Raw genomic sequence first — 187,220 nt, 5'->3', positions numbered from 1 at the left:
CATGCAGTTTGAGTACTACTCCGGCACCCGGCACACCGCCGAACACTGACCCCCGCGGGCTCAACTCATTGACGGCGACCGCGCGGGTCGTTCCCTGGATACGCCCTCGTTACAAAAAATGGGGTATTGGCTGGGCTTAACCCGCGGGGGTCAGTGTTCGGCGGTGTGCCGGGTGCCGGAGTAGTACTCAAACTGCATGGCGCACGCTGAGAAGATCACCATGATGAGGCCGGCGCCGATCAGCCACCACATCCAGAAGACCAGACCGAGCGCGGCGATGGCGGCGGAGAGGGCGATCCCGAACGGCCAGTAGGACCCCGGGCTGAAGAAGCCGATCTCGCCGGCGCCCTCGGCGATCTCGCCGTCCTCACGGTCTTCCGGTCGCAGCTCGATACGCCGGGAGACGAACCAGAAGAACCCGCCGCACATGGAACAGAGCAACCCCGACATGATCAGCGCCACGACGCCGATCCACTCGGTCTGCCCGGTCTCGCCGTGGGTCCAGAAGCCATAGAGCGCAGACGCCGCGAACAGGAACGCCGCAACCCCGACGAAGATCTTGTATTCAGTCTTCACAGCAGACCCCTACTTCCCCGCGGCCACGGTGTTGGACTGGTTCCAGCCGCTGGCCTGCCGGCGGGTGTTCAGCGGGACGGTGGTCACCGCGTACGCCTCCTTGCCGGTGAAGCCGATCTGCGCCATCGCTTCCTGAGTGGTGGCGCCGCCCTTCTTCGCCGTCAGGTAGGTGTCGAACTTGTCCTTCGACACCGCGACCAGCTCGAACTGCATGAAAGCGTGGTAGGTGCCGCACAGCTCGGCGCACCGGCCGACGTAGCGGCCTTCCTTGTCGAGCGTCGCCTCGAAGACGTTGCGGGCGCTGCCCGGGAACACGTCGCGCTTGAACAGCATCTCCGGCACCCAGAACGAGTGGATGACGTCCTTGCTGGTCTCCTCGAACCGGATCTTCTCGCCCACCGGCAGCACCAGCAGCGGGATGACGTCGGCCGAGCCGACGGTCGAGGCGACCGTGTTGGCGTCCTTGCCCATGCCGTCGCGGTAGTCGAACTCCCACTGCCACTTGAACGCCGTGACCTGGACGATCTGGTCGGGGTTCTTGGAGAGCTTGTCCACATCGGTCTGCACGATGGCGGTGTAGTAGAACAGCACCGCCACGATCAGGATCGGGGTGACCGTGTAGAGGACCTCCATCGGCATGTTGAACCGGGTCTGCACGGGCAGCTCGTCGCCGCGCTTGCGGTACCGGATCACGCACCAGAAGATCAGGCCCCACACGAAGATGCCGACGATGAGCGCCGCGATGACCGAGGCGATCCACAGGTCATACATCTTGTGTGCCTGCAGGCTCACGCCGCGGCTGGGCCACCCGAAGTTGCCGAATGCTTTCCCGAAGCCCTCAATGGAGCAGCCCGAGAGCAGCATCAGCAGGCCCGCGGCGCCGAGACCAAGCCCGGCGATCCGGGATGCGGTCCGCGGCCGTGTGGCCTTGCTCTTTGCGCCCACCTGCTTATGCCTCCTTAGCAGCGCCGCCCCACCCGAAAAGGGACATCGAGCGGCAAGGCGTACCGACGGTCGCAGACTACTCGACCAAAACCCGCCGTCCGGTTTCGGGGGTCGGATCTTGAACCGCCTGCGAGCACACCTCAACAAACGGACGATACCGTTCCGGGAGTGGAATACATGGGCGTTCCCGCCGGAGCGGCGGCTTATATGGACGCGGCCAGCGCGGTTCCACTGCATCCGGTGGCGGCCGAGGCGCTGATGGCGGCGCTCGCGGACGGCTGGGCCGATCCGGCGCGCCTCTATTCCGCGAGCCGGCGGGCCCAGCAGCTGAGGGACGCGGCGCACGCCGCTTTCGCCGAGGCATTGGGTGTACGGGTGGACGAGGTGTCCCTGTGGCCCTCGGGCACGGCTGCGGCGCAGGCGGCGGTGCTCGGTGGACTGGCCGGCCGCGCCCGGCACGGCGACACCCTGGTGCACTCGGCGATCGAGCATTCGGCCGTCCTGCACGCGGCCCGCAAGGGCAAGGCGACCGAGGTCGGCGTCGACCGCGAAGGCCGGCTCGACCTGGCCGCATGGGACCGGGCGGTGTCCGCGCCGGGGGTGGCCCTGGCCAGCCTGATCAGCGCGAGTCACGAGGTGGGGACGCGGCAACCGGTGGCCGCGGCGGCGGATTACTGCGCCGAGGCCGGGGTGCCGCTGTTCGTGGACGCGGCCCAGTCGGTCGGCCGGGCGCCGGTGCCGCCGGGCTGGTCGCTGCTGAGCGCGAGCGCGCACAAGTGGGGCGGGCCGCCGGGCGTCGGCGTGCTCGTGGTCCGCAAGGGTGTGCGCTGGATCTCGCCGTACCCGCAAGATGATCTTTATCGCCCTGGTCTGCCGGGCGCCCTGGACCTGCCGGCGGCGGTGGCGGCCGCGGCGAGCCTGCGCGCCGTTCTCGGCGAGGCGCAGGCCGAGGCGGTGCGGTTGTCGGCCCTGGTGGACCGCATCCGCGAGCGGGTGGCGGCGACCGTGCCGGACGTCGAGGTGGTGGGTGATCCGGTCGACCGGCTGCCGCACCTGGTGACGTTCTCCTGCCTTTATGTGGACGGCGAGGCGCTGCTGCACGCGCTGGACCGGCAGGGGTTCGCGGTGTCGTCGGGCTCGTCGTGCACGGCGTCGACGCTGCGCCCGAGTCACGTGCTGGAGGCGATGGGCGTGCTGAGCCACGGCAATGTGCGGGTGTCGCTGCACCGGGGCACGACCGCGGACGAGGTGGACCGCTTCCTCAGCGTCCTGCCGGGCCTGGTGCGAGAGATCCGAAAAGAGGCGGGCATGTGATGACCCTCGACTGCCTCGGGCAGAAATGCCCACTGCCCGTCATCGCTTTGGCACGGCAAATCCGAAATGCCGAAGTCGGGGAGGTCATTCGCGTGCTGGCCGACGACCCAGCCGCCGCCAATGACATCCCGGCCTGGTGCCGGATGAAGGAGCAGGAGTACCTCGGTTCGCCGTCGAAAAACGCCTTCGAGATCAAAAGACTCAGCTGAGGTACGCCACCACCGGCGCAACTGGCTCGACCGCCAGCGAGGTGTCCACCACCAGGCGCGGTCCCAGGTACGGCTCGTATTCCTTCTGCCGCTCCAGGACCCGCACCCAGTCGGGAACGCCGTCGTGATCGCGCGTCGCGTAGCGCGCCTCGACCCGCCGCCGGTGCTCGGCGTCGTCGCCGCAGACCACCTCGACGACCCGCAGCGGCACGCCGGCCCGCTCGGCCACCTCGACCCAGAGCTGGCGGGCCGCCTTCACCGGGCTGACCGCGTCGATGATCACGTGGTGGCCGATCTTGAGATTGACCTCGGCCAGCGCGGCCACCGCCCCGTACGCCGCGTAACCCGGGCGCGGTTCGGTGACCTCGTAGCGCTGCAACGTGAAATCGACGATGTCGACGGCAAGCACCGTGGCCGGGAGCGCGCCGGCCACCTGGGCGGCCAGCGTGCTCTTCCCGACACCGGGCAGCCCGGCGAAGACAGCCAGCATGTCTTACGCCGGAAGGAAAGACTTGATCTCGGCGGCCGCCACGTCGCCGTACGAGTCGGCGAAGCGCTTGGCGAAGTCCTCGCCCCTGATGTCGTACTCCTGCGGGCCGACCGACTCCAGCACCAGCGCCGCCACGAGGGAGCCCACCTGGGCGGCCCGCTCGAGGCCGAGGCCCCAGCCGATCGCGGCGAAGAAACCGGCCCGGAAGCCGTCGCCGACGCCGGTCGGGTCGTCGGGGATGACGTCACGGGCGACCGGCACGTGGATCCGCTCGATGTCGCGGCCGGTGATCTCCACGCCGTCCTTGCCGAGCGTGGTGACCCGGATCTTGACCTGCTCGAGCACCTGCTCGCCGGTGAGCCCGGCCTTGGTCTCGAGCAGCGAGCGCTCGTAGTCGTTGGTCAGCAGGTATTCCGCGCCGGAGATCAGGGTCAGCACGTCGCTGCCCTCCATCCGGGCGAGCTGCTGCGACGGGTCGGCCGCGAACTTGAAGCCGCGGGTCCGGCACTCCTGCGAGTGGCGGATCATCGCGGCCGGGTCGTTCGCGCTGATCAGCACGAGGTCGACGCCGCCGGCGCGCGCGGCGACCGGGCCGAGCTCGATGTTGCGGGCCTCGGACATCGCGCCCGCGTAGAACGAGGCGATCTGGTTGAGGTCGTCATCGGTGGTGCAGACGAAGCGGGCGGTGTGCGCCACCTCGCTGACGTGCACAGAGTCGCAGTCGACACCGTGCCGCTCGAGCCAGGACCGGTAGTCGGCGAAGTCGACGCCCACCGCACCGACCAGGATCGGGCGGAGACCGAGCTGGCCCATGCCGAACGCGATGTTGCTGGCCACCCCGCCGCGCCGGACCACCAGGTCGTCGACGAGGAAGGAGAGCGAGACCTTGTGCAGCTGGTCGGCGATGAGCTGGTCGGCGAACCGCCCGGGGAAATGCATCAGATGGTCGGTGGCGATCGAGCCGGTGACGGCGATCTTCATGTCGGCCCTCGAGGTTCGGGAACAGGGGGCGTTACGTGCGAAGCCTACCGGCACGTTACGCGCAGCAGGCCGTCCCGTTAACGGGACGGCCTGCTGCTTGCGTTATGGGATGGCTCAGTGGAAAGAGTCACCGCAGGCGCAGGAGTTCTGCGCGTTCGGGTTGTCGATCGTGAAGCCCTGAGCGTCGATGCGGTCCGCGAAGTCGATGGTCGCGCCGGCGAGGTAAGGGGCGCTCATCCGGTCGACGACGACCCCGACACCGTCGAAGTCATTTACCACGTCGCCGTCGAGCGAACGCTCGTCGAAGAAGAGCTGGTAACGAAGGCCGGAGCAGCCACCGGGCTGAACGGCGATGCGCAGGCGCAGGTCGTCGCGCCCTTCCTGTTCGATCAGGGCCTTGACCTTGACCGCGGCGACGTCGGTAAGGATGACGCCGGTCGGCGCCGCGACCTCGGTCGACTGGGTGTGCGCTTCAGTGGTCACTGCGTATCTCCCTGCAGGGTGCGGTCATGTGCCGTACTGCCCAACGCTAACCCTGATCGGAACGATTCCCAATCCGGGTGGCCCAGCTCACCTGCTCCAGTGTTGCGAAAGTTCACCGGCGATCTCGGTGAGACCCCGGGCGGGCTCGGCCAGGGCGGTCGTCTCCGAGCCGAAATGATCGGTCAGCGACACCGTCTCGGTCACCCCGGCACTGGCCGCCTCGCGGAAGCCGGTCTCGTTGCGCCCGCACACGACGATGCAGGGCAGGCCGCGGTCGCGGGCGCCGTTGGCGATGCCGGCCACCACCTTGCCGCGCAGCGACTGGTGGTCGAAGGAGCCCTCGCCGGTGATCACCAGCTCGGCCGCGTCCAGCTCGGCGGTCAGCCCGATCAGCGTGGTGACCAGGCCGATGCCGGAGACGACCCGGCCGCCCAGGGCGATCAGCGCGGCCCCGATGCCACCGGCCGCGCCGCCGCCCGGCGCCACCTCGAGGTCGGTCACGCCGAAGGCCTTCTCCAGCACCCCGGCGAACTGTTCGAGTGCGGCGTCGAGGCGGTAGACGTCCTCCTCGGTGGCGCCCTTCTGCGGGCCGTAGATCTTGCTGGCGCCGTGCAAGCCGGTCAGCGGGTTGTCCACGTCGGTCGCGGCGACCAGGCGCACGTCACGCAGCCGGGGCTCGCCGGCCAGCCCGGCGGCCGCGTTCAGGTAGGCGCCGCCGTACGGCAAGGCGTAGCCGGCCACGTCGACCGGGGCAGCGCCGAGCGCGGCCAGCATGCCGGCCCCACCGTCGTTGACGGCCGAGCCGCCCAGGCCGATCACGATCTCGGCCGCGCCGGCCTCGACCGCCGCCAGCAGGAGCAGGCCCAGCCCGTACGACGTCGCGGTGTTGGGGTTGCGCTCTTGTTTGGTCAATAGGTGCAGGCCGCAGGCCTGGGCGCTCTCGATGTACGCCGTGTTGCCGGCCAGCAGCACCTCGCCGCGGGCGGGGCGGCCGAGCGGGTCGACCGTCTCGACCTCGATCAGGCGCCCGTCGAGCGCGGCCGCGAGCACCTCGACGAAGCCGGGGCCGCCGTCGGACAGCGGCCGCTGGACGAGGTGATCGGAGGCGGACCAGCCGGCCGCGATGGCGGACGCGGCGGCGGGGGCGGAGAGGGTCCCGGCGAACTTGTCCGGGCAGATAAGTACGCGCACGCGTTGAGTGTGGCAGGCCACTATGAGCGAGGGAGATGGCCGTCCCGCGCTGTGCGACGATGATTTTGTGACGTCGACTTGGACCGAACCAGCCAATACGGCTACCGCGCTGCTCCTGCTCGGCCGGGCCACCGATCCCGCCTCCGAGCGTGGCGTGGACTGCCCCGGTGATCTGCCCGCCCCGAGCGACCCCGACCTGGTCGCCCGGGCCACCGCGGCGAAGGCCGCGCTCGGCACCCGGGTCTTCGTCCTGGGCCATCACTACCAGCGCGACGAGGTCATCCAGTTCGCCGACGTGACCGGCGACTCGTTCAAGCTCGCCCAGCAGGCGGCCGCCCGCCCCGATGCCGAGTTCATCGTGTTCTGCGGCGTGCACTTCATGGCCGAGAGCGCCGACATCCTGACGACGCCGGCGCAGAAGGTCGTGCTGCCCGACCTGGCGGCCGGCTGCTCGATGGCCGACATGGCGGTGCTCGGCCAGGTCGAGACGGCGTGGGAGCGCTTCGAGGACCTCGGCATCACCGGTGACATCGTCCCGGTGACGTACATGAACTCCTCCGCCGACATCAAGGGCTTCGTCGGGCGCAACTCCGGCGTGGTCTGCACGTCGTCGAACGCCAAGCGGGCCCTGACCTGGTCGTTCGAGCAGGGGTCGAAGGTCTTCTTCCTGCCCGACCAGCACCTGGGGCGCAACACCGCCGTACTCGACATGGGCTTTGATCTTGATGATTGTGTTCTTTACGACCCGCACAAGCCCGGCGGTGGCCTGACCGATCAGCAGCTGCGCGACGCCAAGATGATCCTGTGGCGGGGGCACTGCTCGGTGCACGGTCGTTTCACCCTGGACAGCGTCCGCGAGGTTCGTGAGCGCATTCCTGGCGTCAACGTGTTGGTCCACCCGGAGTGCAAGCACGAGGTGGTGCAGGCCGCCGACTACGTCGGCTCGACCGAATACATCATCAAGGCCCTCGACGCGGCGGCGCCGGGGTCGGCGTGGGCGGTCGGGACCGAGCTCAATCTGGTGCGGCGGATGGCGCTCGCCCACCCGGACAAGCAGATCACGTTCCTCGACCGGGCGGTCTGCTACTGCTCGACGATGAACCGGATCGACCTCCCGCACCTGGTGTGGGCGCTCGAGGAACTGGTGGCGGGCCGGGTGCCGAACCAGATCACGGTCGACGCCGACACCGCGCACCACGCGCGCGTCGCGCTTGACCAGATGCTGGCCCTTCCGTAACCCTGAGTAACCGTTAAGGCGCAGCCCGGAAAGGGCTGCGCCTTTATGTTGTCTTAATCATCAGCATTTCCTCGCCGTGTGGGCGTTGTGCCGACTTCCCTTATTGTCACTCAGCGCTATGCTTCCCCGGTTGCAGAAGCGGGTACCCCCCACCCGCGCAATGCCCCTCGACAACACTTGGGCGGCCCCGACCGCCCACCGGCTGGAGGTTACGTTGACCGACGACGTCTTGGTCGTGCACGGCGGTGCGCCGCTGCAAGGTCAGATCCGGGTCCGTGGCGCGAAGAACCTCATTTCGAAGGCGATGGTCGCCGCCCTCCTGGGCGAGACGCCGAGCCGCCTGTACGACGTGCCGCGCATCCGCGACGTCGAGGTCGTTCGCGGCCTGCTCGAACTGCACGGCGTCAAGGTCACCGACGGGGTCGACGACGGCGAGCTGGTGATGGACCCCACGAACGTGGAGAGCGCCAGCACCGACGAGATCAACGTGCACGCCGGTTCGAGCCGGATCCCGATCCTGTTCTGCGGCCCGCTGCTGCACCGCCTCGGCCGGGCGTTCATCCCCGACCTGGGCGGCTGCCACATCGGCCCGCGCCCGATCGACTTCCACATCCAGGCGTTGCGCGAGTTCGGCGCGGTGGTCGACAAGGCGCCCGAGGGCATGCACCTGAGCGCGCCCAACGGCCTCAAGGGCGCCAAGCTGGAGCTGCCCTACCCGAGCGTCGGCGCCACCGAGCAGGTGCTGCTCACCGCCGTCCGCGCCGAGGGCACCACCGAGCTGCGCAACGCCGCCATCGAGCCGGAGATCATGGACCTGATCTGCGTGCTGCAGAAGATGGGCGGCATCATCACGGTCCACACCGACCGGGTCATCGAGATCCAGGGTGTGCCGAAGCTGCACGGTTACGCGCACAAGCCGATCCCGGACCGGATCGAGGCGGCCAGCTGGGCCGCGGCCGCGCTCGCCACCAAGGGCGAGATCGAGGTGCTCGGCGCCCGGCAGGCCGACATGATGACGTTCCTCAACGTGTTCCGCTCGATCGGCGGCGAGTTCGAGGTCACCGACGACCGGGTCGGCCGGCCCGGCGTGACCGGCGCCGAGGGCGGCATCAAGTTCTGGCACCCGGGCGGCGACCTGCAGCCGGTGGCGCTGGAGACCGACGTCCACCCCGGCTTCATGACCGACTGGCAGCAGCCCCTGGTGGTCGCGCTGACCCAGGCCCGCGGCCTGTCGATCATGCACGAGACGGTGTACGAGCAGCGGCTCGGCTACACCGATGCGCTCAACCAGATGGGCGCCACCATCCAGGTCTACCGGGACTGCCTCGGTGGCACCCCGTGCCGGTTCGGGCGCCGCAACTTCAAGCACTCGGCCGTCATCGCCGGCCCGTCCAAGCTGCACGCGGCCGACCTGGTCATCCCCGACCTGCGGGCCGGCTTCGCCCACCTGATCGCGGCGCTGGCCGCCGAGGGCACCTCCCGGGTGTACGGCGTCGACCTGATCAACCGCGGCTACGAGGACTTCGAGAACAAGCTGGCCGCGCTCGGCGCGCACGTCGAACGGCTCTGATTTGTAAAGATGAGCGGCGCGGTGTCAACGACATCGCGCCGCTTGGCTACTCTCCTAGCGTGTCCTCGCTTTTTCGCCGCAAGTCAGCCGACGTCGCCACCCCCGATTCCGCGGAGGAGGTGACCGAGGCTGCCCCTCGGCCGAAGAGCTACACGCCCAGCAAGAAGGAGCTCGGCCAGGTCACGCCCAAGCGGCAGAGCACCGGCCGCAAGGTCAACGCCCCCGCTCCGGAGAACCGCCGCGAGGCGATGAAGCAGATGCGCGAGCGGCAGCGCGTGGAGCGCGCCGAGGCCACCGAGGGCATGCGCAACGGCGACGAGCGTTACCTGCTGGCCCGTGACCGCGGCCCGGAGCGGGCGCTGATCCGCAACTACATCGACTCCCGGCGCACGGTCGGCACCTGGTTCTTCGGCGGCGCGCTGATCGTCCTGATCGGCTCGACGATCCAGAACAAGCAGGTCCAGCTGGCCAGCAACCTGCTGTGGGCCCTGCTCGCGGTCGCGGTGATCGTCGACAGCGTGCTGATCGCCCGCAAGGTCAAGAAACTGGTCAACGAGCGCTTCCCGAAGTCCGACCAGCGGATGGGCGCCCTGCAGTTCTACGGCGTGATGCGCGGCCTGACGTTCCGCCGGATGCGCGTCCCGAAGCCGCAGGTCGAGCTCGGCCAGAAGCTCTAGGGCACACCCGCCAGCCGGAGCAGTGCCGCCGTCGCGGCGGCGGCCAGCACCACCACGACGAACGGGGCCTTGCGCCAGGCGAGGACCCCGCCGACGAGCACGCCTAGCGGCCGCGCGACGCCGGCGAAGTCCGTGCCGGCCATCAGCGCGGCGGTTCCGGCCAGCGCGGCGAGCAGGGCGGCGGCCGCCATCGGCAGCAGCCGCTGCAGCGTCGCGGAGAGCTTCAGCCGCCCGCGCAGCAGCACTCCGCCGAGCCGCATGCTGTAGGTCCCGACGCCCAGGGCGATGATCGCGGCGATCAGCATGACGGCTCCGTCCGGCGGCGGCGCGGGCGAATGAGGGTCAGCAGGCCCAGCAGCGCGCACATCACCGGCAGGCCGGCGGGCAGGACCGGGGTCAGCAGGACGGCGATCGCGGCGCCGGTCAGCGCCACCGCGCGGGTGGCCCGATCCTTCAGCGACGGCATGATCAGGGCCAGCAGCGCGGCCGGGAACGCCGCGTCGAGACCGAGCGCGTCCGGATCGCCGGTGGCGCCGCCCAGCAGCACGCCCAGCGCGGTACCGATGTTCCAGGACGTGAACAGCGTCAACCCGATGATCCAGTAGACCCGGTGGCGGCGGGCCGGATCCGGCTCGGCCAGCGTGAACGCGGCCACCTCGTCGGTCAGGAAGTGGCTGCCGATCACCCGGTCCCGCAGGCGTGGCCCGACCGCCTCCGACACGGCCAGGCCGAACGGCAGGTGGCGGGCGTTGAGCAGCAGGCCGGCCACCACGGCGGCGACCGGGTTGCCGGCCGCGAACAGGCCGACGGCCAGGAACTGCGAGCCGCCGGCGAAGACCACCGTCGACATCAGGAACGGCACCCAGACCGGCAGGCCGTACGCGATGGCGATGGCCCCGAACGACGCGCCCACCGCGATCATGGCCGCGGCGATGGTGGCCGCGTCGCGCCGGAGTACGCGATCCTCGGCCGTTCGCTGTACCGTACGCATGGTTTGAAATATTGAACGATGAGCCCGGCGTTCGTCAAATCGAACGACCTGATCGACGGAGCGAACATGCAGCAGCCGGCACCCCCGCTCGCCACGATCGCGACGGCCCTGCGCCGCGAACGCGAACGGGTCGGCATCTCCATCGCCGAACTGGCCCGCCGGGCCGGCCTGGCCAAGTCGACGCTCTCCCAGCTGGAGGCGGGCAGCGGCAACCCGAGCATCGAGACCCTGTGGTCGCTCGGCGTGGCCCTCGGCGTGCCGTTCAGCCGGCTGGTCGAGCCACCCCCGTCACAGGTGCGGGTGATCCGGGCCGGCGAGGGCCCGCGGCTGCTGGCCGACAAGTCGGTCTACGCGGCGACGCTGCTGGCGGCCGGCTCCGCCCACGCCCGCCGCGACCTCTACGTGCTCGAACTCGAGCCGGGCACGCCGCGCGAGGCCGAGGCGCACATCCCGGGCAGCGTCGAGCATCTCGTCTGCGCCGCCGGCCGGATCCGCACCGGCCCCGAGGGCGAGGAGGTCGACCTCGGGCCGGGCGACTACGTGACCTTCCCCGGCGACGTCCCGCACCGTTACGAGGCCCTCGAGCCGTCCTGGGCCGTGCTCGTCATGGAACACGTCTAGGTGGCCTGGTAGAGGCGGGCCACCACGTCCTCGATGTCCGGCTCCAGCACCGACAGGTCGCGCACCGAGGCGACCGCGACCAGGCCGGCCACCGCCGTGCCGGCCGACGCGCCGTCCAGCGCGAACGTCACCCGGTGGCCGTCCGCCTCGACGCCGGTCAGCGACGCCCCGGGCAGCGTGAACCCCGGCGGCAGCGGCTCGTCGAGGTCCACCACGAGGCTGCGCCGGGAGCCGTACCGGGCATGCAGCGCCTCGATGGTGCCGTCGTGCACCACCCGGCCGTGGTCGATCACCACGAGCCGGTCGCAGAGCCGCTCGATGTCGGCCAGGTCGTGGGTGGTCAGCACGAGCGTCACGTCGCCGGTCGCGCCCAGCTCGGCCAGGAACGAGCGCACCGCCTGCTTGCTCACCACGTCCAGTCCGATCGTCGGCTCGTCCAGGAACAGCACCTTCGGGCCGTGCAGCAGCGCCGCGGTGATCTCGCCGCGCATCCGCTGCCCGAGCGACAACTGCCGCACCGGGGTGTCCAGGAAGGAGTCCAGGTCGAGCAGGTCGCGACAGCGGCGCAGCCGGGTCTCGTGCTCCGCCGGCGGCACCCGGTAGATGTGCCGCAGCAGCTGGAACGACTCGCGCAGCGGCAGGTCCCACCACAGCTGCGACCGCTGCCCGAAGACCACGCCGATCCGCAGGGCGAGCCGGGTGCGCTGCGGCACCGGCGCCAGCCCGAACACCGACACCTCGCCGGAGGTCGGCGACAGCACCCCGGTCAGCATCTTCAGCGTGGTCGACTTGCCGGCGCCGTTCGGGCCGATGTAGCCGACCATCTCCCCCGGCTCGATGGTCAGGCTCACCCCGTCCACGGCCGACACGGTGCGTTTCTCCCGCCGCAGCCGGCCGGCTTTCACGCGTACGTCAAAATCTTTTCGAAGGTCTTGCATCCGAATCATGAGCCCGTACTCCGGTAGTGACGGATGCCGATGCGCCAGACGGCGGTGGCGATCGCCACCGCCGGGAGCGCCACCAGCGGGGAGACGTAGCCGGCCCAGGCCGGCAGACCCAGCGGATCGGCGCGGCCGAGCAGGGCCAGCGCCGGCTGATAGGCCACAAAACCAAAGCCGAGTGTGTACGCGAACAGGTCGCGGAACCAATTGCTGTAAACCGTGATGGGGTACGACGTGAAATCGCGCCCGCCGTAAGTGAAGCCGTTACCGATCTCGCCCGACTCGACCCACCAGAACGCGAAGCTCGCGGTCAGCACGAAGATCGCCCCGAAGAACAGGGCGGCGCCGACCGGGGCGGCCGCGGCCAGCAGCACCCGGCCGACCGTCCAGTGCACGTCGTTCGCGACCAGCGCCACGGCGTAGACGGTCGCGCCGAACACCAGCCGCAGCACCTTGCGCAGCGGCAGATCGGTGAAGACCAGCTGCGGCAGCACCGGCAGCGGCCGGGTCAGCATCGTGTCCAGCAGCCCGGTCCGCACGTACCGCTTCAGGTCGTCGATGTTGCCGACCGTCATGTCGGCGAGCACGAACCCGAACGCGGTGAGGCCGGTCATCAGGACCGCCTCGGCCAGTGTGAAACCGCCCACCGTGGCGGTGGCCCGGAACAGCACGAAGACCGTGGTCACGTCGAGGGCGGTGGCGCCGACGTTGCTCAGCACCTCGGCCGCGAACGACGCCCGGTAGGACAGCATCGACCGCCACTTGCCGCCGGCCAGGGCGGCGTAGATCCGGGCGTTACCCACCCTGGACCACCAGCTTGCGCTCGGCCCGGCGCTGCACCCATGCGGCCAGGGCCAGCAGGACGACCGCCCAGATCGCCTGCAGCGCGACCAGGCCGGCCTGCACGAGCGGGCGGTCCCGCTCGACCAGCACGTCCAGCGGGCTCTGCAACAGGCCCGGCAGCGGCGTGGCCACCCACAACGTGACGGCCAGCCAGTCGGGCAGCAGGCGCAGCGGGAAGTAGAGGCCGGCCAGCACGCCCGAGCCGAGGGTCCACAGCAGGATCGGGCCGCGGGCGTCGTGCAGCCAGTAGGCGGTCGCGTTGACCAGGTAGCGGCAGCCGAAACTGCCGAGCACGGCCAGGACGATGGACAGCATGAACAGCGGGACGGTCGGCCACCGATGCGGCAGCGCCAGCGGGAAGAAAAGTGCGCCGGCGATCAGCGGGCCGATGAAGCGCGTGAGCATGCCGTGCAGGCCACGGCCCAGGTCGGCCGCGAGATACGACACGACCGGAGGAACCGGACGTAACAGGTCGGATGCGATGTCGCCGGAGCGGATCCGGTCGGACAGTTCGGTCCAGCCCCAGATCCCGGTAACGGACAGTAAGCCCTGTCCCACCCAGACGTATGTCGCCAATTGTTCCGCGTCGTACCCGCCCGGGCGATTGCCCGTTGCTCCGGCAGCCACGGCCAACAGCACATAGCAGCGAAGGAAGCCGAAGACTATGTTGGTGAACGATCCGGCTATGGTGGCCTGCCGATAGGTCGCGTAGCGCCGGAAACCCGACCACACCAGTGCACCGAAAGTAGCGACGGAAACGCGGAACGGTCGGCTGGGAGAGATCGTCAGCACCCTGGCGTCAATCCCGTCCACGCCGTTAATCTCCTTTCAAACCCCCCGCAGTGGAGCCGGGAGACTCTACCCGGGTCTCCGGACGGCCACCGCGCATTTTCGACCGAGAAGTGGATTTCGCCGTGACGGAGCGTCGCCAATTGCCGGGCCTGCTGCTGGCTGCCCGATGAACGGCTGGAGCTCGCAACTCGGCGACGACCGGTGGGGCGACGAGCCCGCCTGGGTGTACGAGATCACCTGGGAGTGGGAGCCGCTGCCCGGCCAGCGCTATCCCGGTGACCCGGGCCGCCGTAAGGCCGTGCACACCCCGGTCTACGAGGCCTCCGGCTACGTTCCCGACGAGCAGGCGCAGCAACGGCCCGCCCAGCCCCAGCGCGAGTACGACCAGCGGGAGAGCAGCGGCTACGCCCGGAGCGGCGGCGCGGTGCCGGCGCAGCAGCGCGACGAGCCGTCGTGGAACCGGCCGATGTCCATGCCCGACCGGATCACCGATGATCGGCACCCGCAGACACCGGGCCGTCCCACGCCGCCCGGCCGCCCGGCGCCGCCGGACCAGCGCCGCGGTTCCGCCCCGGTGTACGGCCGCCAGTCCGAGTCGCAGTTCCGCGACCAGTCCCAGCCGCCTCGTCGCGATTCCCGCGATCCGCGCGATTCCCGCGATGACTTCCAGCGCGATGCACAGCAGCCGCACCCCGGATCCCCCGCCGGCCGGTCGCAGCCTCCGCAGCCGCAGTCTCCGCAGGCTTACGGCGCGGCCCGGCCGCCCTATTACGGCCGTCGTCCCGACGAGACCCCGGACCAGTCGCAGCGCTCCGCCCCTGGGCCGCGGCCGGTGTCGCCGGGCTCGCCCGGGGTTTACGGAAGCGCCCGTCCCGCCCCGGCCGAGGCCTTCCCCAACTACGACGGGCAGCGCCCGCCCGGACGACGTTCCGACGCGCCCTTCGACCTGCGCCCCGCGCCCGAGATCGGCACCCCCATGACCGCCCGGCCGGCCCCGCAGCCGACGAGGGTCACGCCGTCGCAGCCGGCCTCGCCCCCGTCGCCGATGTACCCCTCCGTCCCCGGCCAGGCCCGCCCGGTCTCCGGCCCGGCCCACGTCGGCCCCGCCCACATCGGCCCGGGCGACTCTGCCGCCTACCCCCGGCCGGTCTCCGCACCCGCGGCCGACCAGGGCTACCCGCGCCCGGTCTCCGCACCGACCGGCGACCGCGGTTACGCACGACCGGCACCGGGCGACCGCGGCTACCCACCCGCGGCCGACCAGCGAAACCCTCGCCCGGTCTCCGCCCCCGCGGCCGAGCACGCCTACCCCCGGCAGGCGCCCACCGGCCAGGGCTACCCCCTGCCGGTGTCCACACCTGCGGCCGAGCAGGGTTACCCGCAGCGACCCCCGGCGGCCGACCAGGGTTACTCCCGGCCCGGCTACCCCCAGCAGCCGCATTCAGCCACGCCCGCGGCCGACCAGGGCTACTCCCGGCCGGTCTCCGCGCCCGCGACCGAACACGGCCGGCCCCAGCAGCCACACTCCCCCGCAGCCGACCAGGCCTACCCCCGCCCGGTCTCCGCACCCGCAGCCGACCAGACCTACGCCCGGCCCGTCTCCGCACCCGCGGCCGACCAGACCTACCCCCGGCCCGTCTCCGCACCCGCGGCCGACCAGACCTACCCCCGGCCCGTCTCCGCACCCGCAGCCGACCAGACCTACCCCCGGCCTGCCTCCACACCCGCGGCCGACCAGAACCGCCCCCGGCCCGTCTCCGCACCCGCAGCGGAGCACGCCTACCCCAGGCAGACGCCAGCGCCCGCAGCCGAGCAGGGCTACCCGCGGCCGGTCTCCGCACCGGCGGCCGAACAGGGCTATCCGCAGTCGGCTGCCGAGCCGGAAGGCGAGCGCGGCTACCCGAGCGGGCCGACGTCGGCGCCTGCCTCCGCCCAGCCGGTCAGTGGCGGAGGCCCGCAGGTGCGCGCCTGGAACTCGGCGGCCGAGGAGAGGCGCTTCGAGGTGCCGCCGGAGTCGCACGCCTATGCGCCGGCCGAGGAGGAGTTCGCGCTGCCGGACGGCCCGACCGCTGGTTCCGGCGTCGAGCCGGTGACTGCACCACCCGCCACCGCGCCCGAGCCGAACTGGGCCGAGTCGGCCTGGGCCCGCTCCGCCGCACCCCCGGCATCGGACGAGACCTCGAACGACGCTCAGCCCCAAGCCGAGCCGGAACCCGAGCCGGAGCCCGAGGGCCACGGCCTGGGCTGGCTGCTGTCGATGAGCGGCCTCGGCGCCCCGACCCAGGTGCCACTCGACCCGACCACGCCGGTGGAGTCCGCGCGGCCGGCATCCGCCCCACCCGCCTCGGCACCGCCGGCCTCCGCTGCGCCGGCTCCTGCCGCACCGACTTCCGCAGTGCCGATTTCCGCAGTGCCGGCTTCCGCAGTGCCGACCTCTGCGCTGCCTTCCTCTGCAGTGCCAGCCTCTGGGCTGCCTGCTTCTGCGGCGCCGGCCTCCGCTGTGCCGGCCTCCGCTGTGCCGGCTTCGGCACCGCCCACCTGGCCCGAGTCGGTCGTGCTCTCCTCTACCCAGCCTGTCTCGGCGTCCCACACGGCAACTGCGGACCATGCCACCGAGCCCGAGCTGGAACCGGCCACTGACGAGAACGCCCCGGTCAGCGGCGCCCCGGAGAAACAGAATTGGTTCGCCCCGGTCCCGGACACCCAGTCGCTCACGAACCCGGACGCCACCACGCCCGAGCCGGTCTCCACACCGGGGCCGGCCGCCGAGTCGTTCTCGTCGAAGACCGCCGAGGGCTTCCCGGCGAGCACCACGCCTGTCAGCGCTGCGCCGACCGAGCCCGCGCGGTTCTCCGCATTCGGCGGGCCGGCAACAAGCACGCCGGTCAGCTCCGCACCGGCAGCCACGTCGCCCGCGGACACCTCCCCGGCAGAGCCCGAGCCGGCGCGTTTCCCAGGCTTCGGCGAACCAGCGAACAGCGCCCCGGCCAGCCCGGCGTCAGCCGACCCCACCCCGGCAAGCGAAACGCCCGTGAGCGCCACCCCGGTCGAGCCCACCGCGTTCCCGACCTGGGACGCGCCCGCCAGCACAACGCCCACCAGCGCCGCACCGACCAGTGCAACGCCGGTAAGCGCCTCGCCCGCTCAGCCCGAGCCCACCGCTTTCCCCACTTGGGACGCGCCCGCAAGCACAACTCCGGCCAGCGCGGCCCCCGTCAGCGCAACGCCGGCGAGCGATGCCTCTGCCGCGCCGCAGCCCACAGCTTTCTCGACGTGGGACGCCCCCGCCGGCACGACCCCGGCCAGCGCCGCGCCCGTCAGCGCCTCCTTCGCCGAGCCCGAGCCCGCCGCCTTCCCCACTTGGGAGGCGCCCGCCGGCACGACCCCGATCAGCGCTGCGCCAGCCAGCGCAACCCCGGTCAGCGCCGCACCCGCCCAAGCCGAGCCCGATGCCTTCCCCACCTGGGACGCTCCCGCCAGCACCGCCCCGATCAGCGCCGCGCCAGCCAGCGCAGCGCCCGTGAGCGGGGCTCCGGTGAGTGCCACCCCCATCGACCGCGAGTCCGCCGAACTCTCGACCTTCGACGCGTCTTCCGGCTCGGCGCCGGCCGGCGGCCCGCCTGCGGACTACTCGCCGTTCAGCACGCGGCCCACCAGCGCGACACCGTTCGACACACAGTCGGCCGACGCCGCGCCGTTGGGCGTGCGGCCGACCAGCGCCACCCCGTTCAGCGCGAGCCCCGTCAGCGCGGAACCGACGAGCGCCGGCCCGGTCGGCGCAGACTCGGTCGGCGCTGCGCCGAACAGCGCAAACCCGGCGAACACGGCCCCGACCAGCGCGACAACGGGCGCGGAACCGATCAGCGCGGAACCGATCAGCGCGGAACCGATCAGCGCGGAACCGATCAGCGCGGAACCGATCAGCGCGGAACCGATCAGCGCGGGCCCGGCGGAGGCTGCGGCGGTTGGCTTTGAGCTGGTGCACGCTGATCCGGTTGAGGCTGAGCTCGTTGACCATGAGCCGGTTGATGCCATGTGGGTTGAGGCTGAGGTCTTTGTTGCGGCCGGTGGATCGGTTGTCGATGCGCCGGAGCTGCCGGCTCTCGAGTCGTCGTCCCGCGCTGCTGACTCCGAGCACGTCGGGGAGTCGGAGGACGGCCCTCGACCGGAATCCGCCGGCGATGTTGCGCCGGAGCGCGCCGCGGTGCCGGAGACGGATGAGGCGGGGGCGGCGGACGGCTCCGTGGCTACGCCGGTCGGTGGCGGTCCGGCGGACGGAACCGGGGCGGCTCCCGATGAGTCGGGGCTCTCCGCGTCGGTCGAAGCGGCGGAACGGGCTGGTTCGGCGGGGACGTCGGCGCCCGTACATCTGAATGGCGAAAGTGCCGGGCAAGCGCAAGGCGCGGCCGAGAGCAGCGGCGACGCTCAGCCTGCGGATTCCGGCAATGCGGAGGACGCGGCCGGGAGTGCCGTTCGTGGGCCTGTCCGGCAACGGAAGGGGTCGGCGGGCAAAGACCGGCGGGCGGATCCGGAGCAGGTGCTCGCGGATTATCCGTGGGCGTTCGATCCGGCGACGCTGCGGGAGGAGATCGACGACGACGCCCCGATGTGGGTGGTCGTGGATCGGCTGACCGACAAGCTGGAATATGCCGAGCGGGATGCGGTGCGGGCCCGGCTGTTGAGCCTGCGGGCGGTGGCGCAGCGGCTGCTCGGTGAGCTGGACGCCGCGGTGCAGGACGGGCGGCAGGCGCTCGAGCATGCGCAGGCCACCGGTGAACTGCGGCGGACCGCGATCGTGCAGGCCCGGCTCGCGCATGCGCTGCAGTGGCGGGGTGATCATGCCGAGGCCGACAAGCTGTATGCGGAGGCCAGTTCGCCGGAGCTGCCGTCGCGGTTGCGGGCCGAGATTCATGAGCTGGCCGGGCGGTCGGCGTTCGATCAGGGACGCTACCTGGAGGCGATGAACCACTTCGAGACGGCGCTGGACCTGCGTAAGGGCGCCGACCCGGACCTGGTGGAGCGGATCGAGCTGGCTCTCGACACGATCACCGGGAAGACCGCGGGCGGTGACTGGGGGCCCTATCCGCGGACCCACGACGAGATCCTCGGGCTCGCCGAGTCGCCGCGGCCGATCCGGGACGAGCGGTCGGGGCTGTGGGGCTATGTGGGGGCGGTGCCGCCGCGGTATGCGCAGGCGCAGCCGTTCGCGGACGGCCTGGCCTGGGTGCGGCGACCGGAGTCGCCGGCCTGGGAGCTGATCGACCTGGAAGGTGCGGTGGTCATCGACGCCTCGTCGGGCTATCGGGCGGCCGAGCGGTTCGCCGAGGGGCTGGCCTGGGTGTCCCGGGACGAAGCCGGCGGCTGGTACGCGATCGACCGGCAGAACCGGCTGATCGTGCCGGGCGGGTTCGACGACGCGAAGCCGTTCCACCACGGGCTGGCGCTGATCCGGCGCGGCGGCTGGGGCGTGATCGACCGGCACGGGCGGGTCGTGGTGCAGCCGCGGTTCCTCGGGTTCGTGACGCCGCTGGTGTCCGGTGGGCCGATCGAGGGCTTCACCGATGACGGCCTGGCCGTGGTGGACGCCGGCGACCGGGTCGGCGTCGTCGACCGCAGCGGGCAGATGATCGTCGAGCCGGGGTACGCGACCATCGTGATCCACCCGGTGGCGTTCCTGATCGCCGACCAGTACGGGCTGTGGGGCGCGCTGAACCGCAAGGGCGAAATGCTGATCGAGCAGAAGTACAAGGAGCAGGCCGATGTGCTCGAGGAGCTGGACCGGCTACTGACCGACGGGCGTCCCGTTCTATAAATGGGCATGGAGTTCCGTCATCTCGGCCGTTCCGGCCTGCTCATCAGTGAGATCGCCTACGGCAACTGGATCACCCACGGTTCCCAGGTCGAGGAGGATGCCGCGCTCGCCTGCGTGCGGGCCGCCCTCGACGAGGGGATCACCACCTTCGACACCGCGGACGTCTACGCGGGCGGCCGCGCCGAGGAGGTGCTCGGCCGGGCGCTGAAGGGCGAGCGCCGCCAGGGCCTGGAGATCCTCACCAAGGTCTTCTGGGCGACCGGGCCCGGCCCCAACGACCGCAGCCTGTCCCGCAAACACATCATGGAGTCGATCGACGCGTCGCTGCGCCGGCTGCAGACCGACTACGTGGACGTCTACCAGGCGCACCGCTACGACTACACGACGCCGCTCGAGGAGACCATGCAGGCGTTCGCCGACGTGGTGCGCTCCGGCAAGGCGCTCTACATCGGGGTGTCCGAGTGGAACGCCACCCAGCTCCGCGCCGGGTGGGAGATGGCTCAGGATCTGAAGATCCCGTTCGTCTCGAACCAGCCGCAGTACTCCGCGCTCTGGCGGGTCATCGAGGCCGAGGTGGTGCCCACCTCGATCGAGCTGGGCATCGGCCAGGTGGTCTTCTCACCGATCGCGCAGGGCGTGCTCACCGGCAAGTACGAGGTGGGCAAGCAGCCGCCGGCCGGTTCGCGGGCGACCGACGAGAAGAGCGGGGCGAACTTCATCTCCCGGCTGATGAGCGACGAGGTGCTGTCGGCGGTCGCCGAGCTCAAGCCGCTCGCCGAGCAGGCCGGCCTGTCGATGGCGGCCCTCGCGGTGGCATGGGTGCTGCAGAACGCGAACGTCTCGGCGGCGATCATCGGCGCTTCGCGCCCCGAGCAGGTCAAGGACAACGTCAAAGCCTCAGGTGTACGGCTGGAGCCGGACCTCATGAAGGCGATCGACGCCGTCCTGGAGCCGGTGACCGAGCGGGACCCGGCGAAGACGCAGAGCCCCGCCCGCCGGCCGTAGCGCTAGCTGCCGCTCCAGAACCGCATCAGCTGGAGTCCGTACTGGATGAGCACCTGGGACAACCCCAGGTGCTCGCCCAGCCAGTAGACGATGGTGAAGAACCAGTCGCCCAGCCGGGTCTGCCAGAGGGCCAGGAAGAGCAGGATGAAGCCGTACGGCGCGAAGAGGTTCCAGGCGCGCTGGTAGGCCGGGCTCATCCACGGCTGGATGATGCTGCCGCCGTCCAGGCCGGGGATCGGCAGGAAGTTGAGCACGCTCGCGGTGATCTGCAGGAACGCCAGGGCGGCCAGGGCGCTCCAGAAGTCGAGGTGGGCGGCCTCGCCGGTCGCGACGTATTGCCCCGTGGCGGTCGGGACCAGCTTCAGGCCGAAGCCGGCCCAGAACGGCGCCGCCACGATCAGGGCCAGCAGCACGTTGGTGAGCGGGCCGGCCGCGCTGATCAGCGAATCCTTGGCCTTGCTGCGGATGTATTGGTGATCGATCCAGACGGCGCCGCCGGGCAGGCCGATGCCGCCGAGGATCACCACGATCACCGGCAGCACGATGGACAGCAGCGGGCTGGTGTATTTCAGCGGGTTGAGACGAAGGTAGCCGCGGTCGGCCACCGTCTTGTCGCCGGAGAAGAAGCCGACCAGGGCATGTGCATATTCGTGCAGGCACAGGGACAGCAGCCAGCCGGTGACGATGAACAGGAACACGTCGACCTTGACGTTGCCGAAGCCGGCCCAGGTCATCCAGCCGCTCACGCCGAAGACGGCGAGGATGCCGACGAAGACCGGGCTCGGCACGAACGCGTTGCGCGGGGTGCGGGTGTAGACCGGTTCGTAGGTCACGTCTAGTCCGCTATTCCGCCGGGAGCAGGCTCATCTTGTAGTCGACCCGGTCGTCCTCGACCAGGACGACCTGGGCCACGCCCGAGCCGGCCAGCTCCTGCCACTCCTGGCCGATCCATGACTCGGCGTCGGACTGGCTGCTGAACGTCTCGGCCGGGCCGGTGACCGACTGTCCGTCGACGTTCTCGTACCGCCAAATCCACGGCATCCGCCGTTCCCCCTTACGTCTGTGCTCGGTGCGGCCTCCACCCTACGGCTTCTGCCTGTGCGGCCCGGCCTTAAGGTACGGGGCATGTCCGATGATCGGTGGCAGACGGTCCTGGTGCTCGGCGGCATTCGTTCCGGCAAGTCCGCGTTCGCCGAGGCGCTGATCGCCGGCGCCGCCTCGGTGCTCTACGTGGCCACGGCCGTGGGTGGCGAGGACGACCCGGAGTGGCGCGGGCGCATCGAGGCACATCAGCGGCGCAGGCCACAGTCGTGGTCGACCGAGGAGACCGGGGCGGATCCGGGGCGGCTGGCCACCCTGCTGGCCGACGCGAAGCCGGACGACACGCTGCTCGTCGATGACCTCGGCGGCTGGGTGGCGGCGCTCCTCGACCCGGCCCGGCAGCCCAACGACGACGAGGCCGACGTGGCGGCGCTGGCCGCCGCGGTCCGTTCGTGCGCCGGGCGTGTCGTGTTCGTCAGCCCCGAGGTCGGGCTGACTCTCGTGGCGGCCACGCCGGTGGGCCGGGCGTTCACCGACGCGCTGGGCACCACGAACCAGGCCCTCGCCGAGTCCTGCGACCGGGTGGCCCTGGTGGTCGCCGGCCGGCCGGTCTGGCTCAAGGGCGCCGACGTTTCGGATTTGTCCGAAAATTCGGTAGCGATGCCGACGGCCGTCGCGCCGCAGCCGGTCACGCCCGCTCCGGCCACGCTCGATTCGGCCACGACCGATTCGGCCACGCTCGCACCGACCGCGCTCGCTCCCGCCGTTGAGCCGGCCGCGCCGCAACTGGTCGCCCCGGCCGCCGAGGCGGAGGCGCCGGCGCCGGCCGCGGTGATCAACGAGCCGACCCAGCAGCTCCCCACGATCGGCGGACTGGTCGCCATCGAGCCCGGCATGGACCTGCCGATGCCGGACAGCGACGCCGGTCCCGACGCCCGCGACCGCCTGGCCGGTGTCGACTTCGCCGGCGCGGGTCTGGGCGCGCTGACCGAGGCGGTCGAGTTCGCCGCCGGCACCCAGGGCACCACGATCCCCCGCGCCTGGACCTCCCCGCGCGTCCTGCTGATCTCCGGCAGCCACGCCGGCGGCGCCGCGGCCGGCGACGACCCGGCCGACGTGGAACGCCGCGTCGCCGAGGTGGAACACGGTGAGGGTGTGCTGAGCCGCCTGGCCGGCCAGGCGGGCGCCGACATCGCCGTGCTGCGGGTCGCCGCCGGCGGCGCCATGGAGGACGGCCCGGTGATCGACGACGCCGCGGTCGAGGTCGCCCTGCGGCAGGGCTGGCGCCTCGCCGAGGCCGCCGCCGACGCGGGCCGCGACCTGATCGTGCTGGCCTCGATCGGGGTCGGCACCGACGCGGTGGCCACCGCGGTCTCGGCCGCTACCACCGCCGCCGAGGCGGCCGCCCTGCTGCCGCGGGTGCTGCGGCCGGGCGGCTTCTACGACGACGAGGCCTGGATGGTCCGCTGCGCGGCGATCCGGGACACGCTGCACCGGATCCGTCAGGAGTCGCGCGGCGCCAAGGACATCCTGCGCGAGCTCGGCGGCGCCGACCTGGCGGTGGCGACCGGCGCGCTGCTGGGCGCGGCGTCGCGGCGGCTGCCGGTGCTGCTGGACGGCCCGCTCGGCATCGCGGCGGCCCTCGTCGCGCGGGACATCGGCAGCCAGATCCGGCATTGGGCGCTGCTGCCCGACGACGGCGGCGTGGAGCTGGTGCGGCAGGGCGCCGACGTGCTGGGCCTGCAGTCGGTGCTCGACCTGGGCCTCGGCCTGGGCGAGGGGGCGAACGCGCTGGCCGCGCTGCCGCTGCTGCGCACCGCGATCGGCCTGGCCGCGGCCGCGCCGGTGCACCCGGCCATGCTGGCCGAGCCGGGCGACGGCGGCCTGACCGACCTCCTCGCACCGAACGACGACGAGCCCGCCGACGACGGCGCCGAGCCGTCCGACGATGACGGCGACTACACCGAGCCCACGCCGGACGGCCCCGGCCCAGCCACGACCGGGGCGTGAGCAAGGACCCGAGCATGGCCGAGAAGCCGAGCGCGGGCCAGCCAAGCGCGGGCCAGCCAAGCGCGGGCCAGCCGAGCGCGGGCCAGCCAAGCGCGGGCCAGCCAAGCGCGGGCCAGCCAAGCGCGGGCCAGCCAGGTGTAGGCCAGCCAGGTGTAGGCCCGGAACCGGGCGTGGACCGGGGCACGAGCGCCGGGGCCGGTCTTCGGCTGGCTGTTACGACGCTGACGGTTTTTCCGGTTCGTGGTGGGCGGGTGGATCGGGGCGCCGCGGGCTGGGCGATGTCGCTTGCGGCGCTGGTGGGTGCGGCGCTCGGCGGGGGGCTCGGCGCGGTCCTCTGGGGTCTGCGCGAGCTGGGCGCTCCCCCGCTGGTGGCGGCGGCCGTGACGGTCGCGGCGGCGGCGCTGCTGACGCGCGGCATGCACCTGGACGGCCTGGCCGACACGGTGGACGCGCTCGGCTCCTACCGGTCCGGCGCCAAAGCCCTGGAAATCATGAAGAAGTCGGACATCGGGCCGTTCGGGGTGGCGGCCGTCGCGCTGACCCTGCTGATCCAGACCGCCGCGCTCACCGAGATCTCGCCGTGGGCGCTGATCGCGGCGTTCGCGGCCGGCCGGCTGGCGATCACGGTGGCCTGCCGCGCGGGCGTGCCGGCGGCCCGGCCCGAGGGACTGGGGGCGCTGGTGGCGGGCACGGTTCCGGCGGTGGTCGCGTTCCTCGCCGCGATCGTCGTGGCGGTCGCCGCGGCGGCCGCCAGCCCGGACCGTCTCTGGCAGGGGCCGGCCGCCGTCGCCGTCGCGCTCGCCGTGGTGCTGGCGCTGCTGCGTCATGCGGTACGCCGGTTCGGTGGCATCACCGGTGACGTGCTGGGCGCCTCGGTCGAGCTGGCCACCACGTCAGCCCTGGTCGTGCTCTCCCTGCGCTGAGTCGTAGGCGGCCACGACCCGCTTCGGCGCGGTCCGCCGCCACGCCTCGATCACGAGCTGGCGCAGCTCGCCGGGGTCGGCCCGGGCGAGGTCGACCCGCACCCAGCCGAACCGCCCGACGTAGGCGGCCTTCTGGTAGACCTCGGGCGCGCCCGCGATCAGCTCGGCCTGGTCCTCCAGGGACGCCTTGACCGTCGCGGTGGTCGACTCCTCGCTGCCCGAGGCGAACATCTTGTCGCCGTAGCGCAGCGTCGGGTGGTCCCACTGCTCGACGAAGACCTCGCGGGTGCCGGGCAGCGCGAGGACCCAGTCGCGGAGCTGTCCGTAGGTGACGCTCACCGCACGGAGGGCTGCACGAACGGCGGCTTGACGACCTTGGCGGCAACCCGCCGTCCGCGGACATCGATCTCGACGTCGTCACCGTCGGTGACGCCGGCCGCGGTGTCGATCAGGGCCAGAGCGATGCCGACCTTCTTCGTCGGGGAGAACGTGCCGCTGGTCGTCCCGCCGATGAGCTGCTCCCCGGCGTACACCTGCATGTGTCCGCGGGGGATGCCGCGGCCCGTCAGTTCCAGGCCGCGCAGGACCCGCCGCGGACCCTGGGCCTTCTCGGCGAGAAGCGCCTCGCGGCCCCAGAACGCGGGCTTCGACCAGCCGACCGCCCAGCCGGAGCGGGCCTGCACCGGGCTGATCTCGAGGGACAGCTCCTGGCCGTGCAGCGGGTAGCCCATCTCGGTGCGCAGCGTGTCGCGTGCGCCCAGCCCGCACGGCCGCACCCCGGCGGCGGCGATCGCGTCCCAGACCACCTCCGCGTCGTCCCACGGAACCACCAGCTCGTAGCCGTGCTCGCCGGTGTACCCGGTGCGGCAGACGATCAGCTCGGTGTCACCCGGCGTGGAGGTGGTGAACGACATGTAGTCGTGGTCGGTGGGCAGGCCCAGCTTGCCGAGCACGTCGGCGGACGACGGGCCCTGGACGGCGAGAATCGCGTACGCCTGGTGTTCGTCGGTGACCGTGAGGCCGGCCGGCGCCACCGCGGCGAGCCGGCGCACCACCTCGGCGGTGTTCGCCGCGTTCGGGATGAGGAAGACGTCGTCGTCGGCGAACAGGTACGCGATCAGGTCGTCGACCACGCCGCCGGTCTCGTCGCAACACAGCGTGTACTGCGCCTTACCGGGGTGGATGCGGCCCAGGTCGTTGGTGAGGCAGGAGTTCACGAAGGCGGCCGCGCCCGCCCCGCGCACCCGGGCTTTGCCCAGGTGGGACACGTCGAACACGCCCGCCGACTCGCGCACGGCCGCGTGCTCCTTGAGGACACCGCCCCCGGCGTACTCCAGCGGCATCTCCCAGCCGCTGAAGGCGGCGAGCTTGGCACCCAGGGCGACGTGGCGCTCGTGCAGCGGCGATCGGAAAAGGGCAGACATAGGAGTCAACTTACCCGTGACCTTGGGAGTCGTTATTGTCGCGGGGACGCCCTTCACCCGGAGCCATCGCGCCGGGAGATCCACCGACAGCCGGCCCGCCCAAGAGGACGCCGGCCCGAAGTCCGGAGTGCATGTGAGCCAGCCCAGCCTCAGCCTGGTCGATTCCGACCCGGCCGAATTGGCCGTCGACGCCATCGTCATCGGCTTGCACAGCCAGCCCGACGACGGGGGCGCTCTGCTGCCGGCGGCCGGCGCCGAGAGCATCGCCGCCGCATTCGACGGCAAGCTGACCTCGACGCTGGCTCTGCTCGGCGCGAGCGGCGCGCCGGGCGAGGTGACCAAGCTGGCCACCCTCGGCACGATCGCGGCGCCACTGATCGTCGCGGTCGGCCTCGGCGACGAGCCGTCCGGTTCCGCCCCCGAGCCGGAAAAGCTGCGCCGCGGCACCGGCGCGGCGGTCCGCGCCCTCGCCGGCAGCGCGACGGTGGCCCTGGCGCTGCCGCTGCCCGACGACGAGGACGCGCCCGGCGTGCTGCGGGCCATCCTCGAGGGCGCGCTGCTCGGCGGCTACAAGTTCGCCGGCTACAAGACCAAGCCGCAGCCGAACCGCCGCGAGCCGGTGGCGGCGCTTCAGGTGCACGTGCCGGACGCGGCCGACGAGGCGGCCCGGGCCGAGGTGATCCGGGCCGGGGTGGTCGCCGGTTCGGTGCGGCTGGCCCGCGACTGGGTCAACATGCCGCCGAACGCGCTGCGCCCGCCGGAGTTCGCCGACCTCGTGGTCGGCGCCGCCCGGGAGGCCGGGCTCGAGGTCGAGGTGCTCGACTTCGACGAGCTGAAGGCCGGTGGCTACGGCGGCATCGTCGCGGTCGGCCAGGGCTCGGAGGCGCTGCCCCGGCTGGTGAAGCTCAGCTACACACCGGCCGGCGTCGAGTCACCGAAGCGGGTCGCGCTGGTCGGCAAGGGCATCACGTTCGACACCGGCGGCATCAGCATCAAGCCGGCTGCCGGCATGTGGGAGATGAAGTCGGACATGGCCGGCGCGGCCGCGGTCGGCGCGGCGATGCTCGCGGTGGCCGCCCTCAAGCCGGGCGTGGCGGTCAGCGGCTACCTCGCGATGGCGGAGAACATGCCGTCCGGCTCGGCCTACCGGCCCGGCGACGTGATCACCATGTTCAACGGCAAGCGGGTCGAGGTGTTCAACACCGACGCCGAGGGGCGCATGGTGCTCGGCGACGCGATCGCCCGGGCCTGCGCCGACGGCACCGACTACGTGCTCGAGGCGTCCACGCTGACCGGCGGGCAGGTGATCGCGCTGGGCAAGAAGATCGCCGGCCTGATGGGTTCGGAGCCGGCCACCGAGCTGATCCGCGCGGCCGGCGACAAGGTCGGCGAGCCGGCCTGGCCGATGCCGCTGCCCGACGAGGTCCGCAAGGGCATGGAGTCGGACATCGCCGACATCTGCCAGACCAACTCGAGCCTCGACCGCGCCGGGCACATGCTGCAGGGCGGCATCTTCCTGCGCGAGTTCGTGGCCGACGGCGTCGAGTGGGCGCACATCGACATCGCCGGGCCGGGCTACAACACCGGCGAGGCCAGTGGTTACCTGACCAAGGGCGGCACCGGGGTGCCGATCCGCACGCTCCTGCAGGCGATCGACGATCTGGCCTAGCCGCGGGCATCGCCCGGCGTAACCTTTACGCCGGGCGGTGCTTCTGCCGGGCGTTGAAGTCGCGCATCCGCTGCGGATAACCCAGCAGGCGTACGTCGTAGATCGGCACCGACAACCCGTGCGCCCAGCGGCGGGCGATCTCCGGCGACTCGATCCGCCGGCGGGTCCACTCGCCGTCGTGTGCCACGAGCAACACCGTGGTTTCGGTCACGGTCGTGCGCGGCTCGATGAACGCCTCGACGCCGCGACGGGAGTGGACGAACTCCGCCAAATACTCAAGATCGGCACGATCCACCGGCCGACCTGCCGGCCGACCCGGTTCTCTGCGCCGCCGAAACCAGGCCACCGCCCGCTCCTCACCGTCAATTGCGGCAAGGGTACGACGTGGCGGCACGCCGGTGGCCACCTGACTGCATCGATCGGTTCCATAAGTGACAAGATGGCTTGGACATACTGTGACCGTTTCCATTGTGTGACCCACATGGCGACGATGCGACCACTGGAGTCAACGTGAGCCAGCCGAACGGCGGAACCTTCGACATCGTCATCCTCGGCGCCGGCAGTGGTGGTTACGCGGCCGCTCTGCGCGCGGCCGAGCTCGACCTCTCCGTAGCGCTGATCGACAAGGCCGAGCTGGGCGGCACCTGCCTGCACCGCGGCTGCGTCCCGACGAAGGCGATGCTGCACGCCGCCGAGATCGCCGACCAGACCCGCGAGGCCGAGCAGTTCGGCATCAAGGCCGAGCTGCTGGGCATCGACATGGCGGCGGTCAACTCGTACAAGGACGGTGTCGTCTCCCGTCTGTACAAGGGCCTCCAGGGTCTGCTGAAAAACCCCAAGATCACCGTCGTGGCCGGCGAGGGCAAGCTGGTCGGCAAGGACACCGTCGAGGTCGCCGGCCGGCGTTACACCGGCCGCAACGTGATCCTCGCCAGCGGTTCCTACTCCCGCTCGCTGCCCGGCCTCGAGGTCGACGGCCGCCGGGTCCTCACCAGCGAGCACGCTCTCAAGCTCGACCGGGTGCCGACCTCGGCGATCGTGCTCGGCGGCGGCGTGATCGGCGTCGAGTTCGCCAGCGTGTGGAAGTCGCTGGGCGCCGACGTCACGATCATCGAGGCGCTGCCCCGGCTGGTCGCGCTCGAGGACGAGGACGTCTCGAAGCAGCTCGAGCGCGCGTTCCGCAAGCGGAAGATCAACTTCAAGGTCGGCAAGCCGTTCGAGAAGGTCGAGCAGAGCGACGGCGGGGTGAAGGTGACCATCGCCGGCGGCGAGACCGTCGAGGCCGAGATCCTGCTGGTCGCGGTCGGCCGTGGCCCGACGACCGCCAACCTCGGTTACGAGCAGCAGGGCGTCAAGATGGAGCGCGGCTTCGTGCTCACCAACGAGCGCCTGCACACCGGCGTCGGCAACATCTACGCGGTCGGCGACATCGTTCCCGGCCTCCAGCTCGCGCACCGCGGCTTCGCGCAGGGCATCTTCGTCGCCGAGGAGATCGCGGGCCTGCGCCCGGCGGTCATCGACGAGACCGGCATCCCCCGGGTCACCTACTGCGACCCGGAGATCGCCTCGATGGGCCTGACCGAGGCCAAGGCCGAGGAGAAGTACGGCGCCGACAAGGTCGAGTCGTACAACTACAACCTCGGCGGCAACGGCAAGAGCCAGATCCTCAAGACGCAGGGCTTCGTCAAGCTGGTGCGCGAGAAGGACGGCCCGGTTCTCGGCGTGCACATGATCGGCGCCCGGATGAGCGAGCAGGTCGGCGAGGCCCAGCTCATCTACAACTGGGAGGCCTTCCCGGAGGAGGTCGCTCAGCTGGTGCACGCTCACCCGACGCAGAACGAGGCCCTCGGCGAGGCGTTCCTCGCGCTGGCCGGCAAGCCCCTGCACTCGCACAGCTGATCAGCTTTTTTCACGAAGACGCGGTTAGAAGGAGTTCTGAGACATGCCGACATCGGTCACCATGCCGCGGCTGGGTGAGAGCGTCACCGAGGGCACCGTCACTCGCTGGCTCAAGCAGGAGGGCGAGCGAGTCGAGGCCGACGAGCCGTTGCTCGAGGTCTCCACGGACAAGGTCGACACGGAGATCCCGTCGCCGGCCGCGGGCGTGCTCACCCGCATCGTCGTCGGTGAGGACGAGACGGCCGACGTCGGCAGCGAGCTCGCTGTGATCTCCGGCGACGGCGAGGACGCGGGTTCTTCTGCGCCCGCCCCGGCCGCCGAGGCCGAGCCGGAGCCGGAGCCCGAGCCCGCCGCTCCCACCACTCCCTCCACCGAGAAGCCGGTGGAGGCGGAGGCTCCGGCCCCGCAGACCGCTTCGGCCTCGTCCGGCAGCGGCACCGAGGTGAAGATGCCGGCGCTCGGCGAGAGCGTCACCGAGGGCACCGTCACCCGCTGGCTCAAGCAGGTCGGCGAGACCATCGAGGTCGACGAGCCGCTGCTCGAGGTGTCCACCGACAAGGTCGACACCGAGATCCCGTCGCCGGTCGCCGGCACGGTTCTCGAGATCAAGGTGCCGGAGGACGAGACGGCCGATGTCGGCGCCGTGCTCGCGGTGATCGGTTCCGCGGACGCCGCCCCGGCGCCGCAGGCCGAAGCGCCCAAGCCGGCCCCGCAGGCGGAAGCCCCGAAGCAGGAAGCCCCCAAGCAGGAAGCCCCCAAGCAGGAGGCCCCGAAGCCGGCTCCGGCTCCGCAGGCCGAGGCTCCGAAGATCGAGTCGGCGCCGGCCCCGCAGATCGCGCAGTCCGCGCCGAGCCAGCCGGCCGCTCCGGCCGCCGAGTCGGTCCAGGCGAACGGCGCCGGCGACGCCGGTTACCTGACCCCGCTGGTGCGCAAGCTCGCCGCCGACAAGGGCGTGGACCTGTCCACCCTGACCGGCACCGGTGTGGGCGGCCGCATCCGCAAGCAGGACGTGCTCGACGCGGCCGAGGCCGCTGCGGCCGCCAAGGCTGCGCCTGCCCCCGCCGCTGCCGCCCCGGCGGCGCCGGCGAAGGCCCCGACCGCCAAGCCGTCGCCGAGCCCGCTGCGCGGCCGCACCGAGAAGCTGACCCGCACCCGGGCCACCATCGCCCGCCGCATGGTCGAGTCGCTGCAGGTCTCGGCTCAGCTCACCACGGTCGTCGAGGTCGACGTCACCAAGGTCGCCGAGCTGCGCAGCAAGGCCAAGGCCGACTTCCAGGCCAAGCACGGGGTGAAGCTCACCTTCAACCCGTTCTTCGCCCTGGCCGCGGTCGAGGCGCTGCAGCAGCACCCGGTGGTCAACTCGTCGATCGACCTCGAGGCCGGAACGGTCACCTACCACGACGGCGAGCACCTGGGCGTCGCGGTGGACACCCCGAAGGGCCTGATCGTCCCGGTGATCCGGGACGCCGGCGACCTCAACCTGGCCGGCCTGGCCAAGCGGATCGCCGACGTCGCCGACCGCACCCGCAACAACCGGATCGGTCCGGACGAGATCTCCGGCGGCACGTTCACGCTGACCAACACCGGCAGCCGGGGCGCGCTGTTCGACACCCCGATCATCAACCAGCCGCAGGTCGGCATCCTCGGCACCGGCGCGGTGGTCAAGCGCGCCGTGGTCGTCACCGACCCGAACCTGGGCGAAGTGATCGTGCCGCGCTCGATGGTCTACCTGGCCCTGAGCTACGACCACCGGATCGTGGACGGCGCCGACGCGGCCCGCTTCCTGGTGACCCTGAAGGAGCGCCTGGAGGGCGGCCAGTTCGAGTACGAGCTCGGCCTGTAAGGCTTTTCACGAGAAGGGGGCGCGGAAGCGCCCCCTTCTCGTTTTGAACAGGTTCGAATGCGGGCATCATGGGTGTCATGCGGATCCTCATGGCCGGCGCCTCCGGCTTTCTCGGCACGCGCCTGGCCGACCGGCTCTCCGGCAACGGATACGAGATCACCCGGCTGGTCCGGCACGGCTCCCCCGGGCCGGGCGAGGCCAGCTGGCAGCCGTCGCAGGGCCAGCTCGACCCGGCCGTGGTGGCCGGCGCCGACGCGGTGATCAACCTGTCCGGCGCGAACATCGGGGACAAGCGCTGGACCGCCCGCTACCGCAGCGTGCTGCGCTCGAGCCGGGTCGACCCGACCGGCACCCTCGCCCGCACCATCAAGAACCTGCCCGCCGAGGACCGCCCGCACACGATGCTGCAGGCTTCCGGCGTCGGCTGGTACGGCGACACCGGCGACACCCCGGCCACCGAGGAGACCGCGGCCGGCAAGACCTTCCTGGCCGACCTGTGCCGGGTCTGGGAGGCCGCCGCCCGCCCCGCTGAGGACGCCGGCACCCGGGTCGTGCCGCTGCGCACCGCGCCGATCGTCGACGCCGGAGGCGGGCTGCTCAAGCCGCTGCTGCTGCCGTTCAAGCTGGGCGCCGGCGCGAAACTCGGCGCCGGCCGGCAGTGGATGGCGTGGATCTCCCTCGCCGACTGGCTCGCCGCGGCCGCGCTCCTGCTCGAGCGGACGGACATCGCCGGCCCGGTCAACATGGTCAGCGGCGAGCAGTGCACCAACGCCGAGTTCACCCGGGCGCTGGCCACGGTGCTGCACCGGCCCGCGGTGCTCGCGCTGCCCGGCTTCGCGCTCGATCTGGCGCTCGGCGGCCTCGCCGAGGAGCTGCAGATCAGCGAGCGGGCGGTGCCGGCCGTGCTCCGGCGCGCCGGGTTCGAGTGGACCTATCCGGACATCGAGAGCGCTCTACGGGCCGCGATCGGGCAGGAAGCTGCCGCGCAAAGCTGATCGAGCGGCGTTCGCTTGCTAACCTGCGCGTGATGTCCGTCGCAGCCCCCACCCAAGAGTCCGAAGCCGACCAGCCGCCCCCGCCGCCCGCGACCACCCGGTCGATCGTCAAGCGGCTGCGCTTCCACGTGTTCGTCGCCGTGGCCGCGATCGGCATGGCTGTCTACGTCACCCACGGCCTGTGGCAACAGCCGTACACGAACGTCCTCGCCGACAACGTGGGCGACACCGCGTTCTTCGAATGGGTGCTGTCGTACGGCGTGCACCTGCTGCGCGACGGCGGTGATCCGTTCTTCACCACGCTGCTGAACACGCCGCTCGGCGTCAACCTGGCCGCGAACACGTCGGTGACCGTCTACGCGATCCTGCTCGCCCCGGTGACCGTGCTGGCCGGCCCGCAGGTGTCGTTCGTGACGGTCCTGACGCTCAACCTGGCCGGCTCCGCCTTCGCGTGGTACGTGTTCCTCAACCGCTGGCTCGCCCGCAACCGGCTCTCGGCGGCCATCGGCGGCCTGTTCTGCGGCTTCGCCCCGGGCTTCATCTCGCACGCGAACGGCCACCTGAACTGGACGTCCGGCTGGATCGCCCCGGTGGTGCTGTGGTGGCTGCTGAAACTGCGTGAGAAGGGCCGCTGGCTGCGCAACGGCGCGATCCTCGGCCTGCTGCTCGGCACCGCGTTCTCGCTCGCCGCCGAGGGCCTGTTCTTCACCGCCCTGACCGGCGCCGTCTTCGTGATCGCCTGGTCGATGTCGCGCACCACCTGGCCGGAGGCGCGGGCGGCGCTGCCCACCGTGCTGGCCGCCCTGGGCGTGACCGCGGTGGTGGCCGGCGCGATCCTGGCCTACCCGCTGTACATGCACTTCGCCGGCCCGCAGACGTTCAAGGGCACCGGCTTCAACCAGACGCACTACGCCGAGGACCTGGCGTCGTACTTCTCGTTCGCCCAGCGCAGCCTGGCCGCGAAGGCGGGCTTCGGCAGCGACCTGGCGCCCAACCCGACCGAGGCGACGTCGTTCTTCGGCCTGCCGCTGATGATCCTGGTCATCGCCTCGCTGATCATGCTGTACCGCCGGGCCGACAAGGGCCGCCGGGCGACGCTGCGCGCGCTGATCGTGGTCGGCCTGGTCTTCATGACCCTGTCGCTCGGCCCTCGGCTGCACTACATGGGCACCGAGACCGACATCCCGATGCCGTACGCGTTGCTCCAGAACCTGCCGCTGTTCGACTCGGCGCTCCCGCTGCGGTTCGCGCTGGTGCTGGTCGGGGTGATCGGGATCGTCCTGGCCCTGACCGCCGACGTGCTCCTCGACCGCGAGGCGGTGCCGCAGCCGGCGCAGACCGCGTTCGCCACGGCGTTCGTGTTCGCGCTGCTCCCGATCTTCCCGCTGCCGCTGCTCTACACCCAGCGGGCGCCCGAGCCGGCGTTCATCGCCAACCGCACCTGGGAGAAGTACGTTCCCGACGGCGGGACGCTGTCCGCGCTGCCGTTCGCGATCAACGTGGCCGCCGACGGGCAGCGCTGGCAGGCGTACAACATGGCTCGTGGGGGCCGGCAGTTCCGCATCCCCGACGGTTACTTCCTCGGCCCGTCCGAAGGCGGCGCCGAGGTGAAGGGTCGCATCGGCGCCGTCTGGCACAACACCGACTGGCTCTTCCTCCGGGCCGCGCTGTACGGCCACATCACCGAGGTGACCAACCGCGACCGGGCGAACGCGCGCAACGACTTCCAGTACTGGGGCATCGACGCGGTCTTCCTGCCGCAGACCATCACCGGCTCGGAGGGCATGCTCTATCACGCGGCGCTCGAGATCGTCGCGACCGACCTGCTCGGCGCCCCCGAGAAGGTGGACGACGTGCTGGTGTGGCGCATCCGCCAGGGAGTCGACCCGGTCAACCGGTAAGGACCGGGGCTAGGGTGGATGACGTGACAACCTCCACGCTCACCGTGTTGCGTTCCGGCCTGGTCGACTACCGCGACGCCTGGGACGAACAGCGCCGGCTGCACGACGCCGTGGTGGCGGGCACCTCGCCCGACACCGTCATGCTGCTGGAGCACCCCAGCGTCTTCACCGCCGGCAAGCGCACCGAGCCCGGCGACCGGCCGATGGACGGCACCCCGGTCGTCGACGTCGACCGCGGCGGCAAGATCACCTGGCACGGGCCGGGCCAGCTGGTCGGCTACCCGATCCTGCGCCTGCCCGACCCGATCGACGTGGTCGCCTACGTCCGGCGTACCGAGCAGATGTTGATCGATGTCTGTGCCGACTTCGGCGTCACGGCGGCCCGTTCGGACATCAAGGGCCGCAGCGGCGCCTGGGTCCTCGCCGACGAGCGCGGCCCCGACCGCAAGATCGCGGCGATCGGGATCCGGGTCGCGCGCGGCGTCACCCAGCACGGTTTCGCGCTGAACTGCGACTGCGACCTGACGGCGTACGACCGGTTCGTGCCCTGCGGCATCCGCGATGCCGGCGTCACCTCGCTCAGCGCCGAGCTGGGCCGCGAGGTGACCGTCGCCGAGGTGCTGCCGGTGCTCGAAAAGCACCTGCCTACTCTGCTCTGATGGCTCTCTACCGCGATCCGCGTGACAAGCGGGTGTTCGTGCCCAAGAAGGGCGGCGGGGTGGCGCTCAACTTCGGCCACCCCATCGCCTGGGCCATCCTGATCAGCATGACGATCGTCCCGCTGGCCATCGTCGTGGCGGTCACCATCGCCACGGTCCTCTGACCTTCCACACCGTCACCGTCTGGCCGCCGGTGGGGCAGGCCAGATAATCGCCCGCCGCGGTGCAGGAGCGGGTGCTGACGACCAGTGGCAGCACGCCGATGATCTCCCGGCTGACCAGGCCGGTCACCCAGGTGCGGTCCCGGTCGTTGCGCAGCAGCAGGTCGCCGACGGTGGCGCCGCGGCCGAACTCCTCGATGACCCGCCCGGTCGCCGGATCGAGCCGGGCCGCGGTGAGATCGATGCCGACCGCCATGCCGTCCGCGGAGATCGTCCGCCACCGCGGTCCGGTCCAGCGGATCCCGCCCGTTTTCGGGTCGACCGCGGTCACCCCGTGCCCCCCGGCGGCGCAGATCAGGGCGCCGCACACGCCGAGCACGTCCGGCTCGGCGATGCGCGCGTGCCACTGCAGGTGCAGATCGCGCAGCCGGTACGCGGCCAGGAAGATGTCGGTGTGCAGGTAGAGCGTGTCCCCGATGATCGTCTCGGACTGGCCGCCCTGCTCCCACTCGAACGGGTCGATGCCGATGTTGCGCGCGCCGGCCAGCACGTGACCGTCTTTCGCCGACAGCACCGACGGCAGGCCTTCCTGGTCGATGACCAGCACCATCCGGCGTGCCGCGTCCACGTCCAGCGCCATCGGCTGCGCCTCCCGCTCCCAGCGGTTGCGGCCGGTCGCGACGTCCGCCATCCGGACCATGCCCAGATCGCCGTAGACGATCCGGGCGCCGGCCAGGGCGGACACCGTGGAGTCCTCGGTGCTCCAGCGCGCCCGCCCGGTCATCGCGTCCAGGAACGTGACCGTGCCCTCCTTGCCGGGCCGCACCACCAGCGTCTTCCCGGTGTCGTCGAGCGTGAGGACCGGCTCGGTGGCCCGCACCGTGACGCTCCACCGCGGGCCGCCGGGCACGAGCGGCCGGGCCTCGACCACGCTGCGGGCGTCCTCCGGCGTCTCCGGGGCGAAGTCGGCGATGTGGGTGAGGTAGAGCGCGCTCGCGGTCAGCAGATGCGCCGTCACCGACACGCCGCCGGTGTCGGCGACCACGACCATCGCGTGGGACCGGGCCGGCGACGCCGCCCCGCCCACGAACAGCAGGAGCAGCGCCGCCAGCGCGGCCGGCTTGAGCAGCCGAATTTCCCGGCGCGGCCGCGGTCGGGCCGGGGCCGGGGTTGCATCGAGATCGATGAGCACCGGCACAGTCGACCGCATCCGGCGTCAAGACCCGGTTAAGGCGTGATGCGGTGCAGGTCGCGCGGGAACGCGGTCACCTCGCGCACGTTCGCGATCCCGAGCAGCCGGGCCACGAACCGTTCCAGGCCGATCGCCCAGCCACCGTGCGGCGGCATCCCGTACTTGAACCCGTCCAGGTAGCCCCGGTAGGGCTCGAGCGGTTCGCCGGCCGCGGTCAGGGCGGCGACGTAGTCCGCGTGCCGATGCAGCCGCTGTCCGCCGGTCACGATCTCCAAACCCCGGAAGAGCAGGTCGAAGCCGTTCGAGTACGCCGTGGAAGACGGGTCCGGGTGGGTGTAGAACGGCCGCTTGCGCATCGGGTAACCGGTCACGTAGAGGAACTCGGAGTCGTGCTCGCGCAGCGCCCACTCCCCCAGCGCCCGCTCGTGCGCCGGGGACAGGTCCTCCTCGCCCTCGGCCGCCCCGGCGATCCGCAGCGCCTCGGTGAACGAGACGGCCGGGATCTCCGGCAGCACCTTGGGGGTCGCCACCCGGGCACGGGCGGCGACGGTCGCCATCATCACCGACAGCGTGCGGGTCAGCGTCGCCATCACGTCGCGATGGTCGGTGATGAAACCCATCTCGGCGTCCAGCGAGGTGTATTGCGCCAGGTGGCGGGCGGTGTCGCTGGGCTCGGCGCGGAACACCGGGCCGACCTCGAAGACCCGCTCGAAGACCCCGACCATCAACTGTTTGTAGAGCTGCGGCGACTGCGCCAGGTAGGCGGGGCGTCCGAAATAGTCGATCGGGAACACGTTGGCGCCCGACTCGGTGGACGAGCCGACGATCTTGGGCGTCTGGATCTCGACGAAACGCTGCTCGCTCAACGCCGTACGAAAGCCTGCTGTTGCCGCGGCCGCGACCTTCAGGGCGGCGCGTCGCGCCGGGTGACGCAGCGCCAAGGCCGCGTGGTCCAGCTGGGTGGGCAGGCTTGCGCTCAGCGCCGGTCGATGCAGTGCGAACGGCAGGGGTACGTCGACCGCCGACAGCACCCGGATGCTCGGGCCGGTCAGCTCGACGCCGCCCGGGGCCTGCTCGTTGCGGGTGACGGTGGCGGTGACCTCGACGACGCTCTCCTCGGTGAGCGTCTCGAGGGCCTTTGCTTCCTTGACCACGACCTGGCTCAAGCCCTCGGCGTCCCGGACGATCAGGAACGCCACCGATTTGAGCAGGCGGCGGCGGTGGATCCAACCGGCAATGGTCACGGTCTCGCCGGCGTGCTGCGCCAGCTGGGTGGAGAGGATGCGTTGCATGGCTTTTCCTCCTCTGGGTCTGCAACGCGGCCCCAGGGAGGTGTGGGCGAGCGGGATCCTCGCGGTGCCACCACACCTTCACGCCCTTGCGGGCGCCTCTTGTCGTGCTCGGCTCGGGAGTGTCTTCACGCCCCGGCGCACGGGCCACCATCACAGCTCGGGGTGGCTCTCTCGGCCGGCGTATCGGAGCGTTACTCGGTTCCGTCACTGCCGTCTTCGGGACGTTAACAGCGCCTGTCTTTCGAGCGAAACCTATTTAGCGGTGTACGGGTGACAGCGGTCACACCAACCGTCACGTGAGCCTCGTCGCCCCTGTCTAGGCGGGGGCCTATTCAGGCGTAATCTCGGGGCTGTGACTATTGCTCCCGAGGGCCGCCGCCTGCTGCGCATCGAGGCGCGCAACGCCGAAACTCCCATCGAGCGCAAGCCTCCGTGGATCAAGGTCAAAGCCAAGATGGGCCCCGAGTACACCCAGATGCGGGGCCTGGTGCAGAAGGAAGGCCTCCACACGGTCTGCCAGGAAGCCGGCTGTCCCAACATCTATGAGTGCTGGGAAGACCGCGAGGCCACCTTCCTGATCGGCGGCGACCAGTGCACCCGCCGCTGCGACTTCTGCCAGATCGACACCGGCAAGCCGGCCGAGTTCGACGCCGACGAGCCCCGTCGCGTCGGCGAGTCGGTGGCCACGATGGGCCTGCGTTACGCGACGGTCACCGGCGTGGCCCGCGACGACCTGCCCGACGGCGGCGCCTGGCTCTACGCCGAGACGGTCCGCCAGATCCACAAGCTGCAGCCCGGCTGCGGCGTCGAGCTGCTGATCCCCGACTTCAACGCCGACCCGGTCCAGCTGGCCGAGGTCTTCGGCGCGGCGCCCGAGGTGCTCGCCCACAACGTGGAGACGGTCCCCCGCATCTTCAAGCGCATCCGTCCCGGCTTCCGCTACGACCGCTCCCTCGGCGTGATCACCCAGGCGCGCGCCGCCGGCCTGGTCACCAAGAGCAACCTGATCCTCGGCATGGGCGAGGAGCGCGCCGAGATCTCCCAGGCGCTGCGCGATCTCCACGGCGCCGGCTGCGAGCTGATCACCATCACGCAGTACCTTCGCCCGACGCCGCGGCACCACCCGGTCGAGCGCTGGGTGAAGCCGGAGGAGTTCGTCGAGCTGCGCGAGGAGGCCGAGCAGATCGGCTTCGCCGGCGTGATGAGCGGCCCGCTGGTGCGTTCGTCGTACCGGGCCGGTCGTCTCTACCGCCAGGCACTCGAAGCCCGCGGCTGACCTGGTTCGCCTTTCCCGATGCCCTGGCCGTCCGACGGCCGGGGCATCGTCGTGTCCGGCCCCTCTGGTATCCGGCTTTTCGGGCCATTGGCGATGACCATTTATCCTGCCTAATCTTGATCAGTCGGGACAATTCGTTCCGGCGGGGAGACGCAGACCCGGGCCGAGCTCCACTCGGTCACCCTCGAACGGCCCGGTGAGTCAGTGGTGAGACCGCCCCCAAGCGACCGAGTTTCTTGGGGGCCCCGGCCGTGCGTCGGTTCTTGCTCGTCCTGTCCGGCATAGCCACCTCCGTGGCCATTGCCACCGCCCCGGCCGCGGCCGCCGCCCCTTTTGTCTCGGCCACCGCCGCCTCCGTCTCCGCCACCACCGGTTGTGTTTCGGCTGCCGCTGCCACCTACCGCCACTCCTTCGACGGCGCGGCCGGCACCGCGACGATCACCGCGACCCGGGCGCTCTGCTCCGGTCAGAGCCAGACGTTCTCGCTGGTCTCGTACACGACGGGTGCTCCGGGCACCGCGTCCGGCCAGTTCATCTACGAGACCGCCCGCGGCACGATCACCGCGACGAACCGGAGCGTGACCCTCAAGGCCGCCGTCCCCTCCTGCTACACCCAGGTGGAAGCGTTCTTCGGCGCCACGTTCCAGACCGAGTCGACCAGCGGCAGCCCGCTCTACGGCAGTGCCAAGCTCGGCTCCGCCACCGGCGCCGGCGCCCGCTCGAAGGGCCCACTCGCGTGGTACGCCGGCGGCTCCACCGCCTGCACCGCCCGCCCGGCGGTCAGCTTCACCAACGCCTGCGACGGCACCTTCACGGCCCAGCTGTCGAACAGCGGCGGCACCCCCGCCGTGTTCGTGACCGGCTCCCGCCGGATCCGCATCTACCCCGGCTCGACCACCACCCTCCACCCGGCCAAGGGCAGCACGCTGACGATCCGCGACAGCAGCTTCACGACCTACATCGCGAGCTGGCGCGCCCCCGCCGAAGGCTGCACGACGACCCCGACCGCGTCCCCTACGACCGCGACCCCGCTGCCGGCCTCGACCGCGACCACAACCGCCACGCCGACCGCCACCGCGACGTCGTCCTCGCCGTCCCCATCGGCGTCGTCCAGCACCTACGAAACCGCCGCCCCGGCCTTCTCCACCAGCCCGGCGGCGCTGGCCCCCGCCACTTCGTCGGACACCACCGCGGGCGGCATGAGCCTCACCAGCTTCATCGCCATCGTCATGGGCCTGCTGATGATCGGCACCGGCATAGCCGCCATCACCTGGCTGATCCGCACGAACCGCCGCTTCGCCTGACCCCGCACGCCACCGGCACCGCCAGCCATCGCTCAGCGCACAGCCGGCGGCACGCCGCGGGCCAGCCGCCCGGCGCAGCCGCGCCCTGCCGCCCGGCGCGGGCATGCCGCCCGGCGCGGCTGCTCAGGTGAGCAGGCCGAGCCGGTGGGCGACGGCGGCCGCCTCGCCGCGGTTGGTCACCTCCAGCTTGGCGATGATGCGGGAGACGTGGACGCTGGCCGTCTTGGGCGAGATGTAGAGACTGGCCGCGATCCGGCTGTTGCTCTGTCCCTCGGCGACCAGCCGCAGGACCTCCCGTTCCCGGGCGGTGAGCACCGCGGTGCCGGGAACCGACGGCGTCGGCGCCCGCACGCCGAGCCGCCGGCCCAGCGTGTCGGCGGCCGCCAGCAGCGGCCCGGCGCCCAGCTCGTCAGCAATCGCGCTGACCTCGCCGAGCGTCTCGGCCGCGGCCCCCCGATCGGCCGCCTGCGCCTCCGCCAGCCCGAGCAGCGCGCCGGCCAGCTCGAACCGGTGGCCGTCGGCCCGCCACGCCTCGACCGCGGCCCGCCACCGCTCTTCCCCACCCTCGAGGACCGCCCGGACGTGGGCCGCGTAGCCGAGCTCGGCCGGCGACCGGCAGGGCAGCCGCGCGGCCACCGCGGCGACCGCCGCCGCCAGCTCGGTGTCCCCCGCCGCCGTCGCGGCCCGCGCCGCCGAGCTCAGCAGCGGCCACGAATAGCGCGGCTGCTCGAAGACGGACGGCTCGGCGATGGCCGGCCGGGCGACCTCGACCGCCGCGGCGGTGTCTCCCGAGCCGAGCGCCTGCAGGATCCGCAGGTCGAGAACGTAGAGCCGATTTTCCGCCTGCAGGTAGGGCTTGCCCAACCACATCGTGGCCTGGCGCACCAGCGGCTCGGCCCCGTCCAGCCCGCGGGCCAGTCGCAGCCAGGCCCGCTGCCGCACCCACGGCAGGGCCATCCGGCCGGGCGGGTCGTGCCGGGCGGCCTCGGCGAGCCGGGCGTCGGCCTCGTCCCACCGCCCGAGCGCGATCAGCGCCTCGGCGTGGTTGGCCAGCAGGAACACGCCGGTGGTGCGGCTGACCCCGACCCGGTCGGCGTGCGGCACCCCCTCGGCGGCCGCGGCGGCGGACTCCTCGTAACGGCCCAGCGCATACAGCACGTCGGAGATGGTCACCAACGACTTGGTCAGGCTGGACAGGTCGCCGGCCTCGCGGGCGCGCTCGGCCGCCGCGTACAAAATCGGCATCGCCTCGCCCGGCGACGTCCGCCCGGCGCACACCTCGCCGTGGGCCACCTCGGCCGCCACCGTGGTGGCCAGATCGGTCTCGGCCGCGGACGCGGCCATCGCCTCCTGCGCGACCCGGGCGGCCTGCTCCGGGTCGGTGCTCGAAAGGACGTGCGCGAGGTCGGCCAGCAGACGCACCCGGTCGGACCCGGCCGGCGCGAGCCCGAGCAGCCGGTAGGACTCCGCGCACTCCGCCGCTCCGTCGCTCTTGCCGGTGTTGCGCAGCAGCTTGGCCCGGCGCAGCAGCAGCCGCGCGGCCCGCAGGGGCGAGGCCTGCGCATCGAGGTCGCCAAGCGCCGCCCGGGTCAGCGTCAGCGCGCGGTGGTGCTCGCCGGAGTCGATCGCGGCGAGCGCCGCCTCCTCCAGCAGGTCGAGGTGCTCGATGCCCAGCAGGGACTCGGGCTGCGGCACGTCCTCCCACAGCTCGAGGACCCGGTCGAGCAGGCGGGCCTGCTCCCCGTACGCGAAAGTGCGGCCGGCGGCGTCGGCAGCGAGCTTGGCCGCGAGCAGTGCCCGCGGATGATCGCGGGCCGCGTGCCAGTGATGGGCCAGCTCGGCGGGCGCGCGGCCGGCCGGCACCAGCTGCGGCTCCGCCTCGAGCGCCTGCGCGTAGCGCGCGTGCAGCCGGGCGTGCTCGCCGGGCAGCAGGTCGTCGTGCACGGCCTCGCGGACCAGCGCGTGCCGGAACTCGTAACCCCCGTCGGGGTCGAACACGACCAGCTGGGCGGTGACGATGGTGCGCAGCGCCGACTCGAGCGCGCCCTCGTCGATGCCGGCGACCCGGGCGAGGAGCTCGTGCCCGAACTGGGTGCCACCGACCGCGGCCACCCGCAGCACCCGCTGGGCCGGCTCGGGCAGCAGGTCGACCCGGGCCAGCAACAGGTCGCGCAGGCTGGTCGGGATGTCGGAGCAGGCCGGGTCGGCGGCCGAGGAGAGCTGCTCGATGAAGAACGGGTTGCCTTGGGCGCGCTCGTTGACCACGTCGACCAGCACCGCCCCCGCCTCCGCGCCGAGGAGCTGGGTGAGCAGCTCGGCGGTGCCGTCGCGGTCGAGCCGGTCGAGCTCGTGGCGCTGCACCCCGCGGACGCGATCGAGCTCGGCCAGGAACGGCCGCAACGGATGCCCCCGGTGCAGCTCGTCGGTGCGGTAGGTGCCGATGATCAGCAACTGCGGTGCCCGGGCGCTGCGCACCAGGTAACCGATCAGGTCGCGGGTGGCCCGGTCGGCCCAGTGCAGATCCTCGATGACCAGGACGATCGGCTGGTCGGCGCCGACCCGCTCGAGCAGCGCGCCGACCGACTCGAAGAGCAGGCCGCGGCGCGCGTCGCCGGGCTCGGACGGCGGCCCCAGCTCGGGCAGCAGCCGGGCGAACTCCCGCTCCCGCCCGTCGAGGACGGCCGTGCCCTCGGCACGCACCAGCTCGCGCAGGGCGGCGGCGAACGGCGCGAACGGCAGCCCCTCCTCGCCGAGCTCGAGGCACTGGCCGGTGAGCACCCGCACCGGCTCCCCGGCGAGGGCGCGGCGGAACTCCTCCACGAGCCGGGTCTTGCCGACCCCCGCCTCGCCGCCCACCAGCACGGTGGACGGCTCGGCGCTGCGGGCCCGTTTCAGCGCGTCACGCAGCAGGTCGAGGTCGGCCTCGCGGCCCACCAGAACCTCGCTGTGCAGGTGCGCTGTCATGGCGTCGAGCATGCCATGGGGGTACGACAGGAATCGGCCCCCGTTCATATGGCGGCAGCCGCCCGGGCGACGGCCTCCCGGCGCCCCGGGCGTCGCCACCGGGCCAGACGCGGCCGGCGCAGGGACCGGGCCAGCTGGTACTCAGCGGCCTCCTGAATCAGCTCGGCCACGTGCTGGCGGTGCAGGTCGAGCCGGAAGTACGGGTCGGACATGGGAAACATCTCGAGCACCTTTCGACACATCATTCGCTGATGTCATCGACTCTTCGCTCGAAGGCACCCCGGCCACATGGGGCACGCTCCCCATTCTGACCGCCGTACCCTCCTTACCCGGGCTCCGGCCCGGTGCCCGGCCCGCGTAAGGCACCGCCGTCCCACTACACTTCCGAGTTATGGCAAACCCCCAGGAGAAGGTGTCGTTCGGCGAGCGCCTGAAGCAGATCGGCCAGGTGTTCTCGTTCACGGCAAAGCAGGACAAGTGGTTCATTCCGCTGCTCACCGCCGCGGTTCTGATCCCGGTCGCGCTCACCGTGCTCGTCGTTCTCCTGATCGGCGGTTACATCTGGATCCCGGTCGGCCTCATGGTCACCCTGCTGGCCGCCGTGATCGTGCTCAACCTGCGCTCCAACGCCGCGATGATGAACGCGGCCGAGGGCCAGCCCGGCGCCGCCGCCTCGCTGATCGAAAACATGCGCGGCGACTGGCGGGTCCGCCCCGCGGCCGTCTCGACGACCCAGTTCGACATGGTGCACGTGGTGATCGGCCGGCCCGGCGTGGTCCTGCTCGGCGAGGGCAACACCCAGCGCGTCCGCGGCCTGCTCGGCGGCGAGAAGAAGCGCCTGTCGAAGGTGATCGGCAACGCCCCGCTCTACGACTTCGTGATCGGCACCGAAGAGGGCCAGCTCAACATCCGCAAGCTGCGCACCACGCTGATGCGCCTGCCGCGCAACCTCACCGGCAAAGACGTCAACGCCCTCGACAAGCGCCTCGGCGCCCTGATGGCCCGCCCGCAGATGCCGAAGGGCGCGATCCCGAAGAACATGCGGCCTTCGAAAGGCGCGTTCCGCCAGCAGCGTCAGCGCTGACCACCGAAAAACCCATTCCAGACGTACGCGGCAGGCACCGTTCCATCCCGATCAGGATCGCCCCTGCCTCGGAGCAACCGCTCAACGCTTGCCGGCTGAGACCATGACCGACCGGGCGGCCCGATCGTGCAGGCCGCGACCGTCCCCATCGGAGATCATCGCGGGGATGAACAGCGCGAGCAGCACAGCGCGTACGAAGGCCCGGGGAATCCCGACGGCGCCACCGTCCACGACGGAGACGCAGCGGATCCGCGCGAGGGCCATCCCCACCGTCTGTCCGAAGAGGCCGACGAAGAACACGTGCACCAGCACGAAGACGCCGAGCTGCGGCCACGCGTCGGTGCGCAGGTCATCGACCAGGAAACTGGCGACCAGCGTGGCGGCCGCCCAGTCGATCAGCAGCGCGAGGACCCGGCGCCCGAACGAGGCCACCTCGGTCTGCGCCAGATCGAGCGCCACCGGCTTGTCGCTGGTCGTTGCCATGCCGTCAGCGTAACCGGGCCGGTTTGCCCGACCGGGAGCGCCGCCGCCGACATCGCGATAACCTCGCGTGAGTCACGGCTTGTTCTCCGGCTCCGTAACACGACGGAAACAATAGGGATACGCCTGAGCAACTCCGTAGCAATAGCGTCGCCAGCAGCCTAGCCACGCGGCGGATCCACGCCGCCCCGGTATCGAAATCCTGTGCCAGGAGGACGTGTGTTCGCCAATCCCGAGGAACTCCTGCGATACCTCAAAGACGAGGACGTCAAGTTCGTCGACGTACGATTCTGTGACCTGCCCGGTGTGATGCAGCACTTCAACACCCCGGTCGAATCGTTCGACGACAGTGTCGTCACCGACGGCCTCGCCTTCGACGGATCCTCGATCCGCGGTTTCCAGGCCATCCACGAGTCCGACATGATGCTGCTGCCGGACGTCACCACCGCCTTCATCGACCCGTTCCGGGCGCAGAAGACGCTGGCGCTGAACTTCTTCATCCACGACCCGTTCACCCGCGAGGCGTACTCGCGTGACCCGCGCAACGTGGCGAAGAAGGCCGAGACCTACCTCGCGTCCAGCGGCATCGCCGACACGGCGTACTTCGGCGCCGAGGCGGAGTTCTACATCTTCGACTCGATCCGCCACTCCACCGCCGCCAACCAGGCCTTCTACTACATCGACTCGATCGAGGGCGCCTGGAACTCCGGCAAGGAGGAGGAGGGTGGCAACCGCGGCTACAAGACCGCCTACAAGGGTGGCTACTTCCCGGTCTCGCCGCTCGACCACTACTCCGACCTGCGCGACTCGATGGTCCGCCGGCTGATCGACACCGGCTTCACCGTCGAGCGCTCGCACCACGAGGTCGGCACCGCCGGCCAGGCCGAGATCAACTACAAGTTCTCGACCCTGCTGCACGCCGGCGACCAGATGCAGCTGTTCAAGTACATCATCAAGAACACCGCCTGGGAGCACGGCAAGACGGCGACGTTCATGCCCAAGCCGCTCTTCGGCGACAACGGCTCCGGCATGCACACCCACCAGAGCCTGTGGCTCGGCGGCGAACCGCTGTTCTACGACGAGACCGGTTACGCCGGCCTGTCCGACATGGCCCGCTGGTACATCGGCGGCCTGCTGCACCACGCGCCTTCGCTGCTCGCGTTCACCAACCCGACCGTCAACTCCTACCGGCGCCTGGTGCCCGGCTACGAGGCCCCGGTCAACCTGGTCTACTCGCAGCGCAACCGCTCGGCCTGCACCCGCATCCCGGTGACGGGAAGCAACCCGAAGGCCAAGCGCATCGAGTTCCGCGTGCCGGACCCGTCGTCGAACCCGTACCTGGCGTTCTCGGCCCAGATGATGGCCGGCCTCGACGGCATCAAGAACAAGATCGAGCCCCCGGCCCCGATCGACAAGGACCTGTACGACCTGCCCCCGGAGGAGTGGGGCAGCGTCAAGCAGGTCCCCGGCTCCCTCGACGCCGTCCTCAACTCCCTCGAGGCCGACAACGAGTTCCTCACGGCCGGCGGCGTCTTCACCCCCGACCTGATCGAGACCTGGATCGACTACAAGCGCGTGAACGAGATCGACCCGGTCCGCCTGCGCCCGACCCCGCACGAGTTCGAGATGTACTACAACGTCTGACCCCTCGCAGTGCCCTGACCAGCACGTTTACCCGCTGATTTGATCTTGGGCACAACCTGGGCACAACGTAGGAAGCGGCGGTCATGCTCGGCTCCCAGCCGACGTGGCCGCCGTTTCGCGTACGCCGAGAGCGCCGTCGACCAGCGCGCGGGTGCGGTCCAGCACGTCCGGCCACTCGTGGACGTACTGGTTAAGCGTGATCGTCGGCGTGGAGTGACCGAGTGCGAGCTGCACGGTCTTGACGCTTGCCCCGGCGTGGATCAGCAGCGTCGCGTAGTAGTGCCGCAGGCCGTGGAATCCCCAGCGCGGCGGCAGCCCGACCTTGGTGCGGACCGGCGTCCAGGTGCGGGAGAAGGTAGAGGCGTTGACCGGCTCGCCGTTCGCACCTCTAAACACCAGATGGGCCGGCCGCCGCGTCGGTCGCCGCAAGTCGGTGTCGTCATCCACCTCCACCGGCCCCGGGGCGTCTTGTAGATGCGCGCGCAGGGCGGACGCCACCACCTCGGGTAGCTCAACCGTGCGCGCGCTCGTCTTGGTCTTCGGCTGTCCGAGGTACGGGGGGCGCCCCTTGTGCATCTTCAGCTGCCGCCGCACTCCCAGCTCGGCCCGCTCGAAATCGATGTCATCGACTTCCAGGCCCAGCACCTCACCCAGCCGCAGACCGCACCCGGCAGCCACGTACACCGCCGCCGAGAGGCGGGACGGCATCAACGCGGCGAGCCGATGCACCTGCTCAGGCGACGGGATCACCCGCGTCCCCCGGTCGATGCCGGGTAGGCGGATATCAATGCACGGTGTCCTCGCAATGAGCCGGTCACGCACCGCCGAGGCAAAGATGGCGTTGAGGTAGCCGTACACGACCCGCAGCGTCGTCGGTGCGAGCACCCGGCTCCGGTCCTTCACCCACGCCTGCACTTTGCTGGGCCGGACCTGCCCGACCTGCATCTGCCCGAGGCTGGGCACGATGTGCAGCCGGATCGCGTGCTCGACCCGGATGGCCGTGCTGTCGATGTGTAGCTGGTCCGCTCGCCACCGGTCGGCGAGGGCCGCAACCGTGATCTGCCCGTCCCGGTCGTCGATGTACTGGCCCCGGCTCAGGTCGGCTCGCACGTTGGCGTCGTAGCGGTCGGCGTCGGCCTTCCGCTCGAAAAGTCGCTCTCGCCCGTTGCCCAGGTTGTCTACCCAGCGGACCCGCCAGCGCTTCCCCCGGCCGTGCTTCTTGGATGGCAGGCGAGCGCCGTCAGGCCCCCGCTTCACCAGGTACCAGAGGTCATCGACGGCCATCGTCGGAACCTCCCTGGAGAGCAAGCCAAGTCAGCACCCCAGCGGGGTCGTACCTGAGGTGGCGACCAACCTTGAAGGCTGGCGGCCCGCTGCGGTGATGCCGCCACTGGTAAAGCGTTGCGACCGGCACCTGGAGGAAGGCAGCGACGTCGTCAACCGTCCAGAGTCGTTCGACAGCAGTCGCACCTACATGCGCTGTCATGCGTAGTGCCCCAATCCGTGGATGTGCCTAGGTTTCTCAGCGAGCCGTCAAGGCGGCCTTGACGGTTGACGACCGTTCACGCGGCCAGGGTCTGTAGGGCTTCCCTGGCGCTCTCGGCGTGTTCTCGGGCCATCGCGGCGGAGGTGTTGGCGAGCATGGCGTCGGCCGGCGTCTGCCAGCCTGCGCCGACGAATTGGAGGAAGTTGACGACCAGCGTGGTCGGCTCCACGGCCGGTTCGGCCTGCTCGGGTCCGCCGGTTTGGGCGCGGCGGAAGGTGACGCGTTGGTCGCGGAGCATGGCGAAGGTGATGCTGTAGCGGCGGGATTTGGTCAGGAAGTGGCCGCCGAAGCCGAGCATGTGTGCCCACCGGCGGAGCCGGAAGTACGGGCTTGCCGGTGGCCCTGGCGGGGTGCGGCGGGCCGCATCCTCGGTGGCGACCTGCTCGGCCGCACAGGTGGGGCAGATCCGGTAGCGGGTGCAGCCACCGCAGTCCGGGTCGGTGCGCAGGGGGCCGAACGGGTCGGCCGGGGCAGGTTCGGCCCGCCGCTTGGCCGCCAGTGGGGCCGGCGGTTCGGGGTTTGCGCGGAAGTTGCCGAGTCGCCAGCAGGCGTCGATGAGTCGTTCGGTGTGGGTGCCGTCCGGGTCGGCGTACAGGGTGACGGTGTCGTCGGTGAGCCGGTTGGACGCGTGCCCGGTGATCTCGGTGGACTTGGTGGCGTACTTGGCGAGGTACGCGGCGACCTGGGCGTCGGTGACCTGCCCGTCGGCGGCGACGGTGATCACTTTGGTGAGGACCTGAGCGCCCCAGCTGATCGGCCACCCCTCCCGGTTGGCGGGATGCGGGTCGGTGGTGAAGCTGACGGTGCTGGCGGCGTGGTCGACGGCGGCGACGAGGTCGGCGGCGTCCAGTTCGGGCGGGGGTGCCGTGATGGCGTCCGGGTCGTCGGGGTGGTAGCCGTCGAGGCGGACGATGGCGTGGAAGTGCACGACGCCGCGTCGTTGCATCTCGGCGGCTTTGCCGAACGACAGCCGCAGGGGGCAGACCCACCGGGTCCGGGCTTTGCCGTTCTTGTCGTAGGTGGTGACGGGTACGTCGGTGACGCCGCGTTGTTTGGCGACGCGTCGGATGTACCGGTTGATGGCGATGCTGGTGCGCCGCCACAGTTCCCCGGCCGTCACGTTCCACACGGCCTGCGCGTCGTAGTCGTAGCAGTCGCGGCACAGCGGGGTGCCGAGGTTGTGGTCGGTTTCGGCGTGCCGGGCGAAGCAGACCAGCCGTACCCCGTGCGGGCAGGTGGTGAGGTCGCGGCGGGCGTGGCACGGTTCCGGGCGGCAGTCGCAGTCGGTGCGTCGGGTGCAGGTGTGCCGGTGGACGACCCGGGTGTGGACCTGGCCGAACGAGGGTGCGGTGAAGGTGGGGAACACTGCCGGGTGCCGGGCTACCTGCTCGGTGACGCCTTTGCCGCCGACCAGCCCGGACCGTACGACGTGGTAGGCGTCGCGCTTGTACCGGTCGGAGCAGGCCGGACACACGCTCTCGCGCCGGTTGCCGCAGGGCTTGTAGATGACCCCGTCCGGCAGGTCCGCCGTGTGCCGCTCGGACAGGATGCGGCCGGTCGCTGTGTCGATGGTGGCGATGCTTCCGGCCAGCCGGACCGGCCGCGTGCACGCGGAGGCGGTTTTGACGTGGGTTAGCCAGGCTTCGTAGTCGGGTCGGGTGGCGCGGGAGATGGCCTGCTTGTTGAGGTCGGTGGAGCGTCGCCACCAGTCGGGGACGGTGACCGGCTCGGCGCACGCCGCCGTACCCGGACCCGTGAAGGTGGGTTCGGGTGCGGCGGGCAGCGTCGAGAGGGTCACGCGGCGACGCCCCCGGAGAGGGCGGCGGCGAGGCGCTGGCCGATCCATTGGGCGACGTTGATCGAGGAGCCGCCGGCTCCGCAGAAGATGTCAGTGAAGGTGAGGCTCATCGGAGCGCCTCCGACGTCTGCCGGGCGGCGGTGCGGCGGGCGGCGATGAGCGCGCCGAAGTCGCGGATGTCGATCGGGATGGCACCGGCGTTGATGGCGCGGGTGCGCATGGTGTCGACGACGTCGTAGTGGTAGTGCACACAGACCCCGTCGGGGGCGGGGCAGGTGGCGTAGCGGCAACGGGCCTGGAGCCAGGCCGGCCGCAGGCCGATGCGGGCAGCGAACGCCTGCAACTCGGTGGGGGTGTCGGCTGTGAGATGGGACCAACGGCCGGACAGGTGGCCGACGGTGGTGGGGCAGCGGTAGTTGTCGACGTAGACGGTCACGGCGGGGTTCTCCTTGGTGATGGGGTGGGGTCGGCTCGTCGGCCGGGGCCGTGCCCGAAACAAGGTGTTTCGGGCACGACGCTCAATCGGCGAGACGGGTCAGCGGGCGGCCTTGACGGTCGTGCCGTTGACGGTCGGGACCGGTGTGGTGGGGCTGTGCGGGCCGAGGTCGAGCACGGCCAGGGCCTGTGCGGCCTGTTCGGTGTTCACCCGTGCGCGGGCGGCGAGCTGGTTCGCGGTGATCGGCGTGCCGTGCTCGGTGCGGTACTGCGTGGCGATCTCGCGGGCCTTGACCAGCAGGGCCGGATCGACGGGCAACGGCAGGGACAGCTGTGCAGGCTTCGGCTCGGTGACAGAGATGTCGAGGGCGGAAGCGGCCAGCGGCTGTGCCGGGGCGGTCGACGCGGTCCTACGGGGCCGGGGCTTGGAGGCGCCCGCAGCAGCCGGCCGGGTGGCGGTCGGTCGCAGCGGAACCTTCGTCGGGCTCGGGGTGACCCGGACGGCAACATCGGCCGGGGTCGGTACGGGCTCGGTCCGGGTGGCCGTCACGGGTTCCGGCGTTACGGCCGGTGTCGTGGACGGCTGCGGGGTGTCTGCCGGTCGCGGCGCGGTGATGCTCGGCGTCGCGCCGGCGGGCAGGGTCGGGGCCGGAGCCTGGACAGGGTCCGGGACGGCCGGGACGGACACGGAAGTTGCGGTCCGCGCGGGCTCGTTGGCCGGTGCGGTGCCGGAGGCGACCGGGGTGCGGTCGATCTCGCGGCGGATCAGGGCACGCATGTGGACGGCCAGGGCGGCGACGGCCGGCGGAAGTGCGCCGACGACCGCGGCCAGGACCACGCGCCATGACTGGTCGGTTTCGGATTGGGTCATGAGCAGGTGGTAGGCGGACTGGGCGGCGATGCCGATGCCCGCTGCACCGTAGGTGTTCTTCTTGGCGAACTCGGCGACCGTCGCCGGGACGTTGGACATCCACAGCACCAGGGCGACAACGACGTATCCGTCGATCGCGACCGGCATCAGCCACGCCACCTTCAGGGTGACGTCGATGACCGGAAGTGTTGCAGCGCTGGTGAATCCGGACAGGACCGCCATCGCGATCCAGGTGGACGCCGACAGGGCGAACGAGGCCGCCAGGACCGCCCAGGAGGCGAACGCAGCGAGCCGGGGTTCCCCGGTGCGGCCGGTGTGGTTGTTCAGGTTGGTCATCGGGTCAGCTCCTCGCCGGGTTCGGCGAACTGGGAGAAGCCCAGGACGATGATCGAGTGCAGGCCCGTGTGGTCATGCAGCTCGCGGGTGATCTCCGCGACGTCCTGTGTCGAGCAGATCGGCTCGGACCGTGTGATTTCGACGCTGCCGTAGGAGAGGCGGCCGTTGTTGTTGGCGATGTACGAAACGAGATAGCGGATCATCGGTGCGCGTCCTTTCCGGCGAGGTCGAACAACGACGTCGCCTGGTAAGCAGGTGTCGTCGGCGGTTCGGGCCTCGTGCTACGGGCCGCACGGGTGACCTTGGAACGGTTGGCCTTGAGCAGGTCTTCGAACTGCTCCGGGGACAGTCGGGCGACCGCTTGCAGGTCCTCTCCACGCCGCCGCTTGAGCAGCGGACGCACGGTGGCGTTCGTGGGACAGTCCAGGACGTTGTCGGGGTAGCGGTAGCCGCATCCCGGGCACACCGAAGCGGCCGGGATACCGGGGTCGTGATCGGCGAACACCTGCACGAGGGTCGCCACCGTGACGCTGATCCCGGCCTCAAGAAGCCGGCGGTCAAGCGCGCCCCGGTCGGTCCGGTCGCCGTAGCGCTGTTGCGCGGCCTGCTTGCTGATACCAAGCCGGTCGGCGATCTCGGACCACGAGTAGGAGTAAGGAGCCTTGCGCAGTCCGGCGACGGCAATGCGGGTGACCGCGTCGACCTCGCTGGACAACTGCGACAGCGAGGCGAGTGCCTCAACGTCACCGTTGGCGACGCGGCGAGCGTTGGCCCGCAGAATGCGCCGCACGAACGCGTCGAACGCAGCGTTCTCCACCTCACGCTTGGACCGCTTCGCACGCGGTTTCGGCGTCAAGGAGGGCTTGACGGTGTTCTTGCTCATCGGACGTCACCGCCCTCGGACCCACCGTCGTGCCAGTCGTGGTCGCAGAACGCGGGGCCGTCCCCCTCGTCGATGGCCACACGCACCGCCCGGCGGCTACTCCCGCAGTACGGGCAACGCGCGACACCACTCGGCACGAGCATTTCCGCGAGCGCGACTATGTCAGCGTTGTGCTGGTCGATGACCCGAAGGGCGTCGATCAGCTCGTGCGCCGGCCGGGTGGCCGCGTCGCGAAGAACACGGGTGACGTCCTCGACACGGCGACCGCGGGCGTCGTTGAACTCGTACGATTCCGAGCCGTCCTCGGCCAGCAGGTACCGGTCGAGGTGCAGCACGGCCGCTTCGAAGTCCAGGAAGCCGGGGTCGTCGAAGTGTTGCGCCGGAGCGTCGACCGGGCCGCCGTAGCAGACCATGCCGATCGCGCCGACCAGGCACGCCGGAGGCGCGAACGACCCCGAGGTGGCGTCGTAGTAAGCGCCTTGGATCCAGCCGTGCCGCTTCAGATAGGCAGCAGCCAAGCGCAGCACCCGGGCGGTGGTCTCGTCGTCGGTCTCGGTGACCAGGTCGACCGGGCAGGTCGACGGGGCCGTGTCCGCCCCGGTGACGAGGTAGCCGTGCGGGTTGTCCGCAGGGACCACGTTTCCGCAGTCCGGGCACACCGGTTCGTCCCACACGTACACGCAGGACATGTCCGTGCCGCACTTGCGGCAGGAGACACCGGGGCCGCCACAGAGAACTCGCTGTGCAGGCTGCGCAGCGGGCTGCATAAGCGCGGCCCGACCAGCGTCGGTCACGTCGTAACCGACCGGCTCGGTTTCGGCCGGGGCCGAGATCACCGGGTGGGCCGCCGCGTTGACGGCTTGTGCGATCCAGGTGCGGAAACGGTGGCCGTTGGTCAGCAGCCCAGCAAGCTGGGCGGCGATGCCAGTCTCACCGTCGGAGTGCTCAGGACCGTAGTTGCCCTGATTCTGGGTAGGGTTCATCGTGCCGACTCCTTCCATCGGATGTGGGTTTGGTGTCAGGGCGGCGGCACAGGTCGCTTTCCACGGCAGATTCCTGTGTCGTCCGCTCGGGTTAACCGTGTCGGTGCTGGTCAGTGCCAGTGCTGCACGATGGTGATGCAGCGGTGACCGCCGAACCCGAGGCTGACCACGAGGACCAGGACGACGGGCAGGGCGAGCACGCCCAGGTCCAGGGCGGCCAGGAAGTTGAAGACCAGCCGGCCGATCACGGCGACCAGGCCGAGGAAGGCCAGGCCGACCAGCGCTCCGAAGCCAGTCCAGAACCGGCGGTATTTACGGTCGCGTTCCTTGATCTCGGCCTGGCGGGTCTTCCAGCGCAGGTACAACTCGGTGTTGCGCTGTTGCTGCCGGATCATCTCGGCCGGGTTGAGCAGGCCGTACCGCTGAAGATCGGACTGCATGGCGGGGTCGACGTAATGCACGACCCTGACCGGCTGAACCGGCTGGACGGAGGTATTGCGTCGGGCCATGATGTTCGGCCCTCCTTCCACTCGGAGTGGTGATGTCCGCCCGGGGATTCCGGGAGGTCTTGAGGGCGCGTCAGGCCGCCGGCGGCAGCAGCCGCAGATTGCGGTGGCCGTCGTCGGTGGCGGTGGCGCGCATGTCGGCCGCGTAGGCGGCGATGGCCGCACAGGTGCGGTCATCCAGGTAGGCGGTCTTGACCAGCTGCGGACTGCCACCCTCAGCAATCAGCAGACCGGCGCCGGGGTTGTTCGGGCTGACCGCGTTCGCAGTCCAGCCCTTGTTGGCCCAGCCGTGCCCGAGGACGATGTCCGACGAGCTGTCGTTGGTGCACCGCCCGGCGAACCGCCACGCGAACAGATCACGCAGCGACGTCGGGATGATGTCCGAACTCGGCCGCTGGGTCGCGGCGATGACGATGATGCCGACCGCACGGCCACGAGCGACCAGGTCGCGCAGCAGCGCCGCGAACTCTTCGCGCTGCTTCTTGTCACCGGTCGTCGCGCTGTAGTAGGCGATCTCGTCGATCGCAACCACATACGGGTCGAATGCGTCCGGAACCCAGGAAATCTCACCGGTCACCGGCGAGAGGGTTTGAACCTTCTCGGCCACCTTGCGGCGCTCGGCGTCGAGCAGGAACCCGTACCGGTAGTCCATCATCTTCTGCAACTTGGCCAGCAAGACCAACGCTTCGACGATGTTCGGACCGATGAATGCCTCAGCGCATTTACGCCACTGGCCCAGTTCGACCTGCTTGCCGTCCAACAGGATCAGTTTGCAGTTCGCACACAGCGCCGCATACGCGACCAGCACGTTCAACAGGGCCGACTTACCCGCGCCCGGCTCACCACCGATCAGCAAGTTGCGCCAGATCAGCCGGATCAGCACCTGCACGCCGAACTCATCGATCCCGATCGGAACCTGGTCGAAAATCGACAGGGGCAGGCCGGGCTTAACCGGGCCAAGTGCCGACTTCGCGGCGCGGACAGGGAGCATGTCCTAGGCCCCTGTCAGATCGTCGCCGGAGCGGCGATGCTCCAGGCGTCGTCCTGCGGAACGTCAGGGGTGAACCCGTCGCCCTTGCCGCTGTTGCGGTTCATCTTCTGCACCTTGGCCTGAGCGAAGCGCAGGCTGGGGCCGACCTCGTCGACGTCCAGGCCGTACGCGGACCGCTTCTCCTGGGTTTCCTTGTCCTCCCAGCGCGACAGCTTCAGCCGGCCGGTGACGATGACGCGGGTGCCCTTGGCCAGCGACTCGGCGATGTTCTCGGCGATGTCGCGGAACGCGGTGCAGTTCATGAACAACGGGTCGCCGTCCTTCCACTCCCCGGACTGGCGGTCGAGGGTGCGCGGCGTGGACGCGATCGTGAACTTCACCATCGCGGTGCCATTCGGCAGGAACCGCAGCTCGGGGTCGGCGGTCAGGTTGCCGACCATGGTGATGCTGGTTTCGTTCGCCATCTCAGTTCTCCTCGTCGGTGATGGCTCGGGACGGGACTTCCTTCGGCACCCAGGTGCAGGCGGTCATCGGCGACCACCACGCGTCGGTTCGGGTGCCGGAGGCTCTTGGATATCGGCCAGCTCCAGGCCGATCGGCGGGACGGCCGGGGACACCGGCACGTCCGCTCCGGTGTTGCGCAGGCTCGGGATCAGCAGCGCCAGCGGCGAGTCGATCCGGCCCGTCAACGGGTCACGGCGGGCGATGTCGACGCGCAGCAGCGCGGCGTACCGCTCCGACGCGGGAGCGATCCGGACCTGCTTGGCAATGCACGCGACCGCGATCAGACCTGCTTTGCCTTCCAGGTCTTCCAGCGCCAGGCCCGGCCGTAGCCACAGCCACACCCGCTCACCCGCGAGCGTCGGCCGTGCCCACAGCAGCAGCGGCAACGCCGCCGGACGGCCACCTGTCACCCGCACCTGCGAGCGGACCAAAGTGGCGAAGCACAGCCGGAGCCGGTGGCGAACCACCGCGCACCACGACCACGCATACACGAATCGGCGCGACCGGCGCGGTACGAACACTGCCGCCGCGACCGCCAGCAGGAGCGCCGAAGCGATCCACCAGACCGTCAGATGCGCCACCGTGACCCAGCCACCCGCTACGAACACCCAGCCGGTGATCTCGAAAGACCACCACCACAACGTCCGCAGCACCGGCCATACACGCACCAGCACCGCCGCCACCAACGCGCACACGACACCGGCCAGCGCACCCAGCACCACCGCCAACAGCAGCGGACAGAACACGCTCGCGACCGCTGTCACCAACGCATCGGACACCAGGCCCACGACCAACGCCGTGACCCCGGCACGCCGCGCGTACCACTGCGACACCGGTGGTTCGACGATTGCGACCGATCCAACTGCGGGAGTGTTCAGAACACCACGTGTCATGAAACTCACCTCCTCTCGTAAGTGGACCATACCACTTACTGGCTAGTGGTATATGCCAACTTAGTCAGAAGGCGAGGCCTAATCCCGAACCGGGAACTTAGGCCTCGATGGGGTACTCCTGCTCGATGCTCCAGGCATCCGGCGGGTACACCGACTCCGCGAACTCGAGGATTTGGTCCGCCGTGTCATAGACCGTGTGCCGGTACGCGAGAATTGCGGCCGGTCCATCGCCAAGCTGGAGCAGCGCAGCCTCTTCAGCCGTCGCGAGACGGGCGGAGGTTTGGTCACGCGCGTAGGACGCGGTTCGGCCCGTCGTCGACTCGACGTACCGTACGCTTCCGATCCCGCCCAGTGTGACCGGCTCCAGAAGGCGTGGGGCGTGCTCTGCCAGCGATGGCGGCCACCACGACGTGGCAATCTCTGCTGGGCCGGAACTCTGCCGGGAGATGAGTCGACGCCGGGTCATCGCCTGGGCCGGCTGTTCGAGCCCCAGTGCCTCGGCGACATGCTCGGGCGCATCGACGACGCCGACCGTCAGTAGTTCCATCGACTCATCGGCGGCGTACTGCGCACCCTGCGTCCGGAAGCGGTTGTACCGGTGCGAGGCCCGCCGGTGAGTACGCACATCGCGGACGCGCGTGCCTGAGCCCTGCTGTGAATCGATCAGGCCCTCCCGCCGTAGCGTCTCCAGCGCTCGCGTTGCAGTCGGTCGCGCCACGCCCCACGTGTCGGCAATCCTGCGCTCGCTGTCTACCTCATCACCCGGCTGCAGGTCGCCCTGGAGGATTCGATCCCGGTAGTGAGCGGCAATCTGCAGGTACTTCGGCAGGACAACCTTGATTTCGGGCACAGGTACACGCAATCTACTGGAGATCAACTAAAGGTATAGGCCATTGGCCACCTCTAGCCTACCGTCGTAGTGTGAGCCCGGTGAGTACGACACTGTCCGTTGCCGCAGGTGGTGGAGGCGACGCCCTCGCCGCCCTGATCGTGGGACAAGCCCTCGATCCCCAGGGCGCCGCTAACCGTGTCGTCGCCAGCTTCTCGTGGGATAGGTACATCATCGATCCCACTCCCGGCCCCAGGACGGCCGAGGACTTCGACGGCCTCCTTCAGCACGCACCCCACGTCTGGGAAGTCACCGCCCACAGCAAACTCCGCGCGGGCGGAACGTCCGGCCTTACCATCCTCGCCGAGTACACCGAAGGACGCTTCTTCCTGCTCGACCCCTCCTGGGGAGCCGAAGGCCTGCGCCAGCAGCTCACCGAGCTGGCCGCCCTGGTGAAGGCCGTCGGCGTGACGTTGGTGGACGTGGGCGGCGACATCGCGGCAAGTGGCCACGAACCCGAACTGTCAAGCCCGCTAGCCGACTCACTCGCATTGGCGGCGGTCGCCGGCCTCCCGCTGCCCGCCCGAGTCGTGGTCGCTGGCCCCGGTCTCGACGGCGAGCTACCCGGGAATTACGTGCGCGAAGCCATGACAAGGGCGAGCATGGTGACTCACCGAGTCAGCGCCGAGGATGTACGGCCGTTCATGACCGCCCTCAACCACCACCCGTCCGAAGCAACCGCCCTGCTGTCGGCGGCAGCCCTCGGCATAGAGGGGAGCGCAGAGATCCGCGACAGCGCCGCACTGGTCCCGATCGACGCCTCCAGCGCCGACCTCCTTATAGCAGAGGTCGACGCACTCCTGGCTGTCAACCACGTCGCACAAGACCTGATGAACGCCCGTTCGCTCGCCGACGTAGAAACAGCCACCCGTGAACGTTGCGGACGAACCGAACTTGACCACGAAAGACGAAAGGCCGAGGCGCTTTCCCAGCAGCCCTACCAGCCGCCAACCGCCGACGAGATTCACGCCCGCATCGCGACACACCGGACCCGCGCACGAGAACGAGGGGCAACACTCGTCAGCCTCCGCAGGCTAGGCGAGGTGGTCGGACTCCGAACCTATGAACCAGTACTCATCCGATCCGCCGCGGGAACTCGCAGCATCGACACAGTCCCCTTGTGTCGACTGTGATCTCGATCAGGCGCGCCTTCAAGTTGCTTCCGTGTCAAGGAACGATCATGGCACGTTAACCTTGATTAAAAGCCGCATTGAGCTGCCCAAACTGTCCGCTGGCGTCCATGGACGTCCGGCGGTGAGCACTCTGGTCGTCACCCAGTTAGCCACCCAGTGCCCGACGCTCGCCGGAACGAAGGCGATCATCCAGATACCGCTGCGCAGGTTCATAGATCGGGTACGGGACCAAAGCCATGAGTGAGTCCCGGTCACACCACACGACCTCAGCTACTTCTTCATTGCTCGCCACGTGGGCCGCCCCACCCACCATTTCGCACGCCACGTAAATCATCACTCGACCCGTGTCTGGATGAACCCGTTCGCCGAGACTACCGATCGGTCGCACTGCGAGCCCGGTCTCCTCGAACGTCTCCCGGACGGCCGCCTGCTCACCAGACTCGCTGGGCTCGAACTTCCCAGCAGGAAACTGCCACGAGAGCCGGCCTTCCGCCACCGCGCGGCGGACCAGCAGAACCCTCCCGTTATCGACCACAACGGCCGCCGCAACCTTGCCGTCATTCATGTCTTCTTCATCGCCATCTCCACTACTGCCAAAAAATCGGTCCAATAAAAAGGAAGTACAGCATTACAGCAATCACGGAAATAGGCAGAAGGGCGCGAGCAAAAAATCTCAAACTCTTCCACGATGAACGAGTCTCATGCCTCAGAAATGAGGTGCGGACAATCGCGTTGACCACAGGAGAGAGGAACGCGATCAATATTGCCACTTCAAGAACGAATTCCCACATCGATCGCGCCGAATGTCCAGCCACTACGCTAAGTGCTTTAATTTCAACGAATGCGAGCACGAGAATGGATAACCACATGGCAAAGATCAGGTGGTCTTGCTCAGGAGTCGGCCTTCTGGAAATAGGCTGCCGAACCCGCAGGCCAGAAGCTTTCATGCGATAGGTAGGTCGCGAGCCGTTTGCTCGATTCGCCGTGAATCGTGCCAGAGAAGAACGTAGTTCTAGTCCGAGAGCCAGGACTATCACCGGAATTACTTGGGCCAGTAAGGACGCATATTCCTTCGACACGTTGCCAAGTTAGCTCATCCAGGCAAGTGCCTGCTTTAGGTGATCACCCTCAGATGATCGCTTCTCTGTGGATCACCATCCGACTGCTGCCGGCGTTGCCGTCACGACGGACAACCACACTTACCTTTAACCGATCGAGTCACACCGAACCGGTTGGATCAAGTCGAATACGAGGTCAGACGGCCTGCGTCGGTTGCGCTCGACTGCGTGCGGTCGGATCGATTGCTGTATCTCGCTGCTGTGCGGCCCCGGTTGCCATCAGTAGGTAGTTCATCCGGCCCTGTCTGGACGCTCCGGCGACGCTGTGTGCTCCGTTTGGGGCTTTCGACGACCACTCCCGGCGCGCACCATCAAGGAGATGGCTCCGCTAGAATTCGGCGTAGCCTTCAATCCAAGGCTATCGCGAGCTACGTTAAGGAAGCTCATCAGGGCGCGTTCGTGACCGTCGTACTCGTCCTGTGCCAAATGTTCATCTTCGGCCACCAGGCTATTTGCCGTATTGTTAATTAGTGTAGCTAACTCAAGTGCTGCGTGCTGAAGCACTGGGGGAGAAACTAGACTAATCGAAGCGGCCAATGCTGTTACTTCTCGCGTCGATTTGAGTACCTCTTCGACGTCATATAGACGCGAGGAGTCAGTACGTTTTGTAATCCAAAGAATATCAAGGCACGCAAAATAGCTGGCTGCAAATTCCGCGTACAACGCTTGACGACTAGATAGCCACCTATTTTTTTCCTCCCGTCGACCGGTGATAAGTTGACCAAGAAGAACGCCTAATATTGCGAACGCGCCAGCGACAACGGGGGTTCCCCACCACGGTTGGTTCTGCACGGATGTGGAGGCTATACGAGGTGGGGGTCGTTAACGCGCAGTGTGTCAAAGATCTATCTGCTGTCAATGAAGGCTTGACACCTCGTCGAGTGAGGGCGGCGGCGTGCGCTTACGTGCGGGCAAGCCACCGGCCTGCCGCTTGGCCCCTGACCGCTTAGGGTCGCAGAGGCTCCACCGCCCAGGGCGGCCGAGTTGTGGCCGTCGCTTGCGACGCGAAGCGCCCTTGACGGTGGAGGGGCGGCCCGGACACCATGCGCGCCGCCGCACCCGGAACTCGACGGCCGCAACTCGCCCTGCGGCCCGGCGCGGCAGTCGGCCGCGTCGCCCAGGCCCAGCCGGTCGGCCGCCAGCCAAATCCCCCCACCCCCTCCAGCCCTTAACGGTCTTCGGTAGGCCCGACCCTTCGCTTTCCACGAGTGTCGACGAGGAGCGGTTAGCGTGCCGCAGCTCTGTCTTGCCGCTGCGGCGGTGCGCTGCCCTCGGCGACGGAGTGAGCGGCCCGTTTCGGGCCGCCTTGAACAAGTACGGAACTCTGAAGGCGACTTTGGGTTGCCTGCCCGGCGAAGAACCACCTCAGCCGAAGAACTGACCTCTGATGTGCGAGTGCCTTCCCTCATGCCTATCGAACAAGACGCACCCGTTGTCGTCCTCCTCCTCATCCCCCGGGAACCGCTCGGCAGTGCAGAGGGCCAACGGGTTGATCTCCGAAGCCGCGAGCGACCACTGAACCCACCATTGGGTATTGAAGGAATGCTGCCCAAGAGCGGCATGAAAACCGGAATGGCCCCGCTCCAGTTCGCAGTCCAGGCGCTCCAGCAAGCCGTGAGCGGGCATCGGCAGACAGGCCAGAAACTCAAGCTGCCGCGCGTCAAGGTCGATCGCAGCCGGGCAGTAACGAGACACCCCATCGACGGTCGTCATTACTGAATCCTAAGGTTTGCAGTCGACTGCTGGCGTGTCGCACGACATTGAAGGGACCCTTCCGAGCGCTACCGCTGCTGCGTTGTCGGTGAGAACTTTCTCTACATCTTCAAGGCGGCCCTGCGGGCCGCACGCGGGCCACTTCGTCCGGCCGTCCGCGCCTTGCCGCTTCGCTCCCGGCGCGGCCCGGCGGTGGCCACCGCGACACCGGCGGACACGACGAAGCCCCGGCATCCTCACCATCGAGGAGCCGGGGCCTCAGCTACCACAGCCACGGGCCGCCGCTACACCAATCGGGGTGGCACCCTGTCCTGATGGCGACGCATCCGGGTGAACGACTCAACGACGCCGAGCTGCGGGACCTTGTCCGCTTGCTTGCGAGGTACGCCGAGCACGACCTGGACCAGTTCGACAACTGGCAGATCGAGACCGCCTACGGCCCCGTTTACGTCGCCATCAGCCGCGAACTGGCGCCCGGCTGGCCAGCCGAAGCGTTCGCGCCCATCTGGCCGCCGCTGCCGCATACAGCTAAGGGCGTGGCCGGCGCAACGGACGATGCCTCCGGCGGGTAGGGCCTCCGGCCCTACGACCCGGGAGGGCCTCCGGCGGCCGGGGCTCCGCCCCTGGACCCAGGGCGACTCTGGGATGGCCGCACCCCAGCGGCCCATCGCACACCGGAGGCAGCCAGCCCGCGCCTGCCCGGTCAAGGTCGTTCGTCCAGTAGGGCGCTCCACCTTGACCGGGCAGGCGCGGCCCGGCCGAGCAAGGCTTGCGCGACGGGATGCCACTCCAGCACACGGACCACTCACTCTCTTCAAGATCAAGGCCCGGATACCCCTCAAGATCATGCGGCCCAACCAGGGCACAACGCCCGCCGTAAACACCTGAAAAGCGATGGCAACGAGCGCGAACGATATGGCCTGCTCAGCGTCACCATTGCGACCACCGACGCAGGTCAGCGCACTCCCCCGCTTGGTTCGAGATGTACTACAACGTCTGACCTGACGTAGCACGCTGACCCACGCTCGTGGCCTCCGCCAAGATCTCGGCGACGCACGAAAGCGGCGGTCACTGCCGGCTTCGAGCCGGCGGTGGCCGCCGCTTCGTCGTGTGCCGGGGCCCGTTGCGGATCAGAGCAGCCAGCCGCCGACGACCACGGCGGCCAGGAGCGCCAGGGCGGCGAGAGCGCCGAAGCCGAGCCAGAAGCGGCGGAGCTTCCTGTCTCGCTCCCGGATTTCGGCCTGGCGGATCTTCCACTGCAGATACAACTCGGAATTGCGCTGCTGCCGGCGGATCATCTCGGCGTGGTTGAGCAGCCCGTACCTCGTGAGGTCGGCGTGCATGGCCGGGTCGATGTAGTGCACGACTCGGGTCGGGTGGGTGTGTTCTACGGGCTGTCGTCGGGCCATCAGATCGGCCCTCCTTCCACCGGAAGTCAGCTCCAGTTCAAGGGTGACCTGCGCCGTACAATCAGGGCAGCTGTTGGGTTTCGGCCAGTCGTTAGCCGAATCGGGGTCTTTAGTGACTAACCAGACAAGTCACACTTTTCGGCAGGCGTTGCGCAGCCTAAGGTCGAGCCGTGAACTGTCTCAACAGCAGCTCGGCCGGCTCGTCAACTACAGCGGGGCGTACATCTCGGACCTCGAGCTGGGCCGGAAACCGATCCACGCTGAGCTCGCTGCCGCACTCGACGCGGCGCTCGGGGCCGGCGGATCGCTACTCGCAGCCGCGGAGCGCAACATCGCAGAGCCCCTCGACCAGCCGTGGACGAAGGAGATCGCATCTACAGCGCTCTCCGGGGTGGCTGAGTCGGCCCTGATGGATCGTCGCAATTTTCTGGTTCTCACCAGCACCACCGCGGCGAACCTCGCCAACGCCTGGCACGATGCGCCGATCGAGCCACTTGCCGTCAACGGTGGTGGGCGGGTGACGCAGGAGGTGGTCGACCGGCTCCAGGCCCGGGTCCAGGAGCTGTGGCACCTGGATGACCTCATCGGCGGCGGCGGATGCCTGGACACCGCGGTCAGCGATCTCCGGCTGACGAATCGGCTCATCAATCGAGGGCGTTACTCCGAACCCGTCGGTAAACGCCTGTTCTCCCTGGCCGCCGCCCTCGCGCGCTTCTGTGGGTTCGTCGCGTTCGACGCCGGACGCGGCGCTGCCGCGCAGCGGTTCTGGCACGCGGGATTGCGTGCCGCCGCGGCAGCCGGCGACACCGACCAGGGCATCTACATTCTGTCCAACCTGGCCCTGCAGGCGATCTACGAAGGCGACGGTCAGACGGCCGTGCAGATGCTCGACGTGGCCAAGGACCGGGTCGACCCGTCCGCGAAGACGGTGTTGTCGATGCTGGACTGCTGGGCGGTCCGTGCGCACTCCGTCTCCGGCGACAAGCGGGCTGCGGCTCACGTGCTCAACCGGGCGGACGACCTGTGGGCGCGACGGCACATGGCTGACGATCCGTCGTGGGTCTACTGGATGCCGCAGCCCTCGCTGACGGCCGAGGCGGGCACGGCGCTGATGGAGATCGGTGATCTTCCCGCGGCCGAGCGCTCACTGATCGCCGGGATGGCGACCCTGGACGAAGGATCAGCCCGCGAGAAGAGCCTCTACCTGACTCGCATAGCGGAGGTCCAGCTTCTGGATTCCCGCTTGGACGAGGCGATCGTCACCGCTCACGGTGCCATCGACGCCGCGGACGGAGTTGATTCGGCCCGGGTCCGGGCTCAGCTGGGCCGGTTGATCGACCGATTGCCCGCGAACGAGCCCGCGGTGGCCGAGTTGCTGATACATCGCTCCGAAGGAACCTTTGCCTAGTGTCCGGAGTGGCTTTGGCGGGTAGGGGTCGGGGATGGAACTCGGACCGGGTGAGCCGGCGGCAGGGCCCTGGCAGCTTGAATCGGTGAGTTCGTTCGCCCGGAGGCTGGCTGAGGCGGCGGGTGCGCCGGTAGGGCGGCCGCGGATTATCGCCGTCGACGGGCGTGGTGGTGGCGGCAAGACGGCGCTTGCCGGGCGGCTTGCGCGGGAGATGCAACCCGCCGGTGTCGTGCACTCCGATGATGTGGCGTGGGCGCACTCGCGCTTTGGGTGGGATGGGCTGATGCGTGGTGGGGTTCTTGAACCATTGCGTGCTGGGGAGGCCGTTCACTATCGGCCGTCGGGGTGGGACGCGGACGGGCGGGAAGGCTGGCTTGACGTGGCCTCGGGGCTGTCGGCGGTGATCGTCGAAGGGGTCGGGGTTTCACGGCGTACGCTGGCGGCGCTGTTTGATGTGGTGGTTTGGGTGCAGTCAGATTTTGCTGAGGCCAAGCGCCGTGGGATCAGCCGGGACATGGCTGAGCTCGGCCGGGGCGCGGCGGCCGCCCAGTTGAACTGGGACGAGTGGGCGGCTGAGGAAGTGCCGTTCCTGCTGGCGGACCAGCCGTGGCAGCGGGCGCACTTCGTCGTCGGGACCGCCTCCTCGCTTCCGCACGATCCGGAGACGGAAGTGGTCGTCGCGCGTTAGACCAGGGTCTGCGTGCCCAGGACGATGGCCAGGGCCAGGCGTTCGGCGTCGGCGGTGGCCGGCTCGGCGGTGTAGACCATGATGCGCAGGTCGTCCTGGGCGACGATCAGCGTGTCGCAGTCCAGTGTGATGCGGCCGACCGCGGGGTGGTCGATGACCTTCTGTTTCGCCGGTTCGGGCGGCCGCGGCGGGGCGTCCGCCTCCCACAGCTCGGTGAAGCGCGGGCAGGCCTCCCCCAGGTCGGCGATGAGGCGGCGTAGCGCTCGGTCGGCCGGGTAGCGGGAGGCGGTCAGCCGCAGGTCGGCGACGAGCAGGGCCTCGTGGGCGGCCTGTTCCTCTCCGGTGTGGACGACGCGGGTGTTGTTGCCGGTCAGGTTGCGCCAGATGGCGTTGCGTTCGATGCCGTGCCAACTGGTCGTGTCGCCCATCAGGGCGTCGTAGCCGGCGTTGGCGAGGATGACGGTCCAGCTCGCGTCGTAGACGACGACCGGGTTGTTCGCCAGGCGGTCGAGCAGGCGCTGCACGCTCGCGGTGACCCGGGACGAGATCACGCCGAGGCCGGGGGCGGCGTGGCCGGCCAGCTGATAGAGCAGGTCGCGCTCCGTGCCGGGCAGCCGCAGGGCTCGCGCCAGCGCCTCCACCACCTGCGCCGACGGGGCGGTGGCCCGGCCCTGCTCCAGGCGGGTCAGGTAGTCGGCCGAGATGCCGGCCAGTCCGGCCAACTCCTCGCGGCGCAGGCCGGTTGCGCGGCGCCGGCGGCCGAGGGGCACTCCCACGGTCTCGGGTGACACCCGGTCGCGCCAGCGGCGCAGCGCCCGGCCGAACTCCCACGTCTCCACGCGTTCCAGTCTGCGCGCGTCGAAATGCGTTGTCCTGGCCCTGCCATTCCTACGACAACGGAACGACTGCCTGGCCGTACGCCTCGGGCCCATGCTCGAACCATGACAATCACGATGATCACCGGGCCCACCCGAGGCCTGGGCCGGGCCGCGACGCTGGCGATGGCCGGCCGTGGGACCGAGTTGTTGCTGGTGGGGCGGGGCGGCCAGGCGTTGACCGAGGTGGCCGGCGAGGCGCGTGCACGGGGCGCCACGGTGCACGAGATCGGCGCCGACCTGTCCCGGCTCGCCGAGGTGCGGACGGCTGCGGTCCGGGTCAAGGAGTTGCTGGCCGGGCGGCCGCTGAACGCGCTGGTCGCCAACGCCGGCGCGATGTCGTCCGACACCCGGCAGGCGTCCGCCGACGGATACGAACTGACCTTCGCGGTCAACTACCTGGCTCACGCGCAGCTCATCGGCGACCTGCTCGGCGACATCGACGGCCGGGTCGTGCTGCTCGGCTCGAACACCTACAGCGCCAACTTCTGGCGCCGGCTGCTCGGCGTGCCGGAGGCGGACTGGCGCGACCCGCTCGAGATCGCCCGGCCCGCCACCGGTGAGAAGAGCCCGGGCGTCAAGGGCAGCGGCGTCGCCTACTCCAACGCCAAGCTGGCCATCCTCTACTACGCCCACGAGCTGCAGCGGCACGCCGGCGACCGGGTGAACGTCACGGTGTTCGAGCCGGGCTGGATGCCGGGCACCTCGCTGGGCCGGGGAGCGCCCGAGTTCGCCCAGGCGATCGGCCGCGCCCTGGGCCGCCTGCCCGGAGTGTCCACCCCGGAACGCTCCGGCCCGGCGCTGGCCGCCCTGGCTCTGGACCCCCAGTGGGCCGGCCTGCGCGACGGCGCGTTCGTGCTGCGCGACCGGGTGATCGAGGTCAAGCCGGTGGCTGTCGACCGTGAGCGGGAGCGCCGGCTGTGGGAAGCGACGGCCGAGATGCTCAGCCGGGCGCAAGTCGGCTGAGACCGGACGCCATGGGAAATGCCGTCGTGCCTCCTCTTGATCGTGGGCATACTGGCCGCATGATCGACAGCGCGGCGACCCGGAGCGTGGTCGCGCTGGGGGCGCTGATGGTGGCGGCGTTCTCCTTCTTCACGGTGGAGATGCTGCCGGTCGGGCTGCTCTCGGTGATCGCCGGTGACGTGGGTGTCTCGGAGTCGACCGTCGGGCTGCTCGTGACCGGCTACGGCCTGACCGTGGCGATCGTGTCGCTGCCGCTCACCCACCTGGTCCGCCGGATCCCCCGCCGATATCTGCTGTCCGGCCTGCTTGCCGTGTTCGTCGCGTCGACCGCGGTGTCGGTGACCGGCGGCTACCGCCTGCTGCTGGGCGGCCGCCTGGTCACCGCCCTGGCCCAGGCCGTCTTCTGGGCGGTCGCCGCGCCGGCCGCGGCCTCGTTGTTCTCCCCGCAGGTGCGCGGCCGGGTGACTGCCGCGCTGATCGGCGGCGGGTCGCTGGCCTCGGTGCTCGGCGTGCCGTCGGCGACCTGGCTGGGTCAGCAGGCCGGCTGGCGCGCCGCGTTCCTCGCCGTGGCCGGCCTCGGCCTGCTGGCGCTGATCGGCGTCGCGGTGCTGCTGCCGACGACCTCGCCGCAGGACGGCAACGCGGCCACCGGATCGGCGCCCGACCGGCGGCGCTACTGGACCATCATCGCCGCGACGACGGTGGCGATCACCGGGGTGTTCGGCGCGTACACGTACATCTCCCCGTTCCTCACCGATGTCAGTGGCTTCGCGCCGAGGACGGTCAGCGTGCTGCTGCTGGTCTACGGCCTGGCCGGCCTCGGTGGGGTGGCGGCGAGCGGCATCCTGTCCGACCGGGCGCCCCGGGTCGCCACGCTGGCCCCGGTCGTGATCCTGACGGCGACGCTGTTCGCGCTCTACCTGTTCGGCGCCGGCCAGGCCGCGACGGTCGCGCTGATCGCGCTGTGGGGTTTCGCCATGCCGCAGATCCCGGCCACCTTCCAAAGCCGGGTGCTGCAGGTCGCGCCGGGTAGCACGGACAACGCGTCGGCGGTCTTCTCGGCGATGTTCAACGTCGGCATCGCGTCCGGCGCCCTGATCGGCGGCCTCCTGCTGCCGCACACCGGCGTGCGCAGCACGTTCCTCACCGCCGGCGCGCTGACCTTCGCTGCCCTGCTCATCCTGCTGAGCGAGCCCCGTAAGCCATAAGCGGTCGACAGAGCAGGCAGAATCGTACGGGTGGACATCGCGGTGCTCGGCCCCGTCGAGCTGCGCGCCGGGGGCGGGACGACCGTGCCGGTGGCGGGCGCGAGGTTGCGTACCCTCCTGCTCCTTCTTGCCCTCGATGCCGGCCGCGTCGTCACCGCCGACCGACTGATCGACGGGGTGTGGGGTGACGAGCCGCCGCAGGCGGCCGGCAACGCGCTGCAGGCGCTGGTCTCCCGGCTGCGCCGCACCACCCCGGAGCTGGTCGTCGAGGCGGCGCCGAACGGTTACCGGCTGGTCATCGAGCCGCACCGGGTCGATGCCATCAGGTTTGTCCAGTTAGCACCGGGGAGCCCGGAGAAGGCTCTCGACCTCTGGCGCGGCGATCTGGACTTTCCCGAGGTCGCCCGGGCCGACGCGGTGCGCTTGGAAGGCGTCCGGCTGGCCGCGCTGCGCCGCAAGCTGGCCGCCCGCCCCGACGCGATCCCCGAGCTGGAAGGCCTGCTGGCGCAACACCCGCTGGACGAGCCGCTGACCGCGCTGCTCATGCGCGCCCTGCAGGATCAGGGCAATCCGGGCCGGGCGCTCGAGGTCTTCGAGTCGCTGCGGGAACGGCTGGCCGACCAGTTGGGCGCCGATCCCTCGGCCGAGCTGACCGAGCTCCACCTGCAGTTGCTGCGGGCGCCGGAGGTGCGGCGGGGCAACCTGCCGGCCGAGATGAGTTCCTTCGTCGGCCGCGAGCAGGACGTGCGCGACGTGCGCGCGCTGCTCGCCGGCCATCGCCTGGTCACCCTGATCGGGCCGGGCGGCAACGGCAAGACCCGGTTGTCGGTCGAGGTCGGCGCGGGCGTGCCGGGCGAGGTGTGGCGGGCCGAGCTGGCGCCGGTGACCGACCCGGCCGAGGTGCCGCAGGCCGTGCTGACCGCGCTGCGGCTGCGCGGCCAGGTGGCAATGAACAGGCCGGGAGCGGAGCCGCTGGCCCGGCTGGCCGAGGCGCTCGCCGGCCGGGAGATGCTGCTGATCCTGGACAACTGCGAGCATCTGATCGGGGCGGTGGCCGAGCTGGCCGACCGGGTGTTGCGGGCGGCGCCGGGCCTGCGCCTGCTGACCACCAGCCGCGAGCCGCTGGGCATTCCGGGCGAACGGCTCTACCCGGTCGAGCCGCTGGCTCTCCCCCCGGTGGGCGCGGACGCGACGACCGCTTCCGCTTTTCCGGCCGTACGCCTTCTGCTCGATCGCGCCCCGGCGTTCCGGCTCACCGCCGGCACCGTGGAGCCCGCGATCCGGATCTGCCGGGCGCTGGACGGCATGCCGCTGGCCATCGAGCTGGCCGCAGCCCGCCTGCGCACCGCCCCGATTCCGGTGCTGGCCGACCGCATCGCCGACCGGTTCCGCATCCTGACCGGCGGCAGCCGCACCGCGCTCCCCCGCCACCAGACGCTGCGGGCGGTGGTGGACTGGAGCTGGGACCTGCTCGGCGACGACGAACGGCGGCTGTGGCGGCGCTTCGCGCTGTTCCACGGCGGCGCCGACGTGGCCGCCGTGGAGCAGGTCTGCGGCGCCGACCTAGACCTGCTCGCCGCGCTGGCCGACAAGTCGCTGCTGGTCCTCGGCCCGGACGGGCGCTACCGCATGCTGGAGACGATCCGGGAGTACGGCTTGGAACGGCTGGCCGAGGCCGGCGAGACCGAGTCGCAGCGGATGGCCCTGGCCGGCTGGCTGCTGGCGCTGGCCACCGCGGCGGAGCCCGAGCTGCGCGCCGCCGACCAGCTGGTGTGGCTGCGCCGGGTGGGCGACGAGCACGACAACTTCCACGCCGCCACCCGCGCCGCGATCGACGCCGGCGACAAGGCCACGGCGGCCGCGTTCGTGGCCCGGCTCGGGTGGTACTGGTGGCTGCGCGGGCACCGGATGGAGGGCGCCGCGCTGTCGGCCGAGGTCGCCGGGATGCCGGGCGACGCCGACCGGGAGGACGTGGCGCTCACCCACACGTTCGCGGCGATCAACGGGCTCGAGGGCGCCCTGACGATCGACTCCGTGCAGCAGCATTTCTACGCGGCCGAGGCGAGCGGCGCCGGGCCGGACGCGGCGCACCCGGCGCTCCGGCTGCTCCGGCCACTGGCGGCGATCTTCGACAACCCCGACCCGGGCGCCGGTTTCGTCGCGGTCGAGCCGCTGTTCGAGGATCCGGATCCGTGGTGCCGCGCCGTCTCGAAGATGATCGTGGCGCATCTGCGGCTGAACTTCGGGCAGAGCGGCGCGGCGGCGATCGCCGACATGCGCGACGCGCTGGCCGGCTTCCGGGCGATCGGCGAGCGCTGGGGCATCGGCTTCACGCTCAGCGCGCTGGGTGACATGGTGGCCGGCGAGGGCGACTTCGCGCAGGGGGTGCGGCTGCAACGGGAGGCGCTCGCGCTGGTCCGCGAGGTCGGCATCCGGGAGGACCTGCCGCAGCTCGAGGTGAAGCTGGCCCACCAGCTCTACCTGAGCGGCGAGCACGACGAGGCGCGGCGGGTGCTGAAGCAGTCGGCGGAGCGGGCCGAGGAGATCAACCTGCCCGAGGTGCTGGCCTCGGTGCAGTACGGCTACGCCACGATCGCCCGGCTCGAGGGCGACCTCGAGGTGGCCCGGGAGATGATCGGCCGCTCGGCGAACATGATGGACAACCCGGCCTTCGCCCCGCAGTTCCTCGCGATGACCCGCAACACCCAAGGCCTGATCGAGGCGGCCGCCGGGAACCTGGAACTGGCGCGGCGCTATCAGCACGAGGCGGTGCGGATCGCGGTGGACGCGCGGGACGCCCCGGTGATCGCCATGGTCGTGGTGGGCCTGGCCGACCTGGCGATGCGCGCGGGCGACCCGGATCGGGCCGCCTTCCTGCTCGGCGCGGCGGACGCGGTGCGCGGCGCGCGGGACCGCACGGTGCCGGACACCGACCGGATCACGTTCGAGGCCCGCGCCGCACTGGGCGACGCGGGCTTCGAGGCGGCCTACCGCCGGGCGGCCGCGGTGACCGCGGCCGGAGTGATCGACCTGCTAGACCCGCCGGCGGAAGGCCCAGACCGAGACCGGGGCGAAGACCACCAGCAGGATCACCGCCCAGATCACTGACTGGGTGACCGGCGTGCCGACCGGGCCGCCGTTGAGCAGCCCGCGCACCGCGTCGGCGAGGATCGACACCGGGTTGACCTTGACCCAGGCCTGCAGCCAGCCGGGCATGGTGGCGGTCGGCGCGAACGCGTTGCTGGCGAAGGTGAGCGGGAACAGCAGCACGAAGCCGAAGATCTGCACCTTCTCCGGTTCGCTGACGAGCATCGCCACCAGCACCGACATCCATGAGGTGGCGAACGCGAAGACCAGCAGCAGGACGTACATGCCGATCACCTCGACCGGGCCGGTGCCGATCCGGAAACCGAGCAGGGTGCCGACCACCAGCAGCAGCGTCACCGCCCACGCCTGCTTGATCACGTCGGCCACGATGCGGCCGGCCAGCGGCGAGAAACGCGAGATCGGCAGCGACCGGAGCCGGTCGAAGACGCCCTTGCTGATGTCGGTGTTCAGGCCGACGCCGGTGTTCAGGGTGGCGAACAGCAGGTTCTGCACGATGATGCCGGGCAGGCCGAACGTCAGGTAGTCGCCGGTGGAGCCGGAGATCGCGCCGCCGAAGACGTAGGTGAACAGCACCAGGAACATGATCGGCTGGATGCTGAAGTCGAGCAGCTCGTACGGGTTGTGCTTGATCGAGACCAGGGTGCGCCAGGCGAGCGTGGCGGTGTTGCGCGCGGCCACGACGGGGCCGACGGTGGTGGCGGTCATGCCGGGCTCCCGGTCAGTGCGAGGAAGACTTCGTCGAGGCTGGGGCTGCGTAGCGCCAGTTCGCTGACCACCAGGCCGGTCTCGTCGAGCCGCCGCACCAGCTTGGCCAGGGCGGTCGCGTCGGTCACCGGGGCGCTGACGATCGGGCCACTGACGTCGACCGGGCCGGACGCGATCGCGCCGACCAGCGCCGCGACCGTGGCGATGTCCTGCTCCGATGCCGGGCGCACGGTCAGGGTCTGCGCGCCGGTGCGGGCCTTGAGCTCGCCGGACGTGCCGGTGGCGATCACCCTGCCGTGGTCGATCACCACGATCTCGTCGGCGAGCTGGTCGGCCTCGTCCAGGTACTGCGTGGTCAGCAGCACCGTGACGCCGTCGCGGACCAGCTCGCGGATGATGTCCCACATGTCGTTGCGGCTGCGCGGGTCGAGCCCGGTGGTCGGCTCGTCCAGGAAGAGCATCCGCGGCCGGCCGACGAGGCTGGCCGCCAGGTCGAGGCGCCGGCGCATGCCGCCGGAGAATTTGCCGGCCGGGCGGTCGGCGGCATCGTCGAGGTGGAACTGGCCGAGCAGTTCGCGGGCGCGGGCCCGCGCGTCCTTCCGGGACTGCCCGAGCAACCGGCCGATGAGCAGCAGGTTCTCCACTCCGGTCAGGGTCTCGTCGACCGAGGCGTACTGCCCGGTGAGACCGATCTGGCTGCGCACCTGGTGCGCCTTGTGGATCACGTCGTAACCGCCGACGGTGGCATGCCCGGCGTCCGGCCGGATCAGAGTGGCCAGGACACGGACCACGGTGGTCTTGCCGGCTCCGTTCGGCCCGAGCAGGCCGAGGACGGTACCCTCGCGGACGGCAAGGTCAACGCCGCCGAGGGCGGTCGTGTCGCCGAAGCGCTTGACCAACCCCTCGGCGACAATCGCATTAGTCATGCCGGCCACCCTGCCCGGAACCGCTGATATAGCGCTGACATGTTCGCCGGCGCGACGTCAGGTGGTATCAGAGGCGACGATCTTGTCCGGTTCCTTGACGTCGGACGAACGACGGGTGCCGATGGGTGTCCAGAACAGCAGGGCCAGGCTGAAATAGACATACAGGTTGCTGCCGATGATCGCGAGCGGCGGACGCGGCGGTCTCTCCCACAGCCAGGTCAGCCGGGACGTCATGAGCACGTAGGCGGCGGTGGCCAGGTAGAGCGGGCGCCGCCGTTTCCCGGTCGCCGACAGTCCGGAGTCGACACAGCGGACGATCGCCGGGATCAGCCAGACGCAGTGGTGGACCCAGGTGACCGGGCTGATCAGGCAGCCGACGATGCCGGTGATGGCCAGCCCGCCGACCACGTCCGCGGGCGCCTTGCGGACCCGCAGCACCCAGACCACGAGGGTGGCCAGCACGCAGACCACCCAGATCTTGCTCTCGTACCGGTCGATCGGCAGCCGGGCCAGGAAGCCGCGCTCGGACTGGTTGGACAGGAACGACAGCACGCCGACCCGGTTGGTGTCCCAGAGCGCCGACGTCCAGAACTCGCGGCTCTCGTTCGGGAAGATCAGGCCGCCGAGCAGGGTCGCGGCGGTCGCCGCGCCGATCGCCACGGCCGCGTCCCGCCAGCGTTTGGTGATCAGCAGGTAGAGGATGAAGATGCCCGGGGTCAGCTTGATCGCGGTGGCCAGCCCGATCCCGATGCCGGCCCACTTGCGGCCCTTGGCCACCCCGAACAGCATGTCGCCGGCGACCAGGGTGAGCAGCAGCGTGTTGATCTGCCCGAAGGTGATCGTCTCGCGGACCGGCTCGAACGAGATGGCCAGGCAGACCGCCACCCCCAGGGCGAACCAGCGCGGCCAGCCCATCCGCTCGATCAACGGCGCGGTGAGCCAGTAGATCAGCAGCGCGGTGGTGAGCACGGTGGCGAGGACCGCGGTGACGACCACGGCGCCGAACGGCAGCCACGCCATCGGCGACATGACCAGGCCGGCAAACGGCGGGTAGGTGAAGCCGTACGGCGAGCCCGGCTTCAGCCAGTCGTAGACCATGCCGCCGTCGCCGTTGAACCAGTACTGGATCGCGCCGTAGTAGACCTTCGAATCGAAATACCCGTTACGGGTCTCGGCGAGATAGTTGATCACCAAGGTGGCCGCTGCCAGCACGCTGAGAATCAGAGCTTTGAGCCGCATATATTGCTTTCAATCCGAGGTAGCCGAGGAACGCTGTCATCGCGACAGCCCCCTGAGTCTTGAGGGCGAGGGCAAGGTTGTAACCGTCGGGCAGGCACAGCGCCGACACCACGGCCGCCGGCACGGTGACCCAGCGTGTCTCCCGGGGCAGCGTCACCGCGAGCAGGGTCAGCGCCCACGTCGCGTACCAGGGATGGAAGACCGGCGCGAGCACCACGGTGGCCGCCATCGCATACCCGGTGTTCAGCCAGATGTCCCCGCCGCGCAGCGCCCGCCACCACAACCGGACGAGCACGACCGCGAGGAGCACGATTCCGATCACCCGGGTGACCGGCACCGCGTCCACGCCGAACAGCCCGATGGTCATGCCGACGGCGGTCGGCGGCGAGGTCCACTGCACCGAGACCCCGCTGCCGGTGAGCCCGGTGATCCACCCGAGCCCGCGCCCGGACACGGCGGAGACCAGGGCGAGCGTCGCCACCACCCCGCCGATGAGCTCGGCCGCGGCCCGGACCGGCCGCTCTTGGAAACGCCGGTAGACCAGCAGCAGCGCGAACGGGACCAGCACCACGGCGGTCGCCTTGATGCCGATCGCCAGGCCGAACAGCGCACCGGCGAGCAGCGGCCGGCGGGTGGCCGCCACCGCCAGGCCGGCGACCAGGAAACCCACCATCAGCGCGTCGTTGTGGGCGCCCGAGACCAGGTGGATCAGAACCAGCGGGCAGGCCAGCGCCAGCCACACCGCGCGCGAGAGTGGCACACCGCTACGGCGGGTGAGCACCGGCAGTGACACCGCGATCAGCGCGACACCGAGCACCGCCACGAGCCGCAACACCGCGATGGTTCCGCTGAGTGAGCCGCCGATCTTCGCCGCGGCCGCGGCCAGCAGCAGGAACACCGGGCCGTACGGCGCCGGCGAGTCCCGCCAGGTCGGCGCGACGCCGCCGGCCCACGGGCAACCGAGCTGATGGACCCCACCGGCGTACGGGTCGAGCCCGGCCGCCTGCTGCCAGCCCTGACAGGCGTACGAGTAGGCGTCGTAGCTGCCCAGCGGGAGGAACGGCAGCAGCGGAACCATCCACAGCGCCGCCGTGACATAGGCCCAGCGCGCCGACGGAAGGTCGCGGCGGCCCACCCACCACGCACCGATCAGCAGCACCATGCCGAGCAGCCACGCCACCGGCAGGACCACGCCGTTCTTACCGGTGACGATGGTGCCGGGGGTGACGGTCGGCGACCACGGGTTATGCGCGCCGCCGAGGAAGGCCGCGACGGCCAGCAGCAGACTGCCTGCCAGCCCGGCGTATCGGACCTGGGCGGGGCGGGACATGGCGAGCACCCTACCGTGACGCCCAGCTACCTTTCGGCCGCCCGGTAGGGTCGGGCGGGTGTTGGCCCGGCATCGGCTCGAGTGGGGCACCGCCGGAGCAGCGGCGGTGCTGGCTGTCGTCTACCTGCTGCTCCCGCCGATGGGCTCGGACCTGGCGGCGCAGGTGGCCCGGGCCGATTTCTTCGCCGCCCACGGATACACCCCGATCGACCTGCGGTGGTACGCGGGCGTCGACCAGCTCGGCTACAGCCTGACCTCGCAACCGGTGATGGCGCTGCTCGGCGTGCGGGTCACCGGCGCGCTCGCCCTGCTCGCCGCGGCCACCCTGTTCGCCGTGCTGTTGCGGCGCACCGGCGCGGCCCGCCCGTGGCTCGGCGCTCTGGCCGGCACGGCCGGCCTCGGCGGGAACCTGGTGAGCGGGCGGGTGACGTACGGCCTCGGGGTGGCTCTGGGTCTTGCCGCCCTGACCCTGCTCACCTCGCGCCGGCTGCGTCCGTTCGCCGCCGTGGCGGCGCTGCTCGCCGCCGCGACCAGCCCGGTGGCCGGCCTGTTCCTCGGGCTGGCCGGCGCCGCGCTGCTGCTGTCCGGCCGGATCACCGACGGTCTGCTGGTGGCGGCGCCGGCCGCGGTCCCGCTCGGGCTGTCCGCGCTGTGGTTCGGCGACGGCGGCTGGATGAACATCAGCCACACCGACACGACGCGCGCGGTGGTGGCGAGCCTGGCGGTGGCGCTGCTGGTGCCGGCCCGCCCGGTCCGGATCGGCGCGGTGCTCTCGGCACTGGGGGTGCTGGCCGCGGCGCTGGTGCACACCCCGGTCGGCCTGAACGCGACCCGGCTCTCGGTGATGTTCACGCTCCCGCTGCTGGCCGCCTACGCCGCCGTGCCCGGCCGGCCGGTGTCGATCGGCATGCACGAGAAATCCGGCGTCCCGCCCGCGCCGCTGTGGGCCGTGCTCCCGCTGCTGGCCCTGGCGTGCTGGTGGCAGCCGCCGGTGGTGACCGGCGACGTGCGCGACATCGGCAACCCGGCCGCTTCGCCGGCCTACTTCACCGAGCTGCGCGCCCGGCTGAGCCAGGAGACGCTGACCGGCCGGGTGGAGATCCCGCCGACCCGGGACTACTGGGAGGCGACCCGCCTCGGCGACGTGCCGCTGGCCCGGGGCTGGCTCCGGCAGGCCGACATCGACCGGAACCCGCTCTTCTTCGCGGAGATCCCGGGCGCGCCCGGCACCGGTGTGCCGCTGACCGCCGACAGCTACCGGGCGTGGCTGGCGGAGAAGGCGGTGCAGTTCGTGGCCGTGCCCGACGCCGAGCTGACGTGGTCCGGGCGGCCCGAGGCGGCCCTGGTCGCGGCGGGCCTGCCCTACCTCACCGAGATCTGGCGCAACGACGACTGGCGCCTCTTGCGGGTCGCCGATCCGCAGCCGATCGTCGCGCCCCCGGCCACCCTGATCGGCCAGACCCCGACGTCGATCACCTTCCGCGCCGAGGCGGCCGGCATGGTGGTCGTCCGCGTCCACTACTACCGCTGGCTGACGGCCGGCGGCGGCGCGGTCGTCGAGAAGAGCGGCGCGTGGACGCTGGTCCGCGTGCCCGCGGCCGGCCAATACACCCTGAGCAGCTAACCGAGCGACTCGATCACCGGTTTGCGGGCGTGCTGGTAGATCACCGAGCTGCGTCCCGGCTCATCGGCCTCAACTGCACATGCCCTACCCGAACTGGCTCGACGGCCTCACCGACGCACTGCGCCTGTCCGCCGCGATGACCGACAAATGCGCCCTGGCCGGCCTGCCCAACGGCGGCGGCAAGACAGTGATCGCCCTGCCCGGCCCGGTCGGGCAGGTCGGCGCGGAACTGCGCCGGGCCGCGCTGCACGACGCCGGCGCCACCATCGCCGAGTTGGGCGGCGCCTACGCGACCGGCCCGGACGTCGGCACCGGCCCGGACGACATGGCCACCATCGGCGAGCGCACCGAGCACGTCTTCTGCCGCCCGGTGGGGCGCGGCGGCAGCGGCGATTCCTCCCCCGCGACCGCGATCGGCACGGTCGCGGCCCTCCGCGCCGTCTGCGAAAGCCTCTTCGGCTCGCCCGATCTCGCCGGGCACAGCTTCGCGATAATCGGGCTCGGCCGGGTCGGCGGCCACGTCGCCCGCCTGCTGGCGTCCGCCGGCGCCCGGCTGATCGTGAGCGACACCGACGAGTCGAAGCGTTCCCTGATCCCCGGTGCGGCCTGGACCGATCCGGCCGGCTGCCTGCGCGCCGAGGTGGACGTCCTGGTGCCGGCCGCCCTCGGCGGCCTGCTCACCCCGGCCACGACGGCCGGCCTGCGGTGCCGCGCGATCGCCGGCCCCGCCAACAACCAGCTGGACGCCCCGGCCACCGCCACCCTGCTGCACGAACGCGGCATCCCCTGGGCCCCCGACCCGGTGGTCAGCGCGGGCGGCATCATCCACGCCACCGCCGTCGAACTCCGCCACCAGCCGGAGGCGGCGGCCCTGGCCGAGGTGCAGGCCATCGGCGCAACCCTGGCCGGCCTGCTGCGCACGGCGTCCGCCGAAGGCGTGCCCCCGGCCGAGATCGCCGCGCGGGCCATCCCGACCTGAGCTCGCCGGATCGGGCCGACGAACCCCGGCGTCGGTGTCTAGAGTGCGGGCGTGTTCGCGGGATTGGACGATCTGGACTGGGCCGCGATGCGGCACGCCTACGGCAGCGCCGGGGAGGTGCCGGACCTGCTGCGCGGGCTGGTCGATCCGGACCCGGCCGTGCGTGAGGTCGCGCTCGACTCCATGCACGGCGCCGTGCACCACCAGGGCGACATCTACGACTCCACGGCGGCCGCGGTGCCGTTCCTGCTGGAAGCGTTGCGCACGCCGGGGCGGCCGGGGCGGGACGGCATCGCGGCGTTCCTGGCGAGTGTGGTGGAGAGCTGCGGCTGGACCGAGACCGCCGTTCGGCCCGAACCGGCCCGGACGGCGCTGCGGCTGATCGAGGAAGCCGCGCCCGCGTTGCTCGCGCTGGTCGCGGACCCGGATCCACTGGTGCGGGCGGCCGTGTCTCCGCTGCTGGCGATGCACCGCGACGGCATCGGCGTGCTGATCGAACGGGCCGCCACCGAGACCGACCCCGAAGTGCGCAAGGCCATGCTCGAAGGACTTGGGCGCAGTGCTGACCCGGCGGTGGCCGAGCACCTCATCGGCGTGGCCGCGCGGTCCCCGATCGCGTCGGTGTCGGTGGCCGCCCTGACCGCGGCCGCGCACATCATCCCGGAACTGGTGCCCACCGACGGGATCACCGGTTTGCTGAAGCGCGCCTACGCCGAGCACTCCGAACCCGCCCACCCGGCCGGCTTCGCGACGGACACTCTGATCGGCGCGGTCCGCGTCCGGCGGGAGCAGGCTGATCAGGGCCGCCGGAACCCGGCCGTGGCGCGCTCGATCGACAGCTTCGCCAGGCTGCTCGGGCCGCGGGTGCCGGAGCGGATCGCGATCCTCACCGAGCTGCTGCGCGATCCGCACCCGGACGTGGTGGGTGACGCGATCTTCGGCGCCGGCCACCTGATCGAACGGTGGCGCGGCGACTACCGCGAGCTGGTGGAGCTGGTCGCCGGCCACCTCCCGGACCCGTGGGCCGAACGGGGCCTGCACCACTGGGTTCCGCTCTGCGCGCCGGCGGCGGACGCCCTCGCTGCCTGCGTCGCCCGCGGCGATGGCCTGCAGCGGCACCGTTCCGGGCCACCGAGCCTGACCCCGGCGCTGGCTGCGCTGATCGGTCTCGGCGACGAGCGGGCGTTCGCGCCACTGGCCGCGATCGTCGAAGGGCCGGACCGGCCGTCGGACGCGGTCCAGTCGCTGCGCGCGTTCCCCCAGCACGCCGAGCGGATCGTCGAGCTGCTGCTCGCGTCGGACGTCGAGCCGGATCAGATGGTGGTCGCGCTGGGGGTGTGCGGCGCCGCGGCCAGGCCGGCGGTTCCGCGCATCCTTTCGGCGCCGCTGAAGGGATGGACCGCCCGCGCTCTCGGCCGGATCGGCGGGGCCGAGGCGATGGACGCGCTGCGGGCCGGGCTGCGGGGCGCCGACGTGCCGGTCGCGGTGGCCGCGGCCGGCGCACTGTGGCGGCTGGAGTCCGATCCGGAGGCGATCACGGTGCTGGGCGCCCACCTCGAGGCGCCGAGCGCGCTGAACGAGCTCGCCGAGATCGGCCCGGCCGCGGAGAAACTGCTTCCTGATCTCCGGTCGATGATGGGATTCCCCGACAAGCGGCACTGGACCTCGGTGAACGCGGCGATCTGTGTGTGGCGGATCGGCGGCGACGCCGAGGCGGTCACCCCGGCGCTCGTCGCGGGCTGGCGCCACAACGAGCGGACCCGCACTCCGATCGCCGAGCAGGCCGCCGGCGTCCCGGCCCTGGCCCCGCTGTGCGAGGCCGAGCTGGCGGAGGTCCGGCGGGCCGGCACCGACGAGTACAGCTTCTCGTCGTCGCAGGTGGCCGACGACGAGAAGCTCGTGAACGCGTGCGGCGCCGCGCTGATCAGGAATCCATGACCCGTTCCATCGCGGCGCGGGAGCGGCGGGTCAGGCGCAGGTAGCGGTCGACGAACTCGCCCGGGTCGCCGCCGCCGAGCAGCTGCACCGTGCCGGCCAGTTCGACGCCGTGCCGGGGCAGTTGGTCGGTGGGCCGGCCGCGCACCAGGGTCAGCGCGTTACGCACCTGGGCGGCCAGGGTCCAGCCGGCCTCCATCGCGGCCGCGTCGACCTTGTCGATCAGTTTCGCCTTCAGTGCCGAGTTCAGCGCGTCCAGGGTCTGCGTCTTGCGCAGGCCGGGCAGCGCGTAGGCGTGCCGCAGCTGCAGCAACTGCACCGCCCACTCCACGTCGGACAGCCCGCCCCGGCCCAGCTTGGTGTGCGTGTTCGGGTCGGCGCCGCGCGGCATCCGCTCGGTCTCCACCCGCGCCTTGATCCGCCGGATCTCGGTGACCTGCTCCCGGCTCAGCCCGCCGGCCGGGTAACGCATGGTGTCGGCGAGCTTCTCGAACTCCCGGCCGAGCGCCTCGTTGCCGCACACGAACCGGGCCCGCAGCAGCGCCTGCGCCTCCCACACCCGCGACCAGCGGGCGTAGTACTGCTGGTAGGCGCCGAGGCTGCGGACCAGCGGCCCCTGCCGGCCCTCGGGGCGCAGGTCGGCGTCGACACCGAGCGGCGGGTCCGGCGCCGGCGCGGAGAGCATCCGGCGCAGTTCCTCGGCGACGGCGTGCGCGGCCGCGCTGGCCTGACTGTCCGGCGTGCCGGGCGCGTGGTCGTAGACGAAGAGCACGTCGGCGTCGGACGGATAGCTCATCTCGTAACCGCCGAGCCGGCCCATCCCGATGACCGCGAAGCGCAGCCCGGACGGCCCGGGTTTGGCCTGCCAGGCCACCTTGAGGGCGGCGCCCATGGTGGCGTCGGTGACGTCGGAGAGCGCGACGCCGAGCTCGTTCACGTCGATCGGCTGGGCCGGCGCCAGCTCGCCGGCCTTGCTGAGGATGTCGGCGCAGGCCAGCCGGAACAGCTCCCGCCGGCGCAGCGCGCGCACCGCGACGATGGCCTTGACCTGGTCGTCGTAGTGCCGGTCGGCGGCGGCCGCGAATCCGTCGATCAGCGACTCCCGGCTGCGCGGCCGCAGCTCGGTGTCGTTGGCGAGCAGGCGCAGCGCCTCCGGATCGCGGATGAGCAGGTCGGTCGCGTAGCGCGAGAGGCTGAGCACCCGGGCCAGCCGGCGGGCGACCGGGCCGCCGTCGCGCAGCAGCCGCAAATACCACGGCGTGCTGCCCAGCTTGTCGGAGACGTGCCGGTAGTTGAGCAGGCCGCGGTCGGGCTCGGGGGCGTCGGCGAACTCCTGCAGCAGCATCGGCAGCAGGGTCCGCTGGATCGCGGCGGTGCGGGTCACCCCGCCGGTGAGGGCCTGCAGGTGCCGGATCGCAGCGTCCGGCTCGGCGAAGCCGAGGATCGTCAGACGCTTGGCCGCCGAGGCGGACGTCATCCGCAGCGCCTCGGCCGGCACCCGGGCCACCGCCTCCAGCAGCGGGCGGTAGAGCAGCTTCACGTGCAGGCGGCGGACCTGTGCGGCGTGCCCGACCCAGTCGGAGCGGAACGCCTCGACCGCGTCCCGGCCGGGCAGCGCGGTGTAGCCGAGCGCGGCGGCGAGCCAGCGCACCCCGGCCGGATCGTCGGGCACGGTGTGCGTACGCCGCAGATTCTGCAGTTGCAGCCGGTGCTCGATGCCGCGCAGGAAGCGGTAGCCGCGCAGCAGCGTCTCGCCGTCCTCCCGGCCCACGTAGCCGCCGGCGACCAGGGCGCGCAGCGCCGGCAGGGTCCCGCCGTCGCGCAGCGACTCGTCCACCCGGCCGTGCACGAGCTGGAGCAGCTGCACCGCGAACTCGATGTCGCGCAGGCCGCCCGGCCCCCGCTTGATCTCCCGGTCCAGCTGGTTCGCCGGGGTGTTCTCGATGATCTTGCGACGCATGTCGCGGACGTCGGCGACCGCCTCCGGCCGCTCGGCTGCGTGCCACACCAGCGGCGCCAGGTCGTCGATCCACTCCCGCGCGAGGGGCAGGTCGCCGGCCGCCGGGCGTGCCTTGATCAACGCCTGGAACTCCCAGGTGCGCGCCCAGCGGCGGTAGTAGGCCTGGTGGCTGGCGAGAGTGCGGACCAGCGGGCCGCGACTGCCCTCGGGGCGCAGCGCCGCGTCGACCGGCCAGGCCACCTGCCCGCAGATCTCGATCAGCCGGGCGGCCACGGTGGTGCCGGCGCTCAGGTCCTCGTCGCCGGCGGCGACGAAGATGACATCCACGTCGGAGACGTAGTTCAGCTCGTTGCCGCCGCATTTGCCCATGGCGACAACGGCAAGACGCGGTTCGCTCACGCTTTCCGGGAGGGCGGCGACCGCTATTTCGTACGCCGCGGAAAGCGTCTCGTCGGCCAGGCGCGACAGCGCCGCCATCGTCGGTTCCAGCCCCCGCCCGCCGGTGAGGTCGGCCGCCGCGATGCGCAGCAGCGACATCCGGTACGCGTGCCGCAGCCCCGGCACGGTCGGCTCGCCGTCCGCCTCCAGGTGTCCCTCGGCGCTCGGCGGTAGCCCGGTCTTGCCGGTGGCCAGCACCTTCCAGTCGTCCGGGTTGGCCACCAGGTGATCGCCGAGGGCCGACGACGCGCCCAGCACCGCGACGAGCCGCCGGCGCAGCCCGTGGTCGCGGTAGAGCGCCTCGAAGAGCGCATCGGTCGCCTCGTTCGGGCTGATCTCCCCGCCCGGCCCGGTGGCCGGCCCGCCACCCGCCCGGACCGCGGCGCGGGCGGCCGCGTCGACCAGCCGGTGCAACTGGCGCAGCGCCAGGTTGGGGTCGGCGGCCCGGGACAGCGAGTGGATCAGCTCGGCCGCGTCGGTGCCGGCCGGCGCCTGCGCCTGCACGTCCCACAGCCGCAGACCGGCCGGACCGAGCAGGTCGGCGGCGCGGGTCCCGTTGTCGGCGAAGCCGTACCGGGCGAGGCGGCTGGGCCGGGTCACGTCACTGCCCCAGCAGTGGCAGGGTGCGGCCGGTGCCCGGGTTGGGTATGTCGGCGTCGGGCAGCGTGCCCAGCGCGAGCGAGGCGAACCGGATCGCGAACGGCTGCCAGACCTCCTCGAGGTCGGCCAGCACCTCGGCCACCGCCCAGACCACCGCGTCGGCGTCGTAACCGAGCTCGTCGAGGACGGCCGCGTCGCTCGCCGCCCACGCCTCGATCATCTCGATATCGCACTCGATGTGGAACTGCAGCGCCCACGCCCGGTCGCCGAGCCGGAACGCCTGATGGGGGTAGCGGCTCGACGCGGCGAGCAGCACCGCCTTCAGCGGCAGCTCGGTGATCTCGTCGCGGTGCCACTGGATCACGTCGGGCAGCAGCGTCACCCACTTGAACAGCGGGTCGGTGTCGGCGGAGTCCCGCTTGCCGACCAGCCCCGGCCCGATCTCCGGCCCGGAGGTGCTGCGCTCGACCAGGCCGCCGTGCGCCTGCGCGAGCAACTGGGCGCCGAGGCAGATCGCGAGGGTCGGCACCCGGTTGCGGACCGCCTTGCGCAGCAGCCCTTCCAGCTCCGGGAACCAGGGCGCGCCGGGCCTGCCGTCGGCGGCCGAGAAGGCGCTCTGGTCGCCGCCCAGCACGATCAGGGCGAGGTAGTCGTCGAGCGTCTCGGGCAGCGCGTCACCCGCGTGCGGCCGCAGCACGGTCAGCTCCAGGCCGGCCTCGGTCAGCCAGTCCCCCAGCCGGCGCAGGTCGTCGGACGGGTCGTTCTCGATGACAAGTGCAGTTCCCACGCTCCCGAGGCTAGTCCCTGCTCTGCTTCTGGCGTCGCTTCGCTCCGCGGGCAGTTCCCTGCGTCGGGGCACCCCGAAATTAGGACACCAAATTGAGTGTGGAAACACCGACAGGAGGCTGTCGCGGGCGCCCAGGATGGTGGAGCCCATCAGACCTCGAACGTCAAGGGAGTGACCCGATGTCCGCAGTCAACCAGGTCGACTGGTTCCAGATCGGCACCGACGAGCCCGCCGTGGCCGAGCGGTTCTACGGCGACGTCTTCGGCTGGAGCTTCGGCAACGACGACGACTCGCCCGGCTATCGCCTGGTCAGCACGCCCGACGCCGGTCGCCCCGGCGGCGGTCTCGCCCAGACCAGGGACGGCGGGCCGGGCAACCACGCCATCTTCTTCGTGCACGTGGCCGACACCGCGGAGACCTGCCGCAAGGCCGAGGCGGCCGGCGGCAAGATCCTGGTGGAGCCGCGCGACGGTGGCGGCGGGCTGGTCTTCGCCCACCTGAGCGACCCCTCCGGCAACCACATCGGCGTTTACACCCCCGCCGATCACTGACGGCTAAGCCAGGCTGAGCTCGCTCATCGCGTCGCCCGGCACGTCCAGGTCGCCCGGCCGCAGCTCGCGGGGTGGCGGCTCCTCGGCGGTCACCGCGACGGAGGCGATCCGGTCGGTGCGGAACACGCGCACCGACCGGCGCAGCCGGCAGAAGGCCACCAGATACCAATACGCCGGCATGCCGACGAACGCGAGCGGCTCGATCTCGCGCACCGAATCCACGCCGGTCTTGTCGGCATAACGGATGCGCAGCACGCGGCGCACCGACAGCGCGTCGGCCAGCAGGCGCGGCATCTCGGCCGCCGCCGGGCGGCCGACCAGGCGCACCCGCTCGGCCAACTGCCGGGCGCGGGCCGCGTCGTCGGCGCGCATGGCGGCGACCAGCTTGCGCAGGGCGGTGGCCGCGGCCGCGTGGAACGGCGAGCCGGCGAGCCCGTGCAGCGCCACCGCCATCGCCACCGCCTCGCTCGGCGTGAAGTTGACCGGCGGCAGCGTGTGTGACTTGTCGAGGCAGTAACCACCGGTGCGGCCGGGCTCGGCGTAGACCGGGGTGCCGGACTGCTGCAGCGCCGAGATGTCGCGCTCGACGGTGCGCACGCTCACCTCGAAGCGGCCGGCCAGCCAGCTCGCGCTGCGCGGCCGCGGCGCGACCGCGCGGAGCTCCTCGACGAGGGCGTAGAGACGATCGGTCCGGTTCACGAAAACAAGCTAGGCCGGGGGTACGACAGTTTCGTAAGCTGCCGCACATGTCCGCGCCCACGCCCGCCGTCCGGGTGTCGACCCTGGAATTGTTCTTCGACCTCGTCTTCGTGTTCACCATCACCCAGCTGTCCGAGACCCTCGCCGAGGATCTCAGCCTCGGCACCCTCGGCAACGTGCTGCTGATCCTGGCCGTGGTCTGGTGGATGTACTCGGGATATGCCTGGCTCACCAACGCGGTCGCGCCCAACTCGACGACCCGGCGCACGCTGCTGCTCACCGGCATGGCCGGCTTCCTGGTCATGGCGCTGGCCGTCCCGGAGGCCTTCGGTGAGTACGGCTGGCTGTTCGGCGTCAGCTACCTCGTCGTCAACGTGGTGCACTCGGCGCTGTTCCGCACCGCCGGCCCGGGCGCCGTCGACGCGATGAAGATCCTCACCCCGCTCAACATCCTGGCCGCCCTGCTGGTGCTGGGCGGCAGCCTGGTCGACGAGCCGTGGCGGCACCTGCTGTGGGTGCTCGCCCCGATCCTGCAGATCGCCGGGGGTTACCTGCACCGGGCCGAGATGCACAACATCGCGGCCGGCCACTTCGCCGAGCGCCACGGCCTGGTCGTGATCATCGCGATCGGTGAGTCGATCCTGTCGATCGGCGCCGGTTTCCACGGCATGCACCTGGGCGGCGGCGCGATCCTGACCGCGGTGCTGGCCCTGACGGTGGCCTATTACCTGTGGTGGTTCTATTTCTCCGGCGACGACGCCCGGGCCGCGCACGCGCTGGCCGCCATCACCGAACCGGCGCGCCGGGCCCGGATGGCGCTGAGTGCGTGGGGTTACGCCCACTACCCGATCCTGCTCGGCATCGTGGTCACCGCGGTCGGCATCAAGACGACCGTCGGGCACGCGTTCGAGGCCCTGCACTGGGCGCAGGCCGTGGCGCTGAGCGGCGGCGTCGCGATCTACCTGCTCGGGCATGCCGCGTTCCTGGCCCTGCTGCGCCTGCGCGGCGTCTACCACCGCCTGGCCGCGGCCGCGATCGTGCTGGCCGTGATCCCGCTGGGCCACCTACGGGCGATCGCGCAACTGGCGGCCGTGGTGGTCATTCTGGTCGCCACCGCGATCATCGAGGACCTGCCCGAGGTACGCCGCAGCGGCGGCACCTCGATCAGCGACTTCGGCCGTACCGCCCATGAGTGAGCTGCGCTTCGAGGCGGCCGCACCGGACGGCCCCGCGGCACTGCCGGCCGACTGGCGGCGGATCCACAACCTGATCATCCCGACCGCACCGCTGTCGGCGGCCGACGTGCGCGAGCGGGCCGGCCGCAACCGCCTGGTGGTCGCCTACCTGGGGGCCACCGCGGTGGGCTGCTCGACGGTGCGCCCGCCGGCCGGCAACCCGGCGGCAGCCACCGTGATCGCCCGGATCCTGCCGGAGTTCCGCCGCCGGGGCCACGGCCACCGGCTCTATCAGCACGCCCTGGCCACGGCTCGCGAGATGGGCGCCGACGAGATCGACACGGTGGTGCTGGCCGCCAACGCCGACGGGCTGATCTTCGCCCGGCATCACGGCTTCGTGGAGATCGAGCGCTACGTCCTGCCGGGCGACACGATCCCGTTCGTCGACCTTCGGCTGGCCGTGAAGAAGCCGGACGGTGGGCCGGATCGGGGACCACACCCGGCCGGGCCACCGGGCCCGCCCGGATAGCGGCGGCCGGGAGGGTGACCGGGCACCGCCCGGGCCCGTCGAAACGGGACCGGGCGGTAATCCGTACTAAAAAGTGTGTTCTGAAGTGGGGAATTCGCCGCCACGGACCTCGGCGGCGAATTGGCGCGTGGCGTCGCCCAGCGCGCCCGCAAGATCTGCGTACTGCTTGACGAAGCGCGGCATCTTGCCGGTGCGCATGCCCGCCATGTCCTGCCAGACCAGCACCTGCGCGTCGGTGTCGGGGCCGGCGCCGATGCCCACCGTGGGGATCGGCAGCTCCTTGGTGACCGTCTTGGCGACCTCGCCCGGAACCATCTCCAGGACCACCGCGAACGCGCCCGCCTCGGCGACCGCCCGGGCGTCCGCGAGCACCTCGGCGCCCTCGTTCTCGCGGCCCTGGACGCGGTATCCGCCCAGCGTGTGCTCGCTCTGCGGGGTGAAGCCGATGTGGGCCATGACCGGGATCCCGGCGCCGGTGAGCGCCTCGATCTGCGGGGCCACCCGGCGGCCGCCCTCGAGTTTCACCGCGTGCGCGCCGCCCTCCTTCATGAACCGGACGGCGGTGCGCAGGGCCTGGGTGGGGCCCTCCTCGTAGCTGCCGAACGGCAGGTCCGCGACAACAAGGGCCGTCGTGGTGGCCCGGACGACCGCGCGGACCAGCGGGAGCAGCTCGTCGACGGTGATCGGCAGGGTGGTCTCGTGACCGAACACGTTGTTGGCGGCGGAGTCGCCGACCAGCAGGACCGGTACGCCGTTCTGGTCGAAGATCGACGCGGTGTATTGATCGTAGGAGGTCAGCATCGGCCAGCGGTCGCCACGGGACTTCGCGGCGATGAGGTCGCGGGTGCGAACCCGCCGGGTGGCCGGACCGCCGTACAGGGTGGGAATCTCCTGCATCGTCCTTCTCCTTTTCCCTCGAGGCCGCTCGGCTGCGGTCCCCGGGTCCGGCAATGGTCGCACCGTTGCCGGGTCGGAGGTCAGGGGTCAGTGGACGTTCTCACAAACCTTCCCGAAACCTGTTGGTAATAGGGAGCCGACGGTCGCGACCGAATGCTTTGCCGGAGATCTTGGGCCCTGGGGCCGACTGGCGGCGCTTGTATTCGGCCAGGTCGACCAGCCGCAGCACCCGGTCGACCAGCTCCGGGTCGTTGCCCGCCTCGATCAGCGCGTCGCGGCCCAGGTCATCGTCGACATACCCCTTGATGATCGGATCAAGCACGGCGTAGTCGGGCAGCGAATCGGAGTCCTTCTGATCGGGCCGCAGCTCGGCGCTCGGCGCCTTGGTGATCGAGTTCTCCGGGATGGGCGTGCCGGGCTGGGTGTTCCGCCAGCGGGCCAGCTGCCACACCATGGTCTTGGGCACGTCCTTGAGCGGGTTGAAGCCGCCCACCGAGTCGCCGTAGAGCGTGGAGTAACCGACCGCGAGCTCACTCTTGTTGCCGGTGGTGAGCACGAGGTGGCCCTCCTGGTTCGACAGCGCCATCAGGATGACGCCGCGCACCCGGGCCTGCAGGTTTTCCACCGCCAGGCCGGAGAGCGCCATGTTGGCCAGGAACCCGTCGACCATCGGCTGGATCGCCTCGGTGCGGTAGTCGATGCCGGTCCGCTCGGCGAACTCGGCCGCGTCGTCGCGGGAGTGACCCGAGGAGTAGCCGCTCGGCATCGACACCCCGAAGACCCGCTCAGGACCCAGCGCGTCGACCGCGATGGCCGCCACGACGGCGGAGTCGATGCCCCCGGAAAGGCCGAGAATGACCGATCTGAAGCCATTTTTGTTGACGTAGTCGCGCAGGCCGAGGACCAGGGCCGACCACACCTCTTCCTCGTCGACGATGCGGGCCGCCACCCCGCCGTCCCGTTTGTCGCGCCGGCTCGGGTGCGGCTCGGCGTCCAGGACGATCCGGGCGATCTCCATGTCGTCGGCGATCCACTGCTCGACGATCGGCAACGGCGCGGCGTCCGTTTTCTCCGCTTTGTTCGGGGAGGCGTCCGCGGCCGGCAACGACAGGTCGTGGATCAACAGCTCCTCGGTGAACTGCCCGGCCCGGGTGAGCAGCTCGCCGTGCGCCGTCACGATCATCGAATCGCCGTCGAAGACCAGCTCGTCCTGGGCGCCGACCGCGTTCACGTAGGCCACCGCCGCCCCGGCCTCGGCCGCCCGCCGCATGACCAGCGGCAGCCGCACGTCGTCCTTGTTCAGCTCGTAGGGCGAGGCGTTGATGTTGAGGACGAGCCCCGCTCCGGCCCGCCGGGCGGCGGTGAACGGCCCGCCGGCCTGCCAGATGTCCTCGCAGACGGTGAGCGCGACGTCCACCCCGCCGACCCGCACCACGGTCAGCTCGTGGCCCGGTTCGAAGTACCGGTCCTCGTCGAAGACGCCGTAGTTGGGCAGGTGGTGCTTGAAGTAGCGGGCCGCGACCCGGCCGCCGAACAGCAGCGCCGAGGCGTCCCGCCGGCCCCGCCCGTGGGCATGCTCCGCGCTGGTCGCGGCGGAGCCGTCGGCGTCCACGTAACCCACCACGACCGCCAGATCGCCGAGTCCGTCGGCGGCAAGGTCTGCCGCCAGATTTAAAAGAGCAGCCTGCGACGCCGCGACGAATGAGTCCCGGAAAACCAGGTCCTCGATCGGATAGCCGGTCAGCATCATCTCCGGGAACGCGACCAGTTGTGCCCCCGCGTCGGCGGCCTCCCGCGACCAGCGGCGCACCGCGGCCGCGTTGCCGGCGATGTCGCCGACCGTCGAGTTCACCTGAGCCAGGGCGATCCGAAGCGTGGGCATGCCGCTTATTCTTCCCCAGAGACCGACCCCGGCACCCCGCGGTAGCCCCCGCTCAGCGTAATCTCGCCGTAATGAGCCCGAGCAAGACTGGCTCGTCAAGGCCCCACTACCAGGAGTGAACGTGGACCGACAGCAGGAGTTCGTGCTTCGCACTCTCGAGGAGCGCGACATCCGTTTTGTCCGGCTCTGGTTCACCGATGTGCTGGGCACGCTGAAGAGCGTCTCGGTGGCGCCGGCCGAGCTCGAGTCCGCCTTCGAGGAGGGCATGGGCATCGACGGCTCGGCGATCGAGGGCTTCGCCCGGGTCTACGAGTCGGACATGGTCGCCATGCCCGACCCCACGACGTTCCAGGTCTTCCCGTTCGAGGGCGGCGTCTCCGGCGAGAGCGCGCGGATGTTCTGCGACATCCTGCTGCCCGACGGCAGCGCCGCCTGGGCCGACCCACGCCACGTGCTGCGCCGCTCCCTGGCGAAGGCGGCCGAGAAGGGCTTCACCTTCTACACCCACCCCGAGATCGAGTTCTTCCTGATCCAGGACGGCCCGCTCGACGGCTCGCTGCCGATCCCGGTCGACACGGGCGGTTACTTCGACCACACCACCCACTCGGTGGCCCGCGACTTCCGCCGCCAGGCGGTGCTCGCCCTCGAGCGGATCGGCATCTCGGTCGAGTTCAGCCACCACGAGGTCGCCCCCGGCCAGCAGGAGATCGACCTGCGGTACGCCGACGCGCTGAGCACGGCCGACAACATCATGACGTTCCGGCACGTGGTCAAGGAGGTGGCGCTCTCCCAGGGGGTGCGCGCGACGTTCATGCCGAAGCCGTACACCGACCAGCCCGGCAGCGGCATGCACACCCACCTGTCGCTGTTCGAGGGCGAGCGCAACGCGTTCTACGACAACGACGACCCGCAGAAGCTGTCCAAGACGGCCCGCGCGTTCATCGCCGGTCTGCTGGTGCACGCCCGGGAATACACCGCGGTCACCAACCAGTGGGTCAACTCGTACAAGCGGCTGTTCCCGCTCCAACTGCCCAACGCGATCACCGAGTCGCCGGCGTTCGTCAGCTGGGGCCACCTCAACCGCAGCGCCCTGGTCCGGGTGCCGGCGTTCGGCAAGCCCAACTCGGCCCGCGTCGAGGTTCGCTCGATCGACTCGGCGACCAACCCCTACCTCGCCTTCGCCGTCATGCTCGGCGCCGGCCTGAAGGGCATCGAGGAGGGGTACGAGTTGCCCCCGGGCGCCGAGGACGACGTCTGGTCGATGTCGCCGGCCGAGCGCAAGGCGATGGGCTACGAGGCGCTGCCGGAAAACCTGTCCGAGGCGATCGACGTGATGAGCAAGTCGGAACTGGTCGCCGAGGTCCTCGGCGAGCACGTCTTCGACTTCTTCCTGCGTAACAAGCAGGCCGAATGGGAGCAATACCGGCGCGAGGTAACGCCCTACGAGCGGCAACGTTATCTGGGCGCTCTGTAACGTCCTAGATCTGTTCCAGTACGGTCTCTCCTGACGTCGGTAAAGGAGAGACCGTGCTGCAAGATCTGCTCGAGGGTGCTGGCCGCAGCATCGTTTTCGGACTCGTGGGTATCGGCCTGATGGCCGTCGGATATGTCCTGATCGATCTGCTGACTCCGGGCAAGCTCCGGGATCTGATCTGGGCCGAGCGCAATCCCAACGCCTCACTGCTGCTGGCCGCGAACCAGCTGGGCATCGCCCTGATCGTCTTCACGGCGATCTTCACCAGCTACGACTCGTTCGGCCGGGGCGTGGCCTCGACGGTCATCTTCGGCCTCATCGGCATCATCATCATGGGCCTGGCATTCCTGGTGCTCGACTGGATGACTCCCGGCAAACTCGGCGAAGTCATCTGCACCCCGGAACGCCACGGCGGCGCCATGGTCTCGGCCGCCAGCCATTTCGGCGCCGCTCTCATCATCTGCGCCTGCATCTCCTGAAGATCACAAGCCTGACGACCAAAGACCTGAATCCCGATTGAGTACGGCGATCTGAGCGCTCTCAGTCGGCGTGTTCGAACTCGACCTTGCGGGTCGCCGGGTCGGCGACCGTGAGCCGGGCCCGGATGCGCTCACCCAGCGGCAGGTCACCGAGGCAACGGGCGCGCACGGCCGGCTCGTCGAGAGCCACCGTGCCGCCCGGCGGCCGGTTGCGGCCCGGATCGTCGCGATCCACCACACCCGCCTCGAATGTCTCTCCCACCCGCCCGCTCAGCAGCACCGCCTCGGCCAGGTCGATCGCGCCCCGGGCCGCCGCGCCGGACAACCGGTCGCTGTCCCCCATCGCCTTGGGCAGCCGGGGCAGCGCCGCCCGCGCCCATGCCGGCACGTCACCGCCCGCCACCAGGGCCAGGCAGACCTCGGTCGCGTAGCGGTCGGCCAGCCGCCGCAGCGGGGCCGTCACGTGCGCGTAGGGCGCGCCCACGCCGCCGTGCCCGGTCTCGGCCGGCGGCGGCCCGTCGAACGGCGTGTAGGCCGCGCCGCGCAGCAACTCGGCGGCCTGGTCGAGGAAGGCGGCGCCGCGCGGCGTGCCCGGATCCACCGCCGCCACGACCGCACCCACCGACGCCCCGTCCGGCCAGGGCACCCCGAGCGAACCGGCGGCGGCACGCAGCTTGGCCACCGCCTCCGGTTTGGCCGCCGGCATGGTGCGCAGCAGGCCCACCCCGCCGCGCAGCATCACCTCGGCCGCGGCCATGCCGGTGAGCAGGGAGATCTGCGCGTTGTGCTCCTCGACGGCGAGCGGCGCCCGCAGCACCAGCTGCCAGCCGTCCCTCTCCCGCTCGACCTCCTGCTCGGGCAGCGGCAGGTTGACCGCGCCCCGGTCGGCGGCCCGCCGGGCCAGCAGCGCGCCCAGCTCCGGCAGCAGCGCGAGGGGTTCCGGCGCGTTGCCCGCGTCGACCTGCCGCTGCACGCCCTCGTAGTCCAGTTTGGCCCGGCTGCGGACCCGCGCCCGCTCCAGCGCGATGCCGGCGAACCCGCCGTCCGCGTCGAGGTCGATGGTCCACAGCACGGCCGCGCGCTCCACCTCCGGCAGCAGGCTGACCGCGCCCTCGCTGAGCACCTCCGGGTGCAGCGGGATCCGCCCGTCCGGCAGATAGATCGTCTGGCCCCGCACCCAGGTCTCGGCCTCGAGCGGCCCCTCCGGGCGGACGAACGAGGCCACGTCGGCGATCGCGTACCGCACCCGGTAGCCGCCGGCGCTCCGCCGCTCCAGGTGCATCGCCTGATCGAGGTCGCGCGACGAGGCCGGGTCGATCGTCACGAACGGCACGTCGGTCCGGTCGGCCCCCGGCGGCATCCGCCCGGCCGCGGCCTCGGCCTCGGCGATCGCCTCCGCCGGGAACTCGCCCGGCAGCCGCAGCTCCCGCCGCAGCACCGAGAAGTCGATCTGCGGCGCCCACACCCTTTTGATCGGCACGCCCCATTACTACCAGCCCCGGACACACCGATGGCCGCACCGGACGGTGCGGCCATCGGGGAACTACTCGGTTGTCAGGCGCGCTTCGCCGCGACCTTCCGGCCGGCAGCCTTGCGGGCCGGTGCGGCCGGGGTGTTCCCGGCGGCGGCCTTACGGGCCGCGGCGGCCGTGGCGGCCTTCGCGACCTTGGCGGCGTTGGTGGCCGAGTTCTTGGCCGTCGCCGCCGACTTGCCGACGTTGGTCGCCTTGGCCCGCGCGGTGGTCTTGGCCGCCCGGGTCGCGGTGTTGGCCGCCTTGGCCGCCATCGAACCGGCCACCGTGGCCTTCGCCGCCGCCGACTTGACCGCAGTGGCCTTCTTGGGCGCGGCCGTCCTGGTCGCCGTGGCCTTCTTGGCGACCGCCGTCGTGGCGGCCGTGCCCTTCCGGACCGGCGCCGTCTTCGCGGCGGCCGTCTTCACGGCCGTCGTCTTGGCGGCCTTCGTGGCGGTGGCCTTCACCGCGGTGGCCTTCGCCGCCGTCGTGGTGGCCTTGGTCGCCGCCCGCTTGGTCGCCTTCGGCGCGGTGATCTTCGCGGCCGCCTCGGTGGCGGCCCGGCTCGCGGCCGACTTCGCCGCGCTCCGGTTGGCCGCCGCCAGCTTGCCGTTGCCGGCCGACTTCGCCGCCGCCCGGTTCGCCGCCGCCAGCTTGGACGCCGACGGCGCCGCCGACTTGGCCGCGGCCCGGTTCGCCGCCGCCGTCTTCGACACCGTCGTGCCGCCGGCCGACTTGGCCGCAGCCCGGTTCGCCGCGGCAGTCCGCGAGTTGGCCGAACCGGAGGCCGACTTCGCCGCCGCCCGGTTCGCCGCGGCGGTCTTCGACGTGGCCGAACCGGCCGACTTCGCCGCCGCCCGGTTCGCCGACGCCGTGGCCGATCGCCCGGCCGCCGCCTTCGCGGCGCTCCGGTTCGCCGACGCGATCTTGGACTCGGCCGAACTCGCCGCCGCGCGCGCCTTCGCCGCCGTGGTAGCCGCCGTGGCGCTGGCCTTCGCCGCCCGGCTCGCCGTCTTCGCCACCGTCGACCTCCCGGTCGTCCTGGCCGCCGTGGTGCCGGCCGTCGTCTTGGCGGGCGCCTTCTTGGCGACCGTCTTGGCCATGCTCCGGCCGGCCGCCTTGGTGGCGGGGGCCTTCTTCGCCGTGGTCTTCGTGGCGGGCGCCGTGCCGGCCGCCCGTGTCGCCGCGGTCGTCGCCTTCGCGACCGCCGTCTTCTTGCCCGTCGTGCGAGCCGCCGCAGCCGTCTTCGCCGCCCGAATCGCCGTGCCCGCCGCAGCCGTCTTCGCGGTCCGCACCGCCGGACCGGCTGCCCTGGTTGCGGCCGCGGTCGTCGTCGCCGTCCGCACCGCCGTGCCGGCGGCCTTGGTAGCAGCCCCAGCCGTCCGGGCCGCCGTGCCGGCGGCCTTGGTCGCCGCCGCAGCCGTCCGGGCCGCCGCGCCGGCGGCCTTGGTGGCGGCCGCGGTGCGCGGCCCGGTCGCCTTGGCTGCGGTGGCGGCCTTGCGGGTGGCCGTCGTGGCCCGCGACGCCGACTTGCCGGCGCCCTTCAAACCCTGCTCCGGCGTCATCACCGGCATCCCGCTGATCGCCCCGAGGACCGACGGCATGGTGAACTCGCGGCCGCGCCGCGGCGCCGTCTTGCGCCCGGCGCCCGGCTTGGCGGCCCCGGCCGGCGAAGCCGCAGCCAGCGGCATGTCGTCGTCCATGTCGGCCGCGGGCGTGGGCTCCGGAATCGTCGCCGTGGTCATCCCCGGCATCGGGCTCATCGCCGCCGCGGTGCGCCGCGGCGTGACCGGCCGGCTCTTACCGGCCGCGGTCCGACCCGCGGCTGCCGTCTTGACCCCGGCCGTCCGCGTGCTCTTCACGCCCGTGCCGCGGCCGCTCGCCGCCGTGCCCCGGGGCGTGGTCGTTTTGGCCGTCCGGGCCACACCGGTGCGCGACGCCGAGGCGGCCGGCTTTGAGGTGGCGGGCTTCGCCGTGGTGGGCTTGGCAGGGCGCGCGGGTTTCGGCGCCGGCCCGGCCGCCCCGGCCCGGGTGACGGTCGCCATGCCGGCAGCCGTCCGCGCGACGGTTGCCTTACCGGCAGCCGTTGCCTTGCCGGCAGCCGTTGCCTTGCCGGCAGCCGTTGCCTTGCCGGCGGCAGTTGCTTTGCGGGCAGCCGTCGGCGCGACGGTCGCCTTACCGGCAGCCGTTGCCTTGCCGACGGCGGTCGCCTTGCTGGCAGCCACGCGCGCGACGGTCGCTTTGCCGGCGGCAGTTGCTTTGGCAGTGGCCGTACCCGCGGCGCCCGTCCGGGCGATAGACGTCTTGGCGGTGGTCGCCGGCCGCGTGATGCTCTTCGCCGCGGTCCGGGACTTACCGGCCAGACCGGCCTTCACACCCGCCGTCGTCACACTTTTTCGCGAAATTTCGGACTGGGTGGAGGCGGCCGACTTCGCCGTCGTCCGGTTCGGGGTGGTGGGCTTGGGCACGGACGGCCGGGTCGTGGTCGTCGTGCGCGCCGTCGCGGTCTTGGCGGTCCGTGCGGTCGCAGCCGCGACCTTCTTCGTTCCGCCGGCAGTTGCCCGCGCGGGCTTGCCGGAAGCTGAAGCTCTGGTCGGAGCCTTTTTGGCAGCGGCCATCTGGGTGTTCCTCCTTGCGAATGACTGCGGGCTCGTCTCCGCATGGAGACCTCGAAAATCCGGCTTGGACACAGGGGGTCACAAAGCCGGTGTTAGCTTTCCTCCCCGGTCCAGCGGGCATCCTCGGCATCCCACTCGGCATTGCGCTTCTCGACGGTTTCGAGTGCCCGCGTCGCTTCGTCAGCCGTGGCGTAGGGGCCGAGTCGATATTGGGCGGGACACACGTCGTCGCCGGTCTCGACACGGCTGTCGCGAAGGCACCAGAAGTAGCCGCCTCCGCCGGGCCCACTGTCGTTCATGCAATCACTCTGCACCTCAAACCGACCATCCGCCACCGATTCGGGCAAAAAGTCCTAGATTTCCACTTTGGACTTCACGTTTCGTACGCCATTGGGAACGACGACCGCCCCGGCCGAGACTCGGTCGGGGCGGTCGATGTGACGCAGATCAGTACCGCTGGGCGGCGGTCAGCGGAGCTCGGCGGCGATCAACTCGGCCACCTGGACGGCGTTGAGCGCCGCACCCTTGCGCAGGTTGTCGTTGGAGACGAAGAGCGCGAGTCCGTTCTCCACCGTCTCGTCGGCACGGATCCGGCCGACGAAGGACGGGTCGCGGCCGGCCGCCTCGAGCGGGGTCGGCACGTCGGACAGTTCGACGCCGGGCGCCGAGCCGAGCAGCTCGCGGGCGCGGGCCGGGGTGATCGGCCGGGCGAAGCGCGCGTTGAGTTGCAGCGAGTGGCCGGTGAAGACCGGGACCCGCACGCAGGTGCCGGAGACGAGCAGGCCGGGGAGATCGAGAATTTTGCGGCTCTCGTTGCGGAGCTTCTGCTCCTCGTCGGTCTCGTCGCGGCCGTCGTCGACGATCGAGCCGGCCAGCGGCAGCACGTTGAAGGCGATCGGCTTGCTGAACGAGCGGGGCGCCGGGAACTCGACGGCCGCGCCGTCGTGGGTCAGCTCGGTGGCCCGGTCGGCGACCTTCTTGATCTGCTCGTCGAGCTCGCTCACGCCGGCCAGCCCGGCGCCGGAGACGGCCTGATAGGTGGTGGCGACCAGGGCGACGAGGCCGGCCTCGTCGTGCAGCGGGCGCAGCACCGGCATCGCGGCCATGGTGGTGCAGTTGGGGTTGGCGATGATGCCCTTGGGACGGTTGCGCGCGGCGAGCGGGTTGACCTCGCTGACCACGAGCGGGACGTCCGGGTCCATCCGCCAGGCCGACGAGTTGTCGATCACGACCGCTCCGGCGGAAGCGACGCGCGGCGCGAGCTCCTTGGAGCTGCCCTTGCCGGCCGAGAAGAGTGCGATGTCGAGACCGCTGAAGTCCGCGGTCGCCGCGTCCTCGACGGTCACCTCGCCATCGCCCCACGGGAGAGTGCGGCCCGCGCTGCGGGCGGACGCGAAGAGCCGAAGCTCGCTGACGGGGAACGCGCGCTCGGCCAGGATGCGGCGCATGACGCCACCGACCTGTCCCGTCGCGCCGACGATGCCGATCCTCATGCCGATAAAAGTACGGCCTCACCAGCCCGCGAAGAAATCGACTAATCTACGGCGTACCAAATAGTGAGATTTTTGTTCCAAATAGCAAGACGGCGGGGCTAGCTTCGAAGGCATGGCGACCTACACGCACGGACATCACGAGTCGGTCTTGCGCTCACACCGCTGGCGCACCGCAGAGAATTCGGCGGGCTACCTGTTGCCGCGGCTGAATTCCGGAGTTTCGGTGCTCGACGTCGGCTGCGGCCCCGGCACCATCACGGCCGACCTGGCGACCATCGTCACACCGGGCCGGGTCACCGCCCTGGAGGTCACCGCGGCGGCGCTCGACCTGGCGCGCGCCGAGATCGGCCGGCGCGGGCTGACCAACGTCGACTTCGCGGTCGGCGACGTGCACGCCCTCGACTTCGCCGACGACACGTTCGACGTGGTGCACGCCCACCAGGTGCTGCAGCACGTGACCGATCCGGTGGCCGCGCTGCGCGAGATGCGCCGGGTCACCAAGCCGGGCGGCATCGTGGCGGTGCGCGACAGCGACTACGCGGCGTTCACCTGGTGGCCGCAACTGCCGGAATTGTCGGAATGGCTCGATCTCTACGAGCGGGTGGCGCGCGGCAACGGCGGCGAGCCGGACGCGGGCCGACGGTTGCTGGCGTGGAGCCGGGCGGCCGGTTTCACCGACATCACCGCGACGTCGAGCACGTGGTGCTTCGCCGACCAGGAGGACCGGGACTGGTGGGGCGGCCTGTGGGCCGACCGGGTGCTGAAGTCGGACATGGCGGCGACGGCGTTGCGCACCGGCGCCGCCACCCAGGACGACCTGCAACGCATCTCCGACGGCTGGCGCACGTGGGCCGCCGACCCGGACGGCTGGCTCTCCCTCCTGCACGCCGAGGTGGTGGCCACCAAAGAAGCTACGAAGTGACCAGCCCCGGCACCTTCTCGGGCTTGAAGCCCCAGTGCCAGCTCTCCCGGGACGCGGTGTTGTAGAAGCCGTACTTGTCGGCGTTCTGCCGCACCCAGGACAGCGCCTTGCTGTTCAGGTCGAGGTCGGTGGCCATGCCCCAGCCGTGTTCGCTGGTGCCGGGCTTGGCCGCCAGCCCGCCCTGGGAGTAGAGACCTTTGCGCTTGGCCAGATCGACCTGCTCGGCGTACGGGCGGTACGAGTCGGTGATGCCGATGGTGACGCCGTCCTTCTTGGCGTCCGCGATCATCTGGGTCAGCTTCTCCGCGGCCGGCGCCCACAACTTGTGCCGGGTGTCGCCGACCTGCTCGAGCGCGGTCGCCGGGATCTTGCCGTTGCCGTACGCGGTCAGCTCGGTCGGGATGCCCTTGGCGTCCAGCGAGTACGTGCGCCCGGAGCCCGGCGTCTGCGAGACCGCCTGGGACAGATAGCTGGCGAAGTCGCCCCCGCCCGCGCCACCGGCCGGCGTGGTCTGCTGGCCCGGCGTCGTGGTGGGCTCCGTCTTCTGCGTCTGCAGGGCGATGATCCGGCTCTGGATGCTCGCGATCCGCGAGTTCACTCCCTCGATTCCCACGAAGTTCCGTTCGGCGCGACCGCAGATTTCTGAGCCGGAAGAACGAAATCAGCCCGCGAGCGGCAGCGTGATCGTGTGCCGGGTGTGCTCCACCTTGGCTTCCAGATAACGGACGTTTGCCGCGGAGGCGTACACGTGCGTCGGAATCACCTCTCGGATCGTGATCCCATGCGTACGCAATTGGTGCGGTTTGTCGGGGTTGTTGGTCAGCAGGTCGACCGAGGTGGCGCCGAGCACGGTAAGCATCTGGGCCGCGGCGGTGTAGTCCCGTTCGTCGTCGAGATGCCCCAGCGCCCGATTCGCGGCGTAGGTGTCCAGGCCGGCGTCCTGCAGCGCGTACGCGTCGAGCTTCTGGTAGAGCCCGATCCCCCGCCCCTCCTGGCGCAGGTAGAGCAGGTAGCCGCCGGTCTGCGAGATCCGCTCGGCCGCCTCGCGCAGCTGCGGCCCGCAGTCGCAGCGCTGCGATCCGAAGACGTCCCCGGTGAGGCACTCGGAGTGCAGCCGCACCAGCGGCGTCTCCGTCATCGGGCCGAATGCCAGCGCCAGGTGCTCCTTGCCGTCGGCCAGGCCGGTGAACGTGGTCACCTGGGCGGTGGCGGAGAAGCCGTCGGGAAAGCGCAGCGGGACGATGACCGAGGTGCGGATGGCGGCGGACATGCCGCTCCGATCGGTCAGTGACCGCTGGGGGCTGAGGCTTCCAGCTCGACCGGTTCGCGCCGCTCGCCGCCCTCGAGCCGCTCGACGAAGTCCAGCTCGACCTCGGAGGTGCGGTTCTTGCGGTTCGGCAGCATGTTGGTGATCAGCACGACCAGGGCGCCGATGCCGGCGTAAAGACCGAGGACGATCAGGTGCTGGCGGATCTCGGCGGCCGGGAAGTAGAGATCGTCGCGGACCGCCTGCACGCCGGCGCCGGTCGGCAGGTTCTCGCCCAGATGCCGGCCGAAGGACGGCAGGAACTCGGGCAGGATGCTGGCGCCGGAGATCACCGTGCCGAGCGTGAAATACATCGCGCCGATCAGCGCGCCGGCCGGGCCGAACAGGGCGACCGCGCCGGCCGTGGACGCGGTGATGGCCAGCGAGATCAGCGAGAAGATGCCGAGCATCTCGCCCCGGTCGGCGGTCTCCCCCACCCCGAACCAGGTCATCGACCAGAGGATGACGGCGGCCGAGCCGACCGCGTAGAGGATCAGGATGGACACGTGCGCGATGCCGCGCCGCCAGGAGCGGCGGGCCCGCGGGATCAGCCGGCCGAGGCCCATCGAGGCGATCGTGCCGCCGAGCGCGAGGGCCTGGGTGAGGAAGCCGAGCGAGACGCCGTTGACGTCGTCGCCGGGCAGCGGCACCACGTCGGTGACCGTCGGCGGCGTGTTGAGGTCGGCGGCCTCGCTGACCTTCATCGTGTCGCCGGCCTTGGAGTACTCGGCGAGGGCGTTCGCGGTCTGCTGCTGCACGACGCTGGTGTAGGTGCTCTTCAGCAGGGCGGCGGCCGCGGTGCCGCCGGCGCTCGCCACGTAGAGATGCGGCTTGCTGTTGGTGATGTCGACGCCGCCGTAGACGTCCCGCCGCTTGATCGCGATGACCAGGTCGTCGGCGGTGGCGTAGTCGGTGACCTTGAAGTACTCGTTCTCGGAGAGCAGGCTCACCACCGCGGTGCGCTTGGCGGCCGGCGACACCAGGCCGACCGGCAAGTGGTGCGGCTGCGCCTTGTGCCCCATGGCCAGGTAATACGCGGTCAGCCCGAGCTGCACGAGCACGCCGATCAGGCAGACGGCCAGCGCGAACCGCCGGAACGCCATGATCGACTCAACCTGCCGATTCTCCTGCGTCACACCTTCGAGGATTACGGACGAAGGCGCATCATGCGGCCGTTTCGCCGATCAGGGCGAGAAGTGCTCGCGCTGCCGCGCTCGGCGCACGCAGCGCGGACACCCCGACGCCGAGCGGCCAGTCCAGGTCGGCGCCGGTCACGCTCTTCACGATCAGACCCCGCCGATCCGGTACGGCGAACGGCGGCAGAACAGCAATACCGAGCCCTTCCCGTACGAAGTTGGCGCCGCTCCCGATGTCGATCACCTCGATGCCGACCCGCCGCCGGACCCCGGCCGCCGCGAACGCCCGGTCCACCACCGCCCGGTTGCCGTAACCCTCCGGGAAGTCGACGAACCGCTCGTCGGCGAGGTCGGCGATGGTGATCTCGTCCGCGTCGGTCAGCCGGTGCCCCTCGGGCAGCACCAGGTCGAGCCGGCGCCAGATCACCTGCCGCACCGTGATGCCGGCCGGCGGCCGCCCCGGCACCGACACCAGGGCCAGGTCGAGAGAGCCGTCGGCGAGCGCGTCGAGCAGCCCGACCGAGCCCCGCGGCGACACGGTGAGCTGCAGCATCACCCCGGGATGGGTGCGGTGGAACGAGCCGAGCAGAGCCGGCACGTCGATCAGGCCGACCGAGGTGAGCGTGCCCAGCCGCAGCGTGCCGCGCAGCCCGCCGCGCACCTCGGCGACCGCGTCCCGGGCGGCCTGCGCGGCGTCCAGCGCGGCCCGGGCCCGGGGCAGCAGGGCCTCCCCCGCGTCGGTCAGCGTCACCCGCTTGGAGTTACGTTCCAGCAGTTCGGCGCCGAGATCGCGCTCCAGTGCTTTGATCACGGACGAGACGCCGGACTGGACGACGTGCAGCCGGGCCGCCGCGCGGGTGAAGCTGCGCTCCTCGGCGACGGCCACGAAGTACTCGAAGTGCCGAAGTTCCATGTCCCGATCATCTCAGATGGCGATAGCTGCGAGCATTAATCATCGTTGGACGAGATGCTCGTGTCGGCGCACGCTGATCGCATGACAGTGCTCACCCGTCCCCGCCCCGCCGAAGAGACCGGCTCCGCCCGGCACGGCGTCGCCTTCTGGCTGATCGCCGCGGTGTTCGCGGTGTCGCTGGCGTTCTCCACCGTGCCCGCCCCGCTCTACCCGCTCTACCAGCGGCAGGACGGCTTCTCCTCGTTCACCGTGACGATCGTCTTCGCCGTCTACGCGGTCGGCGTGGTCGTCAGCCTGCTGCTCGCCGGGCACGTCTCCGACTGGGCCGGCCGCCGGCGGCTCCTGCTGCCCGCGCTCGGCTTCGAGATCGTCGCCGCGCTGCTCTTCCTGTTCTGGCCGGCGCTGCCCGGGCTGATCGTGGCCCGGTTCCTGACCGGCCTCGGGGTCGGCCTGATCACCGCGACCGCCACCGCGTACCTGCTCGAGCTGCACACCGCGCACCGCCCCACCGCCGGTCGCACCCGGTTCGAGATCGTCTCAGCCGCGGCCAACCTGGGCGGGCTCGGCGCCGGCACCCTGGTCGCGGGCGCCCTGGCCCAGTTCGCCCCGGCCCCGTTGCGTACGCCGTACCTCGTCTTCCTGGTCCTGCTCCTGCTCGGCGTCGCCGCCGTCGCCGTCGCGCCCGAGACGGTGAGCGCGCCGGCCGTGCGGCCGCCCTACCGGCCGCAACGCATCCGGGTGACCGGCGCCAACCTCGTCCCGGCCACCGCCGCGTTCGCCGCGTTCGCCGTCTTCGGCCTGTTCACCTCGCTCGCCCCCGGTTTCGTGGCCGGTTCGCTGCACCACCCGAGCCGGCTGCTGGCCGGCGCCGTGACGTTCCTGGTCTTCGCGGCCGGCGCCGCCGCCCAGTCGGTCTTCCGCCGGAGCCTCGGCGCGGGCCTGCTCACCCTGGCCACCGGCCTGGTGACCGTCGCGGCGGCCACCCAGTTCACCTCGCTCGGGCTGTTCCTGGCCGGCGGAGCGGTGGCCGGCGCCGGCTCGGGCGTGGTGTTCAAGTCGGCCGTCGGGGCGACCGCCGCGATGGCCGCGGCCCACCAGCGCGGCGAGACCCTGGCCGGGCTGTTCCTGATCGCCTATCTCGGACTGGTCGGCCCGGTGCTCGGCCTGGGCATCGCGACGCGATCAGTTCCGGCCACGACGGCGATGCTCTGGTTCACCGGATTCCTCCTGGCCCTGCTGGCCGCTATCGCCGTTCTCGATCGTTTCCGCCGTTCTTGAAACGCTTTAGTGATTGTCGCCACGGCGCTGTTCGGTGGCGGAATACTGATCAGCGCCGTCCCGCTTGGAATTCTCGGGAAAAAATGGCACGCCTGGCCGGAAAACGCGCCACTCATCCGGAAGACGCAGCCCTTGTCCAAGAGCGAATCGCCGTTTCCAGCAAGGCTTCCAATACCAGTTCAGCCGCCCGACCTGCTCCTTTGTGGATCAAGGGCTCCCCGTGACGCGTCGTGCGTTGACGTGCAAGTTGCACGACTCATAGTGTCTGGGGCGTGACGGCGGGTTGATTCCGGGTGGCCGGAGCCTGTCCGACGGCGCACAGCAATGAGGATCACGAGCGGCCAAGGAGTCTCGATGACAGTCACGATCGGCATCAACGGATTGGGGCGGATCGGCCGAAGCATCACGCGGATAGTCGCGGGAGCGGGTGATTCCGGAATCTCCATTGCGGCCGTCAACGACCTCGCGTCGACCGAGAAAATGGCCTACGGACTCCGCCGCGACAGCATTCGTGGCGCATTTCCCGGCACCGTCACCGCGCGCGCCGATCACCTGGTCGTCAATGACCATGCGATCCGTGTGTTCCATCACGCACAACCCGAGCGAATCCCCTGGGCGGACGCCGGCGTCGACGTGGTCATCGAGGCCACCGGCAAGTTCCGGGCCGGCACCACGGCCCGCACCCACATCACCCACGGCGGCGCCCGCAAGGTCGTGATCAGCGCGTCGGCCGACAACCCGGACGCGTTCCTGGTCTACGGCGCCAACCACCACACCTACGACCCCGGCCGGCACGACGTGGTCTCCCCCGGCTCGTGCGGCGTCAACGCGCTCACCATCATGGCCAAGGTGCTGCTCGACCGGTTCGGGCTGCGCTCGGTGCACACGTCGGTGGTGCTGGCCACCCAGGGCTGGCAGCGGGCACAGGACTCGGTGGTCGGCACCTCGCGCGACGACCCGCGGCTCGGCCGGGCCACCGGCGAGAGCATCATCCCGCACAACTACGTGGTCGGTGACCTGGTGCGGGTGGTGCTGCCGGAGATCGGCGAGATGCGTTACAGCTACTACTGCGTGCCCACCCCGATCGGCTCGCTCGCCGAGATCTCCGGCCAGACCGACCGGCCGGTCAGCGTCGAGGAGGTCAACCGGGCGATGGCCGAGGCGGCCGGCGGCCCGCTGCGCGGCATCCTCGCCTACGACCCCGACCCGACCGTCTCCATCGACGTCAAGAACAACCCGGCGTCCTGCCTGTTCGACCCGTCCGGCACGCAGACCACCGCGGACGGCGGCGTGAAGGTGCGCGGCTGGTTCGACAACGAGTGGGGCTTCTCCAACCGCCTGCTCGACATCGCCCGCCTGGTGAGCGACCGCTCACCGGTCACATCTCGCCGGGTGACCTGGAGCATCGCCTAGAGTTCGCTGATGATTTCTCTGGTTGAGGTCTCGGCGGCGGCGGAACGGATCGGCGATCGGGTGCGGCGCACCCCGGTCATGCGGGCCGACCGGCAACTCTGGTTCAAGCTCGAGCAGACGCAGCATGCCGGCAGCTTCAAGACCCGCGGCATGTTCAACCAGGTCCTCGCCGCCGCCGACCGCGGCGAACTGCCGGCCGCCGGCATCGTCGCGGCGTCCGGCGGCAACGCGGGCCTCGCGGCGGCGTACGCGGCACGCGAGCTCGGCGTCCCCGCCGAGGTCTACGTGCCGGAGACCGCGCCCGCGGTCAAGGTGGCGAAGCTGCGCAAGTACGGCGCCCGGGTGGTGCAGGTCGGCCGGGAGTACGCGGAGGCAGCCGCGGCCGCGGTCGTGCGCTCGGCCGAGACCGGGGCCCGTTTCTGCCACGCCTACGACGACCCCGACATGGTGGCCGGCAACGGCACGCTCGGCCTGGAGCTCTCGGCCCAGCTCCCGGACGGCTTCGACACCGTGCTCGTGGCGGTCGGCGGCGGCGGGCTGATCGCCGGGGTCATCGCCGCGGTCCGCGACCACGCCCGGGTGATCGCGGTCGAGCCGACCACGTCGGCGGCGCTGCACGAGGCGCTGCGCCACGGCGGCCCGGTCGACGTGCCGGTCTCCGGGGTGGCGGCCGACTCGCTCGGCGCACGGCGGGCCGGCCAGATCGCCTACGACCTCGCGGCCGACGCCGGGATCGCGTCGGTGCTGGTGGACGACAAGGCGATCATCGACGCCCGCCGCCGGCTGTGGGACGACTACCGGCTGGCCGTCGAGCACGGCACCGCGGCGGCGCACGCGGCCATCACCTCGGGCGCCTATCTGCCCGCCCCCGACGAGCGGGTGGTCGTGCTGCTGTGCGGCGCGAACACCTCCCTATCGGAGGGCTTCGTATAGCAGGACCAGGCCGATCACCGCTATCGGAGGGCTTTGTATAGCAGGACCAGGCCGATCACCGTGCCGAACGTCACGATGACGGCCTTGAGGACGCGGGCCGGGATGCGGCGGGCGAGCCGCGCCCCTGCGTAGCCACCGGCGATAGTGGCCGGCGCCAGCGTCAGCACCGCCCCCCAGTGCACCGGCCCGAAGACCCCGAAGACGACCACCGTGACCAGGCCCACCGTCGCCGACAGGGTGTTCTTCAGCGCGTTGATCCGGTTCAGCGGCTCATCCAGGATCAGCGCGAGCGCCGCCACATACATCACCCCGAGCGCCGCACCGAAGTAACCGCCGTAGATCGCCCCCACGAACACCACGGCCTGCAGGGTGATCGCCGCCCGCCGGGCCGGCATGTGCCGGGGCTGACCGACCAGCCCGCGCAGCCGCTCCTGGAACGCCAGCGTCGCCGCCGCCGCGAGCACCAGGAACGGCGCGATGAACTCGAACGCCCGGGCCGGCGTCACCAGCAGCAGCGCACACCCGACGACCGACCCGGCCACGCTGGCCGGCAGGATCCGCCGCACCCGCTGCCCCTGCCCCGCCAGGTCGGCGCGACTGCCGAAAACGCTCGACACGTAACCCGGGAACACCGACACCGAGTTGGTCACGTTCGCATCGACGCTCGGCAGCCCCGTCGCGATCAGGCTCGGGAACGTGATCAGCGACCCGCCACCGGCAATAGCGTTGACCCCACCGGCGGCGACACCGGCAACGATCAGCAGAAGTACGTGTGTGACATCCATGGCGACCCCGAATCTACGTGCCGCTCCCCGCCGCCCGTAAGATTCTGGTGACGGACGAGTCGGCTGGGCGGTCGCGTCGGCGCCCTAGTGGCGTCACCGAGGAACGTCCGGACTCCGCAGAGCAGGGTGGTTGTTAACGGCAACCCGGGGTGACCCGCGGGAAAGTGCCACAGAGAACAGACCGCCGACCGGCAACGGTCGGTAAGGGTGAAACGGTGAGGTAAGAGCTCACCAGCACCCCGGGTGACCGGGGTGGCTCGGTAAACCCCACCCGGAGCAAGGCCAAGAAAGGCCGCCGAAAGGCGGCTGGCGCAGGCGTTCGAGGGCTGCTCGCCCGAGCCTGCGGGTAGGCCGCAAGAGCCCACCGGCAACGGTGGGCCGAGATGGATGACCGCCACCGGCGACTTCGGTCACCGGCCACAGAATCCGGCGTACAGGCCGACTCGTCCGTCGCCTCAAGGTCATAGCCGGTGTGGGGTCAGCGGGATGGGCTGGCCCTGCCGCGCTTCCAGGATTGTGCGTTTGCCGAGAGGGTTGGCCAGCTTTGCTGCGGCGGTGCGTGGGAAGCCGACCATGGGGCAGATCTCGCCGGCCGCGTGCGGCTGGGCGATGACGACGACGACCACGGCGCGGTCGGATTCGACCGCTTCGGCGTAGTAGTCGGCGCCGCACGGCTCGGTTGCCGGGTCGCGGGAGCCGGTGAAGGCGACCGTCAGTGTGGTGGCGGTCTCGGTTCCCTCGGCGGCGTCGATCGACAGACCGGCCGGTGGGTTCGCGGCGTCCCAGGATGGCGGCTGCACGCCGGCGGCGTACCTTGCCAGGATCTCGTTCGCCTGCCGGCGCATCTCGCCGAGGCTCTCGCCCTTGGCCGGCGGTATCGCTTCGTTGCCGGCGACCTCCTCCCGGCAACCGGTGAGCAGGACGGCAACGGCAACGGGCGCGGCGCAGCGGATCCACCACGGCCGCGCCATCGGTCCGCCCCCTTTGCGAGTCGTCGCCCGGCACCGTAGCCGCCCTCGACAAGCTCTCCCCAACTTTCGGCCGAGGTGCGGCGGTGGTGTTTCCGACCTGCGCGGGATAGCTCGGCTTGCATTGATCGGACACCGTGGTGTTCGCGTTCGTGGAGTGCGGGCGCATCACACGGGGGCGGCGCGGAAGCATGGGACGAATAAGTCGGCGGGGGCTTTTCCGCGGAGCGGGGCTTGCGGTGGTGGGGGCGGCGGTGGGGGCCGTCGGGGCGTCCGAGGTTCCGCGGTGGTGCGGGTGGGACCATCCGCCGCTCAGCGGGGGTTATGCGGCTGCCGCCGACAACCAGGGGGCGGTCGGGCGGTCGTCGGTCAATGTGCGGTATTTCGTGGAGACGTCGCGGCCGCTTGTCGCGCTCACCTTCGATGACGGGCCGGCGCCCCGCTACACACCGCTGTTTCTCGACGCGCTGGAGGACGTGGGCGTGAAGGCCACCTTCTTCATGGTGGGGCGGAACGTCCGGGATCACGCCGATCTGGTGAAGGACCGGCTCGACGGGCACGAGATCGGCAACCATTCCTGGGCGCACCGGGATCTGGCCACCATGGACCTGGCGAGCATTCAGGACGACCTCCGGCGCACGCACGCGATGATTCAGAACAAGCTTGGGCGTACGCCGACCATCATGCGCCCGCCGTTCGGGCATCTCGGCGGCTCGACCGTGCTGGCGGCCGACTCGATGGGGTACGACCTGGTCCTCTGGGACCGGCAGATGCACGAGCGGCAGTTCGTCGACGATTCCGCGGGGCAGGCCCGGGACCTCGTGGAGACGGCACGGGCGGGGTCGATCGTGCTGGCGCACGACGTCGGGGACAAACGGCGGCTGGTGGCCCTGGGGGCGTTGCAGGACCTGGTCGCGGGGCTCAAGGCGCGCGGTTTCGAGTTCGTGACCGTCTCGGAACTGATCGCCGACGCGGCGACGGGGATAACGTGAGGTCGTGCAATGGAGGCTGCCGTCGCCGCTGGAACGGCTGGAGGAGGGTCTCTTCCTCAAGCGGGACGACCTGATCCACCCGGATTTCCCGGGCAACAAGTGGCGCAAGCTGAAATACAACGTGGCGGCGGCGAAATCGGCGGGCCGGTCGACGCTGCTGACGTTCGGCGGCGCGTTCTCCAATCACCTGCGGGCGACGGCGGCGGCCGGCCACCATTTCGGCCTCGACACGATCGGCGTCGTCCGGGGCGAGGAGCACCAGCCGCTCAATCCGGTGCTGGCGCGGGCCGCCGCTCTCGGCATGCGGCTCACGTATGTGGATCGGGCGTCGTACCGCCGGAAGGCCGAGCTGGAACAGCAACTCCGGGAGACGTACGGCGATTTCTTCCTGATCCCGGAGGGTGGCGCGAACAGCCACGCCTTGAAGGGCTGCGCCGAGCTGGTCGCCGAGATCGACCAGGACTTCGACGTCCTGTGCTGTTCGAGCGGCACCGGCGCCACGCTGGCCGGCGTCGCCACGGCGCTGAAGCCGCATCAGCGGGCCGTCGGATTCTCGGCCTTGAAGGGTGATTTCCTCGCGACGGCGGTCGACGAGTTGCAAGCCGAGTTCGGCCACCGGACCGGCAATTGGACGATCGACAACCGCTTCCACTTCGGCGGTTTCGGGAAGCGGGACGCGACCCTCACCAGTTTCGTCGACGACTTCGAGAAGCAGCACGGGATCGCGCTGGATCCGGTCTACGAGGGCAAGATGATGTACGCGATTCTTATCGGCCGGCTCTTCCCACCGGGGACAAAGCTGGTCGCCCTGCTGTAGGACGAAACCTAACGCGTCAGCTGGGTCTGCAGGTGCACGGCGATGGCGGCGGCCATGTCCACCGAGGTGTCGTCGAGCAGCCACTGGATCTGCAGGCCGTCCATCAGGGCGACCAGTTCGCGGGCCGCCAGCGCCGGATCCACGCCGGGCCGCAGGTCGCCGGCGTCGCGCGCCTCGGTGTAGGCCGTCCGCAGATCGTGCACCAGCGCCCGGTAACGCTCGACGAAGTAGGCGTGTGCCGGGTGGTCGGCCGCCGTGGCCTCCGCCGACAGGGTGGTGAACAGCTCGACGATGCCGCGGCGGGTCGCGTTCAGGGCGACCAGGTCCACCAGCCGGCGCAGGGCGGCGGCGCCGGCCGGGCTGCCCTGCGTGATCCACACCGAGTCGACCTCGTCGCGGTGCTCGAGCACGGCCAGCAGCAGAGATTGTTTGGTCGGGAAGTGGTGCAGCAGGCCAGGATGGGAGATGCCGCAGCGGGCGGCGATCTCGCGCAGCGACGTGCCCCGGTAACCGGCCTCGCCGAACAGCGCGGTCGCCTGATCCAGGATGTCCCGCCGCTTGGCGCGGCCCTTCGCATAGCCCACCCGTAAATACTTACCAACTGGTCGGGATTCGTCTAGCGTCGGTTCCATGGCCGTCTCCGCCCTCCGGCCCGCCCCTGCCCTGCGCCGGGCGCGGTTCGCCACTTCCACGATCTTCGCTGTCCACGGGGCCGTGACCGGGACATTCGCGTCGCGTGTCCCGTGGGTGGCCGATCACGTGGGGGCCGGCGCCGGCGGCCTGGGCATCGCGCTGCTGATGCCGGGGGTCGGCGCGCTGCTCGCGATGCCGATCTCGGGGCGGCTCGCGCACCACTTCGACCTGCGCATGCTCATCCGGGTGCTGATCGTCTGCTGGGCCGCGGCCCTGATGCTACCGGCGCTGCCGACGTCCCTGCCGCTGCTGTGCGTGACGCTGGTGGTCTACGGCGCCACCGCGGGGCTGGCCGACGTGGCGATGAACGCGCACGCCGTGGTCGTCGAGGAGCGTTACGAGCGGTCGGTGATGTCGGGCTTCCACGGCTGGTGGAGCGTCGGCGGACTGGCCGGGTCGGCCGGCGGCGCGCTCGCGGCCCGCGCCGGACTGGGCGCGCCCCTGCACTTCGTGCTGACCTCCGCCGTACTCGTCGTGGCCGCCGTTGCTGTTTCGTTCTGGCTGTTGTCGCACCGGCCCGAGCCGACGATGGACGAGCCGCCCGCCTTCGCGCTGCCGTCGCGGGTGGTGCTGCCGATCGGCCTGATCGGGTTGTGCGCGGTCTTCGCCGAGGGGGCCAGCCTCGACTGGTCGGCGGTCTACGTGCGCGACCTGTTGCACAGCCCGGCCTCGACCGCCGCGGCGACCGTCTCGATCTTCTCGGTCTGCATGGCGGCGGCCCGGTTCGGCGGCGACTGGGCGGTGCGCCGGCTCGGGCCGGTCAACGCCGTCCGGCTCTCCGGGGTGCTGGCCACGCTGGGCGCTCTGACCGTGGTGCTGGCGAAACCGGCGCCGCTGGTGATCGCCGGGTTCGGTCTGCTCGGCATCGGCATCGCGGTGGTGGTGCCGCTGGTGTTCGCGGCGGCCGGCCGGCTCCCCGGCCATCCCGGCCGCAACATCGCCGGGGTTGCCGGTATCGCGTACGGTAGTGGTCTGATCGCCCCCGGCGTGATCGGCGGCATCGCGCACGTGTCGAGCCTGACCGTCTCGTTCGTCGTGATCGTGGGCTTGGTCATGATCATGGGGCTCGGCGCGACTGTGCTTCGACCGAAGTCGAATTCCCTGTAACATACAGTTATGGATGACGACGTCGTGCTGGGCCGGATCGAGACGCAGGTGGCGATGCTGATGCGGCTCGGCGAGGCGACCCGCCGCTCCACCGGGGTGCAGCCGCACCGTGCCCTCGACCGGGCGGCCTATGTGATCCTGCGCCGGCTCGAGCAGGATGGCCCGCTCAACGTGTCGGTCCTCGCCGCGGCGCTCAACCTCGACGGCTCCACCGTCACCCGGCAGGTCACCGCGCTGGAGAAGGACGGCCTCGTCGAGCGGGCGCGTGATCCGAAAGACGGCCGGGGCACGGTCATCGCGGCGACGCCGCTCGGCCTGACCGAGGTCGAGCGGGTGCGTCAGGCCCGCAAGATTTTGTACGGGAAGATGCTCACCGGCTACTCCGACCAGGAGAAGCAGGAGCTGGCCGGCACCCTCGAGCGGTTCACGGAGGCGCTCGAGGAGCACATGCGCACCCGGGTGTAGCGCAAGCGCCATCGGGGAACTTCCATGCTCGTGAACGCACTGACTCGCCGGATGTCCCGGCCCGCGCTGATCCTGGTCATCGCCCTGGCCGCGGTGCTCGTCGTCGGCCTGGCCGCGATCCTGATCGGGGTCAGCGACTCCGGCCGGGGCTCGTCCACCGTGACCGGCTCGATGTCCGGGGAGAAGAACGCCACGTTCGAGCTGCTCGACGGCGCCACCTCGGTCCACGTGCGGGCCGGCGATCTCGGCGGCGACCTCTACCGGATCAGCGCGCCCGACGGCAGCGGGCTCGTTCCGCACGTCGACCGCGACAGCGGCGCCGTGCGGCTGCACCTCACGTCCGACCCCGACCCCGGTTCCGGGGTCATCGACGTCGTGCTCAACACCGGCGTGGGCTGGACGGTGCGGCTCGACGGCGGCACCCGGGACACCTCGATCGACCTCAGCGGCGGCGCGGCCGACGGCGTACTGCTGGCCGGGGGTTCGAGCCGCATCGACATCGCCCTGCCGAAGCCGTCCCGGCCGGTCGCGGTGGCGATGACCGGCGGGGTCGACCAGTTCCAGGTGCGGCTGGCCGCCGGCACTCCGACCCGGGTGCAGGTCGGCTCGGGCGCCGGCCAGGTCGTCCTGGACGGGCAGACCCATCAGGGCATCGCGGCCGGGCAGAGCTTCACCGCGAACGGCTGGCAGGACGGCGCGGCCGGGGTCGACGTGCAGGCCCGAGCGGGAGTGGGCGCCCTGGTAGTTTCGTCGGCATGACTTCGCCCGGGTGCGCGCGGCCAAACCCGTGAGGCCCCGCTCCGGCCGGTGGCCGGGGACGGCCTTGTGGCGCGCCGAGCCGGTCCCCGGGGCGGGTTCGCGGTATTGCGGTTGGCCGGCCACCGGCCCCGTACTCATAAAAAAGCGTGAGAAAGGCGAGAACGCCGCACCGGTGAGGTACGGCGTTCTCTGACCCGGGAGCGGGTCAGGCTCAGGTCGACGAAACCGTGTCGACCGTCGTCTTGCCTTTCTCGATGCGAGGGTCGCCCTCGTCGGCGAAATAGTCGTCCGGGGTGGTTCCGTCCACGCCCTCCGGGGTCTTCATCCGGCGCAGCAGAAGCGTGACCAGAACCGCGACCAGCAGGTTGACCGCCACCGCGACGAAACCGACGTAGATGGTCTTCGTGGTGTCGAAACCGAACTCCGACAACGAGAACGCGGAACCGCCGAAGTGCGCCCGTTTGGTGGCCACGTTCGGAATCTGCCAGAGCATCCAGAAGGCGAGGATCATGCCGGCCGCCCAGCCGGCGATCAGCGCGTTGCGGTGCAGCCAGCGGGTGTAGAGGCCGAGCGCGACGGCGGGCGCGGTCTGCAGGATGATGACGCCGCCGATGAGTTGCAGGTCGATGGAGAATTGCGGGTCGAGGAAGACGATGAAGGCGACCGCGCCGACCTTGACGACCAGCGAGGCGATTTTCGAGACCTGCGCTTCCTGGGCGTTGGTGGCGTCGCGCTTCAGGTATTCCTTGTAGATGTTGCGGGTGAAGAGGTTGGCCGCGGCGATCGACATGATGGCGGCCGGGACGAGCGCGCCGATGCCGATCGCGGCGAAGGCGATGCCGGCGAACCAGGCCGGGAATTTCTGGTCGAACAGCAACGGCACGACCGTGTTGCTGTCCACTGATCCCGCTTTGGCGCCGGGCAGCGGCTTCACACCGGCCGCAATGGCCGCATAGCCGAGCAGCGCCAGCAATCCGAGCAGGAAGCTGTAGGCGGGCAGCGCCGACATGTTCCGTTTGATGACATTGCGGTTCTTGCTGGCCAGCACACCGGTGATGCTGTGTGGATAGAGGAACAACGCCAATGCCGAGCCGAGCGCCAGCGTGATGTATTGGATCTGATTGTTGGCGTTGAGCAGAATGCCGTCGCCCGGCGCCGCGGAAGCCTGGAATTTCTTGTCGGCCGCGTCGAAGATGCCACCCCAGCCGCCCAGCTTCAGGGGCAGGTAGATGACGGCAACGATGATGACGATGTAGATGAGCGTGTCTTTGACGAACGCGATCAGCGCGGGCGCGCGCAGCCCCGACTGATAGGTGTAGGCCGCGAGAATGGCGAACGCGATGATGATCGGCGTGTGCCGGGCGATCGCGCTGTCGCCGGTCACGCCCATCGTCTTGAGCACCGCCTCGATGCCGACCAACTGCAACGCGATGTACGGCATGGTCGCGACGATTCCGGTGATCGCGATCAGCAGCGCCAGCGTGGGCGAGTCGAAGCGACTGCGCACGAAATCGGCCGGCGTGACGAAGCCGTGCCGGTGCGACACCGACCAGAGCCGGATCAGGATCAGGAAGAAGAGCGGATAAATGACGATGGTGTAGGGCACCGCGAAGAAGCCGGCGGCGCCGGCCCCGAAGATCAGAGCGGGCACGGCAACGAAGGTGTACGCCGTGTAGAGGTCACCGCCGACCAGGAACCAGGTGATCCAGCCGCCGAAGCTGCGGCCGCCCAGCCCCCACTCGTCGAGGTGCGCCATGTCCTTCGGGGCCCGCCATCGCGCCGCCACGAAGCCGATGCCGCTGACCAGCAGGAACAGAATGGTGAAGACGACAATCTCGGTGATGTGGTCGCTCATGCCAGCTCCTCGCTTCGCTCCGAGCTGCCAAGAGCAAATTCCGCACTGAGCTTGCTGATTCGCTCGCTACGCTCGCTCATCGGATCACCGCCTGGTCATCCGGTAGACGATGCCGGTGGTGGCCACGCCGAGAAGGATGAACAGGAACTGGAGCCAGTAGAACGACGGGAAGCCCCACAGCCGCGGTGAGTCGTGATTGAACAGCGGGGTCAGCAGGGGCACGACGATCGGGATGACGAGCAGCCAATTCCACGGACTGCGGTCGCTGCGGGCCGCCGTCGTGGGTGTCTCCGCCGGGGCGTCAGGCTCGGCCATCAGCACACCTCCTCGTTTGTCTCAGAGTCCACACCGAAGCTAACGATGCGGGCCGGAGTCAGTCGATCACCGTGCGCCGAACGGGCGAGGCGGTGCGCTTAACGGCTCCGCCACGCCCGCGTAACAATCAGCTCAGGCCGAACGAGACCGCCTTGGTCAGCGACGCGTTGTCGTCGTCGCCGTCCAGCGACCACATCATCGCCCCGCCCAGGCCTTTCGCCCGGATGTAGAGCGTCTTCTGCAGCATCTGCGCCGGGTCGTCATAGGTCCAGAACGTGGTGCCGTCGAACAGCCACGAGTTGCCGGCCGCCCAGTCCCGGTAGACCTTGAACCCGGGCAGCGTCTTGACCGTCTTGTAGTCCTCGGTCCCGTCGGCGTAGAGGCCCTTCGCCGCCCCGGTCGCGGTGGCGAACCGGCCGTTCCCGCCGCCGGTGATCCCGGTCCAGCCCTGGCTGTAGTAGGGAAGGCCGAGGACGAGCTTGCTCTTCGGCGCACCCGCCTTGGTCCAGGCGTTGATCGCGTTGTCCGCCGAGAAGTCCGGGTTGTCCGGCGCCCCCTTCGGCACGAAGATCGACGACTGCTGGTTCGCCCGCGGCTCCCACGAGCCGTGGAAGTCGTACCCCTGCACCGTTCCGAAGTCGAGGTAATTGAAGATCTTCCGGCCCTCGAACCCGGCGTCGATCTTCGCGGGCGCGGCGGGCAGGAACGCGGTCAGGTCGTAGTGCTCGCGCGTGCTCTTGCCGAGCTTGTCGAGCTGCGCCCGGAACTCGGCGGCGAGCAGCGTGAAGTTCTGCTTGTCCGCCGGCCGGATCACGTTGCCGGCGTTGCCCTCCGACCCCGGCCATTCCCAGTCCAGATCGACGCCGTCGAAGATCCCCGCGGCGACACCGGCCGGCAGCCCCGGCAGATTGCCCTTGAGCCAAAGATCAACGCAAGAGCTGACGAGCTTCTTGCGCGAGGCGTCGGTCAGGGCCGCATCCGAGAAGTACGCCGATCCGCTCCACCCGCCGAGCGAGATCAGCACCCGCAGCTTCGGGTTCTTGGCCTTGAGCTCGGCGAGCTGGTGGAGGTTCCCGGCGAGTGGCTGCCCCGCCACGTCGCCGACGCCGTCCACGCTGTTGGCGTCGGAGAAGGACGTCCCCCAGTCCGCCCACGGGTCGGCGGAGTCGCAGACCCCGGCCGCCGTGACCGGCCCGAACGCGTAGTTGAGGTGGGTCAGCTTCGCCGCGGCGCCGGAGTTCTGCACCTTGGCCAGCGGAAAGCCCCGCCCGTAGATGCCCCACTGGGTGAAGTACCCGACCTTGACGTATTTGCTGCCGTGCGCATCGTGCGCCTGCGCCGCACCGGGCGCAGCCGCCACGAGCGTCACGGTCGCGGCCGCCGCCGCCACCAGACGGCGAGTAAGTGAACGCATAAGCCCTCCAGGGCTGTAAACAAAGTTTCCTGATTGAGGAAGCTAAACGTCCACGTGGGAGTAGGGCAATGCCTTCAACGGTCGGAAACTGACCGGAATCGCTGCCAGGATCGGGGTATGACCTCCGAGATCCTGGAATCGGCCCCCACCGGCGGGGCCACGCTCAACCCGTTCGTGATCGTCGACGACGCCGCCGGCCTCGTCACGTTCGTGTCCGAGGTCTTCGGCGTCGAGGAGGTGGCCGAGGCCCGCACCCCACTGCCGGAGGGCAAGCTGATCCACGCCCAGGTCCGGATGGGCACGGTCGACCTGATGTTCGCCGACCGCCTGGAGGGCTGGCCGTCCCGGCCGGCCCTGCTTCAGGTGTGGGTCCGGGACGTGGCCTCACTCCTGAAACGGGCGGCCGAGCGAGGCGCCACCACGATCACCGAGCCGACGCCGTTCTACGGCGAGACGACGCTGGGCCGCATGCTCGACCCGTGGCAGAACGTGTGGTGGCTGTGGTCCCCGGCCCCCGGCCAGCCCGACCCGCTCCCCCACTGGGAGAAAGGCGGCACCGACACGGTGTTCGCCACCCTGGACCGCGCTCTGAAGTCACTTACCAGGTAAACGCGCCTTACTCCTGGGCTTCCGTCAGCACTCGGACGTGCTCGGCGGAGATGATCGTGTGAGGGTGATCGTTTCCGAGTACCCGTCGGCGGCGGGCAAGATTGTCCATGTGAACCTCTCTGGCCCGCTCGCGGATAACCGGTCGGAGACCGTCCATCACGCAGAAGCTCGGCGGCGTGGGTCTGGAGTTCCGCCAGGAAGACGGCGGGGCTGAGGCGGGTCTCGGCTAGAAGTCCAGCGGCCTGTTCGATAGCCAACGGCAGGTCACCGAGGGCCTCCGCGAGATCTTCCGCTTCGTCCGCTCCGAGGCTCGGCCGGTGGGTGCGGAGCAGATCGGTCGACTCGCTGCGAGCGAACACATCCACGTCGACCGACTGCGCGACGCCGATCCAGGCGGGGTTGCGACTGGTGATGATCAGGTGTCCGGGTCCGTCCGGAAGGCTCGGAGTGAGGTCATCGCGGCTCCCGGCGTTGTCGAAGATCAGCAACCAGCGCGAATGGCCACGCAGGTGGGCATGGAGCTGTTTCACTGCGTCCGGGGTCGGGGTTCCGCCTGGCACCAAGCCCATCTCGACCGCGAGGGTGACGAGATGATCACCGATCAACTCGGGCTGCTCGGACGGCACCCACCAGACCAGGTCATATTCGCCGGCGAAGCGGTGCGCGTATTCGATGGCCAGCTGGGTCTTGCCGACTCCGCCCATGCCGTGCAGGGCCTGAACCGCCGCCCGCTGACCCGAGCGCAGCGTGTCGTGCAGGCTGTTGAGCATGGCGTCGCGTCCGGTGAAGGCCAGATTTCGTCGCGCCAGATTCCATACCCGGGGCAGAGATCCTGGCGGACGCGGCCCGGTGTCCGCCGCCGTTGCGGCCGGAGCACCGGGGTAACCCGGTCTCGTGATCGTTCCGGCCCTGCCTGCGGCCGGGTCGATCACCGTCCGGACCGCGTCGACCAGAATCTTCCCGGCCTGATCCGGTGCGAGACCGAACAAGTCGGGCACGAGGATCGGGGCCCAGATCCCGGCGTGCAGGTCGACACTGTCGATTCGCAGGGGGATCAGCTTCGCGTTCGGGTCGCTGCGCCGCTGGGCCAGCCGGGCTGTCCACTCAGCCGTGGCGAGCCGGTCGGAGTCGAGATAGGCGGTCGACAGCAGAACCAGCATCGGGTTCTCCGGGGCCAGTGCCGCGTTCATCGCCTCGATGCGGTTGGTCCCGACGAGCCAGTCGATGCTGCCTATCTCGGTCGGGTAGCCGGCTGCCTCCAGGTGCCAGCGGGCCCACTCCGCCCACGCCAGGTCTCGGTCGGCGTGCGAGATGAAGATCCGGGACACAACGTCCACACTGCACCGATTGCGGCGCGGCGGCGACCACCGAACGGGCGATATCGGCCTGCGGGCGGCACTTCTCAGACCCTACCCATATTTCCTATCGACTATATAGACTGCGCCGCATGCGCCGTACTCTCGCCATCGCAGCTGTCCTGACGCTTGCCGCAGCCGCCGCGCTCAGCGGGTGCGGCAAGGATGATGAAAACGCCGCCGGTGGCGGCACCCTGCGCGTCGGTTACCAGCGTTTCGGTGGATTGAGCCTGCTCAAAGCCCGCAACGACGCGCCCGGCGTGACCTGGTCGCTGTTCGAGAGCGGGCCGGCGCTCACCGAGGCGATCAAGGCCGGCGCGATCGACATCGGGCAGACCGGGGAGGCGCCGCCGATCTTCGCGGCGGCGGCCAGGACGCCGTTCAAGATTGCCGCCGTCGGGGCGCCGTCGCCCAAGAGCGAGGCGGTGCTGGTCAAGAAGAGCCGGGGCTTCAAGAGCTTCGCCGACCTCAAGGGCAAGACGGTCGCGCTGAACAAGGGCTCCAACGTGCACTGGCTGCTGGTTCGCCTGCTCGAGGCCAATCACATGACACTGACCGACATCAATGTCAAATATCTGAAGCCGGCCGAGGGACGGCCCGCTTTCGACAACGACCAGGTCGACGCGTGGATCATCTGGGATCCCTATTTTGCGCTCGCCGAGAGCCCGGACGTGCAGATTCTCGCGGACGCGACCGGCGTCGCGAACAATCGGGAGTACGTTTTGGTCTCCTCGGATGCGGCCGACAAGAAGACCGAGCAGATCAAGAGCTTTCTGACGACGTACGAGAAAACGACGGCCTGGGGGATCGCCAACCCGGACGAACGCGCCAAGGTCCTGGCCCCGGAATTGAAGATCGACGAGCCGAGGACCAAGCGTGCCCTGGCCCGCGCCGCGCAACCGGTCGCCCCGCTGACCGGCGAGATCGGCACCGAGCTGCAGGGCATCGCCGACGGCTTCACCCAGCTCGAACTGATTCCGGTCAAGGTCGACGTGTCGGCGCTGATCGATCCGCGCTTCACCGGAGCGGTGCAATGACGCTGGTGGCGGCGCCGGCCGAGACGGAGAAGACGGCCGCCGCGCCGGTCCGGGCCAAGAAACGGCGGTGGCGGCGCGCGGTCAGCCCGGTGCTGATCGTCGCGCTCTGGGAGATCGCCTCCCGCGCGGGGCTGATCTCGCCGGACAAGCTGCCCGCGCCCAGCACGGTCCTGCAGACGGGCTGGCGGCTGACCGCCGACGGCACCCTCGGCCACCACCTGCTCGACTCGCTGACCAGGGCGGCCATCGGCCTGCTGATCGGCGGCGTCCTCGCCCTGGTGCTCGGCTCGCTGGCCGGCCTGCTGCGGGTGGGCGACGACGCCATCGACCCGCCGGTGCAGATGGCCCGCATGCTGCCGCACCTGGCGCTGGTCCCGCTGCTGATCATCTGGGTCGGCATCGGCGAGTCGATGAAGATCACGCTGGTCGCGCTGGGCGCTTTCTTCCCGCTCTACTTCAACACGTACGCCGGGATCCGGGACATCGACGAGCGGCTGATCGAGCTGGCCCGGACGTACGGCCTGGGCACCTGGCAGCGGCTCGTCCACGTGGTGTTGCCGGGCGCGCTGCCGTCCCTGTTCCTGGGCCTGCGGCTGGCGATCGGCGCGGCCTGGCTGAGCCTGGTCGTGGGCGAGCAGACGAACACCCAGAACGGCATCGGCTTCCTGATGATGGAGGCGCGAGAGTTCAGCCAGACCGACGTGGTGGTGCTGGGCCTGTTCGTCTACGCCCTGCTGGGCCCGCTCTCCGACGTGCTGCTGCGAGTGGCCGAGCGCAAGGCGCTGTCGTGGCGGCGCGGCCTCAAGGCAACCTGAGCTCCTACGTTCTCACCGGCCGCTGAGAACGTAGGAGCCGGTGCTGGTCGCCCTGTCCGCCGGGCCGAGATTGCCGGCCACGTCCTTCCGGTCGAAGGTCGCGAAACCCCGGCGCATGAGGCACGAACTCACGCCGGCGCCCAGCGCGGTGATCACGTCCGGTTCGCTGTACGGCCGGTCGAGCAGACGGGTGGCCCCGGCGCTGCGGCCGGCGAGGATCGATGTCATGGCGGTACGCAGGTCGCCGCTCACCTGGATCTCGGCGCCCACCGGCTCCAGCGCGTCGGGGCCCGGGCACCGGCCGCGCCGGCCCCGGGTGACCTTCGCGTAGTCGGAGGACGGGTGCGGCACGATCTCGAAACCCGAGTCGTGCGGCTGCACGCTGACCAGCGGAATGCGGGCGGAGACGCCGGAGTTCACGTCGCTCTCGACGTACCTGCCCTGGTATTCCGATTCCGCGTTCTGCTGATTTCCCATGTAGGCCAGCGCGTTGACCAGGTGGAGCCGCGCGATTATCGCCCGGCAGCGGTCCGCGGCGGTCGCCTGCGGGTACGGCGCGAATTCGTGCATGACATCGGTCAGAAAGGCGACGACGTGCTCGGCCGCGGCTTCCGTGTTGTGCAGCAGGAACGACTGGGCGTCCATCTTCGGACCGGGCGCGAGCGCATCGAGGAGATACCGCTGCCGCCATCCGCCCCGGTCCGAATCGTCACGAATGACGAAATGGCTCCGCGGCGAATCACCCCATCGCGCATCGGCCGTCGCCTCGGCCTGCTCCCGTTGCAGCCCCCGGTGCCGGACCAGGGCGTTGGCCGCGTGGGTGACCCAGACCCCGGCGCGCAGAGTCCCCGCCCGGATGCCGCTGGGCAATTGGTCGACTGTGGCCAGAGCCACCGGCTGCATCAGCAGGCCGATCACCACCAGCAACCGTGCGTCGTCACCGAGCCAGACCCGGGCGAAGTCGGTGCGCACCCCCGCCCTCGGCGCCCGCATCGCCCTTGCCGTCGGGTCCTCGAGCGCGTTCACGACAATGCTGTCGTCACCGCTCAGAATCGCTGTTGCCAGCGGCGCCAGGCTCATCGCCATCCGGTGGCCGACGACCCGCACCACCACGCCCCGGACGATCTCGGCCGCTGTCAATCTCGCGCTGTGCCGCTCAAGGCGGGAGAGCGGACCGCCGAGAAGGTACGAGTACGCCTTGTCCATGATCGAGAAGACATTCGACACCGACGCGTTCGCATGCATCGCGTTCGACCACTCGATCGACATCTCCGGCACGTCGGGATTGCGTTCCGCAAAGAACCCGCCGAAGTCGCCCGGGTACGACGAGTGGCACTCGGTCATCGGGCTTACCCCTCATCCGCAGCAATCCCCCGATAAAGGTAGCCGAAGTGCGGGGTTCAGCGCAGGTGGGAAGTCTCGTTCACGGAGCGGACCGCGATGTTTCCGTCGGGCCAGATGTCCATCGTGGAGACGCCGGCCGCGTCCAGGAACATCCGGTGCAGGAAGGCGTCCGAGGCCGCCAGCGCGTCCTTCAGGATCAGCTTGATCGGGGAGACGTGCGAGACCACGACCACCACGCCGCCCGCGTACTGCTCCTTGATGGTGGCCAGGACACCCCGGGTCCGCTTGGCCACCGCCCGGAACGACTCGCCGCCCGGTGGGGCCACCGCGGCCGAGGCCAGCCACTCGCTCATCTCGTTCGGCCAGCGTTTCTGCACCTCGGCGAAGGTCAGGCCCTCCCAGTCGCCGAAGTCGCACTCGATCAGGTCGGGGACGACCGTCACCGGAACGCCGCCCACCTCGGCGGCGATCAGCTCCGCCGTACGCGTACATCTGCCCAGGGGTGAGCTCAGGACGGCCGTGACGTCGCGGCTGATGCCGGCGACGCGGCCGCCGGCCGCCATTGCCTGGGCCTCCCCCTCGTCCGACAGCGGCACGTCGCCCCGGCCGGAATAGCGGCCCTGCGCGGTCAGCGCCGTCGCACCGTGCCGGACCAGGATGATCCGGGTGGCGTTGTCCAGGGACGGCGGCGCCCACGAAGCCGGCGGCGGGTCCGTCTGGTCGGCCACGGAGAAGTCGGGGGCCGAGCGCGGGATCTTGCCGGTCGCCTCGTCCATGGCCCGGTTGGCCAGGGCGTCGGCGGCCTTGTTGCGTTCGCGCGGGATCCAGTCGAAGGTCACCCGGTCGAAGTGGGTGACCAGCTCGGCCGCCGTGGCGGCGAGCGGGCGCAGGCCGGGGTGCTTGATCTGCCAGCGGCCGGACATCTGCTCGACGACCAGTTTCGAGTCCATCCGGACGTCGACCTCGGTGGCGTTCAGCTCCCGGGCCGCCTTCAGGCCCTCGATCAGGCCGGTGTACTCGGCGACGTTGTTGGTCGTGGTGCCGAGCGAGCCGAGCCGTTCGAGGAGGATCTCGCCGGTGGGATGGGCCCGCACCACCGCGCCGTAACCGGCCGGGCCCGGGTTTCCCCGGGAACCGCCGTCGGCCTCGATCGCGACTCTCACAGCCCGGACTCCGTCGTGCGCACCATGATGCGGCGGCACTCCTCGCAGCGCACCACGTCGTCGGCTGCGGCCGACTTGACCCGGGCGAGGTCGGCGCCGTACAGCTCGATGCGGCAGCCGCCGCAGCGGCCCGAGCGGAACAGCGCGGCGCCGAGGCCCGAGTCGAGGCGGATCTTGTCGTAGAGGGTGACCAGGTCGGCCGGCAGGTCGGCGGCGAGCGGGCCGCGGCTGGCCGACTTGAACTCCTGCTCCTTGGTGATGTCGGTGAGCGCCTCGTCGCGACGGCGTTCCGCCTCCTCCCGGCGCGAGGAGGCCGCCGCCAGCCGCGCGGTGACCTCGGTCAGCGTCGTCTCGGCGGTCTCCTTCTGCTCCATCAGCTCGAGCTCGGCGTCCTCCAGCTCCGACTGCCGCCGGTTGAGGGTGGCCAGCTCGTGCTGCAGGCCCTCGATCTCGCGCAGCGCGCCGCCCGCGTCGAGGCGCTTCTGGTCCTTCTCCTTGCGCTGCCGCACCTGCTCGATGTCCTTCTCGAAGCGGGTGATGTCGCGGTCGATGTCGTCGACCGCGACCTGCGCGCGGGCCCGCTCGTCCGCCAGCGCGGACAGCTCCCGCGACACGGTGTCGATCTCGGCGAGCTCGGGCAGCGACTTGCGCCGGTGGGCGAGCTGGGCCAGGGCGGTGTCGACGGCCTGCAGGTCGAGCAGGCGGCGCTGGGCTTCCGGGCTGGCCTTCACGGCTGGTTCTCCTTCTCGGTGGAACTGAAAGCATGGACGGTCCAGGGATCGGTGTCCACGTCGGACACCGTGACCGCAACGCCGAACTCGCCGCGCAGCCAATCAGCCACCTCGTCGAGCCATGGCCGCTCGGTCGCCCAATGGGCGACGTCGAGCAGGGCGGGGCCGTCCTCGGCGAGATGCTCACTGGCGGGATGGTGGCGCAGGTCGGCGCAAAGGTACGCGTCCACGCCGGCTCGCGTCGCATCGGCCAGGAAAGAGTCGCCGGCGCCACCGCAGACCGCGACGGTGCGGACGATCCGGCCGGGATCGCCGGCGGCACGGATGCCGGCCGTGGTGGCCGGCAGGCGGGACGCCGCGAACCCGGTGAACTCGGCCAGATCCATCGGCTCGGGGAGCGCGCCGATGCGGCCGATGCCACGCCCGCCGCCGGTCGCCGCCGGAACGAGCGGGCGCAGGTCGACCAGGTCCAGCCGGTGGGCGAGCGCGTCGGAGACGCCGGGGTTGGCCACATCGGCGTTCGTGTGCGCCGCATAGAGGGCCACGTCGCCGCGGATGAGCCGGTGGATGATGCGCCCCTTGTAGGTGTCCGGGGCGATCGACGACACCGGCTTCAGCAGCAACGGGTGGTGCGCCACGATCAGGTCGGCGCCCTCGGCGAGAGCCTGGTCGACGGTCTCGGGGACGCAGTCGACCACGCAGAGGACCCGGGACACCGAGTGGTCAAGATCACCGAGCACCAGCCCCACCCGGTCCCAGGACTCCGCCCAGTCCCGGGGATAGCGCCGGTCCAGGGCGTTCACCACGTCCAGGACGGTGGGTGGTGCGGCGTTGTCGGTCACGGCCGACAACTCTATCGGGCTAGCCGACGGCGCCTGGCTCGACTCGGCTGGTCATCGTCACCGGATTGCTGACCGCCTGCAGGGCCCGCCGCCACGGGAACTGCCCGCGGAAGCGATCCGTCTGCCCAGGGTTGCCCAGCCGGCACACGTCCTCGCCGTACAGGACGTGCACCCCCCAGTCGCGGAGCTTGGCGAGACTCTCATGCAGCGCAGGATGAAGGGCCATGACCTTGTTGGTGTACGGGACGACGGCCGTCGGCACCCCATATCCGTAACCCTCGACCAGCAGGCCGAGAACGAGGGTGTCGGTGATCCCGGCGGCCCACTTGTTGACCGTGTTGACCGTGGCCGGCGCGACGATCATCGCGTCCGCATCGGGCAGCATGTCGGGATCGCCGGGACTTTTGTAGTAGGTACGGACCGGGTGTCCGGTCTGGGCCTGAAGTGCGGCCACGTCGACGAACTTGCGCCCGTCGGGGGTCGTGATCACGCACACCTCCCAGCCTTCCTGCTGGGCCAGGCCGACCAGGATGCCGACGTCGCGGGCCATGGGCGAGCCGCATACCAGGACGTAAAGCACGCCCGGCGAGGGATTACCGGTCATCACGCGGGAACCCACCCCTGTGCCGGCCGGCGTTCCGCGACTCGGCGATCATTCGCCGTCGTGGCCACGGCCCGTAGCCTCCCCGCTCCACACAGTGCCGGCCGGCGTTCCGCGACTCGGCGATCATTCGCCGTCGTGGCCACGGCCCGTAGCCTCCCCGCTCCACTCATACGCCGACTCCCATCTGCTCGGCCAGCTCCGCTATCGGAGCCGGCGGCGTGCCTCGCGTCCGGCGAAGCACGTCGGAAAGAACCTCGTGGGCGAGCGGGCGGCAGCGGATCTCCGACGGGGCGAGCCGGTCGCCCTCGAGAAGCATCTCGCTGGCCTTCTCGATGTTGCCGATCTGCGTGTAGCCGCGGGCGATGTCCAGGTAGTGGTGCGCCCGCCGCTCGGGCAGCATCGCGTTGAAGCCGATCGGGTCGAGAAGCCTCTCGTGGGTCTCCACCGCGGTGCGGCCGTCGCCGAGCTCGACCGCCGTGGCGCAGCGGTGCAGCTGCACGTTGGTGGGGCCGAAGCTGGTCCAGTAGTGGTTGAAGTCGCCGCCGAGCTCCAGCGACGCCTGCTCGGCCCCGCAGAGCAGGTCACGAACGGTTGCGCCGTCGCCGATCCGGGCCGCGGCCATGGCGCCGTTGAGCAGCAGCATGCCGTACACCGAGAGCCGGTCGGCGCCGGTCAGGTCGCGGCTGGGCGCCAGCCGGTTGGCGATGTTGACGTTGACCTCGAGCGCGGGACGCACCCGGCCGAGCGCCAGCAGCGCGCTGCCGACCCGGTAGCTCGCCAGCCCGGCCAGGAGCTGGTCGCCGGCCCGCTGGGAGACCGCGATGGAGCGGTCCGCGGCTAGCCAGGACAGCTCGTGCTCGCCGACCTTGCGCAGCGCCGAGGACGCGATCTGGTAGACCTGCCCGAGCAGGTGGGCCGCGTCCTTGGCCTCGGCGGTGGCGGCGTGCGCGCTGTCCGCGGCCTGCGCGTCACGCAGGAGCTTGGGCAGCGTCCGGGCCAGTACGCCGTACTTGGCGTGCTGGTAGGTCAGCCACGCATGGCTGACTGCTTTGCGCATTTCCGACAGTGGTGGCGAGTTGGGCACAGCCTGGAAGAACGCACTCATCTGGTCATACCGCTCCAGAGCCGCGCGAATCTCCTCGACTTCCACCTGATCTATGCAGTTCTGCGTTTCCGGCCGGCGTTCCACGTCCTTGCCCAGCAACAGCTGGACGTCGACCTGAAGTACGTCGGCGATCTCGTAGACCACGGAGAACTTGTCAAGTCGGCGGACCCCGCGCTCCACCTTGTCGACCCAGCTCTTGGACTTTCCCAGCCGGTCCGCAAAGACCTGCTGGGACATCTTTCGTCGACCGCGCCAATAGGCGACGCGGCGGCCGATCGGCAGCTCGTCCACGGTGCCTCCCCCGACCCGCCGGCGACCCCCGCCGGCGAGCCCTTGTGTCATCTGCAGTCTTGACCGCCCGCGTGCGACCGCGTCGCACAGCGTGTGTGATCGCCTGCTCACCGATGCTCGTAGTTTTCGTTGCAACTTGCAAAGGGTGGATCTGACCGGCCCAACGAGGTGTGTCGGGCTTGGATACGGCATCGGCGGCTGATATAGCCGCCGGGCCACCCGGAAGTCCTCCTAGACCGGGGGTTGAGGAGCCATGCAGTGGACCACCAATCGACCGTTCGTCCCACTTGACCGGCTGCGGCTGCGCCACCACGCGCTGCGGTACGCCGCACACGGCTGGGCGGTGACACCCGGCGCCTGCCTGACCGGCCACCGCTTCGACTGTGGACGACCCGGGTGCCCGGTCATGACCTGCCACCCGGCCATGGAGTCCTGGGAGGACACCGCCACGATCGACATCGGCCTGGTGCACCGCTGGTGGCGGCGTCGGCCGCACAGTGTGCTGCTGGCCACCGGCCGGCGGTTCGACGCGCTGGAGGTGCCGGCCGCGCTCGGCCTGCGCACCCTCGGCGCGGCCCGCCTGCACCGGACCGGGCTGGGCCCGGTCGCGGTGACCGCGGCCGGGCGATGGATGTTCCTGGTGCGGCCGGGCGAGCCCCTGCGCAAGGAGCTGGATCGCCGGCTGGACGTGGTGCGGCACGGCCTCGGCTCGTGGATCCCGGCTCCGCCCAGCCGGATGCTGGAGGGCGCCGTGCGGTGGGCGGTGCCGCCCGAGCGGACACAGTGGTTGCTGCCCGCTCCGGAGACGGTGCAGGAGCTGCTCGTCGTGTCCCTGGGAACGGCCGGCGAACCCCGGATCCTCGTCCCGCGTCAGCTGTCCACCAGCCGCCGAGCCGCCTGAGGGCAGCGACGTCCGACCGGCCGCCGGATCGTTAGCGCTGGTAGCGGACGGTTCATGGGCATCGGCGGGGGCACGCATGTCGACAGACAACGTAGTTGCATTCTGCGTGACGGTCGAGTCACACAATGGAATGAACTTGCGTGAACGCGGGGCCGGGACCCGGCCCCGCGGATCACGCCCGGTCGGCTCCCGGCCGCCCGGCACTCCCCGGCGGAACTGACGGGCGGGCCCGGACGTGGATGCGGGCGCCCTGCGCGTCGAAGATGGTGAGGAACTCGACCGGCTCGCCGCCGGCGCTGCCGAACCAGTGCGGCACCCGGGTGTCGAACTCGGCGGCCTCACCGGCCGGCAGGACCAGGTCGTGCGGGCCGAGGATCAGGCGCAGCCGGCCGGTCAGCACGTAGAGCCACTCGTAGCCCTCATGCGTCTTCGGCTCCGGCTCGTGCCGGTCGCCGGGCGCGATGACGTGCTTGAACGCCTGCGGCCCGCCCGGGTTGCGGCTCAGCGGCAGGATCAGCTGGCCGAACCGCTTGATCGGCCGCGCGTACACCCGCGGATCGCCGGTCTGCGGCGCGCCGACCAGCTCGTCCAGCGGCACCCGGTGGGCCTGGGCCAGCGGGAGCAACAGCTCCAGGGTGGCCTTGCGCTGTCCCGACTCGAGCCGGGACAGCGTGCTCACCGAGATGCCGGTGGTCTCGGCCAGCGCGGCGAGGGTGATGCCCGATTTCTGGCGCAACGCCCGCAGCCGGGGACCGACCTCCCGGAGGACGTCGTCGGTAGGGTTCACGCCACCAATGATGCGGCAGCGGCCAGCTCACGATAGGCGCTCAGCACCACGGAGGTCCGGTCGGCGAGCTCCGGCGCCGACTCGGCCGGCGGCGGGCCGGCGGTGAGCCGGGCCAGCGCCAGTTCGGCCTGCCGGGCGGTCGCCCCGATCCGCTGCTCACGCACGAAGGTCTCGCCGGCCAGCGCGGTCTCGTCGATGCTGCGCAGGATGCGATTCGCCTGCTCGGCCGAGGCGAGCCAGAGCTCCTCGGTGCGCTCCCGCTGCTCGGTGAGGGCGAGCGCGGCCGGGCTGTCGGCGGGCACGTCGGTGGTGCGTACGCCATCGAGCCCCGCGCGCAGCCGGCGGATCTCCTGCCGCCGGACCAGCAGGGAGGCCAGGTCGTCGAGGGCGTGGGTCAGGGTCCGGTCGGCGGTCTCCGGGTCGATCATGCCGGGCAGCGCCGGCCAGGTGCGCCGGATGCGGCGGGCGACGGCGACGGCACGGCCGTAGGCGGCCCGCTCCTCGGGCGTACGCAGGACGCGCGCGCCCGGCTCACGGGGGATCTCGAACGTCGTGCGCTGTGCGCGGCGGCGGTCGTCCCAGCCGGCCAGGGCCAGCGTGACCAGCGTGCAGCCGGCGATCAGCCAGCCGGGCAGGCCGGCGGCGAACATGAACGCGGAGACGACCAGCAGCGGAAGGCTGAGGCGGGCGAGGAACGTCACGCGAACCTCGCGGCTTCGCCCGCTCGGGGTCACCGGGAGGAATTCGGTCACGGCGCCGGTGCGGCGGCGGCGGGCGCGTCCGGTCCGGGTTTTCAGCGGGTACGCCGAGACCACCGTCTTGTCGGCATCCGAACCGATGAACAACTCCGACACCAGGCGCCCCTCCGAAATCTGATTATCCGGGCGGGCCCGATCGCCGAGGGGATGTCCGACCGGCGCCCGCCCACCGGTGGGTGCTCCCCGCCGGCAAGTGAAGGATCGGTTCCCCGGCGGGCCGAGCTGAAGGTTCAGCCGTTGCTTCCCGGTTGCCCCGGGGTCCCATCGGGGAGCAGCCGGTAAACACTCGACAACGCTTCGGATCCGGGCGCCTGCGGGGCATGTCGCCCGTCGGTGATCGATGTAGCCTCTCCGGGTGACTGCCGTCGATCTCGTACTGCGCAAATTCGACGGCTCGCCGCACCGCCAGGTGACCGGGCAACTGCTCGGCGAGGATGCGTACGGCACGTGGCTCGCCACCCCGCGTGGGAGCGTGGTCAGCTACCACTACGGCAACCGGCCGACCGGCCTGACCCGGGCCGACGCGGTCCGGCTGATCCCGGCCGAGGGCTGGTGGATGGCGATGTGCCTGGCCGAGCCGGACGCCCGCGACATGTATTGCGACGTCACCACCCCGGCCGTGTGGACCGGCCCGGCCGAGATCACCGTGGTCGACCTCGACATCGATCTGGTCCGCTACCGCGCCGACGGCCGGGTGGAGGTCGAGGACGAGGACGAGTTCGCCGAGCACCGCGTCTCCCTCGGTTATCCCGACGAGATCGTCGAGGGCGCGCTGCACGCCGTGGCCGAGTTGCGCGAGGCCCTCAGCCACGGCAAGGAGCCGTTCGCCGACCACTACCGCAAGTGGCTGGCCCTGGCCGGCCGGCCGTGACCGGGGTGCCGGCCACCCGCCTTCGCTGACCGGAGAAACTGTCAGAGGGTGACCCTAGAGTCGCTCCCATGAATGACACCGCGCTCCAGTCCTCCCCCATCACCCTCGACCGGCGCCTGCTGCTGGGCGACACCGATTACCAGGTGACCGCGTTCCCCACCGACGACCATCGCATCGACCTGTGCATCGTCAGCAGCGACCCCGACGGCCAGGTGATCAGCGAGCTGAGCGCGGGCCTGGACCCCACCGACCTGATCAACGTGACCGCCGTCCTGACGTCGACCCTGGCGGGCCTGATCGCCATGACCCAGCCCCCACCATCCCCACCCCGCTGACACCCGGACGCGGAAAGGCCCCCTTGGTCCGCGTTCGGCGAACCAGGGGGGCCTTCGGACCGGTGGGCACGGTAGGTTTCGAACCTACGACCCCCCGCTTGTAAGGCGGGTGCTCTCCCACTGAGCTACGCGCCCCCGACGGGTCCGAGTAAGCATCGTACCTTGAGCGGATTCACGATTTCAGGGTGGCGATGGCCGCATCCCAGGCCGCCCGGTCCCGGGCCTCGCCGGGGCCGGCCTCCTCGGAAAACCGGATCACCCCCGCGTGGTCGATGAGGAAGGTGCCCCGGTTGGCGAAGCCGGCCGCGTCGTCGAAGACCTCGTAACGGCGGGCCACCTCGCCGTGCGGCCAGAAATCGGCCAGCAGGGGGAAGTCGAAGCTCTCCTGCAGCGACCACACCTTGTGGCTGTAGACGGAGTCGACGCTGACGGCCAGCACCTGGAGGTCATCGGTGGCGTACCGGTCGATGTTGTCCCGGATGCCGGCCAGCTCGCCCTTGCAGGTCCCCGTGAAGGTGAGGGGATAGAACACCAGCAGGATGGCCTTGCGCTGGTGGAAACCGCGCAGGCCAACCTCTTGGTTGTTCTGATCCTTGAGGGCGAAGTCGGGCGCGAGCGCGCCCACCGGCAGCGGCATGCGCACAACCCTAACCGGACCGGCGCCAACGGACGCCGGCCGGCACGGAGTTCACAGTGAGCTACTTCTTCTTGGCACCCCTGGGGGAGACGAGCCGGCCGCCCGTCCAGTCCTTGCCGGCGTTGACCGTCGAGGTCTGCTGCAGACCCGCCGTGGGGGCGGACTCGCTGATCTCGCTCGGTTCGACGTGCCCGTCACGGCCCGCCTTGGGGGTCAGAAGCCACACCACGCCGTTCTCGGCGAGGGGGCCAAGGGCATCGGTGAGCAGTTCGAAAAGGTCACCATCGCCATCGCGGTACCACAACAGCACCGCATCGACGACCTCATCGGTGTCTTCGTCGACCAACTCGCCGACGCGTTCGGTCAGGGCGTCACGGAGGTCCTCGTCGACATCGTCGTCGTAGCCCATCTCCATGACCACCATGTTCGGCTCGAAGCCGAACCGGTCCGCCAGGCTGCGTACGCCGTCGGCCTGACCAGCGGTCGCGCTCACTGTCTAAGTCCTCCTAGCCAAGAATGAAATTGCCTAAAACCTGGGGGTAGTCCACACACTTGCGGCCTCGTGCGCAAGTGGCGCACCGAGTGTGTGGCAATTTACCGTGCCAGCAGTGCATGGGCACCCTGTGTGATCGCATCCTCCCCCACCAGCACGTGCTGCGCGGCCGGTCCCAGCGGAATCAGCGAGTCGGCCGCCGCGATCCGCCGTGCCGAACCGACAAAACCGCCGTCCACCAGGGCCGCCAGCACGCCCTCGCCGACCCCGCCGGTGCGCCGGGTCTCGTCGACGATCAGCACCCGGCCGGTCGCGGAGGCCTCCCGCACCAGATCCGCGGCGGGCAGCGGGCTGAGCCAGCGAAGGTCCACTACCCGGGATCCGAACCCCTCCTCGGCGAGGCGCGCGGCAACACGCAGCGAGAGCCGGACGCCGTTGCCGAACGTCACGATGGTCAGATCGGACGCGTTGCCCACCGGGTAGGTGCGGGCCCGGCCGACCGGCACGTGCTCACTCGACCAGGAGACCGGTCCCGCGTACGGCGAAAGCCATTCGTTGTCGCCCTGCTCGTAGAGGTCGCGGGTGTGGTAGAGGGCGATCGGCTCGAGGAAGACGCAGACGCTGCCGTCCGCCGCGGCCGACGCCAGGCAGGTGCGCAGCATGGGCGCCGCGTCGCCGGGCCGGGCCGGCACGGCCAGGACCAGGCCGGGGATGTCACGCAGGACGGCCACCGAGTTGTCGTTGTGGAAGTGCCCGCCGAAGGCCTGCTGGTAGGCGAGGCCGGCGATGCGCACGACCATCGGGTTGCGGTAGGCCCCGGAGGAGAAGAACGACATGGTGGCGGCCTCGCCGCGCAACTGGTCCTCGGCGTTGTGCAGATAGGCCAGATATTGAATTTCGGGGATCGGGAGCATCCCGTCGAGCCCGGCGCCGAGCGCCAGCCCGAGGATGGTGGTCTCGTCGAGCAGGGTGTCGAAGACCCGCTCGGACCCGAAGCGCTCCTGCAGTTTCTTGGTGACGCCGTAGACCCCGCCCTTGCGGGCCACGTCCTCACCGAACAGCAGCGCGCCCGGGTTGGCGAGCAGCGCGTCGGTGAGCGTGGCGTTGATGGTCTGCGCGAGGGTCAGCGGCCCGCCCTGCTCGGGCAGCTTGCCGTCGAAGGCCTGCAGCCGGGTGGCCGCGCCGGGACCGATGGCCCGGGTGGCGACCTCGGTGATCTCGTGGGCGACGCGCAGCGGGCGGCGCGGGGCGAGCGGGCCGACGATCTGGGCGACCGAGGCGAGCTTGGGTTCGCCGAGCACCTCCTCGGCGACCTTGCGCACCTGCCAGCCGATCTCGTCGTAGCGGGTGATGACCTCTTCCGGGCTGAACAGGCCGGCCTCGACGAGCGTGCGGGCGGTGTGGACCAGCGGATCGCGCTCGAGGTCGCGGGTGATCGCCTCGGTGGTGCGGTAGGCCACCTCGGCGTCGGCGCCGGCGTGCCCCATGAGCCGCACCATCGGCAGATGGAGCACGGCCGGGCGGCGCTCGCGGCGGACGTAACCGGCGGCCTCGGCCGCGGCGTCGTAGGTGCCGGCCAGGTCGCAGCCGTCGGCCGAGGTGTAGCGCACGCCGGGGCGGGACGACAGCATCGCGGCGAGCCAGCCGTCCGGCGTGGGCACGCTCACGCCGAGCCCGTTGTCCTCGCAGACCAGCAGCAGTGGCAGCCGGATGTCGGAGTGCTCGAACCAGCCGGCCGCGTTGAGCGCGGCGGTCGCGGTCGCGTGGTTGGCCGACGCGTCGCCGAACGTGGCAGCCACGATCGCGTCGGCGGGCCAGCGGTGGGCGGCATGCGCCCGGGCCACCGAGAAGGCCAGGCCGACGGCGCGCGGCAGGTGCGAGCCGATGGTCGAGGTGGTCGGGACGATGTTCAGGTCGGCGCTGCCGAAGACCTTGTGCCGGCCGCCGGCGATCGGCTCGTGCGCGCTGGCCACGACGCCGCGCAGCACGTCGCGGGCGGCGTCGGCGAGGCTCTTGGCGCGGGCGCAGAAGAACGCGGCCGAACGGTAGTGCAGCAGGGCCGGGTCGGTGGGCAGCAGAGCGGCGGCGATGGCGGCGTTGCCCTCGTGACCGGACGATCCGATGGTGTAGAAGCCCTCGTTGAAGCTGCGCAGCCAGCGGGCGGCCAGGTCGAGGTGGCGGCTGGCCAACTGGGCGTCGAACAGCTCGAGTGCGCGTGCCCCGGTCAGCGTGGATCCGTCGCGGACCGCGTCGCCGGGGGCGCGGCGCGTGCCGGGGGCGGGCAGCGCGGTCACCGCGTCGCGGAAACGCTCGTCGAGGTTCTGCGGGGTGGTCACAAAATTCAGCATTGCCGACTGCGGCCACACCCGCCACGTCAGAAAGTCAGCAATTTGCATCGACGCCAGTACGAGGCGTGTTCTACTCGGATCATGATCTTGCGGACAGTGACCGGCCTGACCCTGGCCGTCCTGTGGCTGGGCGCGACGGCAGCCCTGTTCCTGGTGCTGGACCTGTATACCTAGGCTCTGGCGGATGCGCACTGAAGTGATCACCGTCCGGACCGGCGGATCGCCGGTTGTCCGCGACATCACATCCGAGGCGGCCGACTTCGCGAAGTCCGAGGCGGACGGACTGCTGCACGTCTTCGTGCCGCACGCCACCGCCGGGCTCGCGATCATCGAGACCGGGGCCGGGTCGGACGACGACCTGCTGGCCGCGATCGACGAGCTGCTGCCGGCCGCGGACAAGTGGCGGCACCGGCACGGTTCGCGTGGCCACGGCCGCGACCACGTGCTTCCGGCCTGGATCCCGCCGTACGCGACGCTGCCTGTCATTGATGGTCGAATCGCGCTCGGCACCTGGCAGTCGATCTGCCTCGTGGACACCAACGGCGACAATCCGACCAGGCAGGTCCGCTTCTCATTTATCAACGGCTGAGAAGTTACTGGTCAGTACGTGTGTCCCGGATCGCGGACAGCCCGGGTAGGCGTGACGATGCGCACCGGGAGGGGGCAGGATGGAGGCAACTCCGAGCGACCCACACGATGCGACCGCTCGGTTCCTACACCCGACAAGAGGATTGCCTGTGGCCACGGAGCGCAAGCGCCCGGTAATCAGCGATGGCCTGCCGAGCCAGCTTCCGGACATCGACCCCGAGGAAACCAACGAGTGGGTCGAGTCTCTCGACGGAGTCATCGACGAACGCGGCGCCAAGAGAGCCCGTTACGTTATGTTGCGCCTGCTCGAGCGGGCCCGGGAGCGACAGGTCGGCGTCCCGCCACTGACCTCCACCGACTACATCAACACGATCCCGCCGGAGCAGGAACCGTGGTTCCCCGGCGACGAGTTCGTCGAGCGCCGCATCCGGGCGTACATCCGGTGGAACGCGGCCATGCTGGTCCACCGTGCGCAGCGACCCGACATCGGGGTCGGCGGCCACATCTCGACCTACGCGTCGAGCGCCAGCCTCTACGAGGTCGGCATGAACCACTTCTTCCGTGGCAAGGACCACCCCGGCGGCGGCGACCACATCTTCTTCCAGGGCCACGCCTCCCCCGGCATGTACGCACGGGCGTACATGGAGGGCCGGCTCAGCGAGAACGACCTGGACGGCTTCCGCCAGGAGTTGTCGCATCAGGGTGGCGGCCTGCCGTCCTACCCGCACCCCCGGCTCATGCCGAACTTCTGGGAGTTCCCGACGGTCAGCATGGGTCTCGGCCCGCTGAACGCGATCTACCAGGCGCGGTACAACCGTTACCTGCAGAACCGCGGCATCAAGGACACCAGCCAGCAGCACGTCTGGGCGTTCCTCGGCGACGGCGAGATGGACGAGGTCGAGTCGCTCGGCGCGATCGGCCTGGCCGCCCGCGAGGAGCTCGACAACCTCACCTTCGTGATCAACTGCAACCTGCAGCGCCTCGACGGCCCGGTTCGCGGTAACGGCAAGGTCATCCAGGAGCTGGAGTCGTTCTTCCGCGGCGCCGGCTGGAACGTCATCAAGGTGGTCTGGGGCCGGGAGTGGGACCCGCTGCTCGCCGCGGACACCGACGGCGCGCTGGTCAACCTGATGAACGTCACGCCCGACGGCGATTACCAGACGTACAAGGGCGAGTCCGGGGCGTACGTGCGGGAGAACTTCTTCGGTCGTGACCCGCGCACCCGCAAGCTGGTCGAGGGCATGACCGACGACGAGGTCTGGAACCTCAAGCGCGGCGGCCACGACTACAAGAAGCTGTACGCGGCGTACAAGGCGGCCACCGAGCACACCGGCCAGCCGACCGTGATCCTCGCCAAGACGATCAAGGGCTGGACGCTCGGCTCGCACTTCGAGGCGCGCAACGCCACCCACCAGATGAAGAAGCTGACCCTGGACGACCTCAAGGGCTTCCGGGACCGCCTCTACCTGGAGATCAGCGACAAGCAGCTCGAGGAAAACCCGTACCTCCCGCCGTACTTCCGTCCCGACGAGAAGTCCGACGAGATGCAGTACATGCTGGAGCGGCGCCGCGAGCTGGGCGGCTCCATCCCGTCGCGGCGCACCAAGCACAAGTCGCTGGCGATCCCCGACTCGAAGGCGTTCGGTGACGTCAAGCGGGGCAGCGGCAAGCAGAAGGTCGCGACCACGATGGCCTTCGTCCGGCTCCTGAAAGACCTGATGAAGGACAAGGAGTTCGGCCCACGCTGGGTGCCGATCATCCCGGACGAGGCGCGTACGTTCGGTCTGGACTCCCTCTTCCCGACGAAGAAGATCTACTCCCCGCACGGCCAGACCTACACCTCGGTCGACCGGGAGCTCTTCCTGTCGTACAAGGAGGCGACCAACGGCCAGATCCTGCACGAGGGGATCAACGAGGCCGGGTCGACGGCGAGCTTCATCGCGGCCGGCACGTCGTACGCCACGCACGACGAGCCGATGATCCCGCTGTACATCTTCTACTCGATGTTCGGCTTCCAGCGCACCGCCGACGAGCTGTGGGCCGCCGCCGACCAGATGACCCGGGGCTTCCTGCTCGGCGCCACGGCCGGCCGCACCACGCTCAACGGCGAGGGCCTGCAGCACGAGGACGGCCACTCGCTGCTGATCGCGGCGACCAACCCGGCCGTGGTGTCGTACGACCCGGCGTTCGCGTTCGAGATCGCGCACATCGTCGAGAACGGCCTGCACCGGATGTACGGCGAGAAGCAGGAGAACGTCTTCTACTACCTCACCATCTACAACGAGCCGATCTTCCAGCCGGCCGAGCCCGCGGGCGTCGACGTGGAGGGCCTGCTCAAGGGCATCTACCGGTACAAGCCGGCGCCGGCGACCACCGGGCCGAAGGCGCAGATCCTGGCGTCCGGCACCGGCATGCAGTGGGCGCTCAAGGCCCAGGAGCTGCTGGCGCAGGACTGGGGTGTCAGCGCTGACGTCTGGTCGGTGACCTCCTGGACCGAGCTGCGGCGCGACGCCGTGACGATCGAGGAGCACAACCTGCTCAACCCGGGTGACCAGCCCCGCAAGCCGTACATCCAGCAGAAGCTGGAAGGCACCGAGGGCCCGGTCGTGGCGGTCAGCGACTTCATGCGGGCGGTGCCCGACCTGATCGCGCGCTGGGTGCCGAACGACTACACGTCGCTGGGCACCGACGGCTTCGGCATGAGCGACACCCGGCACGCGCTGCGGCGCCACTTCCACGTGGACGCCGAGTCGGTGGCCGTGGCCACGCTGCGCCAGCTGGCGCTGCGCGGCAAGGTCCCGGTGCACGTGCCGGCCGAGGCCGCGAAGAAGTACGCGATCGACGACGTCAGCGCCGCGCCGGTCGGCGAAACGGGCGGCGACAGCTGACCCGGTGAAGACCGGACGATGGGCCCCACCGGTGACGGTGGGGCCCATCGCCGTCCAAGGCCGGGCAACCGGGTGCCGATGGGTCTTTCGTGGAACGCAGGCGCCGTGGTTTGCCGATGGGTCACCGGCTGCTCGCACCGACCCGGCCACCGCCACCCCGTTCGCCGAGGTGGCCTCGGGCAGCCGGGACATCGCCGAGGGCATCGGGGTGGTCAGCGACGCCGTGGACGGCACCCGGGTGTCGGTGACGGCGTCACACCGGGCGGCGGACGAGCTGAACGCCACCGCCTGCCGCCTGACCGTGCTGGTCGACCGGTTCAGGGTTTGACGACGTACGCCTGCAGCTTGTCGAACTGCTGGTTGGTGCCGAGGAGCATGTAGCTCTGGATGGCGTCGGTGAGGTAGCCGGCGTAGTGGTTGGTCATCTCGGTGCGGCCGTCGCCGAGGTCCTTGAAGGTGATGGTCGACGTGCCGCCGCCGATGCCCCGCTGGCCGTCCCACGCGAACTCGAGCACCGACGGCTCGTCGACCGTGGTGAACCGCATGTCCGAGGGGTACTCGGTGCCGTCGGCGTCGATCATGGTCAGCCGGAAGACGCCACCGGTGCGCACGTCCATCTCGACGGTGCCGCGCGGCGTGTGCATCCCGGCCGGTCCCCACCACCGCCAGATCTGCTCCGGGTCGGTCCAGGCCCGCCAGACGAGCTCGCGCGGCGCGTCGAAAACGCGCACTATGTCGAGCTCGCGGAAGGTCATCTCCTCGTCGGTCACTGCTCGGTTCCCTTCATCAACGTACGCAGGTGCAGGTCCAGCTTGTCGAAGCTCGACTCCCAGAACTGCCGATAGCGATTCATCCACTCGTCGGCCGCACGCAGCGGCTCGGCCTCGAGCCGGCAGGGCCGCCACTGCTTCTCCCGGCCGCGGGAGATGAGGCCGGCCCGCTCGAGCACCTTGAGGTGCTTGGAGATCGCCGGGAGGGTCACGTCGAACGGCTCGGCGATCTCGTTGACGGTTGCCGGGCCGTCGGCCAGCCGGGCCAGGATCGCCCGGCGCGTCGGGTCGGCGAGCGCGCCGAAGACGACACTCAGCTGGTCAGTGGCCACGTCAGGCCGGCACGTAGGTGACCACCTCGACGCCGGTCGCGGTCTTCCACGAGTCGGCCAGCGTCAGGGCGATCTTGGTGCCGTCGTCCCAGAGCTTGCGGCCCTCGCCCTGCACCACCGGGTAGACCATGATCCGGTATTCGTCGACGAGGTTGTGCTTGGTCAGGTAGTTCACCAGGCTGGCACTGCCGTTGATCAGCAGGTTGCCGGGCTCGGTCTTCAGCTTGGCCACGGCGTCGGCGACCTCGCCCTGGAGGAAGCTCGCGTTCCACTCCGGAGTGGTCAGTGTGGTGGTGGCGACGTGCTTGGGCATCGCGTTCATCTTCTGGCCGAAGAAGCCGGTGGCCTCCTCCATCTGCGGCCAGGCAGCCTTGAATCCCTCGTACGTCTTACGGCCCAGCAGCAGCGCGTCGGCCTGCTCGAGGTTGCCGGCCTGCCAGCTGCTGAGCTCCTCGTTGAAGTAGGGACCGCTCCAGGCCGGCTCCTCGAAGACGCCGTCCAGAGTCACGTACTCCACCGCTACGACCTTGCCCATGTTTTACCTCCTGGTTAATTAGCTAGTCGGTAAAGTAACCGGCAAAGTGGGCCTCGTCAAGTTGTCTGACGATCCGTAAGCTCTTCGCTACGGAGAGGAGGATCGATGGCGGTCACCCATGGGACTCCCGCGCTTGCCGAACCCGTCGTTCCCGTTCGGCGTTCCTGGATCGGCCTGCTCTTCGCGGCCAATCTGGGTCTCTGGATGGCCTATTACACGCCGCTGCAGATCCTGCTCCCCCAGCAGATCGAAGATCTCGGGGTCGCCCACAAGGAACTCTGGCTCGGCATCGTGACCGGCATCGGCGCGATCGTCGCCGTCGTCGTCAACCCCCTGGCCGGCGCCCTCTCCGACCGCACCCGGCCGCGGCTGTTCGGCCGCTACCGGGGCCGGCGGCACATCTGGACGGCGGGCGGCGCGCTGCTGCTGTTCCTGATGCTCCTGACCCTCGCCGTCGCGCCCAACCTGTTCTGGCTGACCGTCGGCTGGGCCCTGGCCAACATCGGCATCAACATCATGCTGGCCACGCTGACCTCCGCGGTCCCCGACCGGGTGCCGGTCGCGCAGCGCGGCCTGGTCTCCGGCTGGATCGGCATGCCGGTGGCGCTGGGCCTGGTGGTCGGCGCCATCCTGGTCACCTCGGTGGTCACCACCCCGCCGCCGGGTTACCTGATCATCGCGATCGGCCTGCTCCTGCTGGTGACGCCGTTCGTGCTGCGCACCCCGGACGACCCGCTCGGCGACGACGCCGTCCCCCGCTTCACGCTGCGCGGGTTCCGGCTCGACCTGCGCGGCAACCCCGACTTCGCCTGGGCCTGGGTGACCCGCTTCCTGGTCATGCTCGGCAACGCGCTCGGCACGCTCTACCTTCTCTACTTCCTCACCGACGCGGTCGAGCTCGACGACCCCGACACCGGCCTGCTCTACCTGATCCTGATCTACACGGTCGGCATGATCGGGACGGCGATGCTGAGCGGCTGGCTCTCCGACCGGGCCGGCAAGCGGAAGGTCTTCGTGGTCTGGTCGGGCGTGATCATCGCGGTCGCCGCGATCCTGCTGGCGATCTGGCCCGTCTGGCCGGTCGCCATGGTGGCGGCCCTGCTGTTCGGCGCCGGTTTCGGCATCTACCTGGCGGTGGACACCGCGGTCGTCACCCAGGTGCTGCCGGCCGCCGCCAACCGGGCGAAGGACATCGGCGTCATCAACATCGCCCCGTCGGTGTCACAGGCGCTCGGCCCGGTGCTGGCCGCCCCCGTGGTGGCCTTCCTGGGCGGATACCCGGCCCTGTTCGCACTCACCGCCGTCACGAGCCTGGCCGGGGCCCTGGCCGTCCTGAAAATCCGATCCGTTCGCTAGGTACTCTGGTCGGGTGACTGTTCGCGTACGTTTCGCCCCGTCCCCGACCGGCATGTTCCACGTCGGCGGCGCCCGCTCGGCGCTGCAGAACTGGATCTATGCCCAGCAGCACGAGGGTGTCTTCGTGCTCCGCATCGAGGACACCGACGCCGCCCGGAATCGTCCGGAGTGGACCGAAGGCATCATCGCCGCGCTCGACTGGATCGGCATCGAGCGGGGGACGTACGAGGGTCCCTACTACCAGTCGTCCTACGCCGCCGACCACACCGCCGCCGCGACCCGCCTCTACGGCGAGGGCAAGGCCTACTACTGCGGGTGCAAGCGTGAGGACGTCATCGCCCGCACCGGCAACCAGCACTCCGGCTACGACGGCTTCTGCCGCGACAAGGACCTCGGCCCGGGTGATGGCCGCGCGCTGCGCTTCCGCACCCCCGACGAGGGCGAGACCGTGGTGGAGGACCTGGTCCGAGGCAAGCCGACCTTCGAGAACAAGCTGATCGAAGACTTCGTCATCGCCCGCGGCGACGGCTCCCCGCTGTTCCTGCTGGCCAACGTCGTCGACGACATGACCATGGGGATCACCCACGTGTTCCGGGCCGAGGAGCACCTGCCCAACACGCCCAAGCAGCAGTTGCTGTGGGAGGCGCTGGGGCACACCCCGCCGATCTGGGGGCACGTCCCGGTCATCGTCAACGAGAAGCGGCAGAAGCTGTCCAAGCGCCGCGACAAGGTCGCCCTGGAGTCGTACCGCGACGAGGGCTACCTCGCCGCGGCCATGCGCAACTACCTGATGCTGCTCGGCTGGGCGCCGTCCGGCGACCGGGAGATCGTGCCCTGGTCGGTGATCGAGGACGAATACCGCATCGAGGAGGTCAACCACGCGCCGGCGTTCTTCGACGTGAAGAAGCTGCGGGCGTTCAACGGCGACTACATCCGCGCGCTCGCGCCCGACGAGTTCGCGGCGTGCTGCGCGCCGTGGCTGCAGGGCACCGACACGATCCCGGCTCCGCCGTGGCAGCCGGGCGCCTTCGACCTGCAGGTCTTCACGGCGGTCGCACCGCTCGCGCAGACCCGCATCGCGGTGCTCTCCGAGATCGTGGAATATGTGGACTTCCTCTTCCTCGACGAGCCGATCCGCGACGAGGCGTCCTGGGCCAAGGCGATGAAGGGTGACGCCGCCGAGATCCTGGACGCGACCGTCGCCGCGTTCGAGGCACTCGAGACGTGGTCGGCCGAGCCGCTGAAGGCCGCGCTCGAGGAGGTCGGCCTGGCCCGCGAGCTCAAGCTGGGCAAGACCCAGGCGCCGGTCCGGGTCGCGGTCACCGGGCGCACGGTGGGCCTCCCGCTCTTCGAATCGATCGAGGTGCTGGGTCGCGAGCGCACGCTGCATCGCTTGCGCGCCGCGCGGGCGACGCTTTAACCCATCGGGGTGTACGCGGTGTGCCGAACCGATCGGCGCACCGCGTATCAAACTTTTCCGTTTTATCGCATTCGCCGCGCAAACCGTTAACGCTTCCCGTCGTTCCGGTAACGAATACCGCTCCGCGGGTGACCGAGCACGTCCGTGCTTGCGCTCTCTGGGTACTATTCGGCCGCTGATCACGGCCGTTGTCGTCACGTCGGTCCATCCCCAGATGGTTCCAATTCGTCCGGCTCGAGATGCGTCCGGGCGAAAGTCCGGGAAGGCTGAGGGTGCTTCGGCCGAGCCGCGATCCACCGTCGCGGCCGCCGAGTGCGCAGCCATGTCCACCACGGGGCGGGGAGGCCGGACGATGGTTCGAGGGGCACTGAGTCATGGGGTATTGGCGAGGTTGATGACGGGGGCCGGGGCACTTGCTGTCGCCGCCGCGCTCTCGCTGGGCGTCGCGCCGGCCGCGCACGCCGCACCCAAACCTGCCCCCAAGCCGACCAGTGTCCAGATCATCGGGAAGGACATCGACGGCACGCTGATCGTCGATCCGACCGACGGCACCCGGCTGTTCGACACCCTGCTCGCCGAGGTCAACTGGATGGCCACGGCCACACCGCAGACCACCGCGCCGAAGGCCGACAAGCTCGGCCCGAAATACACCGTGACCGTCATGGTCAAGACGGCGCCGCAGGCGGTCTACGAGCTTTACCCGATGGCGGCCGGCGGCCCGCGGGCACACCGCCCGGCCAAGCAGCCGGTGATCAACAAGTCGATCACCGACGGCTGGTTCTACGGCCGGCTCACCATGTCCGAGACGCTGCGCGTGTCCGGCGTGCCGCTGACGGCCAAACCGGACGTGCTGCCCGGCGGCATCGGCGGTGGCATCGGCGAGAACCTCGACACCGGCGACCTCGACCCGGTCGCGGGGGTCAACCAGTTCTTCGGCCAGATGCGCCGGCTGCTGCTGCTCAACGGCGCGGTCCTGGTGGTCATCATCTTCGGCCTGGGCGGCATCGCCTTCTTGATCCGCCGCAAGGTCTGACCCAGGGCAGACCTAGTCGACCGGCACCGGCAGGCGGAACGCCGGGCAGGCGGCCGATGACGGCTCGGCGCAGCTCTCGTCCGCGCCGAACGCGTCGAACAGCCGCTCGTCGGTGCCGATCTTCTCGATCTGCTCGCCGGTCAGCGCCGGCTTGCCCGTGGTGGCGTCGTCGGAGCCGCGCTCGCCGGTGGCCATCACGGCCAGCGTGCGACCGTCGCTGATCCGCCGGGCGATCGTCTGATGCACCTGCCAGTCCGGGTCGTGATCGTCGTCGTAACGGACGTACTCGATGCCGGCCGGGGCCCATTCGGTGCGGGCGCACTTGTTCGGCTTGCCGAGCACCGGGAAGCACGGGTCCTTGCCGACCTGATAGACGGCGAGCTCGAGGGTGCCGCGCGGGGTGCCGTCCGTCCCGGTGACCGAGTACTGCCGCCAGCCGTTGCCCCGTTCCGGCGGCCGCGGGTAGATGTGCATCTTCTTGCCGTCCACCACCGGCGCGAGCAGGGCCAGCACCGGGTCGGCGATGGCCGACGGCACCGGCACCGGGCTGCGGGTGGTGGCCGCCGCCGAGGGCTGCGCCGCCGGCCGGCTGTGGTCCGGCAGCAGCGTCGTGGTGAGCAGGAAGCCGGTGGCGGCGATCGCGACCACCGCGGCGGCGCCGGCCGCGAGCAGCGTCCGGTTGCGCCGGCGGCGGATCCGGGTGGCGTCGCGGAAGACCTTGTCGACCTCGTCGCCCAGGTCCGGCTCGCCCTCGAGCACGTGCTCGAGAAGCCGGGTCAGCGGCATACTCATGCGGTCAGCGCCGCCTCGGAGTCGGTCAGCAGCTTCTGCAGGGCGGCCAGGCCGGCCCGCTCGTAGGCGGAGACCCGCTCGTCGTCGAGGTCGAGCATGGCGCCCACCGCGTCCAGCTCGAAGCCGTCCCAGTGGCGCAGCACCAGCACGGCACGGCAGCGCGGGGCGAGCTTGTGCAGGGCGTCGAGCAGCAGGATGGACTCGGCCGCGACGCCCTCGGCGCCGGCGGCGGCCACGAAGACGTGCTCCCGGCGGCGGTTGCGGCGACGGCAGGCTTCCATCAGATCGGAGTACGCGTAGACGTCCGGGTCGGCGACCGCGCCGCGGCGGCTGTCCGCCACTACCCGGGCCAGTGTGGCCCGGGTCAGCTCGGTGGCGAGCTCCCAGTCACCACACATCAGGAACGCCGACCGGCGCAGGTGCGGCAGGCGGCTGGTCACGAATTCGCGCAAACCATCGTCGTCGCCGGACATAGACCCTTTATAGGTAAATATGTCTCGGGAAGTGCCGGAACGTCGATCATGCCGCTCGAACGGTGACCTCCACGAGGCGTACGAGATCAAGCAGGTCCGCCTCGAACTCCCGGTCCCCCGCCTCCCGCCCGGATGCGGCCGGCAGGCCGCCGGTCACCTCGCCGGTGGCGTAGCCCAGCAGGAAGGCGCAGATCATCCGGGCCATCCGGGGCACCCGGTCGTCCGGCACCCCGGCGTCGTGCAGGATGCCACGCAATGCGGCGGTGAGCCAGGACGCCGACGCGCCCGCGGCCGAGCGGTTGAGCATCAGCGGGAAGGCGCCCGGATGCGCGAACGCCAACTGCCGGACGGCCCGCCCGAGCGCCCCCAGCCGGGTCCGCCAGTCCGGGTCGGCCGCTCCGCCCACCACCGAGCCCAACTCCTGGTGCAGCAGATCGACCAGCCCGTCGAGCAGCGCGTCCTTGCCACCCACGTACGGATAGAGCGCCATCGACGTGAGCCCGACCCGCTCGGCCACCGCCCGCATCGACATGGCGGCCAGCCCGCGCTCGTCGACCAGCGCGAGTGCCTGGTCCAGGATCAGCCGTCTCTTGTCGTCCACACCTCACCGTGTCGGTCCGGCGGGTCCGGTGGGCCGAGCCGCGCCCGGTCGTCCGCCCCGCTCACCCGGTCGGGTGAGCGGTTCGGCGCCGGCGGCTGAGCCTCAGCACCAGCGGCCGGGCGGCCGCCCGCGACGGCCCGCGGCCCGGCGGCGTGGCCGCACCGCGCCGTGCAGATGGGCTCCGGCCCAGCCATGCAGTTCGGTGCGACAGCCCATCCGGCTCGATCCCGGCTCCGGCTCGACGGCCGGTGTTGCCATCGGCGGTGCTTCTTCGAGCGCGGGATCGATGTCGGCGCGCAGCGGCCCGTCTTCCCGTTCCGTCATCTCGCCTCCCCCATCCTTCACGCGGTGTCCCATCGGCTGCCCGGTGGCCGGCATTACGGTCTCGCCGGGTGAACCGGGCCATGCTAGTGCGACAGAGTGCCAGGTCACCGACCGAAATCGCGGGAGTGGCGCACCGCTATCCCGACAAAAAACCCAAATCGTCATAAACCACGCAGGCATTGCGCCCATATGCCTTGTGACCTGCACTCATGCAACTTGCAGGGCGGAACCGGACAGAGCCGCTCCAACACGTAACGTCGGGACCCGGCGTGGCACGCTGTGTGGCGTGGCAGACAGCCCGCGGCCGGCCGGAACCGCGAAACCCCCGCTCGCCGCGACGCTGCGCCGTGTCGAGCGCAACGCCGGCGACCTCGCGAGCTCGGCCGTCGCCCGGATGGACGAGACCCTCCCGTGGTTCCGCGCGCTCCCGGCCGACCAGCGGTCGTGGGTCATGCTCGTCGCCCAGGCCGGCGTCCGCTCCCTGGTCGAGTGGCTGCGCTCGGGCGGAACGGTGGCCACCAGCCAGGAGATCTCCGACGAGGTGTTCGCGGCCGCGCCCCGCGCGCTGGCCCGAGCGATCACGCTGACCCAGACCGTCCAGCTGATCAAGGTGACCATCGACGTGGCCGAGGCCGAGGTCGGCCATCTGGCCGCGGCCGGTGAGGAGGAGGCGCTGCTGCAGGCCATCCTCAAATTCTCCCGGGAGATCGCGTTCTCCGCTGCCCGGGTCTATGCCAGGGCGGCCGAGTCGCGCGGCGCCTGGGACGCCCGGCTGCAGGCCATGCTGGTCGACGCCCTGCTGCGGGGCGACTCCTCCGATGTGCTGGCCAGCCGGGCCGCCGCGCTGGGCTGGGCCGACGCGCCCCCGGTCGCGGTCGTGGTGGGCCGCTCCCCCGGCGGCGAGATCACCTCGGTGCTGCACGGTGTCTACCGGGCCGCGCGCCGGGCCCGGCTCGAGGTGATCGGCGGCGTGCACGGCGACCGGCTGGTCGTGGTCGTCGGCGGGGTGACCGACCTGGCCGCGAGCGCGGCCGCACTGGCGCCCAGCTTCGGCGACGGCCCGATCGTGGTCGGCCCGGCCGTGCCGTCGCTCGACCAGGCCACCGAGTCGGCCCGCGCGGCGCTGGCCGGTTTCCGGGCCGCACCGGCCTGGCCCGGCGCGCCCAACCCGGTCGCCGCCGACGACCTGCTGCCCGAGCGGGTCCTGGCCGGCGACCTGACCGCCCGGCGCATGCTGCGGCACGACGTCTACGGCGCGCTGTCGCGGGCCGGCGGCGGGCTGCTCGAGACGCTGGACGCGTTCTTCGCCGCCGGCGGGGTGCTGGAGAGCTCCGCCCGCGAGCTGTACGTACACCCCAACACCGTCCGTTACCGGCTCAAACGGGTCGCCGAGGTGACCGGGCTGTCGCCGCTGGACGGCCGGGACGCGTTCGGGCTGCGGCTGGCCATGACGATCGGGCGGCTGGATCCTGCGACCTAAATCACCGCTAAGGAAACCTGCGGCGAGCACCCACAAATAGGGCGTAACCGGGTGCCGTTTGTAGGAATCCTCCAACAGTGATCGTAGGGTTTGGTGGCCGCCGTCAACCGCGGTTGGCCCTCGGATCCGGAAGAGTCAAGACCGTGCTCGCCCTACTTTCGCCCGGCCAGGGCTCCCAGAAGCCCGGCTTCCTGAGCCCCTGGCTCGCGCTCCCCGGGGCCGACACCCGTCTGCGCTGGTGGTCCGCCCTCGCCGGGGTCGATCTGCTCCATCTCGGCACCGAGGCCGGCGCCGACGAGATCAAGGACACCGCCCGCACCCAGCCGCTGCTGGTCGCGGCCGCCCTGCTCGCCGCCGAGCACCTGCCGCCGGCCGGGGTCGACCTGGTCGCCGGGCACAGCGTCGGCGAGCTCGGCGCCGCGTCGATCGCCGGCGTGCTGCCGGCCGAGGCCGCCATCGCGCTGGCCGGGGTGCGCGGCCGGGAGATGGCCGCCGCCTGCGCCCTCGAGCCGACCGGGATGAGCGCCGTCCTCGGCGGCGACCCCGACGAGGTCCTGGCCGCCCTCGAGCGGTACGCGCTCCACCCGGCCAACCGCAACGGCGCCGGTCAGATCGTCGCGGCCGGCGCGCTGGACGCGCTCGCCAAGCTCGCGGCCGAGCCGCCGGCGAAGGCGCGGGTCATCACCCTGCAGGTGGCCGGCGCCTTCCATACGCCTTACATGGCGCCTGCGGAAACCGCGCTGGGTGCGATCGCCGGGGGCGCTACCGCGCACGATCCGGCCCGCATCCTGCTGTCCAACCTCGACGGCACCGCTGTCACGAACGGCGGCGAGATGGTGCAACGCCTGGTCCGCCAGGTCACCGCCCCGGTGCGCTGGGACCTGTGCATGCGCACGCTCAAGGACCTCGGCGTCACCGGCGTGATCGAGCTCCCGCCCGCCGGCACCCTGGCCGGCCTGGTCAAGCGGGAGCTCAAGGGCGACGGCGCGCCCGAGATCGTCACTCTGAACACCCCGGACGACCTGCCGGCCGCCCGTGACCTCATCGCCCGGCACGGCGGGCAGCAGACTCAAGGAGCAGCACGATGACCGCCGCGGGTTCCCGCATCGTCGCGATGGGCCACTACCAGCCCTCGCGCGTCGTCACGAACGACGATCTGGCCACCACCATCGACACCAACGACGCCTGGATCAAGGACCGGGTCGGCATCGCGGAGCGGCGCATCGCCGGGGCCGAGTCGGTTGCCGACATGGCCACGTACGCCGCCGAGAAGGCCCTCGCCAACTCCGGCCTGAGCGCCGCCGACATCGTCATGGTCGTGGTCGCCACCTGCACCTCGATCGACCGCTGCCCGAACGTCGCGACCCGGGTCGCGGCCCGGCTCGGCATCGCCGCCCCGGCCGCGTTCGACCTGAACACCGCGTGCTCCGGCTTCTCCTACGCGGTCGGCACCGCGGACCACGCGATCCGGGCCGGCGCGGCGCGCAACGCCCTGGTGATCGGGGCCGAGAAGCTCTCCGACGTCACCGACTGGACCGACCGCAAGACCGCCGTGCTCTTCGGCGACGCGGCCGGCGCCGCGGTGATGACCGGGGTCGCCGACGGCGAGGAGCCGGGCGTCGGCCCGGTGCTGTGGGGCTCGGCGCCGGACAAGGGCGACGTCCTGAAGATCGAGGGCTGGCAGCCGTACATCCAGCAGGAGGGCCAGATCGTCTTCCGCTGGGCGACCACCGCGCTCGCCCCGTTCGCCCGCGAGGCCTGCGAGAAGGCCGGGGTCGACGTCTCCGAGCTCGCCGCGTTCGTCCCGCACCAGGCCAACGGCCGGATCATCGACGGCATCGTCAAGCGCCTCGGCCTCGGCCCGAACGTGGTCGTCCCGAAGGACCTGGCCGTCTCCGGCAACACCTCCGCGGCAAGCATCCCGCTGGCCCTGTCCAAGCTGGTCGAGCGCCGGGAGGTGCCCGCGGGCGCCCCGGTGCTGCTGTTCGGCTTCGGCGGCGGCCTCACCTACGCCGGCCAGGTCATCCGCTGCCCGTGACGGGCGGCTTCACCCGGTCGGAGCACCTCCCCAACAGTTGAGAGGAAATTCCCAAAATGGCAACTCGCGAAGAGATCACCTCGGGCCTCGCCGAGATCCTCGAGGAGGTCGCCGGGGTGAACCCGGACGACGTCGCCGAGGAGAAGTCCTTCACCGACGACCTGGACGTCGACTCGCTCTCCATGGTCGAGGTCGTCGTGGCCGCCGAGGAGAAGTTCGGCGTCAAGATCCCCGACAACGAGGTGCAGAACCTGAAGACCGTCGGCGACGCCGTCTCCTACATCGAGGCGAATCACTGACATGAGCAACGTAGACGTCGTCGTCACCGGGCTCGGCGCGACCACCCCGTTGGGCGGGGACGTCGCGTCCACCTGGGACGCCATGCTCGCCGGCCGCTCCGGGGTGGGTCCGCTCGCCCAGGAGTGGGCTGTGCAACTGCCGGTCCGCATCGCCGCCGAACTCGCCGTCGAGCCCTCCGAGGTTCTCGAGCGGGTGCGGCTGCGCCGCCTGGACCGCTCCGAGGCGATCGCGCTGATCGCCGCGAAGCAGGCCTGGACCGACTCCGGCCTGGAGGGCGCCGGGCTTGACCCGGAACGCCTCGCGGTCAGCTTCGGCAGCGGAATAGGGGGTGCCCAGACCCTGCTCAACCAGGACGACATCCTGGAGGCCTCCGGGCCGCGCAAGGTCAGCCCGCACACCGTGCCGATGCTGATGCCGAACGGGCCGGCCGCCTGGATCGGCATCGACTTCGGCGCACAGGCCGGCGTGCACGCCATGGCCAGTGCCTGCGCCACCGGCGCCGAGGCCCTCGCGCTGGGTCTCGACATCATCCGCTCCGGCCGGGCCGACGTGGTCATCGCCGGCGGCACCGAGGCGGTCATCCACCCGCTGCCGTTCGCCGGTTTCGCCGCCATGCGGGCCATGTCCACCCGCAACGACGAGCCGGAGAAGGCGTCCCGGCCGTGGGACAAGAACCGGGACGGCTTCGTCTTCGGCGAGGGCGCCGGCGCGGTCATCCTGGAGCGCGCCGACCACGCGGCGGCCCGCGGCGCCCGGGTCTACGCCCGGCTCGCCGGCGCCGGCATCACGTCGGACGGGTTCGACATCGTCCAGCCCGACCCGGAGTGCAAGGGCGGCATCCGCGCGATGGGCAAGGCGATCAAGGACGCAGGTCTGACCGGCGCCGACATCGCCCACGTCAACGCGCACGCCACCTCGACCCCGGCCGGCGACATGGGCGAGATCATCGGCATCCGCACCGCGGTCGGCAGCCACCCGGTGATCACCTCGACCAAGTCGATGTCCGGTCACCTGCTGGGCGCGGCCGGCGCGGTCGAGTCGATCGCCGCCATCCTCGCCATCCGGGACAGCGTGGTTCCCCCCACGATCAACCTGGACGACCCCGACGAGCGGCTGGACCTCGACGTGGCGGCGCACAAGGCCCGCCCGCTGGAGATCCACGCAGCGATGAACAACTCGTTCGGCTTCGGCGGTCACAACGTCGCCCTGGTCTTCACCCGGGTCTAGGCAGCACAGCGAGGAACGCCCGGGACCTGGTCCCGGGCGTTCCGTCGTTTCCGGCTCAGTTGGTGAAGGTCACGACCAGCTTCGAGTCCTTGACCGTGACGTTCCCGTACACATAGATCTGGTCGTTGTCCGCCTCGTGCTTCTTCGCGCCGAAGAAGTCGCGGTAGTCGGCCTCGTAGTGGGCCACCCCGCTGCCCGAGAAGCGGGCGCTGGCCGACTCGCTCGTCAGGACCGAGCTGACCTCGACCTTCGGGTAGGTCGGCATGGTCCACCGCACGGACGGCTTCTCGCCGGGGAGGAAGGCGCGGAACGGGCAGCCGGGAGGCGCGTCGGACGTGCTCTTCATGCAGCCGTCGAGCTTCGCGCGGACCTGCTTGTCGACCTCCGCCTGCACGCCCGGGGCGAGCTCACGGCTGAAGATGCTGGCCGACGCGTACGACCCGCCCGCCTGGTCGGCCATCACGTCGACCTCGGCGAGCAGGGCGTTTCCGGCCGCCTTGACCTGGTAGGAGCCCGGGAAAACGGTCAGCGTCTCGCCGGCCGCGGGCACCGCCACGCCGTTGACGGTGAGCCCCTGCACCCCCGGGGTGACCCGCAGCGCGGTGAACGCCTCGAGCACCACGTATTTGCCGTCGATCTGGCGAATCGTGACGATCATGTTCACGTCCTTGCCGTTCGCCACGTAGGCGGCCACGGCCCGCCACGACTTGGCGCCGGACAATGCGCGGGCCTTGCTGATCGTGACCGCGCTGGGACGGCGGGCCGGATCGGTCAGCGCGGCCGAGGTGAGCAGCGGATTGTCCTTGGCCGCGCCGGTCCCCTCGTAGGTGTGGCGCAGCGCCTTCTCGGCGTCGCCGTCGGCCAGGGCCGCGAAATACTCCTTGACGGCCGAGTCGGGGCCGTCGCGGCCGATGCCGAGCGCCACCACGAGGACCGCGATGAAGCCCGCGCCGAGGAGCACGACGAGGGTGACGCCGAGCGCGATGAGCCGGCCGGTGCCGAGGGCCAGCAGGCCGCGCCGCTTCGGCGGCTGGGGCGGAGGGGGCGGCTGCATGCCGAATCCCGGCGGAGGGTACTGGCCGACCGGCTGCGGGGGCATCGGCAGGGCGCCGCATCGCGGACAGGCCGGGGCGCCGGGCGGCACCGTGTTGCCGCATTGGAAACACATGCCCCCGACGGGCGTGCTGGTATCACTCACTTGAGCCGTTCCCCCGTGTGCCTTATATCGAAGATGCGGCACAGTATGGCCATTACCGCCCCGGGGGCGCGACCCCGGTCAGGGGCAGGCGGTCCGGGGCAGCCCCGCCACCGCGACCGGCGACCGGCCGGGGGCTTTCGTCTTGCCGGCGATGACCGAGGCCAGGGCGGCCAGCGACAGCTGACTGGACGAGTACGTGGCGACCAGCACCGGCGACTTCGCCGCGGCCAGCAGGTACGGCGTGTCCATCCCGACCGTCACCGCCGCCGCCGGGTCCAGGTCGATGCTCTGGTCCCCGTACCCGACCAGGTGGATGACCTTGCCGCCGGCCGCCTGCACGGTCACGCCGGCGGCCTGAAGGGCCTTCACCAGCGTCACCCGCGCCGTCTCCCGGCCGTCGGCCGCGGTGACCGTGACCGGCCCGCTGACCAGTGGTCCGGTGCACGGCCCCTGGAGGAGGGTGATCGACGCGGCGTCCAGTGCCGCCACCGACTGCTGGTGGGCCACCGAGTTGACCGTGCCCAGGTCCGGCTGCCGGTTCTGCGCGGTGCGGAACTTCAGGGTCAGGATGCGGGTGACCGCCTCGACCAGGCGTTCCCGCTTCAGCGATCCGCTCTTCAGGCCGGCCAGGATGCCGTCCCGGGCGGCGGCGATGTCCGGCGGCATCAGCAGCATGTCGTTGCCCGCGTTCAGGGCCCGCACCGCGGCGTCGCCGGCCGGCCACGTCATGGCGGGTGGCATGTTCATCGCGTCGCTGATCGCGACGCCGGTGAACTTCAGGCTCCCGCGCAGCAGGTCCGTCATGATCTTGTGGGAGAAGGTGGCCGGCACGCCCTTGTCCACCGCCTGCACGTCCAGGTGGCCGGACATCACCACGCCCGCGCCCGCCGCCACTCCTGCCCGGAACGGCGGCAGGTCCTGCGCGGCCAGTTGCGCGGCGGTCTGCGTGATCACTGGCAGGCCCGCGTGGCTGTCCCCGCTGGTGTGCCCGTGCCCCGGGAAGTGCTTCACGCCGGCCGCCACCCCGCCCGCCCGCAGGCCGCGCACCGCGGCCGCGACCTGACCGCCGTTCGCCGCCGGGTCGCCGCCGAACGAGCGGGAGCCGATCACCGTGTTGGCCGGCGGCCCGAGCGTGTCGGCGACCGGGGCGAAGTCGACCGTGATGCCCATGGCGGCCAGTTCCTCGCCGGCCGCGCGCCAGGCGTCCTCGGTGAGCGGTGACTGGCCGGCCGCGCCCACCCCCATCGCCGACGGCAGCATGGTGACGCCGTCGGTGACCCGGGTGACCACGCCGTACTCCTGGTCGGTGCCGATCATCAGCGGGGCGCCGCCGGGCAGCTGCTTCGCGGCCGCCTGCAGCCCGTCGGTGAGCCGGCGGACCTGCTGCGGGTTCTCCACGTTGGTCGCCGGGTTGGTGGAGCCGGTCGGGTCCTGCGGGGCGAAGCTGACCAGGATCAGGCCGCCCAGGTGGAACTTCGCGACCATCTGCGCGGGAGTGTCCACGCCGGCCAGCCCCTGGTTGCCGGCCGCGGAGGACTTGTCCACGATGGTCGCCTCGCTGCCGTACGCGTACGGCATGAGGACCTGACCGGCCAGATCGGAGTCGCTCATCGCGGCGATCGCGGTGGTGGCGAGGGCCGCGGGGTCGGCGCTCGCGGACGCGCTCGGCACGGACGCCGGCGCCGCCGGGACGGAGACGGCGTCGGCCGCGCCGGTCGGCACGGTGGCCGGTTCGTCCTTCTTGCCACTGCACGACGCCGAGGCCAGCAGCAACGGCACGACCAGGGCGAAACGCAGGATCGTCTTCACGTCTGCCATCTCAGCAGCCGGATCCGCGACGCGCAAATCGCGGGTCTTTATCCGAATTAATCACGAGTGTCGGTTTTTCTGGGCGCAGGCAACAGCTACGCCGGGCGCGGCGCGGAAAGGTGTCAGCCGACCCGGGTCAGCAGGGTGACCGGCGCGCCGTCGCCTGCGTACCGGTACGGCTCCAGCTCGGCGTCCCACGCCGAGCCGAGCGCCTTTTCCAGGGCATGAGCAAGAGCCTCCGGCGCCCGCGCGGAGGCCATGATGGCGCGCAGCCGGTCCTCGCCCATCTGGATGTCCCCCGAAGCGCCCATGATCCCGTGGAAGAGTCCGCGGCCCGGCACGTGCATGAAGCGCTCGCCGTCCAAGCCGGGGCTCGGTTCCTCGGTTACTTCAAAACGGATCATGGGCCACTGCCGGAGGGCAGCAGCGAGCTCGGCGCCGGTCCCAGCCCGTCCGGTCCAGCTGCACTCGGCCCGTCGCATGCCGGGATCAACCGGCTGCACGGTCCAGTGCAGGTTGACCGGCGCGGTCAGGACGCGCGCGATCGCCCACTCGACGTGCTGGCACACGGCGAGTGGGGTCGAGTGGACGTATACGACGCCACACGTTGGCACGGTGACCTCCCGGAGACCGAGGTGCGTCTTCCCCTACGACCTCGACCGCGGTTGATCGTGTCCCATGATGCCGGTTGGTACGGATGGTGCGCCAGGGAATCGGCAACATCGACATCGGAACTGCCGTAGTGGCACACCCTGCCCAACGGCCGGACCAGCTCCGACGGCACGGTCCCAGGTGAATCGTGTAGTGTTGCCACGGCCATTTTTCTGCTTTCTCAAGGAGCTCCGCCGTGGCGAGCAACACCTCGAAGACCGCCCGCGCATCAGTCCGCGCCGGCCAGAGCACCGGTGGCGCCCTGAGCGTGCTCGGTGAGTACAAGTACCTCATCCCGCTCGCCAACGGCCGATTTGCCTACGTGCGCAATCTGACCAACGGCAAGACCGCCCACCTCAAGACCGACTCCGAGGCGTTCGTCGAGGAGGTCCGCATCCTCACCGCCGCCGGGCACGGCGCCAAGATCCGCGCCGAGCTGGAGGCCCTCGAGGCCGCCAACCCGCAGCACGGCTGGAGTGCCACCGAGAAGCGCCTGGCCGACGCCGGCGTCTTCGAGACCGCCTGACATTCCGTCAAAGGCGCCTCCCCACCTGGGGAGGCGCCTTTTTCGCGCCTGCTGATCATCTTCCCTAGGAGATCGTCAAGGCACGATCACCCCCAAAACACCCATAAAGTACGCGGGTGGCATCGGTCCCGGCCGCACAGCGCCGGCCCGCTGCAGGCCAAGGCCGCAGCGCGCCTTTCGCGTGAGACGAGCGCCGGCCCTGCCGCCCAGCGGAGAAGCCACCCTGCGGATACGCCTTTGGGTGTGGGGTGACCCGGCGCCTCGCGCGAAAGGCGCGCTGCGGCCGGTGACGCGCCTGGCTCGCGCTGTGCGGGCGGGGCCGGGCAACGCCGTATCCTCCGAAGAAGAACAAGTGGCAGCCAGCCGGCGGCGGGCCGCTCAGGGCAGGAGTTCCACCAGGCCGGTGTCCAGGTCGTAGACCGCGCCGACGATGTCCGCCCGGCCTGCGGCGATCTGATCGGTCACTCCGGTGATGTCGCGCATGCGACGCACCGTTCGGGTGACGTGGGCCCGCATCGCCTGCTCGGCCGCGTCCGGGGTATCCGCGCCCACCTGGAGCACCGCCGGGGTGAGCTGTTCCACCAGGTAGCCGATGTCGCCCTCGGGGTGCTCGTTGTTGCGGACCGCGTCGACCGCGGCCTGCACCGCGCCGCAGCGCTTGTGGCCCAGCACCATGATCAACGGAACGCCGAGCTTGGCCACCGCGAAGCCGACGGAGCCCAGGACCGCGCGGTCGACGACGTGACCGCCGGAGCGGACCACGCAGATCTCGCCGAACGTCTGGTCGAAGATCGCCTCGAGCGGGACGCGGGAGTCGATGCAGCCGACCACGACGGCATGCGGCTTCTGGTCGCCGGAGGCCGAGGCGGCCGAGGCGACCTGATGGCCGTGCTCGGGGTGGCCGCCGACGAAGCGCTTGTTGCCCGCGACCAGCTCGGCCAGGGCTTCCGCGGCGGTGCTGATCGGCGGGATGGGGGGTGCCGACGAGTCGGTCGTCATGAAGGGATTCTCGCTGAGATCGGGCAAGTGAGCAGGGAGTGCGAGACAACTCACGTTCCGCTGGCAAACCTTCCCAGAAATCAGTTCGTAACACTGGCGGTCGGACTGATCGCGAGTGATGCTTATTACCCGTGGGTACAACGGGGCCGTGAGACTTGCGGAGGTGCCCATGTCCGAGCGGTCGCAACTGACTCTCGATGACGGTGTGACGCTGAGCGTGGAGTGCTGGGGTCCGGCAGATGCCCAGGTCACCGTGGTCCTCCTGCACGGCTGGTGTCTCGACCGGCGCACCTGGCACCACCAGATCGAAGCTCTGCGCACGATGCGGCCGGAGCCGCGGATCGTCGCCTACGACACGCGCGGCCACGGGCGCTCCGGATCGACCCGGCTCAAGTCGGCCACGCTCACCCAGCTGGGCGAGGATCTCGCCGAGGTGCTGCGGCGGGTCGCCCCGGAGGGGCCGGTCGTGCTGGCCGGGCACTCGATGGGCGGAATGACGATCATGGAGTTCGCCCACAAGTTCCCCGACGAGTTCGCCGCCCGGGTGGCCGGGCTGCTGTTCGTGTCGACTACCGCCGAGGGGCACACGCACACCCGTTACGGCCTGCCGCCGCGGCTGGCCCTGCTCATGCGGGCCGGCGAGACGCTCGGCGCGGGCCTGCTGGCCCGCTCCGGGGCCTGGCGGCCGCATCGAGCGGTGCTGCCGGCCCTGCGGCCGGCGCTGCGGTGGTTGCTCTTCGGCGACGACTTCGAGGATGCCGCGCTGCAGGTCACGATCAAGAGCGTCGGCCGTACGACGTTGCGCTCGATCGGCGGTTTCCGCGCCTCGATCGGCGAGCAGCAGCGCCTCGACACCCTGGCCCGGCTCGGTGACGTGCCGGCCGCGGTGCTGGTGGGCGACCGCGACCGGCTCACCCCGCCACCGTGCGCGGAGGGGATCGCCGACGCGCTGCCCGGCACCGAGCTGACCGTCTACCCGGGCGCCGGGCACATGCTGCCGCTGGAGCGGCAGGGCGAGGTGTCCGCGGTTCTCTCCGACATCGTGGCCCGGGCACAGGTGAGCAAGCGCCGCCGGCGCCGCCTCCGGAAAGCCGCCTAGAGCGATGTGGCCAGGGCGTCCATCAGGGCCTCGGTGCCCTGCCGGCGCTGCGCGGAGTTGTCCAGCCCGTCCAGATAGACGCCCTGCTCGGTGACGGCGAAGTCGGTGCCGCCGGCCGCTCCCGCGCGCACCTCGACGGTGACGACCGAAACCGAGATACGCTCACCGTTCATCGTCATCTCGTAGGTGTAGACGATGCGCTCCCCCGGCACGATGTCGGTGTAGGTGGCGTAGAAGCCGAACCGGGTCCCGTCGTCGAACACCGACACCACGCTTTCCCGGCCGCCCTCGCGGAAGTCGAACGCCTCGTCCTCCTTCTTCCCGGCCGGCGAGCCGAACCACTTGGCCTTGGCGTCCGGGTCGGCGAATGCGGTGAAGACTCGTTCCGGCGCCGCGCCGAAGTGCCGGTCGATCCGGAACGTGTCATGGATTGCCGTCCTGTTTGTCATGATTCGCCCTCTTCTAGGAGTGTTTCGAGACGATCGAGGCGTGCCGTCCAGCCGGCCCGGCGGTCGGCGATCCACTGCTCGGCCTGCTGCAGCGCGGCCGGCTCGAGGCGGCAGGTGCGCACCCGGCCGGCTTTCTCCGAGCGCACCAGGCCGCTCTCCTCCAGCACCCGCAGGTGTTGCAGGACGGCCGGCAGCGACATGGTCAGCGGCTCGGCGAGCTGCTTGACCGTGGCGGGGCCGCGGCTGAGCCGGTCGACCATCGTGCGGCGGCTGCCGTCGGAGAGGGCCGCGAACATGAGGTCGAGCTGATGGTTAAGCACCTGGTTAAGTATTCATAGCGGCACCCGGCTGTCAAGGACCTAGTTCCGGGGAGTAAGTTCGATTGCCCCCCTTTTTTCGGGGCCGCGAAAAAGGGAGATCCACGAACTTGAGCGACCCCACCGTCCTCCAGCAAGAAATCGCGGTCGAGCAGCGGCACGTGGACCGGGTCTACGCCCGGCTGATCGACCTGCGCCGGGACGCCTCGCGTGCTGAGAAGGAGGGCTACAAGCTGGCCGGCGTCGGCACGTTCGGCGCCCTCGTCGAGCGCGACGCGATGGTCTTCCACGCGGCCCGCCGCCGGCACGCCCTCGACACCGAGTACGAGGGCCTGGTCTTCGGGCGCCTCGACCTGGCCACCGGCGCGACCCACTACGTCGGCCGGATGGGCATCCGCGACGACAACTCGACGCCCCTGGTGGTCGACTGGCGGGCCCCCGCGGCCGCCGCGTTCTACCGGGCCACCCCGGCCGAGCCACTCGGCGTGGTGCGCCGCCGGATGATCCAGTCCAGCCGGGAGACGGTCACCGGGATCGAGGACGACCTGCTCGACCCGGCGGCGGCGCCCGAGGGCATGCAGATCGTCGGCGACGGCGCGCTGCTGGCCAGCCTCTCCAAGGCGACCGGCCACGGCATGCGCGACATCGTCGCCACCATCCAGCGCGAGCAGGACGACGCGATCCGCTCCCCGGCCGGCGGGGTGACGATCGTGACCGGCGGCCCGGGCACCGGCAAGACAGCCGTGGCTTTGCACCGGGCGGCCTACCTGCTCTACGCCGACCGCAGCCGGTTCGCCGGCGGCGGCATCCTGGTGGTCGGCCCGTCCGGCGTCTTCGTGGAATACATCGCGACCGTGCTGCCGTCGCTCGGCGAGGACACCGCGACGCTGCGCTCGCTCGGCACGCTGGTGCCCGGCTACGCCGCCACCCGGGTCGACTCCGGGCCGGTCGCCGCGATCAAGGGCTCGCTGCGCATCCGGCGGGTGCTCGAGCGGGCGTCGCACGACGCGGTCCCGGACGGCCCGGCCGAGCTGCGCATGCTCTACCGGGGCACGCTGCTGCGGCTGAACGCGAACGAGCTGGAACAGATCCGCCGCAAGGCGCTGCCGCGCGGCGCCCGCCGCAACGAGGTGCGTGGCCACGGCTTCGACCGGCTGTTCGACGCCCTCTGGACCCAGGTCCGCCAGCAGAAGTTGAGCGGCCTGCCGGAGAAGCGCGAGTTCGAGGCCGAGCTGGCCGACCGCAACGACTTCCGGGAATTCCTCAAGGCGTGGTGGCCGCGGTTCACCCCGATGCGGGTGCTGCGCTGGATGGCCGACCCGGCCCGGCTGCGCGGCTATGCCGACGGGATCCTGTCCCGCGCCGAGATCGGGCTCCTGGAGGGCTCGTTCGCCCTGCTCGACTCCCAGGGGCCGACGATCGCCGACGTGGCGCTGCTCGACGAGCTGGACGAGCTGATGGGCCGCCCCCGCAAGCCGCAGCAGAAGTCGAAGAACCCGTTCCACGTGCGGGACGGCGTCCAGGAGGTCAGCACGTTCGCCGACCGCCAGTCGGCGGGCCGGCAGGTGCAGCGCGAGGAGGACTACCGCGACTACGCGCACGTGGTGGTCGACGAGTCGCAGGACGTGTCGCCGATGCAGTGGCGGATGATCGGCCGCCGCGGGCAGTACGCGTCCTGGACGATCGTGGGCGACCCGGCACAGACCGCGTGGTCGGGCGACCCGGAGGAGCTGGACCGGTCCCGCGACCGGGCGCTCGGCTCGCGCCGGCGCAACAGCTACTCGCTGACCACCAACTACCGGAACTCGTCGGAGATCTTCGCGGTCGCCGCCGAGGTGATCCGCGTGATCATGCCGGACCTGCCGCTGCCGTCGGCCGTGCGCAGCACCGGCGTCGATCCGGTCGACCTGGTGACCACCCCGGCCGGCCTGCCCGACCTGGTGCGGGAGCTGACCGAGAAGCAACTCACCGAGGTCGACGGGACGATCGGCGTGATCACGCCGGTGCCGCGCCGGGACGAGATGGCCGGCTGGCTCACCGGCCTGCCGGAGCGGGTCCAGGTGGTCACGGCGCTGGAGGCCAAGGGCATGGAGTACGACTCGGTCGTGCTGGTGGAGCCGGCCGCGCTCACCAAGGACGCGGCCGGCATCCGCACGCTCTACGTCGCCCTGTCCCGGGCCACCCAGCGCCTGACCACCGTCGGCACGGTTTCGCGCTGGATTCCCGCTAAGAGACCGGGACGCTGACCGCGTTGTAGGTGGTGGTCGGCTCGGCCGGCGTGGTGAAGCGGGCGTTGGGCAGGAAGAGCCGGCTGCCGTACTCGGCGATGGTGGTCGGGACGTCGAAGGACGGGTCGGTCGTCCTCACCACGAGGCGGCCGGCCGATCCATCCCGGTTGAGGCGGATCTTTGCGATCAAATTCAGCCGATTCTGTACGACGTAGAGGTCGCGGCCGCGCAGCCACAGCCCGTCGCCGTTGGGCACCAGCTCGCCACCGAGGTCGACCTCGGTGGTGACGCCGCCGTAGGTCGTCCGGAACAGCTTGCCGGTGTTCGACTGCACCACGATCAGGGCGCGGCCGTCCGGGGTGGCGGCGATGCCGTTGGCGTTGTTACCGGTGGCGTAGGCGATCTCCCCGGTCAGCGGCACTCCGACGGCCTCGGCGGGCAGTGTGCCGCGCGTCAGCGGCAGCTTGAACAGCACCGGGTTGGTCGAGTCGGTGAACCAGGCGGCGCCACCGGTGAGCACGACGTCGTTGATGAACGACGGCACGGTCTGCAGGGTGTACGACTTCAGCACGGCCCCGGAACGGGTGTCGATCACCCGGGCGTTGCCTCCGGAGCCACCGGAGACGAACAGCCGGTTCTTCTCGTCGATCTTGAGGCCGAGCGACGGCGTGCCCGGCCCCTGGCTGAGCACGCTGCCCTTGCCGGTCTTCAGGCTGACCCGGTAGATGTCGCCGTCGAGGCGGGAGCCGAAGTAGGCGTACGGGCTGTCGCCGATCGCGATGCCCTCGGGCTGGAAGCCGTCGGGCAGCGAAAGGGTCCGGACGGGGGAATGTGCCTCGGCCGGCGTCGCGCCGAGGGTCACGGCCATCAGGGTGGAGATGACAATCGCGAGAGTACGTCTGGACACTGATGTTCCTTTCCAGGCGGCTTTGAGTTGTCGTTGATTGCATACCTCGGTATCGCCGAACCGGTTCGGCTTGCACATATAGCGATGTACGCATACATTGGCCGGAGCGCAGGGCGCGGACGGAGGGTGGAAGGCATGGGTGCCGGGCACGACCACGGGACGCAGGCGCTGCACGCCGGCGAGAAGCATCGCGCCCGCCTCTGGTGGGCGGCCGCCATGCTGGCCGCGTTCATGCTGGTCGAGGCGGTCGCCGCGCTCCTGACCGGCTCGCTGGCCCTGCTGTCCGACGCCGGCCACATGTTCACCGACGTGCTCGGCATCGCGATGGCGCTCGCCGCGATCACCGCGGCCGGCCGGGCCGGCACCGACTCGCACCGCACGTTCGGGCTCTACCGCCTCGAGGTGCTCGCCGCCCTGGCCAACGCCGCCCTGCTCACCATCGTGGCCGGGTTCGTGCTGGTGCAGGCGGTGCGCCGGTTCACCGACCCGCCCGACGTGCCGGCCGGCTCGATGCTGGTGGTGGCGATCGGCGGCCTGGTGATCAACGTGATCGCGTTCGGCCTGCTGCGGTCGGGCGCCAAGGAGAGCATCAACATTCGCGGCGCCTACCTCGAGGTGGTCGGCGACCTGCTCGGCTCGGTCGGGGTCATCATCGCCGCCGCGATCATCGGCCTGACCGGCTGGTCGTACGCGGACCCGATCGTCGCCGTGGTCGTCGCCCTGATGATCCTTCCGCGCACCTTCGCGCTGGGCCGCTCGGCCGTGCGGATCCTGGTCCAGGCCGCCCCCGAGCACCTGGACATCACCGCGGTGCGGGCCCGCCTGGCCGACGTGCCCGGCGTCTGCGACGTCCACGACCTGCACGTCTGGACGCTGACCTCGGGCATGGAGGTGGCCTCCGCACACCTCTCCCTGGAACCCGCGGCCGAGCTGGCGGCGGTGCTCGACACGGCCCGCGAGGCGCTGCACGACGACTTCCACATCGAGCACGCGACGCTGCAGGTGGAGCCGGTCGGCAGCAGCGGCCGGTGCACCCCCGCCGGTTGGTAAAAGATCAGGGTGGCGATCATCACACCCCAGGGGGCAGGATCGTCACACCGGTCACCGCGTGTGCCAACCACCGTCCGATTCGCGGCGGTTTCTCTACGCTTGGTGGCCATGCCATCACGGAGGGACATCGCTATGAGTCAGACCGTCGTCCATGAGCCGAGAGTCGCCTGGGACGGCGCCCGGGCGTTCGTCCGGGCCGCGGGCAGCCCGCACTCGGAGACCTTCGCGGCCCGGGTGCTGAGCCGGCTCGGCAGCGAGGTCTACGGCCAGTTCGCCGACACCCGGCAGCGACTGCTGACGGCGCTGGTCGAGACCGGCGGCGACCGCTTCGCCAGCGACGTGGAGGCCGGCAAGTGGCGGGTGCGGCTGGAAGACCTGTTGCGCACCCACCCGGAGCTGACCGACGCGCTGCGTGAGCTGACCGATGAGGCCGTCAAGCTCTGAGATTTAATCGCTTTTGCGGGATTCGCCAGACTGGTGGGTCCGCAAAAGTAGACAATGTCGGACATGAGCGACGCTCGGGTCATGGTCTTCGCGCCGGCACCTCAACTCACTGTGACGATCGAGCAGCAGCACGATCAGCCCGAGCTGCACGTCCATCCCGGCGGCCAGGGCATCTGGCAGACCCGCATGATCACCTCGCTCGGCGCCGAGGTGATCCTCTGCGCGGCCGTCGGCGGCGAGGTCGGCCGGGTGCTCAAGCCGCTGCTCGACTTCAAGGGTGTCACCCTGCGCACGGTCCCCCGGGAGAGCGGCAGCGGGTGGTACGTCCACGACCGCCGGGACGGCCAGCGCCGATCGCTCGCCGAGATCGCCGGCGCCCCGTTCACCCGGCACGAGCTCGACGAGCTCTACAACCTCGCCCTGGCCGAAGGCCTGCGGGCCGGCATCGCCATCCTGAGCGGCCCCGCCCACCCCTCGGTCATCAAGCCTGAGGTCTACCAGCGGCTCGCCGCCGACCTGCGGGCGAACGGCGTCAAGGTGATCGCCGACCTGTGCGGCGACCATCTGAAGGCGGTGCTGTCGTCCGGCCTGTCCGTCGTCAAGGTCAGCCACGAGGAGCTGATCGCCGACGGGCTCTCCCCGGACGACTCCGAGAAGCACCTCACCGAGGCGCTGATCAAGCTGCACGACGACGGGGCCGAGTCGGCGCTCGTCTCGCGCGCCGACGCCGGCGCGCTCGCCCTGATCAACGAAGAGATCTACCGGGTCGGCACACCCAAGCTGACCCTCACCGACGGCCGCGGCGCCGGCGACTCGATGACCGCCGGCGTGGCCGCGGTGCTCGCCCGCGGCGGCGAGATGAGCGAGGCGGTCCGCACCGGGGCGGCCGCAGGCGCGTTGAACGTCACCCGGCACGGGCTCGGAACGGGACACCAGGACGCGGTCCAGGTGCTCACCGAGCGGGTCAAGCTCACCCCGATCAAGAAGGCACGATGACACGAATCCTGGTCACCAACGACGACGGCATCGACGCTCCCGGCCTGCGGTTTCTCGCACGGGCCGCCGCACGCGACGGCCACGACGTGGTCGTGGCCGCGCCGATCACCGAGTCGAGCGGCAGCAGCGCCTCGATGACCGCGATCGAGGAGCACGGCAAGATCATCCTGCACAAGCGGGAGCTAACCGGGGCCAAGCACATCCCGGCGTACGCGGTGGCCGCCTCTCCGGCGTACATCGTGCTGCTGGCGCTGCGCGAGGCGTTCGGCGAGCCGCCGGAGCTGGTCCTCTCCGGGATCAACCGGGGCGCCAACGCCGGGTCGGCGGTCGTGCACTCCGGCACGGTCGGCGCCACGCTCACGGCGTCGTACGCGGGTCTGCACGGCCTCGCCGTCTCGCTGGACGTGCTGAACCCGCGATCGGCCTCGTCGCGCAGTGGAGGCGCCGCGATGGACATCATCAGCGAGGCCGACGACGAGAAGCGGCACTGGAGCAGCGCCGCCGAGCTGGCCGCGCGGCTGATCCCGACACTGCTGCACACCCCGGCCGGCACGGTCTTCAACCTCAACGTGCCCGACCTGCACCTGGACGGGATCCGCGGGCTGCGCCGCGCGGCCCTCGCCCAGTTCGGCCAGGTGCAGATGCACATCGCCGAGGCCGGCGCCGACTTCGTGCGCACAGCGGTGCAGGCCGCCGACGACCTGCTCGAGCCGCAGACCGACCTGGCGGCGCTGGCCGAGCACTTCGCGGTGGTCACGCCGCTGCGCGCCCCGGTGGAGGCGGCGGACGTGCGGTTCAACCTGGAGACGGTGCAGGTGCAGTCACCGGCGCTGACGTAACGATCAGGCGGTGACCGCGGGCTCCTGCGACTCGGCGCCGCCGAACGGCTGCGGGTTGCCGAACAGACCGAGCAGCCCGGTGACCCAGAGCTGTCGGTGCGCGAAGCGGCTGGGCCGGGTGACCAGCAGCTTGACCTCACTGACCGCGGCAAGCTGGAAGGCAGCCACGAGGGCGCTGATGCCCACGGAGTCGATGAAGGTCACGTTCTGCATGTTGAGCTCGATGCGGGTGGGGTGCTCATCGGCGAGTTGACTCGCCACGGCCTCCCGGATCTCGTATGCGTTCTCCACGTCGATCTCGCCGCTGGGCGAAACCTCCACCACTCCGTCGGCAAGCGTCGACGTCATTATCGACAGCGTCACGCCAATCCCTCCACCCGCCCGAATCGCCGGGCGTCAGCTCCTCTGTGCGCGGGCCGCGACGCAGCGTAATGCTTCGCCTCGAGTGTGCCCTCGCCGGGGGGAGTCGAGACTACCCCCATAAGGTTCGGTGAAACTGACCGAAAGGTTAGGACCCGAACCTGTTAGCCACCTGAGTGACCCGTGTGAACCTCGTCAACCCTACCGGGGCCGGTCAAGGTGTTTCCAAAACGTGATGTCGTCCACAGCGGACACGTTTGCCGGATGACGCACATGGGCAGGTGAGGTGGCGGTAGGCGAACGCAGGAGGGAATCGGACATGTCTTCAAAGACTTTGAACAAGGCCGAGCGGACGGCGGCTCAGGCATGGGACTACCTGTCGTCCGCCATGGCGGATACGGCCTCGAAGGCGGCCTCGGTCGCCGGCGACAAGAGTCAGCAGCTGGCTGAGCAGGCCGGAGGCAAAGCCGACGTGGCCTGGGCCCGGGCCAACGCGGCCGCTGCGGCGCTGGCCGGGCGCAAGCCGAGCACGCCGTGGGGCCTGCTGATCGTGGCCGGCCTGGTCGGCGCCGCGGCCGGCTGGGCGGCGGCGACGTACGCCCGGACGGCGCTGGCCAAGCAGGCCGAGGCCGAGGAGCGCGAGCTCAACGAGACCGCGGTCATCGTCGGGGGCACCGACATCTGATGACCGGGGCGTAGATGTGGCCGCCGGGCGGAGCCCTTTGCCGCCCGGCGGCCCTACGCTGTGCCGGTGGACGCAGAGTTCTTCGACACCGCGGACGAACTACGGGCGTGGTTCGAGAAGCATCACGAGACCGCGCCCGAGTTGTTCGTCGGCTATGGGAAGAAGGGCTCCGGCCGCACCGGGGTGACCCATCCCGAGGCCATCGAGCAGGCGCTCTGCTTCGGCTGGATCGACAGCGTCGCCCGCCGCATCGACGAGCTGAGCTACCGGGTGCGTTTCACGCCACGCCGGAAGGGCAGCGTGTGGAGCGAGGTCAACGTGGCCAAGATCGCCGAGTTGACCGGGCGCGGGATGATGCACCCGGCCGGCGAGCGGGCGTTCGCCGGCCGCAAGATCGACGCGCCGCCGGCGTACTCGTACGAGCAGGGCGGAGCGGAGCTGGCGCCCGAACAGATCATGACTTTTCAGGCGAAACGCGACGCCTGGGAGTGGTTCGATAAGCAGTCCGCGTACTACCGGCGGGCCGCGAGCCACTGGGTCGTCAGTGCCAAACGACCGGAAACCCGCGAACGGCGCCTTGCCCAGCTCATCGCGGATTCGGCGGCCGGGCGCAGGGTGCCTCCGCTGGCCCCCCGCTAGGGGCCGGGCGTCTGTAGAGTTGAGCGACATTCGGCTGCTGTGGCATGGCCACCTGATCAGATAAGGTCCGTCGGTGCTGTCAGCGGGGAACCTCCTGGGCAACCGGTATCGGTTGGACGAGCGCATCGCCACCGGTGGGATGGGCGAGGTCTGGCGCGGCCTCGACGTCGTGCTCGGCCGGGTCATCGCCGTCAAGGTGCTGAAGACGGCCATGCTCGCCGACCCCGAGTTCTCGGCCCGCTTCTACGGCGAGGCCCGGATGATGGCCTCGTTCCGCCACCCCGGCGTCGTCGAGGTCTACGACTACGCCGGCGCCGGTGACGGCGACTCCGCCGAGGACCAGGTGGCCTACCTGGTGATGGCGTACGTGGAGGGCGAGCCCCTCTCCGCCCGCGTCCGGCAGGGCACGCTGCCGGTCGAGGAGACGATGTCGATCGTCGCGCAGGCGGCCGACGCGCTGCACGCGGCGCACGAGGTGGGCGTCGTCCACCGGGACGTCAAACCGGGCAATCTGATCGTCAAGCCGACCGGCGCGGTGGTCCTGGTCGACTTCGGAGTGGCCCGCTCGGCCGCGGTGACGAGCGTCACCCAGCTCAACGCGATCGTCGGCACGGCTCTCTACATGGCCCCCGAACAGGTCGCCAAGGGCAAGGTCACGGCCGCCACCGACATCTACGCGCTCGGCGCGGTCGCCTATCACTGCATCGCCGGCCGCCCGCCGTTCGACGGCGACAACGCGCTGCAGGTGGCGCTGCGCCACCTCGAGGAGGAGCCGGAACCGCTGCCGGCCGAGGCGCCGCTCGCGGTCCGCGAGCTGATCGCCAAGGCGATGGCGAAACAGCCGGGCGACCGGTTCGAGACGGCCGCCGAGTTCGCCGCGGCCGCATTCGAGGCGGCCGGCCCACTCGACTGGAAGCGGATGACCGGCACGGCCCTGGTGGCGCCGCTCAGCCCGGCCCCGCCGACCCGCGCGGTGCCGGCGCCCCGCAACCTGCCGCCGGCCATGCCGCCGTCGAAACGCCAGCCGCGCAGCCAGGTCGCGGTGCTGGTGGCGATCGTGGTGATGGCCGTCCTCGCGATCGGCCTCACGATGGCGATCCTGTTCAGCGGTGACGACGACGGGCAGACGGTGCAGGAACCGATCAACGTGCCGTCCGCGACGACCGAGGACGACAACGGCGGCCTGCTGCTGCCGTCGGTGGGCGTGTCGAGCAGCAGGAGCGTCAAGCCCAACTCGACCCCGCGCGCCACCTCGACCAAGTCGAGCTCCTCGGCCTCGCCGAGCGGGACGCCGTCGACCAGCGCGACCCCGACGACCGCCCCGACCACGGCGGCGCCGACCACTCCCCCGACGACCGCGCCGACCACTCCGCCGACGACGGCGCCGACCACCGATCCGACCACCCCACCGCCCGCGGGGGCCGGCGCCGGAGGTTGACTCTGACACCGTGTCAGGCCGGAGGCTACGAGGACCATGTTCAGTATCGGAGACTTCGCCGGCCTGGGCCGGGTGTCGGTGCGGATGCTGCGCCACTACGACGCCATCGGTCTGCTCCGCCCCGCCCACGTCGACCCGCACAGCGGCTACCGCTACTACGCGGCCGCCCAGCTGCGCCTGCTCAACCGGATCGTCGCGCTCAAGGACCTCGGCTTCACGCTGCAGCAGGTGCAGGCGCTGATCGAGGACAAGGTCGACTCCGGTGAGATGCGCGGCATGCTGCGCCTGCGCCGGGCCGAGCTGGCCGCCCAGGTGACGCGGGACAACCTGCGCCTGGCCCAGGTCGACGCGCGTCTCCGCATGATCGAGATCGAGGGCCATATGGACACCGGAGACGTCGTCATCAAGAACATCGCGCCGCTGCGGATCGCGGCGCTGTCCGCCGTCGCGACCAGCTACGACGACCCGTCGTCGATCAACGAGAATCTGAGTCCGCTCTATCCACGGCTGATGGAGCTGATGGAGCGGGCCGGGGTGGCGATGACCGGGTCGCCGATCGCCTACTACCTGCCCGCGCCGACCGGGCCGGAGGACGAGACGATCACCGTGCACGCGGCCTTCCCGATCGGCGACGCCGAGGTGGGCGACGACGCGGGCTTCGAGGTGGTCGTGCTGCCGGCGATCGAGCAGGCGGCGACCGCGCTGCACGAGGGCTCGATGAGCGAGGCGTTCCGCACCGGCCAGAAGATCGCCACCTGGATCGACGACAACGGCTACCGGACGGTCCCGCCGGGCTACGCCCGCGAGGTCTACCTGGACTGCCCGCCCGGCGACTTCGACAAGTGGGTCACGGAAATGCAGGTGCCGGTCATTCGGTAGAAAAGGGGCGCCCCGGAAGGGGCGCCCCCCTTATCAAGATCAGAAGACGACGGGCACGCCGGCGCGGACCAGCTGCCAGTTCTTGACGTAGAAGTCGGCCGGGTTGATCGAACCCTTGGCCTGGGCCCAGTCGATGAGCAGCTGGCGGATCTCCTGCTGCGCGTTGTAGACCTGGGTCTTCACGATGCCGGGGAAGTTGCCGCCGCCGGAGCGCCGGTAGTTGTTCACCGCCACCACGAACTGCGCGGCCGGGTCGACGTCGGCGCCGGCGATCTGCAGGCGGGTGATCCGCGAGCCGATCGGCAGGCTGATGTCGATGTCGTAGTCGACACCGGACAGCACGTCGTAGTTGTAGTCCGGGATGCTCGGGTCGCTGATGGTCGCCGCGACGACCGGGGCGTCCGGCGCGAGCGTGACGAAGAACTTCGCCGAGTACTCCAGGTACGCCTTCACCTCGGCGCCGGTCAGCACGACCGCTTCCAGGGTGTTGTCATAGATGTAGAGCCCGGCGACATCCTTGATCTTGACGTCGCCCTGCGGGAAGACGGCGGTGCGGCTGAACGGCGCCGCGATCGACAGCACCGGCAGGCTCGCGTACTGACCGCCGGCGAGGGCCGCGGTGACCGTGTCGGTCTGTACCTTGTTGATGTAGTCGAGGATCGGGGTGTCCTCGTACCGCGAGGTGGCCGCGGACAGCGTCTCGGTGGACGTGGCGACGATCTGGTTGACGTACGCCACCGTCTTGTCGTGCTGCGCCTTCACCACCGCGAGGACCTTCGGGTCGGCCTCGACCGTGTTGGTGTTCAGCGTGGTCGCGGCCGACGTGGTGATCTTCCACTTGCCGTGCTCGCGGACCAGGTCGAAGTCCATCTTGGTGAGCCGCTGGCCCCACTTCGACGGCTCGGAGGTGAGCACCTGCTTGCCGGTGGCGGTGTTGGTCACGAACCGCTGCGGGATCTCCAGGTGCGCGTGCCCGAACAGGATCGCGTCGATCCCGGGAACCTGCTGCGCGATCAGCGCGACCGGGTTCTCGTTCGGCAGCTCGGAGCCGTAGCTGGAGGTGCCGCTGTCACCGCCGTGCGCCGAGATGATCACGATGTCCGCGCCCCGGCGACGGATCTCCGGCACCCACTTCGCGGCGGTGCTGATCATGTCGAGGAACTCGAGCTTGCCTTCGACGTTGCCCTTGTCCCAGATCGCCACACCCGGGTTGGTAAGACCGAGAATGCCAACCCGCAGCGTCGGCGCATGCTTACCGAGTGAGACCTGCTTGATGACGTACGGCGTGAAAGCCGGCTTGCCGGTCTTGGCGCTCACCGCGTTGGCGGCCAGCGCCGGGAACCCGAGCTGGCGGATCCACAGGTTCAGCAGCGGCAGACCGTAGTTGAACTCGTGGTTGCCGAGGGTGACGGCGTCGTAGTGCAGCACGTTCATGGCGCGGGCCATCGGGTGCTTCTCACCGGTCGTGGTGATCGGCTCCTGCTTCGCGTAGTACGTCGCGAGCGGCGTCCCCTGGATGGTGTCACCGGCGTCAAGAACGAGCGTGCCGCCGGTCGCCTCGGCGCGCAGCTTGTTCACGAGGGCGGCGAGCTTGGCCACGCCGACGTCGTTGTGCGCGCTGTCGTCGTACTCGGCGTCCTTGTAGTAGTCCCAGTTGTAGACGTTGCCGTGGGTGTCCGACGTGCCCAGCACGGTGAGGTGGTAGGTCGCGGGAGGCGGCGGCGTGGGGTGGCCGTGGCCTTTGCCGTGAGCCTGCGCGGCCTCGGAGGCGACGAACGGCGCCACCGTGGCAGCCGCGGCCGAGGCGGCGATAACAGTGCGCCGCGATACACCGGCGGGAGAAGTCATCACGAACCTTTCATTGACGAAGACGCGCCTGGTGGGCGCGCCTCAGGCACGATAACCACCGATGCTTCCACGTGCGAGGACATCGTGATGCGTTCATGTCACAGCTACCATCCCGCTTCGCACATCTCACCCGGCATATCCACACCGGGCGCGACCAGGGAGGTACTGCCAGTACCGGGTAAGACAGGTACTGGCCGGCCGGCCGAGCCGGCGGTTGTCTGGACTCATGAGCCGCCGCGATCAGAGCCATCCGACGATGATCCTGGCGATCATCTGCCTCAGCTATTTCATGGTCATCCTGGACAACTCGATCATCTTCACGGGGCTGCCCCGGATCGAGGCGGCGATGCACTTCTCACCCACCGGCCTCACCTGGGTGCAGGACGCGTACACGCTGGTCTTCGGTGGTCTGCTGCTGCTCGGCGCGCGCTCCGGCGACATCGTCGGCCGCCGCCGGATGTTCGTCATCGGCCTGCTGCTCTTCGCACTGGCCTCGCTGCTGGTCGGGCTCGCCCCGTACACCTGGTGGCTGATCGCGGCCCGCGCTTTCCAGGGCGTCGGCGCCGCGATTCTCGCGCCGTCCTCGCTGTCGCTGCTGACCGCGAGCTTCGCCGAAGGTCATCAGCGGGCACGCGCGGTCGCCGCCTACAGCGCGGTCGCCGGGATCGGCGCCAGCGCCGGGCTGGTCGTCGGCGGCGTGCTGGCCGACCTGGTGTCCTGGCGAGCCGGGTTCTTCCTCAACGTGCCGATCGGCATCGCAATGGTGTTCGCCGCCCGCCGGTTCATCGGCGAGACCGAGCGCCGGCCCGGCCGCTTCGACCTGATCGGCGCGCTCTGCGCCACCCTCGGCATGACCGCGCTGGTGTTCGGCATCGTCGACGCGGCCGAGTCCGGCTGGAGCGCGCCGGCCACCGTCGCGGCGATCGTGCTCGGCGCCGTGCTACTGGCCGCGCTGGCCGTCAACGAGGCCCGGGCCGAGCAGCCGATCATGCCGCTGCGGCTGTTCGCCGACCGCCGCCGCACCGGCGCCTACCTGGTGCGGATGCTCTACCTGGGCGCGATGATCGGCTTCTTCTTCTTCACCTCGCAGTACCTGCAGGGGGTGCTCGGCTTCAGCCCGCTCGCCGCCGGGATCGCGTTCCTGCCGATGTCCGCGGTCAATTTCGCGGTCGCCGTCGGCGTCAACCGGGTGGTGCGCCGGTTCGGTTCCCCGGCGGTGCTCATCGCCGGGGTCGGGATAACTCTCGCGGGCATGCTCTGGCTCAGCCGGGCCGGGGCCGGCAGCGACTACCTCGCCGCGGTCGCGCTACCGATGGTGCTCATCGGGGCCGGGCAGGGCCTCGCCTTCGCGCCGATGACCTCCGCCGGCCTGGCCGGGGTCGACGCCGGGGACGCGGGCGCCGCCTCCGGCCTGATCAACACCTTCCATCAGTTGGGCAGCGCGCTCGGCCTGGCCGTCCTGGCCGCGGCCGGCTCGGCCGCCGTGCCGGCCGGCGCGGCCGGCGCCGCGGCGCTGGTGCACCGGGTCGACGCGGCGCTGACCGGCAGCAGCGTCCTCCTCGCAAGCGCGCTGCTGCTGGTCATCGTCCTGATCGCACGCCGCACCCGGCAAACCCACACCCCGGCGCCGGCCGGCCCGGCCGTTCCCCGGCCCGCGTACGCCCGGAGTTAGAGCCTCGCCGGAGCGGCGACCCCGAGCAGGTGCAGGCCGAGCTCGAGGGTGCGGCTGGTCAGTTCGCACAGGGCGAGCCGGTTGTGCCGCACCTCGGGAGACGGGGCGCGCAGGACCGGGCAGGCCTCGTAGAACTCGCTGAACGCCTGGGCCACCGCGTAGAGGTAGGCGGCCAGGCGGTGTGGCTCGGCGGTCTCGGCGACCGCGGTCAGGACCGTGCCGATCTCGTCGAGCTGCAGTGCCAGCTGCCGTTCGGCCGGGGCGAGTGGCAGCGACTCGTCCACCGTGGCCGGTCCGGTCACGCCGGCTTTGCGCAGGATCGACTGGATGCGGGCGTTGGCGTACTGCAGGTAGACGCCGGTGTTTCCCTGCAGCGACACCATCCGATCGAGGTCGAAGACGTAGTCCCGGGTGCGGCCGGTGGATAGGTCGGCATATTTCACCGCGCCGATGCCGACTTCCGCCGCCCGCTCGTCGAGGGCGGCCTCGCCGAGTTCCGGGTTCTTCGAAGCGACGGTGGCCCGGGCCCGGTCGACGGCCGCGTCGAGCAGCGCGATGAGCTGCACGGTCTCGCCCGAGCGGGTCTTGAACGGGCGGCCGTCCTCGCCCAGCACGGTGCCGAACGGCACGTGCGTGGCGCGGACGTGGCCGGGCAGGTAGCCGGCCCGCCGGGCGGTCTCGAAGACCATCCGGAAGTGCAGCGCCTGCCGGGCGTCCACGACGTAGAGGATGCGGTCGGCGGAAAGCTCGGTGACCCGGTAACGGATCGCGGCGAGGTCGGTGGCCGCGTACCCGAAGCCGCCGTCGCTCTTGCGCACGATCAGCGGGGCGTTCGCGTCGTCGAAGAAGACGCACAGCGCGCCGTCGCTGCGCACCGCGATCCCCCGGTTCTCCAGGTCGTCGGCGATGTCCTGCAGGTAGTGGTTGTAGAAGCTCTCGCCGACCGCGTCCGCGTCGTCCAGGAGCACGCCGAGTTTGCCGTACACCTCGTTGAAGTAGATCTTCGATTCGTCGACCAGCTGCTGCCAGACGGCGAGCGTGCCGGGGTCGCCGGCCTGCAGGTCGACCACCCGGCGGCGGGCCCGGCCGGCGAAGGCGGCGTCGGCGTCGAAGCGCGCCCGCGCGGTGCGGTAGAGGGCGCTGAACCCGGCCGCGCCCGCCGGCTGGTCCGCCGGGTGCTCGAACAGGTGCTGGATGAGCATGCCGAACTGGGTGCCCCAGTCGCCGAGGTGGTTCTGCCGGATCACGGTCGCGCCGAGGAAGCCGAGCGTCCGGGCCAGGGCATCGCCGATGACCGTGCTGCGCAGGTGCCCGACGTGCATCTCCTTGGCGATGTTCGGCTGGGAGTAGTCGATGACGGTCGTGCTGCCGGTCTCCCCGGCCGGCACGCCGAGCCGCTGGTCGCCGAGCCGGGCGGTCACCTGCCGCCAGATCGCCTCGCCGGCGAACGTCACGTTGAGGAAGCCGGGCCCGGACACCTCGACCGTGGCCAGGCCGGCCAGTTCGGCCTTGGCGGCCGCTTCGGCGGCGATCTCGCGCGGCGGGCGGCCGAGCTCCCGGGCCAGCGCGAGCGCCGCGCCGGACTGGAGATCGGCGTGCTGCGACGGCCGGATCACGGGATCGACGGCGGCGCCGGCCACGGCGGCGAACGCCGCCGCCAAGCGGTCGGACAGGAGAGCTTCGAGATTCATCGGCAACCCATCGGGGTACGCGGGCCGGCCGGTTACGCAAGGATCACCGGCGGGTTCGACCCGCCGGCGGACAAGCAGACTTCAGCGGCGGTCGGAGGATCGCCGGCGTCGCTCGCTGAAGCTGGACATGGGAGGCACTGTAACAGGATGAACACGTGGCAGCTCGGGGATAAAGGGGTGCTGGAATTGCCGTCGGGGCGGCTGGTGCGCGGGCGCGGCCTGAGCCGTCCGATGCCGACGGGGCATCCGCCGACGTTCGGTGTCTACCTGCTCGGCTCGGCGCCACCGGAGTTCGGCTGGGAGTCGCGCTGGGTGCGATGGCCGGACTTCCGGTTGCCGTCGGATCGGCCGTACGCCCGCAAGGTCCTGCTCGAAGCCCTCGCCCGCGCCGAGGGTGACCGGGTCGAGTTCGCCTGCTACGGCGGGCACGGGCGCACCGGGACCGCGCTGGCCTGCCTGGCCGTGCTCGACGGCGTGCCGGCCGCCGAGGCCGTCGCGTTCGTCCGGGAGCACTACGACCCGAAGGCGGTGGAGACGCCGTGGCAGCGCCGGTTCGTGAGCCGATACGAGCCCGATTCGGATCCGCCGGAGAAACAGCGGCACTGATCAGAAGCTGCCATTACGCTCGGGACAGGTCGCCGAAGCCCTGGGGGAACGATGATCGTCGTGGAGCGCACGTTCACCGTGACAGCCACCCCGGGCGCCGTGCTGGGCTACCTGCAGGACTTCGCGAACGCGCAGGAATGGGACCCGTCGGCCCGGCGGACCAGCCGGGTCGGCTCGGGACCGATCGCGCCGGGCGCGCACTGGCGGCACATCCGCAAGATGTGGGGAGTGACCACCGAGCTCACCTACACGCTGATCGCCGCCGAGCCGGACCGGTTGATCTTCCACGGCCGCAGCGAGAGTGCCACCTGCACCGACCTGGTCGTGCTGCATCCGGTGCCGGGCGGCACCGAGGTGACCTACCGGATGGAGCTGGAGCTGCACGGCCTCGCGCAACTCGCCACCCCCCTCCTGCGTGGCGAGTTCGAGAAGCTGGCGACCGGTGGCGTCACCGCGGTGACCGCGGCCCTGGACGATCTGTCCCGGCCGGCCGGTCTCCGCCGCCGGCTCGGCGCCGCCACGCCGAACCGGCTCCCCACCCCCGCCGAGGAGACCGGGATCTAACGAATGGCCAGCACCTGGACGTAGGCCGACGGGATCTTGGCGGTGCCGTCGGTGGCGGTGTTGTAGCGCGTGGCCAGCTCCACCAGGTCGTCGTAGAGCGGCTTGCTGTCCGCGCCGAGTGCCTCGAACGCCTTCAGGGTGGGCCCGTAGTGCTCGCGGAAGTAGTCGGCGAAGTGCTCCGGCGAGGAGAACCGGAACACGAACACCCGCGGCACCACCTGCAGCTCGCTGACCCGGCCGGCGAACAGCTCGCGCACCCGGGCCTGGTCGCCCCACTCGACCGGCCCGCGGATGCCGGGCGGCGGCGGGACCCGGCGGCCGACGGTGCGGAACATCTCGCCGATGAAGCCGTCCGGCGTCCAGTTCGCCATCGCGATCGTGCCGCCGGGCCGGCACACCCGGGTCAGTTCGGCGGCGACCTTCTCCTGGTCGGGCGCGAACATGGCGCCGACCACCGAGAACACCGCGTCGTACGCGCCGTCGGCGCAGGGCAGGTCCTCCGCGTCGGCGACCTCGAACTCCACCGGCAGGTGCTCGGCGGCGGCGCGTTCCCGGCCACGGGCGAGCAGTTCGGGCACGTAGTCGGTGGCGACCACCCGGCAGCCGCACCGGGCGGCTGAGATCGCCGCGTTGCCGGTGCCGGCCGCGACGTCGAGCACCCGGGTGCCCGCCGACAGATCGGCGGCCTGCACGAGCTCCTCGGCGATCGGCTGGATGAGGGCGGCCACGGCGCCGTAGTCGCCGCTGGCCCAGGTCTTCTGCTGCTTGGCTTTCAATCCGTCCAGAACAAGTTCGGTCATGGGAACGACGCTAGGAATGCGGCTCCCCCGCCACATGGGGAGAGCTCCCTATGTTGAGGCGCCGGGCCGCGGCGGCGGCCTGACCCCGATTGGGTACGCCGAGCTTGGTCAGCACCGCCGACACGTGATGGTCGACCGTCTTCGCCGAGAGGGTCAGCCGGGCCGCGATGTCGGCGTTGCTCAGCCCCTCGGCCAGCAGGGCGAGCACCTCCCGCTGCCGGGCGGTCAGCCCGGTCGGGTCGGCCGCGGTGGCCGGGCGCGGCCCGCGCGGCACCGGCAGCCCCCGCTCGCGCAGGGTGGCCCGCAACCGGCGTGCGGCCGGCAGCGCGCCCAGCCGGTCGTAGATCCGCAGCGCCGCCGCCGGGTCGCCGAAGCTCAGCGCCTCGGCCTCCGGATAGGGGCAGCCGCGATCCCGCCACCACTGCGCCGCCCGCCGCCACTCCCCCTCGATGAGCAGCCGGTACGGCTCGGCCGTGCCCGCCGGCGGCGCCTGCAGCCCGCCGCATCGCCACAGCCAGAACGCCAGCTCGCCGAGGAACCACGGCTGCCCGGCCTGCCCGGGTTGCCCGGTCAGCACCGCAATTCCGCGGCGCGCCTCGGCGGCGGCCCGCTCGTCGTCGCCGGCCAGCCAGGACAGCTCGGCGAGCAGGATCGCGGCCGGCCCCACGAACTGGGCCTCGCCACCGCGGTAGGCCCGGCCAGCCGCGTCCTGAGCCTCGGCGATCAGCCCCGGCTCCCCCGTCCGGGCCCGGACGGTCAGGCCGACGGCGAGGGCCGGGACCAGCGACGGCCCCGGCACCGGCGGCCCGGTCAGCGCCTGCCCGGCGTCGTCGAGGGCGGCCTGCCAGTCGCCGCGGAACAGTTCGAGGCGGGCCCGGTGGCCGAGCACGTGCCGGAGGTAGCCGTCCAGGTCGCGGGCCACCAGGAACGGGACCATCCGGTCGAAGGCCGCCTCGGCGGTGGCGAAGTCGCACGCGTCCACCGCGATCGTGCTCAGATTGACCAGGGCGCGCCCGGCGTGGTCGTCGAACCCGGCCGCGGCCGCCTGCTCGTGGGCGCGCTGAAGCTCGGCGACGCCGGCCTGGTCACCGCCGTGCGTCCGCGCCGACCCGATGTTGACCATGGCGTGCAGCTCGGTGTCCCGGTCACCGGTCAGCAGGGCCAGCTCCAGCGCCCGGCGGCCCCACGAGATCGCCTCCGGCAACTCGCCGGCCAGCATGAACAACTGCGACAGATTGCTGTACGCGGCGGCCAGCTCCCGCCCCGGCGGCACCGCCTCGAGCACCTCGACCGACCGCCACGCCGCCGCCCGGGCCTCGTCGGGACGCCCGTTCCACCAGAGCAGCCGGGACACCCAGCGCAGGTTGCCGCCCACCCCGAGTGGGTCGCCCAGCCGCTCGCGCAGGGCCAGGGCGTCGCGCCGGGCCTCGATCGCCTCGACGCTCAGACCGCCGTGGTAGGCGGCCAGGGCGTACTCCTCCAGCAGCTCCGCTCGCTCGGCCGGCGGATGGTCGGCGAGCAGCGGCAGCGCGGTCGCGTAGTGGGCCGCGGCCTGGCGGTAGGCGCCGACCGCGGTGGCCCGGCGGGCGGCCACCGGCGCCCAGCGCAGGACGGCAGCGGCGTCGGCGGCGTGGTGGGCGTGGTGCACCAGGCGGGCCGGGTCCACCCCCGGCCGGGCGCTGAGCGCGGCCAGGACCTCGGCGTGCAGGGCCATCCGGCGTACCGGGGAAAGCGACTCCTCCACCGCCCGCCGCAACAGCTCGTGGCGGAAGGCGACGCCGTCGCCCTTCGCGGTCAGGATGCCGGTGGCCAGACATTCGTCGACCGCTTCGGCCCGGTCGGTGAGCAGGCCGGCCGGGGCGTGCGCCGGGATCACCGAGACCAGGCGGGCCACGTCGCGGGCCCGCGTGGAGAGGGTGGCGAGGCGGGAGAGGATCAGGTCACGCACGGTGGGCGGGACGCCTTCGGCCGCGGCGGCCAGCACCTCGGTCACCAGCAGAGGGTTACCGCCGGTCACCGCGAACACATCCGGGGAGTCACGGCCGGCGCGCCGGGTCAGCTCGGCGACCGCCGCCGCCGAGAGCGGCGGCAGGCTCACCCGCCGGACCAGGCCGGGCGGAAGTCCGGCGAGGACGGTCCGCAACCGGTGGTCGGGGGCGATCTCCTCGGCCCGGTACGTGATGACGAGCAGCGCCCGGCACAGCGCGAGACGTCGGCCGACGAACGCGATCATGTCGAGCGTCGCCTCGTCCGCCCAGTGCAGATCCTCCAGCACCACGACCGGGCGGGCGGCCTGCGGCGGCCGGTCGAGCGCCTCGAGGAACAGGTCGAAGACCTCGGCCCGCGGCGCGTCGGTGATCCGGTCACGCAGCCGGCCGCCGAGCGCGCGGGCGATGTCGTGCAGCGGGCCCAGGGCGCGCGGGGTGAGCAGCGGGTCGCAGGCGCCCAGCACCACGTGCGCGCGCGGGCCGGCGGCCTCGGCGAACGCGGCGGCCAGCGCGGACTTGCCCGCTCCGGCCTCGCCGCTGATGACCGCGACCCGGCCACCGGCGGCGCACTCGGCCAGCAGGCGGTGCAGGGCGGCCAGCTCGCCGTCACGTTCCAGCAGGTCCATCCACGGCCACGTTAGGCGGGCTCACCGGCTCTCCGGCATCCCCCGTTATGCCCGCATCGGCACCGTCTGTTCGACGGTGGTCAGGCCGAACGCCTCCTCGGCCAGGTCGAGCGCCCTGATCCAGGGGAAGTTGCGCGGATCGTTCTGCCCCGGCGGCAGCGGCTCCCAGTCGTCCTCGGCCCCGAACAGCACGCGCACGCCCTCCGACCGCAGGTCGGCGACGGCCCGCCGGAACGGCAGCCGGGCGGCGAGCGCCGAGTTGACGGCGGGCACCACCACGGTCGGCACGCCCCGGCCGATGACCTCGGCGACCGACGAGAGCACGTAGTTGTCGGCGATGCCGGCGGCCAGCTTGTTGATCGTGTTGAACGTCGCCGGCGCCACGATCAGCGCATCGGCGGGCGGCGAGATGCGCCGGCCGTCGGCCGCGAATTTGTAGGTGGTCCGCACCGGTTTGCCGCTGGCCCGGGTCACCTGAGCCGTGTCGAAGAACCCGAGCGCGCTCTGCGTCGCCGTCACGTCGACGGTCCAGCCCCGGCGCACCGCTTCCTCGATCAGCCCGACGACACCGGCGGCTGCACCGCCCCCACTGACCACCACGCGTAAGTCACCCATAGCTGTGATTGTGACCCACAACACAGCTCCATGGTCACTTACATCGAGAAAACTTCGGACCGCTCCCCCATCCGGGCCGGCACCCGCACACACTCGTGATCAATGTGGACCAAACCGAGCTTTTGGGGCGCGATTACTTGCGGCCCCGGCCCCGGCGGCGGAAGCGGGAGGGTGACGCGGGGGCGGGCGGACGCTGCGCCGGCGGCCGGGACGGCGCGGCGGGCAGGGACGGCGCGGCGGGCTCGGGTGCCGGCGCGGGCTCGGGTGCCGGCGCGGGCTGGGGCGCCGCAGCCGGCGGCGGGTCGGGTGCGCCCGTTCCGGTCGCGTCGGACTCGTGGGACGAATGGTAGGAGCGGTAGGTGAGCCACAGGGCGACCACCGCCGCCACCGCCGCGGCCACGCTGGAGAGCTCGTCGGCCAGGGACGGGCCGAGGGCGGCCACGAAGACGATCGCGGTGAGGCCGACCAGCGCGCCGAGGGCGCCGGTGCGGAAGCGCTTGTGCAGCACCATGCTCGGCCGGCGGCGGAGCACCGCGTTGATCGCCGCCTCGACCAGGACGATCGCGGCGGTGATCAGGATGGACAGCTGCCACGCCTCGATGCCGTGCACGTTCACTTCAGCGCCTCCTGGATGTCCTGGATGAACCGCTGGGTGAGCTGCTCGCCGTCGTGCAGGTAGCGCCGGGTGTGGTCGGCGAAACGGGACGCGAACTCGGCGTAGTTCGGGTGCATCGGGCGGGGGCGGGAGCCCTCCACCGCGTACCGAATCGTGTTGAGCTGTGGCAATGACGCCTGCAGGTCGGCGGCGGTGTAGGCGTCGACGCCGGTCGGCGCGAAGCCGAAACTGGCCAGGAGTTTCTGGGCGGGGGTGTCGGTGAGGAAGTGGATGGCCCGCTCGGCCTCCGACCGGTGTTCGCTGTCGGCGGCGATGGCGAGGCTCTGACCGCCGAGGATACCGACCGGCAGCCGGCCCAGGCGGATCTCGGCGGTGCCGGTCTTGGCGCGCTCGGCGCGCTCGATCGACCGCAGGGTGACCGGCCAGTGCCGCATGTAACGCAGGGTGTCCTGCTGGAAGGCCCGGGTGGTGTCGGCCTCGCCGGCCGCGGTGACGATGCGCTTGCCCTGGATCGCCGCGGCGAGCGGGCCGAGTGCGTCGCGCCACTGCCCCAGGCCGAACGACAGGACGCCGTCGGCGCCGAGGATCGCGTCGTCCTGGGCCAGCGCGTGCTCGAGCACGTTGACCACGAAGGCCTCGTCGGTCTGCTGGCCGACGGTGTCGAGCTGCCCGGCGAACTGCACCGGGCCGATGGCCGAGGCGGCGAGCACCTGCTTGAGCGTGGGCTCGGTGTCGCCGCGCTTGTCGGTGACCCGGCGGAACAGCATGCCGACGTCGGTGTTGAACGGCGCCGCCCAGAACTCGCTGGTGCCGGGCCGGGCGCACACCGTGCGGATCGGCGCGAGCAGCGAGATGTCGTTGTGCGGCTGGAACGAGACGATCCGCTTGGTGGCGGCGAACCGGGGGATGTGGATCGTGTCGAGGTTGTAGATGTCGGCGCGGGTCTCGACGAACTTGTCGTACTGATCGCGGGTGGAGCTGTTGACCTCGATCGGCTTGATCTGGGTGTCCGGGTTCAGCTCGTTCCACATGGTGATGAGCAGCGGCCGGCCGCCGGTCGGGTCGACCCCGGTCGCCAAGGTCAGGGTGATCGACTCACGCCTGGTCAGGAAGTATCCGGCGGCGGTGGACATCATCCCGGCGGTCAGGACCCCGGCCAGGAACGACCGTCGTGAGTAGAGCTCGGTCATTCACTGACCGTACTCGATCGATCATCAAAAAGTGATCCCGGTCACCGGATTCTCGAGGCCCTCGATGAGCCCGGCGAGCCGCTGCTCGAGCTCCTCGTCGACCGGCAGGACGCCCCGCACCGACTCGGAGATCCGCTGGTGCAGGCGGTGGCCGCGCGGGGTCAGATAGGCGCGGATGCGGCGGCGGTCGACGTCGTCGACGCGGCGGTAGAGCAGATTGGTGTCGACCAGCTGGTCGACCAGCCGGGTGAGGCTGCCGGGCGGCAGGAACGCGCCGTCGGCCAGCTCGGTCATGAAATGGCCCCGGCCGTCGGCGAGCAGGGTGATCACCCGCCAGGCGTCGAGGCTCTGCCCGGCCTCGGCCAGGACGGCGGCGAGCCGGCGGGACATCAGGCGTTCAGCTCGGGTCAGCAGCTCCATCAGGTCCGCGGATCGACGCATGGCTCATGCTAAGGAGCTGGCGCTGCTGCCGGTCGACGGCGGGGCCGAGCCGGCCGCGCCTCGATGGTCACCCCGACTGTTCTGGCCGCCGCCGGCATCCTTCTCACCGGCATCCTCGTCAACCCGGCCCCGGCCTCGGCCGCCGCCACCAGCTCCTACGGCACCACGCTCAACGGCGATCCCACCGACGTCTACCACCCGGCGACGACCGCGTCGCACCAGGGACTGGCCGGTCGTCCTGATGTTGCAGGTCGCCGATGTGGACAAGGGCTTCTACGCGGGCTTCGCGAAGAAGGTCGCGACGTACGGCTTCGTCGTGCTCGTCCCCAACCACACCCGCACCGCCTCGGACGCCACCGGCCTCTACGCCGACGCACTCGAGGGCCGGCGCGATCCTGGACGCCTCGGCGCCAACCCTGTCACAGGCCACCGCCGTGGAGACGATCGGCCGCTGGACGGCACAGTTCCTGCTGGCTCAACTGGGCGACAGCGCCGCGAAGGCGTACGTCTACGGCGGCGGCGACCCGGCCGACACCAACGTCGAGACGAAGTACTGGAAGTAGGACCTGCTCCGCCGGCGCGGGACCGACCCCCGCGCCCCCTAGATCCGCAGCCGGACCGTCACGACATCACCGAGATCGATCTCCTCGGCCTGCCGGACCTTGGTCTTGATCGGCACGAGGTAACTGCCGTCCTTCGGCCACAGCGAGGTCGTCCAGTCCGTGCCACCGATCCGCGCCGTCACCGGGATCATCCCCCAGCCATAGGTGACCATCGACGCCGCGTCCGCGATCGCCTGGCACTGCTCCGCCGGCACGGTCACGAAGTGCCAGGGCGCCGGACCCCGCCAGAACCACATCTCGCCACTGAACTCGAGATCCATGACGCCAGGATAGGGCGCGAGTCCAGTCGTGCCCGCCGTCGGCTCCGAGAATGGGCCTTGACGGCAACACCTATTGAGGCATATAAATCGACTGGTTACTGGCCAGTAGTAACTGGATCAATTTCGCCGTCCACCTCGTATTTGCTTTCCTGACCGCGCCCACCTGCGGGTATGCGGTCTGCTGGCAAAACCCGCAGGGCGATTTTCGGTGCCGATTGGATGCCATTTCCAATTTACGTCCTCCGCTTTGTAGGTCATCGACAAAAGCCCGTTCCCGCGTTGCGAAGAGGAGCAGTAATGCGTAAATACCTGTACCTGGCGAGTGTGGCCGGCGCCGCGCTCGGTGCGACCCTCCTGGCTTCCACCGCCTTCGCCGACACCGGCGCCGTGCTCACCGTCGGCGGTGTGGGCGGCACGAACGCCGCGGTCGGCGACACCGTCACCGCGGCCCTGAAGAGCGGCACCAACGCCACCTTCTACTCGACCGCCACCGGCACCAGCGGCGTGAGCTGCACCGCGTCCAGCTTCTCGTCGACCGTGACGGCGAACCCGCCCGCGCCGGGGGTGGCCACCGAGACGATCGACGCGCAGACGTTCGGCGGCTGCACCAGCAACATCGTCGGCACGCTCGGCGTGCGCAGCGTGACGCTGAACAATCTCGCCTACGCGGCCACCATCGACGGCGGCACCGGCGCGGTGGCGATCAGCCCCGGCAGCGCCGGCCCGATCCAGGCCACCGTGGTCATCACCACGCTCCTCGGCGTGATCACCTGCGTGTACCAGCCGGTCGCCACGTCGCTGGCCGGCGTCGCCAGCAACGCGGACAACTCGATCAAGTTCACCAACCAGCAGTTCAACAAGCTCACCGGGTCGACGCTGTGCCTGTCGACCGCGTACTGGACCGCGACCTACTCGCCGGTCACCGACACCACCCAGGCCGGTCCGGTCTTCGTGAACGCGACCGCCCCGGAACCGACCGACACGGCCACCCCGGAACCGACCGAAACCGTCACCCCGGAACCGACCGAAACCGTCACCCCGGAACCGACCGAAACCGTCACCCCGGAGCCCACCGAGACCGTGTCACCGGAGCCCACCGAGACCGTGTCACCGGAGCCCACCGAAACCGTCACCCCGGACCCGACCGACAGCCCGGCCGCCGTCTGATCACGACCTCGGGTCCGGCCGCTTACCATTGCGCGCCGGGCCCGAGGTTGCGCCAGAGGAACTCCAGGGTGAGGGCCGCGATGGTGGCGGCCTGCTCGTTGTCGGCGGCGGTGCCGTGGCCGCCCTCCACGTTCTCGTAGTAGAGGGCGTCGTGGCCGTGCTCGCGCAGCCGGGCCAGCATCTTGCGGGCGTGCCCGGGATGCACGCGGTCGTCGCGGGTCGACGTGAGGAGCAGGGCCGGCGGGTAGGCGCGGCCGGGCCGGACGTTCTGGTAGGGCGAGAACTCGCGAAGGTACGCCCAGTCGGCCTCGACGCCGGGATCGCCGTACTCGGCGATCCACGACCGGCCGGCGAGCAGCTCGGTGTAGCGGCGCATGTCGAGAAGCGGCACCTCGGCGACGACCGCCCCGAACAGTTCCGGGTAACGGGTCAGCATGACGCCCATCAGCAGGCCACCGTTGCTGCGGCCGTTGATCCCGAGCTGCGCCGGCGTGGTGATCCCGCGGGCCACCAGGTCACCGGCGACGGCGGCGAAATCCTCGTACGCCCGGAGCCGGTTCTCGCGCAGCGCGGCCCGGTGCCACGCCGGGCCGTACTCGCCGCCGCCGCGGATGTTCGCGTGGACGTAGGTGCCGCCGCGGGCGAGCCAGCCCCGTCCGATGGCGCCGTTGTAGACCGGGGTCCGGGAGATCTCGAAGCCGCCGTACCCGGTCAGCAGCGCCGGGCCGGCCGCGTCCGCGCCCACCACGAAGTACGGCACCCGGGTGCCGTCGGCGGAGACGGCGAAGAACTGGCGCACCGTCATGCCGTCCGTATCGAAGAACGACGGCTCCTGTTTGAGCTCGGTGACCGCGCCGCCCACCGTCCCGGAACTCAGCGTCCGCGGCCGCAGGAACCCCTGCGCGAACAGGAGGTAGGAGTCGTCGCGGTCGGGGTCGGTGTCGAGGATCCCGAGGTGGTCGAGCTCCCCGGCGGCGGGCATCGGCTGCCGGCGCCACTCCGGCCGGCCGGGGGTGAGGACGTGCATCTGCGACCGGACGTCGGTCATCGTGACGACGAGCAGGTGGTCACGCGTCCACCGGAAGTCGCCGAGCGACGTGTGCTCGTCGGGCCGGAACAGGACGGTGAGGTCCCGCCGGCCGGCGAGGAACGGCTCGAACTCGGTGGCGAGCAGGGCCCCGGCCGGATGGGTCAGCCAGGGCGACCGGAGGCGGATCAGCAGCCACTCATGGTGCACGGAGACGTCGGCCTCGGCCGGGACCTCGATCCGGACGAACTCGCCGGACGGGCGGCGCAAATACCGCTCGGTGCGGAAGAAGTCCACGTACCGGGTGACGTAATCGCGTTCGTACCCGGGCGACGGATCGTGGCCGGCCCAGACCTGGACGTCGTCGGCCTGCCCGGCGAAGACCGGCTCCGCGTCGGCCAGTGCGGTGCCGCGCCGCCAGCACTTGACCAGCCGCGGATAGCCCGAGGACGTCATCGAGCCGGGCCCGAAGTCGGTGCTCACGTAGATGTGGTCGGCGTCGATCCAGCTGACCCCGCTCTTCGCCTCGGGCAGCGTGAAACCGCCGGCGACGAAGACCCGGTCGCGCAGGTCGAACTCGCGCACCACCACCGCGTCCGCGCCACCCCGGGAGAGGCTGATCAGGCAGCGGTCGTAATCGGGGCGCAGCACCGTGACGCCGCTCCACGTCCAGTTCTCGCCCTCGGCCGTGTTCAGCGCGTCGACGTCCAGCAGCACGTCCCACTCGGGCTCGTCCCGGCGGAACTGCTCCGCGGTGGTCCGCCGCCACAGCCCGCGTGGGTGGTCGGCGTCCCGCCAGAAGTTGTAGTAGAGGCCGTCGCCGCGCCAGCCGGGGAACGGGACACGGTCCTTGCTGTCGAGCACCTCGCGGATCGCGTCCCGGACCCGGGTGAAGCTCTCGCCGGACAGCGCGGCCAGCGTCGCGGCGTTGAGATCCGCCACCCACCGCATGACCTCGGGCGCGTCCAGATCTTCGAGCCAGAGGTAGTTGTCGTCGATTTCCTCGTGCACGCCCTGCCCACCCCCGCGTCGATCGCTGGGTTCGACGATCGCATCACCGCGGACCGCTGCCAAGTGCGAACGGGCAGAAGTCCTTAGCCGCGCCTTAAGCAGGTAGGAACCGTTGCTTTGCGGTTCCTATGCTGCTGGCCGTGTCGTTCACCGCGTTTCCCGAGCCCAGCGCCGAGTCCCGCCCGGCCCGGCCGAAGTGGGGCCTGATCGCTGCCGGTGGCGCGGCCGTCGTTGCGGTCGTGGTGGCTGCGGTCGCCGTACACCTGGCCGGCTCTTCGTCTTCTTCTTCTCCCGATAGTCCGCAGGCGGCGGCGAACGCGGCGGCGATCGTCGCGGCATCGCCGAGCTCAGCGGCCTCGGCCACCACGAAGCCGGCCGCCACGAAACCAGCAGCATCCACGCCACCGAAAAAAGCCAAGCCCGGCTGGATCCCGGTCGATCAGGCGGCCTGGTCGGCGCAGGTCGCCGCGTTCAAGGCGCGCAAGGTCGACCCGGTTCCGGCGGGCGTGGGCGACAAGCCGGAGTTCCGGGCCGACTGCACCTACAGCCACCGGCTCGCCGACGACCCGATCGTCCTCCCCGGCCTGCCCGGCGCGTCGCACATGCACTCCTTCGTCGGCAACAAGGCGGTCGACGCGAGCACCACGGCCGGTGATCTGACCAAGTTCACCGCCACCACCTGCCAGCCGACCGTGGACCACTCGTCCTACTGGGTGCCGACGCTCTACGACGACGCCACCAAGAAGCCGGTCGAGACCACCGGTTTCCGGGTCTACTACCGCTCGATCCGCAGCAACTCGGCCGGCATGATGCCGATCCCCACCGGCCTGCGGATGATCGCCGGGGACGCCAAGAAGAAGGTGCCGACGCCGCGGGGTGCGCAGGGCCAGTTCTACTGCGCCTTCTACGGCCCGGGCGACCTCGACGGCATCGCCCGCAGCGCCGACGGCAACTGGCCGATCTGCGGCGAGCCCGCCACGCTGCACTTCATGCTGCAGTTCCCGGACTGCTGGGACGGCAAAAACCTGGACAGCCCCAACCACAAGGACCACCTGGCGTACGGCACGGACAGCGCCTGCCCGAAAGATCATCCGGTACGGATACCGGCGCTTACCTTCGACATCCAGTACGGCGTGAAAGGCACCACGCAGGGCTACTACCTGTCGTCGGACCCGGCCGGAAAGAGCGCCTCGTCGATGCACGGCGACGCGTTCCTGATGTGGGACAGCGACGCGATGAACAAGCGCACCAAGGACTGCGTCCTGCAGCGCCGCACCTGCGACGACAACGGCTACCTGCGTTAACCCGCCACCAGGTATTCGCGCAGGTCGGCCCGGCCCTGGTGGATGCGCGACTTGACGGTGCCGACCGGGATGCCGAGGTGCTCGGCGATCTCGGCGTAGTCGAGCCGGCAGACGTCGCGCAGCACGATCGGGGCGACCAGGTCGGGGCGGCGGTTCTCCAGGCGTTCGAGCGCGATCGAGGAAGTCGAGCCGGGAGCCGGCGATGACGCTCGTCGTGCGCGGGTCGGGCCGGTCGAGCGGGGTCACCTCGTGCGCCTCCTCGACGGCACGGCGCTTGAGGGTGCGGTAGGTCTGCCGGGCGCTGTTGGCCACGACGACGTAGAGCCAGGTGGAGAACAGCGAGCGCCCCTCGAACCGCTCGATCGTGCGGGCCACCTGCAGCAGCGCGTCCTGGCAGGCCTCCTCGGCATCCTGGTAGCAGGGCAGGAAGCGCGCGCAGCGGCGCAGCACCTGCGGCCGGAGCAACGCGAGCAGGTCCTCGAGCGCTCTTCGGTCGCCGGCCGCGGCCTTTCGGGCCAGCTCTTCCTGGCGTTCGTCACCCATCTGATCCCCCGCGATCAAGCGCGCTCGCCGCGCCGTCGAAGCTGCGTGCCGGGGTCTCCCCGGCCGTCGACCGGATCGTGCTGCGGGCCCTGGCCGCCGACCGGGACCGGCGCTGGCCGACCGCCGCCGCCCTGGCCGACGCACTCGACGAGGTGGCCGCCGCACCGGCCCGCCGCCGCAACCGGGCCCGGCAGATCGCCGGCCGCGCGCCCGGCACCGCCGACGGTCTCGACCGGGCGACCCTGCCCACGCACAACCGGTGCACCCGATGGTCGGTGCGCACCGTCCCCGGCGGCCGGGTCACCCGCTGGACCGGTTGCGCGGGCACCGATGTCTCGTTCAGCGAGGTGGTGGCCGCGGGAACCTACCTGCAGATCAAGCAGGTGGGCGACACCGACCGCACCGACGAGTTCATCCGGTCGATTCATTCGTAGCAGTCCTGCTTGCGCGACTGCAGCGTGAACTCGGTGACCTTGCCCTTCTCGATCTCGATGCGGTAGACGGCCCCGCTGTTGCCCGGCACCGACGCGTACCCCCGGCCCTCGGTCTGCCCCTCGTCGATGTTCGAGTAGTCCGGGTACGCCGCGAGCACGGCCTTCGCGGTGCCGCCCGGGCCGATGCCCTGCGGGCTGGCGACCCCGGCGTACGCGTCGATGATCACGACGCCCTTGCCGGTGGAGTAGTAGACCGAGCCGTGGTCCTTCCCGGCCCGCTTCAGCGTCGCCTTGACGATGCAGCCCGTGGTGGCGGCCGGCTGCCCCTCGACGATCGGGCCCCACGCGCTGATCAGCCCGGTGCCCTTGGCCTGGGCCTGGGACATGCCGAACCTCAGCGTGCCGAGCCCGTTCGGCCCGAGCACCAGCGTGGCCGGCGCGCTGCTGCTCGGGGCGCCGCCGCCCGGGGTGCTGCTGCCCGGGGTGCTGCTGCCCGGCCCGCTGCTGCTGGGGGCGCTGCTGCTGGGGGCGCTGCTGCCGGGCGTGCTGCCGCTCGGCGCCGCGCCGGAGGAGGCGACCGACGGCGGCGCGGTGACCGGACCGGCGGCGCCGCCGACCGTCTGCACGCCTTTGCTGCAACCGGTGACGAGAAGGGCGGCGGGAAGAACGATGGCGCCGAGGAGCACGGGGCTACGCATGGTGGGGCCTCTCAAAGTTCGCTGTTGTCGCGTTGTCCTTCAGTGCGATGCGGCGATCCCCGGTCTGGTTCGGACGCGGACGATAACAAGCAGGTAACGGTGGTTCGCTCCGGCTTCGGAAGATCAAGTGCACCACGACGGCGTACGCGATCAGCACCGTGACGTCGGCGACAGCCATCTGCCACGGCATGTCCGCGGCGGTCTCGTCCATCCCGAGGTCGCCGTAGGCGGCCGCCAGGCCGGCGCCGAACAGGTTGTTCATCACGTGCAGCGCGACCGCCGCCTCCAGACCCCCGGTCCGCACCGTCAGCCAGCCGGCGACCAGCCCGAAAGCCGTCAGGTCGGCGAAGCCCCACGGCGTCCCCCAGCCGTGCAGGGCCGCGAACACCAGCGCCTGCACCAGGATCGGCGCCCACGGCCGCCGGAACCACGCGCCGACGCCCTGCAGCAGCCAGCCGCGCATCAGGTATTCCTCGGCGGCGGCCTGCACCGGCACCACGAGCAGCAGGACGGCCAGCGCCGCCGCGATCGAGGCCGGGGCGGCGAGCCGGTCGCCGAGCCCGGTGTCCGCGCCGGTCGCTGCGCCGAGCGCCAGCGCGCCGCCGAGGGAGAGCCCGACCGCACCGGTCGCGAGGAGCAGGCAGGTGCCCAGCCGGCGCCACCGCAACCGGCCGGTGACCGAGGACAGGGTGCCGGGCGGCCGGCGCTGGATCCACCACGCGGCCAGTTGCGTCACCGGCAGCAGCAACCCGATCACCAGGAACGTCATGGCCAGGTCGGCGAGCGGCCCGAGGGTCGGCGGCGAGCCGGCCACGCCGGACCGGCCGGCGATCACGGCGGCCACCGTGAAGATCAGGGCGAGCACCAGGGCGAGCACGGCGCCGGCGACGACGATGAACGCGCTGCCCGCAACCAGGCGCCACCAGCGGTGCGCCCCGGTGCGGGCCAGGCGGTGATATTCGACGGAGGACATGGGGAAAGTCTGTCGATGCGGGGCCGTCCGCGGATCGGCCCACGGACGGATCCGACCCCTGCCCCAGGGCATAGGACCGCCGCTACGCTGGGCGGCATCATGACCTGGCTGCTGCCCGCGTTCCTTGCCGCGACCCAGATCGCGCTGTGGCCGGGCCGGCCGCTGGCCCACGGCGGCCCGGTCGATCCGGTCACCGCCGCCGCGGTCGTGGCGATCACGATTGCCCTGGCCGCCGCGTTGTCGTGGCGCACGCGCGCCCCGGTCGCCGTTACCGTCGCCACGGCCGCCGCGATCAGCCTCAGCACCTGGGTGCTGCCCGAGCAGGTGTTCCTGACCCCCGGCGACGGGGTCGCGGTCAACGCGCTCACCGACCTGGTGGCGCTGTTCAGCGTGGCGGCCCGCCGATCCCGCCGGACCACGGTGCTGGTGATCGCCGGCCTGCTGCTGTGGCAGGCGGCGCTGTTGGCCGTGCGGCCCGCCGACTATCTTCTCGACCTGCTGCTCAGTGCGGTCCTCTACGTGCTGGCGGCTGCGGCCGGGCGGGTCCGGGGCCGCTGGCGGGGCGACCGGGCCGCGGCGGCTCGGCGGCTCGCCGAGGCGGAGCAGACCCGGCACGAGGCGGCCGGCGCCGAGCGACGCCGGCTCGCCCGCGAGCTGCACGACGTGACCGCCCACCACCTGACGTCGATCGTGGTGAACGCGTCGGCGGCGCAATACCTGGCCGAGCAGCGCCCCGACCTGCACGCGGAGGCGCTGGACTTCGCGGCCCGCACCGGCCGGCAGACGCTCACCGACCTGCGCCGGCTGGTCGCGGTGCTGCCCTCGGCCGACGAGGCGCCGCCGAGCCTGACCGACCTCGTCGACGACTTCCGCCGGCTGGGGCAGGTGGTCCTGATCGAGGTGTCCGGCGATCCGCCGCCGCCGGTCGCCGAGGCGTTGCACGCCGTCGCCCGCGAGGCGTTGACGAACACCCTGCGTTATGCGCCGGGCGGTCAGGTCACGCTGCTTGCGCGGTACGGGCCGGACGGCGCGCTCCTGATCGTCGAGGACGACGGCGGCACCGCCACGACCACCGCGGCCGCGGATCTGGGCGGCGGCCGCGGCCTCGCCGGGCTGCGCGAGCGGGTCGCGGCGCTGGGCGGCACCGTCGAGGCCGGCCCACGAGGCAGCGCCCGTCCACAGCCCGACGGCGGCCCAGCCGGGCGCGGCCCAGCCGGGCGCGGCCC

181 protein-coding genes, 1 tRNA gene, 1 other RNA gene and 3 pseudogenes are annotated in these 187,220 nt (G+C 70.8%); 82 read left to right on the top strand and 104 right to left on the bottom strand.

From position 1 onward, the window contains the following. Positions 1-150 precede the first annotated feature (150 nt). Positions 151-576 carry a cytochrome c oxidase subunit 4 gene (locus AB0E90_RS27665; protein WP_360411681.1) on the bottom strand — a complete coding sequence of 142 codons (426 nt, stop codon included), beginning with the start codon at positions 574-576 and terminating at the stop codon, positions 151-153. A gap of 9 nt (positions 577-585) precedes the next feature. Beyond that, a complete protein-coding gene (coxB, locus tag AB0E90_RS27660; protein ID WP_360411717.1) occupies positions 586-1,440 on the bottom strand; it encodes a cytochrome c oxidase subunit II in 855 nt (284 codons plus the stop codon). Positions 1,441-1,698: 258 nt separating this feature from the next. On the opposite strand from coxB, the gene AB0E90_RS27655 reads away from it, so the two are divergent. After that, positions 1,699-2,835, top strand: a complete 1,137-nt coding sequence (locus tag AB0E90_RS27655) for an aminotransferase class V-fold PLP-dependent enzyme (protein ID WP_360411714.1) — start codon at positions 1,699-1,701, stop codon at positions 2,833-2,835. Further along, positions 2,835-3,044 carry a sulfurtransferase TusA family protein gene (locus AB0E90_RS27650; protein WP_360411711.1) on the top strand — a complete coding sequence of 70 codons (210 nt, stop codon included), beginning with the start codon at positions 2,835-2,837 and terminating at the stop codon, positions 3,042-3,044. Before AB0E90_RS27655 ends, AB0E90_RS27650 begins: the two co-directional genes overlap by 1 nt. Here AB0E90_RS27650 and AB0E90_RS27645 read toward each other — a convergent pair. The 4 genes from AB0E90_RS27645 to AB0E90_RS27630 form a co-directional block, all read right to left on the bottom strand. Continuing rightward, a complete protein-coding gene (locus tag AB0E90_RS27645; protein ID WP_360411678.1) occupies positions 3,037-3,534 on the bottom strand; it encodes an ATP-binding protein in 498 nt (165 codons plus the stop codon). The genes AB0E90_RS27650 and AB0E90_RS27645 overlap by 8 nt on opposite strands. 3 nt (positions 3,535-3,537) lie before the next feature. Further along, positions 3,538-4,515 carry a carbohydrate kinase family protein gene (locus tag AB0E90_RS27640; RefSeq protein WP_360411675.1) on the bottom strand — a complete coding sequence of 326 codons (978 nt, stop codon included), beginning with the start codon at positions 4,513-4,515 and terminating at the stop codon, positions 3,538-3,540. Positions 4,516-4,629: 114 nt separating this feature from the next. Beyond that, positions 4,630-4,998: an iron-sulfur cluster insertion protein ErpA gene (gene erpA / locus AB0E90_RS27635; RefSeq protein ID WP_360411672.1), complete on the bottom strand. Its 369-nt coding sequence runs from the start codon at positions 4,996-4,998 to the stop codon at positions 4,630-4,632. 87 nt (positions 4,999-5,085) lie between these two features. Then, complete coding sequence (locus AB0E90_RS27630; protein ID WP_360411668.1) at positions 5,086-6,189, bottom strand: glycerate kinase; 1,104 nt, start codon at positions 6,187-6,189, stop codon at positions 5,086-5,088. A 67-nt stretch (positions 6,190-6,256) separates the two neighbouring features. On the opposite strand from AB0E90_RS27630, the gene nadA reads away from it, so the two are divergent. The 3 genes from nadA to AB0E90_RS27615 all read left to right on the top strand — a co-directional run bounded on the left by nadA (position 6,257) and on the right by AB0E90_RS27615 (position 9,673). After that, positions 6,257-7,426: a quinolinate synthase NadA gene (gene nadA / locus AB0E90_RS27625; RefSeq protein WP_360411665.1), complete on the top strand. Its 1,170-nt coding sequence runs from the start codon at positions 6,257-6,259 to the stop codon at positions 7,424-7,426. Positions 7,427-7,640: 214 nt separating this feature from the next. Further along, positions 7,641-8,996 (top strand): UDP-N-acetylglucosamine 1-carboxyvinyltransferase, encoded by a 1,356-nt coding sequence (murA, locus tag AB0E90_RS27620; protein ID WP_360411662.1) that lies wholly within the window; start codon positions 7,641-7,643, stop codon positions 8,994-8,996. 59 nt (positions 8,997-9,055) lie between these two features. After that, positions 9,056-9,673, top strand: a complete 618-nt coding sequence (locus tag AB0E90_RS27615; protein ID WP_360411659.1) for a DUF3043 domain-containing protein — start codon at positions 9,056-9,058, stop codon at positions 9,671-9,673. Here the strand turns inward: AB0E90_RS27615 and AB0E90_RS27610 are convergent. Together AB0E90_RS27610 and AB0E90_RS27605 are read right to left on the bottom strand one after the other, a co-directional pair. Next, positions 9,670-9,978 (bottom strand): AzlD domain-containing protein, encoded by a 309-nt coding sequence (locus tag AB0E90_RS27610; protein ID WP_360411656.1) that lies wholly within the window; start codon positions 9,976-9,978, stop codon positions 9,670-9,672. The two genes, AB0E90_RS27615 and AB0E90_RS27610, sit on opposite strands and share 4 nt — an antisense overlap. Beyond that, positions 9,972-10,664, bottom strand: coding sequence for an AzlC family ABC transporter permease (locus tag AB0E90_RS27605; protein ID WP_360411653.1), 693 nt, complete (start codon positions 10,662-10,664; stop codon positions 9,972-9,974). Before AB0E90_RS27605 ends, AB0E90_RS27610 begins: the two co-directional genes overlap by 7 nt. Before the next feature lie 66 nt (positions 10,665-10,730). Here AB0E90_RS27605 and AB0E90_RS27600 point away from each other — a divergent pair, with 66 nt between their 5' ends. Then, positions 10,731-11,285 (top strand): XRE family transcriptional regulator, encoded by a 555-nt coding sequence (locus tag AB0E90_RS27600; protein ID WP_360411708.1) that lies wholly within the window; start codon positions 10,731-10,733, stop codon positions 11,283-11,285. Here the strand turns inward: AB0E90_RS27600 and AB0E90_RS27595 are convergent. From AB0E90_RS27595 to AB0E90_RS27585, 3 genes are read right to left on the bottom strand one after another with little or no spacing between them, the layout of a single operon-like run. Then, positions 11,282-12,232 carry an ATP-binding cassette domain-containing protein gene (locus AB0E90_RS27595; RefSeq protein ID WP_360411650.1) on the bottom strand — a complete coding sequence of 317 codons (951 nt, stop codon included), beginning with the start codon at positions 12,230-12,232 and terminating at the stop codon, positions 11,282-11,284. The two genes, AB0E90_RS27600 and AB0E90_RS27595, sit on opposite strands and share 4 nt — an antisense overlap. Next, positions 12,229-13,029: an ABC-2 family transporter protein gene (locus AB0E90_RS27590; protein WP_360411647.1), complete on the bottom strand. Its 801-nt coding sequence runs from the start codon at positions 13,027-13,029 to the stop codon at positions 12,229-12,231. Before AB0E90_RS27590 ends, AB0E90_RS27595 begins: the two co-directional genes overlap by 4 nt. Continuing rightward, a complete protein-coding gene (locus tag AB0E90_RS27585) occupies positions 13,022-13,627 on the bottom strand; it encodes an ABC-2 family transporter protein (RefSeq protein WP_360411644.1) in 606 nt (201 codons plus the stop codon). Before AB0E90_RS27585 ends, AB0E90_RS27590 begins: the two co-directional genes overlap by 8 nt. A gap of 400 nt (positions 13,628-14,027) precedes the next feature. On the opposite strand from AB0E90_RS27585, the gene AB0E90_RS27580 reads away from it, so the two are divergent. Together AB0E90_RS27580 and AB0E90_RS27575 are read left to right on the top strand one after the other, a co-directional pair. Then, on the top strand, positions 14,028-19,673 hold the full coding sequence (locus AB0E90_RS27580; protein ID WP_360411641.1) for a WG repeat-containing protein: 5,646 nt from the start codon (positions 14,028-14,030) through the stop codon (positions 19,671-19,673). 6 nt (positions 19,674-19,679) lie between these two features. Next, the gene (locus AB0E90_RS27575; protein WP_360411705.1) at positions 19,680-20,678 is read left to right on the top strand and encodes an aldo/keto reductase family protein; all 999 of its coding nucleotides are present in this window, start codon (positions 19,680-19,682) and stop codon (positions 20,676-20,678) included. 2 nt (positions 20,679-20,680) lie between these two features. On the opposite strand, the gene AB0E90_RS27570 is transcribed toward AB0E90_RS27575, so the two are convergent. Beyond that, positions 20,681-21,511 (bottom strand): site-2 protease family protein, encoded by an 831-nt coding sequence (locus tag AB0E90_RS27570; protein ID WP_360411638.1) that lies wholly within the window; start codon positions 21,509-21,511, stop codon positions 20,681-20,683. A 10-nt stretch (positions 21,512-21,521) separates the two neighbouring features. Continuing rightward, positions 21,522-21,719, bottom strand: a complete 198-nt coding sequence (locus AB0E90_RS27565; RefSeq protein WP_360411635.1) for a hypothetical protein — start codon at positions 21,717-21,719, stop codon at positions 21,522-21,524. An 84-nt stretch (positions 21,720-21,803) separates the two neighbouring features. Between AB0E90_RS27565 and AB0E90_RS27560 the strand changes: the two genes are divergently transcribed. Then, positions 21,804-23,729 carry a bifunctional adenosylcobinamide kinase/adenosylcobinamide-phosphate guanylyltransferase gene (locus tag AB0E90_RS27560; protein ID WP_360411632.1) on the top strand — a complete coding sequence of 642 codons (1,926 nt, stop codon included), beginning with the start codon at positions 21,804-21,806 and terminating at the stop codon, positions 23,727-23,729. 251 nt (positions 23,730-23,980) lie between these two features. After that, the gene (locus AB0E90_RS27555) at positions 23,981-24,652 is read left to right on the top strand and encodes an adenosylcobinamide-GDP ribazoletransferase (protein WP_360411629.1); all 672 of its coding nucleotides are present in this window, start codon (positions 23,981-23,983) and stop codon (positions 24,650-24,652) included. On the opposite strand, the gene AB0E90_RS27550 is transcribed toward AB0E90_RS27555, so the two are convergent. Both AB0E90_RS27550 and gcvT read right to left on the bottom strand, forming a co-directional pair. Next, positions 24,623-24,991 (bottom strand): MmcQ/YjbR family DNA-binding protein, encoded by a 369-nt coding sequence (locus AB0E90_RS27550; RefSeq protein WP_360411626.1) that lies wholly within the window; start codon positions 24,989-24,991, stop codon positions 24,623-24,625. The genes AB0E90_RS27555 and AB0E90_RS27550 overlap by 30 nt on opposite strands. After that, on the bottom strand, positions 24,988-26,076 hold the full coding sequence (gene gcvT, locus AB0E90_RS27545; RefSeq protein ID WP_360411623.1) for a glycine cleavage system aminomethyltransferase GcvT: 1,089 nt from the start codon (positions 26,074-26,076) through the stop codon (positions 24,988-24,990). The genes AB0E90_RS27550 and gcvT overlap by 4 nt, the downstream gene beginning before the upstream one ends. 133 nt (positions 26,077-26,209) lie before the next feature. Between gcvT and AB0E90_RS27540 the strand changes: the two genes are divergently transcribed. Continuing rightward, the gene (locus AB0E90_RS27540) at positions 26,210-27,745 is read left to right on the top strand and encodes a leucyl aminopeptidase (RefSeq protein ID WP_360411620.1); all 1,536 of its coding nucleotides are present in this window, start codon (positions 26,210-26,212) and stop codon (positions 27,743-27,745) included. Between the two features lie 25 nt (positions 27,746-27,770). Here AB0E90_RS27540 and AB0E90_RS27535 read toward each other — a convergent pair whose 3' ends face one another. After that, complete coding sequence (locus AB0E90_RS27535) at positions 27,771-28,091, bottom strand: hypothetical protein (protein WP_360411617.1); 321 nt, start codon at positions 28,089-28,091, stop codon at positions 27,771-27,773. Positions 28,092-28,255: 164 nt separating this feature from the next. Between AB0E90_RS27535 and lpdA the strand changes: the two genes are divergently transcribed. The 6 genes from lpdA to AB0E90_RS27505 all read left to right on the top strand — a co-directional run bounded on the left by lpdA (position 28,256) and on the right by AB0E90_RS27505 (position 35,206). Next, positions 28,256-29,644 carry a dihydrolipoyl dehydrogenase gene (lpdA, locus tag AB0E90_RS27530; protein WP_360411614.1) on the top strand — a complete coding sequence of 463 codons (1,389 nt, stop codon included), beginning with the start codon at positions 28,256-28,258 and terminating at the stop codon, positions 29,642-29,644. 43 nt (positions 29,645-29,687) lie between these two features. After that, a complete protein-coding gene (sucB, locus tag AB0E90_RS27525; RefSeq protein ID WP_360411612.1) occupies positions 29,688-31,487 on the top strand; it encodes a 2-oxoglutarate dehydrogenase, E2 component, dihydrolipoamide succinyltransferase in 1,800 nt (599 codons plus the stop codon). A 77-nt stretch (positions 31,488-31,564) separates the two neighbouring features. Next, entirely contained in the window at positions 31,565-32,482 is a 918-nt protein-coding gene (locus tag AB0E90_RS27520; protein WP_360411609.1) for a TIGR01777 family oxidoreductase, read from the top strand. A 32-nt stretch (positions 32,483-32,514) separates the two neighbouring features. After that, on the top strand, positions 32,515-34,383 hold the full coding sequence (locus AB0E90_RS27515) for a DUF2079 domain-containing protein (RefSeq protein WP_360411606.1): 1,869 nt from the start codon (positions 32,515-32,517) through the stop codon (positions 34,381-34,383). 23 nt (positions 34,384-34,406) lie between these two features. Then, positions 34,407-35,042 carry a lipoyl(octanoyl) transferase LipB gene (lipB, locus tag AB0E90_RS27510; RefSeq protein WP_360411603.1) on the top strand — a complete coding sequence of 212 codons (636 nt, stop codon included), beginning with the start codon at positions 34,407-34,409 and terminating at the stop codon, positions 35,040-35,042. Beyond that, positions 35,042-35,206, top strand: a complete 165-nt coding sequence (locus AB0E90_RS27505; protein ID WP_360411600.1) for a peptide ABC transporter substrate-binding protein — start codon at positions 35,042-35,044, stop codon at positions 35,204-35,206. Before lipB ends, AB0E90_RS27505 begins: the two co-directional genes overlap by 1 nt. Here AB0E90_RS27505 and AB0E90_RS27500 read toward each other — a convergent pair. Both AB0E90_RS27500 and aspS read right to left on the bottom strand, forming a co-directional pair. After that, a complete protein-coding gene (locus AB0E90_RS27500) occupies positions 35,184-36,395 on the bottom strand; it encodes a PQQ-binding-like beta-propeller repeat protein (RefSeq protein ID WP_360411597.1) in 1,212 nt (403 codons plus the stop codon). The genes AB0E90_RS27505 and AB0E90_RS27500 overlap by 23 nt on opposite strands. Positions 36,396-36,430: 35 nt before the next feature. Next, positions 36,431-37,687 (bottom strand): aspartate--tRNA(Asn) ligase, encoded by a 1,257-nt coding sequence (aspS, locus tag AB0E90_RS27495; protein WP_360411594.1) that lies wholly within the window; start codon positions 37,685-37,687, stop codon positions 36,431-36,433. 352 nt (positions 37,688-38,039) lie between these two features. Between aspS and lipA the strand changes: the two genes are divergently transcribed. Together lipA and AB0E90_RS27485 are read left to right on the top strand one after the other, a co-directional pair. Then, a complete protein-coding gene (gene lipA, locus AB0E90_RS27490; protein WP_360411591.1) occupies positions 38,040-38,963 on the top strand; it encodes a lipoyl synthase in 924 nt (307 codons plus the stop codon). 251 nt (positions 38,964-39,214) lie between these two features. Next, entirely contained in the window at positions 39,215-40,267 is a 1,053-nt protein-coding gene (locus tag AB0E90_RS27485) for a hypothetical protein (protein WP_360411588.1), read from the top strand. A gap of 123 nt (positions 40,268-40,390) precedes the next feature. On the opposite strand, the gene AB0E90_RS27480 is transcribed toward AB0E90_RS27485, so the two are convergent. Both AB0E90_RS27480 and AB0E90_RS27475 read right to left on the bottom strand, forming a co-directional pair. Next, the gene (locus AB0E90_RS27480) at positions 40,391-43,231 is read right to left on the bottom strand and encodes an AAA family ATPase (protein ID WP_360411585.1); all 2,841 of its coding nucleotides are present in this window, start codon (positions 43,229-43,231) and stop codon (positions 40,391-40,393) included. 44 nt (positions 43,232-43,275) lie between these two features. Continuing rightward, complete coding sequence (locus tag AB0E90_RS27475; RefSeq protein ID WP_360411582.1) at positions 43,276-43,452, bottom strand: hypothetical protein; 177 nt, start codon at positions 43,450-43,452, stop codon at positions 43,276-43,278. 170 nt (positions 43,453-43,622) lie between these two features. Here AB0E90_RS27475 and AB0E90_RS27470 point away from each other — a divergent pair, with 170 nt between their 5' ends. After that, on the top strand, positions 43,623-44,315 hold the full coding sequence (locus AB0E90_RS27470) for a DUF4191 domain-containing protein (protein ID WP_360411579.1): 693 nt from the start codon (positions 43,623-43,625) through the stop codon (positions 44,313-44,315). Positions 44,316-44,396: 81 nt separating this feature from the next. Here the strand turns inward: AB0E90_RS27470 and AB0E90_RS27465 are convergent, their stop codons facing one another. Beyond that, complete coding sequence (locus AB0E90_RS27465) at positions 44,397-44,798, bottom strand: RDD family protein (protein ID WP_360411576.1); 402 nt, start codon at positions 44,796-44,798, stop codon at positions 44,397-44,399. A gap of 216 nt (positions 44,799-45,014) precedes the next feature. Here AB0E90_RS27465 and glnA point away from each other — a divergent pair, with 216 nt between their 5' ends. Further along, complete coding sequence (gene glnA, locus AB0E90_RS27460; RefSeq protein WP_360411573.1) at positions 45,015-46,439, top strand: type I glutamate--ammonia ligase; 1,425 nt, start codon at positions 45,015-45,017, stop codon at positions 46,437-46,439. A gap of 81 nt (positions 46,440-46,520) precedes the next feature. Here glnA and AB0E90_RS27455 read toward each other — a convergent pair whose 3' ends face one another. The 13 genes and pseudogenes from AB0E90_RS27455 to AB0E90_RS27395 all read right to left on the bottom strand — a co-directional run bounded on the left by AB0E90_RS27455 (position 46,521) and on the right by AB0E90_RS27395 (position 57,035). Next, positions 46,521-47,723, bottom strand: coding sequence for a site-specific integrase (locus AB0E90_RS27455; protein WP_360411570.1), 1,203 nt, complete (start codon positions 47,721-47,723; stop codon positions 46,521-46,523). Next, complete coding sequence (locus AB0E90_RS27450; RefSeq protein WP_360411567.1) at positions 47,710-47,925, bottom strand: helix-turn-helix domain-containing protein; 216 nt, start codon at positions 47,923-47,925, stop codon at positions 47,710-47,712. Before AB0E90_RS27450 ends, AB0E90_RS27455 begins: the two co-directional genes overlap by 14 nt. Positions 47,926-48,001: 76 nt before the next feature. Continuing rightward, positions 48,002-49,783, bottom strand: coding sequence for a replication initiator (locus AB0E90_RS27445; RefSeq protein ID WP_360411564.1), 1,782 nt, complete (start codon positions 49,781-49,783; stop codon positions 48,002-48,004). A 106-nt stretch (positions 49,784-49,889) separates the two neighbouring features. Next, entirely contained in the window at positions 49,890-50,219 is a 330-nt protein-coding gene (locus AB0E90_RS27440) for a DUF4031 domain-containing protein (protein ID WP_360411561.1), read from the bottom strand. Positions 50,220-50,318: 99 nt separating this feature from the next. After that, positions 50,319-51,425 carry a hypothetical protein gene (locus AB0E90_RS27435; protein WP_360411558.1) on the bottom strand — a complete coding sequence of 369 codons (1,107 nt, stop codon included), beginning with the start codon at positions 51,423-51,425 and terminating at the stop codon, positions 50,319-50,321. After that, positions 51,422-51,628, bottom strand: coding sequence for a hypothetical protein (locus AB0E90_RS27430; RefSeq protein WP_360411555.1), 207 nt, complete (start codon positions 51,626-51,628; stop codon positions 51,422-51,424). The genes AB0E90_RS27435 and AB0E90_RS27430 overlap by 4 nt, the downstream gene beginning before the upstream one ends. A 374-nt stretch (positions 51,629-52,002) precedes the next feature. Then, positions 52,003-52,308 (bottom strand): annotated as a pseudogene (locus AB0E90_RS27425) (hypothetical protein); the annotation flags it as partial. Beyond that, positions 52,305-53,291 carry a hypothetical protein gene (locus tag AB0E90_RS27420; protein WP_360411552.1) on the bottom strand — a complete coding sequence of 329 codons (987 nt, stop codon included), beginning with the start codon at positions 53,289-53,291 and terminating at the stop codon, positions 52,305-52,307. The pseudogene AB0E90_RS27425 and the gene AB0E90_RS27420, both read right to left, overlap by 4 nt. A 110-nt stretch (positions 53,292-53,401) precedes the next feature. Then, positions 53,402-53,800, bottom strand: a complete 399-nt coding sequence (locus AB0E90_RS27415; RefSeq protein WP_360411549.1) for a hypothetical protein — start codon at positions 53,798-53,800, stop codon at positions 53,402-53,404. 70 nt (positions 53,801-53,870) lie between these two features. Beyond that, the gene (locus AB0E90_RS27410) at positions 53,871-54,788 is read right to left on the bottom strand and encodes an FtsK/SpoIIIE domain-containing protein (protein ID WP_360411546.1); all 918 of its coding nucleotides are present in this window, start codon (positions 54,786-54,788) and stop codon (positions 53,871-53,873) included. A 14-nt stretch (positions 54,789-54,802) separates the two neighbouring features. After that, positions 54,803-55,252: a single-stranded DNA-binding protein gene (locus AB0E90_RS27405; RefSeq protein WP_360411543.1), complete on the bottom strand. Its 450-nt coding sequence runs from the start codon at positions 55,250-55,252 to the stop codon at positions 54,803-54,805. A gap of 63 nt (positions 55,253-55,315) precedes the next feature. Continuing rightward, complete coding sequence (locus AB0E90_RS27400) at positions 55,316-56,125, bottom strand: hypothetical protein (RefSeq protein ID WP_360411540.1); 810 nt, start codon at positions 56,123-56,125, stop codon at positions 55,316-55,318. Between the two features lie 157 nt (positions 56,126-56,282). Further along, the gene (locus tag AB0E90_RS27395) at positions 56,283-57,035 is read right to left on the bottom strand and encodes a GntR family transcriptional regulator (RefSeq protein WP_360411537.1); all 753 of its coding nucleotides are present in this window, start codon (positions 57,033-57,035) and stop codon (positions 56,283-56,285) included. A gap of 80 nt (positions 57,036-57,115) precedes the next feature. Between AB0E90_RS27395 and AB0E90_RS27390 the strand changes: the two genes are divergently transcribed. Next, entirely contained in the window at positions 57,116-58,207 is a 1,092-nt protein-coding gene (locus tag AB0E90_RS27390; protein WP_360411534.1) for a DUF1152 domain-containing protein, read from the top strand. A 145-nt stretch (positions 58,208-58,352) separates the two neighbouring features. On the opposite strand, the gene AB0E90_RS27385 is transcribed toward AB0E90_RS27390, so the two are convergent. The 3 genes from AB0E90_RS27385 to AB0E90_RS27375 form a co-directional block, all read right to left on the bottom strand. Continuing rightward, positions 58,353-58,772, bottom strand: a complete 420-nt coding sequence (locus AB0E90_RS27385) for an NUDIX hydrolase (protein ID WP_360411531.1) — start codon at positions 58,770-58,772, stop codon at positions 58,353-58,355. 22 nt (positions 58,773-58,794) lie between these two features. Further along, a complete protein-coding gene (locus AB0E90_RS27380) occupies positions 58,795-59,286 on the bottom strand; it encodes a hypothetical protein (RefSeq protein WP_360411527.1) in 492 nt (163 codons plus the stop codon). 1,404 nt (positions 59,287-60,690) lie between these two features. Further along, positions 60,691-61,038, bottom strand: a complete 348-nt coding sequence (locus AB0E90_RS27375) for a hypothetical protein (RefSeq protein ID WP_360411524.1) — start codon at positions 61,036-61,038, stop codon at positions 60,691-60,693. 314 nt (positions 61,039-61,352) lie between these two features. Here AB0E90_RS27375 and AB0E90_RS27370 point away from each other — a divergent pair, with 314 nt between their 5' ends. Beyond that, positions 61,353-61,610 (top strand): hypothetical protein, encoded by a 258-nt coding sequence (locus AB0E90_RS27370; RefSeq protein ID WP_360411521.1) that lies wholly within the window; start codon positions 61,353-61,355, stop codon positions 61,608-61,610. Positions 61,611-62,168: 558 nt separating this feature from the next. Here AB0E90_RS27370 and AB0E90_RS27365 read toward each other — a convergent pair. Continuing rightward, the gene (locus AB0E90_RS27365; protein WP_360411518.1) at positions 62,169-62,447 is read right to left on the bottom strand and encodes a hypothetical protein; all 279 of its coding nucleotides are present in this window, start codon (positions 62,445-62,447) and stop codon (positions 62,169-62,171) included. A 73-nt stretch (positions 62,448-62,520) separates the two neighbouring features. Here AB0E90_RS27365 and AB0E90_RS27360 point away from each other — a divergent pair, with 73 nt between their 5' ends. Together AB0E90_RS27360 and AB0E90_RS27355 are read left to right on the top strand one after the other, a co-directional pair. Then, entirely contained in the window at positions 62,521-63,855 is a 1,335-nt protein-coding gene (locus tag AB0E90_RS27360; RefSeq protein WP_360411515.1) for a helix-turn-helix transcriptional regulator, read from the top strand. A gap of 85 nt (positions 63,856-63,940) precedes the next feature. After that, positions 63,941-64,543 carry a hypothetical protein gene (locus AB0E90_RS27355; protein WP_360411512.1) on the top strand — a complete coding sequence of 201 codons (603 nt, stop codon included), beginning with the start codon at positions 63,941-63,943 and terminating at the stop codon, positions 64,541-64,543. Here AB0E90_RS27355 and AB0E90_RS27350 read toward each other — a convergent pair. Further along, positions 64,540-65,382, bottom strand: a complete 843-nt coding sequence (locus tag AB0E90_RS27350; protein ID WP_360411509.1) for a helix-turn-helix transcriptional regulator — start codon at positions 65,380-65,382, stop codon at positions 64,540-64,542. The two genes, AB0E90_RS27355 and AB0E90_RS27350, sit on opposite strands and share 4 nt — an antisense overlap. A gap of 102 nt (positions 65,383-65,484) precedes the next feature. Between AB0E90_RS27350 and AB0E90_RS27345 the strand changes: the two genes are divergently transcribed. Genes AB0E90_RS27345 through AB0E90_RS27335 form a run of 3 tightly spaced genes read left to right on the top strand, consistent with a single transcriptional unit; the run spans position 65,485 to position 70,700 of the window. Then, on the top strand, positions 65,485-66,384 hold the full coding sequence (locus AB0E90_RS27345; protein ID WP_360411506.1) for an SDR family NAD(P)-dependent oxidoreductase: 900 nt from the start codon (positions 65,485-65,487) through the stop codon (positions 66,382-66,384). A gap of 59 nt (positions 66,385-66,443) precedes the next feature. Further along, the gene (locus tag AB0E90_RS27340) at positions 66,444-67,592 is read left to right on the top strand and encodes an MFS transporter (RefSeq protein ID WP_360411503.1); all 1,149 of its coding nucleotides are present in this window, start codon (positions 66,444-66,446) and stop codon (positions 67,590-67,592) included. Positions 67,593-67,622: 30 nt separating this feature from the next. Further along, complete coding sequence (locus tag AB0E90_RS27335) at positions 67,623-70,700, top strand: BTAD domain-containing putative transcriptional regulator (protein ID WP_360411500.1); 3,078 nt, start codon at positions 67,623-67,625, stop codon at positions 70,698-70,700. Here AB0E90_RS27335 and AB0E90_RS27330 read toward each other — a convergent pair. Genes AB0E90_RS27330 through mptB form a run of 4 tightly spaced genes read right to left on the bottom strand, consistent with a single transcriptional unit; the run spans position 70,626 to position 74,909 of the window. Then, a complete protein-coding gene (locus AB0E90_RS27330; protein WP_360411497.1) occupies positions 70,626-71,405 on the bottom strand; it encodes an ABC transporter permease in 780 nt (259 codons plus the stop codon). The genes AB0E90_RS27335 and AB0E90_RS27330 overlap by 75 nt on opposite strands. Further along, a complete protein-coding gene (locus tag AB0E90_RS27325) occupies positions 71,402-72,331 on the bottom strand; it encodes an ATP-binding cassette domain-containing protein (protein WP_360411494.1) in 930 nt (309 codons plus the stop codon). Before AB0E90_RS27325 ends, AB0E90_RS27330 begins: the two co-directional genes overlap by 4 nt. Before the next feature lie 57 nt (positions 72,332-72,388). Further along, on the bottom strand, positions 72,389-73,543 hold the full coding sequence (locus AB0E90_RS27320) for a glycosyltransferase 87 family protein (RefSeq protein ID WP_360411491.1): 1,155 nt from the start codon (positions 73,541-73,543) through the stop codon (positions 72,389-72,391). After that, entirely contained in the window at positions 73,494-74,909 is a 1,416-nt protein-coding gene (gene mptB, locus AB0E90_RS27315; protein ID WP_360411488.1) for a polyprenol phosphomannose-dependent alpha 1,6 mannosyltransferase MptB, read from the bottom strand. The genes AB0E90_RS27320 and mptB overlap by 50 nt, the downstream gene beginning before the upstream one ends. 130 nt (positions 74,910-75,039) lie before the next feature. Between mptB and AB0E90_RS27310 the strand changes: the two genes are divergently transcribed. From AB0E90_RS27310 to AB0E90_RS27300, 3 genes are all read left to right on the top strand, one after another. After that, a complete protein-coding gene (locus AB0E90_RS27310; protein ID WP_360411702.1) occupies positions 75,040-76,524 on the top strand; it encodes a hypothetical protein in 1,485 nt (494 codons plus the stop codon). Between the two features lie 79 nt (positions 76,525-76,603). Further along, positions 76,604-77,503: a Glu/Leu/Phe/Val dehydrogenase dimerization domain-containing protein gene (locus AB0E90_RS27305; protein WP_360411485.1), complete on the top strand. Its 900-nt coding sequence runs from the start codon at positions 76,604-76,606 to the stop codon at positions 77,501-77,503. A gap of 51 nt (positions 77,504-77,554) precedes the next feature. Then, positions 77,555-79,441, top strand: coding sequence for a HEAT repeat domain-containing protein (locus AB0E90_RS27300; RefSeq protein WP_360411482.1), 1,887 nt, complete (start codon positions 77,555-77,557; stop codon positions 79,439-79,441). Here AB0E90_RS27300 and AB0E90_RS27295 read toward each other — a convergent pair. Both AB0E90_RS27295 and AB0E90_RS27290 read right to left on the bottom strand, forming a co-directional pair. Then, positions 79,428-82,436, bottom strand: coding sequence for a bifunctional [glutamine synthetase] adenylyltransferase/[glutamine synthetase]-adenylyl-L-tyrosine phosphorylase (locus AB0E90_RS27295; protein ID WP_360411478.1), 3,009 nt, complete (start codon positions 82,434-82,436; stop codon positions 79,428-79,430). The two genes, AB0E90_RS27300 and AB0E90_RS27295, sit on opposite strands and share 14 nt — an antisense overlap. Position 82,437: 1 nt before the next feature. Continuing rightward, positions 82,438-83,223: a type 1 glutamine amidotransferase gene (locus AB0E90_RS27290; protein ID WP_360411475.1), complete on the bottom strand. Its 786-nt coding sequence runs from the start codon at positions 83,221-83,223 to the stop codon at positions 82,438-82,440. 179 nt (positions 83,224-83,402) lie between these two features. Between AB0E90_RS27290 and AB0E90_RS27285 the strand changes: the two genes are divergently transcribed. Further along, positions 83,403-83,774, top strand: coding sequence for a VOC family protein (locus tag AB0E90_RS27285; RefSeq protein ID WP_360411472.1), 372 nt, complete (start codon positions 83,403-83,405; stop codon positions 83,772-83,774). A gap of 3 nt (positions 83,775-83,777) precedes the next feature. On the opposite strand, the gene AB0E90_RS27280 is transcribed toward AB0E90_RS27285, so the two are convergent. Further along, positions 83,778-84,473, bottom strand: a complete 696-nt coding sequence (locus AB0E90_RS27280; protein WP_360411469.1) for a WYL domain-containing protein — start codon at positions 84,471-84,473, stop codon at positions 83,778-83,780. Positions 84,474-84,520: 47 nt separating this feature from the next. On the opposite strand from AB0E90_RS27280, the gene AB0E90_RS27275 reads away from it, so the two are divergent. Both AB0E90_RS27275 and AB0E90_RS27270 read left to right on the top strand, forming a co-directional pair. Then, a complete protein-coding gene (locus AB0E90_RS27275) occupies positions 84,521-85,669 on the top strand; it encodes a low temperature requirement protein A (RefSeq protein WP_360411466.1) in 1,149 nt (382 codons plus the stop codon). Next, positions 85,662-86,177, top strand: a complete 516-nt coding sequence (locus tag AB0E90_RS27270; RefSeq protein ID WP_360411463.1) for a GNAT family N-acetyltransferase — start codon at positions 85,662-85,664, stop codon at positions 86,175-86,177. Before AB0E90_RS27275 ends, AB0E90_RS27270 begins: the two co-directional genes overlap by 8 nt. A 66-nt stretch (positions 86,178-86,243) precedes the next feature. On the opposite strand, the gene panB is transcribed toward AB0E90_RS27270, so the two are convergent. Continuing rightward, positions 86,244-87,074 carry a 3-methyl-2-oxobutanoate hydroxymethyltransferase gene (panB, locus tag AB0E90_RS27265; protein WP_360411460.1) on the bottom strand — a complete coding sequence of 277 codons (831 nt, stop codon included), beginning with the start codon at positions 87,072-87,074 and terminating at the stop codon, positions 86,244-86,246. Between the two features lie 100 nt (positions 87,075-87,174). Further along, the gene (locus tag AB0E90_RS27260; RefSeq protein ID WP_360411457.1) at positions 87,175-88,956 is read right to left on the bottom strand and encodes an NAD+ synthase; all 1,782 of its coding nucleotides are present in this window, start codon (positions 88,954-88,956) and stop codon (positions 87,175-87,177) included. A gap of 121 nt (positions 88,957-89,077) precedes the next feature. Between AB0E90_RS27260 and AB0E90_RS27255 the strand changes: the two genes are divergently transcribed. Continuing rightward, complete coding sequence (locus AB0E90_RS27255) at positions 89,078-90,430, top strand: glutamine synthetase family protein (protein ID WP_360411454.1); 1,353 nt, start codon at positions 89,078-89,080, stop codon at positions 90,428-90,430. Positions 90,431-90,483: 53 nt separating this feature from the next. After that, entirely contained in the window at positions 90,484-90,909 is a 426-nt protein-coding gene (locus AB0E90_RS27250; protein ID WP_360411451.1) for a DUF350 domain-containing protein, read from the top strand. 61 nt (positions 90,910-90,970) lie between these two features. On the opposite strand, the gene AB0E90_RS27245 is transcribed toward AB0E90_RS27250, so the two are convergent. The 4 genes from AB0E90_RS27245 to AB0E90_RS27230 all read right to left on the bottom strand — a co-directional run bounded on the left by AB0E90_RS27245 (position 90,971) and on the right by AB0E90_RS27230 (position 96,530). Continuing rightward, on the bottom strand, positions 90,971-92,389 hold the full coding sequence (locus tag AB0E90_RS27245) for an RNB domain-containing ribonuclease (protein WP_360411448.1): 1,419 nt from the start codon (positions 92,387-92,389) through the stop codon (positions 90,971-90,973). Between the two features lie 74 nt (positions 92,390-92,463). Further along, entirely contained in the window at positions 92,464-95,037 is a 2,574-nt protein-coding gene (locus tag AB0E90_RS27240) for a hypothetical protein (protein WP_360411445.1), read from the bottom strand. Positions 95,038-95,129: 92 nt separating this feature from the next. Beyond that, the gene (locus AB0E90_RS27235) at positions 95,130-95,336 is read right to left on the bottom strand and encodes a hypothetical protein (protein WP_213013274.1); all 207 of its coding nucleotides are present in this window, start codon (positions 95,334-95,336) and stop codon (positions 95,130-95,132) included. 168 nt (positions 95,337-95,504) lie between these two features. Next, positions 95,505-96,530 carry an aspartate-semialdehyde dehydrogenase gene (locus AB0E90_RS27230; RefSeq protein WP_360411441.1) on the bottom strand — a complete coding sequence of 342 codons (1,026 nt, stop codon included), beginning with the start codon at positions 96,528-96,530 and terminating at the stop codon, positions 95,505-95,507. 112 nt (positions 96,531-96,642) lie between these two features. On the opposite strand from AB0E90_RS27230, the gene AB0E90_RS27225 reads away from it, so the two are divergent. Next, positions 96,643-97,452: a methyltransferase domain-containing protein gene (locus AB0E90_RS27225; RefSeq protein ID WP_360411438.1), complete on the top strand. Its 810-nt coding sequence runs from the start codon at positions 96,643-96,645 to the stop codon at positions 97,450-97,452. Here the strand turns inward: AB0E90_RS27225 and AB0E90_RS27220 are convergent. Genes AB0E90_RS27220 through AB0E90_RS27205 form a run of 4 tightly spaced genes read right to left on the bottom strand, consistent with a single transcriptional unit; the run spans position 97,442 to position 100,807 of the window. Beyond that, entirely contained in the window at positions 97,442-98,065 is a 624-nt protein-coding gene (locus AB0E90_RS27220; protein WP_360411435.1) for a M15 family metallopeptidase, read from the bottom strand. The genes AB0E90_RS27225 and AB0E90_RS27220 overlap by 11 nt on opposite strands. A gap of 48 nt (positions 98,066-98,113) precedes the next feature. Next, entirely contained in the window at positions 98,114-98,722 is a 609-nt protein-coding gene (ribA, locus tag AB0E90_RS27215; RefSeq protein ID WP_360411432.1) for a GTP cyclohydrolase II, read from the bottom strand. A 14-nt stretch (positions 98,723-98,736) separates the two neighbouring features. Next, positions 98,737-99,894, bottom strand: coding sequence for a hypothetical protein (locus tag AB0E90_RS27210; RefSeq protein ID WP_360411429.1), 1,158 nt, complete (start codon positions 99,892-99,894; stop codon positions 98,737-98,739). A gap of 28 nt (positions 99,895-99,922) precedes the next feature. Further along, a complete protein-coding gene (locus AB0E90_RS27205; protein WP_360411426.1) occupies positions 99,923-100,807 on the bottom strand; it encodes a LysR family transcriptional regulator in 885 nt (294 codons plus the stop codon). Positions 100,808-100,888: 81 nt separating this feature from the next. On the opposite strand from AB0E90_RS27205, the gene AB0E90_RS27200 reads away from it, so the two are divergent. From AB0E90_RS27200 to AB0E90_RS27190, 3 genes are all read left to right on the top strand, one after another. Then, positions 100,889-102,085, top strand: a complete 1,197-nt coding sequence (locus tag AB0E90_RS27200; protein ID WP_360411423.1) for an MFS transporter — start codon at positions 100,889-100,891, stop codon at positions 102,083-102,085. 354 nt (positions 102,086-102,439) lie between these two features. Further along, positions 102,440-103,498 carry a type I glyceraldehyde-3-phosphate dehydrogenase gene (locus AB0E90_RS27195; RefSeq protein WP_360411420.1) on the top strand — a complete coding sequence of 353 codons (1,059 nt, stop codon included), beginning with the start codon at positions 102,440-102,442 and terminating at the stop codon, positions 103,496-103,498. Between the two features lie 9 nt (positions 103,499-103,507). Further along, entirely contained in the window at positions 103,508-104,431 is a 924-nt protein-coding gene (locus tag AB0E90_RS27190; RefSeq protein ID WP_360411417.1) for a threonine/serine dehydratase, read from the top strand. A 20-nt stretch (positions 104,432-104,451) separates the two neighbouring features. On the opposite strand, the gene AB0E90_RS27185 is transcribed toward AB0E90_RS27190, so the two are convergent. After that, complete coding sequence (locus tag AB0E90_RS27185) at positions 104,452-105,216, bottom strand: sulfite exporter TauE/SafE family protein (protein WP_360411414.1); 765 nt, start codon at positions 105,214-105,216, stop codon at positions 104,452-104,454. A 55-nt stretch (positions 105,217-105,271) separates the two neighbouring features. Here AB0E90_RS27185 and rnpB point away from each other — a divergent pair. Next, positions 105,272-105,666: RNase P RNA component class A (rnpB, locus tag AB0E90_RS27180), an RNA gene on the top strand. 11 nt (positions 105,667-105,677) lie between these two features. Here rnpB and AB0E90_RS27175 read toward each other — a convergent pair. Next, on the bottom strand, positions 105,678-106,187 hold the full coding sequence (locus AB0E90_RS27175; protein WP_360411411.1) for a hypothetical protein: 510 nt from the start codon (positions 106,185-106,187) through the stop codon (positions 105,678-105,680). Between the two features lie 137 nt (positions 106,188-106,324). Between AB0E90_RS27175 and AB0E90_RS27170 the strand changes: the two genes are divergently transcribed. Continuing rightward, on the top strand, positions 106,325-107,176 hold the full coding sequence (locus AB0E90_RS27170) for a polysaccharide deacetylase family protein (RefSeq protein WP_360411408.1): 852 nt from the start codon (positions 106,325-106,327) through the stop codon (positions 107,174-107,176). A 4-nt stretch (positions 107,177-107,180) separates the two neighbouring features. After that, positions 107,181-107,993 (top strand): pyridoxal-phosphate dependent enzyme, encoded by an 813-nt coding sequence (locus AB0E90_RS27165; protein ID WP_360411405.1) that lies wholly within the window; start codon positions 107,181-107,183, stop codon positions 107,991-107,993. Between the two features lie 8 nt (positions 107,994-108,001). Here the strand turns inward: AB0E90_RS27165 and AB0E90_RS27160 are convergent, their stop codons facing one another. Continuing rightward, entirely contained in the window at positions 108,002-108,577 is a 576-nt protein-coding gene (locus AB0E90_RS27160) for a TetR/AcrR family transcriptional regulator (protein ID WP_360411402.1), read from the bottom strand. Between the two features lie 46 nt (positions 108,578-108,623). On the opposite strand from AB0E90_RS27160, the gene AB0E90_RS27155 reads away from it, so the two are divergent. The 3 genes from AB0E90_RS27155 to AB0E90_RS27145 are packed head-to-tail and all read left to right on the top strand — an operon-like array spanning position 108,624 to position 111,017. Next, positions 108,624-109,793, top strand: a complete 1,170-nt coding sequence (locus AB0E90_RS27155; protein ID WP_360411399.1) for an MFS transporter — start codon at positions 108,624-108,626, stop codon at positions 109,791-109,793. A 9-nt stretch (positions 109,794-109,802) separates the two neighbouring features. After that, on the top strand, positions 109,803-110,258 hold the full coding sequence (locus tag AB0E90_RS27150; RefSeq protein WP_360411396.1) for a MarR family transcriptional regulator: 456 nt from the start codon (positions 109,803-109,805) through the stop codon (positions 110,256-110,258). 24 nt (positions 110,259-110,282) lie between these two features. Then, positions 110,283-111,017 carry a hypothetical protein gene (locus AB0E90_RS27145; RefSeq protein ID WP_360411393.1) on the top strand — a complete coding sequence of 245 codons (735 nt, stop codon included), beginning with the start codon at positions 110,283-110,285 and terminating at the stop codon, positions 111,015-111,017. Positions 111,018-111,228: 211 nt separating this feature from the next. Here the strand turns inward: AB0E90_RS27145 and mctP are convergent, their stop codons facing one another. The 3 genes from mctP to AB0E90_RS27130 form a co-directional block, all read right to left on the bottom strand. Continuing rightward, the gene (gene mctP, locus AB0E90_RS27140; RefSeq protein ID WP_360411390.1) at positions 111,229-112,872 is read right to left on the bottom strand and encodes a monocarboxylate uptake permease MctP; all 1,644 of its coding nucleotides are present in this window, start codon (positions 112,870-112,872) and stop codon (positions 111,229-111,231) included. 84 nt (positions 112,873-112,956) lie between these two features. Continuing rightward, positions 112,957-113,187: a DUF3311 domain-containing protein gene (locus AB0E90_RS27135; protein ID WP_360411387.1), complete on the bottom strand. Its 231-nt coding sequence runs from the start codon at positions 113,185-113,187 to the stop codon at positions 112,957-112,959. A 127-nt stretch (positions 113,188-113,314) separates the two neighbouring features. Then, the gene (locus AB0E90_RS27130) at positions 113,315-114,601 is read right to left on the bottom strand and encodes a glycoside hydrolase family 18 protein (RefSeq protein WP_360411384.1); all 1,287 of its coding nucleotides are present in this window, start codon (positions 114,599-114,601) and stop codon (positions 113,315-113,317) included. Positions 114,602-114,718: 117 nt separating this feature from the next. Here AB0E90_RS27130 and AB0E90_RS27125 point away from each other — a divergent pair. Next, a pseudogene (locus AB0E90_RS27125) lies at positions 114,719-115,042 on the top strand (VOC family protein); the annotation flags it as partial. Positions 115,043-115,044: 2 nt separating this feature from the next. Here the strand turns inward: AB0E90_RS27125 and AB0E90_RS27120 are convergent. Then, on the bottom strand, positions 115,045-116,538 hold the full coding sequence (locus AB0E90_RS27120; protein WP_360411381.1) for a TIR domain-containing protein: 1,494 nt from the start codon (positions 116,536-116,538) through the stop codon (positions 115,045-115,047). Positions 116,539-116,657: 119 nt separating this feature from the next. Between AB0E90_RS27120 and AB0E90_RS27115 the strand changes: the two genes are divergently transcribed. Further along, a complete protein-coding gene (locus AB0E90_RS27115; RefSeq protein ID WP_360411378.1) occupies positions 116,658-117,602 on the top strand; it encodes an aliphatic sulfonate ABC transporter substrate-binding protein in 945 nt (314 codons plus the stop codon). After that, positions 117,599-118,417 carry an ABC transporter permease gene (locus AB0E90_RS27110; RefSeq protein WP_360411375.1) on the top strand — a complete coding sequence of 273 codons (819 nt, stop codon included), beginning with the start codon at positions 117,599-117,601 and terminating at the stop codon, positions 118,415-118,417. The genes AB0E90_RS27115 and AB0E90_RS27110 overlap by 4 nt, the downstream gene beginning before the upstream one ends. A 12-nt stretch (positions 118,418-118,429) precedes the next feature. On the opposite strand, the gene AB0E90_RS27105 is transcribed toward AB0E90_RS27110, so the two are convergent. The 6 genes from AB0E90_RS27105 to AB0E90_RS27080 all read right to left on the bottom strand — a co-directional run bounded on the left by AB0E90_RS27105 (position 118,430) and on the right by AB0E90_RS27080 (position 124,497). Next, positions 118,430-119,761, bottom strand: coding sequence for a hypothetical protein (locus tag AB0E90_RS27105; protein WP_360411372.1), 1,332 nt, complete (start codon positions 119,759-119,761; stop codon positions 118,430-118,432). A gap of 56 nt (positions 119,762-119,817) precedes the next feature. After that, entirely contained in the window at positions 119,818-120,924 is a 1,107-nt protein-coding gene (locus tag AB0E90_RS27100) for a bifunctional RNase H/acid phosphatase (RefSeq protein ID WP_360411369.1), read from the bottom strand. Next, the gene (locus AB0E90_RS27095) at positions 120,921-121,655 is read right to left on the bottom strand and encodes a C4-type zinc ribbon domain-containing protein (RefSeq protein WP_360411366.1); all 735 of its coding nucleotides are present in this window, start codon (positions 121,653-121,655) and stop codon (positions 120,921-120,923) included. Before AB0E90_RS27095 ends, AB0E90_RS27100 begins: the two co-directional genes overlap by 4 nt. Further along, positions 121,652-122,497, bottom strand: coding sequence for a Nif3-like dinuclear metal center hexameric protein (locus AB0E90_RS27090; protein ID WP_360411363.1), 846 nt, complete (start codon positions 122,495-122,497; stop codon positions 121,652-121,654). Before AB0E90_RS27090 ends, AB0E90_RS27095 begins: the two co-directional genes overlap by 4 nt. Positions 122,498-122,516: 19 nt before the next feature. Beyond that, positions 122,517-123,101, bottom strand: a complete 585-nt coding sequence (locus tag AB0E90_RS27085; protein ID WP_360411360.1) for a flavoprotein — start codon at positions 123,099-123,101, stop codon at positions 122,517-122,519. 166 nt (positions 123,102-123,267) lie between these two features. Beyond that, a complete protein-coding gene (locus tag AB0E90_RS27080; protein ID WP_360411357.1) occupies positions 123,268-124,497 on the bottom strand; it encodes a helix-turn-helix domain-containing protein in 1,230 nt (409 codons plus the stop codon). Positions 124,498-124,750: 253 nt separating this feature from the next. Here AB0E90_RS27080 and AB0E90_RS27075 point away from each other — a divergent pair, with 253 nt between their 5' ends. After that, positions 124,751-125,398, top strand: coding sequence for a bifunctional DNA primase/polymerase (locus tag AB0E90_RS27075; protein WP_360411354.1), 648 nt, complete (start codon positions 124,751-124,753; stop codon positions 125,396-125,398). A gap of 172 nt (positions 125,399-125,570) precedes the next feature. Here the strand turns inward: AB0E90_RS27075 and AB0E90_RS27070 are convergent, their stop codons facing one another. Continuing rightward, on the bottom strand, positions 125,571-126,185 hold the full coding sequence (locus AB0E90_RS27070) for an XRE family transcriptional regulator (protein ID WP_360411351.1): 615 nt from the start codon (positions 126,183-126,185) through the stop codon (positions 125,571-125,573). Next, the gene (locus AB0E90_RS27065; protein ID WP_360411348.1) at positions 126,182-127,039 is read right to left on the bottom strand and encodes a hypothetical protein; all 858 of its coding nucleotides are present in this window, start codon (positions 127,037-127,039) and stop codon (positions 126,182-126,184) included. Before AB0E90_RS27065 ends, AB0E90_RS27070 begins: the two co-directional genes overlap by 4 nt. Before the next feature lie 259 nt (positions 127,040-127,298). Here AB0E90_RS27065 and AB0E90_RS27060 point away from each other — a divergent pair, with 259 nt between their 5' ends. Both AB0E90_RS27060 and AB0E90_RS27055 read left to right on the top strand, forming a co-directional pair. Then, positions 127,299-127,814: a DUF402 domain-containing protein gene (locus AB0E90_RS27060; RefSeq protein WP_360411345.1), complete on the top strand. Its 516-nt coding sequence runs from the start codon at positions 127,299-127,301 to the stop codon at positions 127,812-127,814. A 68-nt stretch (positions 127,815-127,882) separates the two neighbouring features. Beyond that, positions 127,883-128,149 carry a hypothetical protein gene (locus AB0E90_RS27055; protein ID WP_360411342.1) on the top strand — a complete coding sequence of 89 codons (267 nt, stop codon included), beginning with the start codon at positions 127,883-127,885 and terminating at the stop codon, positions 128,147-128,149. Between the two features lie 63 nt (positions 128,150-128,212). Here AB0E90_RS27055 and AB0E90_RS27050 read toward each other — a convergent pair. From AB0E90_RS27050 to AB0E90_RS27035, 4 genes are all read right to left on the bottom strand, one after another. Next, a tRNA-Val gene (locus AB0E90_RS27050) sits at positions 128,213-128,284 on the bottom strand. Between the two features lie 37 nt (positions 128,285-128,321). Further along, the gene (locus AB0E90_RS27045; RefSeq protein ID WP_360411339.1) at positions 128,322-128,786 is read right to left on the bottom strand and encodes a peroxiredoxin; all 465 of its coding nucleotides are present in this window, start codon (positions 128,784-128,786) and stop codon (positions 128,322-128,324) included. Positions 128,787-128,847: 61 nt separating this feature from the next. Next, positions 128,848-129,279: a DUF3052 domain-containing protein gene (locus tag AB0E90_RS27040; protein ID WP_360411336.1), complete on the bottom strand. Its 432-nt coding sequence runs from the start codon at positions 129,277-129,279 to the stop codon at positions 128,848-128,850. Positions 129,280-129,380: 101 nt separating this feature from the next. Continuing rightward, complete coding sequence (locus AB0E90_RS27035; protein WP_360411333.1) at positions 129,381-131,627, bottom strand: thiamine pyrophosphate-dependent enzyme; 2,247 nt, start codon at positions 131,625-131,627, stop codon at positions 129,381-129,383. 184 nt (positions 131,628-131,811) lie between these two features. On the opposite strand from AB0E90_RS27035, the gene AB0E90_RS27030 reads away from it, so the two are divergent. From AB0E90_RS27030 to AB0E90_RS27020, 3 genes are all read left to right on the top strand, one after another. Further along, positions 131,812-132,216 carry a YjbQ family protein gene (locus AB0E90_RS27030; RefSeq protein WP_360411330.1) on the top strand — a complete coding sequence of 135 codons (405 nt, stop codon included), beginning with the start codon at positions 131,812-131,814 and terminating at the stop codon, positions 132,214-132,216. A gap of 148 nt (positions 132,217-132,364) precedes the next feature. Beyond that, positions 132,365-135,103: a pyruvate dehydrogenase (acetyl-transferring), homodimeric type gene (aceE, locus tag AB0E90_RS27025; protein ID WP_360411327.1), complete on the top strand. Its 2,739-nt coding sequence runs from the start codon at positions 132,365-132,367 to the stop codon at positions 135,101-135,103. Between the two features lie 4 nt (positions 135,104-135,107). Continuing rightward, complete coding sequence (locus AB0E90_RS27020) at positions 135,108-135,431, top strand: hypothetical protein (RefSeq protein WP_360411324.1); 324 nt, start codon at positions 135,108-135,110, stop codon at positions 135,429-135,431. Here the strand turns inward: AB0E90_RS27020 and AB0E90_RS27015 are convergent. The 3 genes from AB0E90_RS27015 to AB0E90_RS27005 are packed head-to-tail and all read right to left on the bottom strand — an operon-like array spanning position 135,421 to position 136,740. Then, on the bottom strand, positions 135,421-135,873 hold the full coding sequence (locus AB0E90_RS27015) for an SRPBCC domain-containing protein (RefSeq protein WP_360411321.1): 453 nt from the start codon (positions 135,871-135,873) through the stop codon (positions 135,421-135,423). The genes AB0E90_RS27020 and AB0E90_RS27015 overlap by 11 nt on opposite strands. Further along, positions 135,870-136,205 carry a metalloregulator ArsR/SmtB family transcription factor gene (locus tag AB0E90_RS27010; RefSeq protein WP_360411318.1) on the bottom strand — a complete coding sequence of 112 codons (336 nt, stop codon included), beginning with the start codon at positions 136,203-136,205 and terminating at the stop codon, positions 135,870-135,872. Before AB0E90_RS27010 ends, AB0E90_RS27015 begins: the two co-directional genes overlap by 4 nt. Position 136,206: 1 nt before the next feature. Continuing rightward, positions 136,207-136,740 (bottom strand): dihydrofolate reductase family protein, encoded by a 534-nt coding sequence (locus AB0E90_RS27005; protein WP_360411315.1) that lies wholly within the window; start codon positions 136,738-136,740, stop codon positions 136,207-136,209. Positions 136,741-136,845: 105 nt separating this feature from the next. On the opposite strand from AB0E90_RS27005, the gene AB0E90_RS27000 reads away from it, so the two are divergent. From AB0E90_RS27000 to AB0E90_RS26990, 3 genes are all read left to right on the top strand, one after another. After that, complete coding sequence (locus tag AB0E90_RS27000) at positions 136,846-138,096, top strand: MFS transporter (protein ID WP_360411312.1); 1,251 nt, start codon at positions 136,846-136,848, stop codon at positions 138,094-138,096. A gap of 13 nt (positions 138,097-138,109) precedes the next feature. After that, a complete protein-coding gene (gltX, locus tag AB0E90_RS26995; protein WP_360411309.1) occupies positions 138,110-139,516 on the top strand; it encodes a glutamate--tRNA ligase in 1,407 nt (468 codons plus the stop codon). 394 nt (positions 139,517-139,910) lie between these two features. Beyond that, positions 139,911-140,549, top strand: a complete 639-nt coding sequence (locus AB0E90_RS26990) for a hypothetical protein (protein WP_360411306.1) — start codon at positions 139,911-139,913, stop codon at positions 140,547-140,549. 12 nt (positions 140,550-140,561) lie between these two features. Here AB0E90_RS26990 and AB0E90_RS26985 read toward each other — a convergent pair whose 3' ends face one another. The 4 genes from AB0E90_RS26985 to AB0E90_RS26970 form a co-directional block, all read right to left on the bottom strand. Further along, positions 140,562-141,341, bottom strand: a complete 780-nt coding sequence (locus AB0E90_RS26985; protein WP_360411303.1) for a hypothetical protein — start codon at positions 141,339-141,341, stop codon at positions 140,562-140,564. After that, positions 141,338-141,814, bottom strand: a complete 477-nt coding sequence (locus AB0E90_RS26980) for a sigma factor-like helix-turn-helix DNA-binding protein (RefSeq protein WP_360411300.1) — start codon at positions 141,812-141,814, stop codon at positions 141,338-141,340. Before AB0E90_RS26980 ends, AB0E90_RS26985 begins: the two co-directional genes overlap by 4 nt. 46 nt (positions 141,815-141,860) lie before the next feature. Then, positions 141,861-142,415, bottom strand: coding sequence for a TetR/AcrR family transcriptional regulator (locus AB0E90_RS26975; RefSeq protein WP_360411297.1), 555 nt, complete (start codon positions 142,413-142,415; stop codon positions 141,861-141,863). A gap of 102 nt (positions 142,416-142,517) precedes the next feature. Then, positions 142,518-142,772: a hypothetical protein gene (locus tag AB0E90_RS26970; protein ID WP_360411699.1), complete on the bottom strand. Its 255-nt coding sequence runs from the start codon at positions 142,770-142,772 to the stop codon at positions 142,518-142,520. 253 nt (positions 142,773-143,025) lie between these two features. Between AB0E90_RS26970 and AB0E90_RS26965 the strand changes: the two genes are divergently transcribed. The 5 genes from AB0E90_RS26965 (at position 143,026) to fabF (ending at position 147,784) form a co-directional block, all read left to right on the top strand. Continuing rightward, positions 143,026-144,219: a helix-turn-helix domain-containing protein gene (locus tag AB0E90_RS26965; protein ID WP_360411294.1), complete on the top strand. Its 1,194-nt coding sequence runs from the start codon at positions 143,026-143,028 to the stop codon at positions 144,217-144,219. A 143-nt stretch (positions 144,220-144,362) separates the two neighbouring features. Further along, complete coding sequence (locus tag AB0E90_RS26960) at positions 144,363-145,307, top strand: ACP S-malonyltransferase (protein WP_360411291.1); 945 nt, start codon at positions 144,363-144,365, stop codon at positions 145,305-145,307. Beyond that, the gene (locus AB0E90_RS26955) at positions 145,304-146,257 is read left to right on the top strand and encodes a beta-ketoacyl-ACP synthase III (protein ID WP_360411288.1); all 954 of its coding nucleotides are present in this window, start codon (positions 145,304-145,306) and stop codon (positions 146,255-146,257) included. Before AB0E90_RS26960 ends, AB0E90_RS26955 begins: the two co-directional genes overlap by 4 nt. 56 nt (positions 146,258-146,313) lie before the next feature. Then, entirely contained in the window at positions 146,314-146,556 is a 243-nt protein-coding gene (locus AB0E90_RS26950; RefSeq protein WP_020516670.1) for an acyl carrier protein, read from the top strand. 1 nt (position 146,557) lies between these two features. Continuing rightward, positions 146,558-147,784 (top strand): beta-ketoacyl-ACP synthase II, encoded by a 1,227-nt coding sequence (gene fabF, locus AB0E90_RS26945; RefSeq protein ID WP_360411284.1) that lies wholly within the window; start codon positions 146,558-146,560, stop codon positions 147,782-147,784. A 55-nt stretch (positions 147,785-147,839) separates the two neighbouring features. Here the strand turns inward: fabF and AB0E90_RS26940 are convergent, their stop codons facing one another. The 3 genes from AB0E90_RS26940 to AB0E90_RS26930 form a co-directional block, all read right to left on the bottom strand. Next, positions 147,840-148,838, bottom strand: a complete 999-nt coding sequence (locus AB0E90_RS26940) for a hypothetical protein (protein ID WP_360411281.1) — start codon at positions 148,836-148,838, stop codon at positions 147,840-147,842. A 222-nt stretch (positions 148,839-149,060) separates the two neighbouring features. Next, positions 149,061-150,800 (bottom strand): glycoside hydrolase family 3 N-terminal domain-containing protein, encoded by a 1,740-nt coding sequence (locus tag AB0E90_RS26935; protein WP_360411278.1) that lies wholly within the window; start codon positions 150,798-150,800, stop codon positions 149,061-149,063. Between the two features lie 113 nt (positions 150,801-150,913). Then, a complete protein-coding gene (locus tag AB0E90_RS26930) occupies positions 150,914-151,405 on the bottom strand; it encodes a DUF3145 domain-containing protein (protein ID WP_360411275.1) in 492 nt (163 codons plus the stop codon). Between the two features lie 233 nt (positions 151,406-151,638). Here AB0E90_RS26930 and AB0E90_RS26925 point away from each other — a divergent pair, with 233 nt between their 5' ends. Continuing rightward, entirely contained in the window at positions 151,639-151,968 is a 330-nt protein-coding gene (locus AB0E90_RS26925; protein ID WP_360411272.1) for a hypothetical protein, read from the top strand. A 378-nt stretch (positions 151,969-152,346) separates the two neighbouring features. Here the strand turns inward: AB0E90_RS26925 and AB0E90_RS26920 are convergent, their stop codons facing one another. Further along, a complete protein-coding gene (locus AB0E90_RS26920; protein ID WP_360411269.1) occupies positions 152,347-152,967 on the bottom strand; it encodes a carbonic anhydrase in 621 nt (206 codons plus the stop codon). A 169-nt stretch (positions 152,968-153,136) separates the two neighbouring features. Here AB0E90_RS26920 and AB0E90_RS26915 point away from each other — a divergent pair, with 169 nt between their 5' ends. Then, positions 153,137-154,066, top strand: coding sequence for an alpha/beta hydrolase (locus tag AB0E90_RS26915; protein ID WP_360411266.1), 930 nt, complete (start codon positions 153,137-153,139; stop codon positions 154,064-154,066). On the opposite strand, the gene AB0E90_RS26910 is transcribed toward AB0E90_RS26915, so the two are convergent. Both AB0E90_RS26910 and AB0E90_RS26905 read right to left on the bottom strand, forming a co-directional pair. Next, entirely contained in the window at positions 154,063-154,515 is a 453-nt protein-coding gene (locus tag AB0E90_RS26910) for an SRPBCC domain-containing protein (protein WP_360411263.1), read from the bottom strand. The two genes, AB0E90_RS26915 and AB0E90_RS26910, sit on opposite strands and share 4 nt — an antisense overlap. After that, a complete protein-coding gene (locus tag AB0E90_RS26905) occupies positions 154,512-154,835 on the bottom strand; it encodes a metalloregulator ArsR/SmtB family transcription factor (RefSeq protein WP_360411260.1) in 324 nt (107 codons plus the stop codon). Before AB0E90_RS26905 ends, AB0E90_RS26910 begins: the two co-directional genes overlap by 4 nt. Positions 154,836-154,942: 107 nt before the next feature. Here AB0E90_RS26905 and AB0E90_RS26900 point away from each other — a divergent pair, with 107 nt between their 5' ends. After that, a complete protein-coding gene (locus AB0E90_RS26900) occupies positions 154,943-157,078 on the top strand; it encodes an AAA family ATPase (RefSeq protein ID WP_360411257.1) in 2,136 nt (711 codons plus the stop codon). On the opposite strand, the gene AB0E90_RS26895 is transcribed toward AB0E90_RS26900, so the two are convergent. Continuing rightward, entirely contained in the window at positions 157,059-157,967 is a 909-nt protein-coding gene (locus tag AB0E90_RS26895) for a superoxide dismutase (protein WP_360411254.1), read from the bottom strand. The genes AB0E90_RS26900 and AB0E90_RS26895 overlap by 20 nt on opposite strands. Before the next feature lie 135 nt (positions 157,968-158,102). On the opposite strand from AB0E90_RS26895, the gene AB0E90_RS26890 reads away from it, so the two are divergent. The 4 genes from AB0E90_RS26890 (at position 158,103) to AB0E90_RS26875 (ending at position 161,296) form a co-directional block, all read left to right on the top strand. Next, positions 158,103-159,017 (top strand): cation diffusion facilitator family transporter, encoded by a 915-nt coding sequence (locus AB0E90_RS26890; protein WP_360411251.1) that lies wholly within the window; start codon positions 158,103-158,105, stop codon positions 159,015-159,017. Between the two features lie 132 nt (positions 159,018-159,149). Beyond that, entirely contained in the window at positions 159,150-159,461 is a 312-nt protein-coding gene (locus tag AB0E90_RS26885) for a hypothetical protein (protein WP_360411248.1), read from the top strand. A gap of 63 nt (positions 159,462-159,524) precedes the next feature. Then, entirely contained in the window at positions 159,525-160,457 is a 933-nt protein-coding gene (locus tag AB0E90_RS26880) for a PfkB family carbohydrate kinase (RefSeq protein ID WP_360411245.1), read from the top strand. Beyond that, entirely contained in the window at positions 160,454-161,296 is an 843-nt protein-coding gene (locus tag AB0E90_RS26875; protein ID WP_360411242.1) for a 5'/3'-nucleotidase SurE, read from the top strand. Before AB0E90_RS26880 ends, AB0E90_RS26875 begins: the two co-directional genes overlap by 4 nt. A gap of 3 nt (positions 161,297-161,299) precedes the next feature. Here the strand turns inward: AB0E90_RS26875 and AB0E90_RS26870 are convergent, their stop codons facing one another. Then, positions 161,300-161,659, bottom strand: coding sequence for an STAS domain-containing protein (locus tag AB0E90_RS26870; protein WP_360411239.1), 360 nt, complete (start codon positions 161,657-161,659; stop codon positions 161,300-161,302). A 316-nt stretch (positions 161,660-161,975) separates the two neighbouring features. On the opposite strand from AB0E90_RS26870, the gene AB0E90_RS26865 reads away from it, so the two are divergent. The 4 genes from AB0E90_RS26865 to AB0E90_RS26850 all read left to right on the top strand — a co-directional run bounded on the left by AB0E90_RS26865 (position 161,976) and on the right by AB0E90_RS26850 (position 165,297). Further along, the gene (locus tag AB0E90_RS26865; protein ID WP_360411236.1) at positions 161,976-162,341 is read left to right on the top strand and encodes a hypothetical protein; all 366 of its coding nucleotides are present in this window, start codon (positions 161,976-161,978) and stop codon (positions 162,339-162,341) included. Positions 162,342-162,407: 66 nt separating this feature from the next. Beyond that, complete coding sequence (locus AB0E90_RS26860; protein ID WP_360411233.1) at positions 162,408-162,980, top strand: YdeI/OmpD-associated family protein; 573 nt, start codon at positions 162,408-162,410, stop codon at positions 162,978-162,980. A 73-nt stretch (positions 162,981-163,053) separates the two neighbouring features. Beyond that, on the top strand, positions 163,054-164,418 hold the full coding sequence (locus AB0E90_RS26855; RefSeq protein ID WP_360411230.1) for a serine/threonine-protein kinase: 1,365 nt from the start codon (positions 163,054-163,056) through the stop codon (positions 164,416-164,418). 36 nt (positions 164,419-164,454) lie between these two features. Beyond that, positions 164,455-165,297 (top strand): MerR family transcriptional regulator, encoded by an 843-nt coding sequence (locus AB0E90_RS26850; RefSeq protein WP_360411227.1) that lies wholly within the window; start codon positions 164,455-164,457, stop codon positions 165,295-165,297. Positions 165,298-165,336: 39 nt separating this feature from the next. Here the strand turns inward: AB0E90_RS26850 and AB0E90_RS26845 are convergent, their stop codons facing one another. Beyond that, positions 165,337-167,145: a 5'-nucleotidase C-terminal domain-containing protein gene (locus AB0E90_RS26845; protein ID WP_360411224.1), complete on the bottom strand. Its 1,809-nt coding sequence runs from the start codon at positions 167,143-167,145 to the stop codon at positions 165,337-165,339. Between the two features lie 226 nt (positions 167,146-167,371). On the opposite strand from AB0E90_RS26845, the gene AB0E90_RS26840 reads away from it, so the two are divergent. Next, positions 167,372-168,817, top strand: coding sequence for an MFS transporter (locus AB0E90_RS26840; protein ID WP_360411221.1), 1,446 nt, complete (start codon positions 167,372-167,374; stop codon positions 168,815-168,817). Here the strand turns inward: AB0E90_RS26840 and argS are convergent. Beyond that, a complete protein-coding gene (gene argS / locus AB0E90_RS26835) occupies positions 168,814-170,508 on the bottom strand; it encodes an arginine--tRNA ligase (RefSeq protein WP_360411218.1) in 1,695 nt (564 codons plus the stop codon). The genes AB0E90_RS26840 and argS overlap by 4 nt on opposite strands. Before the next feature lie 147 nt (positions 170,509-170,655). On the opposite strand from argS, the gene AB0E90_RS26830 reads away from it, so the two are divergent. Continuing rightward, the gene (locus tag AB0E90_RS26830; protein WP_360411215.1) at positions 170,656-171,114 is read left to right on the top strand and encodes a protein phosphatase; all 459 of its coding nucleotides are present in this window, start codon (positions 170,656-170,658) and stop codon (positions 171,112-171,114) included. Positions 171,115-171,165: 51 nt separating this feature from the next. Next, positions 171,166-171,678, top strand: a complete 513-nt coding sequence (locus AB0E90_RS26825; protein WP_360411212.1) for an SRPBCC family protein — start codon at positions 171,166-171,168, stop codon at positions 171,676-171,678. Here AB0E90_RS26825 and AB0E90_RS26820 read toward each other — a convergent pair. The 6 genes from AB0E90_RS26820 to AB0E90_RS26795 form a co-directional block, all read right to left on the bottom strand. Beyond that, complete coding sequence (locus tag AB0E90_RS26820) at positions 171,675-172,478, bottom strand: class I SAM-dependent methyltransferase (RefSeq protein ID WP_360411209.1); 804 nt, start codon at positions 172,476-172,478, stop codon at positions 171,675-171,677. The two genes, AB0E90_RS26825 and AB0E90_RS26820, sit on opposite strands and share 4 nt — an antisense overlap. Positions 172,479-172,488: 10 nt before the next feature. Further along, positions 172,489-175,092: an AAA family ATPase gene (locus AB0E90_RS26815; protein WP_360411206.1), complete on the bottom strand. Its 2,604-nt coding sequence runs from the start codon at positions 175,090-175,092 to the stop codon at positions 172,489-172,491. Positions 175,093-175,137: 45 nt separating this feature from the next. After that, on the bottom strand, positions 175,138-175,707 hold the full coding sequence (locus AB0E90_RS26810; RefSeq protein WP_360411202.1) for a flavoprotein: 570 nt from the start codon (positions 175,705-175,707) through the stop codon (positions 175,138-175,140). Between the two features lie 133 nt (positions 175,708-175,840). Beyond that, positions 175,841-176,323: a hypothetical protein gene (locus AB0E90_RS26805; RefSeq protein ID WP_360411199.1), complete on the bottom strand. Its 483-nt coding sequence runs from the start codon at positions 176,321-176,323 to the stop codon at positions 175,841-175,843. Next, positions 176,320-177,513: an ABC transporter-binding protein gene (locus AB0E90_RS26800; RefSeq protein ID WP_360411196.1), complete on the bottom strand. Its 1,194-nt coding sequence runs from the start codon at positions 177,511-177,513 to the stop codon at positions 176,320-176,322. Before AB0E90_RS26800 ends, AB0E90_RS26805 begins: the two co-directional genes overlap by 4 nt. A 24-nt stretch (positions 177,514-177,537) precedes the next feature. Next, positions 177,538-177,954, bottom strand: a complete 417-nt coding sequence (locus AB0E90_RS26795) for a MarR family transcriptional regulator (RefSeq protein WP_360411193.1) — start codon at positions 177,952-177,954, stop codon at positions 177,538-177,540. A 434-nt stretch (positions 177,955-178,388) separates the two neighbouring features. On the opposite strand from AB0E90_RS26795, the gene AB0E90_RS26790 reads away from it, so the two are divergent. Then, on the top strand, positions 178,389-178,517 hold the full coding sequence (locus tag AB0E90_RS26790) for a hypothetical protein (RefSeq protein ID WP_360411190.1): 129 nt from the start codon (positions 178,389-178,391) through the stop codon (positions 178,515-178,517). Positions 178,518-178,555: 38 nt separating this feature from the next. Here AB0E90_RS26790 and AB0E90_RS26785 read toward each other — a convergent pair whose 3' ends face one another. Then, complete coding sequence (locus AB0E90_RS26785; RefSeq protein ID WP_360411187.1) at positions 178,556-178,837, bottom strand: DUF1905 domain-containing protein; 282 nt, start codon at positions 178,835-178,837, stop codon at positions 178,556-178,558. 297 nt (positions 178,838-179,134) lie between these two features. Between AB0E90_RS26785 and AB0E90_RS26780 the strand changes: the two genes are divergently transcribed. Continuing rightward, positions 179,135-180,004: a Tat pathway signal sequence domain protein gene (locus AB0E90_RS26780; protein WP_360411184.1), complete on the top strand. Its 870-nt coding sequence runs from the start codon at positions 179,135-179,137 to the stop codon at positions 180,002-180,004. A 22-nt stretch (positions 180,005-180,026) separates the two neighbouring features. Here AB0E90_RS26780 and AB0E90_RS26775 read toward each other — a convergent pair whose 3' ends face one another. Next, positions 180,027-182,042 (bottom strand): prolyl oligopeptidase family serine peptidase, encoded by a 2,016-nt coding sequence (locus AB0E90_RS26775; RefSeq protein WP_360411181.1) that lies wholly within the window; start codon positions 182,040-182,042, stop codon positions 180,027-180,029. Between the two features lie 140 nt (positions 182,043-182,182). Here AB0E90_RS26775 and AB0E90_RS26770 point away from each other — a divergent pair, with 140 nt between their 5' ends. Beyond that, complete coding sequence (locus AB0E90_RS26770) at positions 182,183-183,346, top strand: DUF1996 domain-containing protein (RefSeq protein WP_360411178.1); 1,164 nt, start codon at positions 182,183-182,185, stop codon at positions 183,344-183,346. Here AB0E90_RS26770 and AB0E90_RS26765 read toward each other — a convergent pair. Next, on the bottom strand, positions 183,343-183,471 hold the full coding sequence (locus AB0E90_RS26765) for a sigma factor-like helix-turn-helix DNA-binding protein (protein WP_360411175.1): 129 nt from the start codon (positions 183,469-183,471) through the stop codon (positions 183,343-183,345). The two genes, AB0E90_RS26770 and AB0E90_RS26765, sit on opposite strands and share 4 nt — an antisense overlap. A gap of 157 nt (positions 183,472-183,628) precedes the next feature. Continuing rightward, positions 183,629-183,889, bottom strand: a pseudogene (locus tag AB0E90_RS26760) (sigma factor); the annotation flags it as partial. 77 nt (positions 183,890-183,966) lie between these two features. Between AB0E90_RS26760 and AB0E90_RS26755 the strand changes: the two are divergent. Then, the gene (locus AB0E90_RS26755) at positions 183,967-184,323 is read left to right on the top strand and encodes a hypothetical protein (RefSeq protein WP_360411172.1); all 357 of its coding nucleotides are present in this window, start codon (positions 183,967-183,969) and stop codon (positions 184,321-184,323) included. On the opposite strand, the gene AB0E90_RS26750 is transcribed toward AB0E90_RS26755, so the two are convergent. Together AB0E90_RS26750 and AB0E90_RS26745 are read right to left on the bottom strand one after the other, a co-directional pair. Beyond that, complete coding sequence (locus AB0E90_RS26750; protein ID WP_360411169.1) at positions 184,314-185,021, bottom strand: hypothetical protein; 708 nt, start codon at positions 185,019-185,021, stop codon at positions 184,314-184,316. The genes AB0E90_RS26755 and AB0E90_RS26750 overlap by 10 nt on opposite strands. Then, positions 185,014-185,994 carry a CPBP family intramembrane glutamic endopeptidase gene (locus tag AB0E90_RS26745; protein WP_360411166.1) on the bottom strand — a complete coding sequence of 327 codons (981 nt, stop codon included), beginning with the start codon at positions 185,992-185,994 and terminating at the stop codon, positions 185,014-185,016. The genes AB0E90_RS26750 and AB0E90_RS26745 overlap by 8 nt, the downstream gene beginning before the upstream one ends. Positions 185,995-186,093: 99 nt before the next feature. Between AB0E90_RS26745 and AB0E90_RS26740 the strand changes: the two genes are divergently transcribed. Beyond that, on the top strand, positions 186,094-187,220 hold a 1,127-nt coding region (locus AB0E90_RS26740), incomplete at its 3' end, for a histidine kinase (protein ID WP_360411163.1).

Origin of the sequence: Actinoplanes sp. NPDC026619 (assembly GCF_040638295.1) — a bacterium.
Taxonomy (GTDB): Bacteria; Actinomycetota; Actinomycetes; order Mycobacteriales; family Micromonosporaceae; genus Actinoplanes.
The sequence above is the reverse complement of the archived record's forward strand: the minus strand, read 5'-3'. Positions and strand labels throughout refer to the sequence as shown.

Excerpts from the sequence above, each read along its gene's own strand:
- AB0E90_RS27345 (WP_360411506.1), top strand. The coding sequence starts at position 65,485 with ATGACAATCACGATGATCACCGGGCCCACCCGAGGCCTGGGCCGGGCC.
- AB0E90_RS27370 (WP_360411521.1), top strand. The coding sequence starts at position 61,353 with ATGGCGACGCATCCGGGTGAACGACTCAACGACGCCGAGCTGCGGGAC.
- AB0E90_RS27310 (WP_360411702.1), top strand. The coding sequence starts at position 75,040 with ATGGGCTCGGACCTGGCGGCGCAGGTGGCCCGGGCCGATTTCTTCGCC.
- AB0E90_RS27575 (WP_360411705.1), top strand. The coding sequence starts at position 19,680 with ATGGAGTTCCGTCATCTCGGCCGTTCCGGCCTGCTCATCAGTGAGATC.
- AB0E90_RS27435 (WP_360411558.1), bottom strand. The coding sequence starts at position 51,425 with ATGACCAACCTGAACAACCACACCGGCCGCACCGGGGAACCCCGGCTC.
- AB0E90_RS26935 (WP_360411278.1), bottom strand. The coding sequence starts at position 150,800 with ATGGCAGACGTGAAGACGATCCTGCGTTTCGCCCTGGTCGTGCCGTTG.
- AB0E90_RS27235 (WP_213013274.1), bottom strand. The coding sequence starts at position 95,336 with ATGAACGACAGTGGGCCCGGCGGAGGCGGCTACTTCTGGTGCCTTCGC.
- aspS (WP_360411594.1), bottom strand. The coding sequence starts at position 37,687 with ATGCAACGCATCCTCTCCACCCAGCTGGCGCAGCACGCCGGCGAGACC.
- AB0E90_RS27075 (WP_360411354.1), top strand. The coding sequence starts at position 124,751 with ATGCAGTGGACCACCAATCGACCGTTCGTCCCACTTGACCGGCTGCGG.
- sucB (WP_360411612.1), top strand. The coding sequence starts at position 29,688 with ATGCCGACATCGGTCACCATGCCGCGGCTGGGTGAGAGCGTCACCGAG.
- AB0E90_RS27430 (WP_360411555.1), bottom strand. The coding sequence starts at position 51,628 with ATGATCCGCTATCTCGTTTCGTACATCGCCAACAACAACGGCCGCCTC.
- AB0E90_RS26750 (WP_360411169.1), bottom strand. The coding sequence starts at position 185,021 with ATGCGTAGCCCCGTGCTCCTCGGCGCCATCGTTCTTCCCGCCGCCCTT.
- AB0E90_RS27410 (WP_360411546.1), bottom strand. The coding sequence starts at position 54,788 with ATGCTCCCTGTCCGCGCCGCGAAGTCGGCACTTGGCCCGGTTAAGCCC.
- AB0E90_RS27115 (WP_360411378.1), top strand. The coding sequence starts at position 116,658 with ATGCGCCGTACTCTCGCCATCGCAGCTGTCCTGACGCTTGCCGCAGCC.
- AB0E90_RS27520 (WP_360411609.1), top strand. The coding sequence starts at position 31,565 with ATGCGGATCCTCATGGCCGGCGCCTCCGGCTTTCTCGGCACGCGCCTG.
- AB0E90_RS27595 (WP_360411650.1), bottom strand. The coding sequence starts at position 12,232 with ATGATTCGGATGCAAGACCTTCGAAAAGATTTTGACGTACGCGTGAAA.
- AB0E90_RS27605 (WP_360411653.1), bottom strand. The coding sequence starts at position 10,664 with ATGCGTACGGTACAGCGAACGGCCGAGGATCGCGTACTCCGGCGCGAC.
- AB0E90_RS27475 (WP_360411582.1), bottom strand. The coding sequence starts at position 43,452 with ATGTTTCCCATGTCCGACCCGTACTTCCGGCTCGACCTGCACCGCCAG.
- AB0E90_RS27175 (WP_360411411.1), bottom strand. The coding sequence starts at position 106,187 with ATGGCGCGGCCGTGGTGGATCCGCTGCGCCGCGCCCGTTGCCGTTGCC.
- AB0E90_RS27330 (WP_360411497.1), bottom strand. The coding sequence starts at position 71,405 with ATGACCGCCACCACCGTCGGCCCCGTCGTGGCCGCGCGCAACACCGCC.
- AB0E90_RS26990 (WP_360411306.1), top strand. The coding sequence starts at position 139,911 with ATGACGGGGGCCGGGGCACTTGCTGTCGCCGCCGCGCTCTCGCTGGGC.
- AB0E90_RS27185 (WP_360411414.1), bottom strand. The coding sequence starts at position 105,216 with ATGGATGTCACACACGTACTTCTGCTGATCGTTGCCGGTGTCGCCGCC.
- AB0E90_RS27195 (WP_360411420.1), top strand. The coding sequence starts at position 102,440 with ATGACAGTCACGATCGGCATCAACGGATTGGGGCGGATCGGCCGAAGC.
- ribA (WP_360411432.1), bottom strand. The coding sequence starts at position 98,722 with ATGTCCGCCGCCATCCGCACCTCGGTCATCGTCCCGCTGCGCTTTCCC.
- AB0E90_RS27610 (WP_360411656.1), bottom strand. The coding sequence starts at position 9,978 with ATGCTGATCGCCGCGATCATCGCCCTGGGCGTCGGGACCTACAGCATG.
- AB0E90_RS26890 (WP_360411251.1), top strand. The coding sequence starts at position 158,103 with ATGGGTGCCGGGCACGACCACGGGACGCAGGCGCTGCACGCCGGCGAG.
- AB0E90_RS26885 (WP_360411248.1), top strand. The coding sequence starts at position 159,150 with ATGAGTCAGACCGTCGTCCATGAGCCGAGAGTCGCCTGGGACGGCGCC.
- AB0E90_RS26745 (WP_360411166.1), bottom strand. The coding sequence starts at position 185,994 with ATGTCCTCCGTCGAATATCACCGCCTGGCCCGCACCGGGGCGCACCGC.
- AB0E90_RS26840 (WP_360411221.1), top strand. The coding sequence starts at position 167,372 with ATGAGCCGCCGCGATCAGAGCCATCCGACGATGATCCTGGCGATCATC.
- AB0E90_RS27135 (WP_360411387.1), bottom strand. The coding sequence starts at position 113,187 with ATGGCCGAGCCTGACGCCCCGGCGGAGACACCCACGACGGCGGCCCGC.
- AB0E90_RS27640 (WP_360411675.1), bottom strand. The coding sequence starts at position 4,515 with ATGAAGATCGCCGTCACCGGCTCGATCGCCACCGACCATCTGATGCAT.
- AB0E90_RS27105 (WP_360411372.1), bottom strand. The coding sequence starts at position 119,761 with ATGACCGAGTGCCACTCGTCGTACCCGGGCGACTTCGGCGGGTTCTTT.
- AB0E90_RS27190 (WP_360411417.1), top strand. The coding sequence starts at position 103,508 with ATGATTTCTCTGGTTGAGGTCTCGGCGGCGGCGGAACGGATCGGCGAT.
- coxB (WP_360411717.1), bottom strand. The coding sequence starts at position 1,440 with ATGCTGCTCTCGGGCTGCTCCATTGAGGGCTTCGGGAAAGCATTCGGC.
- AB0E90_RS27240 (WP_360411445.1), bottom strand. The coding sequence starts at position 95,037 with ATGGCCGCTGCCAAAAAGGCTCCGACCAGAGCTTCAGCTTCCGGCAAG.
- AB0E90_RS27515 (WP_360411606.1), top strand. The coding sequence starts at position 32,515 with ATGTCCGTCGCAGCCCCCACCCAAGAGTCCGAAGCCGACCAGCCGCCC.
- AB0E90_RS27150 (WP_360411396.1), top strand. The coding sequence starts at position 109,803 with ATGGATGACGACGTCGTGCTGGGCCGGATCGAGACGCAGGTGGCGATG.
- AB0E90_RS27055 (WP_360411342.1), top strand. The coding sequence starts at position 127,883 with ATGAATGACACCGCGCTCCAGTCCTCCCCCATCACCCTCGACCGGCGC.
- AB0E90_RS26985 (WP_360411303.1), bottom strand. The coding sequence starts at position 141,341 with ATGAGTATGCCGCTGACCCGGCTTCTCGAGCACGTGCTCGAGGGCGAG.
- AB0E90_RS27385 (WP_360411531.1), bottom strand. The coding sequence starts at position 58,772 with ATGAATGACGGCAAGGTTGCGGCGGCCGTTGTGGTCGATAACGGGAGG.
- AB0E90_RS27415 (WP_360411549.1), bottom strand. The coding sequence starts at position 53,800 with ATGGCCCGACGCAATACCTCCGTCCAGCCGGTTCAGCCGGTCAGGGTC.
- mctP (WP_360411390.1), bottom strand. The coding sequence starts at position 112,872 with ATGAGCGACCACATCACCGAGATTGTCGTCTTCACCATTCTGTTCCTG.
- AB0E90_RS26850 (WP_360411227.1), top strand. The coding sequence starts at position 164,455 with ATGTTCAGTATCGGAGACTTCGCCGGCCTGGGCCGGGTGTCGGTGCGG.
- AB0E90_RS27560 (WP_360411632.1), top strand. The coding sequence starts at position 21,804 with ATGTCCGATGATCGGTGGCAGACGGTCCTGGTGCTCGGCGGCATTCGT.
- AB0E90_RS27270 (WP_360411463.1), top strand. The coding sequence starts at position 85,662 with ATGAGTGAGCTGCGCTTCGAGGCGGCCGCACCGGACGGCCCCGCGGCA.
- AB0E90_RS26785 (WP_360411187.1), bottom strand. The coding sequence starts at position 178,837 with ATGGATCTCGAGTTCAGTGGCGAGATGTGGTTCTGGCGGGGTCCGGCG.
- argS (WP_360411218.1), bottom strand. The coding sequence starts at position 170,508 with ATGAATCTCGAAGCTCTCCTGTCCGACCGCTTGGCGGCGGCGTTCGCC.
- AB0E90_RS27030 (WP_360411330.1), top strand. The coding sequence starts at position 131,812 with ATGCGCACTGAAGTGATCACCGTCCGGACCGGCGGATCGCCGGTTGTC.
- AB0E90_RS27450 (WP_360411567.1), bottom strand. The coding sequence starts at position 47,925 with ATGACAGCGCATGTAGGTGCGACTGCTGTCGAACGACTCTGGACGGTT.
- AB0E90_RS26810 (WP_360411202.1), bottom strand. The coding sequence starts at position 175,707 with ATGGGTGACTTACGCGTGGTGGTCAGTGGGGGCGGTGCAGCCGCCGGT.
- AB0E90_RS26815 (WP_360411206.1), bottom strand. The coding sequence starts at position 175,092 with ATGGACCTGCTGGAACGTGACGGCGAGCTGGCCGCCCTGCACCGCCTG.
- AB0E90_RS27480 (WP_360411585.1), bottom strand. The coding sequence starts at position 43,231 with ATGACAGCGCACCTGCACAGCGAGGTTCTGGTGGGCCGCGAGGCCGAC.
- AB0E90_RS27650 (WP_360411711.1), top strand. The coding sequence starts at position 2,835 with ATGACCCTCGACTGCCTCGGGCAGAAATGCCCACTGCCCGTCATCGCT.
- AB0E90_RS27045 (WP_360411339.1), bottom strand. The coding sequence starts at position 128,786 with ATGCCGCTGCCGGTGGGCGCGCTCGCGCCCGACTTCGCCCTCAAGGAT.
- AB0E90_RS27275 (WP_360411466.1), top strand. The coding sequence starts at position 84,521 with ATGTCCGCGCCCACGCCCGCCGTCCGGGTGTCGACCCTGGAATTGTTC.
- AB0E90_RS26980 (WP_360411300.1), bottom strand. The coding sequence starts at position 141,814 with ATGTCCGGCGACGACGATGGTTTGCGCGAATTCGTGACCAGCCGCCTG.
- AB0E90_RS26800 (WP_360411196.1), bottom strand. The coding sequence starts at position 177,513 with ATGACCGAGCTCTACTCACGACGGTCGTTCCTGGCCGGGGTCCTGACC.
- AB0E90_RS27230 (WP_360411441.1), bottom strand. The coding sequence starts at position 96,530 with ATGAGGATCGGCATCGTCGGCGCGACGGGACAGGTCGGTGGCGTCATG.
- AB0E90_RS26865 (WP_360411236.1), top strand. The coding sequence starts at position 161,976 with ATGTCTTCAAAGACTTTGAACAAGGCCGAGCGGACGGCGGCTCAGGCA.
- AB0E90_RS27600 (WP_360411708.1), top strand. The coding sequence starts at position 10,731 with ATGCAGCAGCCGGCACCCCCGCTCGCCACGATCGCGACGGCCCTGCGC.
- AB0E90_RS26920 (WP_360411269.1), bottom strand. The coding sequence starts at position 152,967 with ATGACGACCGACTCGTCGGCACCCCCCATCCCGCCGATCAGCACCGCC.
- AB0E90_RS27645 (WP_360411678.1), bottom strand. The coding sequence starts at position 3,534 with ATGCTGGCTGTCTTCGCCGGGCTGCCCGGTGTCGGGAAGAGCACGCTG.
- AB0E90_RS27365 (WP_360411518.1), bottom strand. The coding sequence starts at position 62,447 with ATGGCCCGACGACAGCCCGTAGAACACACCCACCCGACCCGAGTCGTG.
- AB0E90_RS27375 (WP_360411524.1), bottom strand. The coding sequence starts at position 61,038 with ATGACGACCGTCGATGGGGTGTCTCGTTACTGCCCGGCTGCGATCGAC.
- AB0E90_RS26915 (WP_360411266.1), top strand. The coding sequence starts at position 153,137 with ATGTCCGAGCGGTCGCAACTGACTCTCGATGACGGTGTGACGCTGAGC.
- AB0E90_RS27325 (WP_360411494.1), bottom strand. The coding sequence starts at position 72,331 with ATGACTAATGCGATTGTCGCCGAGGGGTTGGTCAAGCGCTTCGGCGAC.
- AB0E90_RS27225 (WP_360411438.1), top strand. The coding sequence starts at position 96,643 with ATGGCGACCTACACGCACGGACATCACGAGTCGGTCTTGCGCTCACAC.
- AB0E90_RS27035 (WP_360411333.1), bottom strand. The coding sequence starts at position 131,627 with ATGCTGAATTTTGTGACCACCCCGCAGAACCTCGACGAGCGTTTCCGC.
- AB0E90_RS27085 (WP_360411360.1), bottom strand. The coding sequence starts at position 123,101 with ATGACCGGTAATCCCTCGCCGGGCGTGCTTTACGTCCTGGTATGCGGC.
- AB0E90_RS26780 (WP_360411184.1), top strand. The coding sequence starts at position 179,135 with ATGCGTAAATACCTGTACCTGGCGAGTGTGGCCGGCGCCGCGCTCGGT.
- AB0E90_RS26955 (WP_360411288.1), top strand. The coding sequence starts at position 145,304 with ATGACCGCCGCGGGTTCCCGCATCGTCGCGATGGGCCACTACCAGCCC.
- AB0E90_RS27505 (WP_360411600.1), top strand. The coding sequence starts at position 35,042 with ATGGCTCTCTACCGCGATCCGCGTGACAAGCGGGTGTTCGTGCCCAAG.
- AB0E90_RS27110 (WP_360411375.1), top strand. The coding sequence starts at position 117,599 with ATGACGCTGGTGGCGGCGCCGGCCGAGACGGAGAAGACGGCCGCCGCG.
- AB0E90_RS26830 (WP_360411215.1), top strand. The coding sequence starts at position 170,656 with ATGAACACGTGGCAGCTCGGGGATAAAGGGGTGCTGGAATTGCCGTCG.
- AB0E90_RS27465 (WP_360411576.1), bottom strand. The coding sequence starts at position 44,798 with ATGGCAACGACCAGCGACAAGCCGGTGGCGCTCGATCTGGCGCAGACC.
- AB0E90_RS27130 (WP_360411384.1), bottom strand. The coding sequence starts at position 114,601 with ATGCGTTCACTTACTCGCCGTCTGGTGGCGGCGGCGGCCGCGACCGTG.
- AB0E90_RS26845 (WP_360411224.1), bottom strand. The coding sequence starts at position 167,145 with ATGACTTCTCCCGCCGGTGTATCGCGGCGCACTGTTATCGCCGCCTCG.
- panB (WP_360411460.1), bottom strand. The coding sequence starts at position 87,074 with ATGCAGGAGATTCCCACCCTGTACGGCGGTCCGGCCACCCGGCGGGTT.
- AB0E90_RS27260 (WP_360411457.1), bottom strand. The coding sequence starts at position 88,956 with ATGCCCACGCTTCGGATCGCCCTGGCTCAGGTGAACTCGACGGTCGGC.
- AB0E90_RS26875 (WP_360411242.1), top strand. The coding sequence starts at position 160,454 with ATGACACGAATCCTGGTCACCAACGACGACGGCATCGACGCTCCCGGC.
- AB0E90_RS27470 (WP_360411579.1), top strand. The coding sequence starts at position 43,623 with ATGGCAAACCCCCAGGAGAAGGTGTCGTTCGGCGAGCGCCTGAAGCAG.
- AB0E90_RS27565 (WP_360411635.1), bottom strand. The coding sequence starts at position 21,719 with ATGCCGTGGATTTGGCGGTACGAGAACGTCGACGGACAGTCGGTCACC.
- AB0E90_RS27145 (WP_360411393.1), top strand. The coding sequence starts at position 110,283 with ATGCTCGTGAACGCACTGACTCGCCGGATGTCCCGGCCCGCGCTGATC.
- AB0E90_RS27285 (WP_360411472.1), top strand. The coding sequence starts at position 83,403 with ATGTCCGCAGTCAACCAGGTCGACTGGTTCCAGATCGGCACCGACGAG.
- AB0E90_RS27305 (WP_360411485.1), top strand. The coding sequence starts at position 76,604 with ATGCCCTACCCGAACTGGCTCGACGGCCTCACCGACGCACTGCGCCTG.
- AB0E90_RS26950 (WP_020516670.1), top strand. The coding sequence starts at position 146,314 with ATGGCAACTCGCGAAGAGATCACCTCGGGCCTCGCCGAGATCCTCGAG.
- AB0E90_RS27205 (WP_360411426.1), bottom strand. The coding sequence starts at position 100,807 with ATGGAACTTCGGCACTTCGAGTACTTCGTGGCCGTCGCCGAGGAGCGC.
- AB0E90_RS26970 (WP_360411699.1), bottom strand. The coding sequence starts at position 142,772 with ATGGGACACCGCGTGAAGGATGGGGGAGGCGAGATGACGGAACGGGAA.
- AB0E90_RS27655 (WP_360411714.1), top strand. The coding sequence starts at position 1,699 with ATGGGCGTTCCCGCCGGAGCGGCGGCTTATATGGACGCGGCCAGCGCG.
- AB0E90_RS26910 (WP_360411263.1), bottom strand. The coding sequence starts at position 154,515 with ATGACAAACAGGACGGCAATCCATGACACGTTCCGGATCGACCGGCAC.
- AB0E90_RS27200 (WP_360411423.1), top strand. The coding sequence starts at position 100,889 with ATGACAGTGCTCACCCGTCCCCGCCCCGCCGAAGAGACCGGCTCCGCC.
- AB0E90_RS27340 (WP_360411503.1), top strand. The coding sequence starts at position 66,444 with ATGATCGACAGCGCGGCGACCCGGAGCGTGGTCGCGCTGGGGGCGCTG.
- AB0E90_RS26825 (WP_360411212.1), top strand. The coding sequence starts at position 171,166 with ATGATCGTCGTGGAGCGCACGTTCACCGTGACAGCCACCCCGGGCGCC.
- AB0E90_RS27000 (WP_360411312.1), top strand. The coding sequence starts at position 136,846 with ATGGCGGTCACCCATGGGACTCCCGCGCTTGCCGAACCCGTCGTTCCC.
- gcvT (WP_360411623.1), bottom strand. The coding sequence starts at position 26,076 with ATGTCTGCCCTTTTCCGATCGCCGCTGCACGAGCGCCACGTCGCCCTG.
- AB0E90_RS27405 (WP_360411543.1), bottom strand. The coding sequence starts at position 55,252 with ATGGCGAACGAAACCAGCATCACCATGGTCGGCAACCTGACCGCCGAC.
- AB0E90_RS27155 (WP_360411399.1), top strand. The coding sequence starts at position 108,624 with ATGGCCGTCTCCGCCCTCCGGCCCGCCCCTGCCCTGCGCCGGGCGCGG.
- AB0E90_RS26880 (WP_360411245.1), top strand. The coding sequence starts at position 159,525 with ATGAGCGACGCTCGGGTCATGGTCTTCGCGCCGGCACCTCAACTCACT.
- AB0E90_RS26940 (WP_360411281.1), bottom strand. The coding sequence starts at position 148,838 with ATGCAGCCGCCCCCTCCGCCCCAGCCGCCGAAGCGGCGCGGCCTGCTG.
- AB0E90_RS27005 (WP_360411315.1), bottom strand. The coding sequence starts at position 136,740 with ATGGGCAAGGTCGTAGCGGTGGAGTACGTGACTCTGGACGGCGTCTTC.
- AB0E90_RS27420 (WP_360411552.1), bottom strand. The coding sequence starts at position 53,291 with ATGAACCCTACCCAGAATCAGGGCAACTACGGTCCTGAGCACTCCGAC.
- fabF (WP_360411284.1), top strand. The coding sequence starts at position 146,558 with ATGAGCAACGTAGACGTCGTCGTCACCGGGCTCGGCGCGACCACCCCG.
- AB0E90_RS27455 (WP_360411570.1), bottom strand. The coding sequence starts at position 47,723 with ATGGCCGTCGATGACCTCTGGTACCTGGTGAAGCGGGGGCCTGACGGC.
- AB0E90_RS26820 (WP_360411209.1), bottom strand. The coding sequence starts at position 172,478 with ATGACCGAACTTGTTCTGGACGGATTGAAAGCCAAGCAGCAGAAGACC.
- AB0E90_RS26795 (WP_360411193.1), bottom strand. The coding sequence starts at position 177,954 with ATGCGTCGATCCGCGGACCTGATGGAGCTGCTGACCCGAGCTGAACGC.
- AB0E90_RS27580 (WP_360411641.1), top strand. The coding sequence starts at position 14,028 with ATGAACGGCTGGAGCTCGCAACTCGGCGACGACCGGTGGGGCGACGAG.